At 66.0% G+C, this 223,884-nt stretch carries 230 protein-coding genes and 3 tRNA genes (1 of these 233 only partly in view); 110 read left to right on the forward strand and 123 right to left on the reverse strand.

The window, feature by feature from the left end; all coding sequences use genetic code 11:
- Positions 1-186 precede the first annotated feature (186 nt).
- Positions 187-834, reverse strand: coding sequence for a phosphoserine phosphatase SerB (gene serB, locus PHA81_RS04915; RefSeq protein ID WP_005040014.1), 648 nt, complete (start codon positions 832-834; stop codon positions 187-189).
- Between the two features lie 69 nt (positions 835-903).
- Positions 904-2,952, reverse strand: coding sequence for a hypothetical protein (locus PHA81_RS04920; RefSeq protein WP_005040012.1), 2,049 nt, complete (start codon positions 2,950-2,952; stop codon positions 904-906).
- 167 nt (positions 2,953-3,119) lie between these two features.
- Between PHA81_RS04920 and PHA81_RS04925 the strand changes: the two genes are divergently transcribed.
- Both PHA81_RS04925 and serA read left to right on the forward strand, forming a co-directional pair.
- Positions 3,120-3,497 carry a hypothetical protein gene (locus tag PHA81_RS04925; RefSeq protein ID WP_005040009.1) on the forward strand — a complete coding sequence of 126 codons (378 nt, stop codon included), beginning with the start codon at positions 3,120-3,122 and terminating at the stop codon, positions 3,495-3,497.
- 76 nt (positions 3,498-3,573) lie between these two features.
- On the forward strand, positions 3,574-5,160 hold the full coding sequence (gene serA, locus PHA81_RS04930; protein WP_005040007.1) for a phosphoglycerate dehydrogenase: 1,587 nt from the start codon (positions 3,574-3,576) through the stop codon (positions 5,158-5,160).
- A 24-nt stretch (positions 5,161-5,184) separates the two neighbouring features.
- Here the strand turns inward: serA and PHA81_RS04935 are convergent, their stop codons facing one another.
- The 3 genes from PHA81_RS04935 to thrC form a co-directional block, all read right to left on the reverse strand.
- On the reverse strand, positions 5,185-5,349 hold the full coding sequence (locus PHA81_RS04935) for a hypothetical protein (RefSeq protein ID WP_169317802.1): 165 nt from the start codon (positions 5,347-5,349) through the stop codon (positions 5,185-5,187).
- A gap of 157 nt (positions 5,350-5,506) precedes the next feature.
- A complete protein-coding gene (locus PHA81_RS04940; protein WP_161606938.1) occupies positions 5,507-5,887 on the reverse strand; it encodes a CPBP family intramembrane glutamic endopeptidase in 381 nt (126 codons plus the stop codon).
- Between the two features lie 351 nt (positions 5,888-6,238).
- Positions 6,239-7,507, reverse strand: coding sequence for a threonine synthase (gene thrC / locus PHA81_RS04945; protein ID WP_005040001.1), 1,269 nt, complete (start codon positions 7,505-7,507; stop codon positions 6,239-6,241).
- A 131-nt stretch (positions 7,508-7,638) separates the two neighbouring features.
- Between thrC and PHA81_RS04950 the strand changes: the two genes are divergently transcribed.
- Positions 7,639-8,826, forward strand: coding sequence for a trypsin-like peptidase domain-containing protein (locus PHA81_RS04950; protein ID WP_005039999.1), 1,188 nt, complete (start codon positions 7,639-7,641; stop codon positions 8,824-8,826).
- A gap of 17 nt (positions 8,827-8,843) precedes the next feature.
- On the opposite strand, the gene PHA81_RS04955 is transcribed toward PHA81_RS04950, so the two are convergent.
- Positions 8,844-9,233: a helix-turn-helix domain-containing protein gene (locus PHA81_RS04955; protein ID WP_005039997.1), complete on the reverse strand. Its 390-nt coding sequence runs from the start codon at positions 9,231-9,233 to the stop codon at positions 8,844-8,846.
- 122 nt (positions 9,234-9,355) lie between these two features.
- Between PHA81_RS04955 and PHA81_RS04960 the strand changes: the two genes are divergently transcribed.
- Complete coding sequence (locus tag PHA81_RS04960) at positions 9,356-9,832, forward strand: hypothetical protein (protein ID WP_005039995.1); 477 nt, start codon at positions 9,356-9,358, stop codon at positions 9,830-9,832.
- A gap of 55 nt (positions 9,833-9,887) precedes the next feature.
- On the opposite strand, the gene PHA81_RS04965 is transcribed toward PHA81_RS04960, so the two are convergent.
- From PHA81_RS04965 to PHA81_RS05020, 12 genes are all read right to left on the reverse strand, one after another.
- The gene (locus tag PHA81_RS04965; RefSeq protein WP_005039992.1) at positions 9,888-10,202 is read right to left on the reverse strand and encodes a hypothetical protein; all 315 of its coding nucleotides are present in this window, start codon (positions 10,200-10,202) and stop codon (positions 9,888-9,890) included.
- Entirely contained in the window at positions 10,199-10,483 is a 285-nt protein-coding gene (locus tag PHA81_RS04970; protein WP_005039990.1) for a winged helix-turn-helix domain-containing protein, read from the reverse strand. Before PHA81_RS04970 ends, PHA81_RS04965 begins: the two co-directional genes overlap by 4 nt.
- 122 nt (positions 10,484-10,605) lie before the next feature.
- Positions 10,606-11,988, reverse strand: a complete 1,383-nt coding sequence (locus PHA81_RS04975; protein ID WP_005039988.1) for a ferritin-like domain-containing protein — start codon at positions 11,986-11,988, stop codon at positions 10,606-10,608.
- Positions 11,989-12,169: 181 nt separating this feature from the next.
- A complete protein-coding gene (gene argF / locus PHA81_RS04980; protein WP_005039986.1) occupies positions 12,170-13,075 on the reverse strand; it encodes an ornithine carbamoyltransferase in 906 nt (301 codons plus the stop codon).
- Entirely contained in the window at positions 13,072-14,148 is a 1,077-nt protein-coding gene (locus tag PHA81_RS04985; RefSeq protein ID WP_005039984.1) for a [LysW]-lysine hydrolase, read from the reverse strand. The genes argF and PHA81_RS04985 overlap by 4 nt, the downstream gene beginning before the upstream one ends.
- Positions 14,145-15,284: an aspartate aminotransferase family protein gene (locus tag PHA81_RS04990; protein WP_005039982.1), complete on the reverse strand. Its 1,140-nt coding sequence runs from the start codon at positions 15,282-15,284 to the stop codon at positions 14,145-14,147. The genes PHA81_RS04985 and PHA81_RS04990 overlap by 4 nt, the downstream gene beginning before the upstream one ends.
- A complete protein-coding gene (locus PHA81_RS04995) occupies positions 15,281-16,123 on the reverse strand; it encodes an acetylglutamate/acetylaminoadipate kinase (protein WP_005039980.1) in 843 nt (280 codons plus the stop codon). The genes PHA81_RS04990 and PHA81_RS04995 overlap by 4 nt, the downstream gene beginning before the upstream one ends.
- A gap of 2 nt (positions 16,124-16,125) precedes the next feature.
- Positions 16,126-17,163 (reverse strand): N-acetyl-gamma-glutamyl-phosphate reductase, encoded by a 1,038-nt coding sequence (gene argC / locus PHA81_RS05000; protein WP_005039978.1) that lies wholly within the window; start codon positions 17,161-17,163, stop codon positions 16,126-16,128.
- Positions 17,160-18,050, reverse strand: coding sequence for a lysine biosynthesis protein LysX (lysX, locus tag PHA81_RS05005; protein ID WP_005039976.1), 891 nt, complete (start codon positions 18,048-18,050; stop codon positions 17,160-17,162). Before lysX ends, argC begins: the two co-directional genes overlap by 4 nt.
- Before the next feature lie 2 nt (positions 18,051-18,052).
- Complete coding sequence (gene lysW, locus PHA81_RS05010) at positions 18,053-18,217, reverse strand: lysine biosynthesis protein LysW (protein WP_005039974.1); 165 nt, start codon at positions 18,215-18,217, stop codon at positions 18,053-18,055.
- A 152-nt stretch (positions 18,218-18,369) separates the two neighbouring features.
- On the reverse strand, positions 18,370-19,815 hold the full coding sequence (argH, locus tag PHA81_RS05015) for an argininosuccinate lyase (protein ID WP_005039972.1): 1,446 nt from the start codon (positions 19,813-19,815) through the stop codon (positions 18,370-18,372).
- A gap of 1 nt (position 19,816) precedes the next feature.
- A complete protein-coding gene (locus tag PHA81_RS05020) occupies positions 19,817-21,121 on the reverse strand; it encodes an argininosuccinate synthase (protein ID WP_005039969.1) in 1,305 nt (434 codons plus the stop codon).
- 300 nt (positions 21,122-21,421) lie between these two features.
- Here PHA81_RS05020 and PHA81_RS05025 point away from each other — a divergent pair, with 300 nt between their 5' ends.
- A complete protein-coding gene (locus tag PHA81_RS05025; protein WP_005039967.1) occupies positions 21,422-21,934 on the forward strand; it encodes a 2'-5' RNA ligase family protein in 513 nt (170 codons plus the stop codon).
- Between the two features lie 49 nt (positions 21,935-21,983).
- Here the strand turns inward: PHA81_RS05025 and PHA81_RS05030 are convergent, their stop codons facing one another.
- The 7 genes from PHA81_RS05030 to PHA81_RS05060 all read right to left on the reverse strand — a co-directional run bounded on the left by PHA81_RS05030 (position 21,984) and on the right by PHA81_RS05060 (position 29,958).
- On the reverse strand, positions 21,984-22,154 hold the full coding sequence (locus PHA81_RS05030) for a hypothetical protein (protein ID WP_005039965.1): 171 nt from the start codon (positions 22,152-22,154) through the stop codon (positions 21,984-21,986).
- Between the two features lie 186 nt (positions 22,155-22,340).
- Positions 22,341-22,805, reverse strand: a complete 465-nt coding sequence (locus tag PHA81_RS05035) for a hypothetical protein (protein WP_005039963.1) — start codon at positions 22,803-22,805, stop codon at positions 22,341-22,343.
- Positions 22,802-24,142: an ABC transporter ATP-binding protein gene (locus PHA81_RS05040; protein ID WP_005039961.1), complete on the reverse strand. Its 1,341-nt coding sequence runs from the start codon at positions 24,140-24,142 to the stop codon at positions 22,802-22,804. The genes PHA81_RS05035 and PHA81_RS05040 overlap by 4 nt, the downstream gene beginning before the upstream one ends.
- Positions 24,139-25,377, reverse strand: coding sequence for an ABC transporter ATP-binding protein (locus tag PHA81_RS05045; RefSeq protein WP_005039960.1), 1,239 nt, complete (start codon positions 25,375-25,377; stop codon positions 24,139-24,141). The genes PHA81_RS05040 and PHA81_RS05045 overlap by 4 nt, the downstream gene beginning before the upstream one ends.
- The gene (locus PHA81_RS05050; protein ID WP_005039957.1) at positions 25,374-26,771 is read right to left on the reverse strand and encodes an ABC transporter permease; all 1,398 of its coding nucleotides are present in this window, start codon (positions 26,769-26,771) and stop codon (positions 25,374-25,376) included. The genes PHA81_RS05045 and PHA81_RS05050 overlap by 4 nt, the downstream gene beginning before the upstream one ends.
- Before the next feature lie 2 nt (positions 26,772-26,773).
- Entirely contained in the window at positions 26,774-27,820 is a 1,047-nt protein-coding gene (locus PHA81_RS05055; RefSeq protein ID WP_005039955.1) for an ABC transporter permease, read from the reverse strand.
- A 233-nt stretch (positions 27,821-28,053) separates the two neighbouring features.
- Positions 28,054-29,958, reverse strand: a complete 1,905-nt coding sequence (locus tag PHA81_RS05060) for an ABC transporter substrate-binding protein (RefSeq protein ID WP_005039953.1) — start codon at positions 29,956-29,958, stop codon at positions 28,054-28,056.
- Positions 29,959-30,159: 201 nt separating this feature from the next.
- Between PHA81_RS05060 and PHA81_RS05065 the strand changes: the two genes are divergently transcribed.
- The 4 genes from PHA81_RS05065 to PHA81_RS05080 are packed head-to-tail and all read left to right on the forward strand — an operon-like array spanning position 30,160 to position 33,996.
- Entirely contained in the window at positions 30,160-30,693 is a 534-nt protein-coding gene (locus tag PHA81_RS05065; protein ID WP_005039951.1) for a hypothetical protein, read from the forward strand.
- A 48-nt stretch (positions 30,694-30,741) separates the two neighbouring features.
- Positions 30,742-31,599 (forward strand): CBS domain-containing protein, encoded by an 858-nt coding sequence (locus tag PHA81_RS05070; protein WP_005039949.1) that lies wholly within the window; start codon positions 30,742-30,744, stop codon positions 31,597-31,599.
- Positions 31,586-33,412 (forward strand): glycine--tRNA ligase, encoded by a 1,827-nt coding sequence (gene glyS, locus PHA81_RS05075; protein WP_005039947.1) that lies wholly within the window; start codon positions 31,586-31,588, stop codon positions 33,410-33,412. Before PHA81_RS05070 ends, glyS begins: the two co-directional genes overlap by 14 nt.
- Complete coding sequence (locus PHA81_RS05080) at positions 33,412-33,996, forward strand: hypothetical protein (protein ID WP_005039945.1); 585 nt, start codon at positions 33,412-33,414, stop codon at positions 33,994-33,996. Before glyS ends, PHA81_RS05080 begins: the two co-directional genes overlap by 1 nt.
- Before the next feature lie 177 nt (positions 33,997-34,173).
- Here PHA81_RS05080 and PHA81_RS05085 read toward each other — a convergent pair whose 3' ends face one another.
- Positions 34,174-34,602 carry a hypothetical protein gene (locus PHA81_RS05085; protein ID WP_005039943.1) on the reverse strand — a complete coding sequence of 143 codons (429 nt, stop codon included), beginning with the start codon at positions 34,600-34,602 and terminating at the stop codon, positions 34,174-34,176.
- A gap of 217 nt (positions 34,603-34,819) precedes the next feature.
- On the opposite strand from PHA81_RS05085, the gene PHA81_RS05090 reads away from it, so the two are divergent.
- The gene (locus PHA81_RS05090) at positions 34,820-37,270 is read left to right on the forward strand and encodes a DEAD/DEAH box helicase (RefSeq protein WP_005039941.1); all 2,451 of its coding nucleotides are present in this window, start codon (positions 34,820-34,822) and stop codon (positions 37,268-37,270) included.
- A 68-nt stretch (positions 37,271-37,338) separates the two neighbouring features.
- The gene (locus tag PHA81_RS05095) at positions 37,339-37,764 is read left to right on the forward strand and encodes a hypothetical protein (protein ID WP_152424389.1); all 426 of its coding nucleotides are present in this window, start codon (positions 37,339-37,341) and stop codon (positions 37,762-37,764) included.
- A 101-nt stretch (positions 37,765-37,865) separates the two neighbouring features.
- Here PHA81_RS05095 and PHA81_RS05100 read toward each other — a convergent pair whose 3' ends face one another.
- The 4 genes from PHA81_RS05100 to PHA81_RS05115 form a co-directional block, all read right to left on the reverse strand.
- The gene (locus tag PHA81_RS05100; RefSeq protein ID WP_005039937.1) at positions 37,866-38,522 is read right to left on the reverse strand and encodes an Sjogren's syndrome/scleroderma autoantigen 1 family protein; all 657 of its coding nucleotides are present in this window, start codon (positions 38,520-38,522) and stop codon (positions 37,866-37,868) included.
- 152 nt (positions 38,523-38,674) lie between these two features.
- On the reverse strand, positions 38,675-39,304 hold the full coding sequence (locus PHA81_RS05105) for a hypothetical protein (protein WP_005039935.1): 630 nt from the start codon (positions 39,302-39,304) through the stop codon (positions 38,675-38,677).
- Positions 39,305-39,473: 169 nt separating this feature from the next.
- Positions 39,474-40,334 (reverse strand): sulfurtransferase, encoded by an 861-nt coding sequence (locus PHA81_RS05110; protein WP_005039933.1) that lies wholly within the window; start codon positions 40,332-40,334, stop codon positions 39,474-39,476.
- 315 nt (positions 40,335-40,649) lie between these two features.
- Complete coding sequence (locus PHA81_RS05115) at positions 40,650-41,540, reverse strand: sulfurtransferase (protein ID WP_005039930.1); 891 nt, start codon at positions 41,538-41,540, stop codon at positions 40,650-40,652.
- Between the two features lie 184 nt (positions 41,541-41,724).
- Here PHA81_RS05115 and PHA81_RS05120 point away from each other — a divergent pair, with 184 nt between their 5' ends.
- The 3 genes from PHA81_RS05120 to PHA81_RS05130 all read left to right on the forward strand — a co-directional run bounded on the left by PHA81_RS05120 (position 41,725) and on the right by PHA81_RS05130 (position 43,548).
- A complete protein-coding gene (locus PHA81_RS05120) occupies positions 41,725-42,510 on the forward strand; it encodes a rhodanese-like domain-containing protein (protein WP_005039928.1) in 786 nt (261 codons plus the stop codon).
- A gap of 150 nt (positions 42,511-42,660) precedes the next feature.
- Positions 42,661-43,320 carry a bacterio-opsin activator domain-containing protein gene (locus tag PHA81_RS05125; protein WP_005039926.1) on the forward strand — a complete coding sequence of 220 codons (660 nt, stop codon included), beginning with the start codon at positions 42,661-42,663 and terminating at the stop codon, positions 43,318-43,320.
- A gap of 87 nt (positions 43,321-43,407) precedes the next feature.
- Positions 43,408-43,548, forward strand: a complete 141-nt coding sequence (locus PHA81_RS05130) for a YHS domain-containing protein (RefSeq protein WP_152424388.1) — start codon at positions 43,408-43,410, stop codon at positions 43,546-43,548.
- 57 nt (positions 43,549-43,605) lie between these two features.
- On the opposite strand, the gene PHA81_RS05135 is transcribed toward PHA81_RS05130, so the two are convergent.
- Complete coding sequence (locus PHA81_RS05135) at positions 43,606-44,283, reverse strand: class I SAM-dependent methyltransferase (RefSeq protein WP_005039920.1); 678 nt, start codon at positions 44,281-44,283, stop codon at positions 43,606-43,608.
- A gap of 168 nt (positions 44,284-44,451) precedes the next feature.
- Here PHA81_RS05135 and PHA81_RS05140 point away from each other — a divergent pair, with 168 nt between their 5' ends.
- The 4 genes from PHA81_RS05140 to PHA81_RS05155 all read left to right on the forward strand — a co-directional run bounded on the left by PHA81_RS05140 (position 44,452) and on the right by PHA81_RS05155 (position 47,906).
- The gene (locus PHA81_RS05140; RefSeq protein ID WP_005039919.1) at positions 44,452-44,877 is read left to right on the forward strand and encodes a DUF2391 family protein; all 426 of its coding nucleotides are present in this window, start codon (positions 44,452-44,454) and stop codon (positions 44,875-44,877) included.
- A gap of 103 nt (positions 44,878-44,980) precedes the next feature.
- Positions 44,981-45,559: an ATPase domain-containing protein gene (locus PHA81_RS05145; RefSeq protein ID WP_005039917.1), complete on the forward strand. Its 579-nt coding sequence runs from the start codon at positions 44,981-44,983 to the stop codon at positions 45,557-45,559.
- A gap of 148 nt (positions 45,560-45,707) precedes the next feature.
- Complete coding sequence (locus tag PHA81_RS05150; RefSeq protein WP_005039915.1) at positions 45,708-47,186, forward strand: S8 family serine peptidase; 1,479 nt, start codon at positions 45,708-45,710, stop codon at positions 47,184-47,186.
- Between the two features lie 174 nt (positions 47,187-47,360).
- On the forward strand, positions 47,361-47,906 hold the full coding sequence (locus PHA81_RS05155) for a hypothetical protein (RefSeq protein WP_049909806.1): 546 nt from the start codon (positions 47,361-47,363) through the stop codon (positions 47,904-47,906).
- A 45-nt stretch (positions 47,907-47,951) separates the two neighbouring features.
- Here the strand turns inward: PHA81_RS05155 and PHA81_RS05160 are convergent, their stop codons facing one another.
- Both PHA81_RS05160 and PHA81_RS05165 read right to left on the reverse strand, forming a co-directional pair.
- On the reverse strand, positions 47,952-48,734 hold the full coding sequence (locus PHA81_RS05160; RefSeq protein WP_005039913.1) for a hypothetical protein: 783 nt from the start codon (positions 48,732-48,734) through the stop codon (positions 47,952-47,954).
- 218 nt (positions 48,735-48,952) lie between these two features.
- The gene (locus PHA81_RS05165) at positions 48,953-49,561 is read right to left on the reverse strand and encodes an MBL fold metallo-hydrolase (RefSeq protein ID WP_005039910.1); all 609 of its coding nucleotides are present in this window, start codon (positions 49,559-49,561) and stop codon (positions 48,953-48,955) included.
- Positions 49,562-49,655: 94 nt separating this feature from the next.
- Here PHA81_RS05165 and PHA81_RS05170 point away from each other — a divergent pair, with 94 nt between their 5' ends.
- From PHA81_RS05170 to PHA81_RS05180, 3 genes are all read left to right on the forward strand, one after another.
- The gene (locus PHA81_RS05170; protein WP_005039907.1) at positions 49,656-49,835 is read left to right on the forward strand and encodes a DUF5786 family protein; all 180 of its coding nucleotides are present in this window, start codon (positions 49,656-49,658) and stop codon (positions 49,833-49,835) included.
- The gene (locus PHA81_RS05175; protein ID WP_005039905.1) at positions 49,836-50,423 is read left to right on the forward strand and encodes a DUF99 family protein; all 588 of its coding nucleotides are present in this window, start codon (positions 49,836-49,838) and stop codon (positions 50,421-50,423) included.
- 383 nt (positions 50,424-50,806) lie between these two features.
- Entirely contained in the window at positions 50,807-51,397 is a 591-nt protein-coding gene (locus PHA81_RS05180) for a uracil-DNA glycosylase family protein (protein WP_005039903.1), read from the forward strand.
- Between the two features lie 9 nt (positions 51,398-51,406).
- Here the strand turns inward: PHA81_RS05180 and bioD are convergent, their stop codons facing one another.
- The 4 genes from bioD to bioB are packed head-to-tail and all read right to left on the reverse strand — an operon-like array spanning position 51,407 to position 55,581.
- A complete protein-coding gene (gene bioD / locus PHA81_RS05185) occupies positions 51,407-52,093 on the reverse strand; it encodes a dethiobiotin synthase (protein WP_273835639.1) in 687 nt (228 codons plus the stop codon).
- Entirely contained in the window at positions 52,086-53,357 is a 1,272-nt protein-coding gene (locus PHA81_RS05190; protein WP_005039896.1) for an 8-amino-7-oxononanoate synthase, read from the reverse strand. Before PHA81_RS05190 ends, bioD begins: the two co-directional genes overlap by 8 nt.
- Positions 53,357-54,472: a transcriptional regulator gene (locus PHA81_RS05195; RefSeq protein WP_337958927.1), complete on the reverse strand. Its 1,116-nt coding sequence runs from the start codon at positions 54,470-54,472 to the stop codon at positions 53,357-53,359. Before PHA81_RS05195 ends, PHA81_RS05190 begins: the two co-directional genes overlap by 1 nt.
- Positions 54,473-54,474: 2 nt before the next feature.
- Positions 54,475-55,581: a biotin synthase BioB gene (bioB, locus tag PHA81_RS05200; RefSeq protein WP_005039890.1), complete on the reverse strand. Its 1,107-nt coding sequence runs from the start codon at positions 55,579-55,581 to the stop codon at positions 54,475-54,477.
- Between the two features lie 111 nt (positions 55,582-55,692).
- Between bioB and hisH the strand changes: the two genes are divergently transcribed.
- The 5 genes from hisH to PHA81_RS05225 all read left to right on the forward strand — a co-directional run bounded on the left by hisH (position 55,693) and on the right by PHA81_RS05225 (position 60,517).
- Positions 55,693-56,403 carry an imidazole glycerol phosphate synthase subunit HisH gene (gene hisH, locus PHA81_RS05205; protein WP_049909805.1) on the forward strand — a complete coding sequence of 237 codons (711 nt, stop codon included), beginning with the start codon at positions 55,693-55,695 and terminating at the stop codon, positions 56,401-56,403.
- Positions 56,404-56,476: 73 nt separating this feature from the next.
- Complete coding sequence (locus PHA81_RS05210; RefSeq protein WP_005039885.1) at positions 56,477-57,421, forward strand: cation diffusion facilitator family transporter; 945 nt, start codon at positions 56,477-56,479, stop codon at positions 57,419-57,421.
- Between the two features lie 87 nt (positions 57,422-57,508).
- Positions 57,509-59,728, forward strand: a complete 2,220-nt coding sequence (locus PHA81_RS05215; protein ID WP_005039883.1) for an ATP-dependent DNA helicase — start codon at positions 57,509-57,511, stop codon at positions 59,726-59,728.
- A 157-nt stretch (positions 59,729-59,885) separates the two neighbouring features.
- Entirely contained in the window at positions 59,886-60,299 is a 414-nt protein-coding gene (locus tag PHA81_RS05220) for a hypothetical protein (protein WP_005039880.1), read from the forward strand.
- Positions 60,296-60,517 carry a helix-turn-helix transcriptional regulator gene (locus PHA81_RS05225; RefSeq protein WP_005039877.1) on the forward strand — a complete coding sequence of 74 codons (222 nt, stop codon included), beginning with the start codon at positions 60,296-60,298 and terminating at the stop codon, positions 60,515-60,517. Before PHA81_RS05220 ends, PHA81_RS05225 begins: the two co-directional genes overlap by 4 nt.
- 20 nt (positions 60,518-60,537) lie before the next feature.
- Here PHA81_RS05225 and PHA81_RS05230 read toward each other — a convergent pair whose 3' ends face one another.
- Positions 60,538-61,341, reverse strand: coding sequence for a GIDE domain-containing protein (locus PHA81_RS05230; protein ID WP_005039875.1), 804 nt, complete (start codon positions 61,339-61,341; stop codon positions 60,538-60,540).
- 111 nt (positions 61,342-61,452) lie between these two features.
- On the opposite strand from PHA81_RS05230, the gene PHA81_RS05235 reads away from it, so the two are divergent.
- From PHA81_RS05235 to PHA81_RS05250, 4 genes are all read left to right on the forward strand, one after another.
- Positions 61,453-61,875: a PPC domain-containing DNA-binding protein gene (locus PHA81_RS05235; RefSeq protein ID WP_273835653.1), complete on the forward strand. Its 423-nt coding sequence runs from the start codon at positions 61,453-61,455 to the stop codon at positions 61,873-61,875.
- A complete protein-coding gene (locus PHA81_RS05240; RefSeq protein ID WP_273835655.1) occupies positions 61,875-65,396 on the forward strand; it encodes a DNA polymerase II large subunit in 3,522 nt (1,173 codons plus the stop codon). The genes PHA81_RS05235 and PHA81_RS05240 overlap by 1 nt, the downstream gene beginning before the upstream one ends.
- A gap of 345 nt (positions 65,397-65,741) precedes the next feature.
- A complete protein-coding gene (locus tag PHA81_RS05245) occupies positions 65,742-66,062 on the forward strand; it encodes a rubredoxin-like domain-containing protein (RefSeq protein WP_049909813.1) in 321 nt (106 codons plus the stop codon).
- A 9-nt stretch (positions 66,063-66,071) separates the two neighbouring features.
- The gene (locus PHA81_RS05250; RefSeq protein ID WP_005039865.1) at positions 66,072-66,950 is read left to right on the forward strand and encodes a ketopantoate reductase family protein; all 879 of its coding nucleotides are present in this window, start codon (positions 66,072-66,074) and stop codon (positions 66,948-66,950) included.
- A gap of 24 nt (positions 66,951-66,974) precedes the next feature.
- On the opposite strand, the gene PHA81_RS05255 is transcribed toward PHA81_RS05250, so the two are convergent.
- Complete coding sequence (locus PHA81_RS05255) at positions 66,975-68,438, reverse strand: sulfatase (protein WP_273835660.1); 1,464 nt, start codon at positions 68,436-68,438, stop codon at positions 66,975-66,977.
- Between the two features lie 167 nt (positions 68,439-68,605).
- Between PHA81_RS05255 and PHA81_RS05260 the strand changes: the two genes are divergently transcribed.
- Positions 68,606-70,327 carry a sodium:proton antiporter gene (locus PHA81_RS05260; protein WP_049909812.1) on the forward strand — a complete coding sequence of 574 codons (1,722 nt, stop codon included), beginning with the start codon at positions 68,606-68,608 and terminating at the stop codon, positions 70,325-70,327.
- A gap of 76 nt (positions 70,328-70,403) precedes the next feature.
- Here PHA81_RS05260 and PHA81_RS05265 read toward each other — a convergent pair whose 3' ends face one another.
- On the reverse strand, positions 70,404-70,772 hold the full coding sequence (locus tag PHA81_RS05265) for a NifU family protein (protein ID WP_005039857.1): 369 nt from the start codon (positions 70,770-70,772) through the stop codon (positions 70,404-70,406).
- 31 nt (positions 70,773-70,803) lie between these two features.
- Entirely contained in the window at positions 70,804-71,166 is a 363-nt protein-coding gene (locus PHA81_RS05270; RefSeq protein WP_005039854.1) for a DUF5783 family protein, read from the reverse strand.
- A 122-nt stretch (positions 71,167-71,288) separates the two neighbouring features.
- Here PHA81_RS05270 and PHA81_RS05275 point away from each other — a divergent pair, with 122 nt between their 5' ends.
- Entirely contained in the window at positions 71,289-72,380 is a 1,092-nt protein-coding gene (locus tag PHA81_RS05275; RefSeq protein ID WP_005039852.1) for an aminopeptidase, read from the forward strand.
- Between the two features lie 350 nt (positions 72,381-72,730).
- Complete coding sequence (locus PHA81_RS05280) at positions 72,731-73,831, forward strand: aminopeptidase (protein ID WP_005039850.1); 1,101 nt, start codon at positions 72,731-72,733, stop codon at positions 73,829-73,831.
- 6 nt (positions 73,832-73,837) lie between these two features.
- On the opposite strand, the gene PHA81_RS05285 is transcribed toward PHA81_RS05280, so the two are convergent.
- Positions 73,838-74,536, reverse strand: coding sequence for an SDR family NAD(P)-dependent oxidoreductase (locus tag PHA81_RS05285; protein ID WP_005039848.1), 699 nt, complete (start codon positions 74,534-74,536; stop codon positions 73,838-73,840).
- A 393-nt stretch (positions 74,537-74,929) separates the two neighbouring features.
- A tRNA-Arg gene (locus tag PHA81_RS05290) sits at positions 74,930-75,004 on the reverse strand.
- 83 nt (positions 75,005-75,087) lie between these two features.
- Between PHA81_RS05290 and PHA81_RS05295 the strand changes: the two genes are divergently transcribed.
- Together PHA81_RS05295 and PHA81_RS05300 are read left to right on the forward strand one after the other, a co-directional pair.
- Complete coding sequence (locus PHA81_RS05295) at positions 75,088-75,669, forward strand: AAA family ATPase (protein ID WP_273835671.1); 582 nt, start codon at positions 75,088-75,090, stop codon at positions 75,667-75,669.
- Positions 75,666-76,079 carry an RNA-binding domain-containing protein gene (locus tag PHA81_RS05300; RefSeq protein WP_273835673.1) on the forward strand — a complete coding sequence of 138 codons (414 nt, stop codon included), beginning with the start codon at positions 75,666-75,668 and terminating at the stop codon, positions 76,077-76,079. Before PHA81_RS05295 ends, PHA81_RS05300 begins: the two co-directional genes overlap by 4 nt.
- Here PHA81_RS05300 and PHA81_RS05305 read toward each other — a convergent pair.
- The 4 genes from PHA81_RS05305 to PHA81_RS05320 form a co-directional block, all read right to left on the reverse strand.
- Positions 76,063-77,154 carry a molybdopterin-dependent oxidoreductase gene (locus PHA81_RS05305; protein WP_005039829.1) on the reverse strand — a complete coding sequence of 364 codons (1,092 nt, stop codon included), beginning with the start codon at positions 77,152-77,154 and terminating at the stop codon, positions 76,063-76,065. The genes PHA81_RS05300 and PHA81_RS05305 overlap by 17 nt on opposite strands.
- Before the next feature lie 60 nt (positions 77,155-77,214).
- Positions 77,215-78,198 (reverse strand): lamin tail domain-containing protein, encoded by a 984-nt coding sequence (locus tag PHA81_RS05310; RefSeq protein WP_005039827.1) that lies wholly within the window; start codon positions 78,196-78,198, stop codon positions 77,215-77,217.
- A 63-nt stretch (positions 78,199-78,261) separates the two neighbouring features.
- Positions 78,262-78,819 (reverse strand): magnesium transporter, encoded by a 558-nt coding sequence (locus PHA81_RS05315; RefSeq protein ID WP_005039823.1) that lies wholly within the window; start codon positions 78,817-78,819, stop codon positions 78,262-78,264.
- The gene (locus PHA81_RS05320) at positions 78,820-79,398 is read right to left on the reverse strand and encodes a magnesium transporter (RefSeq protein ID WP_005039820.1); all 579 of its coding nucleotides are present in this window, start codon (positions 79,396-79,398) and stop codon (positions 78,820-78,822) included.
- Between the two features lie 115 nt (positions 79,399-79,513).
- Between PHA81_RS05320 and PHA81_RS05325 the strand changes: the two genes are divergently transcribed.
- Positions 79,514-79,867, forward strand: coding sequence for a MarR family transcriptional regulator (locus tag PHA81_RS05325; RefSeq protein ID WP_005039818.1), 354 nt, complete (start codon positions 79,514-79,516; stop codon positions 79,865-79,867).
- A complete protein-coding gene (locus PHA81_RS05330; protein WP_005039815.1) occupies positions 79,864-80,199 on the forward strand; it encodes a type II toxin-antitoxin system PemK/MazF family toxin in 336 nt (111 codons plus the stop codon). Before PHA81_RS05325 ends, PHA81_RS05330 begins: the two co-directional genes overlap by 4 nt.
- Before the next feature lie 4 nt (positions 80,200-80,203).
- On the opposite strand, the gene PHA81_RS05335 is transcribed toward PHA81_RS05330, so the two are convergent.
- The 9 genes from PHA81_RS05335 to thpR form a co-directional block, all read right to left on the reverse strand.
- Positions 80,204-81,598, reverse strand: a complete 1,395-nt coding sequence (locus PHA81_RS05335; RefSeq protein ID WP_005039813.1) for a signal recognition particle protein Srp54 — start codon at positions 81,596-81,598, stop codon at positions 80,204-80,206.
- A gap of 259 nt (positions 81,599-81,857) precedes the next feature.
- Entirely contained in the window at positions 81,858-82,349 is a 492-nt protein-coding gene (locus PHA81_RS05340) for a metal-dependent hydrolase (RefSeq protein WP_273835688.1), read from the reverse strand.
- Positions 82,350-82,370: 21 nt separating this feature from the next.
- Positions 82,371-83,726 carry a signal recognition particle-docking protein FtsY gene (ftsY, locus tag PHA81_RS05345; protein ID WP_005039809.1) on the reverse strand — a complete coding sequence of 452 codons (1,356 nt, stop codon included), beginning with the start codon at positions 83,724-83,726 and terminating at the stop codon, positions 82,371-82,373.
- Positions 83,727-83,735: 9 nt separating this feature from the next.
- A complete protein-coding gene (gene pfdA, locus PHA81_RS05350) occupies positions 83,736-84,212 on the reverse strand; it encodes a prefoldin subunit alpha (RefSeq protein ID WP_005039807.1) in 477 nt (158 codons plus the stop codon).
- Positions 84,213-84,321: 109 nt separating this feature from the next.
- A complete protein-coding gene (locus PHA81_RS05355) occupies positions 84,322-84,987 on the reverse strand; it encodes a translation initiation factor IF-6 (protein ID WP_005039805.1) in 666 nt (221 codons plus the stop codon).
- Position 84,988: 1 nt separating this feature from the next.
- Complete coding sequence (locus tag PHA81_RS05360) at positions 84,989-85,267, reverse strand: 50S ribosomal protein L31e (RefSeq protein ID WP_005039803.1); 279 nt, start codon at positions 85,265-85,267, stop codon at positions 84,989-84,991.
- A complete protein-coding gene (locus tag PHA81_RS05365) occupies positions 85,264-85,416 on the reverse strand; it encodes a 50S ribosomal protein L39e (RefSeq protein ID WP_005039801.1) in 153 nt (50 codons plus the stop codon). Before PHA81_RS05365 ends, PHA81_RS05360 begins: the two co-directional genes overlap by 4 nt.
- A gap of 69 nt (positions 85,417-85,485) precedes the next feature.
- Positions 85,486-86,283 carry a ZIP family metal transporter gene (locus tag PHA81_RS05370; RefSeq protein WP_005039799.1) on the reverse strand — a complete coding sequence of 266 codons (798 nt, stop codon included), beginning with the start codon at positions 86,281-86,283 and terminating at the stop codon, positions 85,486-85,488.
- An 80-nt stretch (positions 86,284-86,363) separates the two neighbouring features.
- The gene (gene thpR / locus PHA81_RS05375; RefSeq protein ID WP_005039797.1) at positions 86,364-86,915 is read right to left on the reverse strand and encodes an RNA 2',3'-cyclic phosphodiesterase; all 552 of its coding nucleotides are present in this window, start codon (positions 86,913-86,915) and stop codon (positions 86,364-86,366) included.
- Positions 86,916-86,968: 53 nt separating this feature from the next.
- On the opposite strand from thpR, the gene PHA81_RS05380 reads away from it, so the two are divergent.
- Entirely contained in the window at positions 86,969-87,814 is an 846-nt protein-coding gene (locus tag PHA81_RS05380; RefSeq protein ID WP_005039795.1) for a tetratricopeptide repeat protein, read from the forward strand.
- Positions 87,795-88,088, forward strand: a complete 294-nt coding sequence (locus PHA81_RS05385; protein WP_005039794.1) for a DUF424 domain-containing protein — start codon at positions 87,795-87,797, stop codon at positions 88,086-88,088. The genes PHA81_RS05380 and PHA81_RS05385 overlap by 20 nt, the downstream gene beginning before the upstream one ends.
- Positions 88,089-88,095: 7 nt before the next feature.
- On the opposite strand, the gene PHA81_RS05390 is transcribed toward PHA81_RS05385, so the two are convergent.
- On the reverse strand, positions 88,096-88,380 hold the full coding sequence (locus PHA81_RS05390; protein ID WP_005039792.1) for a GYD domain-containing protein: 285 nt from the start codon (positions 88,378-88,380) through the stop codon (positions 88,096-88,098).
- Positions 88,381-88,532: 152 nt separating this feature from the next.
- On the opposite strand from PHA81_RS05390, the gene PHA81_RS05395 reads away from it, so the two are divergent.
- The 6 genes from PHA81_RS05395 to PHA81_RS05420 all read left to right on the forward strand — a co-directional run bounded on the left by PHA81_RS05395 (position 88,533) and on the right by PHA81_RS05420 (position 94,319).
- Complete coding sequence (locus PHA81_RS05395; protein ID WP_005039790.1) at positions 88,533-88,679, forward strand: hypothetical protein; 147 nt, start codon at positions 88,533-88,535, stop codon at positions 88,677-88,679.
- Between the two features lie 61 nt (positions 88,680-88,740).
- The gene (locus tag PHA81_RS05400) at positions 88,741-89,988 is read left to right on the forward strand and encodes a SufS family cysteine desulfurase (protein WP_005039788.1); all 1,248 of its coding nucleotides are present in this window, start codon (positions 88,741-88,743) and stop codon (positions 89,986-89,988) included.
- A gap of 255 nt (positions 89,989-90,243) precedes the next feature.
- Positions 90,244-90,714: a helix-turn-helix domain-containing protein gene (locus tag PHA81_RS05405; protein WP_005039786.1), complete on the forward strand. Its 471-nt coding sequence runs from the start codon at positions 90,244-90,246 to the stop codon at positions 90,712-90,714.
- Complete coding sequence (locus PHA81_RS05410) at positions 90,714-90,989, forward strand: hypothetical protein (protein WP_005039784.1); 276 nt, start codon at positions 90,714-90,716, stop codon at positions 90,987-90,989. Before PHA81_RS05405 ends, PHA81_RS05410 begins: the two co-directional genes overlap by 1 nt.
- A gap of 196 nt (positions 90,990-91,185) precedes the next feature.
- Positions 91,186-93,804, forward strand: a complete 2,619-nt coding sequence (locus PHA81_RS05415; protein WP_005039782.1) for an MMPL family transporter — start codon at positions 91,186-91,188, stop codon at positions 93,802-93,804.
- 95 nt (positions 93,805-93,899) lie between these two features.
- Positions 93,900-94,319: an iron-sulfur cluster assembly scaffold protein gene (locus tag PHA81_RS05420; RefSeq protein WP_005039780.1), complete on the forward strand. Its 420-nt coding sequence runs from the start codon at positions 93,900-93,902 to the stop codon at positions 94,317-94,319.
- A 345-nt stretch (positions 94,320-94,664) separates the two neighbouring features.
- On the opposite strand, the gene radA is transcribed toward PHA81_RS05420, so the two are convergent.
- The 4 genes from radA to htpX all read right to left on the reverse strand — a co-directional run bounded on the left by radA (position 94,665) and on the right by htpX (position 98,360).
- A complete protein-coding gene (radA, locus tag PHA81_RS05425) occupies positions 94,665-95,699 on the reverse strand; it encodes a DNA repair and recombination protein RadA (protein ID WP_005039777.1) in 1,035 nt (344 codons plus the stop codon).
- A gap of 119 nt (positions 95,700-95,818) precedes the next feature.
- Positions 95,819-96,460, reverse strand: coding sequence for a TMEM165/GDT1 family protein (locus PHA81_RS05430; protein WP_005039773.1), 642 nt, complete (start codon positions 96,458-96,460; stop codon positions 95,819-95,821).
- A 75-nt stretch (positions 96,461-96,535) separates the two neighbouring features.
- Positions 96,536-97,138, reverse strand: coding sequence for a hypothetical protein (locus tag PHA81_RS05435; protein ID WP_005039771.1), 603 nt, complete (start codon positions 97,136-97,138; stop codon positions 96,536-96,538).
- 349 nt (positions 97,139-97,487) lie between these two features.
- Complete coding sequence (gene htpX / locus PHA81_RS05440) at positions 97,488-98,360, reverse strand: zinc metalloprotease HtpX (RefSeq protein WP_005039769.1); 873 nt, start codon at positions 98,358-98,360, stop codon at positions 97,488-97,490.
- A gap of 112 nt (positions 98,361-98,472) precedes the next feature.
- Between htpX and PHA81_RS05445 the strand changes: the two genes are divergently transcribed.
- Together PHA81_RS05445 and PHA81_RS05450 are read left to right on the forward strand one after the other, a co-directional pair.
- Complete coding sequence (locus PHA81_RS05445) at positions 98,473-99,585, forward strand: 60S ribosomal export protein NMD3 (RefSeq protein WP_005039767.1); 1,113 nt, start codon at positions 98,473-98,475, stop codon at positions 99,583-99,585.
- Positions 99,586-99,774: 189 nt separating this feature from the next.
- Positions 99,775-101,448, forward strand: a complete 1,674-nt coding sequence (locus PHA81_RS05450; protein ID WP_005039764.1) for a Na+/H+ antiporter NhaC family protein — start codon at positions 99,775-99,777, stop codon at positions 101,446-101,448.
- A gap of 30 nt (positions 101,449-101,478) precedes the next feature.
- Here the strand turns inward: PHA81_RS05450 and PHA81_RS05455 are convergent, their stop codons facing one another.
- Together PHA81_RS05455 and PHA81_RS05460 are read right to left on the reverse strand one after the other, a co-directional pair.
- Complete coding sequence (locus tag PHA81_RS05455; protein ID WP_005039762.1) at positions 101,479-103,212, reverse strand: ATP-dependent DNA helicase; 1,734 nt, start codon at positions 103,210-103,212, stop codon at positions 101,479-101,481.
- Positions 103,213-103,250: 38 nt separating this feature from the next.
- On the reverse strand, positions 103,251-103,475 hold the full coding sequence (locus PHA81_RS05460) for a hypothetical protein (protein WP_005039761.1): 225 nt from the start codon (positions 103,473-103,475) through the stop codon (positions 103,251-103,253).
- Between the two features lie 457 nt (positions 103,476-103,932).
- Here PHA81_RS05460 and PHA81_RS05465 point away from each other — a divergent pair, with 457 nt between their 5' ends.
- Both PHA81_RS05465 and PHA81_RS05470 read left to right on the forward strand, forming a co-directional pair.
- Positions 103,933-104,868 (forward strand): NAD(P)H-binding protein, encoded by a 936-nt coding sequence (locus PHA81_RS05465; RefSeq protein ID WP_005039759.1) that lies wholly within the window; start codon positions 103,933-103,935, stop codon positions 104,866-104,868.
- Positions 104,865-105,593 (forward strand): hypothetical protein, encoded by a 729-nt coding sequence (locus PHA81_RS05470; RefSeq protein WP_005039755.1) that lies wholly within the window; start codon positions 104,865-104,867, stop codon positions 105,591-105,593. Before PHA81_RS05465 ends, PHA81_RS05470 begins: the two co-directional genes overlap by 4 nt.
- On the opposite strand, the gene PHA81_RS05475 is transcribed toward PHA81_RS05470, so the two are convergent.
- Positions 105,580-105,750 (reverse strand): DUF5786 family protein, encoded by a 171-nt coding sequence (locus PHA81_RS05475; protein WP_005039752.1) that lies wholly within the window; start codon positions 105,748-105,750, stop codon positions 105,580-105,582. The two genes, PHA81_RS05470 and PHA81_RS05475, sit on opposite strands and share 14 nt — an antisense overlap.
- Positions 105,751-105,869: 119 nt before the next feature.
- Here PHA81_RS05475 and PHA81_RS05480 point away from each other — a divergent pair, with 119 nt between their 5' ends.
- Positions 105,870-106,865, forward strand: coding sequence for a DUF5784 family protein (locus PHA81_RS05480; RefSeq protein WP_049909800.1), 996 nt, complete (start codon positions 105,870-105,872; stop codon positions 106,863-106,865).
- A 19-nt stretch (positions 106,866-106,884) separates the two neighbouring features.
- Here PHA81_RS05480 and PHA81_RS05485 read toward each other — a convergent pair whose 3' ends face one another.
- A complete protein-coding gene (locus PHA81_RS05485) occupies positions 106,885-107,172 on the reverse strand; it encodes a hypothetical protein (protein ID WP_049909799.1) in 288 nt (95 codons plus the stop codon).
- A 123-nt stretch (positions 107,173-107,295) separates the two neighbouring features.
- Between PHA81_RS05485 and PHA81_RS05490 the strand changes: the two genes are divergently transcribed.
- The 5 genes from PHA81_RS05490 to PHA81_RS05510 all read left to right on the forward strand — a co-directional run bounded on the left by PHA81_RS05490 (position 107,296) and on the right by PHA81_RS05510 (position 109,716).
- Positions 107,296-108,078 (forward strand): PHP domain-containing protein, encoded by a 783-nt coding sequence (locus tag PHA81_RS05490; RefSeq protein ID WP_005039744.1) that lies wholly within the window; start codon positions 107,296-107,298, stop codon positions 108,076-108,078.
- 38 nt (positions 108,079-108,116) lie between these two features.
- Positions 108,117-108,278, forward strand: a complete 162-nt coding sequence (locus tag PHA81_RS05495; RefSeq protein ID WP_005039741.1) for a DUF6757 family protein — start codon at positions 108,117-108,119, stop codon at positions 108,276-108,278.
- Positions 108,279-108,390: 112 nt separating this feature from the next.
- Complete coding sequence (locus PHA81_RS05500; protein WP_005039738.1) at positions 108,391-108,921, forward strand: cupin domain-containing protein; 531 nt, start codon at positions 108,391-108,393, stop codon at positions 108,919-108,921.
- 96 nt (positions 108,922-109,017) lie between these two features.
- Complete coding sequence (locus PHA81_RS05505) at positions 109,018-109,227, forward strand: hypothetical protein (RefSeq protein WP_005039736.1); 210 nt, start codon at positions 109,018-109,020, stop codon at positions 109,225-109,227.
- A gap of 99 nt (positions 109,228-109,326) precedes the next feature.
- On the forward strand, positions 109,327-109,716 hold the full coding sequence (locus PHA81_RS05510) for a DCC1-like thiol-disulfide oxidoreductase family protein (protein ID WP_005039734.1): 390 nt from the start codon (positions 109,327-109,329) through the stop codon (positions 109,714-109,716).
- A gap of 21 nt (positions 109,717-109,737) precedes the next feature.
- Here the strand turns inward: PHA81_RS05510 and PHA81_RS05515 are convergent, their stop codons facing one another.
- Both PHA81_RS05515 and PHA81_RS05520 read right to left on the reverse strand, forming a co-directional pair.
- Positions 109,738-110,901, reverse strand: coding sequence for an acyl-CoA dehydrogenase family protein (locus PHA81_RS05515; protein WP_005039732.1), 1,164 nt, complete (start codon positions 110,899-110,901; stop codon positions 109,738-109,740).
- 40 nt (positions 110,902-110,941) lie between these two features.
- Positions 110,942-111,655: a type 1 glutamine amidotransferase gene (locus PHA81_RS05520; RefSeq protein ID WP_005039730.1), complete on the reverse strand. Its 714-nt coding sequence runs from the start codon at positions 111,653-111,655 to the stop codon at positions 110,942-110,944.
- A 166-nt stretch (positions 111,656-111,821) separates the two neighbouring features.
- On the opposite strand from PHA81_RS05520, the gene PHA81_RS05525 reads away from it, so the two are divergent.
- The 3 genes from PHA81_RS05525 (at position 111,822) to PHA81_RS05535 (ending at position 115,412) form a co-directional block, all read left to right on the forward strand.
- Positions 111,822-113,096 (forward strand): ABC transporter substrate-binding protein, encoded by a 1,275-nt coding sequence (locus PHA81_RS05525; RefSeq protein ID WP_005039728.1) that lies wholly within the window; start codon positions 111,822-111,824, stop codon positions 113,094-113,096.
- Complete coding sequence (locus PHA81_RS05530) at positions 113,093-114,376, forward strand: ABC transporter substrate-binding protein (protein ID WP_005039725.1); 1,284 nt, start codon at positions 113,093-113,095, stop codon at positions 114,374-114,376. Before PHA81_RS05525 ends, PHA81_RS05530 begins: the two co-directional genes overlap by 4 nt.
- A gap of 76 nt (positions 114,377-114,452) precedes the next feature.
- Positions 114,453-115,412, forward strand: a complete 960-nt coding sequence (locus PHA81_RS05535) for an ABC transporter ATP-binding protein (RefSeq protein ID WP_005039723.1) — start codon at positions 114,453-114,455, stop codon at positions 115,410-115,412.
- A gap of 33 nt (positions 115,413-115,445) precedes the next feature.
- Here the strand turns inward: PHA81_RS05535 and PHA81_RS05540 are convergent, their stop codons facing one another.
- The 4 genes from PHA81_RS05540 to PHA81_RS05555 are packed head-to-tail and all read right to left on the reverse strand — an operon-like array spanning position 115,446 to position 118,587.
- Positions 115,446-117,011: an alpha/beta fold hydrolase gene (locus tag PHA81_RS05540; protein ID WP_005039721.1), complete on the reverse strand. Its 1,566-nt coding sequence runs from the start codon at positions 117,009-117,011 to the stop codon at positions 115,446-115,448.
- Entirely contained in the window at positions 117,008-117,553 is a 546-nt protein-coding gene (locus PHA81_RS05545) for a poly(R)-hydroxyalkanoic acid synthase subunit PhaE (protein WP_005039719.1), read from the reverse strand. Before PHA81_RS05545 ends, PHA81_RS05540 begins: the two co-directional genes overlap by 4 nt.
- A 42-nt stretch (positions 117,554-117,595) precedes the next feature.
- A complete protein-coding gene (locus PHA81_RS05550) occupies positions 117,596-118,276 on the reverse strand; it encodes a hypothetical protein (protein WP_005039717.1) in 681 nt (226 codons plus the stop codon).
- Entirely contained in the window at positions 118,273-118,587 is a 315-nt protein-coding gene (locus PHA81_RS05555) for an AbrB/MazE/SpoVT family DNA-binding domain-containing protein (RefSeq protein WP_005039714.1), read from the reverse strand. Before PHA81_RS05555 ends, PHA81_RS05550 begins: the two co-directional genes overlap by 4 nt.
- 227 nt (positions 118,588-118,814) lie before the next feature.
- Between PHA81_RS05555 and PHA81_RS05560 the strand changes: the two genes are divergently transcribed.
- Positions 118,815-119,411 (forward strand): MaoC family dehydratase, encoded by a 597-nt coding sequence (locus tag PHA81_RS05560; RefSeq protein ID WP_005039711.1) that lies wholly within the window; start codon positions 118,815-118,817, stop codon positions 119,409-119,411.
- Here PHA81_RS05560 and PHA81_RS05565 read toward each other — a convergent pair.
- The 3 genes from PHA81_RS05565 to PHA81_RS05575 are packed head-to-tail and all read right to left on the reverse strand — an operon-like array spanning position 119,408 to position 123,141.
- On the reverse strand, positions 119,408-120,271 hold the full coding sequence (locus tag PHA81_RS05565) for an alpha/beta hydrolase (protein ID WP_005039710.1): 864 nt from the start codon (positions 120,269-120,271) through the stop codon (positions 119,408-119,410). The two genes, PHA81_RS05560 and PHA81_RS05565, sit on opposite strands and share 4 nt — an antisense overlap.
- A 45-nt stretch (positions 120,272-120,316) precedes the next feature.
- The gene (gene cgi121 / locus PHA81_RS05570; RefSeq protein ID WP_005039707.1) at positions 120,317-120,841 is read right to left on the reverse strand and encodes a KEOPS complex subunit Cgi121; all 525 of its coding nucleotides are present in this window, start codon (positions 120,839-120,841) and stop codon (positions 120,317-120,319) included.
- Positions 120,842-120,870: 29 nt separating this feature from the next.
- Positions 120,871-123,141, reverse strand: coding sequence for an ATP-dependent DNA helicase (locus PHA81_RS05575; RefSeq protein WP_273835736.1), 2,271 nt, complete (start codon positions 123,139-123,141; stop codon positions 120,871-120,873).
- A gap of 439 nt (positions 123,142-123,580) precedes the next feature.
- Between PHA81_RS05575 and PHA81_RS05580 the strand changes: the two genes are divergently transcribed.
- Positions 123,581-123,859, forward strand: coding sequence for a ferredoxin (locus PHA81_RS05580; protein ID WP_005039703.1), 279 nt, complete (start codon positions 123,581-123,583; stop codon positions 123,857-123,859).
- A 324-nt stretch (positions 123,860-124,183) separates the two neighbouring features.
- Complete coding sequence (locus tag PHA81_RS05585; RefSeq protein WP_005039701.1) at positions 124,184-124,546, forward strand: nuclear transport factor 2 family protein; 363 nt, start codon at positions 124,184-124,186, stop codon at positions 124,544-124,546.
- 40 nt (positions 124,547-124,586) lie between these two features.
- Here PHA81_RS05585 and serS read toward each other — a convergent pair whose 3' ends face one another.
- On the reverse strand, positions 124,587-125,969 hold the full coding sequence (gene serS, locus PHA81_RS05590; protein WP_005039699.1) for a serine--tRNA ligase: 1,383 nt from the start codon (positions 125,967-125,969) through the stop codon (positions 124,587-124,589).
- A 202-nt stretch (positions 125,970-126,171) separates the two neighbouring features.
- Between serS and PHA81_RS05595 the strand changes: the two genes are divergently transcribed.
- The 6 genes from PHA81_RS05595 (at position 126,172) to PHA81_RS05620 (ending at position 134,577) form a co-directional block, all read left to right on the forward strand.
- Positions 126,172-127,074 carry an MBL fold metallo-hydrolase gene (locus PHA81_RS05595; RefSeq protein ID WP_005039696.1) on the forward strand — a complete coding sequence of 301 codons (903 nt, stop codon included), beginning with the start codon at positions 126,172-126,174 and terminating at the stop codon, positions 127,072-127,074.
- Positions 127,075-127,110: 36 nt separating this feature from the next.
- Entirely contained in the window at positions 127,111-127,377 is a 267-nt protein-coding gene (locus tag PHA81_RS05600) for a hypothetical protein (protein WP_005039693.1), read from the forward strand.
- A 95-nt stretch (positions 127,378-127,472) separates the two neighbouring features.
- Positions 127,473-129,410: a long-chain fatty acid--CoA ligase gene (locus tag PHA81_RS05605; protein WP_273835739.1), complete on the forward strand. Its 1,938-nt coding sequence runs from the start codon at positions 127,473-127,475 to the stop codon at positions 129,408-129,410.
- Between the two features lie 84 nt (positions 129,411-129,494).
- Positions 129,495-131,375 carry a cation:proton antiporter gene (locus PHA81_RS05610; protein ID WP_005039689.1) on the forward strand — a complete coding sequence of 627 codons (1,881 nt, stop codon included), beginning with the start codon at positions 129,495-129,497 and terminating at the stop codon, positions 131,373-131,375.
- A gap of 489 nt (positions 131,376-131,864) precedes the next feature.
- Positions 131,865-132,353 (forward strand): universal stress protein, encoded by a 489-nt coding sequence (locus tag PHA81_RS05615; RefSeq protein ID WP_005039687.1) that lies wholly within the window; start codon positions 131,865-131,867, stop codon positions 132,351-132,353.
- On the forward strand, positions 132,346-134,577 hold the full coding sequence (locus tag PHA81_RS05620; protein WP_005039684.1) for an amino acid permease: 2,232 nt from the start codon (positions 132,346-132,348) through the stop codon (positions 134,575-134,577). The genes PHA81_RS05615 and PHA81_RS05620 overlap by 8 nt, the downstream gene beginning before the upstream one ends.
- Before the next feature lie 55 nt (positions 134,578-134,632).
- Here PHA81_RS05620 and PHA81_RS05625 read toward each other — a convergent pair whose 3' ends face one another.
- Positions 134,633-135,940 (reverse strand): DUF389 domain-containing protein, encoded by a 1,308-nt coding sequence (locus PHA81_RS05625; RefSeq protein WP_005039682.1) that lies wholly within the window; start codon positions 135,938-135,940, stop codon positions 134,633-134,635.
- A gap of 304 nt (positions 135,941-136,244) precedes the next feature.
- Between PHA81_RS05625 and PHA81_RS05630 the strand changes: the two genes are divergently transcribed.
- Positions 136,245-137,420: a Fic/DOC family N-terminal domain-containing protein gene (locus PHA81_RS05630; RefSeq protein ID WP_005039680.1), complete on the forward strand. Its 1,176-nt coding sequence runs from the start codon at positions 136,245-136,247 to the stop codon at positions 137,418-137,420.
- Between the two features lie 526 nt (positions 137,421-137,946).
- Here the strand turns inward: PHA81_RS05630 and PHA81_RS05635 are convergent.
- A complete protein-coding gene (locus PHA81_RS05635) occupies positions 137,947-139,086 on the reverse strand; it encodes a thiolase family protein (RefSeq protein ID WP_005039679.1) in 1,140 nt (379 codons plus the stop codon).
- Between the two features lie 174 nt (positions 139,087-139,260).
- Here PHA81_RS05635 and PHA81_RS05640 point away from each other — a divergent pair, with 174 nt between their 5' ends.
- Complete coding sequence (locus PHA81_RS05640) at positions 139,261-140,691, forward strand: ATP-binding protein (protein WP_005039676.1); 1,431 nt, start codon at positions 139,261-139,263, stop codon at positions 140,689-140,691.
- Positions 140,692-141,513: an MBL fold metallo-hydrolase gene (locus PHA81_RS05645; RefSeq protein ID WP_005039675.1), complete on the forward strand. Its 822-nt coding sequence runs from the start codon at positions 140,692-140,694 to the stop codon at positions 141,511-141,513.
- Positions 141,514-141,522: 9 nt separating this feature from the next.
- On the opposite strand, the gene PHA81_RS05650 is transcribed toward PHA81_RS05645, so the two are convergent.
- The 9 genes from PHA81_RS05650 to eif1A form a co-directional block, all read right to left on the reverse strand.
- Positions 141,523-142,464 (reverse strand): ABC transporter permease, encoded by a 942-nt coding sequence (locus PHA81_RS05650; protein ID WP_005039673.1) that lies wholly within the window; start codon positions 142,462-142,464, stop codon positions 141,523-141,525.
- The gene (locus tag PHA81_RS05655) at positions 142,461-143,501 is read right to left on the reverse strand and encodes an ATP-binding cassette domain-containing protein (RefSeq protein ID WP_049909802.1); all 1,041 of its coding nucleotides are present in this window, start codon (positions 143,499-143,501) and stop codon (positions 142,461-142,463) included. Before PHA81_RS05655 ends, PHA81_RS05650 begins: the two co-directional genes overlap by 4 nt.
- A 125-nt stretch (positions 143,502-143,626) precedes the next feature.
- Entirely contained in the window at positions 143,627-144,097 is a 471-nt protein-coding gene (locus PHA81_RS05660; protein WP_005039668.1) for a carotenoid biosynthesis protein, read from the reverse strand.
- 101 nt (positions 144,098-144,198) lie between these two features.
- Positions 144,199-144,831 (reverse strand): TetR/AcrR family transcriptional regulator, encoded by a 633-nt coding sequence (locus PHA81_RS05665; protein ID WP_005039666.1) that lies wholly within the window; start codon positions 144,829-144,831, stop codon positions 144,199-144,201.
- 436 nt (positions 144,832-145,267) lie between these two features.
- Complete coding sequence (locus PHA81_RS05670; RefSeq protein WP_005039664.1) at positions 145,268-145,816, reverse strand: KH domain-containing protein; 549 nt, start codon at positions 145,814-145,816, stop codon at positions 145,268-145,270.
- A gap of 114 nt (positions 145,817-145,930) precedes the next feature.
- The gene (locus PHA81_RS05675; RefSeq protein WP_005039662.1) at positions 145,931-147,217 is read right to left on the reverse strand and encodes a tryptophan--tRNA ligase; all 1,287 of its coding nucleotides are present in this window, start codon (positions 147,215-147,217) and stop codon (positions 145,931-145,933) included.
- A gap of 203 nt (positions 147,218-147,420) precedes the next feature.
- Positions 147,421-147,927 carry a GNAT family N-acetyltransferase gene (locus PHA81_RS05680; protein WP_005039660.1) on the reverse strand — a complete coding sequence of 169 codons (507 nt, stop codon included), beginning with the start codon at positions 147,925-147,927 and terminating at the stop codon, positions 147,421-147,423.
- Between the two features lie 25 nt (positions 147,928-147,952).
- Positions 147,953-148,810, reverse strand: coding sequence for a serine/threonine-protein kinase Rio1 (gene rio1, locus PHA81_RS05685; RefSeq protein ID WP_005039658.1), 858 nt, complete (start codon positions 148,808-148,810; stop codon positions 147,953-147,955).
- 222 nt (positions 148,811-149,032) lie between these two features.
- On the reverse strand, positions 149,033-149,320 hold the full coding sequence (gene eif1A, locus PHA81_RS05690) for a translation initiation factor eIF-1A (RefSeq protein ID WP_005039657.1): 288 nt from the start codon (positions 149,318-149,320) through the stop codon (positions 149,033-149,035).
- 150 nt (positions 149,321-149,470) lie between these two features.
- Here eif1A and PHA81_RS05695 point away from each other — a divergent pair, with 150 nt between their 5' ends.
- Positions 149,471-149,659 carry a hypothetical protein gene (locus PHA81_RS05695; RefSeq protein ID WP_005039655.1) on the forward strand — a complete coding sequence of 63 codons (189 nt, stop codon included), beginning with the start codon at positions 149,471-149,473 and terminating at the stop codon, positions 149,657-149,659.
- Positions 149,660-149,675: 16 nt separating this feature from the next.
- Here the strand turns inward: PHA81_RS05695 and PHA81_RS05700 are convergent, their stop codons facing one another.
- Positions 149,676-151,652, reverse strand: coding sequence for a DUF460 domain-containing protein (locus PHA81_RS05700; RefSeq protein ID WP_049909801.1), 1,977 nt, complete (start codon positions 151,650-151,652; stop codon positions 149,676-149,678).
- Positions 151,653-151,772: 120 nt separating this feature from the next.
- Here PHA81_RS05700 and PHA81_RS05705 point away from each other — a divergent pair, with 120 nt between their 5' ends.
- The 5 genes from PHA81_RS05705 (at position 151,773) to PHA81_RS05725 (ending at position 155,382) form a co-directional block, all read left to right on the forward strand.
- The gene (locus PHA81_RS05705; protein WP_005039652.1) at positions 151,773-152,051 is read left to right on the forward strand and encodes a hypothetical protein; all 279 of its coding nucleotides are present in this window, start codon (positions 151,773-151,775) and stop codon (positions 152,049-152,051) included.
- Positions 152,052-152,155: 104 nt separating this feature from the next.
- Complete coding sequence (locus PHA81_RS05710) at positions 152,156-152,791, forward strand: adenylate kinase (protein ID WP_273835759.1); 636 nt, start codon at positions 152,156-152,158, stop codon at positions 152,789-152,791.
- Between the two features lie 118 nt (positions 152,792-152,909).
- Complete coding sequence (locus PHA81_RS05715) at positions 152,910-153,863, forward strand: DUF106 domain-containing protein (protein WP_005039650.1); 954 nt, start codon at positions 152,910-152,912, stop codon at positions 153,861-153,863.
- A gap of 65 nt (positions 153,864-153,928) precedes the next feature.
- A complete protein-coding gene (cmk, locus tag PHA81_RS05720; protein ID WP_005039648.1) occupies positions 153,929-154,504 on the forward strand; it encodes a (d)CMP kinase in 576 nt (191 codons plus the stop codon).
- Positions 154,504-155,382 (forward strand): RNA-guided pseudouridylation complex pseudouridine synthase subunit Cbf5, encoded by an 879-nt coding sequence (locus PHA81_RS05725; RefSeq protein WP_005039645.1) that lies wholly within the window; start codon positions 154,504-154,506, stop codon positions 155,380-155,382. Before cmk ends, PHA81_RS05725 begins: the two co-directional genes overlap by 1 nt.
- Here PHA81_RS05725 and PHA81_RS05730 read toward each other — a convergent pair.
- Positions 155,379-156,296, reverse strand: coding sequence for a mechanosensitive ion channel family protein (locus PHA81_RS05730; RefSeq protein ID WP_005039643.1), 918 nt, complete (start codon positions 156,294-156,296; stop codon positions 155,379-155,381). The genes PHA81_RS05725 and PHA81_RS05730 overlap by 4 nt on opposite strands.
- Positions 156,297-156,446: 150 nt before the next feature.
- Between PHA81_RS05730 and PHA81_RS05735 the strand changes: the two genes are divergently transcribed.
- A tRNA-Pro gene (locus tag PHA81_RS05735) sits at positions 156,447-156,519 on the forward strand.
- Between the two features lie 395 nt (positions 156,520-156,914).
- On the forward strand, positions 156,915-158,957 hold the full coding sequence (locus PHA81_RS05740) for a PGF-CTERM sorting domain-containing protein (protein ID WP_273835761.1): 2,043 nt from the start codon (positions 156,915-156,917) through the stop codon (positions 158,955-158,957).
- 157 nt (positions 158,958-159,114) lie between these two features.
- On the opposite strand, the gene PHA81_RS05745 is transcribed toward PHA81_RS05740, so the two are convergent.
- Entirely contained in the window at positions 159,115-160,107 is a 993-nt protein-coding gene (locus PHA81_RS05745) for a radical SAM protein (RefSeq protein WP_005039637.1), read from the reverse strand.
- Between the two features lie 243 nt (positions 160,108-160,350).
- Between PHA81_RS05745 and PHA81_RS05750 the strand changes: the two genes are divergently transcribed.
- Complete coding sequence (locus tag PHA81_RS05750) at positions 160,351-161,436, forward strand: DUF373 family protein (protein WP_005039635.1); 1,086 nt, start codon at positions 160,351-160,353, stop codon at positions 161,434-161,436.
- A gap of 405 nt (positions 161,437-161,841) precedes the next feature.
- Here the strand turns inward: PHA81_RS05750 and PHA81_RS05755 are convergent, their stop codons facing one another.
- From PHA81_RS05755 to PHA81_RS05770, 4 genes are read right to left on the reverse strand one after another with little or no spacing between them, the layout of a single operon-like run.
- Positions 161,842-162,684 (reverse strand): polyprenyl synthetase family protein, encoded by an 843-nt coding sequence (locus tag PHA81_RS05755; protein WP_005039634.1) that lies wholly within the window; start codon positions 162,682-162,684, stop codon positions 161,842-161,844.
- Positions 162,685-162,742: 58 nt separating this feature from the next.
- Positions 162,743-163,711, reverse strand: coding sequence for an electron transfer flavoprotein subunit alpha/FixB family protein (locus PHA81_RS05760; RefSeq protein ID WP_005039631.1), 969 nt, complete (start codon positions 163,709-163,711; stop codon positions 162,743-162,745).
- Positions 163,708-164,502 carry an electron transfer flavoprotein subunit beta/FixA family protein gene (locus tag PHA81_RS05765; RefSeq protein WP_005039629.1) on the reverse strand — a complete coding sequence of 265 codons (795 nt, stop codon included), beginning with the start codon at positions 164,500-164,502 and terminating at the stop codon, positions 163,708-163,710. The genes PHA81_RS05760 and PHA81_RS05765 overlap by 4 nt, the downstream gene beginning before the upstream one ends.
- A 44-nt stretch (positions 164,503-164,546) precedes the next feature.
- Positions 164,547-165,725 (reverse strand): hypothetical protein, encoded by a 1,179-nt coding sequence (locus PHA81_RS05770; protein ID WP_005039625.1) that lies wholly within the window; start codon positions 165,723-165,725, stop codon positions 164,547-164,549.
- 121 nt (positions 165,726-165,846) lie between these two features.
- On the opposite strand from PHA81_RS05770, the gene PHA81_RS05775 reads away from it, so the two are divergent.
- The 13 genes from PHA81_RS05775 to PHA81_RS05835 all read left to right on the forward strand — a co-directional run bounded on the left by PHA81_RS05775 (position 165,847) and on the right by PHA81_RS05835 (position 178,397).
- Positions 165,847-167,166, forward strand: coding sequence for a hypothetical protein (locus PHA81_RS05775; protein WP_005039623.1), 1,320 nt, complete (start codon positions 165,847-165,849; stop codon positions 167,164-167,166).
- A 50-nt stretch (positions 167,167-167,216) separates the two neighbouring features.
- Positions 167,217-167,690 (forward strand): type IV pilin N-terminal domain-containing protein, encoded by a 474-nt coding sequence (locus PHA81_RS05780; protein ID WP_080510249.1) that lies wholly within the window; start codon positions 167,217-167,219, stop codon positions 167,688-167,690.
- A 248-nt stretch (positions 167,691-167,938) separates the two neighbouring features.
- The gene (locus PHA81_RS05785; protein ID WP_005039618.1) at positions 167,939-168,559 is read left to right on the forward strand and encodes a methyltransferase domain-containing protein; all 621 of its coding nucleotides are present in this window, start codon (positions 167,939-167,941) and stop codon (positions 168,557-168,559) included.
- A gap of 278 nt (positions 168,560-168,837) precedes the next feature.
- A complete protein-coding gene (ahaH, locus tag PHA81_RS05790; protein WP_005039616.1) occupies positions 168,838-169,164 on the forward strand; it encodes an ATP synthase archaeal subunit H in 327 nt (108 codons plus the stop codon).
- Complete coding sequence (locus PHA81_RS05795; protein WP_193790496.1) at positions 169,157-171,472, forward strand: V-type ATPase 116kDa subunit family protein; 2,316 nt, start codon at positions 169,157-169,159, stop codon at positions 171,470-171,472. Before ahaH ends, PHA81_RS05795 begins: the two co-directional genes overlap by 8 nt.
- A gap of 178 nt (positions 171,473-171,650) precedes the next feature.
- The gene (locus tag PHA81_RS05800; protein ID WP_005039611.1) at positions 171,651-171,905 is read left to right on the forward strand and encodes a hypothetical protein; all 255 of its coding nucleotides are present in this window, start codon (positions 171,651-171,653) and stop codon (positions 171,903-171,905) included.
- A gap of 19 nt (positions 171,906-171,924) precedes the next feature.
- Positions 171,925-172,506, forward strand: a complete 582-nt coding sequence (locus PHA81_RS05805; RefSeq protein ID WP_005039608.1) for a V-type ATP synthase subunit E — start codon at positions 171,925-171,927, stop codon at positions 172,504-172,506.
- Positions 172,503-173,564: a V-type ATP synthase subunit C gene (locus PHA81_RS05810; protein WP_005039605.1), complete on the forward strand. Its 1,062-nt coding sequence runs from the start codon at positions 172,503-172,505 to the stop codon at positions 173,562-173,564. Before PHA81_RS05805 ends, PHA81_RS05810 begins: the two co-directional genes overlap by 4 nt.
- A gap of 49 nt (positions 173,565-173,613) precedes the next feature.
- Positions 173,614-173,943 carry a V-type ATP synthase subunit F gene (locus PHA81_RS05815; protein WP_005039603.1) on the forward strand — a complete coding sequence of 110 codons (330 nt, stop codon included), beginning with the start codon at positions 173,614-173,616 and terminating at the stop codon, positions 173,941-173,943.
- A 4-nt stretch (positions 173,944-173,947) separates the two neighbouring features.
- Entirely contained in the window at positions 173,948-175,705 is a 1,758-nt protein-coding gene (locus tag PHA81_RS05820) for an ATP synthase subunit A (RefSeq protein ID WP_005039601.1), read from the forward strand.
- Positions 175,706-175,712: 7 nt separating this feature from the next.
- Positions 175,713-177,230: a V-type ATP synthase subunit B gene (locus PHA81_RS05825; RefSeq protein ID WP_005039599.1), complete on the forward strand. Its 1,518-nt coding sequence runs from the start codon at positions 175,713-175,715 to the stop codon at positions 177,228-177,230.
- A gap of 27 nt (positions 177,231-177,257) precedes the next feature.
- The gene (locus tag PHA81_RS05830; RefSeq protein ID WP_005039595.1) at positions 177,258-177,962 is read left to right on the forward strand and encodes a V-type ATP synthase subunit D; all 705 of its coding nucleotides are present in this window, start codon (positions 177,258-177,260) and stop codon (positions 177,960-177,962) included.
- A 39-nt stretch (positions 177,963-178,001) separates the two neighbouring features.
- The gene (locus tag PHA81_RS05835; protein WP_005039592.1) at positions 178,002-178,397 is read left to right on the forward strand and encodes a DUF6276 family protein; all 396 of its coding nucleotides are present in this window, start codon (positions 178,002-178,004) and stop codon (positions 178,395-178,397) included.
- A gap of 31 nt (positions 178,398-178,428) precedes the next feature.
- On the opposite strand, the gene PHA81_RS05840 is transcribed toward PHA81_RS05835, so the two are convergent.
- The 4 genes from PHA81_RS05840 to PHA81_RS05855 all read right to left on the reverse strand — a co-directional run bounded on the left by PHA81_RS05840 (position 178,429) and on the right by PHA81_RS05855 (position 182,988).
- On the reverse strand, positions 178,429-179,415 hold the full coding sequence (locus tag PHA81_RS05840; RefSeq protein ID WP_005039590.1) for a hypothetical protein: 987 nt from the start codon (positions 179,413-179,415) through the stop codon (positions 178,429-178,431).
- Positions 179,416-179,524: 109 nt separating this feature from the next.
- A complete protein-coding gene (gene prf1 / locus PHA81_RS05845; RefSeq protein WP_005039588.1) occupies positions 179,525-180,769 on the reverse strand; it encodes a peptide chain release factor aRF-1 in 1,245 nt (414 codons plus the stop codon).
- Positions 180,770-180,880: 111 nt separating this feature from the next.
- Positions 180,881-182,380 carry an MATE family efflux transporter gene (locus PHA81_RS05850; protein WP_273835774.1) on the reverse strand — a complete coding sequence of 500 codons (1,500 nt, stop codon included), beginning with the start codon at positions 182,378-182,380 and terminating at the stop codon, positions 180,881-180,883.
- The gene (locus PHA81_RS05855) at positions 182,377-182,988 is read right to left on the reverse strand and encodes a TetR/AcrR family transcriptional regulator (protein WP_005039568.1); all 612 of its coding nucleotides are present in this window, start codon (positions 182,986-182,988) and stop codon (positions 182,377-182,379) included. Before PHA81_RS05855 ends, PHA81_RS05850 begins: the two co-directional genes overlap by 4 nt.
- 93 nt (positions 182,989-183,081) lie before the next feature.
- Here PHA81_RS05855 and PHA81_RS05860 point away from each other — a divergent pair, with 93 nt between their 5' ends.
- Positions 183,082-183,228: a hypothetical protein gene (locus PHA81_RS05860; RefSeq protein WP_161606937.1), complete on the forward strand. Its 147-nt coding sequence runs from the start codon at positions 183,082-183,084 to the stop codon at positions 183,226-183,228.
- A gap of 2 nt (positions 183,229-183,230) precedes the next feature.
- Here PHA81_RS05860 and argS read toward each other — a convergent pair whose 3' ends face one another.
- Positions 183,231-184,976 (reverse strand): arginine--tRNA ligase, encoded by a 1,746-nt coding sequence (gene argS, locus PHA81_RS05865; RefSeq protein WP_005039566.1) that lies wholly within the window; start codon positions 184,974-184,976, stop codon positions 183,231-183,233.
- 188 nt (positions 184,977-185,164) lie between these two features.
- Between argS and PHA81_RS05870 the strand changes: the two genes are divergently transcribed.
- Together PHA81_RS05870 and ribB are read left to right on the forward strand one after the other, a co-directional pair.
- Positions 185,165-185,869 (forward strand): DUF120 domain-containing protein, encoded by a 705-nt coding sequence (locus tag PHA81_RS05870; RefSeq protein WP_005039564.1) that lies wholly within the window; start codon positions 185,165-185,167, stop codon positions 185,867-185,869.
- A gap of 29 nt (positions 185,870-185,898) precedes the next feature.
- Positions 185,899-186,579, forward strand: a complete 681-nt coding sequence (gene ribB / locus PHA81_RS05875) for a 3,4-dihydroxy-2-butanone-4-phosphate synthase (protein ID WP_085945719.1) — start codon at positions 185,899-185,901, stop codon at positions 186,577-186,579.
- On the opposite strand, the gene PHA81_RS05880 is transcribed toward ribB, so the two are convergent.
- Positions 186,580-187,359 (reverse strand): hypothetical protein, encoded by a 780-nt coding sequence (locus PHA81_RS05880; protein ID WP_005039560.1) that lies wholly within the window; start codon positions 187,357-187,359, stop codon positions 186,580-186,582.
- Between the two features lie 100 nt (positions 187,360-187,459).
- On the opposite strand from PHA81_RS05880, the gene PHA81_RS05885 reads away from it, so the two are divergent.
- A complete protein-coding gene (locus tag PHA81_RS05885) occupies positions 187,460-187,870 on the forward strand; it encodes a CopG family ribbon-helix-helix protein (RefSeq protein WP_005039558.1) in 411 nt (136 codons plus the stop codon).
- 61 nt (positions 187,871-187,931) lie between these two features.
- On the opposite strand, the gene PHA81_RS05890 is transcribed toward PHA81_RS05885, so the two are convergent.
- The gene (locus PHA81_RS05890) at positions 187,932-189,374 is read right to left on the reverse strand and encodes a Na+/H+ antiporter NhaC family protein (protein ID WP_005039555.1); all 1,443 of its coding nucleotides are present in this window, start codon (positions 189,372-189,374) and stop codon (positions 187,932-187,934) included.
- A 137-nt stretch (positions 189,375-189,511) separates the two neighbouring features.
- On the opposite strand from PHA81_RS05890, the gene PHA81_RS05895 reads away from it, so the two are divergent.
- Complete coding sequence (locus PHA81_RS05895) at positions 189,512-190,444, forward strand: branched-chain amino acid transaminase (RefSeq protein WP_005039554.1); 933 nt, start codon at positions 189,512-189,514, stop codon at positions 190,442-190,444.
- A 363-nt stretch (positions 190,445-190,807) separates the two neighbouring features.
- On the opposite strand, the gene PHA81_RS05900 is transcribed toward PHA81_RS05895, so the two are convergent.
- The 6 genes from PHA81_RS05900 to icd all read right to left on the reverse strand — a co-directional run bounded on the left by PHA81_RS05900 (position 190,808) and on the right by icd (position 196,127).
- Positions 190,808-191,065 carry a glutathione S-transferase N-terminal domain-containing protein gene (locus tag PHA81_RS05900; protein ID WP_005039552.1) on the reverse strand — a complete coding sequence of 86 codons (258 nt, stop codon included), beginning with the start codon at positions 191,063-191,065 and terminating at the stop codon, positions 190,808-190,810.
- Between the two features lie 68 nt (positions 191,066-191,133).
- Positions 191,134-192,591, reverse strand: a complete 1,458-nt coding sequence (locus tag PHA81_RS05905) for an aryl-sulfate sulfotransferase (RefSeq protein WP_273835783.1) — start codon at positions 192,589-192,591, stop codon at positions 191,134-191,136.
- Positions 192,592-192,642: 51 nt separating this feature from the next.
- Positions 192,643-193,164, reverse strand: coding sequence for an orotate phosphoribosyltransferase (pyrE, locus tag PHA81_RS05910; protein ID WP_005039547.1), 522 nt, complete (start codon positions 193,162-193,164; stop codon positions 192,643-192,645).
- A 105-nt stretch (positions 193,165-193,269) separates the two neighbouring features.
- Positions 193,270-193,875 carry a DUF502 domain-containing protein gene (locus tag PHA81_RS05915; RefSeq protein ID WP_005039546.1) on the reverse strand — a complete coding sequence of 202 codons (606 nt, stop codon included), beginning with the start codon at positions 193,873-193,875 and terminating at the stop codon, positions 193,270-193,272.
- 60 nt (positions 193,876-193,935) lie between these two features.
- A complete protein-coding gene (locus PHA81_RS05920) occupies positions 193,936-194,769 on the reverse strand; it encodes a proline dehydrogenase family protein (RefSeq protein WP_005039544.1) in 834 nt (277 codons plus the stop codon).
- A 110-nt stretch (positions 194,770-194,879) separates the two neighbouring features.
- Positions 194,880-196,127: an isocitrate dehydrogenase (NADP(+)) gene (icd, locus tag PHA81_RS05925; RefSeq protein WP_005039542.1), complete on the reverse strand. Its 1,248-nt coding sequence runs from the start codon at positions 196,125-196,127 to the stop codon at positions 194,880-194,882.
- A 111-nt stretch (positions 196,128-196,238) separates the two neighbouring features.
- Between icd and PHA81_RS05930 the strand changes: the two genes are divergently transcribed.
- Complete coding sequence (locus PHA81_RS05930) at positions 196,239-197,096, forward strand: isoaspartyl peptidase/L-asparaginase (protein ID WP_273835786.1); 858 nt, start codon at positions 196,239-196,241, stop codon at positions 197,094-197,096.
- A 43-nt stretch (positions 197,097-197,139) separates the two neighbouring features.
- Complete coding sequence (gene map / locus PHA81_RS05935; RefSeq protein WP_005039538.1) at positions 197,140-198,033, forward strand: type II methionyl aminopeptidase; 894 nt, start codon at positions 197,140-197,142, stop codon at positions 198,031-198,033.
- Between the two features lie 375 nt (positions 198,034-198,408).
- On the opposite strand, the gene PHA81_RS05940 is transcribed toward map, so the two are convergent.
- The 7 genes from PHA81_RS05940 to PHA81_RS05970 form a co-directional block, all read right to left on the reverse strand.
- Positions 198,409-198,954: a CDP-2,3-bis-(O-geranylgeranyl)-sn-glycerol synthase gene (locus tag PHA81_RS05940; RefSeq protein WP_005039537.1), complete on the reverse strand. Its 546-nt coding sequence runs from the start codon at positions 198,952-198,954 to the stop codon at positions 198,409-198,411.
- 67 nt (positions 198,955-199,021) lie between these two features.
- Positions 199,022-200,044, reverse strand: coding sequence for a sodium:calcium antiporter (locus PHA81_RS05945; RefSeq protein ID WP_005039535.1), 1,023 nt, complete (start codon positions 200,042-200,044; stop codon positions 199,022-199,024).
- Positions 200,045-200,105: 61 nt separating this feature from the next.
- A complete protein-coding gene (locus PHA81_RS05950) occupies positions 200,106-201,539 on the reverse strand; it encodes a DHH family phosphoesterase (protein ID WP_005039531.1) in 1,434 nt (477 codons plus the stop codon).
- A gap of 26 nt (positions 201,540-201,565) precedes the next feature.
- On the reverse strand, positions 201,566-202,309 hold the full coding sequence (locus tag PHA81_RS05955) for a uroporphyrinogen-III synthase (protein ID WP_273835790.1): 744 nt from the start codon (positions 202,307-202,309) through the stop codon (positions 201,566-201,568).
- Positions 202,306-203,085 (reverse strand): uroporphyrinogen-III C-methyltransferase, encoded by a 780-nt coding sequence (gene cobA, locus PHA81_RS05960; protein WP_005039525.1) that lies wholly within the window; start codon positions 203,083-203,085, stop codon positions 202,306-202,308. The genes PHA81_RS05955 and cobA overlap by 4 nt, the downstream gene beginning before the upstream one ends.
- Entirely contained in the window at positions 203,082-204,227 is a 1,146-nt protein-coding gene (hemC, locus tag PHA81_RS05965; protein WP_005039523.1) for a hydroxymethylbilane synthase, read from the reverse strand. The genes cobA and hemC overlap by 4 nt, the downstream gene beginning before the upstream one ends.
- Positions 204,228-204,390: 163 nt before the next feature.
- Entirely contained in the window at positions 204,391-204,591 is a 201-nt protein-coding gene (locus PHA81_RS05970) for a hypothetical protein (RefSeq protein ID WP_005039521.1), read from the reverse strand.
- Positions 204,592-204,834: 243 nt separating this feature from the next.
- Here PHA81_RS05970 and PHA81_RS05975 point away from each other — a divergent pair, with 243 nt between their 5' ends.
- Both PHA81_RS05975 and PHA81_RS05980 read left to right on the forward strand, forming a co-directional pair.
- Positions 204,835-205,365: an HIT domain-containing protein gene (locus tag PHA81_RS05975; RefSeq protein WP_273835792.1), complete on the forward strand. Its 531-nt coding sequence runs from the start codon at positions 204,835-204,837 to the stop codon at positions 205,363-205,365.
- 64 nt (positions 205,366-205,429) lie between these two features.
- The gene (locus tag PHA81_RS05980; RefSeq protein ID WP_273835793.1) at positions 205,430-206,509 is read left to right on the forward strand and encodes a cation diffusion facilitator family transporter; all 1,080 of its coding nucleotides are present in this window, start codon (positions 205,430-205,432) and stop codon (positions 206,507-206,509) included.
- A 3-nt stretch (positions 206,510-206,512) separates the two neighbouring features.
- Here the strand turns inward: PHA81_RS05980 and PHA81_RS05985 are convergent, their stop codons facing one another.
- The 5 genes from PHA81_RS05985 to deoC all read right to left on the reverse strand — a co-directional run bounded on the left by PHA81_RS05985 (position 206,513) and on the right by deoC (position 211,653).
- Positions 206,513-207,481, reverse strand: coding sequence for an acetamidase/formamidase family protein (locus PHA81_RS05985; protein ID WP_273835794.1), 969 nt, complete (start codon positions 207,479-207,481; stop codon positions 206,513-206,515).
- A gap of 56 nt (positions 207,482-207,537) precedes the next feature.
- A complete protein-coding gene (locus PHA81_RS05990) occupies positions 207,538-208,782 on the reverse strand; it encodes a tRNA (N(6)-L-threonylcarbamoyladenosine(37)-C(2))-methylthiotransferase (protein WP_273835796.1) in 1,245 nt (414 codons plus the stop codon).
- Between the two features lie 92 nt (positions 208,783-208,874).
- A complete protein-coding gene (locus PHA81_RS05995; protein ID WP_273835797.1) occupies positions 208,875-209,378 on the reverse strand; it encodes a dual specificity protein phosphatase in 504 nt (167 codons plus the stop codon).
- Positions 209,379-209,455: 77 nt separating this feature from the next.
- On the reverse strand, positions 209,456-210,847 hold the full coding sequence (locus PHA81_RS06000; RefSeq protein ID WP_273835801.1) for an MFS transporter: 1,392 nt from the start codon (positions 210,845-210,847) through the stop codon (positions 209,456-209,458).
- Positions 210,848-211,011: 164 nt separating this feature from the next.
- Positions 211,012-211,653, reverse strand: a complete 642-nt coding sequence (deoC, locus tag PHA81_RS06005; RefSeq protein ID WP_005039505.1) for a deoxyribose-phosphate aldolase — start codon at positions 211,651-211,653, stop codon at positions 211,012-211,014.
- An 83-nt stretch (positions 211,654-211,736) separates the two neighbouring features.
- On the opposite strand from deoC, the gene PHA81_RS06010 reads away from it, so the two are divergent.
- From PHA81_RS06010 to PHA81_RS06030, 5 genes are all read left to right on the forward strand, one after another.
- A complete protein-coding gene (locus PHA81_RS06010; protein WP_273835810.1) occupies positions 211,737-212,585 on the forward strand; it encodes a DUF63 family protein in 849 nt (282 codons plus the stop codon).
- 79 nt (positions 212,586-212,664) lie between these two features.
- Complete coding sequence (locus PHA81_RS06015) at positions 212,665-213,060, forward strand: Fic family protein (RefSeq protein WP_273835812.1); 396 nt, start codon at positions 212,665-212,667, stop codon at positions 213,058-213,060.
- 248 nt (positions 213,061-213,308) lie between these two features.
- Positions 213,309-214,160, forward strand: coding sequence for an NAD+ synthase (locus PHA81_RS06020; RefSeq protein ID WP_273835813.1), 852 nt, complete (start codon positions 213,309-213,311; stop codon positions 214,158-214,160).
- Between the two features lie 167 nt (positions 214,161-214,327).
- Positions 214,328-214,690 carry a hypothetical protein gene (locus PHA81_RS06025; RefSeq protein ID WP_273835814.1) on the forward strand — a complete coding sequence of 121 codons (363 nt, stop codon included), beginning with the start codon at positions 214,328-214,330 and terminating at the stop codon, positions 214,688-214,690.
- 58 nt (positions 214,691-214,748) lie between these two features.
- Positions 214,749-216,404: a hypothetical protein gene (locus PHA81_RS06030; RefSeq protein ID WP_273835815.1), complete on the forward strand. Its 1,656-nt coding sequence runs from the start codon at positions 214,749-214,751 to the stop codon at positions 216,402-216,404.
- Positions 216,405-216,600: 196 nt separating this feature from the next.
- Here the strand turns inward: PHA81_RS06030 and PHA81_RS06035 are convergent, their stop codons facing one another.
- A complete protein-coding gene (locus PHA81_RS06035) occupies positions 216,601-217,293 on the reverse strand; it encodes an enoyl-CoA hydratase/isomerase family protein (protein ID WP_273835816.1) in 693 nt (230 codons plus the stop codon).
- Between the two features lie 59 nt (positions 217,294-217,352).
- On the opposite strand from PHA81_RS06035, the gene PHA81_RS06040 reads away from it, so the two are divergent.
- Both PHA81_RS06040 and PHA81_RS06045 read left to right on the forward strand, forming a co-directional pair.
- Positions 217,353-218,048, forward strand: a complete 696-nt coding sequence (locus tag PHA81_RS06040; RefSeq protein WP_273835817.1) for a hypothetical protein — start codon at positions 217,353-217,355, stop codon at positions 218,046-218,048.
- A 43-nt stretch (positions 218,049-218,091) separates the two neighbouring features.
- A tRNA-Thr gene (locus PHA81_RS06045) sits at positions 218,092-218,163 on the forward strand.
- Between the two features lie 568 nt (positions 218,164-218,731).
- Here the strand turns inward: PHA81_RS06045 and tenA are convergent.
- The 3 genes from tenA to PHA81_RS06060 form a co-directional block, all read right to left on the reverse strand.
- A complete protein-coding gene (gene tenA / locus PHA81_RS06050; protein ID WP_273835818.1) occupies positions 218,732-219,415 on the reverse strand; it encodes a thiaminase II in 684 nt (227 codons plus the stop codon).
- A 161-nt stretch (positions 219,416-219,576) separates the two neighbouring features.
- A complete protein-coding gene (locus PHA81_RS06055; protein ID WP_273835819.1) occupies positions 219,577-220,128 on the reverse strand; it encodes a hypothetical protein in 552 nt (183 codons plus the stop codon).
- Position 220,129: 1 nt separating this feature from the next.
- Entirely contained in the window at positions 220,130-221,476 is a 1,347-nt protein-coding gene (locus PHA81_RS06060; protein ID WP_273835821.1) for a divalent metal cation transporter, read from the reverse strand.
- Positions 221,477-222,244: 768 nt separating this feature from the next.
- Between PHA81_RS06060 and PHA81_RS06065 the strand changes: the two genes are divergently transcribed.
- A complete protein-coding gene (locus tag PHA81_RS06065; RefSeq protein WP_193790495.1) occupies positions 222,245-222,541 on the forward strand; it encodes a hypothetical protein in 297 nt (98 codons plus the stop codon).
- A gap of 96 nt (positions 222,542-222,637) precedes the next feature.
- Here the strand turns inward: PHA81_RS06065 and ddh are convergent, their stop codons facing one another.
- The gene (gene ddh / locus PHA81_RS06070; RefSeq protein ID WP_005039472.1) at positions 222,638-223,576 is read right to left on the reverse strand and encodes a D-2-hydroxyacid dehydrogenase; all 939 of its coding nucleotides are present in this window, start codon (positions 223,574-223,576) and stop codon (positions 222,638-222,640) included.
- A gap of 137 nt (positions 223,577-223,713) precedes the next feature.
- Here ddh and PHA81_RS06075 point away from each other — a divergent pair, with 137 nt between their 5' ends.
- On the forward strand, positions 223,714-223,884 hold the 5' portion of the coding sequence (locus tag PHA81_RS06075; protein WP_241430240.1) for a thiamine pyrophosphate-binding protein. Its footprint extends 126 nt past the window's final position; 171 of the gene's 297 nt are visible here — the first part of the coding sequence; the start codon lies at positions 223,714-223,716; its stop codon lies beyond the right edge, outside the window.

Genomic DNA, 223,884 nt, shown 5'->3' on the forward strand with positions numbered 1-223,884 from the left:
CAGGTCACTGATTCATCCGCTTCGTTCCTACAACGTATCAGCTACTGGGCTGTTGAGCCAGAGTGGACAACTAGCGATAATATGTATCGCTACGGCGGGAGCGCCGACAACGTTCCTATACCGGAGTGATCAGATCAGGGATCGCCAGTACGGATTACTCGGGCGTAGCCGACAGTTGCTGCCCACTCACATTTCGGGGAGCACACCCCGTCTTTCGAGAAGTTCCTGCAGTTCGTCCATCGACGCCACGACCTCGTCACAGTGCGGTTCGACGGCGGGTTTCGGTTCGTAGCCCACCGCGAACCCCGCGACTTCGAGCATCGGGAGGTCGTTCGCACCGTCGCCGACCGCCACCGTGTCGTCGAGTGTGAGGCCGGCGTTGTTCGCGACCGCCTGGAGCGCATCGTCTTTCGTCCCCTCGATCAGCGGTCCCTCGACCTCGCCGGTGAGGTCGCCCTCGTCGTCGAAAACGAGCTGATTGGCGACGATGGTGTCGACCGGGAGATCGTTCCGCGCGAGCGCGCTCTCGACTCCGCGGCCGAACCCGCCGGTGACGATCGCCGTGACCACGCCCGCGTCGTTCAGCGCGCGAACGGTCTCGATGGTTCCGGGTCGTAGCTCGACCTGTTCGAAGGCCGTCTCGACCGCGTCCGCCGAGAGCCCCTCGAGCAGGCCGACCCGCTCGCGGAGGCTCTCCGCGTAGCCGATCTCGTCGTTCATCGCACGCTCGGTGATCGCCTCCATCTCGTCGGCGACGCCGCGCTGTGCACCGAGCAGGACCGTCATCTCCGAGTCCGAGAGCGTGCCGTCGAAGTCGAACGCGACGAGTTTCATGAGGAGGCCTTCGGCGCGCGACGTTTCAACTTATCCGAATCCGGTGATCGCCGAGCTAGTGCGGACGAATCACTCTTCTTCGTGGGCGATGGCGAACGTCCGCGCGCTCGCTCGATCAGTTTCGAGGAGCTCCATCGCTTCCGCAGCGGGTCTGAACGTGACGGTGCCGGCGTACGGCATCGCGTACACACCGGTCACCAGCTCCCGGGCGTCACCGGTCACCTCGACGGTGATCGAGCCGTCACGATTGGCGAGATCACTGCGATCGATGCCGTACCAGACCGCTCCGCCGTCGGCTGTCGATACCGCCGTGCTCGCTTCGCTCAGCGGTTTTCGTCCGTCGTCACCGACCAGACCGAGTTCCTCGATACTTCCTGACTCGCTCCCGTCTTCGGTCGTCGTCTCGGTGGACACCCAGAGGTCGAAGTAGTCGTCGGGGTCGAACCTGTCGCGTGATTCGAGCCGTCCCAATCGCTCGCGCTGTGTGCGGTGATCGGGGAAGACGAGCTCGTCGAGTGGGCGTTGTGGTTCACCGAGTTCCACGCCGAACCGTCGCGAATCGCCGGCTGCGAGCCGTGTGTTCACGCGTTCGTGGCCTACTCCGAACTCGTGGACGTCCGTTCGCGAGCCGTAGAGCTCCGTCGCTGCCGGCTCCGCGAGATAGGTGCTCACGTCTTCGGGCATCGCCAGCACGGCGTCGAGACGCGCGCCGTCGCTGTCGGAGGCGGTTTCGACGGCGACTTCGAGGCTGCCGTCCCGATCGAAGCGCTCGCGCGAGAGGCCCCGGAAGATCGACACCTGATCGCTCCCGTCGCCGTACGGGTAGTCACCGTCGACGTATCCGTCGAAATCCCCGACGAACTGCCACTCGCCCGCCCGGGTTCGCAACGAGAGTCGGTGTTCGTAGAAGTCGAATTCGGAGCCGGCGAGCCAGAGATCGAATCGGCGCTCGGACGCACCCCGACCACCGGCCATATCGCTATCGCGTTTCGCCCGAAGCGCGGCGTAGGCGTACTGGTAGCGGTCGCGAGCGAACGTCAGCGTGCTGGCGCGTGGCCCGTCGCGTGCCGCCGGTCCGACGTTCGGAACGAAGGGGTCGAACCCGTGTTTCGTTTCCTTGTACGCCGTTCTCGCGTACCAGCCGACGCCCTCCGCACCGGCTCCGAGCGCCGCCCGGAGATCCATCCACATCGCCTGTCGGCTCGGGGTGTACTGGGGGTTGATCGTGTGGGGCTCGCCGAGGTAGCTGACCGGCCGATCGTCGGTCAGCTCCCGAGCGTTCGTGACGAGACTCCGAACCGCGGCGTTCGCGGGGCCGGGACCCACGTCTTTGGCGTACCAGCCTCGGTAGAAGTCGGTGAACGTGAAATCGGGCAGCGCGCCCCGGGATTTCAGGTCCGCCGTGAGCGTCTCGAACGTCTCCGGCTGTTTCCCGTCCACGATGTACGGGAAATGGACGAAGATCCCGACGTCGACGTTCGGCGCAACGTTCTCGACGCGTCGTTTCTGCGCGGCGAAGATCCGGGGGCCGAGGCGTTCGAGATTCTCGACGGCGCGATCGTTCCACGTCCCGTCCTCGTTCCACCGCCCGCCGACGGGAGCCTCCTGCCAGAGCACGATCCGCCCCGTTGGGAAAAAGTCCCGATAGCGACGGACGACGGCTTCGAGCCCGTCGAGGTGGCGGCGGCGCTTCGCCCCATCACCGACGAACTCGCTCGGCGTGAGTTGTTTGAGAACGCCGACGTTCAGCCACACCTCGGTGCCGTGGCGGGCGGCCGCAGCCAGGGGTTTTTCGAGTGCCGGAAGATCGTCGGCGTCGGCATCCGCCTTCGCGATCACCACCACGAGATCGTGACGCGCGGCGAACGCGAAGAGGTTCTCGCGCACGCGCTCGTCCCGCCAGATCTTCTGCTCGGCCCAGACGAAATCCGGACCCGCAGGCGCGGATTCGGTGGCCGTCGTTTGCCTCCGCCGCGCGCTGCTGGTCTCCTGGCCGGTTTCGGCCGTATCGCTCGGACTATCCGTCGCGGCTCCGTCTCGATCGCTCTCGCCGGAACACCCCGCGAGCCCGATCATCCCGGCCGCCGCGGCCGCGTCGAGGAACCGCCGACGTCTCATCGGTGGGAGATGGGCGAGGATCCGAATAAGCGCTCGGGTGCAGCCGTGCTGGCTCGCTTTCCTGTTCCGCCGACGGCGCGACCGCTACGAACCATCGTTCGACGGTCGCTGTCTGTCGTCGTCGTTTCTTCCAGAAGGTTCACAACACGATCGATCGTGATTCCGATATGTCCGAAACCGACTCGTCGTCACGGTTCGGGATCGATTCGATCTCGTCGTCGACGGTCGTCACACTCACTGGGTCGATACTCGGTGTTGCGGGAGCCTACATCACTCAAGCGTGGGCTGGCGGTTCGTTCCTGGCGTTCGGTGCGCTGCTGGGCGTGGGTGTCGGGATCCCGACGCTCTACCGCGAGTGGGACATCCAGCTGTCGATCGGACCGGCGTTCGTCTGGGCGGTCGTCGCCAGCACGATCGGCTATGGGTTCTACGCGCTCGTCTTCGTGTTGTTGACTCGGTTCGGCGTGGACGGGGGTCTCGGCGACGTTCTCGCCGGCGGCGCGACGGTCGCACTCGGCATCGCGTTCTCGTTGTACCGCAACTGAGCCGTTCGAGTCACCACTGGCCGGCGATTTGTGCCCGGGAAGCAAAGGTTATGCCCGCCGCGTCGTTCGCCCCGATATGAAAGTACTCGTCACCGATCCCATCGCGGAGCCAGGTCTCGACCGGCTGCGCGAGGCCGGTCACACCGTCGAGACGGCCTACGACGTCACTGGCGACGCGCTCCACGCAGCGGTCGCCGACGCGAACGCCCTCGTCGTCCGATCGGGCACCGACGTCACCGAGGAACTGTTCGCGACCGCCGAGGAGTTGGTGATCGTCGGCCGGGCAGGGATCGGGGTCGACAACATCGACATCGATGCCGCGACCGAGGCCGGCGTGATCGTCGCCAACGCTCCCGAGGGCAACGTCCGGGCGGCCGCCGAGCACACCGTCGCGATGACGTTCGCGGCCGCGCGATCGATCCCCCAGGCCCACGCTCGACTCAAAACCGGCGAGTGGGCCAAAAGCGACTATCTCGGCACTGAGCTCAACGGCGCGACGCTCGGGATCGTCGGGTTCGGTCGGGTCGGTCAGGAGGTCGCAAAGAAGCTCGACGGGCTCGGGATGAACCTCGTGGCGTACGATCCGTACATCTCGGAGGAGCGCGCCGCCAATTTGGGGGCAGAGCTCGTTGAACTCGACGAGTGTCTCGCGAGCGCGGACGTCCTCACCCTCCACACGCCGCTCACGCCCGAGACCGAGAACCTGATCGCCGAGGACGAACTCGCGGCGCTCGACGGCGGTTACCTCATCAACTGCGCACGGGGCGGCGTCGTCGACGAGGCGGTACTCGCTGCCGCAGTGGAGGACGGACCGCTCGCGGGCGCGGCGATCGACGTCTACGCTGAGGAACCCCTCTCGTCGGACAGCCCCCTCCTGGATGTGGAGGACGTGATCGTCACCCCCCACCTCGGTGCGAGCACCCACGCCGCCCAGGAGAACGTCGCGACCTCGATCGCCGATCAGGTGCTCGCCGCGTTCGAGTCGAAACCGGTGATGAACGCGCTCAACGCCCCCTCGATGGACGCGAGCGCGTTCCCCCGGGTTCGGCCGTACCTCGACATCGCCTCGACCGCCGGCAAGATCGCGACCCAACTCCTCGACGGGCGGATCGAGACGATCGAGGTAACCTACGAGGGCGACATCGCAAGCGAGGAGGTCGATCTCGTCACCGCGAGCGCCCTCGAAGGGGTGTTCGAACCGCTCGAATGGCAGGTCAACGCGGTCAACGCCCCGCGAATCGCCGAGGAGCGCGGGATCGAGGTCGTCGAATCGAAGACCCGCACGGCCGAAGACTTCCAGAGCCTCGTCACCGTCACCGTCACCAACGGCGACACGGAGATCGGCGTCTGTGGCACCCTGTTCGCCGGCGAGGACCCCCGGATCGTCCGGATCGACGGGTTCCGTGTCGACGCGATCCCCGCCGGCCACATGCTGGTCGCGCGCAACGACGACGAGCCGGGCCTGATCGGCTTCATCGGCACCGTGTTGGGCGATGCGGACATCAACATCGCGGGGATGTTCAACGCCCGCCAGGTCATCGGCGGCGAGGCGATGACGGTGTACAATCTCGACGAGCCGGTTTCCGAGGAGCTCCAGAACCGGCTGGAGGACGACGATCGCGTGATCGAGACGCGGTACATCGCGCTGAACGGAACGGAGTAAGGGAATCGTATCCGAGCGCCTGCGTTACTCGCGGGCGAGCTTCTCGTAGGTCTCGGCGTGGATCTCGCGGTTGATCTCCGCGAGCCGAAGGATCGCTTCGCGCCGCTCGGTTTCCGAGTCGGCGTTTTTGACCTGCTTGCGGAGCCGCGCTCGCTCCTCCCGGTAGTCGTTTTCGGTGGACTGTGCCATTCTATTCACCTGTACTACGTCACCGCTGGTCTTTATTCTTCAGCCGCGTGGGAATGCTCGCGGTAGTAGTCGATGACCGCAGCATATCGACGTTCGACTGATCGGCCGCGAGCAGGCGCATGAGGTGTGATACCCTCTTGTAACTCGACTCACACCATCACAGATACGCGAGCAACGCGGGTGAAAGCCAGAAGAGGGCGTGTGCGAAACTCGGAACGACGAGGTTCCCGGTTCTCTCGTAGACACTTCCGAAAAGCAGGCCAGTAGCGAACATCACCGCAGCGAGTCCGAGAAAGTTTCCTCCGTAGCCACGATACAGCGCGAACCCGACGTGCATTCCGGCGAAGAGCCCGGCTGCAAGCACTACAGCCGTTATCACGGAGAACGACGATTTGAGGCGTCCCTGTATGATACCCCTGAACAGCAGTTCCTCGGCCGGTGCAGTTATCAGAAACCACCAGACGAAGACGACGACCCACGCGACTGGATCGGTAGTGAGTGCGGGAGTGAGGAACCACGTACTGTCGGGCGCGCTCACGACAGCGATAAGAGCACACAACAGCACCAGCCAGCCGAAATCATGGAGGGACGGGAAACGAAATCGGAGAGAGCGACGTGGCGTGTCTCGACGGATGAGGTAGCCGACTGCGACGAGCAAAAAGCCAATCTGAACCTGTGCAAACTGGATTATTCGGACGAGAACTGTTCCCTGTAGATCGAGAGTGCGGGCAACAGTCCCGATCACAGCCACACTAACGAGTGCTGCCGCAACCGCAGCGATCGTCAATCCGATAGCCGTACCGACGGCGTACGCCTGTGAGAGCGATGGTAGATCGGGACGTATCGACTGATAGTCTCTCATCTCGTCTGTTGTTCATACCTTCCAGTTTCACTCGCCACGCAGGTGATCGAGCACCGCATCGGTGTCGTTCGGCACTGGCTCCGGCTCCGTCCCGGCTGCGGCCGCGGCGTCGGGATCCTTCAGGAGATGGCCGGTCGTCAGGCAGACCACGTCCTCGTCGCTCTCGACGACGCCCGCCTCGCGGAGCTTTCGGAGGCCGGCGACGCTCGCCGCAGAGGCAGGTTCGACCCCGACGCCCTCGCTCGCGAGCGCGCGCTGGGCGTCGGTGATCTCGTCGTCCGCAACGGCGACCGCCGTCCCGCCGGTCTTCCGGATGCCAGGCAGCGCCTTCCGGGCGTTCACGGGGTTGCCGATCCGGATCGCCGTGGCGCGGGTCTCGACCGACTCCCAGCGCTCGATGTCCGCGGCCCCTTCCTCGATCGCCTCGACCATCGGCGCGGCCCCCGCGGCCTGGACGCCGGTGAGCTTCGGCACGTCCTCGGCATCGAGCGCTCCGCTCGCGACGAGTTCGCGGAAGGCTTTGTAGAGCGCTGCGGTGTTGCCCGCGTTCCCCACCGGCAAAACGATCCGATCGGGATACCGGCCGTAGTCGGCCTGGTACCGTTCGAGAATCTCGAACCCGATCGTCTTCTGGCCCTCCAGTCGGAAGGGGTTGAGCGAGTTGAGGAGGTAGGCCTCGCCGCGGTCGGCGAGTTCGGCGACGATATCGAGACACGCATCGAAGTTACCGTCGACTTCGAGGATTCGTGCGCCGTGGAGGCTCGCCTGGGCGACCTTCCCCGCCGCGACCTTTCCTGCTGGGAGGAGCACGAGCGTCTGCATCCCGCCGCGACCGCCGTAGGCCGCGAGCGCCGCGCTGGTGTTGCCGGTCGAGGCGCACGCCAGGCGGCCGACACCCAGTTCAGCAGCGACCCGGACCCCGACGGTCATCCCGCGGTCCTTGAAACTCCCCGTCGGGTTCATCCCCTCGTGTTTGATCCGCAGCGTCCGGGTGCCGATCTCGTCTTCGAGCCGTGGGACGGCGTGGAGTGGCGTGTCGCCTTCCGGGAGCGACACGCCGCTCTCGAAGGGCAGCGACGCGGCGTAGCGCCAGACGCCGCGACCCTCCTCGGCGAACGTCTCGAAGGTGGGATACTCGGCGTAGCGCGCTTCGAGGAGCCCACTACAGTCGGGACATCGGTAGATCGGTGCGTCGAACGGGGCGTGGACCGCACCGCACTCGATACACGCGAGCCACGTGCCGTCGGCCGCGACGTCGGGCGTTGGCTCGTCGCGCGCAAGCGTGAGATCGGTCATCACGCGACGGGACTGCCCGGGCGGGCAAAAGTGGGCCGGTCCGTGAGGTTCGTACAGTCCAGATGAATGGTATTTGGTGGCGAGACACTCGAAAGCACGCCACTTACCCGTCCGAAATCCCTGTCTCGGGTATGGACGACGCGCGGACGACGCGCCGGGCGTATCTCGGTGCGCTCGGGACGGCACTCGCCGCCGGGCTCGCCGGCTGTGGGGGCGCACTCGGCGATCAAACGACGACCAACTCGACGACTGCTTCCTCGACGACCCGCTCGACGCCCGCCGAAACCACGGCCGACGGCCCGGCGAACGCGACTGCCGCCACCGCGGACGCGAACGCGACCGGCGACACCGCGACCGCCACCGACGGCAACGCGACCGCCGGCGACACACCGAGCCCGTACACGCGCGTCTACCGCCAGACGGTCGGCTCGGTCGTGCTGGTCAGCGTGACTGGTGGGATAGGTGGGGGCGGCCAGGGATCGGGGTTCGTCTTCCGGAACGGCTACGTCGTGACGAACGCTCACGTCGTCAGCAACGCCTCGACGGTCGAGGTGCGCTTCTCGGAGGGTGAGTGGCGTTCGGCGTCGGTCGTCGGCACCGATCCGTCGAGCGATCTCGCCGTTCTCGACGTCCGGACCCCGCCCGACCACGCGACACCGCTCCCGCTGGTCGAGGACCAGCCCGCCATCGGAACCGAGGTGGTCGCGATCGGCAATCCATACGGACTCGAAGGATCGGTCACGTCGGGACTCGTCAGCGGCGTGAATCGGTCGATCCCCGCGCCGAACGGCTACACGATCCCCGACGGCATTCAGACTGGGGCTCCGGTCAACCCCGGTAACTCGGGCGGGCCGCTCGTGAACCTCGACGGCGAGGTCGTGGGCGTCATCAACTCCGGCGGCGGCGACAACCTCGCCTTCGCCATCTCGGCCGCGCTCGTCGACCGTGTGGTGCCCGCACTCATCCAGAACGGCGAGTACGACCACGCCTACATGGGCGTGCGGTTGGAGCCGGTCACACCGCGAACCGCCGAGCAAGTGGGTCTCGATCGACCTCGGGGTGTGGTCATCACCCGTGACCCCTCCGGCGACGGACCGTCGGCCGGTGTACTCCGGCGCGGTGACGTCATCGTGGGACTCGGTGGCCAGCGGATCGACACCCTTCAGGGACTCTCGTCGTATCTCGCGCTTCAGGCGTCACCCGGTGATACGATCGACGTCACCGTGCTCCGCAACGGCGAGCGACGAACCCTCTCGCTCACGCTCGGCAGTCGTCCCGAACAGCCGGGTGCAGCCACACAGTCGACGACCACCCCGTGAGCGCTCCTCGCGGACGATTACACCATCTCCTCGCCGAACTCGTCGATCCGCGAGTGGACGTACGCCGTCCACTCGTCGAGCGTGTCGTGCATCAGCTCCTTGGCCTCCGGCAGCGGCGTCGCGGTGTACTGATAGACGTGCCCGCCGCCGTCGAGGAGTCGCCGCCCCCGCTCTGCGAGCCCCTTCTCGCGGAGCGTCGATAGTGATCGATTGACGTTCGAGCGATCCCGCTCCAGCTCCGTGGCCAACTCCTCGACGGTACTGTCCGGCTGATCGAGCAGCGTTCGGTAGGTCCGCGTCTCGTGGCGCTGGATGTCGAACACACAGACCATCACTTCCTCGAACCCCGGTTCAGAATCGAGCATGAGATCGCGAAACCGCTGGGGGCTGGGGTCGGCCTCGGTCATGGTCCCGATTCGACCGCCCGGAGCATAAACCTCGGCCCTCGGTCGTGTGTGGTCCACGCCATTGCGTGCTGGCTGTCAACGCGCAGCGCGGTTATGTCGCTTCGTAGTGTATCACCTCGCGCATGAGCCAAGAAACTCGATCCGAAACGGCGACGACGACCAGCACCGGGCTCGCCGACTGGCAGGCGGGTATCGTCGGTGGCCTCGTCGGTGGCGCGGCCATGGGCGCGATGATCACGATGATGATGCAGCCGGTGATCGAGGTGGCGATCCCGGCGCTGTACGCCCTTGCGCCCCCACCGAACGGGCTCGCGGGCTGGGTCGTCCACATGGCCCACAGCGCGATCCTCGGCGTGGTGTTCGCTGCCGTCGCGACCGGCACCGGCGTCGGGCGGGGTGTCGGCCGGTCGGCGGTGGTCGGCCTCGTCTACGGGGTCGTGCTCTGGGTGGTGCTCGCGGCGGTCGTGATGCCGCTCTGGCTCGGTGCGGTGGGCTTTGCGGGCGCGCCACCGTTCCCGAACTTCGCGCTGCCGGGGAGCCTGCCAGGACACGCCGTCTACGGCCTGCTCCTCGGCGTCGTCTACGCGGCGCTCCGCTGAACCGTCCGAAACGAACTTCGATTTTTCGCCAGCCGTCAGAACGACGACGCCACCGTCACTTCATCGTCACGTAGGTCAGGAAAACGAGCGCGACCGCCTGGAACGCCCGCATCGCCGCGATTACCTGCTGGACGCCCGGGTCCATCGCGTACAGACTTCGCATGGTGAAGAAGTAGTAGAGCGAGACGCCGTTCTCGACGAGCAACACCGCGCCGAAGGCGACCAGTCCGAGCACCAGCGGCGTCCGGAACGTCCGGTAGTTGTTGAGCCACACTGCCGTGAGCGCGAGTAGCATCACGATGCTCACGCCGGAGAGCAAACTGGCGATCGTCATCGTGTCGCTCATCAGGATGGTAGGGAGGGTTGTCATCCGTCGGTCTCCACGTGTTTCGCTATGCGTTCGAACTCATCACGGTTTCGTTCGAACTGGTCGGTGAGGAAGAACAGCGCGGCGTAGTCCTCGTTGCTTCGTTCGACGACGTCGTGATCACAGAGCATATCGAGGTGGTGGCGAGCGGTGGTGTAGGCGATGTCCAACTCCTCGGCGAGACGGTTTGCGTTTTTCGGCCGCTCGGCGAGCGCCCGGACGACGCGGACGCGGTTCACGCCGCCACGCGTCGCCGTAAAGAGATACCACAGCGCCTTCTCCATCTTCGCTCTCGAACCCACTCTCGCGCCCTGGGGATATATGTTGGGCCCCCGTTTCGAGCACGAGACATCGCTCGCCGTGGCAAAAAACGCGGAGCACCCTGAAACCGGCGTCCACATCGCGTTCACTGGGGCGTGATCGTTACCTCGAGGATCTCGCTGGCGTCGGGGATGTCGAAGTCGGGGTGGCGCTCTGCGGCCAACTGTATCGATTCGTCTTCCTTGGGGCCGACGTCCATCGCCTCGGGGTCCTGGACGGGCTTCTGGTCGGGACCGGTGCCCGGCGCGGTGTCGGCCTCGGTGCCGGCGTCGTAGACCGCGATGTGGTCGGTCACGCTGCCAGAAATCGGCTCCTCACCGTTGAACAGCGAGAGCCCCTCGAACCCGTAAAACCAGTCGTTCGACTGGACGAACATCGTCTCCATCGTGAACTGATCGCCCGGTGCGGCGCTGAAGCCGAACTCGACGGACTCGCCCGGACCGAGTGCAGGCGTCTCCAGCGAGCCGCCTGGCGAGGGAGCGACGCCGCTATCGGTGGTGTTCTCGGCGCTCGCCACCGTCTGGGCCAACGTCATCGGGAACCCGTCCTCGGCGACGATCTCGGTTCCCTCGTTGGCATCCTCGCCCGGAACGAACGCGGGGTTCTCGCCGCCGGAGTACACCGCCCAGACGGGCGGCGAGAGCGGCACGACGCCGTCCGCCCGATCGACGTCGAGCGTGCCTGGCGTCGAGACGTTTGCGACGGTCGCGGTGAACATCCGCCCACCGCCACCGTCCGCGCCGGCGACGAACTGGTTGGCGATCGGGAGCACCTGGTCCATCGAGCGCGCGGGATTGAACGCGTCGGGGGCTGGTCGCTGGAGGTGGAGTAGCTGGAAGTACGTCTGGTGTTCGGCCTCCACGCTGTGGATCGAGAGCGCCGGCGGGATCAGGTCGGGGTTCGAGAGCAGCGGTGCCGCGCCCGCGTACGCCGAGACGCCGACGGCTTCGAGCCGGTCGGCGATCGCGACGAACTCCTCCATCGTGTCGTAGGAGAACTCGTACTCGGCGGGTTCGACGGGCGTGCCGCCGAGATCGCCGATCGTCTGTGTCAGCGCCTCGACGTGGGCCTCCTCGTGATCGCGGACGTCCTGGATCTGCTGGTACACCGAGTACCGCAGCGTCGGTCGCGCGAAGTACTTCGCGACGTCCGTGTTCTCGACCTCGCTCTCCGAATGGCTGTCGAGAAAGTCGTTGTAGAACGCGGCTTCGAGGTGTTCCAGCGACAGCGCGTAGTTGAGAACGTCGATGTCGCTGACGTCTCCGCTTCCACCTCCGCTACCGTTACCGCCGTCACCCTCGTGACCCTCGGCTGCCGCCGTTCCGCCGAGCGCCGACAAGGCCAACACGCCGCCGCCCACTGTCGCCGCGTCGGTCATGAACGATCGCCGCGAGGGGAGATACTCGCTTGCGTCCCCCAGTACGGAGGAACTGTCGGTGCGTTCGGTGTCGTCTGGTTCGTTACTCATTGGTCTCGTGTGCGGTGACGCACGAGTCCGAGTGCCACACCTGGATAAATAGTAATTTTTCCAAGTGCTGGTCGAGTCCCGCGTAACTCTCTCGAAATTTCCCGTTCGTATGTGTCGCTATCTGGGTAGTAGCGGCAAACGTCTCCCGTACGATTCCGCCCTCACGGGCGTCGTTTCGGTCTCACAGCGCGTCGAGGAGGAACGCGAGGAGTCCTTTCTGGGCGTGGAGTCGGTTTTCGGCTTGCTGCCACACCGCCGCTCGATCGCTTTCGAGCACGTTCTCGGTGATCTCCTCGCCCCGGTGGGCGGGCAGGCAGTGGAGCACGGTCGCGTCCTCCGGGAGGAGGTTGGCGTTCATCTGGAACCCACTCTCTTCGAACGTGGCGAGTTTCGTCTCGCGCTCGGCTTCCTCGCCCATGCTCACCCAGACATCGGTGTAGACCGCGTCCGCACCGGCGACCGCTGCTTCCGGGTCGGTCGTCACGTCGGGTGCGGTCCCGATCGTTGCGGCGCGATCGAGCACGCCGGGATCGATGCCGTGCTCCGGGGGCGTCGCCACCGTGAGGTCGATCCCGGCGAGCGCACACCCCAGAACGAACGACTGCGCGACGTTGTTGCCGTCGCCGACCCACGCCACCCGCGCGTCGAACCCCACCGTCTCGCGGAGCGTCAGCAGATCCGCGAGGGTCTGACAGGGGTGGGCGTCGTCGGTCAGTCCGTTGACGATCGGCACATCGGCGTAAGCCGCGAGCTCCTCTAAATCCGCGTGATCGAACAGCCGGACCATCGCGCAGTCGACGTATCCCGAGAGGGTTCGGGCGGTGTCCTTGAGAGGTTCGCGCTCGCCGAGCCCGATGTCGTCCGGACCCAAGAAGATCGCGTGGCCGCCGAGCTGGGTCATCCCGGTCTCGAAGGAGATCCTGGTACGAGCGCTCGGCTTCTCGAACACCATTCCGAGGGTCCGCCGTTCGAGCAGGGGATGTGGCTCGTCGTGTTCCACCTGTGTCTTGAGCTCGGCAGCGGTGTCGAGCACCGTTTCGAGTTCGTCGGCCGAGAGATCGTCGATGTCGGTGAAATGACGTGTCATGCGCTGCCTCCGAGCCGTTCGGCGACGTCTTCGAGCACTCTCGTCGAGCGGTCGAACTCGTCGAGCGAGAGGCGCTCGTCGGGTGCGTGGTCGAGGTCCGAATCGCCTGGTCCGTAGGTCGCCATCGGACAGTCCCACGTCTGGTAGATGTTCATGTCGCTCGTGCCCGTCTTGCGGAGCAGGCGCGGCTCGCCGTCCGCCCGCCGGATCGCACCGCGGAACGTCCGTGCGACCGGGTTCCGTGGGGAAGTCATGACCGGCGAGACTTCGTCGTACCACCGCACGGTGCCGCCGTTCAGTTCGCCGTCGGCGGCCTCACGGACTTCCTCGACGGTGAGGCTCGGTGGTACGCGGAACTGGACGTCCATCGTCGCCTCGACGGAGAGCCCATCGTCGCTCGTTCCGCCGTGGACCTCGATGGGTTTGGGCGTCACGCGCTCGAACACGGGTGTCCACTCGTCGCGGTCATCGGCCACCGTATCCCGCACCCGCTCCCACCAGTCGATCGCGTCCTCGATCGCGCTGTTCTCCGGCCGAGAGGTGTGGCCGGACTCGCTCGTGGCAACGTAGGTGCCTGCGAGTAGCCCGCGATACCCGAGCGTGATCCCGTTCCAGCCCGAGGGTTCGCCGTTCACGACCGCGTCGGGCGCGTCGCGGGTCTCGACGAGGTGGCGCGCGCCGCTCGAATCGACCTCCTCGCCGACGACGCCCGCGAAGCTCACTCCGGTGCGGACGGCGGCGACCGTCATCGCAGCCAGGGGCCCGGTTGCATCGACGCTGCCCCGGCCCCAGAGCACCTCGCTTCCATCGCGCTCGTCCTCACCTGGTTCGATCCGTACCGGGATATCGCCAGGCACGGTGTCGATGTGGGAGGTCAGGAGGAGGGAGTCGTCGGCGGGCGCACGGACGTTGCCGACCTCGTCGACGAACACTTCGCGTCCGTGATCCTCGAAGAACGTGACGAGCCGCTCGGCGCACGCTGTCTCCTCACCGGTCGGTGAGGGGGTTTCGACGAGTTCGACGAGCAGATCGCGCGCCGCGCTCGCCGAGACGCCCGTGAGCGCTTCGCTCATTCCGACCGCCCCCCGAGCACGTCCGCGAAGGCGTCAACGATCCGATCTGCCTGGCTCTCGTCGAGAATCAGTGGCGGCAGCAGCCGGACCACCGACCGGCCGGCAGGGAGCGCGAGGATCCGATGATCGAGCGCGAGATCCCGGAGCACACGGTTCGAACCGCGCTTGACCTCGATCCCGATCATCAGCCCCTCGCCGCGCACGTCACGAACCCGATCGCCGAGTGCGGCGTCGAGTTCGTCCGCGAGATACCCGCCGACAGCGGCTGCGTTGGCCGGCACGTCCTCTTCCACGAGCGTCGAAACGGTGGCGTCGATCGCGGCGCTCACCACCGGCCCGCCGCTGAAGGTGGCGTTGTGCGAGCCGTGATCCTCGGCGATCCAGTCGGCGCACAGCGCGGTTCCTGCGGGAAGGCCGTTTGCGAGCCCCTTCGCGGTCGTGAGGACGTCGGGAACGACGCCCGCGCGTTCGCACGCCCAGAGCGTGCCGGTGCGCCCCATCCCCGTTTGCACCTCGTCGAGGATCAGCGCTGCACCCGCCGCCTCGGTGTGTTCGCGCGCCGCCGCGAGATACCCCTCGGTGGGGAGGTTGATCCCGCCCTCGCCCTGGAGGGGTTCGAGGATCACCGCTGCGGTCTCGTCGTCGACCGCCTCCGTGAGCGCGTCGCTGTCGCCATACGGAACGAACTCGACGTCGCCGATCAGGGGTTCGTACGGGTCGCGGTACTCGCTCTCCCACGTGGTTGCGAGCGCGCCCATCGTCCGGCCGTGGAACCCCTGCATCGTGGCGACGATCTTCGAGTTTCCAGTCGCGCTCCGCGCGAACTTCAGCGCCGCCTCGTTCGCCTCCGTCCCGGAGTTACAGAGCCAGACGTTCTCCAACCCGTCGGGTGCGGCGGCTTCGAGCGCTGCGTGCGCCCGGTCGCGCGCGTCGACGGGATAGGACGCCTGGACGAACGTCAGCCGCTCGGCCTGGTCGGTGATCGCCGCGGTCACGTCGGGATGGGAGTGCCCGAGCGGCGCGCAGGCATAGCTCGCCCCGCAGTCGAGGTACTCCGTGCCGTCCGCGTCGTAGAGATGGACGCCGTCTCCCTCGTGGAGCCTGATCGGTTTCTCGTTGTGGACGAACCCGCTCATGCGTCGACCTCCGCTTCGGCTTCGATCGCTGCTGGCGCGAAGTGCGTCCCGTCGCCGTCGAGCGCCGCGAGCACGGGATCGTCGGCGTTCGCATCGGCCACGACGACCGACGCCGCACCGCCGTCGAGCGCCTCCGTCGCCGCCATCACCTTCTTGCGCATGAACCCCTCGGCGGCCGACTCCACCCGTGCGAGCTCGTCAGGCGTTTTCGCCTGTCCGATCAGCGTTTCGGGATCGTCGGGATCGGCGAGCACGCCTGGTACGTCGGTCAGCACCACCAGCGTCGCGCCGAGCGCGCCGGCGACCGCTGCGGCCGCCCGGTCGGCGTCGGCGTTCACGGGGGTGCCATCGTCGGCCAGCATCGGGACCGTGACGACGGGCGTGTACCCGTCGTCGAGCAACCCGGTGAGGAGATCGGCGTTCACCGACGTGATTTTCCCCGAGTGCTCGCCCCGGCGGATCTTCGTCTTGCCGTTCTCGACGACCTTGACGGCCGATTTCCGGGGGCCGGTCAGGAGCCCGCCATCGACGCCCGACAGTCCCACGGCGTCCACACCGGCCTTCCGAAGCGATGCCGTGAGGTCGGTGTTGAGTTTGCCTGGCAGGACCATCTCGAACGTCTCCATCGTGCGCTCGTCGGTGAATCGTCCGACGACGCCCTGGGGCGTCTCGACGTACTCCGGCTCTTCGCCCAACCGTTCGAGCGTCTCGTCGACCGCCGTCGACCCACCGTGGACGACCACACAGCCCTCGCCCTCTCTTGTGAGCGCCGCGACGTCTTCGATCGTTCCCTCTGGATCGACCGCCCGCGCGCCGCCGACCTTCACGACCGTCGTCATGGTCAGGGTGCCCCCACTGGATGGAGTCCCTGAAAGTCGAGCCCTGCGCGCTCGTCGAACCCGCGGGCGACGTTCGCGGCGTGGATCGCCTGGCCCGCCGATCCCTTCATCATGTTGTCGATCGCGGCGAACACCACGATCCTCTCATTATTCGAATCGAGTTCGAACCCGACCTCGGCGTAGTTCGACCCTGCGACCGCCTTCGGTTCGGGGTAGCGATACACGCCCGAACCACCGGCCACGAGGCGGACGAACGGCTCGTCGTCGTAAGCCTCGCGGTAGGCACTCCAGAGGTCGCCCGTCGACACCGGCTCGCTCGGGAAGACGTGACAGGTCGCGGCCGCGCCGCGGATCATGTCGACCGCGTGGGCCGAAAACGCCGTCTCGCAGCCGAACTCCTGCTCGATCTCGGCCTCGTGGCGGTGGCCCGTTGGGGCGTAGGGCCGCACGACCCCCGAGCGCTCGGCGTGGGAAGACGCCTTTCCACCGCCTGCTCCACCCTCCGACGAACCGACTTTCACGTCGACCACGATCCGCTCGTCACCCGCGAGGGTCCCGCTGTCGAACAGCGGACCGAGCCCGAGGATGGCGGCGGTCGCGTTGCAGCCGCCCGCCGCGATCAGCGACGCACCCGTGAGTTCGTCGCGGTGGCGTTCGGGGAGTGCGTACGTCGACTCGTCGAGCAGTTCAGGCCGGCTGTGGCCGTCGTACCACTCGTCGTACTGTTCCTCACTGTCGAGTCGGAAGTCCGCCGAGAGATCGACGATCGTGTCCGCCGCGTCCCGAAACGCGTCGATGTGCTCCATCGACACGCCGTGGGGCGTCGCGGCGAACAGCACGTCCACCTCGTCGAGATCGCTGGGCTCGCTGAACCGCAGATCGAGCTCCCGATGGTTGGGGTGGACCGATCCCACGGTCTTGTTCGCGTACTCGCGGCTGGTGGCCTGGACGATCTCGAACTCGGGATGGCCCCGCAGGAGCCGGAGGAGTTCGCCGCCGGTGAACCCGCTCGCGCCGACGACCGACGCGGTGTGGGTCATGGTGCCGCGACCGCAGTTTCGTTTGTGGTCTCCGCTTTCTCTTCGAGCCAGTCGACCACCTTCGCTGGTACGTCGCCGTTGGCGACGCCGTCGAGTGCCTTGAATTCGACCGTGTGGTTCACCTCGTGGACGGTGTAGGAGTGTTCGGCGTCGGGATCGTCGGTCTCCATCAGGTCGACTCCCAAGAGACCGCCACCCACGGCGTCGCTCGCGCGCGCGACGAGCTCGCGGGCCTCGCTATCGAGGTCGAACTCCTCGGTGTCGGCCCCTTTCGCCGCGTTGGTGAGCCAGTGGTCCGACGAGCGCACCATCGCTCCCACGGGCTCGCCGTCAGTAGCCACGACCCGGATGTCGCGGCCGGGCTTCGCGACGAACTCCTGGACGTAGAACACCTTGTGCTCGTAGTGCCCGAGGGTCGACTTGTGTTCCAAGATCGCTTCCGCCGCGCTCCGGGAGTCGATCTTCGCCAGCAGCCGCCCCCACGAGCCGATCACGGGTTTCACCACACAGGGATACCCGAACCGCTCGATCGATTCCATCGCGCTCTCCTTCGTGAAGGCGACCTCCGTCCGGGGCGTCGGCACGCCGGCCCCCGCGAGCGCGAGGCTGCACTCGGCCTTGTCCGCACACACCGCCGCAGTGTCCGGATCGTTCACGACCGGGATGCCGTACGCGGCGAGGAAGCGGGTCGCATAGCGGCTCCGGCTGGTTGCGAGACACCGATCCACGACGAGATCCACGTCGGCGAACGCCGCTGGCGGCTCGGTGAGATCGAAGCGCTGGTCGCGGACGTCGATCTTCGTCACCTCGTGGCCGCGCTCCCGGAGCTCACCGAGCAGGAGCTTCTCGTCGTGACGGATCCGAGAGTAGAGGACGCCTATTTCCACTCTTACTCCCCCCAGTCCTCTTCGAGCTCGGGGGCCGTCTCGAGGACCGGTGGGGTGGTGTCGATGACTTCGAGCTCGGCTCCGCAGGTTCCACAGTCGATGATCTCTCCGACTTCTGCGTCGTCGTGCAGGGACACCTCGCCCCCGCATTCGGGACAGTTCGCCATGTGCCACCCTCACCCGTGTATCCGCTTAAACCCTTCGAACTTGTTTGATATTTTACAAAACGTACTGTGGCCTCTCGGGGTCGAAATCGGGCAGTTCGAGCGTTTCGTCGTCGCCGACGAGATGAATTCGTCCCCCTCGCGGGGGCGGTCGCTCAACGATACTGACTCACCTCCCGTTCGAGCACTGCGGCGGCGGCGTCGAGCCGATCGCGCCGCTCGTCGTGGCGGTCGGTATCGTCCTCGATTTTCGCCCACGCCTCGTCGAGCGCCGCCGCGACTGCCTCGGGTGCGGGACCGCCGACCGAGTCGCGGCTCGCCACGCTCGCCGCGGGATCGAGCGCGTCTTCGATCGCCTCGCGCTCGACGACCGCCGAGAGCGGTTCGTCGAGTGCCGCGTCGGCGGCCGCTTCGATGGCGGCGTAGTCTCCGTCGTTTTCGGCAGCCTGGGCCAAAATTTCGTGGGCCGTGCGGAACGGTACTCCATTGGCCGCGAGCAGGTCGGCGACGCCGGTCGCAGTTGCAAACCCGTCGCCGGCCGCCGCGTCGAGCGCGTCCTCGTTCCACGTCGCGGTCGCGACCGCGCCCGCGGCCACCTCGGTTGCAGGGGCGACCGCATCGACGGCGGCCCACGCGTGGGGCGTCGCCTCCTGGAGGTCGCGGTTGTACGCCCGGGGCAGCCCCTTCAGCGTGGTCAGGAGGCCGTTCAGTCCCGCGCTCGCGTTCCCGGCCGCCGCGCGGACGAGTTCGAGCGTATCGGGGTTTTTCTTCTGGGGCATGATCGAAGAGGTCGAGGCGTAGTCGTCGTGAATTTCCACATACTCGTCCGCCGCGAACTCGATCAGGTCGGTCGCAAGCCCCGAGAGCGTGAGTGAGCAAGCTGACAACGCGCTCGCCGCCTCGACGAGGAAATCTCGGGTCGAGACCGCGTCCATCGAGTTGTTGAGTACGGAATCGAACCCCAGCAGGTCGGCGGTCCGCTCGCGATCGATGTCGAACGGCGTGCCCGCAAAGGCCGCCGCACCGAGCGGCGAGCGGTTCGTCCGGTCGTAGGCCGCGAGCAACCGATCCGTGTCGCGTTCGAGCGCTTGGGCGTACGAGCACAGGAAGTGTGCAACGGTGGTCGGCTGGGCTGCCTGGCGGTGCGTGTAGCCAGGCATCAGCGTCTCGACGTGCTCGCGTGCCGCCTCGACGAGCGCCTCGCGGAGCACGAGCGTCGCGTCGATGGCGTCGAGCAGCTCCTCGCGCAGCCGATACCGGATGCACGTCGCCACCTCGTCGTTCCGACTCCGGGCGGTGTGCATCCGGCCGCCCGCCTCGCCGACACGCTCGATCACCGCGGTTTCGATCGCGGCGTGGACGTCCTCGCCGTCGAGCGCGTCGTAGTCCGTCGCTTCGACGTCGGCGAGCCCATCGAGGATCGCGCCTGCGCTCGCCTCGTCGATGATGCCCTGTTCGGCGAGCATCACCACGTGGGCGCGGTCGACCGCGAGATCGGGTTCAAAGAGCCGCTCGTCGTGATCCATCGAGGAGAGGAACGCGCGGGCGGGGCCGCCGCTGAACCGATCGCGCCGGACCACGTCGCTCTCCTCTCCGTTCATCTCACTCGTCTCCGTTTTCGTCGTCCGCCGTCGCTCCGTTCTCGCTCTCGGCCGTCGTCCCGCCGTCGGCGACCGCTTCTGCCGTCGCGTTCGCGTCGTCGATGACGCTTCCCGCGAGGCGCGATTGGAAGCCGTGGTACTTCGCGACGCCCGTGGCGTCGGCCTGCTCGATTCCGCCGCCGACGTCCGCGGTGTTGAACGAGGCTGCCGACGCGGAGTACACGCCGTACTCGCTCTCGCGACCGACCGGGCGGGCCTGACCACCTTCGAGTTTCACGGTGACGGTGCCGGTGACGCGCTCCTGGGTCGACGCGATGAACCCTTCCAAGGCGTCGACCAGCGGCGCGGCGAGCAGTCCCTCGTAGGCTTTCTCTGCCCACTCGTGATCGATCTGTTTCTTGAAACTCCGCTCTTCTTTGGTGAGGACGAGCGATTCGAGCGCCTCGTGGGCGTTGAGGAGAACCGTCGCTGCGGGGTGTTCGTAGTTCTCCCTCACTTTCAGCCCGAGCATCCGGTCTTCCATCACGTCGGTCCGGCCGACGCCGTGTGCGCCCGCGACTTCGTTGAGGTGCTCGATCAGTGCGATCGGTTCCATCGACTCGCCATCGAGCGCGATCGGATAGCCGTCTTCGAACTCGATGTCGAGCAGTTCGATTTCTTTCCCGGGTGGCTGGGTCCAGTCGTAGATGTCCTCTGGGGGAACGTAACTCGGCTCTTCGAGATCGCTCCCTTCGACCGAGCGACTCCAGAGATTCGTATCGATGCTCCACGCGCCGCCGTCGCCGCCCTCCACGGGGAGATCGCGCTCGGCGGCGTACTCCTGCTCGAACTCGCGGGTGAGTCCGAGCTCGCGGACGGGCGCGATCACGTCGAGATCGGAGCCACGCCACACGGTTTCGAACCGGAGCTGATCGTTGCCCTTCCCGGTGCAGCCGTGGGCGAGCGCCGCACAGTCCTGAGCGAGCGCGACGTCGAGGATCGCCTGGGCGATCACGGGCCGTGCGAGCGCCGTTCCCAGGGGGTAGCCCTGATAGGTGGCGTTCGCGCGAACCGAGTCGAAACAGGTTGCGGCGAACGCCTCGCGCGCGTCGACCACGTGGTGTTCGAGACCGAGCGCGGTCGCGGTTTCCTCGGCTTCGGCGAACTCGCCTTCGGGCTGGCCGACGTCGACGGTGACGCCGATCACCTCGTCGAAGCCGTACTCTTCTTTCAGGAGCGGGACGCAGACGGTGGTATCGAGCCCGCCGGAGAAGGCGAGCGCGACGCGATCGGTCGATTGCTGTGTGGATTCGGTTGGGGGTGTCATGGTGTCGTCGTTGTTCGGTGTCGTCGTAAATTCGCCCAGCGGAACCCTTCGGGTGGGGGGCTGAGGAGCGAAACGAGTCGGAGAAATGAGTTTGTGCGGGCCTAACGGCCCGGTCGTCGCGGTCGAAGCGAGAGGGACGCGCCGGCAGCGCGGGGCGAGCCGGTGCGGCGGGTCCTCGTCATGTACCTGTAGCTGGGGCGGCGGGGATATTAAACCCTTCTGGGACGGCAACGATTGCACCACTCACTCCGTGCGACCACGCCACGTGACCGTCATCGTCATCACGCCGGCGCGCCGAGCGTGGTCGTGTACAGCCTCAACGTCCCGATTCCCGGCGGGATCGAACGTCTCGCCGCCACTCTCCACCCCCGCCTCGTCGGGTTCGATCGGGTCCGCGAGCGCCACACGCTCGTGTGCAAGCGTTTCGAGGCCGACGACCTCGCGCCGGATCGACTGTTCGAACGGGTGCGCCGTGCACTCGCCGGCGCACCAGCCGTCGAGGCACGTGCGACGGGAATCGACTGGTTCGAGACCCCGGTTCGTGGGCCTGGCCCAGTGGCGTACGTCGCGATCGAGAGCCCCGGTCTCCACGACATCCATCGACGGCTCGTCGCGGCGTTCGACCCGATCCCCGACCTCGAAGGCGACGAGTACGTTCCCCACGTGACCCTCGCCCGCGGCGGCTCCACGGACCGCGCTCGCGACCTCGCGGCCGTCGAGGTCGAACCGATCGAGTGGACGATCTCGGAGCTGGTGCTTCACGACGCACGACACGAAGAACAGGTCAGAACGCTGCCGCTCCCCAGTCACTGACAGCGGCTCGTCGAACGGTTAGGAGTGCCGTCGATACCCGCGAAAAGCCCTATCGCCAGTCCGGAAGCGATGCTGCCCCGTCGAGCGCCATCGCAACCCACGCGTCGTCGCGGGAGATGTCGGCGATGACGAACCGCTCCACACTGCCGTCATCGTCGACCGAGGCCATGATGTCGTCAGCCACGACGGGTGCCGCCGCGGCGGTCGCATCCGGCGTCATACTATGTGAGTACATACCACCGGAATATAAACGCGTCGAACCGATGCTATCGGAACACGTTTTCCCGGTCGACTAATCGTCGTAGAACCGATCGAACGGTCGCTGTTCGATGCCGTTCACTCGATCGCTAATGCGTGACAAGGAGCTGCCCGACGACGCCGTTTCAGCGATCACGCTTCGCCGGTTTCAGATCCTGATGCCGAACACCGTCTCCATGGCGAACGACGCGCCGAGCACGAGCAGACTTCCGACGAACAGCTTCGCGGCGAGCGAGAGCCGGTCGTCGGGGTCGAGTTCGTACCGTCGCAACGGCGGGATCGACTGAACGAACGCCTGGAATCTGGTTTCGTCGTCGCTCGATACGCGTCGCGCCTCGTCGTCATCGTCGTCGTCGTCCTTCCAGGCTCCTTTCGGACGCATTCCGATCGCACCGAGCCCGAACAGCAAGAATCCGATCACGAACAGGAGATACTTGCTCCCGCCCCAACCGGCCCCGAACGCGAAGCTCACGACCGTCGCGACACAGACGAGGACGATCGCGATCGTGAGGCCGTAGAGACAGAGATCGAGCAGCTTGAGCAGCAGTACCGGTGGCTGGTCGCGCCTCGTCGCCCCCTCGCCCGGCCTCTGACGAGGGTGGTCGTCGTTCATCGATCGCCGACGGAGTGTCCCTCGAAGAACGCCGCGGGGCTGTCGTGCTCGGGTTTGTGTCGGTGACAGAGGCTCTGGCGACCCGCCTCGCTGACCTCGTGGTGGGTCGGTGCTTCGAGGTCACACTCGCTGCCGAACGTGTCGCGCAGATGTTCGCGTGCGTCGCTCTCGCTCCCCTCGTGGGCGAGTTCGGCGGCGCGATCGAGCTCGGTTTGGACGCCCGGGGGAACGTCGACATCGTCGAACGTCTCGGCCTCGGCCTCGTCGAGATCCGAAAAGCGCGTCTCCATTCCGAGTAGCTCCTTCGCGCGTTCCGAAAGCGATCGATCGGTGCGCGCCCGCTCACGGAGGACCTCGCGGAACACTTCGATGCGTTCCCAGACGTCGTCGTCGATGTCGGCGTACTCCTCGGGCCGGATCTTCGCCGGACACCGCGTGGTGAACGGACACCCCTCCGGCGGATTGCGCGGGCTGGGCGGCGTCCCGCGGAGCGTGATCCGGTCTTCCATCCTCGTCGTCGGATCGGTGTCCGGGATCGCCGACAGCAGCGAGTGGGTGTAGGGGTTCGCCGGATCGGCGAACAGCTCATCGGCCGGCCCGATCTCCATGACGTTGCCGAGATACATCACTGCGACCCGATCACAGATGTGCCGTACCACCGAGAGATCGTGGGCGATGAACAGGTAGGTGAGCCCGAGATCGTCCTGGAGATCCTCCAGGAGATTGAGAATCTTCGCCTGCACCGACGCGTCGAGCGCGCTCACGGGCTCGTCGAGCACCACGAAGTCGGGTTCGAGCGCGAGCGCGCGGGCGATCCCGATCCGCTGGCGCTGGCCGCCGGAGAACTGGTGAGGGTACCGATAGTAGTGTTGCTGTTGGAGCCCGACGGTTTCGAGCAGCTCCTGCACCCGTTGGCGGCGCTCGCGGCGCGTGCCACGGGCGTGGACGTCGAGCGGCTCGCGGATGATCTCGCCGACGGTCATCCGGTCGTTGAGGCTCGAATCGGGGTCCTGAAACACCATCTGGGCGTTCGATCGCCACTCCTTGAGATCGCCGCCCGACAGCGTCGTGATGTCGGTGCCGTCGTAGCTGACGTCGCCGGCGGTGGCGGTTTCGAGCCGAACGAGCGTCCGGCCGAGCGTGGTTTTCCCACAGCCCGACTCCCCGACCAGCCCGAGCGTCTCGCCGCGACGGATGTCGAACGTGACGTCGTCGACGGCCTTGACCGGATCGCCGCCGAGGATACCGCCGCTCTCGTAGTAGGTCTTCAGCCCGTCGATCTCGACGAGGGCGTCCGAGCGCTGCCGTTCGTCGGTCGCGGTGATCTCCTGGCTCATCGTCGTGCCTCCGTTCGGTTGGCTTCGTCGTCCGTGTCCCCGCGTCCGCGGCGCTCGTGGAGGTCGACTGCGTCCTCGCGCGAGCGGTCGTCGGGGTACAGCAGACAGGCCGTGGTGTGATCGGTCGCGGCCTCGGTGACCGAGACCGACTCTGGATGAACCTGGGTACAGGCGTCGAACTGTTCGGGACACCGGGGCGCGAACCGACAGTCGGTCGCTGGCTGGTTCGGGGTCGGAACGTCGCCCTCGATGGTCGTGAGCCGATCGGCACCCGGATTTCGACCGGGAATGCTTTCGAGAAGCCCTCGGGTGTAGGGGTGGGCGGGATCGGTGAACAGCGTCTCTGCCGGTGCGGTCTCGACGATCTCGCCGGCGTACATCACGTTCACGCGGTCGGAGATCTCCGAGATCACCCCCATGTCGTGAGTGATGAACACGATCCCGAGATCGCGTTCGCGCTGGATGTCGTCGAGGAGATCGAGGATCTGAGCCTGGATCGTGACGTCGAGTGCGGTGGTGGGCTCGTCACAGATCAGCACCTCGGGATCACAAGCTAAGGCCACCGCGATCACGATCCGTTGGCGCTGGCCGCCGGAGAACTGGTGGGGGTACTCCCGCAGCGCCATCCTGGCGTCGGGGATCCCGACGGCTTCGAGCAGCTCCGCGGCTTCGTCGGTCACGCTGCGCCCGCTCATATCTCGGTGGAGCTTGAGCGCCTCCTTGATCTGGTTGCCCACGGTGTAGACGGGATTGAGGCTGCTCAGTGGGTCCTGGAAGATCATGGCGATGTCGCCGCCACGGGTCCGTTTGACGACTTTCTGAGGCGCACGTGCGAGGTCGACGTAGCCGCGGGTTCCGTTCGTCCCCTCGTCGTCGTCGAGGACGATACAGCCATCGCCCTCGGGCTCGCCGTCGCCGTCACGGTACGTGACTTCGCCGGCAAACTGGTCGGCGAGCCGTTCGACGGTTTCGGGGTTGTGGTACTTGATCGAACTCCCATCCAGGACACGGCCGGGGGACTCGATCAGTCCCATGATCGAGCGCGCGGTGACGCTCTTGCCCGAACCGCTCTCGCCGACGATCCCGACGGTTTCGCCCCGCCGGAGGTCGAAGCTCGCGCCGTCGACGGCGTAGATCGTCTCCTTGTCGGTGAAAAACGCCGTCCGGAGTTCCTCGACCGAAAGGACGGTCTCCCCGTCCCCGCGCGTCGATCGCCTCGCCTGGTGCTGACTCATCCGCCACCTCCGGCGGCGGCAGCGCCACCTTCGGTGCTCCCTTCGCTCTCGGGATCGATCGCGTCGCGGATCCCGTCACCGAGCGCGTTGAACCCGGTCACGACCAGCACGATCGCGAGCCCCGGGATGATCGAGATGTGCCACGAGACCGTCGGAACGTACTGCTGGCCGAGATTGACGAGTCGGCCCCATTCGGGCGTCGGTGCGGTGATGCCGAGCCCGAGATACGACAGTGCAGCCGTGGTGATGATGATCCCGCCAAGCCCGAGTGACGCGTAGATCAGGAGATAGCTCACGACGTACGGCGCGATATGCTTTCTCATTAGCGTGAACGGTGCCTGACCGTAGCTCTTCGCGGCGTCGATCCACTCGTTCTCCACAGTTTGAAACGCGGGACCACGGATCGTCCGCCAGTAGCCCGGCCAGAAGAACAGGCCGAAGATGAACACGAGGAGGAGCGCGCCGTTGTAGACGTTGGCGATCCACGTGTCGCTGAGCACGACCGAAAGCATGATCAGCAACAGCAAGAACGGTATCGACGCGAACGCGTCGCTGGCGACGACGGTCACGAGATCCGCGAGTCCCTTGTAGTACGCCGTTATCAGACCGAGCACGAGCGCGATCCCGCCAGCGAGCAGCGTCGAACTCAGCGCGATGAACAGCGATATCCGTGCCCCATATACTAAGAACGTGAACATGTCCTTGCCGTTCGTGATCGTTCCTGCGGGGTGGAACCGATCGTACTCGTCGTAACTCCACAGTCCGTAGTTCTCGTCAGGGGTCCCTTGTGACTGTGAGGCGAGGTTCGCCGTGCCGACCGAGGCGGTCGCGACTTCGCCCACCTCGTCGTCGTAGTACGTCACCTCGTGGCTGTACGGATCGACGATGTTGCTTTCGAGTGTCGTCGGACCGAGTGCTGGGGCGAACATCGCAAACATCACGAACGCGAACACCACGACGAAGCCGAACTGCCCCCAGCGGTGGTCGCGAAGCCGGTCGATCCGGTCGTCGGTCGGCGTCCAGTCGGCGAACCGGTAGTTCCGGCGGAACGTGAGATAGCCGTACCAGAGCCACCCGAGCCATGCAAACGCGTACGCGTAGATGAGGACGACCCGCACCGTCCACGCGGCCGCCGCTGAGAGGCCGAGGAACGTCCCCTCCCAACTGCCGTTCGGGAGTTGGTAGCCCTGGTTCGAGATCAGCTCACGCGAGAGCAGCGTCGGGAGGTCGACCGCACCGATACCCGGGATGGCTCCCGTGATGAGATGCACTATCGCACCGAACTCGGGTGCGAGCAACACGAGCGCACCGAACACCCACACCAACGCCGGCCGTGGATTCGATCGGATCCGGCTTCCGATTCCTTCGTCTTCTTGGGTAAGTTTCTGACTCATTGTTATTCTTCGAAGCTGACTCGCGGGTCGATGACCGTGTAGAGGAAGTCCTGAGTGATGTTGATGACGACGTACAGCAGCACGAAGATGAACGTCAGCGCCGCTGCGAGCGGGACATCACCCTGGATGATCGCCTGGAACGACAGCTGTCCGATCCCGCTGATCGAGAACACCTCCTCGACGATGATCGAGCCGCCGATGAGGAGACCCGCTTCCGCAGTGATCACCGGCACCAGCGGGATCAGCGCGTTCCGGAACATGTGCTTCCAGACGAGTAGTCGGTCGCTCACGCCTTTCGCTCGTGCCATCTCGACGTAGTTCGAGTTCTTGGTCTCCAACATCGCGGTGCGGCCGATCCTGAGTTCGTTCCCGAGTGATGCCGAACCGAGAACGAACGCCGCCGGGAGGATCCGCTTGAACGCTGCGAGGAACTGCGTCCACCACTCTCCCGGGTTCGTGATCGCGCCGAGCGGATCCGAGAGGAAGCCGAGCGGTGGCGCGCCGATCAGCTGTGGTGTGTCCACGAGGAACGTTTTCCAGTTGAAACCGAACAGATACTGCTCCGAGTTCGACAGCCCCAACAACAGGATGACCGCGAGCCAGAAGTTGGGTGCCGCACGCCAGACGATGCCGCCAAGCGAAACGAGGTAATCACTCCACGAGTTCGGGTGCAGCCCCGCGTGGAAGCCGAGCGGGATCCCGATGAACAGCGGGAGCAGGATCGCCCAGAAACCGAGCCAGATCGTCCGTGGGACTCGGTGGGCGATGACGTCGACGATGGACGTGTTCGGATTGATGACCCACGACTGACCGAAGTCGAACGTGAGCATCCGTCCGAGGAAATCGAAGTACTGTGCCCAGAGCGGCTGGTTGAGACCGAGCTGCTGTTCGATCTGTCTGATCTGTGCCGCGTCCGCACTCGGGCCGACGATCGCCACTGCGGGGTTGATCGGGCCGGCGTACAGGATGAGGTAGGTCAGTGACGTGCCGAAGATCACGACCGGTATCATCAGCCCGATCCGCTTTGCGAAGTAGGTGAGTCTACTCATCGTTCTTTCGTCGAATCATGTCTCGTCGGGTGTGTCGTCTGGTCATGTAACTACTACCGCCGATCCGGCCACTCGCTGGCGACGTGTGTCGTGGGGTGACCTGCTCGCATCATGTGTCTGATTGCCACTCGTTGGGACTGTTTCGGTAAGGTCGTTTCGGCTATCTCGGCCGAAGCGTCGGTTCACCGGCGAATCAACGGGAGACGCCGATATCGACGGCCGTCCCGTCGTGTTCAGCTCTGACGCTCGCCGATCTGCACGGTGTTGTGCTTCGCGCGCGAGCCGCCCATCGCGCCGATGCGATCCTTGTAGACCCACGGGTACTCCATGTGCTGGGTAACCGAGTGATAGATCGGCAGCATCGGGACGCCCTCCCACGTGGCTTCGAGCATCGAGACGGCACCCTCGTTGCGTGCCTGCTGGCCCGCTTCGGGCTCCGGATTGTTCTGGATCTTCTCCCACGCACTCGCCGCCTGATTGGCGGGATCGCTGTCCGTCCAGTTGAACCCGCTCAGGTTGTCGTCGGCCGACGTGTCGGTCGATGGCGGGTAGAGGAGCTTCAGGAAGTTCCCTGCGGCCGGCCAGTCCGCGATCCAGCCGAGGGTGTATCCCTCGGTGTTCCCGGAGCGGGACTGCTCGACCAGCGTCGAGAACGGGGTCTGTTTGATGCTCATCCGGATGTGCGCGCTCCGGAGCTTGTCACGGAGCAGGTTCAGGATGGTGGCCCAGGTCGAAGACACGTAGGCCGTCATCGTGAACTCGTACGGGTTGTCCGGCCCGTGACCGTTCTCTTCCATGAGCTGACGAGCCTGGTCGATCGCGGTCTCTCCAGGTGCGTACGGGTAGTCCTGAGCGTGCTGCTCGTACGCCGACCGACCGCCGGGGTAGATCTTCGGCGGCACGAAGTGGGACGCCGCTTTCTGGGGCCGCTTGAAGATGTTCTCGACGATCTCCTGATTGTTGTTCGTGTACGCGATCGCCTGGCGGACGTACTGGGGAACGGCGCTGCAGTTGAACCCGATGTAGAAGCATCCCAGCTCCTCGGTCCGGTAGAAGTCCGCGGAGAGACCGTTTTCGAGCTGGTACGTTCCGGTGGCGTAGCCCGCCTCGTTCTCGCCTTCTTTCGTTTCGTTGCTCGCGTTGTACTGCGCGGTCGGCACCACGGGATGGTCCGCGTTGCGGTTCGTGACGCTGTAGGCGTACAGCGCGTTGCTCTTGGAGATGATCTGCCAGTGCGAACCCGCGGTCATCGGGCCTTCGCCGTGGTAGTCGTCACGGGCGGTAACCGAGGCTTCGGTGCCGCTGTTGTAGCTTTCGAGGGTGTACGGCCCTGCACCGATGGGGTTCGACGACGAAAACTCCTGGTAAGCCATTGTGCCGTCGTAGTCCGGCACGTCGCCCACGATGTTCTCGGGCATCGCCGAGAAGGCGGAGTACGCCATGATCTCCAGCGCCGCGGGGTTCGCTTCGGACAGCTCCATGGTGACCGTCCGTTCGTCCTCGGCGCTCACGCCGAGCGACCCTGGCTGGTAGTTCCCCTCGCCGTCGGTTTCGTGGGTCACCGCGAGATCGCCGAGGATGAAGCCCGACCGTCGGGTGTGCTCCGAACCGGCGAGGCGCTCGAACGAGTAGACGATGTCCGAGGCCGTCACCGTGTCACCGTTGCTGAACGTCGCGCCTTCCTTCAACGTGAACGTGTACGTTGTCTCGCTGTTCGAGGTCTCGTACTCCGACACGAGGAGGTTCTCGACGTTGATCTTCCCCGACGGGTAGTTCGTCAGCGCGTCGAAGACGTTCTGAATTACCCGCCCGGATTCCGTGTCGGTCGCCGCGACCGGGTCGAAGGTGGTCATCGTCCCAGCGGTGAGCTCGTACGTTCTGTCGGTCTTCCCTGGACCCTCCTCGGTGGTCTGCTGGCCCGACTGGTTGCCGCTGCCCCCGCTTGCGTTGCCGCCCGATGCGTCCCCTTCGGTCCCAGCGGGTGTGCTCTCGTTTCCGCTGCCACCGCCACCACTGCCGTTACCGTCACTTCCGTTGTCGCCACCACCGCCGCCCGAACAGCCTGCGAGGGCCGCTGCGGCGGCCGCGCCACCGGTTGCTTGGAGGAAACGACGGCGTGACAGATCGGATTCGTCCATAGTCCAACGTGAGGTTCGGGTGCGACGTGATAAGCTTTGTCGTTACCGATGGATTAATATGGCAAATTCGGTCCACAGTCGCGGGTCAAACACCGGAATCGCCATGAGGAATGTCTGCACTCACCGTGAGTGTGACTCGACACCGTATGCTTGTTCCAGCCGAGCAATGGGTTTTACCACGTGGCTGCCTCAGCCACCACTATGCCCGAGATCGATCCCGACACCGACCGGACCGAGGCGTTCGACGCCGACACCGCTGCGCTCAAGGACGCGTGGGCGGCGACGCGCGAGGACATGGACGCGCTCGCCGCCGAGTACGACGAGGAGGGATGGAACACGCTCACGATTTCGGCCGGTGACACCGCGCCCGAACCGCCCGACGCCGGTGACGAGGACCGGTTCGGTCTGGCCCACGTGATCCCGGACAACCGGGCCGAGGCGTTCACCGAGGCGCACGCCGCTGGCGAGTTCCCGCGATACGACGTGTTCCGGAACGAGGCTGCCGGTCGAGTGTTCGTCGTGACCGTCCTCCTCGATCCGGCCAGCGAAACCGCCATCCTGCTCGCCGGGACGTTCGAGCGCCACCTCTCGGCGGAGCTCGCACAAGCGGCGAGCGAGGCCGACGAGATGTACACCCACGTCCAGACGCTCGACGGCACGCAGTTGGGATCGTTCCGTCACGACGATCCCGAGAAGTTCTTCCCGGGAGCCGACGCCGTTCCACGGGACGACTGAACACGAAAGTGTAACGACTTAGTAGGCGGGCGGCCCAGTGGGTTCATCATGAACGTCGCCGATGTGATGACGCCCCGCGACGCACTCGTCACCGTTTCGTTGCCGGGCACGCGCGACGACGCGCTCGAATACCTCCAGGAACGCGAGTTCTCCTCGGTCCCCGTCGTGAAAGACGAGGACGGTGAGGAGACGTTTCGGGGGCTCGTCTCGCGCCAGACGCTGATCGAACGTCCCGACGAGGACCAGCTCGCGCTTCTCGCCGAGAACGGCCCCACCACGACTGCTGACACGTCGATCGAGGACGCCGCTCGCCTCATGGTCACCGAGGGCGCGCGCCGGGTGCCCGTCGTCGACGGCCGGCTTGAAGGGATCGTCACCATCACCGACGTGATCCGCGCGATCGCCGAGGACGAAGTCGCGGGCGACACCGAGGTCGGCGAGCTCGCCTCTCGAACCGTGAACGCGGTCTACGTCGACACGCCGCTCACGGTGGCCGAACGCGAGATCTCCTACGCCGACGTTCCCTACGCGGTGGTGCTCGGCGACGACACCGAGATGTGTGGCGTCCTCACCGAGGTCGACATCCTCGACGTCGCACGCATCGTCGAGGGCGAGGCCGAAACCGGCGAATCGATCGCGAACCAGGACGACGAGTGGATGTGGGAGGGGATCAAGGCGGTCGGCAACCGCTATCTCCCGACCCGGAACGTCGAGATCCCCGCCGAACCCGTCCGGGAGTTCATGACGGGCGACGTCGTCACCGTCGGGAAGACCCAGCCCGCACGCGAGGTCGCCCAGGCGATGCTCACCCACGACATCGAGCAGATCCCGCTGGTGAGCGGCGGCGAACTCGTCGGCGTGGTCCGGGACGCGAACCTGCTGGAGAACCTGTATGACCGATCCTGACGCCACCGACACGACCCGCGATTCCAGCGGGGCAGCGGACGAGCGGACGGCCTCCGGGGCCGCCGACGCCGGGACGGTGGTCGAGCTCGCGAAGCGTCGCGGGTTTTTCTTCCCGGCGAACGAGGCGTACGGCGGCACCAGCGGCTTCTACACCTACGGTCCCGAGGGTGCGGCGCTGAAGCGCAACCTCGAAGCCGCGTGGCGCGATCGGTTCGTGACCCGTGAGGGCCACATGGAGATCGACTCTCCCACTGTGACGCCCGAAGCGGTGTTCGAGGCCTCCGGCCACCTCGACACGTTCGACGACATGATCGTGGAATGTCCCGAGTGCGGGGCGACTCACCGTGCCGACCATCTCGTCGAGGACAACACTGACATCGAGGAGGCAGAGAGTCTGGGAACCGAGCGCGTCGCCGAAATCATCGCCGAGCACGACATCGCGTGTCCGTCGTGCGGCACGGTTCTGGCGGGCGAGTCGGTCGAACCGTTCAACCTGATGTTCGAGACCTCGATCGGTCCCGGCTCGTCGTCGCGTGGCTACCTCCGTCCCGAGACCGCCCAGGGGATGTTCGTGGAGTTCCCCCGGCTCGCGGAGTACGCCCGCAACCAGCTCCCCTTCGGCGTCGCCCAGATCGGTCGGGGCTACCGCAACGAGATCAGCCCCCGGCGGTCGCTGATCCGGGTCCGGGAGTTCACGATGGCCGAGCTCGAACATTTCGTCGACCCCGAATCCGACGACCCCCCGATCGAGCGGGTCGAGGACATCTCGGTCCCGCTGTACTCGGCGGCCGCTCAAGAAGGCGAGGACGACGGCGACGCCGACGACGGCAACGGCGGCGTCGAGTGGACGACGATCGGCGAGGCGCTCGCCGACGGAACGATCACGAGCGAGTGGGTGGCGTACTATCTCGGAATCGCCAGGAAGTGGTACGACCGGATGGGCATCGACATGGATCGATTCCGCTACCGCCAGCACCTGCCTGGCGAACTCTCCCACTACGCTTCGGACTGCTGGGACGCCGAGGCGGAGATCGACGGCAACTGGATCGAGATCACCGGGTTCGCCGATCGGGGCGCGTACGACCTCTCGAAACACGACGCCCACTCCGACGAGGACTACTCGGTGTTCGAGGCCTACGACGAACCCCGGACCACCGAACGCCCGACGGTCGACCCCGACATGAGCGTGCTCGGGCCGGAGTTCGGGGGATTGGCTGGCGATGTCGCCGACGAACTCGCGTCGCTCGCCGCACGCGATCCCTCGGCGTTCGAGGGGAGCGAGGTCACGGTCGAAGTCGACGGTGAGACCCACTCCGTGCCGACCGAGGCGACCGGATTTGCAGTTCGTGAGGAGACGGAAACCGGCGAGCACGTCACTCCCCACGTCATCGAGCCGGCCTTTGGCATCGGGCGCGTACTCTACACCGTGCTCGATCACGCCTACCGCGAGGACGAGGTCGAAGGAGAATCGCGGAGCTACCTCGCCCTGCCCGACGAGCTCGCACCCACGTTCGTCGGCGTGTTCCCACTGATGGACAAGGATGGTTTGGGCGAGCGCGCGCGGGCGATTGCGGCCGACCTGCGTGAAGCGGGGCTCGCGGTGACCTACGACGACTCGGGCAACATCGGCCGGCGATACCGCCGTCAGGACGAGGTCGGGACGCCCTACTGCGTCACGATCGATTACGAGTCGCTAGAAGAGGAGACGGTGACGGTACGCGAACGCGACTCCACAGGCCAGCAGCGGGTCGCGATCGAGGAGCTGCCGTCCCGGCTCGCGGCGCTCCGGGCGGGCGATTCTTTCGAGAGCTGATGAGCGAGGTCGGACGGCGCGCGGTCCACGTCAGCGGCACCCTTCTCCCGGTGGCGTATCTCGCTGATTTCGTGACGTATCGGCAGTTCCGGTGGCTGATTCTCGCCGGGGCTGTCGTCGCGCTCTGTCTCGAAGCCATAAGACTACTCGTCGGCCTCGACTGGCGACTGTACGACGCGCTCACGCGTGAGTACGAACAGGACAACATCGCGGGCTACGCGCTCTACATGATCGGCGCGACCGCGGTCGCGTTCGCGTTCGAACCACGGGTCGCGCTCCCCGCCATCCTGATGCTGACGATCGCGGACCCGATCAGCGGCCTGCTCGGATCTGGCGAGCTCCGGACCGCGAAGGAAGCGTCGGTGCTCGCGATCACTTTTCTGATCTGTTTCGCCATCGCGATCCCGTTCGTTCCGGCCGTGCCCGCCGTTTTGGGGGGGATCGCCGCGACGATCGCCGACGGCGTGAAGCCCGTCGTCCGGGGGTACGTGATCGACGACAACCTCACGATCCCGATCGCCGCGGCGGCGGCGATCGAGGCCGGCCTCGTCGTGGGTATCGAAGGGCCACAGCTGTTCCTCTGATCGACCATCCCTACTCATAAGTCGTCGATACAGCCTCTCACGAGTGATGTTTCAGTATCAGGCACGGACCACGCTAGGGGAGTGTTCTCGTCCGATCCATTGCTCACGCTGGATAGCTCTCCTAAAAGGGCTCTGCTGCGTCGAAAAATCGTGGCGGTCGATAATCCGCCCGCGTCGTTAGCTCGTCTGGTCGACGACGATGTAGGTGCGTTGGTAGTCCTGAGCGACGCCGGGTTCGTTGAAGTCGAAGGTGAGTGCTTGTTGTGACCCCGCCGCGACCGATGCTGGCTTCGTCATCTTGGCGACGACGTTATCGGACGAGTCGAGGATCTGAACGGTGACATCCGCCTCGTGAGGGTTGTCGGCGTCGGTGTTCTCCGCGGTCAGCCGAACGACCATCCGGTCTTCACTGTAGACGGAGGTATCCTGGCTCTTGATGTTGAGATCCGATGACGCCGTGTCTGCGCCGAAGAGCGATATCTTCTCCGTGTTCAGGTTGGTGAAGGTCAGTGCTGCGGCGACGCCCGTGCCGCCGATCACGAGACCGACGATGAGGGCGATGACGAGAGCGTTTCTGCCGGTGGTTCGGTTGATGGGGGTATCCATCGTACACAGATTTCATTCGCTCTAGTAAATATCAGTATCGATATTATATATTACGAGCTAACACTCGCAATATAGTTTTTGGATATTCAAATAAATGTACTTTAGTATTTCTGTTCGTCTTATGACTATCGCCAGCAGCCGACACCGCCGGAGTGTGTCGATCAGTTCCAGCCCGGTACGCGAACGCTTAACCCCAGTGGTGCACAACCGCGCTCCAATGGCGACGACCGGCGAGGAGTCCGTCGAGCGCCCGCTCGTGGCTTCGGATGTCCTCGAACGCCGGCAGTATCAGGTCGAACTCGCGCGCGAGGCCGCGCGCGGGCACACGCTTGTCTGTCTTCCCACTGGACTCGGGAAGACCACCGTGAGCCTGCTCGTGACGGCGAATCGACTCCACGAGGTGGGTGGAACGGCACTCTTACTCGCGCCGACCAAGCCCCTCGTGACCCAGCACGCCGAGTTCTACCGCGAGGCCCTCACGATCCCCGACGAGGAGATCGTCGTGTTCACCGGCGAGGTCCGCCCCGACGACCGAGAAGAACTCTTCGAGCGCGCACGCGTGGTGATCGCCACCCCCCAGGTGATCGAGAACGATCTCATCGGCGGCCGGATCGATCTCGATTCTACGACCCATCTCACCTTCGACGAGTGTCACCGCGCGTCGGGCGAGTACGCTTACAACTACATCGCCGAGCGCTATCACGCCGACAGCGAGGCTCCCTTGGTGACCGGGATGAGTGCCTCGCCGGGCGGCGACGAGGAGGCGATCCGGTCGGTCTGTGAAAACCTCGGGCTCGCGACCGTGACGGTGATGACCGAAGACGACGCCGACGTCGCGGAGTACACCCACCGCACCGACGTCGAGTGGGAGCGCGTGACTCTGCCCGACGAGATCCTCGCGATCCGCGACGCCCTCGTGGCGGTGATCGAGGACCGGCTCGAAGGGCTGAAGGAACTCGGCGTGACGCGTTCGACCAGCGCAGACATCTCCCAGCGCGACCTCAACCGAATTCGGAGCGAGCTCCAGCAGCTGATCGACAACGACCAGTCCGAGGGCTACGAGGGAATGTCGATCCACGCCGAGGTGATGAAGCTCCGCCGAGCGGTCACGCTCGCCGAGACTCAGAGCGTGGAGTCGCTTCGCCGATATTTCGAGCGCCAGCGCAACGCCGCCCGCTCCTCGGGGGCGTCGAAGGCCGCCCAGCGGTTCGCCTCCGAGGCCAAGGTGAGGGACGCGATGGATCAGGCAGAGCGCTTCGACGACCTCCACCCGAAGTTCCGCCGGGCACGTATCCTGCTCGCCCAAACCCTCGGGATCGAGGACGGTGAGCGCGTCATCGTGTTCACCGAGTCCCGCGACACCGCCGAGACCCTGACCGACTTCCTCGGCGAGCACTTCAGCACCCGGAAGTTCGTGGGCCAGGGCGACAAGGAGGGATCCGACGGGATGACGCAGAAGGAGCAACAGGAAACTCTGGACGAGTTTCGGGCGGGCGAGTTCGAAGTCCTCGTCTCGACCTCGGTGGCCGAGGAGGGCCTCGACGTCCCCGAGGTCGACCTCGTGCTCTTCTACGAGCCAGTCCCAACCGCGATCCGATCGATCCAGCGCAAGGGCCGGACCGGTCGCCAGACGGAGGGGCGGGTGATGGTGTTGCTCGCCGAGGACACCCGCGACGAGGCGTACTTCTGGAAGTCCCGCCACGAGGAGTCTCGAATGGAGGATGAGCTCGAAACGCTGAAAAGCACCGCCGGAGCCATCGAGTCCGACCTCGCCCAGTCGGCTCTCGGTTCGTTCGAGAGCAGCGACGCGACGGTGACTGGCGAATCCGCCACGACGGACGATGACGCAGCCGCGAACGCGGCCGCGGGTGACGGCGGGCAGTCGGGCCTTGCGTCGTTCGCGACGCCAGAGGAGGTCGCCGCCGAGGACGGGACTGCCGAGTCGGCCACTCCGGACGACGCGGACGAGGAAGACGAAGCGGGCGTCGTGGCGACAGCTGCCGCTGACGCCGAGGAGAGCACGGAGATCGTGATCGACCAGCGCGAACTCGACTCGTCGATCGCGCGCGACCTCTCGACACGCGAGGGGGCCGAAACCAGATTGGAGACGCTCGCGGTCGGCGACTACGTGCTCTCGGACCGGGTGGTCGTCGAGCGCAAGTCGGTCGCGGACTTCCTCGACACGTTGACCGGTGGGGACAGGTCACTGTTCGAGCAGGTCGGCGACGCGTCGCGTCACTACGCCAGGCCCGTGGTCGTGATCGAGGGTGAGGACCTCTACGGCGAACGCAACGTCCATCCGAACGCGATCCGCGGCGCGCTCGCCTCCCTCGCTGTTGACTTCGGCGCGAGCGTGCTCCGAACGACCGACGAGGCCGACACCGCCGACCTCCTCGCCGTGATCGCCGGGCGGGAACAGGAAGTGGCCGACCGCGAGGTCAGCGTCCACGGCGAGAAAGGTGCGAAGACGCTGGCCGAACAGCAGGAGTACGTCGTGAGTGCGATCGCGGACATCGGGCCGGTCACCGCGCGCGCGCTGCTCGACGCGTTCGGGACGGTCGAGGGCGTGATGATCGCGAACGAGGACGATCTCCGCGAGGTGTCCGGGATCGGTGAGGTCACCGCCGAGCGGATCCGCGAGGTCGTCGGCAGCGACTACGAGCCGTGATGAGCGGGCGCGTACCACGAAGTTTCCCTCCGCAAGAATAATTACACTAACCAAAGTAATTGGGGATGATGAACTCGCGAGGACGCCGCCATCTCCTCTTTTTCGCCGGCATCGTGGCGCTCACGACGGCGGTGGTCGTCGGCCTCGCGGCCTTTCGCTACGAGTTCGTGCTCCGGGAGGTCGTGGCGTCGCCACCCCCGAGCGGTCATTTCGCCGTTTACGCCGACTTTCCGCCGGCCGAACAGCGGCTGATCGAAGGGGCCATCGACGGCAACCGGTACGTTTTCCAGGGACAGGCCAAGCTCCCGAAAACCCCTACAATACCGTACACCGGACAGTTGACGGTCAGATACGACGGTCAGTCGTATCTGTTCAATCGTCGGATGTTCTTCGCCGCCGGTACCCGTGCAGGAGTGGCGACCATCGCCCTCGTCGTGGGAGGACTCCTCTCTGTCGCGATAGCGGTTCGTCGCGACATGCGGGTCAGGCGCTGAAAACAATCGGGAACGCTACCGCTTCGGCGGCATCCACTCGTCTCTCTCGCTCTCCACGGCAGAAATTCGGCGGACTCGCTACCACTCGAATCCGGTTTCCGTTACCGTCGTGCGTTCCGCACGGCTTCGAGCGCCTCGGCGGCCTCGTGTGTGGCGGCGAGATGTTCGCGTGCTCGTCCGAGATCGTCGATGTTCTCGGCGGCGCTCGCGAGCCGATGGAGCGTGCCCGAGAGCGACGCCTCGGTCGCCGCGAGGTCGCCCGCGCTCTCGGTGTCGCGCCGATCGGTCCCCGCGTTCGCCGCGTCGCCGTGTGACTGTGGCGATGGCGCACGTCGGCCATCGGTCGGCGTCGCCGCCGGCTGTCCCGCCGCCGCAGTCGTCTCTCGGGGTTGCGACTCCACGGCGCGATCGGATTCGACAGCCCTCTCGTCGCGAGGATCGTCGACGGGGATCTGTCGGCTCTCGTCCGCCGGTTCGTTTTCGGCTCCCGTCGCTCCGCCGGCGGCCGGCGCGTCGTCCGCGGCGGCCGTCGCGTCGGTAGCGGTCTCGCCGTTTTCGGCGCGCTGGCACGTCGAGCAGAACGTCTGTCCCTCGTAGCGAAAGAGCGGGTTTCCGCAGGTGTCGCAGTGGCTGTTGGTCATCGTCGCGCCCTGGAGGAGGAGTTCGCTCATCTGCTCGGTCGTCTCGCGTTTCTCCTCGTCCTCGGCGAACCGCTCGCGGAGTTTCTCGCGCTCGGCTTCCTTGTCGAAGTCGCTCATACCCACTGAAAGGCACCGAGATTCAAAAAGGACTGTGGGTCAATCCCGTGTGGACTGACCGGCGGTAGTAGTGATAACAGTGCGGTAGCGGTGCGGTCGCGGACCGTCCGAGCGGGTAAGCCCCCGAGCGCGCGACCGTAGTAAACGGTGATTTAACAGACGGGCTTCGGGTTCACGCCCATCGATTCGAGCCGTTCGGTGTACTCGTCGTAGGCGGTCTGGATCGCGTCGCCGGCGGCCTCCTCGGCACGCGCCCACTCGTCGTCGGTCTCACAGACGTCGCCGAGGAGGTCTTTGCCGCGTTCGAGCTGGGCGTCGACGTCGTCGCCGAGGTCGCGGAAGAGCTGTGCGCCGCTCGTGTCGGCCTGGCCGACGAAGAAGCCGACGAGCTGTTCTTTCGACTTCTCGGCTGCGATGGTGCGGCCGACGAACGCGCCCGCACGACCGGCGGTGTCGTTGAGGCCGCGAAGGTACTCGTGGATGGCCGGCGTCTCGTCCGGCTCGTGGTCGCCGTCGAGGCGCTGTGTGACCTGGCCGTAATGGTCGTCCTCCTCGCTGGCGGTGGTGGCGAATGCTTCCTGGGCGGCATCGCTGCCCTCGCTGTCGGCCCACTCCTCGAACGTCTCATGGGCGTGGAACTCGCTGTCGGCGGCCGCGCGGAGCACCGGCGCGGACTCCATTGCGCCCTCGGTGTCGGCGTACAGCGACTTCGAGGAGCCGAGCCGCGAGAGCGCGGTTCGGTTGTCCTCGCGAACGCTATCGACGAACTGGCTCGGATCCATATGCGCTCACAGACGCGCAGGCGGTTTGTACCCATCGCCCTCTCCCGAGCACGAACGACATCGATCGTTCGAAGCGGCTGCTATCGGTTACTGAAAAACGGTGGATGGTTGCTGTGGCGTGGGTTGCCCGACGGCTCCCCGCTCCGCTACGAGGCGGAGTTCGCTGCGCTCACTCCGCCTCGCCAGTCTCGATCGGGGCGTTCACCAGATTCCCCCACTCGGTCCACGAGCCGTCGTAGTTCACGACGTTGTCGTAGCCGAGCAGTTCGTGCAGCGCGAACCACGCGATCGAGGAGCGCTCGCCGATCCGGCAGTACGCGACGACTTCCTGGTCGTCGGTCACGCCGTCGGACTCGTAGAGCTCACGCAGATCGTCGGCGGTCTTGAACGTCCCGTCGTCGTTGACCGTCGCGGCCCACGAGATGTTCGACGCGCCGGGGATGTGGCCGCCGCGCTGGGCGGTCTCCTGGAGTCCGGGCGGCGCGAGGATCTCGCCCTTGAACTCCTCGGGCGAGCGAACGTCGACGAGCGGAACGCCCCGCTCCATCGCGTTCTCGACGTCGGTGCGGTAGGCCCGAATCCCCTCGTAGGGACCGCTCGCGGCGTAGTCCTGGCTCGAAAAGTCGGGGGTCTCGGTCGTGGTCGGGTAGTCGTTCGCCAGCCAGTAGTCCCGGCCACCGTTCATCAGCTTCACGTCGTCGTGGCCGTAGTACTTGAACTGCCAGTAGGTGTACGCCGCGAACCAGTTCGAGTTGTCGCCGTAGAGAACTACTGTACTATCCTCCGTGAGTCCGTGCTCGCCCATCACGTCCGCGAAGGCCTCCTTCGAGAGGACGTCGCGTCGGGTCTGGTCCTGAAGTTGGGTCTCCCAGTTCAGCCCGATCGCACCCGGTGCGTGGGCCTCGTCGTACGCCTCCGTGTCGACGTCGACCTCGATCAGCCGGTATGCGGGGTCGTCGTCCTGAAACTCGTCCAAGTGCTCCTCGACCCAGTCGGCCGAAACGAGCACGTCATTTGCGTAGTCACTCATGACCACTCGTCGTTTCGATCCGGGGGCATATATTACCGATACTCTCGGCAGATCACGTCACCATCACCCATGTACCAGAAAATTTTGCTGGTTCAGACTGGGGACGAGCGCGGTAAGCCAGGTCGATCGAGCTCCGATGACGACCGATAGATGCGAGTTGCCGAGTGACGTGCCACGAACAAGAATTTTTTGCTGGTATCTCCGAGTGTCGATCAGCGGATGAGCTACTTCGTATCGATCTCCGCGGTTCGCCCTCGCCCTGCTCCGCGGCTCACGTTCGTTCGCCGCTTCGATTCGAGGGTTCCTTCGCTACGCTCAGTCGCCCTCGTCTGTCTCTATCGGCGCACGAACCAGATTCCCCCACTCGGTCCACGAGCCGTCGTAGTTCCGGACGTCGTCGTAGCCCAGCAGGTCATGGAGCGCGAACCACTCGATCGAGGAGCGCTCGCCGACCCGGCAGTAGGTGATGATCGACTCGTCGCCTTCGACGCCGTGATCGGCGTAGAGCTCGCGGAGTTCGTCGGCGGACCTGAACGTCCCGTCGTCGTTCAGGACTTCGGCGACCGGGACGTTCGACGCGCCGGGGATGTGGCCACCGCGCTGGGCGGTCTCCTGGAGCCCCTCGGGCGCGATCTTCTCGCCGGTGAACTCCGCGGGTGAGCGCACGTCGACCATCGGGATGCCGGTTTCGAGCGCCTCGTCGACCTCGCGCTTGTATGCCCGGATGTTGTCGTAGGGGCCGCCGGCGGCGTACTCGGTGGGCGAGAACTCGGGCACCTCGTCGGTCAACGGGTAGTCGTTGTGTACCCAGTAGTCCTTCCCACCGTCGAGCACGCGCGCGTCATCGTGGCCGAAGTATTTGAACTCCCAGTAGGCGAAGAGGGCGAACCAGTTGGCGATGTGGCCGTCGCCGTAGAACACTACTGTGGAACCGTCCGCGATGCCGTGGCTTCCGCAGAGCGCCTCGAACCCCTCCTGATCGAGGATGTCGCGCTCGGTTTCGTCCGAGAGATCCTCGTCCCACTGGAGTCCGATCGCGCCGGCGATGTGGCCCTCGTCGTACCGCGACGGGAAATCGTCGTCCTCGGGCGACTCGGGGCTGTTGACTTCGACGAGTCGGTACTCCGGATCGTCGTTCTGAATGTCGTCGAGGTGGTCTTCCACCCAGTCGGCCGAAACCAGGACATCGTTTGCATACTCACTCATGATCCGTCCGCGCTTCGTCGACCGAGCACAAAGCGTTCCTGCTTGAATAGGTAGTATCGCTCGTGGAACGGTCCGCTCGCACCCTCCAACTAGTTCCTTCGTTGTACTCCGCCGTCAGCAGCGGTGTCGAACCGTGGTCACGTGGGATGGTTGGGTTCAAGCCACCGCATCGAGTAGCAAAGCCATGTCCGATGTCGTGGTATCCGCCGAGTGGCTCGACGAGTGCGAGGACGTGCGGATCGTCGACGTGCGCGACGAGTGGGAGTTCGAGGGGATCGGCCACGTGCCCGGTGCGGTCAACATCCCCTTCGATTCGTTCCGGGCTCCCGACGGCGACGAGGGAATGCTGCCCGGCGAAGAGGTCTTCGCCGACCTCCTCGGCGAGGCGGGGATCGAGCGCGACGACGAGATCGTGGCGTACGACGACACCCACGGCGTGTTCGCCGCCCGATTTCTCGTCACGGCCGAGTGCTATGGCCACGACCGCGACAAGCTCCACCTCCTCGATGGGGACTACAGTGCGTGGGGTCGTGGCCACGAGACGATCACCGAACCGACCACGACCGAGCCCGTCGAGTACGCCCTCGAACGACCCGATGACACCGTACTGATCGATCGTGAAGCGATCACCGCAGCGGTCGACGACGGCGATGGACTGCTGGTCGACACTCGTGAGGCGTGGGAGTACGACGAAGGTCACATTCCCGGCGCGATCCAGCTCGACTGGCGCGAGTTCGTCGACGACGAGACGCGAGGTCTCAAGGAGCGAGCGGCGATCGAGGAGATTCTCGACGATCACGGTATCGCCCGCGACCGCCGAGTGATCCTCTACTGCAACACCGCCCGTCGGATCAGTCACACCTACCTCGTCCTGCGGCATCTCGGCTTCGAGGATCTCGGATTCTACGAGGGGAGTCTGACCGAGTGGGAGCAAGCGGGTGGGACGGTCGAGACGAGCGAGGACGACTGAGCGCAGCGAGGAAGCCCTCGAATCGGAGCGGCGAACGAATGTGAGCCGCGGAGACAGCGTAGTCGACCGATCGATACTGGTGGTACCGAGAATGGTTTGCGATCCGCCGGATCAACACGCATATGCAAACACGCGGTGAATGGGTTCCCAATGAGCACTATCGCGAACATCGAGATTCCGGCCGACGAGTTCGCTCTCTACGACACACTCGTCGCGGTGCCCGATCTGGAACTCGACGTCGAACGCGTCGTGGCCCACGACGACGAACGCGTCATGCCGTTCATCTGGGTATCGAGCGACCACATGGACGACGTGGAACGGGCGTTCGAGAACGATTCGAGCATCGAGAACCTCGAACTCCTCTCCGATCTCGGTGAGGAACGGCTCTACCGGATGGACTGGACCACACAGATCGAGGTGGTGGTCCAGATCCTCGTCGAGTCGGACGCGACGGTGCTCGACGCCTTCGGGACGGATGGCCGGTGGGAGTTCCGGATCCTGTTCCCCGAGCGCGAGGCGCTGTCGGCGACCCACGAGTTCTGCGAGGCGGAGGGGCTCACGATGGACATCCGGAACATCTACGAGATGGACGCGGATCGCCACGGTCGGTTCGGGCTCAGCGAGCCCCAACACGAGACCCTCGTCGCGGCGTTCGAGCATGGCCACTACGAAGTGCCTCGGGACATCACCCTCGACGATCTCGCCACCGAACTCGATATCTCTCACCAGGCGCTCTCCGAGCGGTTCCGGCGGGCGTACAGCACGCTGGTCGAGAACACCCTCATCGTCGGTGTCGGCGACGAGGAGTGACGGAGTCGGCAGCAGACAGGGGTGGTTCTCCCGTCGCTTGCAACTGCTGGACTGGGATTTAGGCGTGTTCGGGCCGAAGGTGCGACGATGACACGATGCGTGGTCTGCGGAACGGACGTGCATCGAGACGACGCACCGGAGCGAACGAACCACGACGGCGAGACGTACTACTTCGACGCCACGGAGTGCAAAGAAGCGTTCGAGGACGATCCCGAACAGTACGCGTAAATCGCAGACAGTCGTCTCGTCGCGTGGGCCGCGATCGCGGCCGTCCCCGTCGAGATGTCAGGGCACGACGCCGACGGTCAGCAGCGTTCCGTGGGTCCGGTAGCGTTCGACCATCGCCGTGCGGGTGTCGAACTCGTCGGTCGGGAACTCCTCGTCCGGCGGGATCTCGATCTCGCGGTCGGGGATCGTGTCCTGGCTGGCGACGTGAAAGCCCGCCTCGCGGAACGCGTCGCGGTACTCGGCCATCTCCCACCGAGTCATCGCCACGCCGACGTTCTCCTCCCAGCCGACGGTGTGGACGCTCTCTTCGAAGTAGTTCACCGCACAGTAGAAGGTGCCGCCCGGCCGGAGCACGCGCCGGAGTTCGCGGAGTGCGGCGCGGGGATCGTTCGCGTAGTAGAACGCCTCCATCGTGACGGCGTGATCGAGGCTGTCGTCGGCAAAGGGGAGGTGTTCGAAGTCACCGACAAGGAAGCCGACCACGGGATCGTCGGTGTACGAGGCGGCGTTTGTGACCATCTCGGGTGCGCCGTCGAGACCGTAGCTCCGCACGTCGGCGGTCTCGCGGAGTGCGCGCCCGGCGTAGCCGCTGCCACAGCCCAGATCGAGCACTCGGTCGCCGGCCTCGACGGGGATGCGGGCGAGGACGTGCTTTGCGGTGTGCCAGTGGCGTTCCTCCATCCCGCGGTCACGGCCCTCGGCGGCCCACGCGTCGAACTCTTCTCTGACGCTCATACCGGGACGAGGGAGGCGACCGTGAAAACCGGTTCGACGGGCCGATCGTTCGGCGGTCGTTCATGGACCGGAACGGGAGGACGCTCGCAATCGTCGAAACTGGGTCCGAGGTCCGCCTCGCCCGCGAGATAGCGCAGGCGTCTTGTTTCCCCGCTGCGAGCGATCGGTATGCCGAGATGGCGACCCCAGTTCCAGGTGGCGGACATCGCCCAGCAGGTCGTCGGCGGCTTCCTGCTCGCCGGGCCGTTCGTGGTCACCGAGGAGGTCTGGACGCTCGCGACCGAGATGGGCTGGCTCCACGGACTCGCCACCGCCGCGCTCGTGTTCGCCATCGGTTACGGCGCGCTCTACGGAGCCGACGCCGACCGTGACCCCGAGCGTGAGCGCGATGTGGTGGGGATCCCGGTCCGATTCGTCTCGTTGATGGGCGTCGCCTTCGGATCGGTCACGATACTCGCGCTCGTGTTCGGCGCGCCGGCGACGTTTCTCGCGGACCTGCCGGCGATGGAGCGCTTCGGCGTGACGATCCGGGCGATCACCGTTGGAGCGATCTTCAGCGTCGTGGGTGCGGCCACCGCGGACAGCGTGTACTGAACCGGCGTGTTTTGCGGGAACCGGATCCCGGACACCCATTCGAAGTGGCCGAGCGGGCCGCGGGGTCGCAGGGATTAAGACGACTCCCGTCCCGGTTCGGCGCATGGATTACGCGCTCACCGTCGAAGACACGCCGGACACCATTCCATCCGGAACCGGAATCCTTCTCTGTCATCCGAGCACCGGCGAAACCGACCGGATCGATACCGACTTCCTGAGCACCGACACCGACCGCTTTCTCGTGATCTCGACCCGAACCACCGCGCGCGAGGTCGAGCAGAAGCTCGAACACTACGCGGTCGATCGATCGAAGGCGACCATCCTCGACGCGCTCAGCGTCGAACGGGGCTACTCGCGGCGCTCGGGCGACGACGTCCACTACGTCGCCTCGCCGGACGACCTCGACGCGATCGTCGAGAGCACTCGCGAGTTCCTCGCGACGACCGACGGCAAGCGCCGGGTCAGCGTCGACTCGATCACCGAGATGGCGTACTACGCCGACGAAGATCGTGCTCGCGAGGCGGTCGAAGCCCTGCTCGATCTGCTCGACGAACACGACGCGGTCGGACTCTTCCACCTCGCGGAGGAGGTCCACGACGAGAGTATCGTCGACGGCTACCGCGACCTGTTCGACGGCGTGATCTCGCTCGACCCGGACGACAACGTAACCGGCGAGTTCTGACGGCCCCGGCGGTATTCACGTCGCTCTGGACGGACTGTTGCTGACCGACGGAGAACTGGATCTGTGAGTAAATTCCGACATGCCATGACAAAGGATAACATTGTGTAAAACAATCCTTATCAATTTCGGGGATAAACCGAATATTGCCATGTCACAGCACAACAGGCGAACGTTCCTCCGACTGACCGGCACGGCGATCGGCGCTGCAACGCTCGGTGCAGGCACCGCGACGGCGACCACCTCGGATTCGCGCTTTTTCATCAACCTCCGCGACGTCGATCGCTCGGCGATCCCTGATGATGTCGAGATCATCCACGATCTCTCGCAGGCCGACGTTCTCGTTGCTCGTGGCGACCAAGACCGTGTGAACGGCACGACGGTCGCCGACCGCGTTATCGATCGAGGAGACGACCGCACAGGTGCCGTCAAATCCCGGGACGGACCGACGACTGACGGCAAGGGATCGAGCCACAACCACGACGGCCCACCGAAAAACAGCGAGCTTCAGTGGGACAAGCGCGAACAGGGCGTCAGCAACGAACTGACCGACAAACCGGGTGGCGGCAAGTCCATCCACGACACGACGACCGGTGCGGGCACCCGTGTCGCTGTCGTCGACTCCGGCGTCTACGACGCCCACCCCGATCTCGCGGACGTCGTCAACGACGAACTCTCCGAGAACGTCACCCAGGACGAGTACGACTGGCGGCCCAACGGTGCGGGCAGTCACGGAACGCACGTCGCCGGCACCATCGCGGCAACCAACAGCAACGACGGTCCCGACGGCGGCGTTCTCGGGACGGCTCCGGACACTGAAATCGTCTCCTACCGGATGTTCTCGGGCGAGGAAGGGAAACAGGGCGACGGCTACGCCGCGTGGATGAAAGCCGCCGAAGCGGACTGTGACGTCATCAACTACAGTGTCGGCATCCCCGCACCGTACGTCTACGTCGACGAGTACCCATACCTGACGGAGGAGTTGCGCATCGCCGAACAGATCGCGGCGTACGTCCGCTCACAGGGAACGGTCATCGTCAACTCCGCGGGCAACGACTCACTCAACATGTCTCCGGAGAACACCCTCAGCATCCCCACGGAGGCCGAGGGCGTCTTCGGCGTCGCCGCGACCGGTCCCATCGGCATGGGCTGGGGCGGCAAACACAGCGACAACGAGGCGAAGTGGCTCACGGGCAACCGACTGGAGGATCCGACGGATTCCCCGGCGTTCTACACCAACTACGGGAACGCCGTCGACGTGAGTGCCGCGGGTGGCGACGCCGACCGCGACGCACTCGACAGGATTCCCGAAGCGGAACGTGACCTCGTCTACTCGACCATCGTGAAGACGACCTACGAGGACGGACCGGACGACGACGAGGACGATCCTGTTAACAGGCCGAGTGAAATCATCGACACGGAGCCGGGGTACGGCTGGAAAGCGGGCACCTCGATGGCCGCTCCGCAGGTCGCGGGTGCGGCCGCGCTCGTGCGCTCGCTGCGACCCGACGCCAGCGTCGAAGAGGTCGAATCGCTCATCCAGGACACCGCGGGCAGCGCGCCCGGCGGCGAAACCTACCACGGAGCCGGTCACCTCGATCTGAAACGGCTCGTCAAGCGCGCAGAGTAACGGCTACAGTTCCGCTCGACTCTCGATCGCGTACTCCGGGCCGTACTCGCGATAGGCCTTGGTAGCGAGAGCGTGTTTTACACCGTTGCAGGCGAGTTCTGACGACCGCTCGGATCAGCGCGGGGACGACTCTCACCTCAAGGCATTTGTTCCCGGATCGTGTGGCTGGAATTGATGGGGGAGTTTCGGACGAAAGGCGGCCGCTGTGTGGTGGAACACGGTGAAGTACGCCTCGAATCTCTCGGCCTCGGTGGTCGGCTCGGGCGGCGCTACGAGAACCTCAAACTCGCCCACCGACAGCGGTACGACCGAGGAGTGCTCCGTTTCGGGTTCGTTCTATTGATGGGTGTCTGCAGCGTCGGACAGTTTCTGTATGCAGTGATGTTCGGTAACGAGTGGTTCGCAGTGCTGGGAATCGCCGGTGCGGCTGGATTCCTCGTGGTCGTGTATGGCTACTTTCTGGTCCGCAAACTCTTCAGACGGTGGTTTCGTGGCTATACGGACGAGCGAACGATCCCGGTTCGTGCCATCGAATCGATCGACCCGCGGCCGAAACGCCCGTTCCGAGCGCCACACGTCGTCATTCACTACAACGAGTACGGCACGGAAGCGAAACGCTACGTTAACGTCTGTGCTCAGACACCGCTCGCCGAGGAGGAGTTCGAGACGGCGAAAGCGGTGCTCATGGACGAACACGACCTCCCGATCACCACGGCGTGAGCCATTCCGGTCATCGCGATATGAGCGCCTGGTCGCTGCGGCGTGTCACTCGTCGAGCTTCTCGAAGGTCTTCGTGGTCCACTCGACCGCGTACTCCGAGCCGTACTCACGATAGGCCTTGGTGTCGAGCGCGCCGAACGGCGTCGGGAGGTCGAGGTCGTGTTTGATCCCGCTGCAGGCGAGTTCCGCGGCCGCCGCGAATGACGTGTCACCGGTGGCGATCTCGTTCGAGAGGTCGGCAAGCCGTGGTTCGAGGCGTTCGCCAGCGTCGGCCCACGCGTCGTGGAGCGAGGGGTGATCGTCGCGCCACGCCGTGAAGGTCTCGCGGGTGTGGAGGCCGCAATAGGCGTCGTAGAGCGCGGCAGCGAGCTGGTAGGTGTCTGCGGGGCCGAGCGGCGTCGCGGCAGCGAGGTCGGAATACGAGGCCTCGAAAAAGCCGAGGAAGTGCTCCGGGAGGCCGAGACCCGCCTCGACGAGCGCGTCGGCGAGCAGGAAGTCGACGAACGCGTCGGGCGAGCCACGGAGACGGGGTTTGACGAGGATCGTCGGCGGCCTCGTCTGGGTGGTCCACGCGATCCCGCCGTCGCCGGGCATCCCGATCGTGAACGCGTCGCCGGCGTAGCGTTCGAGTGCGTCGGGAGCGTCCGGCGGGAGCCACTCGTCCGGGTAGCTGTGCGGATCGAGTCCGTCGACGAGCGGTCCGAGGGACTCCGCGACCGCGGGATCGAGCGTCTCGAAATCGCGCTCACAGTCGAGGACGAGCGCATCGGGCGTGTGTTCGTCCCGAACGGAGGCGAGCTCGTCCGTGAGGGCCCGCTGCTCGAACATGGCGGCTACGTGAGCGCGAGCGCGAGGATGACGCCCACCGCGAGCAGTGCCGAGACCCCGACCGTTCCCACCACGACCTTCGTTGCCTGACTCATGGCCACCTCTTCTCAGGGCGGTGTGTTAAGTGCTTCAATTGCCCGTCCCGCCCAGCCAGGACACGGCCATCGTGACGCGCCTCACGGTGCGACTGCGGTTGCGGGATCTCGTCCGCGGTGCGATCACTCCGGATACTTCGGCTCGCGCCGTTCCGCCCGAGAGAGTGCGGTCTCGATCACGTCGCGCACGTCGCCGTGGAACTCGCCGCCGTGGCCGGCGTACATGTGCTCGACGCTCTCGGGGAGCCGATCCAGGATCCGCTCGATACTCTCGATGAGCTCCTCGCGGGACTGGCCCGCCATGTCCGTGCGTCCGAAGCTCCCGCCCTCGAACGCGCCGTCGTCGTGGACCACGACGTCGCCCGAGAGGATCGTCGATTCCGAGACGAACGCGACGTGGTCGTCGGCGTGGCCGGGTGTATGGATCACCGCGAACTCCTCGTCGCCGATCCCGACCACGTCGCCGTCGTCGAGCGCGCCCGTGCGCCGCGGGTGGTCGGCGTAGGCCAGGAGTTCGGGATCGAATTCATCGAGCACGGCATCGAGCGCGCCGACGTGATCGCCGTGCTGGTGGGTCAGGTACACGGCGTCGAGGTCGTCGACGTGCTCGGCGATCACGTCCACGACGCCGTCCATCGTCCCGGCGTCGATCAGCACAGTCCGCTCGCCGTCGACGAGATATGCGTTGCAGGTGAACGTCTCGGCACCCTCGGTGACGGTGATCGCGTCCATGATTCGTCCTTGGCTGCCGGCGGCTTGAGTGTGCTGGCAACGCTCTCATACACTTACAAATGTTTTTTCCGTGGGGATTCCCTTAGTGGTGTGTATGGGCTTTGGGAGCTACGATGAATCCGAGCAGGGGAACCAGGAGTACGACACCGACTACGAGGACGGGGACGGCGACCTCAAAACCGAAGAGAACGACCACACCGGCGAGGTGAGCTTCGAGTTCGGCGAGTCGAACGACAAACTCCTCGACCGACTCCAGGACATCAAAGAGGAGTAGATGAAGACCGGGGTTCGCGCCCTCGGCGTCGCCGAATCGTTCCGCCCCGACGCCGCACGGAGCACCCTCGCTGGCGCGGTGGTCCGAGCCGACCGCGTCGCTGACGGGTTCGTCTTCGGCTCGTGTACCGTGGGCGGCACCGACGCCACCGAGACCGTCGTCGCTCTCGCCGATCGCCTCGACCGCGCAGACGTCGCCTACCTGTTTTTCGCCGGCATCGCGCCCGCGTGGTACAATCTCCTCGCTCTCCAACCTCTCCACGCTGCCGTCGACCGTCCCGTGCTCTCGATCTCGTTCGAGACGAGCTCCGGCCTCGAATCCGCGCTCCACGAGGCGTTTTCGGGGGAGGCGCTCGAATCACGCCTCGACACCTACCGCGCCCAGCCGCCGCGTCGTCGACTGTCGGTGAACGACGAGACGGTGTTCGTCCGGAGTGTCGGTCTGGCAGACGAGGAGGCCGGCGATGTCGTCCGCGCGTTCACACCGGAAGGCGGCCGGCCCGAGCCGCTGCGGGTCGCCCGGCTGGCCGCCCGCGCTGCCGACGCGTGGCGGGCAATGGATGGGAGCGATTTCGACACGGCAAACTGATGTGGGTACCGTTCTCTGGGAGAGCGCTACCAGAACCGAACCCGATACAAGTGAGAACCGCAGGCCACACCCTCCCCAGCCGACTCCCTCACTCGCTTCGCTCACTCCGTTCGCTCTGCTCGTTCAGTCACCCACCGTCAGAGCAAAGCTCTGACGAGCCTGCACTCGCTTCGCTCGTGCAGACCTCGCACGCGAGTCGCGCCTTCGGCGTCTGCTCGCGGGCGATTCGCGCCCGCTCGCACGGCCTGCGGGACCGAAGGTCCCGCACTGCTCCCACGCGCCAACCGCATTCATCGTGGGCCTCTATCGTGACGATCGCCCGGAAGCCGGACGGTTAAGACGACCGCCGGCGAACCCGGCGTGTGAGCGACGATACGGGCCAGATGGACGGGCTGGCAGTGGTCGAGTGCGAGCGCTGCCCCGAACTCTGCGAGTCGCGCAGCCGGATCGTCAACGGAACGGGCCCCGACGACGCGGACCTGCTGTTCGTGGGCGAGGCACCGGGCGAACACGAGGACGACGGCGGCGAGCCGTTCGTCGGCCGGAGCGGAACCGTCCTCGACGACGCGCTCCGCGAACACGCCCTCGAACGCGAGGCCGTCCGGATCACCAACTGTGTCCGGTGTCGACCGCCGGAGAACCGCGACCCCCACAAAGGGGAGCTCGCGAACTGTCGGGGGTATCTCGAACGCGAGATCAGTCGTGTGAATCCCGAACTCGTGGTCACGCTCGGGAAAGTCCCCACCGAACACCTTCTCGAACGCGACGCCGCGGTCACGAAGGAGGCGGGCACCATCGAGGACGCGCGCCTCGACGGGACACCCCATCGCGTCCTGATCTGTGTCCACCCCGCGGCGACGCTGTACGATGCGAGCCAGCAGGAAACGTTCGAGTCGACGATCGCGACGGCCGCCGAGATCGCCGGCGTGACCGAGAACGACGGCAGCGGCCAGTCGCGTCTCGACGGGTTCTGACCCGGCCACTCACCGAGTCACGGGAAACACGTCCGCGGGGAGTCCCTCGCGAACCCCGCTGACGGCGTCTTTAGGGGTGGCGAGATCGAACGACGGCAGTGTGTGAACCGGCACGCCAGTCATGCATTCGAGTTCGGCCTGGTTCGTTCGCTCGGCGATCGTCTCGCCGGCGTACTCGTTCAGGACGACGGCGTGGGTCTCGACGCCGCGCGCCGCGAGCGCATCGACCGTGAGCGCAGTGTGATTCAGTGTTCCGAGACCCGACCGCGCGACCACCACTGCTCTGAGACCGAGATCGGCGACGAGATCGATCACCTCCCGACCGTCGGCGAGCGGCACTCGTACGCCCCCGACGCCTTCGAGAACCCCGACCTCGCTCGCGGCGAGCGCTCGCTCGCAGCCCTCGCGGATCGCAGCGTACGAAAGCTCCGCCCCCACTTGCTCGGCGGCAACGCGCGGCGCGAGTGGCGGTTCGAGTCGTTCGATGCAGATCGCGGCGTCGTCGGTCCCGCACGCTTCGGCGACGAACTCCGTATCGTCGTCCGGCGGATAGCCGGTCTGGACCGGCTTGACCGCGCGCGCAGCTACACCTTCTTCACGGAGCCAGCCGACGAGCCCGCTGGTCACGATCGTCTTCCCCACGCCCGTATCGGTCCCGACGACCGCGAATGTCTCCCTCGTGGACGTCTCACTCATCCAGGACTCCAGCGGCGTGCCCCGCCGCGCGGAACGCCGTCAGGCAGCGCTCGATCTCGGCATCGGTGTGGGTTGCCATCGGCGCGACGCGGATTCGACTGGTTCCCTCGGGCACCGTCGGCGGGCGGATCGCGGGCGCGACGATCCCGCGCTCGGCGAGTTCCTCCCCGAGTGCCACCGCTTCGCCCCGGTCACCGACGACCACCGGCAGGATCTGGGTCTCGCCGAGCACGCGATACCCCATCCCGTCGAGTCCGTCGCGGAGTCGTTCGACGACCGTCCAGAGCCGTTCGCGACGCTCATCCTCGCGGGCGATCGCGAGCGCCTCGCGCGCCGCGCCCGCCGCCGGTGGTGCGAGGCCGGTCGAGAACACGAACGAGCGCGCGGCGTTCGCGAGGTGTTCGATCAGCGCCTCGCTCCCGGCGACGTACCCGCCCTGGCTCGCGAGCGCCTTCGAGAGCGTCCCCATCTGAACCTGCACTCGGTCGCCGAGCCCCTCGCGCCCGACGATCCCCGCACCGTCGGCGTAGAGCCCAGTGGCGTGGGCCTCGTCGACCATCACCCACGCGCCGTGGCGCTCGGCGGCGTCACAGACCGCCGCGAGCGGGGCGACGTCACCGTCCATGCTGAACACCGAATCGGTCACCACCAGCCACGACTCGTCTTCCTCTGCCTGCTCGTCTCGCTCGGCCATCGCCGCGGCGAGCGCGTTGGCGTCGGCGTGATCGTAGATCACCGTCTCCGCACGCGCGAGCCGACAGCCGTCCACGATGCTCGCGTGGTTCAGCTCGTCGGAGAAGATCACGTCGGGCGCGAGCGCGGCGATCGTCCCCACGTTGGCGGCGTAGCCCGACGAGAAGACCAGCGCGCGCTCGGTCTCTTTGGTGGCGGCGATGTCGCGTTCGAGCGCGCGATGGATCGGTGTATCGCCGGTGACGAGTCGGCTCGCGCCAGCGCCAGTTCCCACTTTTCTGGCCGCGTTGGCAGCAGCGCGCTGCACACGCTCGTCGTCGGCCAGCCCGAGGTAGTTGTTCGACGCGAGGATCACCTGTTCGTCGCCCTCGAACTCCGGTGGATCGCCGCTCGGATCGGCGGCCACGCGACTCCGCGCCGCGACCCGCTCGGTCGGCGTGAGCTCTCGCCGCAAGCCACGCTGCTCGCGCGCGTCGAGGCGCTCTCGGAGGGCGAAACCGTGTCCCGAATCCTGGTGGTGGTCCTCGACGGTCTCCGTCCGGCTCGCGGCGCTCGCGTCCTGCTCGGCCATCAGAACCCTGGCATCAGGTCGGCGGGACCGAACACGCCGTACTCGCCCGCCCGGTTGCGCCGCACGCCCGCCTTCAGGTAGCCGAGCGCAGGGCCGTTGACGTTCGCCGCCATGCTGGTCTCGTCGCCGAGTTCGAAGGTGTTGGTCGCACGCTCGCCGTCGAACGTTTTGCCAGTCACGGAGACGGTCGTCGTCGTGGGTTTCTCGTCGTTTCGCACGTCGAGCACCCCGCCGACAGTCACGTTCTCGGCGTCACAGATTCCCGCGCGCTCCAGAAGGACGTCGTCGGCGTGTTCCATGTCCTCGAACTCGATCACGCCGTCGTGCTCGTCGACGATCGCCTCGATCTCGCCGTCCGAGAGGTCACGCGCGCTCTCGATGTCGTAGCCAGGCAGGTGGGCGATGTCCTCGCGGACTGTGCCACGATTGTCTTCGTAGCCCGATTTCAGTCCGACGCCCCAGTGAATGTCGACCGACTCGACCTCGACGAACGACTGGGCGGCGAGCGCCGCCGCACCAGTGAGAAAGCCAGGTGTCGCGCCCGCGCCGCAGACGAACGTGATCCCCGACTCCTCGAAGGTCTCGGCGCGCTCGTCGAGCAGTCCGATCACGCGCGAGCGCTTCAGTACGTCTACGAGTACGCCCTCGTAGCCCGCCGCGGCGAACTCCGAGGCAACTTCTGGGATGAAGTCGTGTTCGAGGTTCGGGAGCGCGATCAACACCGCGTCGATCGCGTCGCTCTCCGCGATGGTGTCCGCGATCGGCGTCTCGGTGGGGCGGGCCTGTGCCGACGCGACCACGCCCGCCTGGTCGCCGTGTTGCTTGACCGCCGCCGCGCCGCCATCCGTCTGCGGCTCGCGGCTCCCGTCGGTCGCCGCTCGCCCGTCCGCGGCCTCCCGCCGGTCGGCCGCGCTCGCAACGTTCCCTTCCGTCGCAGCGAGGAGTTCGTCGACGTCGAGGCCATCGTGATCGACCGCGATGCCGTGGCGGTCACACGCCGCCACGGGCTTCAGCCCCTGCTTGGCCTGGGATACTTCGAGCGCTCGTCGGCCGATACCACCTGTTCCGAGTACCGCGAATCTGATGTCGTCCATGTCTGTCTGTTCGTGTGCCATCGTCAGTCGTCGCTCGCGTTGCTCGTGGCCGTCCCCGCCGCGGTCTCCACCGGAGAATCGTCCCGTCCGCGAGCCTTCACGTCGGCGGGGTCGAACTCGTTCGCTTCCATGTTCGGCTCCAGTCCGGCGCGCTCGATCGTCTCGATGTCTTCGCCTGGCGACTGGCCAGCGGTCGTGAGATAGTCGCCCGTGAGCACGCCGTCCGCACCCGCCTCGAACGGGAGGTGCTGCTCGTCCTCTCTGAGGTTGACCTCGCGCCCACCGGTCAGTCGGACCCGCGCCTCGGGGTGGAGCAGCCGGTAAATCGCGATCGTCTCGATCAGCTCCGCCGTCGAGATGTCGGCGTGGTCGGCGTCGCCGAGCGGCGTCCCTTCGACGGGGTTCAGGACGTTCACCGGGAGTGAGGACACCCCGATCTCCTGCAACTCGATCGCGGCCTCGACTCGATCCGTGGACGTCTCGCCCATTCCGAGAATCACGCCGGCACACAGGTCCATCCCGGCCTCCTTGGCGACCCGGAGGGTGTGCAGCCGATCCTCGAAGTCGTGAGTATTCACGATCTCGTCGAAGTACCGGCGCGAGGTCTCGATGTTGTGGTTGTAGTGATTGAGTCCCTCTTCGACGAGGATCGCGGCCTCCTCCTCGGTGAGGAGGCCGAGCGAGGCGTCGACCTCCACCGCGGTCTCGTCGCGCACGAGCCGGATGGCCCGAATCACGTCGTCCCACTCCTCGGGGCGGCGTTCCTTCGAGACGCCCTTCTCCGCCACCACGATCCCGAAGCGCTGTGCGCCGTCGCGTTCGGCGCGGTTGGCGGCTTCGAGGACCTCCTCTGGGTCGAGGAAGCCGTAGGTGTCGATCCCGGTGTCGAAGTGGGTCGACTGCGCGCAGAAGCCACAGTCTTCGGCGCAGTCGCCCGCCTTCGCGTTCACGATCGAGCACGCGTCGACCGTGCCGTCGCCGAACTCCGCTCGAACGAAGTCGGCGGCGGCGGCGAGTTCGTCGACCGGCTGGGCGAGCAGCGCCACGCCGTCCGTCCGGTCGAGGCGCTCGCCGTCGAGAACACGCCCCACCGCGTCGTCGATCGTCGCGTTTCCAGTCTCGTAAACCACAAAGGGATCAACAGTTGACGGGATCATAGTCCTTGCGGGCGATGGTTGCAGCCGGTCGTCGACGCCGCCGCGACGGAAAGCGACTTAGCCCGTCCCTTGGTACGCGCCGACATGAGCGAAACGCAGACCCAGCGGACCACGGCGTCGGTGGTCGTGGTCGACTACGGCCTCGGCAACCTCCGGAGCGCGACCCGCGGCCTCGAACGCGCGGGGGCCGACGTGGAGATCACCGACGATCCAGACGCGTTCGCGGCCGCGGACGGGATCGTGCTGCCGGGCGTCGGCGCGTTTCGGGAAGGCGTCGAGAACGCCGGCCCCTATCGGGAGGCACTGCTCGACGCTGCCGACGCAGGGACGCCGGTGTTCGGCATCTGTCTCGGGATGCAGATGCTCCTCACCACGAGTGAGGAGGCCGAACGCGCGGGTGAAGGCGACGTCGAGGGGCTCGATCTGATCCCCGGCCGGAACGTCCGGTTCGAGGGCGATCTGAAAGTCCCCCACATGGGCTGGAACGAGCTCGCGATCGAGCGCGACCACCCGCTCGTCGAAGGGGTGGATAGCGTGGCGTCGAAGACGCCACGGACAGACGGAACCGCCGCCGGCGGTTCCGTCGATGGAGAGTACGCCTACTTCGTTCACTCCTACTACGCCGAGCCCGACGACGAGAGCGCGGTCGTCGCCCGCACGGAGTACGGCGTCGACTTCCCGTCGGTTGTGGCCAACGACTCGGGTACCGTGTTCGGCACGCAGTTCCACCCCGAGAAGAGCGGCGAGACCGGGCTGCAGATTTTGCGGAACTTCGTCGATCTCTGCGCCGAATAACGCGGCTGGCCAACGCGTCGCCCGTCTGTCCGTTGCGAAAGAACCTTTGTGCGATGCGCGTGCAGACCGTGCAATGGCAAGCAACAGGTCCGTCGTGATCGCTGCCCTGATCGCCAACGGCGCGATCGCGATCCTCAAGTTCGCCGGCTTTCTCCTCACCGGGAGCGCGGCGATGCTTTCCGAAACCTACCACTCGATCTCCGATACGGGCAATCAGATCTTCCTCCTCATCGGGATCCGGTACGGTGGCAAGGAGGCCAGCCGCGACCACCCCTTTGGCTACGGCAAGGCACAGTTCTTCTACAGTTTCCTCGTGAGCGTCCTCCTCTTCGGGATCGCGGGCTGGGAGAGCGCGAAACACGGCTACAACGCCATCGTGAACCCCCACGCCGCGGAGGTGGGGCAGGCGTCGCTCCCCGTGATCGGCTCGTTTCCCGGCGTCTGGGTCAACTACGTGGTGCTCATCGGCGCGATCCTCTTCGAGGGGTACGCGCTCAAGAAGGCCAACGACGAGATGACTCGCCAGATCGACGAACACGGCTGGAGCGGGTACCGCGAGGCGTTCAGGAAGACGAGCGACGTGACCACGCTGACGGCGCTGACCGAGGACACCATCGCCATGGCCGGTGCGGGAATCGCGCTGTTCGGGGTGTTCCTTTCGCGCACAACCGGCAATCCGCTCTACGACGCGGTGGCCGCGCTCCTGATCGGACTCATGCTGATGGGGTTTGCGATCGCGCTCGCGTGGGAGAACAAGCGCCTCCTGCTCGGCGAGAGTCTGCCGGCCGACGAGGAGCGCAAGCTCCGTGAACTGATTGTCGGCTGGGACGGCGTCGACGAAATCGTCGACTTTCGAACGGTGTACTTCGGCCCCGAACAGCTCCTCGTGACCGCTGACGTCGCGCTCGACGCGAACCTCGAAACCGAGGCCATCGACGACTCCATCACCGAGATCGAGAACGCCCTGATGGAGACCCAACCCCAGGTGCGGAAGGTCTATATCGAACCCGAGGTCTGATCGAGGACCGCGAACGCCGTTCGACCCGACCACTTCCGCCGCGCCACACGAACCCTTTTGTCCGAACGCGCCGGAAAACCGACTACTGTGGCCGCCGACTCGTCTCCCTCGCTGCGATTCTTCCCGTACGAGTCCCCCTACGAGAACCAGGACGCGGCGATCGAACGCATCCACGACGCGCTCGGCGACGAACGCGACGTCCTCTTCGAGGGGGCCTGCGGAACCGGCAAAACCCTCTCGGCGCTCGTGCCTGCCCTCGAATTCGCCCGCGAGCACGACAAGACGGTGGTCATCACCACCAACGTCCACCAGCAGATGCGCCAGTTCGTCGCCGACGCCCGCGCGATCAACGACCACGAACCCCTCAAGGCCGCGGTGTTCAAGGGCAAGGCCGCGATGTGTCACATCGACGTCGACTACGAGGAGTGCCAGGTGCTCCGGGACAGCACGAAAGAGCTCGTCGACGCCGAGGAAGATCTCGCGGAGCTCGAAGCCCGCGAGGACGACCTCCTCGCGGCGAGCCAGTCGGGCGACGGCGACGCCACCGAGGCGCGAAGCACGGTGATGGACGAACTGGAGCACGTCGAGAGCGAGGTCGACGATCTCCAGGGGGAGTCGATCTGCGAGCACTACTACAACAACCTCACCGCCGACACCGACGCCTTCTACGCGTGGCTCGGGAGTGACGTCCGCACTCCGGAGGAGATCTACGAGTACGCCGAGCAGGAGGATCTCTGTGGGTACGAACTCCTCAAGGAGGGGATGGAGGCGATGGATCTCGTGGTCTGTAACTACCACCACCTGCTCGATCCCGCGATCCGCGAACAGTTCTTCCGGTGGCTCGGCCGCGATCCCGAGGACGTCATCACCGTGTTCGACGAGGCCCACAACGTCGAGAGCGCGGCACGCGAACACGCTACTCGTACGCTGACCGAGACCACGCTCGATTCCGCGCTCGCCGAGCTTGACGACGCGGGCGATCCGCGAGCGGACCAGGCGAAAAACGTCGTCGAGGCGTTCCGGCGCGCGCTCGTCGCGACCTACGACGAGAAACTAGGCTTTGGCGGTGCGGAACGCGTCGGCGAGGACTGGGAGGACCTCGCGATCGCCAACTCCGAGGGCCGCGACGATCTCACGCTCGCCTTTCTCGACGCCTACACCGGCCAGGGGATCGAAAGCGACGTGGAGGCCGGACTCGCGCTCGGGGCGGCGCTCGACCGGGAGTACGACCGGGCGTACCGCAACGGCGAGACCCAGGTCCGAAAGGAGTGCCAGACACTCCAAACCCTGCGGTTCGTCGAGTCGTGGCTCGCCGACGGGAGTGAGCGCGCCGAGGGCGCGCGATCCTCGTCGGGCGAGCGAAGTCAGTCCGACGGTGCCTCTGGAGGGCGGCATCCCGTGGTGTCGGTGCGCGAGGGGCCCGATGGCGTCTACGGCCGTGCGGAATCGTTCGCGTCGATCCCGCGTGACGTGACCGAACCGCTCTTTTCGAGCCTCCACGCGAGCGTGCTGATGAGCGCGACGCTCCGTCCGTTCGGGGTCCTCGAAGACGTGCTCGGCCTCGACGACCCGGTAACGATGGCGTACGGGCTCACGTTTCCTGAAGCCAACCGCCGGACGTTCGCGGTCGATACGCCAGCGCTGTTCGCGAGCGAGCGCGACGATCCCGGGGTCCAGGAGTCGGTCGCCGGCACGGTGGATGACGCCATTCGCTTCACGCCTGGCAACACGCTCCTCTTTTTCCCGAGCTACGCCGAGGCCGAGCGGTATCACGATCGAATCGCTGCCGGAACCGCAGCGTCGACGTATCTCGACGAACCAGGCGAGTCGGTCGAATCGCTCCGCGAGCGGTTCGCGGCGGACGGCAACGGCGCGCTCTTTACCTCGCTGTGGGGCACGCTCACTGAGGGTGTGAGCTTCGACGGCGACGACGCCCATACGGTCCTCGTGGTCGGGGTGCCCTACCCGCATCTCGACGACCGACTCGAAGCGGTCGAGGACGCCTACGACGCCGCGTTCGAGGACAGCTCGGGCTGGGAGTATGCCGTCGAGATCCCCACGATCCGGAAGACGCGTCAGGCACTCGGCCGGGTGCTGCGCTCGCCCGAGGAGATCGGCGTCCGCGCACTGCTCGATGCGCGCTACACCCAGCGCGGCCACGAGGAGATGGGGAAGTACAGCGTGCGCGGGACGTTCCCGGACGAGGAGCGCGCCGAACTCGTCGACGTTGCCCCCGGGAAACTCAAATACGCGATGCTGAACTTCTACACCGATCACGACGCCTACGACGACCCGCCGACGCCCTAACGCAGCGAACTTCTCGCCACCTGTCGGTTCACCGAACCATCCTGCCTTTCGTTGATTTGTACCGTCCGTACCGTTCTTAGCGACAGCTTCATGCAGATATGTAAAGCACGCTTTACTGTATGGCGAGCTTTACGGAACTCCGCTTTACGCAACGACCATGACAGAGACACCACCGATCCAGAGGGGACAGCGGTACAATCGAATCGTCGTCGCGGTGTTCGCAGTGGGGGTTCTGAGTCTCTTCGTTGGCATGGCCCTCGACCGGCACGTCGTGGGGCTCGTCGTGTACTCGGCCACTGGCCTCTCCGGGGTCGCGGCACTGCTGTATCTGCGGTTCGCAAGCCCGGTCAGACTGGCGGACGAACGCCAGCAACGGCTTCACGAACGCGCCAGCGGCGCGCTCGTGACGCTGGTCGCGATGGTCGGCCTCCCGGTGGTGATCGGTCTGTACCTGTTCGATGCGACCAGGCACTACGCCATCTCGCCGTTCCTCTGGGGCGCTATCTCCGCATTCAGTGGGCTTTACCTGCTGTGGGGCAGTATCTACGCCATCCTCCGGTATCGCGGATGAAAAACGACCTCCGCCAGCGGCGGGAAACGGACGGGTCGAGCCAGGCCGATCTCGCGGCGGCGGTCGACGTCACCCGACAGACGATCAACGCCATCGAACGCGACCGGTACGACCCCTCGATCGAACTGGCGTTCAAGCTCGCCGCTCACTTCGATTGCCGAATTGAGGAGTTGTTCGAGCCGGAGTTGGATGGTGCGGGACGGAATCAGGAGGGGTGACACCCCCGGTATCCGACTGCTTACAACAACGGTGTCGTCTCGCTGACGACCACGCCGATACCGAGAAGGACCGCGATCGCGCCGCCGGCAAGCCAGAGTCGGTAGCTGGTGCTGAGTCGGTCGGTCAGCGCATCCTCGGCGAGGTCGGAAACGATGAACGTTCCGTCGTCGACCGGTGTCACGACCGCCTCGTCCGGATGGAGCGGTGTGGTCGCGCCCTCGGCGGCTCGTGCGTGGCCGAGCAGGTAGATCCCGTCGCCCGGGCCGAGCGCTTGCTCCGAGTAGCGACGGTCGCCGTGGGCCTTGCCGACGTCGACGACGTTGGTGATCGACCCGGACTGCTCGGGGAGATCGTGCTCGCGCTCGAACGTCTCGATATGCTCGGGCGGTTCGTCGTCCACACCGACGTTCTCGACGACGGGGAACTCCTCCCACTCTCGGATCACATCGTCGTCCCGATCTTCGATCGCTACTCGAACCTGATCGGTCCCATCGCTGAGCCGAAACGGCGTCGAGTCGATTCCCGAGCCAACCGTCCGCCAGTTGCTGCGGTCTCCGCTCTCGTTCCACTCCTCGACTTCCCATGCGGCGAGGACGGTGTCGTCCGCTCGTCCGATGGGAGAGACGAACCCATCTCCGTCCGCGGTTCCGTCGATCTCGCCCGTGAGTTCGACCGGTCCTTCGCTGTCGATGTGCCGGACGTCGGTCGTCGGTGTTTCGGTGATCAGACGGTGGTGTTTGCGCTTTCGCCAGCCCGTGAGACACGCCCCGAGTCCGACCACCGAGGCGAAGAGACCGACTCCGACGACGACGAGATCGACCATACGCAATCGAGATCACGACCGTGATACAATAGTTCCTCGGCTGGCTGATCGATCGTTGCCACGGCTCCTCCGAGGTCAAGGTTTTTGCCGCCGCCGCGCGACCGCATGGATATGGACTACCGGGAACTCGACGGGGGTCGCGAGTTCGTCGCTGGGCTGGATCACGGCGCGGACTGGCGCGCGGAGATCGAGGCGCTCGCTGCCGATGCTGGCGTCGATGCGGGCTTTTTCTTCGGGCTCGGCGCAGTGCAGGACGCCGAACTCTACTTCTACGACCAAGACGTGAAAGAGTACGACGCGATCGAGTTCGACGAACCGCTCGAAGTCGCGGCCTGCGTCGGTAACGTCTCGTGGCTCTCGGGTGATCGTTTCGCCCACACTCATGCAGTCTGCTCGCGCGAGGACGGCTCGACGATCGCGGGCCACCTGAACGCTGGAACGGTGTTCGCCGGCGAAATATACCTCCGGGAGTTCGACGCCCACCTCGAACGCGAGCACGACGAGACGACTGATCTCGATCTCTGGCCGTTTTGATGAACGCCGACGACGAACGCTACTTCGAACGGATCGAATCCCAGCTCGACGAGGCGTTCGCGGTCGCCGAGACCGCACGCGAGACGGGCGGCGATCCGACTCCCGAGATCGAGATCCCGGTGGCGAAGGACATGGCCGACCGCGTGGAGAACATCCTCGGGATCGAGGGCGTCGCCGATCGGGTGCGTGAACTCGAAGGCGAGATGAGCCGGGAGGAGGCCGCCCTCGAACTCGCCACGGACTTCGCTGAGGGCCGCGTCGGCGATTACGAGACCGACGCCGGCAAGATCGAGGGTGCGGTCCGGACCGCAGTCGCGCTCCTCACCGAGGGCGTGGTCGCCGCCCCGATCGAGGGTATCGATCGGGTCGAACTCGCCGCAAATCCCGACGGCTCGGAGTTCGTCCGGGTGTTCTACGCCGGACCGATCCGCTCGGCCGGTGGGACCGCTCAGGCGCTCTCTGTACTCGTCGCGGACTACACCCGCGCACTGCTCGGTCTCGCCGAATACGAGGCCCGTGAGGAGGAAGTCGAACGCTACGCCGAGGAGGTCGACCTCTACGGCTCCGAAACTGGCCTCCAGTACTCCCCGAAAGACGCCGAGACGAAGTTCATCGCCCGGAACTCGCCGGTGATGCTCGACGGCGAGGCCACCGGCCAGGAAGAGGTCTCGGGCTTTCGCGACCTCGAACGGGTGGGGACGAACAACCCACGCGGCGGGATGTGTCTCGTGCTCGCTGAAGGGATCGCCCAGAAGGCCCCGAAGATCGAGCGCTACACGACCGATCTCGACGAGGTGGACTGGCCGTGGCTCGACGACCTGATCGCCGGCACTGTCGGAAAGACCGACGACGGCGACGCCGACGCTACCGAAGACCCCGACGAAGTCGACGACGGCGACGAAACCGACGACGAACCGGAGTCGGCTGCCGACGAGGATTCAGAACCCGACGGTCCGCTCAGGCCCGAGCCCTCGACGAAGTTCCTCCGGGACCTGATCGCCGGCCGGCCGGTGTTCGGCCACCCGAGCGAGGCCGGCGGGTTCCGGCTGCGGTACGGCCGCGCGCGCAACCACGGCTTCGCGACCGCGGGCGTCCATCCGGCGACGATGCATCTCGTCGACGACTTCCTCGCGACCGGCACCCAGTTGAAGACCGAACGGCCAGGCAAGGCCGCCGGCGTCGTCCCCGTCGACTCGATCGAGGGGCCCACCGTCAGACTGGCGAACGGCGACGTCCGCCGGATCGACGACCCCGAGACCGCGCTCGAACTCAGAAACGGGGTCGAGGCCATCCTCGATCTCGGCGAGTACCTCGTCAACTACGGGGAGTTCGTCGAGAACAATCACCCGCTCGCACCCGCCTCCTACACCCACGACTGGTGGATCCAGGAGTTCGACGCGACCGACGCGAACGTCCAAGCGCTCGCGGACTCGACGCGGGTCGACCTCGAACACCCCTCCTCTGAAGAAGCGATCGAGTGGGCGATCGAGTTCGACGCCCCGCTCCACCCCGAGTACACCTACTGCTGGCACGACATCTCGGTCGAGCAGTTCACAACGCTCGCCGATGCGGTCGCGGCGGGAGAACTCGTCGACGGCGAGCTGGCGCTCGAACCCGCGCCCGAAGTCCGTGACGCGCTCGAAGACCTACTCGTTCCGCACAATCAGGCCGCCGACGCACTCCGCGTCGCCGAGTACCAGGCGCTCGTCCGATCCCTCGGATTCGACGAGAACTGTGATCGGACGTGGGACGCTCTCTCCGAGGGGGCGCGCGCGTGGTCGAACGCGATGAAGGCCGCCCGCGAGGTCGCACCGTTCGCGCTCCGCGAACGCGCCCCCACCCGGATCGGTGGCCGGATGGGGCGGCCGGAAAAATCCGAGCAGCGCGAACTCTCGCCCGCGGTCCACACCCTGTTTCCGATCGGCGAGGCCGGCGGCAACCAGCGCGACGTGAGCAAAGCGGCCGAGTACGTCCACGACGACGTCGGGGAGCGCGGTGTCGTCCCGGTGCAGGTCGGCCGGCGTGAGTGCGTCGACTGCGGCGAGCAGAGCTACGAGACCAGATGCCCCGACTGCGGCGGCGTCACCGAGCCGCGCTACGAGTGTCGCGACTGCGAGATCGCGGTCGAACCCGACGAGTCGGGGCGGGCCGAGTGCCCGCGCTGCGGCAGTGAGGCAACCCCGACCGAGTGGCGCACGGTCGACATCCGCGAGGAGTTCCACGACGCGCTCGACGCGGTCGGTGAGCGCGAGAGCGCCTTCGACATGGTGAAAGGCGTGAAGGGGTTGACCTCGAAGCTCAAAACGCCCGAACCGATGGAGAAGGGCGTCCTGCGCGCGAAACACGGCGTTTCGTCGTTCAAGGACGGCACAGTCAGGTACGACATGACCGACCTTCCGGTGACGAGCGTCCGTCCTGCCGAACTCGACGTCTCGGTCGATCAGTTCCGCGAGCTCGGCTACCACGAAGACATCGACGGCCAGCCGCTCCATCATGCCGACCAGCTGGTCGAACTCCGGGTTCAGGACGTCGTGCTCTCGAACGGTGCGGCCGAGCATCTCCTCCGAACGGCGGATTTCGTCGACGACCTCTTGGAGAAATACTACGGCCTCGATACTTTCTACGACTTCGACGATCGCGACGACCTCGTGGGCGAACTCGTTTTCGGGATGGCCCCCCACACCTCGGCGGCGGTCGTTGGGCGGGTCGTCGGCTTCACGAGCGCCGCCGTTGGCTACGCTCATCCGTACTTTCACGCCTCGAAGCGACGCAATTGTGACGGCGACGAGGATTGTGTCATGCTGTTGATGGACGGGCTGTTGAACTTCTCGAAGGAGTACCTGCCCGACAAGCGGGGTGGGCGGATGGACGCGCCGCTGGTGATGTCCTCACGGATCGATCCCGCCGAAATCGACGACGAGGCGCACAACATGGACGTGGTCGAGCGCTACCCCCGCGAGTTCTACGAGTCGACCCTCGAGATGGCGGATCCCGGAAGCGTCGACATCGAGATCGCCGAGGAAAGTATCGGCACCGACACGGAGTACACTGGCTTTCGCCACACCCACGACACCTCGAACCTCGCGCTCGGGCCGTCGCTGTCGGCGTACAAGACCCTGGGCGCGATGACCGAGAAGATGGACGCCCAGCTCGAACTCGCCAGAAAGCTCCGCGCCGTCGATGAGACCGACGTCGCCGAGCGCATCATCGAGTACCACTTCCTCCCCGACCTCATCGGCAATCTCAGAGCGTTCTCGCGCCAGGAGACCCGGTGTCTCGACTGCGGTACCAAGTACCGCCGGATGCCGCTCACGGGCGAGTGCCGGGAGTGCGGCGGCGGCGTGAACTTGACTGTCCACGAGGGATCGGTGAAGAAGTACATCGACACCGCCACTCGGGTCGCCGAAGAGTACGGTACTCGCGACTACACCAAACAGCGCCTCGAAGTGCTCGATCGAACCTTGGAGAGTGTTTTCGAAAATGATAAGAACAAGCAGAGCGGGATTGCCGATTTCATGTAAACGAACCTTTTTACTTCGGGGGTTCGCGCTCGCTCACTTCGTTCGCTCGCGCTCAACCCCTCGCAAAAACGTTCATGAAAAACACCCGCTTGTTCGCGCTCCGCGCTCACTCGCGGTAGAACTGCTGGCGCTTTCCGCACTGCCACCGCTGACCGCAAACCGCAACCGCACCGTAGAGAAGCCCTCGGTCGCTCCGCTCCCTCGCCCTTCATCCGCCAGGCCCGCACCACCCCGCAACCGCACAGCACTGCCGAACCCCCTGACACCCGGGGCGGACTCGTTCTTTCGAGCCGTCGGTACAACCAGCGCAAGTGTTTATTACCGCTGCTGCCCAAGTCTATGGGCATGAGTGACATGGGTGAAGAACACGTCAGAGCGTCCGACGGCCGGCGGCTGCGCTTCGAGCAGACGGTGTACGACGAGCACGGCGAGGAGTTGGGAACGATCCGCGGGTTCGACGACGACGGGTTTTACGTGACGGCGGAGGAGGGTATCGTCCCGCTCGAAACCGAACACTCCCGAGGTGCCACGCCAGGCGCGGGCGAGATGGACCTCATGTGGCGATGTTGGGAGTGTGGCGAGGTCGGCAAGATCGACGACATCCCCGAGGAATGCCCGTCCTGCGGCGCACCGAAGGAAGACATCTATTACTGGACCGAGGATTAGCTCCATCGAATGGAGATCGTCGTCTTCGGTGCCGGCAGCCTCGGCAGCCTCGTCGGCGGCCTGTGCGCCCGCGAGCACCGCGTAACTCTCGTCGGACGCGATCCTCACATCCGGGCAGTCCGCGATTCTGGCCTCCACGTCGGCGGTGCGTTCGATTTCACCGTCCGTCCGGCCGCACGTACTGATCCACCTCCTGCTGCCGACCTCGCGCTGGTGACGGTCAAGGCGTTCGACACCGACGATGCTGCCCGCGCGCTCGCCGACTGTGACCTCGACACCGTCTGCTCGCTCCAGAACGGTCTCGGCAACGAGGAAGCCCTCGCCACGCATCTCGACGGCGTTCTCGCGGGAACCTGCACCTACGGCGCGCGATTCGTCGAACCGGGCCGCATCGACTGTACCGGGATCGGCGAGGTCGCGCTCGGCACACCCGACGGCGGTCGCTCGGCACGGGCCGAGCGGGTCGGCCGCGCGCTCCGAGCGGCGGGGATCGAGACCACCGTCGCCGACGACATGCCCCGCCGGCTCTGGAAGAAGCTCGCGGTCAACGCGGGTATCAACCCCACGACCGCGCTCGCACGGGTCGAAAACGGTGCGCTCGCCGCCGATCCACTCCACGGAATCGCCTGCGAGGCTGCCCGTGAGACCGCTCGTGTCGCGCGCGAGCAGGGGATCGATCTCGGGGACGGCGAAGCCGCCGCGGCGCTCGACGCGGTCGTCGGGGCCACTGCCGCGAACTCCTCCTCGATGCTGCAGGACGTGCGTGCGGGCCGGCGGACCGAGATCGACGCGATCAGCGGGGCCGTCGTTGACCGCGCCAGTAGTCCTGTGCCGGTAAGCCAAACACTCGCTGGGCTGGTTCGAGCCTGGGAAACCGCCGAGCGGTAGTCCCGCTCGCCCCGATCGCTTCGATCACTCGATATATCCCAAATCTTCGAGGCGCTGCTTCGCGTCGTCGCCCATCCCCGAGAGCACCGCGTCGTCCTCGACATCGGTCCACGCCTCGCGGTCGGTCTCGAACTCACTGAGGGCGGTTTCGAGGTCTTCGATCACGGGGTCGTCGGTATCGCGGATGTTCTCGGTCTCGCCGGGGTCCTCGTCGAGCCGGTAGGCCTCGTCCGCGATCCGCTCGTTGTGGATGTACTTGCCCGCAGGCCGGCGAGCCGCCCGCATCCGGGAGTAAAACCGCGAGTTCTTCGGGAGGTCGATCCCCGCGTCGCTCGCTTTCCCCTCCAGTTGGTTGAGCTCGACCACCGGGCGGTAGTACTCCACGAACGCGTTCGGCTCGTCGCGGAACCCCTCACCGAGCAGCGACCGCTCGGGATCGAGCGGCACGCCCTCCCCCTCCGCCCCGGCGTGATCGAGCACGGTGTGGTACAGGTCGATGAGTTCGACCTGCTCGTCGTACCGGCCCGGATCGAGGTCGGGATGTTTGACCATGAGCGGGACGTTCACGATCGGGTCGTACACGCCGAACTCGTGGCCGTAGAGGTCGTGTTCGCCGTGGAGTTCGCCGTGATCGGCACAGACCACTACGAGAGTGTCCTCCCACTCGCCGTTCGCCCGCATCCACGAGAATAACCTGTGGAGCTGGTCGTCGACGTGGTGGATCTCGGCGTCGTACAGTCCACCGATTGCCTCCCACTCGTCGTCGTCGATGTCGCGCGCGCCGGCGTTGTACTCCTTCGAGTTCTGGCAGACAGCGGTGGAGTCGACACCGGGGGCGAATTTTTCTCGGTGTTCGTCGGGCGGGTGGTAGGGGAGGTGGGCGTCCATCAGATTGACGAACGAAAAGTACGGCTCGTCGGTCCCGTCGATGAACTCGATCGTCTGATCGATCACTGCGGGCGTCTTCGAGTCCGCGCCGCCGCCGCTCGCGAGGTGTTCGTGGATCGCGTTGCCGACGCCGACGAGCCAGTCCGCGACCTGCCGGAGGCGCTCGCTGTCGTTCATCGTCTTCCACGCCCGCGCGAGCGGCCCCGAGAGGAACTCGCCGGGCATCACTTCGAAGAAGTTGTCTTGACGATCGAACCCGTCGGTGAGGTGGGTGTAGGGGGTGATCCACGCGTTCGAGGAGTAACACGAGCTCGTGTGGGTGGCCGAAAGCGACTCGGCGAGGGTCGTGGCGTCTTCGAGATACGGGTTTTCTTGGGTCGCGCCGTGATCGCCGGGATACAGTCCCGTGAACATCGAGGCGTGGACGGGAAGCGTCCACGGCGCTGGCGCGACTGCCTGCTCGAAGACGGCGGCCTCCTCGGCGAACCGTTCGAGTCCGGGCGTTGTCTCGCGGTCGTAGCCATAGCAGGAGAGGTGGTCCTTCCGGACCGTGTCCATGACGACGAACAGGACGTTCCGGTTCGACGCGCGATCGCTCATACATACCCGTCGCCGTCCCCGCGCATAAATACACGCCGTTCGCGCGTCGCCATCGGATGAACGAGAGCGGTGTCAGCACACCGATGGCTCCGTTCGTTCTCTCGATCGGGACCGACGTGGCACCCGCAAACACGGCGCTTAACATTCTATGTGGAGTATCCGTGGCCATGTTGGCACAGACGGTCGCGACGACCGAGATCGACCTGCTTATCGTGTTCATGATCGCCGCCGGTGTCGGCATCTTCGTCGCGAAGGTCGGTCGGTTTCCCTACACCATCGCGCTCCTGATCGCGGGCTTTGGGATCTCCGTGATTCAGACCGTGACCGGGATCGATCTGTTCCCCTTCGAGCTCTCACACGATCTCATTCTGCTGGCGCTCCTGCCGCCGCTGCTGTTCGAGGGGGCGGCGACGACCGATATCAACTCGTTCCGAGCGAACCTCGTTCCGATCCTCGCGATGGCCGTTCCCGGCCTCGTGGTTTCGGTGCTCGCGCTCGGGTTCGTCGGCCAGCTCGCGTTCGGGTTCCCGCTGTTGATCTCGCTGTTGTTCGCTGCGATGATCCTGCCGACCGATCCGGTGAGCGTGCTCGCGCTGTTCAAGGAGCTCGGCGCGCCCGAGCGGCTCTCCACGCTGGTCGAGGGTGAGAGCCTGCTGAACGACGGGGTCGGCGTCGTGATCTTCACCGCGCTGCTCGCGCTCGCCGAGGAAGCACAGCAGTCCGGCACGCCGGCTGCGGAGCTGTTGACACCCTCTCGGATCGGGTCGACCGTGCTCGACATCGCGATCTCGAGCGGTGGTGGACTCGTCGTCGGGCTCGTCGCCGGCTACGCCGTCTACCGCGTGATGGTCAACCTGGACGAGCACATGACCGAGATCGTGCTCACCCTCATCTTGACCTACGGAAGCTTTCTGCTGGCCGAACACTACTTCCACGTCTCGGGCGTGATCGCGACGGTCGTTGCGGGGCTGCTCATCGGCAACCGTGGCGCGGAGCACGCGATGAGTCCCCAGACCAAGCTCTCGGTGTTCAACACGCTCGAAACGGCTGCGTTCATCACCAACACGTTCATTTTCGTCGCGATCGGCGCGACCACGCCGGTTCGGAACCTCGTCCAGTACGCGGGTCCGATCCTGATCGCGATCCCGCTCGTCCTGGCCGCGCGCGCCGTGGCGGTCTACCCGCTCACCGCGATCGCGAACCAGGTCACCGACCGGAAGGTCCCCCTGAACTACCAGCACGTGATGCTCTGGGGCGGCCTCCACGGCTCGATCCCGATCGCGCTCGCACTGGGGCTGGATGCGTCCGGCCTCGGGGGACCGCTGGTGACTAAGCTGAAGGCGATGGTGTTCGGGGTCGCCGCGTTCAGCCTCGTGGTCCAGGGACTCTCGATGGCGGGACTGCTCGATCGGCTCGGTATCGTCACCCAGTCGGACGACGAACGCCTCTACGAACTCCTCAGCGGCCGCGAACGGGCGACCGACGCTGCGCTCGAAGCCGCCAAAAACCTCCACCGGCGTGGGGACATCCCGGGCAACGTCTACGAGGACTTCACCGCGGAGTACGAGCGCGAGCAGGACGACCTCCACGAGGCGATCTCACAGCTGATGCGGGAGAACCCCGAACTCCGGCGCGAGGAGCTGCTGGTCGGCGAACGCCGACTGCTCCAACGCGAGAAGGGCGCGATCCAGGACGCGATGCGCGACGGCGTCATCGCCGACGACATCGGCGATCGACTGCTCGAAGAGGTCGATCTCAAGCTCGATCGTGTCAACGACGGTCGTAGCACGGTCGACGAACGCGAGGAGAACTACGAGGAGTTCTGGCGAACCCAGGCCAACGAGTTCGGGCTCGACGTCGACCCTCGGCGCGAAGGCGCGGACGACTGACTCGGCCGGGTTGCGACGCTCTCCGTCGTGCCGTGAAAAACGATCGATGGCGAATCGGGGAACGCGCTCGGCGGTCTCAGAACGGGGCTTCGGGTCCTTCGTCGTCGTCACCGCCGCCCTCGCCGGGGAAGGATGGACTCATCCCGCCGCCGCCGAAGCCGGCGTCGCCCGCGCCGCCGCCGTCCATCCCGGTCGAGGCGTTGACCTGCTCGATCTCGGGGATCTCCTTGACCATCCGGCTCTTGATCGCCTGGATCGTCATCGGCGAGATCCCACAGCCCGAGCAGGCACCGCCGAGCGCGACCGTGACCTCGCCGGTCTCGCGGTCGAGGTCCTGAATCGCGGCGCTGCCGCCGTGCATCTGGATCTGGGGGAAGTTCCGGCGCAGGAAGTTCGAGATCTCCTCGCGCAGGTCGTCGTCGCTCCCCTGTGTTTCCGTGCTCATGATCGTGTTTCACGGTACGGTGGCTGTCTTCTTAGGCTTTTGGACTCCCGTCATCGAGCCCAAAAACCGCCATGAGCTCCGTTTCGAGCGTCTCGACGTACTCCGCGAGAACGCGGTCGAGTTTCTCCTCGTCGACCACCACGCCGGTAACGCGCTTGGCGGGATCGTCGGGGAGATCGATCCTGAATCCCCCGTTTCCATCGGTTTCGCCGTTCCCGTCGGCCGCGTCGTAGAACGGCTCGCTCTCGTTCAGCACCTGCTGGTCGATCGCGTGGACGAGATTGGAGTCGTAGCGCTCGCCCATCTGCTCGAAGGCGTTTCGATATGCGGTCTGGAGTTCGGGGAAGTAGTGCTCGTACTTGTCCTCGAACTTTGCGGGACTGAACTCGGTCATGGTCGGTTCGTCGGGCGGGACGGACTAAAGCCAGGCGATCGGTGGGCTGAGTCGCGCTCATGTCCGACGACTCACCCTCTGCGTTCCACAATCGATTTGTGACCCGTGGATGACCGATCGGTATGGATCCGCGCGTCCGCGAGCACGCTGACGTTCTCGTCGAACACTGCTGTGACGTGACTGCCGATGACAACGTCCTGATTCACGCCCCGCCGGCGGCCGAGGATCTCGTGGTCGCGCTCTACGAACGCCTCGGCGAGCGCGGCGCACGACCCGCGCTCCACTGGTCGAGCGGGCGAGCCGGACGGGCGTACGCCCGGGCGATGGACCCCGACGAGTACCGCACCGCCGACCACACGCTCGCCGAGATGGAAGAAACCGATGTCGTGTTCATGATCGGCGGATCGCGAAACACCGCCGAAACCAGCGACGTGGCTCCCGAGATGAGCGCCGCACGGGGCCGGGCCCACGAACCGATCTTCAAGGAACGCCTCGACAAACAGTGGGTCATCACCCAGCATCCGACGGCTGGCAACGCACAGAAAGCCGAAATGAGCACCGAAGCCTACGAGGAGTTCGTCTACCGCGCGGTGAACAAAGACTGGGACGCCCAGCGCGAACTCCAGGCACAGATGGTCGAGATCCTCGATCCCGCCGAGGAGGTCCGGATCGTCTCGGGCGAGACCACCGACATCACGATGTCGATCGACGGGATGGACGCCGCGAACGACGACGGCGAGATGAACATGCCCGGCGGCGAGGCGTTCACCGTCCCGGTACCAGACTCGGTCGCTGGCGAAGTCCGCTTCGACAAGCCGCTCCTCCGGAGCGGTCGGGAGATCGAGGACGCCTTCCTCCGGTTCGAGGGCGGGAGGGTGGTCGACCACAGCGCCGAAAAGAACGAGGAGCTGCTGACGTCGATCCTCGACACCGACGAGGGTGCGCGCCGGCTGGGCGAACTCGGGATCGGGATGAACCGCGACATCGATCAGTTCACGTACAACATGCTGTTCGACGAGAAGATGGGCGACACCGTCCACATGGCAGTCGGGGACGCCATTGGCGAGTGCGTCCCCGAAGACGCCGAGAAAAACGAGAGCGCTCAGCACGTCGACATGATCGTGGACATGAGCGAGGATTCGCGAATCGAAGTCGACGGCACGGTTGTCCAGCGCGACGGAACCTTCCGGTTCGAAGACGGCTTCGAGGGATAACGATCGTCGAGGATGGGGATACTGGGAAAATCGCTCTCAAAACTGCCGCTGACCTGACTCAAACGAGAACCACAACCACAACCGCACCGCAACCACAACCGCACCGCAACCGCAACCGCAACCACACCGCGACAGCCACATACCTCCCCAACCGACTGCGCTCCTCGCTCCCTTCGGTCGCTGCGGTGCTCATCTCTCGCGCGAATCGCGCACTTCGTGCGCTCCCGCGCGCCGACCGTGCCAGTTTCGGTCGAAGATATCGCCCCGGCCGAGTCCTTCGAGTGGTTGAATTTCAATAGTCGAAATCCGGGTTCCGAAAACGGTTTGCACGGTCCAGACGGGGTTCGCGTATGGACCCCCGCATCCGTGAGCACGCCCAGCTCGTCGCCGACGCCGTCGACCTCTCGGCGGGCGACGACTTCGTGATCAAATCCGAACCCCCGGCCGACGACCTCGTTACTGCGCTCTACGAGATCGCCGGCGAGCGGGGTGCGAACCCGCTCGCGATCCGGACGAATCGGAGCGGCCGGGCGATCCGGGCGTATCTCCAGGCGGCAGACGAGTCCGGCGTCGAGTTCGAGACGCCGGGCCACCAGCAGGCGTTGATCGAGGACGCCGACTGCCACGCCGTCATTCGAGCCCACCAGAACGTGACCGAACTCGGCGACGTCGCCAGTGAGACCAACGCGGCCTACGAAAGCGCCCACAGCCCGATCCTCGACGAGCGTCTCGGCGATCGCTGGACGCTGACTCAGTATCCGACTCCCGCGAACGCCCAGCTCGCCGAGATGAGCACCGAGGCCTACGAGAACTTCGTCTACGACGCCATCCTGAAGGACTGGGACGAACAGGAACGATTCCAGGCACAGATGGTCGAGATCCTCGACCCCGCCGAGGAGGTCCGGATCGTCTCGGGCGAGGGTACTGATGTACGGATGTCGGTCGCGGGCAACCACACGATCAACGACACGAACACCAACAACCTCCCCGGCGGCGAGGTGTTCACCGCACCCGTTCCCGACTCCGTTGAGGGAGAGGTTCACTTCGACAAGCCGGTCTACCGCCGCGGCAGCGAGATCACCGACGTCCGGCTGACCTTCGAGGACGGGAGGGTGGTCGAATACAGCGCCGAGAAGAACGAGGATCTCCTGACGTCGATCCTCGACACCGACGAGGGCGCGCGCCGGCTGGGCGAGCTCGGGATCGGGATGAACCGCGACATCACCGAGTACACCTACAACATGCTGTTCGACGAGAAGATGGGCGACACCGTCCACATGGCGGTCGGACGGGCCTACGAGGCGAACGTCGGCGAGGAGAACGAACAGAACGAGAGCGCCCAGCACGTCGACATGATCGTGGACATGGGCGAGGATTCGCGGATCGAAGTCGACGGCGAGATCGTCCAGCGCGACGGAACCTTCCGGTTCGAGGACGGATTCGAGGAGTAGCGCCCGTTAGAACCCCTCGACGTGCGGCCGCAGGTCGAGTTCGAGCGTCCACGCACTCTCGTCTTGCTCGACGAGATGCCAGTAGCTCTCGGCGATGGCGTCGGGATCGAGGTACTCCTCCGAACTCTGGACCTCGCGTTCGGGCGGTCGGATGCCGCCGTCGATGACGACGTGGGCGACGTGGATGCCCTCGGGGCCGAGGTCGCGCGCCATCGACTCGGCCATCCCCCGGACCGCGAACTTGCCCGCCGAGAACGCGAGCGCGCCGTCGTTGCCTCGTACTGAGGAGGTCGCACCGGTGAAGATCACCGTGCCGCCGTCCTCGTCGAGCATGTCCTCGACGGCCTCCTGCGAGCAAAGAAAGCCACCGCGCGCGCCGACCGCGAGCGCCTGGTCGAACTCCTCTACTGAGAGGTCTCGTAGCCCCTTCCATGCGCCGCCGCTGGCGTGGTTCACGAGTACGTCCACGGGGCCGAATGCCTCACGGACGGTCTCGAAGCCCTCTGCGACCGCCTCCGGATCGGTGATGTCGGTCGGCACCGCGAGCGCGTTCCCGGCTGTTTCGTCGAGTTCGTCGGCGAGCTCCTCGACGAATTCCTCTGAGCGAGCGAACAGCCCGATCTTGCAGCCCTCCGCCCCGAACTTCCGGGCGATCGACGTGCCGAGGCCCGGGCCGACGCCCGCAATAACGACTGTGCGTGTCATACTCGAACCAGCAGGCGAGCGGACAAAACCGTTTGGCGGCTGGCGGTGTGGTGGCGGTGCCTGGCGGATGAAGGGCGAGGGAACGAACGGAGTGAGTGACCGAGGGCTCGGGCGGTGCTGTGCGGTTGCGGGGCGGCGCGGAGAGCGCCAACAATTCTACCGCGAGCGACCGCAGGGAGCGAGCGGGCTGACGACTGACCGAAGGGAAGGAGGAGGCTTTTGGTCCAGATTTTGCCAGCGGAGCGAGCGCTAGCGAGCGGAGCGCAGCAAAAGGTGGACGGGCACGACGGGATTTGAACCACGGTCGTTCCACTCGCTTCGCTCGTTTCACTCCCTGATTCAAATCCCGCGTCCGTCGTTCGTCACGCCTCGCTGTCGCTCGGCGATGACTCACGGGCACGACGGGATTTGAACCCGCGACCGTTTGGTTAGAAGCCAAACGCTCTTTCCGGACTGAGCTACGTGCCCCGCTCGGGGATTCGCGCCGTCAGTGAAAAGCAGTCGGGTCTGGTGCGGAACGCTTACCCCCGTCTCCGGCCAACCGGCGCTCAATGGGAGTCATCGGAATCGTCGGGCTGCCGGGCAGCGGCAAGAGCGAGGCCGCGACCGTCGCCCGCGAGGCGGGGGTGCCCGTCGTGACGATGGGCGACGTCATTCGACGCGAGTGTCGCGATCGTGACCTCGATCCCGCGACACACCACGGCGAGGTGGCGAGTGCGCTTCGTGAGGAGGGGGGACTGGAAGCGATCGCCGAGCGTTCGCTGCCGATCATCGAGGACGCACTCGACGACGCCGACACCGTCCTGGTCGACGGCATCCGCTCCGACGTTGAGGCAACACGTTTCGAGACGGCGTTCGGTGAGGCGTTCACGCTCGTGGCGATCGAGGCCCCCTTCGAAATCAGAGCCGAGCGGATCGACGCCCGGGGGCGCGACACCCCGGCCGCGGCGGGCGGCGAGAGCCTCGAAGCGCGCGACGAGCGCGAACGTGGGTTCGGGATGGACGACGCGATCGCGGACGCCGATCTCCGGATCGCGAACATCCACTCGCTCGACACGTTCCACGAGCGGATTCAGGCGCTACTCGATGGACGGACGGACGTGATCGGCGCTGAGCGGGGGACCGAGTCGTGATCTACCGCGTCGACGTGCAGATCACTGCGCCGGTGCGCGACACCGAGGTCACGGATCGGGTCGTCGACGCGGTCGCGAACCTCTTTCCCGAAGCCGACATCGAGCGCGAACCGGGCGAGATCCGTGCCGAAACACACTCGCTCGATCGATTTTCCGAACTCCTCCACCGTCAGGCAATCCTCGACTCCGCCCGGAGCGAGTTCTTCGGCGGCCGTCAGGGCGAAACGGTCTCTTTCGACTTGAAGAAACAGGCCGCCTTCGAGAGTGTGGTCAACTTCGCGGTCGGTGAACCGAGCGAACTCGGCGAGATCCACGTCCGGGTGCGGGTCCACGAGCCGTCGGTTGAGGAATACGTCGATCACGTCGCGCCGTCGACCGAAGACGGGACGCCAGTTACCGACGATCCGTAGCACGGTCCGCGCTCGTCTCGTCGAACCCGCTGACGAAGATCGCCAGCCACTCGCTCGCGTCGCGCTTCCGCCGCACTTCGACCGTCTCGACCCACTTCACCCACTGGAACCCGCGCCGGCCAGGCGCGACGAGCCGGAGGGGGAAGCCGTGACCATGAGAGAGCCGCTCGCCATCGACGTGGGTCGCGAGCAGTGCGTCGCGGGCTTCCTCGATCGGCAGGCTCCAGCGATACCCCGTCACCGATCGGAACGAGATCCACTGCGCCTCGTCCGTCGGTTCGGCGCTATCGAGGAGGTCGCCGACTCGAACGCCCCGCCAGTCGTGTGTCGAGTACCAGCCGCTGGTGCAGTCGAGCACCGTGCGGCGGCCTGCGTCCGAATCGAGCGCTCCACCGTCGAACGCGAGTTCGCGCCCGACCCGGCCGCCGACCTGGAGCTGCCAGTCGTCGGGATCGATCGGATCGGGATCGTCGGCGACCCAGCTCGTGACCGGGAACGCGTTGCCCTCGCCGCTGCCGTCCTCACGCGACCCGGTGAATCGGTGATCCGCGCCCGCGAGCCCGAACAGCTGATTGGCCTCACGCTGGAGCCGCCACGTCAGCGCGCCGAATCCCACGACCGCGAGTCCGCTCAGCGTGGTTCGCCGCCCCGCGAAATCGTCGGTATTCGGGGCGCGAAATCGTCCGCGGAGGTGGACGAGCACGAGTGGCACCACGAGTACCCCGAGTGCCATGTGGACGAACAGTAGCGTCCACGGCCCGACGCCGAGGCGGCCGCCGAACGCCCAGTACGCCCCGGTGGCGAGCGCCGCGATGGCGACGATCCCCAGCAGAATCGAGAGCGGGGTGTGTCGATCCCACGCCACTCGATTGGTCATCCGATGGCGTACCCGCCGGAGCTTCCAGAACAGCAAGAGAACGAGCGAGAGCCCGCCGATCCCGTGGGTCACGAACACCCACGCGTCGCCGGTGCGTCCCGACACGAGACCGAGCAGGCCGGTGGCGACCGCGAAGCAGACGGCGCCGAGGATCGACCAGTCGACCAGGCGCGGCGGGAGTTCGAAACGCGACCCCATCGTTTGGGATACGGGCTCCAGGCGGTTGAGCCCTGCGTCCACTCGTGACGGACGAGCCTCTCAGCCGTACGACCGCTCGGCGACCGTCTCTCCGGCCCCGTTCCGCACCGTCACCGTGTCGCCGTCGTTGTTCCAGACGGCCCCCGACGCACCCCAGTACAGCTTGCTCGCGGTGTTCGCACCGTCCCCCGTGTGGAGCGTAACTCGCTCGCCTGGTCCGAGCGTGAACCCGCTGGGAAGCGTATAGGTATGGTCGGCGGCGTCGCTCACGGTCCAGCCGCCGAGATCGATGCGTGTCTCTTTTCGATTCTCGAATACGATCCGTTCCTCGTTGCGGTTCGCGTTGTCGTTGCCCGGCGCGTCCGCGTCGATCTCGGCGATCACGAGCCCACCCGGCTCCGTCCGAACCCTGGTCGACGGTTCCGGTTCGTCCTCGTCAGTCGCGCACCTCCAGAGTCCGATTCCCTCCTGCCTCGCGCGCGCTTCGGCCCGGTCGAACCGCTCGCGACCCACAAACGAACTCTCGTACACCCGGGCGTACCCCTCGTCGACGAGGCGATAGTTGAGGCTGATCCCGTCGTGGCGGACGAACGCCAGCAGCCGGTCGTAGCGGTCGCGGCGGTCGCCGCCGACCACGAGTCGTACCTGTTCGTCCGCGAGGGTCCGTTCGACGAACGCGCTCGCGTTCCGGCCCGCGTCCCGGAGACAGGCGCTCCCTGCTTCGGTGTCGGGAATCCCCTCGAACTCCGGCGGATCGTTCGCGACGTGGACTTCCGGGGTGTCGACACCGAGCAGCCGGACCGTGTCGATCGTGCCGTTCGAATAGCGGACCTCGATGGTGTCGCCGTCGACGATCCTGGTGACGGTCGCTGCCCGTCCCTTCGCCTGCTCGACGGTCGTTCCGGCTGGCACGGTCGTTTCCGGGACGGTCGTGACGTCCTGCGTTTCGGCTGGCGACTCCGTGGGTTCGGTCGCCCCTGGCGTCGTTCCTGCACAGCCAGCGAGCACGACACAAACGACAAGAACCCACGCGAGGCGGTGCATATCCACACGATCGCGTCATCACTTCTAAACCTTCGGGAGACTTTCGGCGGGCCCGTCTCGGGTTCAGACCACGATCTGGACGATCCCGAACAACACGAGCACGCCGAGCACGTCACAGACGTTCGTCACGACTGGGATCACGATGTCGTCGGGATCGAGTTCGAACCGGTAGGCGGCGTAGGTCGCCACGACGGTGACGGCGACGGCGAGAACAGAAAGCACCGCACCGCTCGCGGTCGCGATCACTACTACCGTCGCAAGCGCGAGGCTCGATCCGGCAGTGAGCGCAGTGAGTACCCACGCACCAGCGCCGACGACCGGAAAGACGGTGAGCGCGAGCCCCACGGTGGCGACGGCGTTGCCCGCGAGGGTGTCGTCGGTCGGCGAAAAGGAGAGCGTGCCGAGGTGGAAGGCGGTCGAGAGCCGCGCGGCGAGCACGCTCCCCAGATTGCCTGCCGTGCCGATCGTGACCGGAACGAGCACGAGCAGCGCGGGGTAGCGGAGCAGGGTGGCTTCGAACGACCCGAGCACGAACCCGCTGCCGAGCTCGACGAGTGTGAGAACAGTTAAAACGGGCAACAGCGCCCGCGTGATCGCCCGGAACGACCACTCGGTCGGCACTCAGCCACCCCCGAGCGCGAGCACGATCCGCACCGCGAGCAACAGGTAGGCGATCCCGAACACGTCGCCCGTGGTGGTGACGAGCGGCCCGACCAGCGTATCGGGGTTGTACCCCCGCCGGTAGCCCGCGAACACCGCGAGCACGACCACCGTCGAGAGCGTCACGCCCGAGAGCAGCCCGGCGAGCACCGCGATCCCGACGAGTGTGGTGAGCGGCGCGGGCGACGCCGAGAGACTCCACAACACCGCGTAGGCCGCGGTCGCGGCGAACGCACTCGCGAGCAATCCGTTCGCGATCGACGCCGCGACCGCCGACCGGAGCCGGGGATCGCCGCCGCGCACCCGTGGCTCGACGAGTCCCTGGTGAAGTGCGGTGGCGATCCGCGCGCCGAGCGAGCTGTAGACGTTGCCCCGGGTCGCGAGTAGCGCGGGCACGAGCACGAGGAGTCCCGGGACCGCTTCGAGTTCGCTTCGCATCCCGCCGAGGACCACGCCCGCGAGAAGGCCGCCGACGAGGCTCGCCGACAGCGCCGGCAGTGCCTCGCGGTAGGCTTCGCGTGCGACCTCGGCGACGCTCATTGGCGTGTCGATACCCGCCGGGAACAAAAATCGGTTCCATCCGCGTGCGACAGCCGACGAGTGTCGTTCGGTTGGACGCCAATACATCTATTACAGTGAGACACGTAGTACAGCCGTGTCGATAGACATCGAACGGTTCGAGGACGAGGATGCGGACGCCCTCGACCGGACCAACGCCGAGCGCGTCGTTGGCTTTCTCGCAACCAACGACGACCGTGCGTGGACGCAGTCAGAAATCAGCGATCGAACGGGTGTCAAACGCGGATCGATCGGTCCGGTGTTGAGTCGCCTCCACGACCGCGGACTGGTCCGCCATCGTGGCCGATTCTGGGCGATCACCGACGACGAGGAACGCCTCACGGGGGCGATAGCGCTTCACCGCATCACCGAATCCCTCGACGAACGGTACGGGAGCGAGAATCGAGAGGCGTGGCTGGAACACGCTGCGGACGACGGAACGACCGAATGAGCCACGACCGCGGCGATGTCGTGTGGAGCGATGACCCGTTCAAAGACGGAACGGCCGGCCGCCCGTGGCTCGTGTTGAACGACGACACCCATCCGTTCGGCGACGAACAGCACATGGCCGTCGCGCTCTCGACCAGCGGCCACGACGCCGCGCTCCCGATTCGAGAGGACGACTGGGTCGAGGGTGGAACACCGAAACGAAGCTACGTGCTCCCGTGGGCGATTCACTCGCCACGACGAGCGGACGTCACCCATCGCCAGGGCCACCTCGCCGATGCTATCGTTGACCGAACCGCCGAGGAACTCCTGACGTACATCGAACCCGGAGCGTAGCGCCTCAGCCGAACGGCCCGCCACCGCCGCCCATGCCACCCATGCCGCCGCCGCCCTCGCCCTCCATCCGCTTCATCATCCGCTGCATGTCGGCGTCACCCATTCCCTGGAACTGCTTCAGGGTCTGCTCCATCATCCGGTGTTGTTCGAGGAGTTCCTGCACGCGTTCCTCGGGCTGGCCGCTGCCGCGCGCGATCCGACGGGTCTGGCTCGCGCCCACGGAACGAGGATTTTCCAGCTCGTTCTCGGTCATCGAGTCCATCACGATGTCGAAGCTCCGCATCCGGTCCTGGGTGACGTCCATCGCGTCGTCGGGGAGCTGATCCTTGAGCCCGCCGCCCAATCCAGGGATCATGTCGAGAACCTGATCGAGGGGCCCCATCTTGTTCATCGCGTCCATCTGGTGGCGCATGTCCTTCAGGGTGAACTGCCCATCCAGGATGTCCTCGGGGTCCCAGTCCTCCTCGTCGGTGTCGGTGTCGGCCATCGCGCGCTCGACCCGCTCGGCGAGCTGCTTGAGGTCGCCCATCCCCAGCAGTCGGGAGATGAACCCGTCGGGTTCGAAGCGCTCGACGTCTTGGACCGTCTCGCCCGTCCCGAGAAACGCGATCGAGGAGTCGGTCTCGTTGACCGCGGTCAGCGCGCCCCCACCCTTCGCGGTCCCGTCGAGCTTGGTGATGGCGACGCCGTCGATCCCGATGGCCTCCTCGAAGCGCTGTGCTTGGTCCTTCGCTCCCTGGCCCAACGCCGCGTCCATCACGAGCAGGCTCCGATCCGGCTCCACGACCGCGTCGATCTCCTGGATCTCGTCGATCAGCCCCTCCTCCAAAGCGTGGCGGCCCGCGGTGTCGACGATGTGGATGTCGGCCTCTTCGGTCGCCGCGAGGCCCTCGCGGGCGATTTCGACGGGGTCGTCGGCGTCGGGATCGCCGTAGAAGGTGACCTCCGCGCGCTCGGCCATCTCCTTCGCCTGGTCGTACGCGCCTGGCCGGAAGGTGTCGGTCTGGATCACCGCGGGACGCAGCCCCTTCTTCGAGAACCACCACGCCATCTTCGCCGCGGTCGTGGTCTTCCCCGAGCCCTGGAGCCCGGCGAGCAGAATCGTCTGCGATTCGAGGGGGAGGTCCGTGCTCTCGCCGACGAGCTCGACCATCTCCTCGTAGACGATCCGGAGGACGAAATCCCGGGCCGTCGTGCCGCCGGGGGGCTCCTCTTCGAGCGCGCGCTGCTCGATGCTGTCCGAGAGCTCCATCACGAGGTCGATCTCGACGTCGGCCTGGATCAGCGAGCGCTGGATCTCCCGGACGACCTCCTCTACGTCCTCTTCGTCGAGGCGGGTCTTTCCCTGGAGTCGGTCGAGAGTCCCCCGGAGGGAACTCCCGAGATCGTCGAGTACCATTTGTCGGTGCTACGTCGTGTGGCTGGTAAAGGCTTGTCCGTCGGACGAGGCGATCGAAACCCGATCTGATTCAATAACGTCGTCGAAACGAATGGACGTGACTGCAAACCGCCTGCTTGCACGGGACAAATGAATACCGCAGACCACACCCTCCCCAACCGATTCGCTCGTTCGCTGCGCTCACTCGCTCATCCCTCGCGCGAGTCGCGCCTCCGGCACTCCCACGCGCCATCCGCAGCCGTTCTCAAAACGTATCCACTCAGCCGATCAATCCTGTGAACCACAGCACCACGGCTGTCGCGCCCGCGCCAAGCACGAACAGGAACCCGTTCGCGAGCGTGCTCGACGCACGGGCGAAGCCGAGCGAGAACCGATGGGACGAAAGCGGCCAGAACGGCGCGATCCTCATCGGCGTCAGCCAGTCGGCGACCAGATGCGCGACGACGACCAGCGCACCGAGCCCGAACCCAAACGAGCCGAGCAGCTGTGGCTCGAACCGAGTTAGTTCAGTCCCGAGAACCCACCCGATCGCCCCGCACGCGAGCCCGACGATCACCGCGAACCCGAGGGTGTGGGTCGGGCCACGATGGGAGACGAACGGAAGGCGCATGTCGACGTCCGGCAGCATGGCGAGCCAGATCATCACTCCGAACCCGACGATAGCGAGCACGAGCCGTCCGGCCGAAACCATTGCGTAGGCTGCCGGGGCGTAGAGAAGCAGCCCGACTCCGATGTGGCCCTGACGATACACTCCTGTTCCTCGCTTCCCGACTTATTCCTCGCCGCCGAGCAGCCGGTCGACGAGCACGTCGGGGTCGAACCGCTCGATGTCGTCGTAGCCCTGGCCAGTCCCCAAAAAGAGGATCGGCTTGCCGGTGACGTGGGCGATCGAGATCGCCGCGCCACCCTGGGAGTCGGCGTCGGCCTTCGCGAGGATCGCGCCGTCGATCGCCGCGGCGTCGTCGAACTCCTCGGCGCGATTGGTGGCGTCCTGGCCCGCGACCGCCTCGTCGACGAAGAGGGTCATGTCGGGATCGACCACCCGATCGATCTTCGCTAACTGGGCCATCAGGTCGTTCGAGGTGTGGAGTCGACCCGCGGTATCCCCCAACACCACGTCGATGTCGTTCGCCTCGGCGTACTCGACCGCGTCGTAGAGCACGGCGGCCGGATCGGAGCCCTGGTCGTGGGCGATCAGCTTCTTTCCCAACCGGTCTGCGTGCTCGCCCAACTGCTCGTTCGCGCCCGCACGATAGGTGTCGCCGTTCGCGAGCACGGTCGAAAGCCCGCGCTCCTCGAAGTAGCGCGCGAGCTTCGCGATGGTCGTCGTCTTCCCGACGCCGTTGATTCCCGTGAAAACGATCGTCACGGGCTTGTCGGCGTCGGCGATCCGTCCGTCGAAATCGAACTGCCCGACGCTGATGACCTCCCGAAGCGCCTCGGCGAGCGCCTCCTCGACCACCGTGCCGGTGGTCTTGACCTGGGCGCGCGTCGCGCCGGTGAGCTCCTCGCGGAGCCGGTCGAGGATCGCTTCGGCGACGCTCATCTCGACGTCGCTTTCGAGCAGCGCCATCTCGAGATCGAACAGCGGGGCGTCGAGTTCGCCCGCCTCGATCAGCGACTGGCCCGTGGCGAACAGCTTCGCGCGCGTCCCGAGACCGAGATCGCTTCCCTCCCCATCGTCGCTCCCCGCCTCGTTCTCGTCTTCTCCCTCTTCTCGATCGCCACTCGTCCTCGACGTCGACCACCCTCGACGTGCCGCGTCGGCAGCACTCTCGGTGGTCTCTGCTGCTGGCTCTTCCGGCTCGTCCGCCGTTGCTGATGCGGGTTCGCCGTCCGGCCCTTCCGTTTCGGGCGTCGTGGTCGTCTCGGACGTCGCGGCCGCGTCGGTCGCCGACGCCGCTTCCGCTGTCGCTTCGCCGTCCGAGCCGGAGTCGATCTCAGTTCCGCCCCCAGTTTCGGTCTCGTCCTCGGTTCCAGTACCGGCGGTCTCGGCCTCGCTGGCCTCGATCTCACCGTCGCCTTCGGGCTCCGGTTCGGGTTCGTCGACCTCGCCGGCCGCCTCGTCGAGTTCCTCCTCGGCGTCGCGCTGGAAGGAGGAGAGCTTGTCCTTGAGTCCGTCGAACATCGTTCGGCCTTACTCGTCGTCGTCCGCGTCCTCGCCCATGCCACCCATCTGGCCCTGGAGCTGCTGCATCTGCTGTTGTTGCATCTGCTGGGCCTGCTGTTCGAGCTCGTCGCGCTCGCCCTCGACTTCGGTGATCTCCTCGCGGACCTCCTCGATGCGATCGTCGAGCGCGTCGCGTTTGGTTTCGAGGGTGTCGATCGCGCCCTCCTTGTCGCGTTCGGCGGCGTACCCGCCACCGAGGCTCACCACTGCCTCGTCGATGTCCTGAATTTCGGCGCGGACGTACGCGTCGCCGCCGAGCGGGACCTGGACCGTCGACCCGCTTTCGAGCGCGTCGAGCGCCTCGGTCGCCTCGTCGATCTCGCGCTGTTCCTCCTGGAACTCGTCGATCTCGTTTTCGAGCGCCTGCTCGTGGCGTTCGAGGTTCTCGATCTCCTCAGAAAGCTGTTCGAGCTGGCCGCCACCGCCGCCACCACCGAGGCTCATCGGCTGCCTCCCTGCACCGCAACCGCTTTCGATCGATACGTTTCGGGTGTTACGAACTCGTCCATACCCCGGTTGGGCGGGCGCGCCGGAAGTATGTTGTCTTACCTACTCACTCGATGTAGCCGAGCGCGTCCTCGATCCGCCCGAGCTCTGGGCCGGTCGTCTCCTCGCCCGCGACGTACCCATGCGAGTTAGCGAGCAGTCCCGAGCCCACGACCGGCGCACCGTAGTTGATGGTGCCGATGTCCGCCGGAACGCCGAGCAGTTCCTCGACGTGATCCAGCTCTTCGTCGGTGCTTTTCGGATGGCAGAGCACGCCCCGATTGGTGGCGACCGCCGCCGTCCCGACAGTTCGAACGCCAGCGAGCACGCCCCGATCGGCCGGGACGTCGAGATGCTCCTCGACGACAGCGACCGCTTCGTCGGGGAGATCGGGATGGAGATACGCACCATCGTCGTTCGCGAGCACGACGTTGCCGGCGGCGTTGATCCGGCCGGGCAGCTCCGCCACCGATACGTCGACGGCCTCGTCGATCCGGTCGCGCTCGACGTCGGTGAGTCGGCTGCTCGTCACCAGTCCGTTGGAGTTGCCCGCGACGAGCGCACCCACGGTGCCGGAGCCGGCGATCGTCGTTCGCACTGCGGAGACGCCGAGCTCGTCGGTCAGCGCCGCGAGACGATCCTCGTCGACGTCGGGCCGAACGAGCAAGCAGTCGTCTGTGGCTCGGGCGAAGACGCCGACGTACGCCGAACCGGTGAAGGCCGCGCGGAGCACGTTACTCCGCGTATTCGGCTTCGACCACGCGCTCGCCTTCCTCCTCGAACCGGGCGGCTCGCACGCGGAGCTTGCTCGGGGGGTTGCCCCGGCCGCGCGCCCAGACCGCCTCGTTGATCGAGGGATCGAGCCGCACCGCGTCGGGATCGGCCTTGAAGTGCTGTGCGAGGTGGTCACGGATGAGCGTCATCGCGCGGTCCGCACCCTTGTGGTTCGCGCCCGCTTTCACGTCCCGGAGCGGTACCGTCACGACCCGCTCCTCGAACTCTTCGGCGCTCATTCGTCCGTGTCACTCCGCCGCCAGTTGCGCTGCTTCGGGTTGCGCATCGTGTCGCGGTCGGTCTTCATGATGACCCACGCCGGCACCCGGGAGTTCTGGCGTTCGAGCTTCCCCAGCCGCTTCTTCTTGGCTTTCGAGTTCTTACCCATGATGGACGCATTCGGCCGGCGCGGCTTAAATCGTTGTCCTTCTTCGGCTCGCTCGGGCCGCGACCCCACTCAGACCAGCGCCAGCGGGACCATCACGACCACGCCGACGCCGAGTCCAGCGAGGAGTTCTCGCCGGCCGCCGCCAGGCAGCCCCGCACCGACCTCGCGCGCCTCGGGGATGAACTCCGAGACGACGAGGTAGATCATCGCGCCCGCCGCGAAGCCGAACCCGAACGGGACGAACGCGCGCGCGACCCGGACGAACGCGAACGCGACGACTGCACCCACGGGTTGAGGGAGGCTCGAAAACACCGACCACCAGACGAGGCGTCGTCGCGGCACCCCCATCTCCTGGAGCGGGATCGAAACCGCGACGCCCTCTGGAACGTTGTGGATCGAGATCGCGACAGTCATGAAGACAGCGAGCACCGGCACCGTGAACCCAACCAGTTCGATCCCGTTCCCGAAGTTGAGATCGGCAAAGGAGACCCCGACCGCAACGCCTTCGGGAAAACTGTGGACGGTGAGAACGCCGAGGATCAGGAGGAGCTTGCGGTAGTCGGCCTCGGCGTACTGTTTCGGCTCGACCTCCCACCCCTCGATGACGTGGTGGCTGACGATCACGAGCGCGACGCCGGCGAAGAGACCGGGGACGATCTCCATCACTGTGCCCTCGGCGAGCCCCTCGAACACCAGGCCGAACACCGACGCCGACACCATGATCCCCGAGGCCAGCCCCCAGAGCACGACGCTCGTCCGGTCGCTCACGTCGTCGACGAGGAAAAAGGGCAGCGCACCCAGGCCAGTCGCGAGCGCGGTGAGCAACCCCGCAACGAACACCAGCGCGAGATTCGCCAGCGCGCCCATACCGTCGAGTGACGATCCAACGACTTAGGACTTATCAATATACGTATATTTTCGGCCTGCCTAAATCGGTGTGTCGCGGCTCAGAGCTCGAACCGCTCGACGGTGGTGTACTCCGGTCCGTCGTCGTTGAGCACGCTCTCGGTCAGCCGGACTTCCCTAACATCGAGCGTGCCGACAGTGGGATCGGTCTCGCGTAACGCACGCTGGACCCGCTCTTTCCCACCGGCGTGATCCATTCGGGCGATCGTGGCGTGTGGCGTGAACTCGTGATCGGCGGGATCGAACCCCATCTCGACGGTTCGATCCTCGATCGCTTCGTGGAGCCTGGCCAGCTCGTCGCCACCCTCATGGACGCCGACCCAGAGCACGCGGATGTACTCCTCGCTCGGGAACGCGCCGAGCCCGCCGAACGCGGCCACGAACGGCCCGACGCCCGATTCGTCGATCGCTGCGGCCAGTTCCGTCGTGAGGGCTGGAACCCGCTCTTCCTCGACTTCGCCGAGGAACTTCAGCGTCACGTGGACGTTCTCGGGATCGGTGAGCCGGACCCCGCTCGCGTCGGCGACCGCTTCCTGGACGGCCGCGATCTCCGCGGCGAGCCCGTCGAGATCGACGCTCACGAACAGTCGCATACCGAGCGTACGCGGTCGTAGCCCTTAATCGCGGTCGTCGTTTATGGATACCCATGACCGACGACGAGTCCGAACGAACTCCCGACGCCGAACCGAGCCGTGATTCGGCCGACGACCACGATCCCCGCCCCGCATCCGACGAGCCTGTCCCCGATCCCGCAGACGACACCGCGGACGACCACCAGTTCTCCGCGGGCCAGGGGTTCGGAGAGCCCGAAGGGTTCGATCTCGACCCGCCCGAGCTCTCGGTCGACCCGGGCGAGGTCGATCCCGTCGACTCGCGCGCAGTGGCCGACTTGCTCGACGAACGCCAGCTCGGCACCGACGACGTGGACGCCGAGGAACTCGTCGACGTGGGGCTGAACTACCTTCGGATCAACCGGTACGAGCAGGCGACTGAAACCCTCGAACGCGCGGCGCGATTCGCCGACGACGAGTCGATCGAACAGGAGGCGTGGGTCAACAAGGGCGCGGCCCACGCCGAACTCGAAGAGTACGACGAGGCGATCGGCGCGCACCAGGAAGCACTCCGGATCGACGACCGGAGCGAACACGCCGCGAGCGCCGAAACCAACCTCGCCTCCGCGCTCTGGGAGGCCGGCCGGTCCGAGCAGGCCCTCGAACACGCCGAGCGCGCCGTCGAGATCGATGCACGCTTCCCCCAGGCGTGGTTCAATCGCGGCTTCTTCCTGCTCGAACGCGGGCTCGCGAGCGAGGCGCTCGACGCGTTCGACAACGCCATCCGACTGGGATTCCGGAACGCCGAGGTCATCGAGGAGAAAGCGCGCGCGCTGGAGGAAACCGGCGAGGACGAGAAAGCCGAGGAGCTCGCCGCGGAGGCGCGCGAACTCCGTGAGGAGGCCGAGGAGGAGCTCGTCCGTGATCGTCAACGAGCGTGAGACGCCGGAAGGACGGCTGGTTTCGGTCTGTGACCCCGAAGTCCTCGGCGAGACCTTCGAAAACGGCGATCTCGACTTCGAGGTGAGCGAGGAGTTCTACGACGGCGAGCCAGCCGACGAGGAAGACGTGGTGGCGAGTCTCGCGGGCGCGCGGGTGGCGAACATCGTCGGGTGCGACGCCGTAGCGCTCGCGGTCGAGCATGGGTTCGTCGACGAGGAAAGCGTGCTCGATCTCGGGGATACCCGCCACGCACAACTGCTGCGCTTGGAGTGAACGCGGCCTACTCGCCGACGAGCCCGCCGAAATCCTCGATCGGGACGCCTTCCATCGAATCCATATCGAGGCCGTGGCGCTCGGCGGCCAGCGAGACCTCGAACACCGACTCGCGGTCGGGGGCCTCGAACACCACGAGGAAATCGTACCGCCCGAGCAGCGCGTAGGTCTCCTGGAGTTCGGCGTCGACCTCCTCCAGCTCGATGTTGATGTCGCCCCAGAGCGAGGCGAGTTCTTGGAGGTCCTGAAACTCACCGTCGACGACTTCGACGAGCGCAACCCAGGTCTGCATGGCCACCGTTCCGCCCGCGGCGAGTAAAACCGTTCCGGCCGAGCATATCACCAGGCGGCTTGTCGGGTGGTTTCGGTCGTCCGTGCCGCACAAAAGCCGGGGCTTGCAGATGCCGACGGGGAGCTTTACCCGTTCGCGTCCGGTGTTGCCCCATGAGCTACTCCACGACCATCGGTTGGTCGCTGTTCACCTCCGGTATCGTCACGCTACTGTTGGTCTGGGTGCCCGGCGATTCGCTGTACTGGGGGCTTGCGCTGCTCGTGCTCGGACTGCTGGTGATGTCGCGCCGCGTCGCCTGAGCCGGCCACGAACACGTGCTGACCGAAGGAATGTTCCCCCTCCGGACCGTACGCAGCGTCAATGAGCAGTCAGACCGCCGAACCGCTGGATGTCGGCCGGATCCGGGACGAGTTCCCGATCCTCGAACGCGAGGTCGGCGACGGCCAGCACCTCGCGTACCTCGACAACGCCGCCACGAGCCAGACGCCCGATCGCGTGGTCGACGCGATGAGCGACTACTACCGGGGGACCAACGCGAACGTCCACCGGGGGATCCACCATCTGAGCCAGGAGGCCTCGATCGCGTACGAAGAGGCCCACGACCGCCTCGCCGAGTTCGTCGGGGCCTCGGGCGGTCGCGAGGAGATGATCTTCACGAAGAACACCACTGAAGGCCTGAACCTCGTAGCGTACGCGTGGGGCCTGAACGAGCTCGGAGAGGGCGACGAAGTCGTCCTCTCCGAGATGGAACACCACTCCTCGCTCGTGACGTGGCAGCAGATCGCCAAACGCACCGGCGCGGACGTGCAGTATATCGAAATCGACGACGAGGGCCGGCTCGACATGGACCACGCCCGCGAAGTCATCGGTCCCGACACCGAGATGGTCTCGGTCACCCACGTCTCGAACACCCTCGGCACCATCAACCCGATCGGCGACCTCGCCGATCTCGCCCACGAGCACGATAGCTACATTTTCGCCGACGGTGCCCAGGCAGTCCCACACCAGTCCGTCGATGTCGAGGCGCTCGACGTCGACTTCTACGCCTTCTCCGGCCACAAGATGTGTGGACCGACGGGGATCGGCGGGCTCTACGGCAAGAAAGCGATCCTCGAAGCGATGGAGCCGTTCATGTACGGCGGCGGGATGGTCCGGAAGGTCGAGTTCGAGGGGACGACGTGGGCCGACCTGCCGTGGAAGTACGAGGCCGGCACGCCGCTGATCGCAGAGGGGATCGCGCTCGCCGAGGCCGCCGATTATCTGGACGAGATCGGTCTCGATCGGATCGATCGCCACGAGCGCGATCTCGCCGATTACGCGGTGGAGCGGTTGAACGAGTTCGACGACATCGAGATCTACGGCCCGCCGGCGGGCGAGCGAGCGGGCCTCGTCTCCTTCAATCTCGATGGCGTCCACGCCCACGACCTCGCGAGCATCATGAACGACCACGGCGTCGCGATCCGGCCCGGCGATCACTGCACCCAGCCGCTCCACGACGTGCTCGGCACGGCGGCCTCCGCCCGGGCCTCGTTCTATCTCTACAACACGGAAGACGAGGTCGACACTCTCATCGAGGCCATCGACGACGCCAGACAGCTGTTCGCGTAGGCTGTCATGGATCATTCAGACGATTGCCGTCCGCGCTCGGGTCGGACGGGCGTCGAACGCGATCCCGGCACCGACGCATCTGCCGCTGGGATCGACGATCGTGAACGACCAGCGATCACAGATGGTTGCAGTCGACCTGTTCCGAGAAGTTGGGAACGACCGGGACGCCTATACCGGCCCGGAGGAAATCATCAGCACCAGAGGACATGACTCTCGCTGCTCGCCGAACGGCCGACGCAGTCGACGCTGTCTGACATGACCGATCGACACGTCGGCTCGAATCGCTTGCCGCTCATCCCCTCGCACGCCGATCCGACCGATCCCGCCGAGTCGACCGACACAGCCACCGAAACGGCTCACTGGTCGACGGACGGGCCGGACGGTCCCGATCTCGAAACGGTGCTGCGATCGCTCGACGACAGCAACTGCCGGGCGATCCTCAGAGTGCTGGATAGCCCGAAATCCGCGAGCGAGCTCCGTGAGGCGTGTGATCTCTCTAGTTCGACGGTGTACCGAAAGCTCGAACTGCTCCGCGACGCCGCGCTCGTCCGGGAGTACACGGACGTTCGATCCGACGGGCCGAACGTCACGCGCTACGAGCGCGATTTCACCGACGTCTCGATCGGTATCACCGACGACGAGTTCACGGTGTCGATCGACCGGCCGGAGCGGGACGCGGAGGACCGCCTGGCGTCGTTCTGGTCGGCGATGAAAGAGGAGTCGTGATGGAACCGCTCGTCGCTCTGGTCGTCGTCGTCAAACTCGCCGCGCTCGTCCTCGGTGGCGTCGTCTCCGTGTTGGCGTACAGAGCCTATAGGCGGACACGGATCGCGGGGCTCCAGTACTTCTCGGTGGGACTGCTCGTCATCACCCTCGGCACGGTTCTGGTCGGTGTCTTCCATCACTTCCTCGGCGTCCCGACTACGATGGGAATGCTCCTCGAAAGCGTGATCGTCTGTGCCGGGTTCGGCGTCATGATCGTTGGACTGTACGACGGGTAGTCCTCGGGAGACTCCCGACACCCGCCGTCAGCGCCGTCGGGCCGTTCCGAACCGAACCGTGGTTGTCCCACGTTCTGGGAACTTCCCATTGGTCTTTATCGGCTTCTCCCGGAGAGCGTTGTATGAACGGTCCTCCGCCGTCCGTTAGTCGCTTCGCCTCCAGTGTCGCCACAGCGTTCGACGGTGTCGGGGACCGATGAAGTCGGGACTGTCGTCTCGATACGCGGACGTGCTCGCCTCCCGGAGCAAGCTGGTGATCGCGCTCTTGCTCGTCCTCACCGCCGTCGTCGGTGCGGGGGCGATCGTCGGCACGACCGGCCAGGGATCGATCGGCCAGGCCGCGATCGACTCACCGGAGCAGGCCGCACTCGATCGAATCGACGCGACGTACGATACGGACGAGGCGGTGGTCGCACAGATCGTCGTCAGGGACGAGGGTGGCGACGTCCTCACTCGCGAATCGCTGCTCGAAAGTCTCCGTCTCCAGCAGAACCTCCGCACGAACGCGTCGATCAACGCAACGCTCCAGAACGGAACCGGAGTGATCGGGATCGAGAACGCCGTCGCGACCGCCGCGTACGCCCAGGACGCCAGCGAGCGCGCCAACGCGTCCAGTGCCAACGCGGGTTCTGGCGCGAGCAACGCCACCAACGCGTCGGCGGCGGGAGCGACCGGCCAGCCACCGGCTCCGACGCTCGACCAGCAGATCGCGGCGCTCGAATCTCGCTCGGACGAACAGGTCGAAGCGCTGCTCAGTCGGCTTCTCGACCCCGAGGCGACCACTCCGGGTGGCGATCCCACCCAGTTCCTGCCCACGGACTACGAGCCGGGAACGACCCAAGCCGACGCGCGGAGCACGCTCGTCTTCCAGCAGAATCCGGAAGCGTCGGGAACGACCGAGGCGGCGGTCTACGACGCGCAGGTGGCGATCGAGTCACGGGCCGAGGCGCGCTTTTCGGACGCGTTCGTCTTCGGGCCGGGGATCATCGACGCGGAGACCTCACAGGCCATCGGCGACACGTTCACGATCATCACGCCCGTCGCGCTCGTGCTCTTACTAACCGTTCTCACGATCGCCTACCGCGACGTCGTCGACGTCCTCGTGAGCCTCTTCGGTGTCGCCGTCGTGCTGGTCTGGTACGTCGGCATCCAGGGCTGGCTCGGCATCGCGATGAACTCCATCCTGATCGCCGTCCCCTTCCTGCTCATCGGGCTGAGCATCGACTACTCGCTCCACGTCATCATGCGCTACCGCGAGGCGCGAGAGGGAGTGCTCGACACCGACGACGGTGGTGCGGAGCGGCGAGATCCCACGACCGCGATGCGCCTCGGGATCGGTGGCGTCGTGCTCGCGCTGGCCACCGCGGCGTTCTCGACGGCCGTCGGCTTCCTCTCGAACTACGTCAGCCCGCTGGGCTCGATCCAGGACTTCGCCATCCTGAGCGGGTTCGGCATCGTCGCCATCTTCGTCGTCTTCGCGGCGCTCGTGCCAGCGGTCAAAGTCGAACTCGAACGGTTCTTCGATCGGCGCGGCCGCGACCGCGAGAAGAGTGCCTTCGGCGTCGGCACCGGATTCACGAACCGGGCTCTCGCCGGGAGCGCCGCGCTCGCACGGCGGGCCCCGGCCGTCGTCATCGCCGTCGCGCTGGTGCTCGCCGCCGGCGGCGCGTACGGCGCGACGACCATCGACACGGAGTTCAACCAGGCAGACTTCCTGCCCCAGGACGCCCCGGCGTGGATGGACTCGTTGCCGGGCCCGTTCGCGCCCGGCGACTACGACGTGAGCCAGAACCTCAACTATTTGAGTGAGAACTTCCAGCAGCGCGGCCAGGGATCGGCGGGACAGGTACTGATACGAGGCGATGTGACAGCGCCGGCGCTCCTCACCGCGACCGAAAACGTGACGCGGACGACCGACGGCGGCACGATCGTCGTCGATCCCGACGGACGGGCTGCAATCGAGAGCCCGGCCTCCGTGCTCCGAACCGTCGCCGCCGAGAACGAGACGGTCGCCGGCGCGATCGAGGCACGCGACACGAACGGCGACGGACTCCCGGACGAGGACGTTTCGGCGGTCTACGATCGGCTGTTCGATGCCGCTCCCGACCGGGCGTCGTCGGTGCTCTACCGTGCCGAAAACGGTTCGTATGCGTCTGCTCGCCTCACCGTCGGCGTTCAGGGCAACGCCTCGTCCCAGTCGGTTGCCGGCGACGTTCGCGGCGTCGCCTCGTCGATCGAGGCGAACGCGCCGGTGCGGGCCATCGCGACGGGCGGGCCGGTCATCACCGGGGTCGTCCAGACCGCGCTATTACAAACGCTCGTCGAGGGGTTCGCCATCACGCTCGGCGTCATTCTCACGCTTCTCGTCGGGCTGTACTGGTGGCGGTATCGTGCGCCGGGGCTGGGCGTCGTGACGCTTGCCCCTGTCGTCGTCGCGCTCGCGTGGCTGCTCGGCACGATGGCGGCGCTCGGTCTGCCCTTCAACAGTGAAACCGCCGTCGTCACGAGTCTCGCGATCGGGCTCGGAGTGGATTACAGCATCCATCTCGGCGAGCGATTCGTCGACGAACGGAGCCGTCACGACTCGCTCGGGGATTCGCTGTCGGCGGCGCTTACGGGGACTGGCGGGGCGTTGTTCGGTAGTGCTGTGACGACCGGGGCCGGGTTCGGTGTGCTCGCGCTGGCGCTGTCGCCACCGCTCCAGCGCTTCGGCATCGTGACCGGGCTGAGTATCGTTTATGCGTTCGTGGCGTGCGTGACGGTGCTGCCCGCGCTGCTCGTGCTCCGGGAGCGTCTGGTCGCGCGCCTGGCGTAGATCGCGCGGTGCTGCCCGAGCGCGTCCTCGTCCAACGCGGCGATTCGAGCCCGCCCGGAATCCTTTTGGGTTGCACGCGCGTATCTCGATTCACTATGAGCATGGGTTCGGACATGTATCGCCAGCAGATCCTGGATCACTACAAGAACCCGCGCAACTACGGCGATCTCGACGATCCCACCTTCAGCCACGTCGGCGAGAACCCGATGTGTGGCGACGAGATCAAAGTCGACGTCAACCTCGCCGACGACGGTGAGACGATCGAGTACGCCGCCTTTTCGGGCGAGGGCTGTGCGATCAGCCAGGCGAGCGCGAGCATGCTGACCGACGAACTCCAGGGGATGACCCTCGACGAGCTCGACGAGCTCGATCGCGACGACGTCATCGACCTCCTTGGAGTGGACATCAGCCCGATGCGGGTGAAATGCGCCGTCTTGATCGAGATGGTGGCCCAGGACGGCGCAGCGATCTATCAGGGCGAGAAGACCTCGATCGAGAAGACGACGACCGAATAGCGGCTTTTGCTGCGGCTGCGGTGGCGGTACGGTTGCGGGCCTGGCGTCCTGACGAGCGGAGCGAACAGTCGAGGGCTTTGGCGATGCCGTGCGGTCGCGGAGCGGTGCGGTCGCGGAGCGGTGCGGTGCGGTCCTCGGTGGATCGAGGGCGAGGCCCGTAGGGCCGAGGGCTCGGGCGGTGCTGTGTGGTTTGTAGAAAGCGATTGTATCCGCGCGAGCGCAGCGAGCGCGGTTCACCGCGAACGAGGCCGGAGGCCGAGTGAGCGGGTGTTTTTCATGAACGTTTTTGCGAGGGGTTGAGCGCGAGCGGAGCGAGCGCGAACCCCCGAAGTAAAAAGGTTCGTGTTATTCGGGCTTCAGTCCCTCTTCCTCGACGCGCATCACGGCCTCGCCGTCGGGGAGGTTGGGGGCGTCGACCAGCCGGACGATTCTCTTGGTGCCCTTCGATTTCCGGAGGTACATCCGGAACGTCGATTTGTGGCCGAGAATGTTGCCGCCGATGGGTTGGGTCGGGTCGCCGAAATAGGAGTCGGGGTTCGAGGCGACCTGATTCGTGACGACGGTGGCGGCGTTGTAGAGGTTGCCGACTTTGTCGATGTCGTGGAGGTGTTTGTTGAGCTTCTGCTGGCGCTGGGCGAGTTCGCCACGACCGACGTACTCCGCGCGGAAATGTGCCGTCAGCGAGTCGATACAGACGAGTCGAACGGGCCACTCTGACTCCTCGTGCTCGGCGGCGATCTCCTGGGCCTTCTGAGCGAGGAGAATCTGGTGGTTGGAGTTGAACGCCTTCGCGACGTGGATGTTGTCGAGGATGCTCTCGATGAACTCGTCCATCGCCTCCTCGCTGTCGGGGCTGCCCTCGATCTCGCGGACCTCCATCGCGGCGGCGATCGCCTCGTCGGGGAGCCCACGCACCATCTGGGCGATCCGCTCGGGGCGGAACGTGTCCTCGGAGTCGATGAAGATGGCGCTGCCTTCGAGGCCGCCGTACTCGTTGGGGAGCTGGACGTTGACCGAAAGCTGGTGGGTGACCTGAGACTTGCCCGCGCCGAACTCGCCGTACACCTCGGTGATCGATTGGGTTTCGACCCCTCCTCCAAGGAGCTCGTCGACCTCGTCGACCTGCCAGGTGAGTTTCCCGATCTCGTTGCGACGTTCGAGGACGTTCGCACCCGTTTCGAACCCACCGATATCGGCGGCGTCGCGCGCGGCGTTGATGATGTCCGCCGCGGTGCTTTCGCCGATGTCCGCGGTGTTCGAGAGCTCACCGGGGCTCGCGACCGCGATCCCCTGGTACGAATCGAACCCCGACTCCATGAGCTTGTCAGCCGTCGCCGGCCCGACGCCGGGCAGGCTCTCTAGGTCCTCGGTTGCTGCCATACCTCCGGGTTGTGCGGCTCCCCTGATAAAGCCTCGTTAACAGCTTGGTGGAAGTGAAATCCGGGAGGTGAAGGTAGTGGATGAGGGGAAGGGGATCGACGCAACGTGCTGGTGGCGGATCAGATCGGCAGGAACGACCAGCCGAGGAGGTACGACGCCGCGATGTCGGCCGCGAACAGGAGGAAGACGATCGCCGAGAGTCGGTGGAACCACGCCGTATCGAACCGGGTCGCGAGTCGGTCGACCGACAACGCGGTGAGGAGGCTCACCGGGATGATCGCGAGCATCTCGCCGACCCAAATGCCGGCGTGGACGCCGTACTGGGCCGCGAGCCCGATCGTGACGAGCTGGGTCTTGTCGCCGAACTCGCCAAGCGCGAGCAGCGAGAACGCCGGTACGAACCCGCCGAACCGCTCGGTATCGAGCGGGAGCCCCCGAAGCACCTCACCGCCGTCGGGGAGCGATCGCGGACTGTCGTTCGAATCGCGCCAGTCCGCGTAGAGCAGGATCACCGCGAACGCCACGAACAGTCCGGCCGTGACGACGTCGAGGTACACTTCGGGAAACGCGCCCCGCAAAGCGTTGCCGAGCAGGATCTCGAGCACCGTCCAGCCGGCGAACGCCGTGCTCGCGCCCGCGACCACCGTGTACGGATCGTACCGCGTCGCCAACCCCCCGATGATGATTTGGCCCTTCTCGCCGGGCAGCGCGAGGAGTTGGAGGGCGAACGCGGTTGTGACGACGGCTACGAACTCGGCCATCGATCGCCTCCGCTGTCCATGTCCGATTTAGCACCAGCTAACTCTTAACGTTGAGGATACGAAGAGACTGTGTGGCTACTCCCACGGGTGCCGTCCGCTGTCGGGCCAGAGCGCGTACCAGTAATCTTTGTCCGACTCGATGTCGAGTTCACCGTCGAGCACCGACTCGAGCTTGAACTCAACAGTTGAATCGCGTTCGCTGCTCGACTGCGGCGCGAAGGGGTAGTACGCGCCTCGTCGGAAGGAGTACACCCAGTAGATCGGGCTGCCCTCGTTCTCGAAGCCGAACAGCGCGGCGAGCAGCCGCGAACCGTAGCCCCGCTCGATCAGCGTGTCGGCGGCGAAGTGAACGCTGGTCACGAGGTCCTCGAAATCCCGGTCCGCGAGGACGACCCACTCGTAGCCGTGCGAGTCGTCGACGAAGCGGGCTTCGGTCCCGGTCTCGACCTCGCCCGCTTCGAGGATCGTCTCGACTTCCTCCACCGCGTCCGCGAAGTCGGTGCTGTCGACGCCCGAAAAGCAGAGCGCCGCCACCCCGGCGGGTGGGAAGCCCAAGTCGGCCTCCATCGTGAGGTAGGCGGTGCTCATTCCGAAGAGGTCCTCGGGGTCGGCCTCGCGGGTCGCGTCCGCCTCCGCACTCATCCCGAGCGCCGACCGAAGTCCGTCGAAGATACCCATGTCGAGGGTTATAGCGCCGGGAATAAAAACCCGGAGCGATCCGGCTCGACTTTTCACCGCCTCCCGTGGAAGCGCGCGTAGCGAACGGCTTGTGCGGTTGTGGTGTAGTTAAAAGGCAGTTGTAGTGCGGTTGGCGCGCGGCTGCGCGCCGCTTGTCGGCGCGCAACTCTCGTGCGAGGGATGACTGAGGAAGCGAACGGAGTGAGCGACTGAAGGAGTCGGCTGGGGAGGCGTGTGGCCTGCGGTTCTCATTTGTGTCGGCATCAGTGCGGTCCCGATGCCAGCCCCGCGTGCCTGCACCCTCCCCGGAACTCTCCAGCAGTTCGACTTCGGGTACCGTAACGTGGATTCAGGCCGTTTCGAGCTCGCTCTGCATGTCTTTCAGCCGCTCGACGCGCTGTTCGGTCGAGGGGTGCGTCGAGAGCAGCTTCCCGATCGCGCCGCTCTTGATCGGGATGATGAAGAACGCGTTCATGTCGGCCTGCTCGCGCAGGTCGTCGTCGGGAACGCGATCCATCCGGCCGTCGATCTTGACGAGCGCGCTCGCGAGCGCGGATGGCCGGCCGGTGATGATCGCCCCGCCGCGGTCGGCGGCGTACTCCCGGTAGCGCGAGAGCACGCGCACGAGCAGGAACGAGACGATGCCGACCACGAGCGAGACGAGGACGGCGACCAGGACGGGCGCACCGCCTTCGTCGTCGCCGCCGGTGAACAGGAACCCCCACCGCACGATCATGAACGCGAGCGTCGAGAGGAACGTGGCGATCGTCATCACCATCACGTCGCGATTTTTGACGTGGGTGAGCTCGTGGGCGAGCACTCCCTCCAACTCCTCCTGGTTCAGGGTGTCCATGATCCCGCGTGTGACACAAACGGTCGCGTTGTCCTGCGAGCGACCGGTCGCGAAGGCGTTCGGTTGGCGGCTGTCCGCGACCGCCACCGTGGGCTTCGGGAGGTCTGCCTGCTGGGCGAGCCGCCCGATCATCGCGTGGAGTTCGGGGTACTCCTCCTCGCTCACCTCGTGGGCACCCATGCTCCGCAGCGCGAGCTTGTCGCTGAAAAAGAGCTGTCCGACCATGAACAGTCCCATCACGAGGGTGATCCAGAACAGCCCAACCCCGTAGATTGCCAGCGCGCCGATGAAGACGACGTAGAGCGCGAGCAGCAACAGCATCGTCAGGCCCATCCTCGCCTGGAGGCCCCAGTCGGTCTTCCATTCCATATGGCCCTTACTAAGCGTTCAGGTCATAAATCTTCGTCGCTCTGTGCCAGCGATTCCCCCGGAGGCTGGTGGAGTCACGCCGCTTAACCCGCTGAGGGACGTTCCTCGTTCAATGAGCGAATCGCGTCAGTTCTGTCCGCGGTGTGGCGATCCCGTCGAATCGGGGGCGACGGTCGCCGCGGCCGACGGACGCGCACCCATCTGCGAGGACTGTTTCTTCGAGGACTTCGATCTCGTCGACGCGCCCGATCGGATCGAGGTCTTGGTGTGTGCGACCTGCGGGGCGATCCGGCGCGGCAAGCGCTGGGTCGACGTCGACGCACGCGATTACACCGAGGTCGCGATCGACGAGGTGGCCGAAGCCCTCACGATCCACGTCGACGCCGAGGAGTTCGAGTGGCGAGTCGAGCCCGAACAGGTCGACGAGACCACCGTCCGAATGCATTGTCTCCTCTCGGCAAGCGTCCACGACCGCCCGATCCGGACCGAACTCACGATCCCGGTCAAAATCTCGCGGGGCACCTGCACCCGGTGTGGCCGGATCGCGGGCGAGTACTACGCGAGCACGGTCCAGGTCCGCGCCCGCGGACGCACCCCGACCGACCACGAGACCGAGCGCTCGATCGCCATCATCACCGAGTACGTCGACGAACGCGAGGCCGACGGCGACCGCGACGCGTTCGTGACCGAGCTCGACGAAACCGCTGACGGCGTGGACGCCAAACTCTCGACCACCCAGATCGGCCGCGCGGTCGCCGATCGGATCGTCCGCCAGCTCGGCGGCGTGGTCGACGAGTCCGCGACGCTCGTGACGGAAGACGAGGACGGCGACGAGGTGTACCGTGTGACCTACGCCGTCCACCTCCCCGAGTTCACGCCGGGCGACGTCATCGATCCCGACGCCGACGATCCGCTGCTCGTCCGGAGCGTCCGGGGGAACCTGAAGGGCGTCCACGTCACCACCGGCGAGCCCTACGAGGCGGCGTTCGAGGACGGCGAGGCCCCCGACGCCCGCCGGCTCGGGGACCGTGGCGATGCCGAAGAAACCACTCTGGTCGCGATCGAGGACGATCACGCCGTTCAGGTGCTCGATCCCGAGACCTACGCAGCGAAGACGATCCCGCGGCCCGACTATCTCGATCCCGACGCCGACACGGTATCGGTCCTCAAGAGCCGCGCCGGCCTCCACGTCCTGCCCGACGCCGACGCCAGCGAAACCGACTAATTCCTCGGTTCACAACGACACGGTATGACTCGCCAGCAGTGGTTCGCGCTGCTCCTCGTGGTGTTGATGATCTCTTCCACGTTCGTGTCCGTGATCGGGAGCTTCCTCTGAGGACGACAGACGCCCGACGGGACCGCGATCGCCGGCGTCTTGGGTACTTTTTTAGCCCCGCCTCCGATCGTGACTGTCATGCCGCTCGAAAGTATTGCCGCGGGCCCGTGGTCGTTGCTGCCGGCGCTGCTCGCCATCGCGCTCGCGTGGTACACTCGCGACGCGCTCATCGGCCTGTTCGTCGGCATCGCCGGCGGGGCCGTCGTCTACGGTGCCTTCCGCCCCGGCCTCGTCGGGGTTCCGGACGGTCTCGTCGGGGAGCTTCCCGGCACCGTCCTCGGAGGGGTGCTCGGGCCCACGGTGATCCCCGAACTGATCGCCACGTCGGCGCTGTTCGCCGACCCGTGGTACGTCAAAAACGTGCTACTCGCGCTCTTTGCGATCGGTGGATTGATGGGGCTGATGATCCGTTCTGGCGCGATCCGTGGCGTCTTGGAGGCGCTCGCCAGTCGGGTCGACTCGCCCGCCGACGCCGAGAAAGCCTCGTTTCTCGCGGGGATCATCATCCACATCGACGACTACTTCAACTGTTTAGTGGTCGGCTCGATGATGCGCCCCCTCACTGACGAGTACAACGTCTCGCGCGCGAAACTCGCGTACTACGTCGACAGCGCGGGCAGTCCGGCCGCCCGCCTCGCCTTCTACTCGACGTGGGGCGTCGCGCTGGTGGGGTTCATCGGGGCTGGGATCACCGCCGCGGCCCAACAGGACGTCCTCCCGTCGGGGATGTCGAACTACGTTACCCAGTCAGGTGACGGTCTCCAGGCGGCCACCGACGCGATCTGGCCGCTGTTTTTCAACAGCATCGGCTTTGCCTTTTACTCGTGGACCGCGCTCGTCATCGCGGCGCTGGTCGCGTGGCAGGTCATTCCGAACGTCTTCGGGATGGGACGCGAGGAGGAACGCGCCCGCAACGGCGGTGGCGTGGTAGGACCCGACGACGACCCTCTCGTCTCCGACGAGATGTCGAACTACGCGATGTACGAGGGCGCGACCCCCGACTGGCGTAACTTTGCGATCCCGGTCGCGGTCATCGTCGGCGTTGGACTGATGGCGATGTTCTGGCGCGCTTCGCCCGTCGTGAACGCTCCACAGATGTCGACGGCCCTCTCGGTGCTCGGCTACGACCTGATCGTTCCCGCGGGCGGGCCGTGGTCGTTCAACATCGGCGAGATCCGGCTCGGTCTCGCCGCGCTCACGGGATTGGTCGTCGGCTTCCTCCTGTTCCGGGCGCGCGGCGACATCCCCTCGAACGACGACGCGACCGACGCGATGCTCAACGGGTTCAAGGGCATCTTCCTCGCGGCCACGATCCTCACGCTCGCCATCACGATCCAGAACACCGTCACGACTCTCGGGATATCAGGGTTCGTCACCGACTGGTTCCGCGGCGTCCCCGTGGGCCTGATCCCGCTACTCGTCTTTCTCACGACGGGGTTCGTCAGTTTCTCCGACGGGAGCTCGTGGGCGACCTACGGCATCATGTTCCCCATCGCGATCCCGGTGGCGTTCACGACCGGGGCGAACCTCCCGCTGGTGCTCGGCGCGGTGCTCTCAGGGGGTATCTTCGGCGATCACTGTTCGCCGATCTCCGACACCACGGTGCTTTCGTCCTCGACCAGCGGCGCGGATCACATGGTGCACGTCCGGACACAGATCCCCTACGCGTTCATGTGTGCGGCGGTCGCCGGCACGCTCTTTCTCGTGCTCGGTTTCGCCGTTCCGGAGAACTTCTCGCTCCTCCCGTACTGATTCCTCGGGCGCTTCGCTCGATTTCGTTCCTCAGTCCGATCCCCAGACGTCAGCGAGCGGGTGGTCGTCGGGATCGGTCCGTGAGCTTCGTGTTTGCCGGTTCGTGGCGGTGGTACCGTCCCTGCCACCGTTGCCCGCACCGGGGTCGAACGCCGGCAGCTCCGGACGGCTCAGCCGATCGACCTGAGCGGCGAACCAGTCGGGCATCGCGCTGCGCGCCCGGTCGAACAGGTCGAGCAGGCTCGCGTCCGCCAGATACGTCGCGCCGTGATCGTCGGGCGCGCGCACGACCCGGCCGCACGCCTGAATCACGGTCTTGAGCGCCGTTCGGTAGTACCAGTCCCACTGGCCCTCCTCCAGCCGCCGCGCGACCCGCGAGTCGCGAGTGTTCGGGTAGGGGGCTTTGCAGAGCATCTGCCACCGCGCGCGATCGCCCTCCAGGTCGAGCGCCTCCTCCATTTTCACCGAGACGAACAGTTCGGGGTCGTCCGTCGCGAGCCACGTCTCCAACTGGGCGTCCCGGTTCTCGCGGTCATGCGTCCGGATCCGCTCACCGACCCCGAACTCGCGCAATCGATCCACGAGGCGCTCCGCGATGGCGTAGGAGTGAGCGTGGACGATCCCCTTCTCGTCGGCGTGGCGGGTCATGAGCCGGACGACGAGTCGCGCGATCTTCGGGAGGGTTTCGTCGCGGTGCTCGTAGGTCATCTTTCCCTGGGTCACGTCGTACAGCGGCCGATTCTCCACGGGAAACGTGTGCGAGACGTCGACCAGCGCCGCGTCGTCCGGATCGAGTCCCACGCCACGACAGAACCCTTCCTTGTCGAGGATGGTCGCCGACAGCAGCGCGAAGTTGTTGGCTCGATCCCAGACCGTGTGCTGGAGATAGCGTTCGGGATTGAGGGGTTTGATCGTCATCGGCCCACCCTCGCCATCCGTTTGGTCAGCGATCCACGTGCTCGCGCTCCCTGGGTCCCGATAATCCGAGACGAACCAGTCGAGGTTCGAGATGAGTTCTTGCAGTCGGTCGCGTTCGGTGACTTCCGCGATGGTGAGCTCGTCGGCCCCGACGAGCGTGTCTTTCCGGTGGCCACACACTCCCGAGAGCCGCTCGGCGAATCGGGCTGCGGCCTCGGCACCGTCGATGTCGGGGATCGAAAGCTCGTCCCACACCGGCACCGTGTCGGGCCGGAGGTCGATAGTGGCGTACATCTCGGCCCATTCGGCGAGCCCGTGGGCCTCGTCGATCACGGCCACGTCGCGCTGGCCGAACGCGTCCGAGCCGGCGGTCTGCATGAAGTACGCGAGCGTCATCGCCGCGACCTGTCGGTTCGAGGCGATCGTGCGGTCTGAAAAATAGGGGCAGCGATGCTTGATCGAGCAGTCGAAGCCCGTCTCGCGTGCACACGGCGCGCGGTCCACAGGAGTATCGGTTTCGCCGGCGACCAGGCACGTGTAGTTGCGCTTGCCCCGGATGACTTGGAGATCCGAGAGGAGGGGATCGGCCGCCACGTCGTCGAGCTGTGAGACCTGCGGGGTGGTGTAGTACGCGCCGACCGGTTCGGCGGGTGCGGCCTCGTCGGCCTGGCGCGCACACCCCGCGATGGCGCGCGCGAGTAGCGACTTCCCCGAACCCGTGGGGGCGCGCACCAGCACGACATCGTTGCCCGCCGCGAACGCCTCGCGGATCTCGCCGAGGGCTGCCTGCTGGTTCCCCCGGTATGAGGGTGCGGGAAACTCCTCGTTGATCCGGGCGAGGTTCACGTTCAGGGAATCGCCGCCCGGAAGGTAAATCCTCCGGGCTACTCGTCGACCGAGTGCTCGTACTCGTCGAGCGCCGCGACGTCCGCCGCCCGCGCGTCCTCGGGGAGTCGCTCGATACAGTCATAGCAGAGGAGATACTCGGAGCCGTCTTCGAATTCGAGGGTCAGCCCCTCGCTCGCGTCACCGCCGAACGTCCAGAGGTTCGCGATCCCGCCGGCGATCTGCACCGCGCGTCCGCAGCTGTCACACGGCTCGGTAGTCATGGATGGCTGGTGGGTACGCCCGGAGAAAGCCCTTTCTCCAGCCCTCGGCAGTAGCCGGGTCGACGACTGCTAGTTCGTTCGAACCGGGTGCCGATACAAATGAGAACCGCAAGCCACACGCCTCCCGCGCCCACTTTTTTACTTCGTCGGGTGCGCTCGCTTCGCTCGCGCACCGCTCCTCGCAAAAACCTGGACTAAAAACACCCGCTCACTCGCGTTGCTCGTTCGCGGTTCGATTACCGACACCACCACCTCAGCACCGCGCCGCAACAGCCACACACCTCCCCAACCGATTCGCTCAGTCACTCCGTTCCTTCGCTCATCCCTCGCGCGAGTCGGGCGTCTTCGCCGCCCTCCCGCGCGCCACCGCACCAAGACCGGAGACGGCATTCCGACCGATAGCGCCCCGATCTACCGGCGAGCGTGGACTTATACTCCACCGGCCCCTCCCTCGCGTATGCGCGTGCTGGTGACCGGCGCGACGGGGTTCGTCGGGAGTCGCCTCGTTCCGGCGCTGATCGAGGCGGGCCACGACGTCAGGGTGCTCACCCGCGACGCCGACAGCTACGACGGGCCGGCCGACGACGTGTGTGAGGGAGACATCCTCGACGCCGGCACGTTCGAACACGCTCTGGAGGGAATCGACGCCGCGTACTACCTCATCCACTCGATGGAGTCCGGGACCGATTTCGCGGCGCGGGACCGCCGGGCGGCCCACAACTTCCAGCGTGCGGCGAGCGAGGCGGGTATCGATCGCGTGCTCTATCTCGGCGGGTTGGGCGAGACCCGTCAAGGCCTCTCCGAACACCTGATGTCCCGGCGCGAGGTCGAAACCATCCTCGCCGACGGTAGCTACGACCTCACCACGCTCCGAGCTGCGATCATCGTCGGCGAGGGCTCGTCGAGCTTCGCGATGGTCGAACAGCTTGTCCACCGACTCCCCGTCATGATCACGCCGAAGTGGGTCCGTACGGAGTGCCAGCCCATCGCCATCGCGGACGTGATCGCGTACCTCGTGGGCTGTCTCGACGTGCCCGAAACCGCGGGCGACACCTTCGAGATCGGTGGGCCGGAGGTGCTGACCTACCAGGAACTCCTCGAACGCACTGCCGGGATCGCGGATCGCTCGCTGTTCATTTTGCCCGTGCCGGTGCTCTCGCCGAAGCTCTCGGCGTACTGGGTCGATCTCGTCACCGACATCCCGAAAGCGGTCGCCCACCCGCTGATCCTCGGGCTCAAAAACACCGTCGTGGTCGACGACACGCGGATCGAGGAGCTGGTACCGATCGAGCGCACCGACTTCCCGACCGCAGTCGAGCGGGCGCTTGGCCGGCAGGAAGAACCCGCGGCGACCGAACGCGCCGAGCGGGCGCGGGTCGAACCCGAGCGATGAGCCGGCCCACCGACTTCGGTGAGACGTGGACCTACGAGAGCATCGTCGGCGCACTCCCGGGAATCGAGGTCTCGACCACGCTCGCGCTCGCGATCCAACTCGGCGTGTTCGAGGCGGGCGTGGTCGCCCTCGCGTGGTTTTACGACCTCTGGAGCGTCGCGCTCGCGGGCAGCGCCGCGGTGTTCGTCGCCGGCATCGGGTCGATCGAGATGGTGCGGGTCGCGCGGCGCATTCGTACTGTGGAACTCCCCGACGCCTACCGCCGGCTGGTGTTCGGCTCGAACATGGACGTCGTGCTCGCGGTGCTCGCGTTCTGTGCGATGTTGACGTACCTGTTCGTTCCCAACACCGCCAGCGGCCGCGCCCCGCTGCTCGATCGACTGCTCGGTCCCGATCCGCCCGTGCTCGTGGTCTACTTCCTCCTTCTCGTGCTCTGGGACGTCTGCTATCGCATCGGAACGGGCTGGTGGGCGACCGTCACCGCGCTCTGGCGCTCGTATCGCTACGAGTTCGACGCCGACACCGCCCACACCTTTTTTTGGGCCGACGTCGAGACGATCGCGTTCGGCGTCATTCAGCTCCTGCTCGTCCCGTTCGTCCTCGACTATCCAGTCCTGCTCGCGGTGCTCCTCGCACACGTCTCGGCGGTGCTCGTGGTCACGAGCGCGTCGCTCTGGCTGTTGTATTCGAAACGGAGGGCGGTGGAGGACGCTACCGCGACTTGATCTCGCGGAACTGCGCAAGCAGATCGTCCGCATCGCCGACATCGTACTCGACGTCGCCGTCGTACTGGGTCCGATCGTCGTCGTCAGCGGCGTTCGCGCCCACTTCGCTCGTCTTCTCCTCGCGGCGTTGGTGTTCCGCCGCGTCATAGGCACCCATTGACATGGTAAATACACTCGTCGTTTGTCCCTCATGATTATCAATGTATCGCTCACGAAACTGTCATTCGACGGGCGGGGGACCGACACCGCTAACCGCCCGGCCCGCAAACACGACTCGTGGCTGGTCCTCTTCGATTCCGGCGCTCACGCGAGCGGTGGGACGATTCTCGCGTGCGGCGCGATCTCCACGTCCCGCTCGACGAAACCTTCGGCGCGACGCTTTCCTCGGCGTGGTACAAGCCACCCGGCGGCCGCACCGCTCGCCGCCTCGAAATGGACAACGGCGACCGCGCGCTGTTCGTCTGGGGCGAGGACGCCTTCTGGCTCGGTAACACGAAAACTCCGGAAGCGCTCTGGCGCACCGAGAAGTACACCTTCGAGGAAGTTCCCTACCCCGTCGCACGGTGGGCCCAGCGCGAACTCCTCGCCGAACTCGACATGACCGATCCGTGGCTCGCGGCGTACGAACACGTCGCGTGGTTCTTTCTGCCGATCCTCTTCTCGAAGGACGGCCGAGCGAGTTCGCGAGCCTTCTTCGCCGACCACGCCGCGGGCTTTCCGGATGCTGACCCCGAGGACGCACTCGGGTTCTACGAGCGATTTCTCTCCACGGGCGTGTTCGACGATCACCGCTACACCATGGCGGCGAAACTCGGCACCAGCGAGCACGTCGATCGAACGCGAATGAGCGCGACGATGGGCGAGTTCAACGCCGCGAAGCTCCTCACCGACGCCGGCTACGCCCCCATCCCCGAGATCGAGCTCGATTCGGGCTATGCCCTAGATTTCCAGGTGACGACCGACCGCGGCCCCGTTCTGGTCGAGGTCACCCGCCCTGGACGACCCGCCGGCCGGTCCGCGAACACCCCGGCGGCCGCGGTTCGCCAGACCGGTGCGGCGAAGACCGACGACCAGCTCGCCGCCCACCCCGACGCCGTACTCTTTGTGGACTGCTCGTCGTTTCACGACGACGAGTGGGCTGCGCTCGCGGGCGAGCATCCCGGAGTGGGTCACCGGCCGGCGGTCGTCTTCCGCGCACGGCCCGACGGCTCGGTTGCGGGCTACGAGAACGGATCGGTGCCGCTCGAACTCGACGACGCTCTCGGGCGGTAGCGGGAGCCGCTCGCGATCGTCAGAGCGACACCTCGTCGTGGCCGGTCTCGCCGGGTGCGGTCGGATCGCGGTCGGAGTACCCCTTTCGGCCGATCGCCGCGTCGCCGACCGCGCTGTAGGCCACGAGCCGCGCGGCCTCCGCCGATTCGACGGTGTCGGGACCGATCCGTCCCAGCGCGTCACCGAACGTCTCGGTGCCGTTCGGGAGCGAGAGTTCGAGTCCACCGTATGCGTCGATCAGTTCGTCGGTCGTCGCGGGATAGCTGTGGGCGTCGAGCCGATCCTCCACCTCGATCATGCACTGCATGCTCGTTGCGGGGCACGTGAACATCATAAACGTTCTCTACAATCCATTGGATCGAATATTCATTGGTTAAGGACTTTGGACTCGCCCGGAAGAGGCTTGTCGCCGGCGGTGCACGTCCCCGGCATGCCGCCCGTCGCCGACCTCCACGTCCACACGACGAACTCCGACGGGACGATGAGTCTCCACGAGGTCCCCCGCGCGGCCCGCGCGGCCGGCGTCGAGATCGTCGCCATCACCGATCACGAGCGCCTCCACGACGATCTCGACACCCCGACCGACGACCTCGACGGCGTGCCCGTGATCCACGGGATCGAACTCCGGGTCGAGACCGGCGCGGGCCAAGTCGATCTGCTGGGGTATGGCGTCGAGCCGACGCCCGAACTCGCCCGGGAGATCGACCGACTCCAGGCTGATCGGGTCGAACGCGGCCACGCGATCGTCGACTGCGCCGAGGACCGCCTCGGGGCTGATCTCCCGCTCGAACCCGCTGCGGGGATCGGCCGACCCGACATCGCGCGCGCGATCGCCGACGTCACCGAGTACGACTACCAGGGGGCCTTCGAGGAGGTGATCGGCCGGGGCTGTCCGTGTTTCGTCGCCCGGAACCTCCCCGACTTCGAGCGCGGGGCCACCCTCCTCGCCGAGACCTGTGGCCTCGTCTCGCTCGCCCATCCGCTGCGCTACGGTGATCCCGAGACTGCCCTCGAACTCACCGGCTCGGCGTACCTCGACGGCGTCGAGCGCCACTACGAGTACGGTCGGTCGGTCGATCCGGCTCCGGTCGAGCGCGCGATCGAGCGCCACGACCTCGTTCCAACTGGTGGAAGCGACGCCCACGACGACGTGCTCGGTCGTGCAGGGCTCGATCGCGCGGCGTTCGACCGGGTCGCGGAACGTCTCCCCTAACGGAGGATTGAACCTTCGTCGGCTCCGAGGGTCGGGTGATGCAGTGTCACTACTGCGAGGCTGAAGCCGCCGTCGCCGTCGAGAAGAACGCCCTGAAGGTCGGTCTCTGTCGAACACACCTCCGCGAGCGCCTCCAAGAGCTCGCCGACGACGACGCACTCGCCGGGATCGAGGACGAACTCGACATCGATCGATCCTGACGGCACTCGCTGCCTGCCGCTCCCTGCTACCCCGCGATCGCCGACCGCGGGGCGCACCGTCGGTTTTCGTCCGCCCGAGCATCTATCCCCTCGTGGCCACTCGTGTCGAGCGATGCCCGTCGACGAAACCGACCTCGACTGGAGTTCTATCGGCCCCGACGACATCGGCTTCCGGCGCAAACAGCTCGGCGACGCCGATGGCGGCGACCAACTGGGCTGTAGCCTCTACGAGCTCCCTGCCGGCGAGCGCTCGTGGCCGTATCACTACCACACGAAAAACGAGGAGGCGGTGTACGTCCTCGCCGGCTCCGGTCTCCTGCGCCTCGACGACGAGGAGCACTCGCTGTCGGCGGGCACGTACGTCGCGCTCCCGACCGGCGAAGAGCACGCCCACCGGATCGTGAACGACGGCGACGAGACGCTCCGCTATCTCGTGCTGTCGACGATGGACGAGCCCGACGTGGTAGGGTATCCCGATGCGGGTGCGGTCGGGGTGTACGCCGGCTCGCCGCCGGGTGGCGACGAGGACGACCGCGAACTCTCGGGGTTTTTCGACCCCGAGGATCGGCTCGATTTCTGGACCGACGTGGCCGATACGGGATCGATGACGGTGGCAGAGTCGAGCGATCGATCCGAGGACTGACCCGCGTGGCTTGCACCTGACGGCAGTAGCTATAGCCCGTCATCGCTCGTTGTGACAATCGTCATGCTGGGGGATACCTCTGAGATCGATTCGGGGATGGACGTACTGGACAACAACGGCGATGAAGTGGGGACGGTCGCCACCGTCGACGACGACACGGCCTACGTCGACCTCGATCCGAGCCTGGGCGACGAGGTGAAATCGAGCCTCGGGTTCGGCGACACCGACGACGACACCTACGCGCTCCGCGACGAGATGGTCGACACCGTCGACGACGACGGCGTCCACCTCCACGGCGATCACTGACCGGCGCTCGCCCGGTCCCGTAATTTCGCCAGTGGAGGCCCGCCCGCGGATCGCCGCGACGACCGATGTCGTTTTTCGTGACCCGCTCGTGTTCGCGTCATGAGCAGTGCCGACCGATCCGCGCCACGGCTGGTCTACGACGACGACTGTGGCTTTTGCACGTGGTGGGCCGAGTGGGCCGTGCTGAACGGCGAGTTCGAACCCCGCGGCTTTTCGGAACTCTCCGAAACCGAGCGCGAGCGCCTCCCCGAGGACTGGGAGGAGTGTGTCCACCTCCTCACCGACGGCACGGTGTACTCCTGTGGGGCGGCCACCGAGGAGGTCCTCACGCGCACCGACACGGTCCCGCCCGAGATATTCGACTTTCTGAACGGATTCGCCGACTACGAGCAGCGCCGCGAGGACCTCTATCGGACGGTAGCCGACCGGCGCGATCTGTTGGGGAAAGTCGTCAGCGCAGAGCCGCCGGTGGGGCGCAAACGCGACTGATCTCGTTGGTGTTCGCCGGTGCTATTCGAACGCCGCAATCCCGGTCAGATCCTGCCCGAGGATCAGCGAGTGGATGTCGTGAGTCCCCTCGTAGGTGTAGACTGTCTCCATGTTGGCGAGGTGGCGCATCGGCGAGTAGTCGAGGGTGATCCCGTTGCCGCCGAGCATCTCGCGGGCCACTCGCGCCTGATCGCGCGCCATGCTGACGTTGTTGTACTTCGCCATCGAGACCTGCTGGGGGCGGAGGTCGCCGCGCTCTTTCAGGTCGGCGAGGCGGTGTGAGAGGAGCTGGGCGGTCGTGATCTCGGTGGCCATCTCGGCGAGCTTGCCCTGCTGGAGCTGGAAGCTCGCGATCGGCTTGTCGAACTGCTCGCGGTCGGTGGCGTAGTCACGAGCGGTCTCGAAGCAGTCCCGTGCCGCGCCGATCGCGCCCCACGTGATGCCGTACCGGGCCTGGGTGAGACACGACAGCGGCCCCTTCATTCCTGTGACGCCGGGCAGCACCGCCGACTCGGGCACCCGGACGTTCGAAAGCCCGATCTCGCCGGTGACGGAGGCGCGCATCGAGAGCTTCTCGTCGATCTTGTTGGTGCTCACGCCGTCCCGATCGGTCTCGACGAGGAACCCTCGTACTGGTGAGTCCTCGGCCGACGTGTCGCGCGCCCAGACCACCGCAACATCCGCAATGGGGGAGTTCGTGATCCACGTCTTCGATCCCGAGAGCACGTACTCGTCGCCGTCTTTCTCCGCGCGAGTTTCCATTGCCGACGGGTTCGAGCCGTGTTCGGGTTCGGTGAGACCGAAACAGCCGACTTTCTCGCCGGTCCCGAGATCCGCGAGCCACCGCTCCTTCTGCTCGTCGGAGCCGTAGGCGTGGATCGGGTACATCACGAGTGCGCCCTGGACACTCGCCATTGATCGAATTCCCGAGTCGCCCGCCTCCAGCTCCTGCATCAGGAGGCCGTAGGCCGTCTCGGAGACGCCAGGCAGGCCGTATCCCTCCAGGTTCGGGGCGTAAAATCCCAGCTCGCCCATCTCGGTGATGAGTTCTTCGGGGAACGTGCCGTTCTCGAAGTGCTCGCCGATGTCGGGGTTCACTTGCTCCTCGACGAACTCCCGCGCGGTGTCCCGGATCAGCCGCTCTTCCTCGTCGAGATCTGCCTCCAGCCCCACGTAGTCGAGCATACCGCCGCCTCGCGGCGCGCGGCAAAAAACCCTCGTACCCTCAGTCGCCGGCCGCTTCGTCAGTCCGTGCCGTCGATCCCCCGCCGTCGCGCACCTCGCGGACCGAATCGGTGAAATTCTCGAAGAGTGTTTTGGCCTCGCATGCCGCCGCGTAGTTCGCTTCGGTGATCCCGTCGAGCACCCGATCGATGCGCTCGTCGGCGAGGTCCTTGCCCCGAGTGACCTCGCGGGCGGTCGCCGGATCGTACTCGGGGTGGAACTGCACGCCGACCGCGTTGCCGACCCGGAACCCGTGGACGCCGTAGTCGTTTTCGGCGATCTGCTCGGCTCCGGGCGGGAGTTCGGTCACGGTATCGGAGTGGGTGGTGAACACAGTGGCGGGGCTCTCGACGCCCGCGAACAGCGGATCGTCGTCCACCTCGACGTCCCGGTAGCCGATCTCGTAGCTCCCCATGTCCGCGACTTCTCCACCGAGGGCGGCCGCGAGCACTTGGTGGCCGAAACACACTCCCAGAACGGGCATGTCGCGCTCGACGGCCGTCCCGACCCACTCGACGAGAGGATCGATCCACGGCTCGTCCCAGTAGACCGACGCGCGCGATCCGGGAACAACTGCTCCGTCGAACGCGAACGTGTCGGGCACGCCGTCGCGGACCGCGAACTCCGCGAGGTCGGCGTCGAGTTCTCGACGGAAGTTCCGTCGGGTGTTCTCGTTCTCGGACGGATCGAGCAGGGCGATGCGTGGCCGCGTCATCGTTTTCCATTGACTGCTCGTGCCTGTTGTACGTTCCGTTCCTGCACGGAACCGACACGACGCTCGGTGATTCTCGGGTCGTATCCCTCGTTTGCATGTCTCTCCGTTGTCTTTAGGAGCGCCTAAAACCGGAAGGTTTAGTACGATTTAGGGACGCCGAAATCGTATGCAACGACGACGGTTCCTGACGGGTGCGGCGACAGCGAGTGCACTGCTTGCGGGCTGTACCTCCAGTGACGGGGACGGCGATGGGAACAACAGCTCCGCGGGCGGGAACGAGTCGACGACCGCCGCGAACGGGACAAGCACTGCGGCGGCCACCACGACAGCCGGATCGACCGCGACCGCGTCCGGCAACGGGACCGACGCCGGGGCCCAAACGGGCACGGAGAACGGGACCGAAACGGACGGCCAGAGCGGAACCGAGACCGGGAGCTCCTACAGCGTCTCGATCGCGCCGATGGGTGAGGTCACGTTCGACGGCGTTCCCGAGACGTGGGTGGCGAACAACGGGAGCTGGGCGGATATGGGGGCTGCGCTCGGCGTCGCCCCGCCGAAAGCGGTCTGGCTGCCCGAACGCTATCACACCCAGTACTACGACGAGGTTCCGGGGGTTTCGGTCGACAAAAGCGGGATGCAGGCGCTGTCGAGCGACGGCGTGAGCAAGGAGCTGTTCTACGAACTCGACGGCGACGTTCACGTCATCGATCCCAACTTCCTGCTCAACCGGTTCAAGGGATGGAAGCAGTCGGACATCGAGGAACTCCGGACGAACGTCGGTCCCTTCTTCGGCAACAGCAGCTTCTCGCGAGGCTATTCGTGGCACGAGGACTACCAGTACTACACGCTCTACGAGGCGTTCGGCAAGCTCGCCGAGATGTTCCAGCGTGAGGACCGCTACGAGCAGTTCGTGGAACTCCACGACGAGATGCAGTCGAACCTCTCGGAAGTCGTCCCATCGAACGAAAGCGAGCGCCCGAGCGTCGCGATCCTGTGGGCGTCGGGCAACGAACCGGAGGAGTTCAGCCCGTATCTCATCGGTGAGGGGACCAGCTTCAAGCAGTGGCGCGATCTCGGGGTTCGCGACGCGCTCGCCGAAACCGACGTCGGGAACTTCCATGCGAGCCGCTCGGCAGTCGACTTCGAGACCCTCCTCCAGATCGATCCCGAGGTGTTGTTGTTCCGTGGCCACGAGAGCCAGACCGCCGAGGAGTTCCAGAACACCGTGGTGCAGTTCATGAAAAACAACTCGACGGCGAGCGCGCTGACGGCCGTCGAGAACGACGATGTCTACCGCGGTGGCCCGCTGTACCAGGGGCCGATCACGAACTTCGTCACGACCCAGCGCGCCGCAGAGCAGGTCTACCCCGACCGCGTCTCCGGTCCGCTGTACGATCCCGAGCGCATCGCGCCCATCGTCGACGGGAACGGCGAATCGTGACTGACCGCGACGCCATACGGCCGACGCGACGCGCGTATCTCAGAGCCGGTGCGATCGTCGGCGGTGGGCTGCTCGCCGGCTGTGCCGGCCGTTCCGGAAACGCCAACTCGGACACGGAAAACGGCGGTCAGGACGGCGGCAACAGCAGTGTGAACGCCGACAACGCCAGCGGCGGTTCCGCAAGTGACGGAGCGCAGACGAACGCCGACACGAACGCCACTGCCGGCGGCGGCGGGAGCTACACCGCGTCGATGGCTCCGATGGGTGCCGTCGAATTCGATTCCGTACCGCAGAGCGCCTTCGCGATCTTCCCGCAGTACGCCGATATGGCGGTCGCACTCGGTCACGGCGACGCCGTGAATGCGGTCTACGTGCCCGAGATGTCCGGCACGACGATGAATCACTACTACGATCGACTCGACGGCGTCTCCTTCGACTGGCAGGGACTCCCGGACCCGCTGAGCGACGGCCTCGCCAAAGAACAGCTCTACAGCCTCGGTAGCGACGTCCATCTCGCCGACCCCGCACACGCTGCCACCAACGACAACTGGAGCCAGGCCGATGTCGAGGAAGTCGGGGCGAACGTCGCGCCGTGGTTCGGGAACTTCTACAGCGGAACGCACGCCGAGCCACCATCGTCGTACCGTGATTCGTACCAGTACTACGGGCTCTGGGAGCTGTTCGGGAAGGTCGCCCAGGTGTTTCAAGAACGCCAGCGCTACGAGGCGCTCGCGTCCGTCCACCGGGACCTCCGATCGACGATCGAAAAGGGTCTGCCGCCGAAGGACGAGCGCCCGACCGCTGTCCGCGTCACCCTCAGCGAGGGGTCGTTCTACACCTACCATCTCAACAAGCCCGGCTACTGGCTGGCCGACACTCGGCCGCTGGGCGCGAACGACGCGTTCGCGGACGAGGACTGGTCCGATTTGTGGGGGACGGTCGGTTACGAGACCATGCTCGAGGCCGATCCGGACGTGATCCTCCATCTCTGGGGGCTCACGCCGAACCACGACATGGCGGAGATCCGCAGCCAGCTCGCGGACCACTCCGTCGGCAGCCAGCTCTCTGCGGTGCAGAACGATCGGGTGTACCCTGCTGGAATGCGCTATCAGGGCCCCATCATGAACCTCTTCCAGCTCGAAATGGGGGCAAAGCAGCTCTACCCCGAGCAGTTCGGCGAGTGGCCGGAGTACACCGACGGGAACCCCTATCCCGACATCCCCGACGACGAGCAGCTGTTCGACCGCGGTCGCGTGGCGCGTATCGTCACCGGTAACTAGTAATGGCTGCTCGGTGCGTCCTCACCGGAGGGAGACAGCCGAAACGGTTTTGAGCCCTTAGGGAGACCTAAAACGCATGGACGACGAGCGACGGACTGGATCGGCGACGACCGACGAGGACGAGCGAACCGCCGATTCGCGATCCACGTCGGACTCGCCTCGCGTGACCGACGGTGGTGTGACCGCGGCGTCGGCTGCAAGCGAGGCGGTCCATCGTCAAGCCGCGGCGGACGACGCGGAGCCGCCACGGAGTGCGCTCGTCGGCGAGGATCTCGCCATCAGCTATCCGACCACCGAGGAGCCGGTCGTCGAGTGTACGCGTGTCGACATCCCCGAGGGCGAGATGACGGCGCTCGTCGGCCCGAACGGCTCCGGGAAGTCGACGCTGCTCAAAACGCTCTCCGATCACCTCGCGCCCGACGGCGGCGCGGTCGCGCTGAACGGCCGCGCGATCAACGAGTACGGCTCGAAGGAGCTCGCCCGCGAACTCGGCCACCTCTCCCAAGAGAACGACTCGCCCGGCTCGATCACCGTCGAGGACCTCGTCTCTCACGGCCGATACCCGTATCGCGGCACGTTCGAGTCGGTCGACGACGCCGATCGCGCCGCGGTCGAGCGCGCGATCGACCTCGCGGGGATCGATCACCTCCGTGACACCGAAGTCGGCCAGCTCAGCGGCGGCCAGCGCCAGCTCGCGTGGATCGGGATGGTGCTCGCCCAAGAAACCGACGTCCTCCTGCTCGACGAGCCCACCACCTTCCTCGATCTCCATCACCAGCTTCGGGTGATGGAAACGGTACGACGGCTGAACCGTGAGAAGGGCGTCACCGTCGCGGTCGTGCTCCACGACATCGCCCAGGCTGCACGCTTCGCTGACTACCTCATCGCGCTCAAAGACGGCGCGGTCTACGACTGGGGCCCGCCGGCCGACGTCGTGACCGAGGGACTGCTCGCCGATGTGTTCGGCGTCGAGGCGGTCGTCGAGGGGACCGATCACGGCCCGCGTCCGGTCCCCATCCGACCGCTCGACGGCTGAAAAGCGTTCTCTCTACAACCCGTTGGCCGCAACTCAGGACGCCTGTTCGATCCACTCGGTAGCGCGACTCTCGGACACTTCGGCAGCGTCGGCAACAGTTGCAGCGTCGGCGGCCGCGAGGTCCGCGGTCGTCTCGACCCCCGCCCCGCGTAGCCGCGCGGCGTAGGTGTCACCGATCCCGGAAACGGTTTCGAGACCCGACTCGTCGTCAGCCTCTGCGTCGCTTCCATCATCGCTAGCGGCCACGTCGTCGGCCGTTTCGCTCGCACTCTCGATTTCTATTTCGGCGGCCTCGGTGTCGAGCTGTGACCGTTCCTCGAACCACTCGCAGACCTGCGGCCAGACGTTCTCGTGGGAGCTACCCGAGACCGAGAGCCCGATGTGGCCCGTCGGATACTCGATGATTGCGGTGTCCTCGCTCGCGATGACGTCGTTGAACGGTTTGCTCGTCTCGGAGGGGATGAGATGGTCGTACTCGCCGGTGATCTGGAGGACGGGCATGTCGATGTTCGCGAGATCGACGTGCTCGCCGCCGTCAGCGCGCTCGCCGCCGTCGGACTCGCTTCGCTCACGGCTTCGCCGTTCGCCGTTCCGAGGTCGTTCGAGAGGCGCGTCGCGCCTCTCGTGATGACGAGACGCCGAAGGCGTCTCGGACCACGCTCCCTCTGGTTGCGCCTCGCTTCGCTCGCCCGACGAGGATCGCGAACCGGCGGTTCGCTCACCGCCGAGGTACAGCTCGTTCTCGTAGAGCTTGTTGTCCTGATAGATGTCCTCGACGAACTGGGCGAACGTCGCGCCCGCGACATCGATTCCCTCCGAGAGCCACCGCTCCATCCGCCCGAAGTTTTCGACGAAGTCGTCGTTGTCGAGGTTGTCGTACAGGCGGACGTACTTCGAGACGTAGTTCGAGACGGGATCCATCAACGCGAAGCCCACATCGAGCATCTCCGCGGGTGCGTTGCCGTAGGTCGCCCGGAGTTCGTCGGGCGAGAAGAACTCCTCGTCGCCCCAGAGTTCGAGTACTCCTCCAGTGTCGTCGAAACAGAGCCCGGCGGCCATCAGCCCGAGATTCCGGACCTTCTCGGGGTGGAGCGCGGCGTACATCGCCGACATCGTACCACCCATGCAGTAGCCCAGAATATTGATCGAATCCTGGTCCGACTCCTCGCGGACTTCGTCGACGCAGTTCTCGATGTATCGGTTCACGTAGTCGTCGAGGGTGAGATGCTGATCGAGCCTGGAGGGTTCGTTCCAGTCGATCATGTAGACGTCGAAGCCCGCCTCCAGGAGCCGCCGGATCACCGACCGGTCGGGCTGGAGGTCGAGGATGAACGGCTTGTTGATCAGCGCGTAAATCACGAGGATCGGCACGTCGTGCTGTTCGTCGGTCCGCGGCTCGTAGTGGAGGAGTTCGAGCTTGTTCTCGGTATACACTACTTCGCTCGGGGTCTCGCCCACCTCGACCGAGAGCATCTGGTTCAACTGCTCGGGCGCGACCGTGGTCTTCTCGACCGCCTCGGCGGCGGCCTCGAAGCTCCGGCGCTGGGCGTCGAGCGCCGTCGTGAACGGGTTGAACGCCCCCGTACCGCGGTCGCTCATTCGTCCTCCAGCAGCCGGTCGAGCTTCTTCGACACCTCGTGTTGGCGGCGTTCGAGTTCGACGAGACGTTCACCCACCTCGTCGATATCGTCGCGGGTGGCAAAGCCGAGCGCTTCGAGCGTGTCCTGACTCAGGTCGTCGACGTCCTCTTGGAGCTCCATCAGGTTCCCGACCATCTCGCCGGTTCCTGCGGCGAACGCGCTGGTGCCCATCACCTCGGAGAAGGCCTCGTTCGCGCTCTGGAGCCAGATGTCCCGGAGCTCCTGTACGTCGACGTCTTCTCCCTCGGCGGCCGCGGTGAGCCGGGTGGTCATCTGCTCTGCGGCCTCCATCCAGACGTCGACGGCGCGCTCGTACCCCTCGATCCCCTCCTTCGTGGTTCCCTCGTCGGGCATCGACCCCTCGAACGCGCCCATCCACGACTCCATGAACGCGGCTTGGGCCTCCATGTTCTGCTCGAAGGAGTTCGCGACCGCGTCGTTCATCTCGGTCATCATCGCCGCCCAGTTCTCCTGTACGTCCTCCGGGTTCATCTCGCTCATGGTGGGTTGTGGTCGGGTGGTGGCTAAAAGGTGTGTTGCCGCTCAGGCCGTCTCGTCTTCGACCGCGATCTCGAACGCCTCGGTCTGGGACTGGAGCTGCTCTTCGAACGCCGCGGCCTGCTCGCGGAGGCGCTCCTGGAACGCCGCTGCCTCGTCGAACTGGTCGTCCATCCGCGCCTCGAACTGCTCTTGGAGTTCTTCCGTGCGTTCGAGCTGCTCGTCGAGCTGCGCTTCGAACGCGTCCTCGAACTCCTCGGTTCGCTCCTCGGCTTCGTCGATCGTCGCGAGGGTCTCCTCGTGGAGTTCCTCGTGGGCGTCGAGCAGCTCCTCGACTCCTTCGCCGACCGCCTCGGTGGACGAGACCGCAAGCTCGTCGTGGCTATCGAGGGTTTCCTCGGCCGCGCGCTCGAACGCGTCGAAGGTCTCGGCATGGGCGGCGGTCAGCCGGGCAAACCCCTCGTCGGTCGCTTCGCGGACCTGCTCGACGCCGGTCCCGCTGGCGGGAACGGTCGCCGCGACGCTATCGAGGTAGCTTTCGGTTGCCGCGTGGAGCAGCTCGACGCCCTGGCGCTGGATCGTTTCCTGGCTTTCGAGGCCCGAGAGCGCCAGGCGGCCAGCCGTCCGCTGGAGGTCGAGGCCCTGCTGCATCGCCTCGTGGCTGCTGGTGATCGCGGATCGTTGCATTGCGAACGCTGCGTCGATGGGGGTTGTGTACTGGCTCATGAGTCGTCCTCGCGATTGCGTTTGACCGGCACGACGACGGTTTGGACGATGTCGCCCTCCTCGATGTCGAGCGCCTCGCGCTCGGCGTCGGGGATCGAGATCCGGCCGCCGCTCTGGACACGGGTCTTGAACGTCGCCGTTCCCATGCTCGACGCCGCGAACTCCGGAAGCCCGTTCGGCCCCGACCCGATGCCCGCGGTCATCATCTGGCGAGCGAACTCCGTCTGTCGCTCGACGGCCTGCTCGCCCGCCTCTTGGAACTGCTCAGCCCATTGTGCCGGCGGCCACGTCGTCTCGTCGTTGTCGGTCATCGCTTACCCCTGTCTACTCGTCCAGACGACATAAGACTTCCCTCCAATACCATTTATTGCCATAGAGTTCCTTCGAACACCGCAAACCGACTGTCACTCCCGCCATCCTGCTGAACGATGTTTCGCGCTCCGACGTGTTACTCGCCCGAAAAACGGTGCTATCGACCGATCGTCGACGCTTCCGCTTAGCATCGTTTAAGTATTCTCGGGGATGATAACTACTGTCAATGAGTTCCGGATCTCGGCACGACACGTTCGCGGATGCGTGGCTCCGCGGCTCGACCCGGTTTCTCGAAAACGTCTTCGAAGCGAACCGGGCCGCACTTGCGGCGTTTGGCGGGCACGAGACCGACGACACGCCGGCCGAGGGCGCGCTGGCCGGCGCGGAGCGTCCGGAGTGGGAAGTCGATCTCACCGAACATCGACGCGACGCACTCTCGGTCGGCGATCGTGTCCGGTTCACGAAAACGCTCACCGATGCCGACGTCCGAGCGTTCGCGCGTGCCAGCGGCGACACCAACCCTCTCCACCTCGACGAGAGCTTCGCCGAACGTACCCGCTTCGGTGGTCGGATCGTCCACGGCACGCTCGCCTCCGGGCTCATCAGCGCCGCGCTCGCCCGCCTTCCAGGATTGGTGGTTTACCTCTCTCAGGACGTCGAGTTCCAAAACCCAGTCGGGATCGGCGAGCGCGCGACCGCCGAGTGCGAGATCGTCGAGGACCTCGGCGAGCATCGCTATCGGATCGCGACGCGAGTCACGACCGACGACGTGACCGCCATCGACGGCGAGGCAGTCGTCCTCCTCGACGAGGTCGACGATTAGAGAAACTCGCCAACGGCGCGATTGAATTTCTCGGACTGCTCTCGCGGCGGCCAGTGTCCACATCGCTCGATGATCTCACACCTCGCCCCCGGAATCCGCTCCGCGGCCCGCTCGGACCACGCGACGGGGAAGATCGGGTCCTCGCGCCCGTGAATCAGGAGGGTCGGCACATCGAGTTCGTCGAGTCGGTCGCGATAGCACGTTTGGAGCCCACTCGCCCGGAACTCGTTGCGCTGCCACCTGGCGAGCGCCCGGGCCGCTCCCGGCGTGATCGATTTCTGTACATCGGCGACGAATTCGGGGGATGCGGCGACGGTGAGGCCCGCGAGGCTGCCCGCGACGGCAGCCGGGTTCAGGCCGAACCCCGCGCTCAGGAACTGATCGAACCCCGGCACGCGGAGCAGGCCGTACCCACCCGGTCGCCACGGCGCGTCCCGTCCCAGTCCGTAACTGTCTACGAGAACCAGTCGTTCGACCCGCTCGCTGTCGAGTGCGTGACCGAGCGCGAGCGCGCCGCCCATCGAGATGCCGACGAGGCGCACTCTCTCGACGTCGAGCGTCGCAAGGAAGGCTTGGAGCGTCTCACGATAGTAGTCGGTCGTGTACGCGACGTCCGGTGCGTCGCTCTCGCCGTGGCCAGGCAGATCGGGCGCGAACACTTGGTTTTCCCGAGCGAGATGCGGAAGGAGGTGTTTCCACGAGACGCCTGCGGCGTCGAGCCCGATCCCATGCAGGAGGACGATCGGCGACTCGTCGGCCTCGGTCTGACCGGCAGCGAGATATCGCAGTTCGACCGAATCTCCGTCGACGGCGACCTCGACCCGCTTCGATTCGACGCGTGCCGTCGACCCGGTTCGCATACGTAGGCTCCGCTCGCGGCGGGCATGACCTTTCGGAAACCCCACTCACTTCTCGACGTCGAGCAGTGCGACCCGCTCGCCCACCAGGGCGTCGAGTCCCGCGTGCGTGGCCGCGAGTTCCGCATCGCCGATCCCGAAGAAGTCCCGAACGCGCGCTTCGTCGAACTCGTCGAGCGTGTCGGTCTCGCTGAGGACACGAGCGGTGTCGAGTCGCTCCACGACTGCCGCCGCAGCCGCCCGCTCGTCGTTCGTTTCGCCGTCCTCGTCCGCCGCCACGACCACGACGACCGATCCCTCGCCCGCGTCGACCCCGAGTTCGAGCGAGCGTTCGATCTGGCGGCGTCCGGCGGCGTACAGCAGTATCTCGACCGCGCGCTCCCGTGCGACCGCCTCGTCGCGCGCCCGCGCACGATCGGCCAGTTCGAGCGCACGTTCGAGGTGGCCGCGCGAGACGATATAGCGCGCGTCGAACGCCTGAATCGCACACCCATGATCGTCGCCGATCACGCCGAGCCTCGCGACGAACCGATCGACGTCCTCGATCGTCGCCCGCCCCTCGACGAGTTCCATTCAGCGCTCACCCCGCTTGACCATCGCCATCAGAACTCACCGAGACTCGACTGGTCCTCGCGGTCGGCTTCGCCTCGCGCTGCGGTGCCGTCTTCCTGGCTGTTCGACCCCCCGCTCTCGACGATCACCGATCCTTCTGGCTCGATGCCTTCCATCGAGGGATCGGCCCGGCCGACGTTGTCGAGGACGTTTTCGGCGGTCTTCCGTCGACCGCGGAGCGCACCGAGCACGACGGGTTTATCCGCGTTGCGGAGGTCGGCGCGGGTCTCGATCCCGGTTTCGAAGAGCCGGCGGGCGCGCTTGCGGCCGACGCCGCGCACGCCAGCGAGGTCGATCAGTTCGGACTGGATGCCGTGCTGAACCCGAGTTCTGGCCTCCCTGACGGCTGGTGCCCATTCGAGACCGAGCTCGCCGGCGAGTCGCTCCGCAGCGGAGAGGAGCCACTCCGCGGTGTCGACCTTCCCGCGGAGGTCGCCCGGCCCGATTCCGTACCGATCGGTGATTTCGCCCTCGTCGAGTTCGCTCGCCCAGTCTTCGAGCATGCGCGCGGTTTTGAGCGCCGAGAGCCAGTCCTCCCACCGGTCCTCGAACTCGCTCGGCACACTCCCCAGGAGTTCGGTCTCGCGCTCGTGGGCGAGCATGGTGTACTCCTCGCTGTCGCCCGATCGGAGGTAGAGCTCGTACATGTCGGGCGTGCGACTCGCGAGATGAAAGAGTCCGAGCGCGCTCGGACGGTCGTCGGCCGCGCGGAGCCCGTCGACGATCTCGGCAGCGCTCATCGGATCGAGGTAGAGCCGCGAAACGGTGTGGCCGAGCGACGTGGCCTGGAGCTCCTCGCCATCGCGATCGAGGAAGTCGTTCACCACGAGGTAGTCGAGCATGTCGTCCGTAACCCGCTCCAGCCGACCGTTCTCGTCGGTCTGGGTTGCATACAGCGTCCGATCGAGGAATTCGAGGAGTCCGGACCGCGAACTCGCGAAGCCCGACGCCACGGTGGCAAGGAGGTGGGTACGGAGGGCGGGCTCGGCGGCGAGTTTCGAGCGGACGGGTTCGGGTTCGGTCCAGATATACCGGTCGAAGAGCTCGTCGAGTTCGTCGTGGCTGTTGGCGAGCAGGAGTGATTCGCCGTAGGGATCGAGTCCCGGCCGTCCGGCACGCCCGCACATTTGGTGGACCTCCAGCACCGAGAGGGGCTTCATCCCACCCGCCTCGCCGTCGTACCGTCGCCAGTCACGCACCACCACCCGCCGGCTCGGGGTGTTGACGCCGGCGGCGAGGGTCGGCGTCGCCGCAACCACCTTGAGCGCGCGCTCACGGAAGGCGTCCTCGACCAGCTCGCGGTGGTCGGAGGCGAGTCCCGCGTGGTGGAAGGCCGCGCCGCGCTCGACCGCGCTCGCGAGGTCTTCGCTGGTCTCGGTGTCGCTCACGTCGCGGATTTCGGCGGCCACGTCCGCCAGCCGCTCGCGTTCCTCGTCGGTGAGTCGTGATTCGACCGTGTCGGCGAGCCGCCGCGCCGACGCCTCGGCGTTGCGCCGCGAGTTCACGAACACCAGCGTCGAGCCGCCGTCGTCGAGCGTGTCGCGGACGATCGCGGCGGTCGGCTTCTCGCCGTCTCTGACCCCGAGCTCGTGCTGCTCGCCGTCCTCTAAGTGAATGGCCTGGCCGTAGTGGACACCCTTCTTGAGGTCGATCGGCCGCCACGTCGAGTCGACCAGCTCGGCGTCGAGCCACTCGGCGAGAATCTCTGGATTGCCGATCGTCGCCGACAGCGCCACGACCTGCAATCCCGGATTTCGCTGGCGGAGCTTCGCGAGCGTGACTTCGAGGGTGGGGCCGCGATGGCCGTCGTCGACGAGGTGGACCTCGTCGCTCACCACACAGGAGAGGTCGTCGATCCACGGCGCGTTGTTGCGCACGAGCGAGTCGACCTTTTCGGAGGTGGCGACGATGATGTCACACGTCGCAAGCCACTCGCCGTCGGACTCGTAGTTCCCCGTGGAGACCCCCACGCTGAGACCGTACTCCTCGAAGGCCTCGAACTCAGTACGCTTCTCACCTGCGAGCGCGCGCAGCGGGACGATGTAGAGCGCTTTCCCGCCGCGCGCGACGCTCGCACACATGGCGAGCTCGGCGACGAGGGTCTTTCCGCTCGCGGTCGGGACGCTCGCGACCAGGCTCTCGCCCTCCGTGACGCCCGCATCGACCGCTTCCGCCTGTGGGGGGTAGAGCTCCTCGATCCCCTCCTCCTGTAGATGGTCGGGCAGCCACTCGGGGACGCCCGACAGCGCCGAGACGTTCATTACCTACTCTCTGCCCGTTCTTCGGTTTAAACTGTTGTCTCGCACGGCGGAAGTGAACAGCGCGAAACAGCACCCGTTCGTCACGGGGCAGATCTGGTGAACTCGGTCACGCCGACCGCCGCGAGTACCGACTCAAATGAGAGACCGCCACCGCACCGCGACAGCCACACCCTCCCCAGCCGACTCCTTCGCTCGCTCACTTCGTTCGCTCCCTCAGTCATCCACCGTCAGAGCTACGCTCTGACGTGCCTGCACTCGCTGCTCACGGCTCGCTTCGCTCCCCGTTCACGTCCGCGGCCCTCCCTTCGGTCGCGCCGCGCTCCGCTCCCGCGCGCCACCCAGAAACCCAAATACTCACGACGGCGCGTCGTGGTTCTCGGCTCGGACCGGGCTGTCGGCTTGCCGTCAGCCATATGTCCGCGCCGCCGAAATCGCTGGTATGCGCATCGAGTACGACCGCGACACCTGCATCGGGATGTTCCAGTGCGTCGCCGAGTGGGACGGGTTCGAGGCCGACGAGGACGCCGGGAAGGCGATCCTCGTCGACGGCGAGGAACGCGAAGAAAGCACCGCAGCGCGAGGCGACGCCGACCGCGAGGGCACCACGGTCGTCCGCGAGATTCCCGACGACGCGGAGCTGGATGCGAAGTTCGCCGCGAGAGCGTGCCCCGTCGACGCCATCGCGGTCTACGACGACGGCGAGCGCATCATTCCCTGAACGTCTGCGGACGACTCCGTACCGAACCGACACAACTGTTATATCGATCGGCGAAGACACTTCGATTGAGACAGTATGTCACGGCGCGAGGGACACACCCATCTCGCTGAGTGGGCGGCTCTCGTCGGGGCCGATCTCCCCGAGGGCGTGCTCGACGGCGATCCCGAAAACGGCTGCTGAGCCCGCCGTCCGTCGGCTGGGACAGTCCGGACCAGGGATGCTGCGTGCGTCGCCCACTCCGAGAGTCCCCAGTCGTCCTGCCGTCCGCTCGGGTCGTACCGATAGTGTCGTCAGGTTCTTCTCTCCGACCGCCGATCCGCGCGTATGAGCGCGACGGCTGTCGTTCGATCGTACTACGCCGCCATCGACGAGAGCCGGTACGATGATCTCGCCGGCCTGCTCGCGGCCGACTTCGTCCACGAGCGTCCCGACCGGACGTTCGGGGGGCGCGAGGCGTTCGTCGTGTTCATGCGCGACGACCGTCCCCGCACCGACACGACTCACGAACTCGATGCGATCTATACCGACGAACCCAGCGGGGACGTGGCTACGGGAACCGAGACCGGTGGCGAGGTCGCCGTCCGTGGACGGCTGCTCGGTGCGGACGGCGAACGACTGTTCGGGTTCGTCGATGTCCACACCGTCGAGAACGGATCGATAGCACGCATTCGAACCTACACCGACTGAGATCGATCGTTCGGGACCGTTCCGGTGCGCCGCCGGCGATTCACTCCTTCCTGCCCGCCCCGACCGCGCTCTCGCCGACGGGTTCGTGGCCCTCGATGACCTCCTGACCACCCATGTACGGCCGGAGCGCCTCGGGCACCTCGACCGTGCCATCGGGGTTCTGGTAGTATTCGAGGATGGCGACCATCACGCGCCCGACCGCGGTCCCCGAGGCGTTGAGCGTGTGGAGATAGTCCGCCGACTCGTGGCGCTCCGGGCGGTACCGGAGGCCGGCCCGACGCGCCTGAAAGTCCTCGAAGTTCGACGCCGAGGAGACTTCGAGCCACCGCCCGCCCTCCTCGGGGCCGTCGTCCATGTCGTCGCCGGGGGCCCACACCTCGATATCGTACTTCTTCGCGGGCGCGAACCCGAGATCGCCGGTACACATGTGAAGCACCCGGTAGGGAAGCCCGAGCCGTCGCAGCGGTTCGGCGGCCTCCTCGACGAGCTCTTCGTGGCGGTCGTAGCTCTCCTCGGGACGGACGAAATTGACCAGCTCGACCTTGTTGAACTGGTGAACGCGGACGATCCCGCGGGTTTCGGTGCCGTGCTCGCCCGCTTCGCGCCGGAAGTTCGGCGTGTACGCCTGGTGCTTGAGGGGAAGATCGTCGTCCAGCAGGATGTCGTCGCGGTACATGTTCGTCACCGGCACCTCCGCGGTGGGACAGAGCCAGAGATCGTCGTCGTCGTAGCCCTCGTGCTCGTCCCCGCCGACCCGGTAGGCGTCCTCGTTGAACTTCGGGAGCTGGCTGGTGCCGGTCATCGATCGCGAGTTGACCGGGATCGGGGGGAACACGTCGACGTATGACTGTTCGCGATGGACGTCGAGCATGAACTGGATCAGCGCGTGCTCCAAGCGCGCGCCATCGCCTTTCAGGAAATAGAACCCCCCACCCGTGACCTTCGCGCCGCGCTCGAAGTCAAGGATATCCAACTCCTCGCCGAGGTCGTAGTGGGGCACGACGGGATCGGCCAGGTCGCGCAGATCGTCGAACCCCTCGCGGCGGACCTCGACGTTGTCCGATTCGTCCGCACCCACAGGAACGCTCTCGTGGGGGACGTTCGGAATTTCGAGGAGAGCGTCGTCGAGTTCTGCTTCGAGTTCGTCGGCACGTTCCTCGACCTCTTGGATCTCGTCTTTGAGCTCTTGGGAACGCTCGATGGCGTGCTCGGCCTCCTCGTCCTCGCCGGCCGCTTTGAGATCGCCGATCCGATCGCTGATCTGGTTGCGCTCATGGCGGAGCTCGTCGCCCCGGTTCTTGTGCTCGCGCCACTCCGTGTCGATTTCGAGCACGCGATCGAGATCGACGTCGTCGGCCCCGCGATCGGTGAGCGCTTGCCGGACCTCGTCGGTGTGGTCGCGGAGATACTGTCTGCTGAGCATTTGTCGGCGGTTTCACTCCCGGAGAGAAGTCTTTGTCGATGGAAGTGACGGAATCGACGCCATCCGGGGCCAGACCGGTCTCACGATCGTTCCCGTCCGTATCTCGACCACGATCCGTTCTCTTCGTCTGTATCCCGACCACGATCCAGCGACACCGTGCTCCCTGCGGGGGACTTTTGGGCCCACCTCGCGTGGGGTCGGCATGGCCATCGGCGACGTCTTCGCAGTCGAGGGGTGTCCGGATCTCTACTACGTCGACACCGGGATGTACGACACCGAGGAGTACGGCGCGGTGTACCTCCTCGACGCCGAACGACCCGCACTGATCGACACCGGGATCGGTACGCGCTACGAGAACATCCTCGCTTCCCTCGACGAGGTAGGGATCGCCCGCGAGGATCTCGCCTACATCCTCCCGACCCACGTCCACCTCGATCACGCCGGCGGCGCGGGCTACCTCGCCGAGGCGTGCCCGAACGCCACGGTCATGACTCACGAGATCGGGGTTCCTCATCTGATCGATCCCGAGGCTCTCGTCGCGGGCACCAAGGCCGCCGTCGAGGACCAGTGGAGCTTCTACGCCGAACCGAAACCCGTCCCCGAGGATCGGATCGAGGGGATCGCGGGCGGCGACGCGATCGACCTCGGGGATCGAACGCTCGACGTCCACCACGCGCCAGGCCACGCACCCCACCAAGTGATGTTTCATGACCGCGCGACCGACGCGCTGTTCACCGGCGATGCCGCCGGCATCTGGATTCCCGGGATCGAGCGGATCCGTCAGACCTCGCCCCCCTCGAACTTCGATCTCGACGCCTGCCTCGACGACGTCGAGACCATCCGCGAGATCGAGCCCGACGTGCTCTGCTTCGGCCATTTCGGCCCCCGCGAGTACGACGACGCGCTGATGACCGAGTACGCGCGCGTCCTCGAAGAGTGGGTCGCGGCCGTGGCGGACAAACGCGCCGAACTGGGAGATGACGAAGCGGTGATCGAACACTTCGTCGAGACGAGTGAGATGGTCGATGTGTGGGGCGAGCGCAAGGCCCGTGCCGAGGAGCGGCTGAACACCCGAGGCGTGCTCGCCGCCCTCGACGAACAGTAACACAACAGCTTTGTGAAAAAAGAACGGTGCGCCGGTATGGATAGTTCACGTCTCGCCGGCGTTGGGTTTCTCGTGGCCGGTCTGGTCGCCCTCTTCCAGTTCGGCGTCGATCCCGCCATCACCACCTCAGCGGTTTTCGGTGCCGTCATTGGTGTCGGGTGCTGCGCGCTCGGTGTCCTCTGGCTGCGAAACGGTGCCGGAACGGATACCACCCGTGACGGACGATCGGTTCCAGCCCCCGTCGCCGTCGTGGCTGCTGTCATCTTCTTCGGACTTGGGGTTGCAGCCTACGTCGCTGTCTGACTCCGTCCCCGCGACTCGCGTTCGGGTGAACGTGGTGAGTGCTCGTCGGAGGGAGGTTGCTGTCTTTTATTATGACTCCCGTCCCAGTGTGAGGCATGGCCTGGCAGGATGCGGAAGCGTCGTTCGAGAGCGATGTTCTCGGCGAGACCACAGTTCCGAAGATGTTCGAGGCGAGCACCCGCCGGAACGCCGAATTGGTGGCCCAGCGGTACAAGGGTGGGATCTACGACCGCTCGCTCGCCGGTCCCGTTCTCCCGACCGCCCCCGACGGCGAGTACGCGAGCCTGAGCTACGCCCGGATGCGCCGGTCGGTCCGACGACTCGCAGCCGGGTTTCGCGACCTCGGTGTGGAGGCGGGCGATCGGGTCGGCATCTTCGCGAACACCCGGATGGAGTGGGCCCAGACTGACTTCGCGCTCTTGGCTGCTGGCGGGGTCGTCACCACCGTCTACACGGGCTCCTCGCCAGATCAGGTCGAGTATCTCCTCGACGATCCCGGCGCGACGGGCGTCGTGGTCGAAAACGAGGAACTCCTCGAACGCGTGCTGGCGGTCGAGGACGAACTCGACCTCGAATTCGTGGTTTCGATGGACGAGATCGACGGCTACGGCGACCGCGACGACGTGCTCACGCTCGCGCAGGTCCACGAGCGCGGCGTCGGCGCGTTCGATGCCGATGCGTACGAGGGATGGCTCGACGACCGCGCACCCGACGACCTCGCCAGCCTGATCTACACCTCGGGCACGACCGGCCAGCCGAAGGGCGTCCAGCTGACCCACCGGAACTTCAAATCGAACGTCGATCAGGTCTATCGCCGGTTCGGTCCGCGGCCCGACAAGGGCGACACGCCCGCGATCGACACCGATTCCGAGGCGATCTCTTTCCTCCCGCTTGCCCACGTCTTCGAGCGGCTCTCGGGACATTTCCTGATGTTCGCGGCCGGCGCGACCGTGGGCTACGCCGAGAGTCCCGACACCCTCCAGGAGGACTTCGGACTCCTCCAGCCCACCACCGGCGCGAGCGTGCCTCGCGTGTACGAAAAGCTCTACGACGCCATCCGCGACCAGGCGGCCGAGTCCGCAGTGCGCGAACGGATCTTCGAGTGGGCGGTCGAGATCGGGCGTACCTACCAGACCGCGGACTCGCCCGGGATCGGGCTCCGCGCGAAGCGCGCGGTCGCCGATCGCCTGGTGTTCGGCCAGGTTCGGGAGGCACTGGGCGGCAACGTCGAGTTCCTCATCAGCGGCGGCGGCAGCCTCTCGCCCGACCTCGCCGAACTCTTTCATGGAATGGGGGTCCCGATCCTCGAAGGCTACGGCCTGACCGAGACCGCACCGGTCGTCAGCGTCAACCCACCCGAGGAGCCGGAAGTCGGCACCATCGGTCCGCCGGTCCACGACGAGGAAGTCCGGATCGATTCGACGGTCGTGGCCGACGACCTCGCCGCGAAAAGCGGGGGCGAGGTGGGCGAACTCCTCGTCCGCGGCCCGAACGTCACCGATGGCTACTGGAATCGGCCCGAGGAAACCGAGGACGCCTTCTCCGAAGGATGGTTCCGGACCGGCGATGTCGTCGAGCAACAGCCAGATGGGTATATCACGTTCCGCGAGCGCTCGAAACAGCTTCTCGTGCTTTCGACGGGCAAGAACGTCGCGCCGGGCCCGATCGAGGATTCGTTCGCCCAGCACTCGGCGGTCGAGCAGTGCATGGCGGTCGGCGACGGGGAGAAGTTCGTCGGCGCGTTGATCGTGCCGAACGAGGCCCACGTCCGCGAGTGGGCCGCCGACGAGGGGATCGATCTCCCCGACGACTCCCAGGCGCTCTGTGAGGACGCGCGCGTCCAAGAGTACGTTCAGGAAACCGTCACGACCGTCAACGAGGACTTCGAGGCCCACGAGAAAATCAAGAAGTTCGCGCTGGTGCCCGAGGAGTTCACCGAGGACAACGACCTCCTGACCCCGACGATGAAGAAGAAACGCCGGAACGTCCTCGACCGCTACGCCGACGAGATCGAGCGGCTCTACGGACGGTAGGTGGGTGTCGTTCGTGACGCCGATGAGGAGTGAGTGGGCTTATGTGTGCGGCTCCCATGAAAAACGCCATGTGGAGGAGTATGAGTGGCAACTGGCGGCGCTGAGCTGATCGCGCTCGTTGCGGGAATCGTCGCGCTCGGGATCGTCTCCCAGGTGCTCGGCGATCGGTTCCGTGTGCCGAGCATCATCTTTCTGCTGTCGGTGGGGCTCCTTCTCGGTCCGTTGTCCGGGTTCGTCCTTCCCGAACGGATCGTCACCGTCGACACGTTCGGCGGCGCGCTCTCGGCGATCGTCGGCCTCGCGGTCGCGATCATCGTGTTCGAGGGGGCCTTTCATCTCCGCATCGAGGACCTCCGACAGGCCTCCTCGGCGTCGTTTCGGCTCGTCACCCTTGGCGCAGCCATCTCGCTCGTCGGCACCGCCACGGTGGTCCACTACGCGCTTGCGACGCCGTGGGACATCGCCTTCCTGATCGGTGCGCTGCTGGTCGCCACCGGCCCGACCGTGATCTCGCCGATCCTCGACGTGGTGCCGGTCCGCGACCGTGTCGGGACCGCACTCGAAACCGAGGGGATCGTCAACGACGTCACGGCCGCGGTCCTCGCGGTCGTGGTGTTCGAGGTCGTCGTCCTCGGCGAGGGGTTCGGCACCGTCGAAATCGTCGCCGAGTTCCTGACGAAGATCGGTGTCGGTCTCCTCGTCGGCACGGCGGTCGCCGGCGCGCTCTGGTATCTGCTGCGGTACGTCGACCTCTCGCCGGGCAACGCTCCGCGGAACGCTCGCCTGCTGGTACTCGCCGGCGCGCTGGTGGCGTACGGCCTCGCCAACAGCTGGACCTCCGAGGCCGGCATCGCGGCGGTCGCGACCGCCGGGATCATCGTCGGCAACCTCGATATCCCCTACGAGGCCGAGATCACCGAGTTCAAGGGCGACGTCACGCTGATCGTCCTCTCCTTTGTGTTCATCGCGCTCGCCGCACTGCTCAACTTCCAGGACCTCCCGCTCGACCTCGGCGGCCTCGCCGTCGTGGTCGTCGTGGCGCTCGTGTTCCGGCCGCTCCTCGTCTTCCTCTCGACCACCGGTGATCGGTTCACTCGCGAGGAGCGCGTGTTCATGAGCCTGGTCGGGCCGCGGGGGATCATCCCGGCCTCGGTGGCGACGCTGTTCGCGGTGCGGCTCCAGGCCGAGGGGCTCGATGCGGCGGCGACGACGCTCGTGGGGACCGTCTTCCTCGTGATCTTCGCCACGGTGGTGTTCGAGGGCGGACTCGCCAGATACTTCGCGGAGTATCTCGACGTGATCCCCATGCGTGCGCTCATCGTCGGTGGTGGGAAGGTCGGCCGTGATCTCTCGACGCGGCTCGAAGCCCGCGGTGAGAACGTCGTGATCGTCGAGGACGACCAGTCGATCGTCACGACCGCCCGGAACGAGGGGTTCACGGTTCACGTCGGCGACGGCACCAACAGTGACGTGTTGCGGTCGGCGGGGGCCGAGAACGCCTCGACAGTCGTCGCGACGACCGGTGACGACGACGTCAATCTCCTCGTTGCCCAGCTCGCGGCCACGACGTTCGATACCGATCGGGTCATCTCGCGGGTCAACCGTCCGGAGAACGTCGACGCCTTCGCGGATCTCGACGTCGACACTATCTCCTCGACGGAGGCCACCTCGTGGGCGATCGACAACCGGATCGAACGCCCTGCACTCTGGAACTGGATGACCGAACTCGGCCGGTCGGGCGACGTCCAGGAGTTCGAGGTCACTGCCAAGGACGTCGCGGGCAAGACCATCGCGGACCTCAGCAGCGCGATCCCCGAGGGCTGTCTGATCGCACTCGTCTGCCGCAACGGCGAGAACAAGGTCCCCGACGGCGACTTCGAACTCCAACAGGGCGATCGTATCACGCTCGTCGGACTCAACGAGTCGGTCCAGGGTGCGCTCGAACGGTTCCATCCTGCCGACTAACGACCTTTTGCTGCGCTCAGTCGCTCACTACCGTCGCTCCCGCTCGCACGGTACGAGGGACGCGAAGCGTCCCTCGCTACTCGCGGTAGCACTGCTGGCGCTCTCCGCGACCGCCATCCGCACAGCACCGCCGAAGCCCTCGCTCCGGAAGAGCGAAGCTCTTCCGTGCTCTCGCTCGCTTCGCTCGCGAGAACTTCGCTCGTTCGCCCTTCATCCACCAGGAGAGCGGCGTTCCCCCTGTGCCCTGCGTTCGTGGTGTGAACGCAGGACGCCAGGCTCGCACCGCAACCGCAGACCGCACCAGCCGCACCAGCCGCACCGGCCCGACTCGCGGGCGAGCATATCGCTCCGCCCGGTGGATGTTTCGGCCACACCACCGCATCACTTAACCTGTATCGCGTGTGTGAATACTACCGTGATTCGACCGTCGAGCGGACCTGCCGTCGTATCGTTCGCCGTTGTGACGCCCTTCACGAGTGCTGACACGGTATGACTGTCGCCAGAGACCTCTTCGAGACCGTGGTGCTCCCGGTCGCGAGCGCCGAGGACGCACGCACCACGTGTGCGGCCGCGGCGGCCCACCTCCGACGGACGGGTGGGCGCGCGGTCGTCGTCCACGTGATCGAGAAGACCGGTGGCGCGCCGGACAAGGCCTCGGTCGAACAACGCGAGGAGGGTGCAGAGGAGACGTTCGCGGCCGCACGCGAGGCGTGTGACGCCACCGAGATCACGGTCGAGACACGGCTTGAGTACGGCACCGACGTGGCCGAGACCGTCTTCAAAGTCGCCAACGACGTGGACGCGAGCGCGGTCGCGTTCACGCCCCGGGAGGCGAGCCGGTGGATCAAACTCCTCTCCGGCGACGTTGCGAACGCGCTGATCAACGGGGGCGAACGGCCGGTCGTCGTGCTGCCCGATCACGTGGCCGACGATGCCGATACGACCGACGACGCGGCCGACGGGGGCGGCGGTGGCTGACGAGGAGCTCGCCAAGGATCTCGGGTTGCTGTCGGCGATGACCATCGGCATCGGAACGATGATCGGCGCGGGCATCTTCGTCCTGCCGGGTGTCGCCGCCCAGACGTCCGGTCCCATCGTCGTCGTCTCCTTCGTCGCCGGCGGTCTCATCGCCATGGTGAACGCGCTGTCGGTCTCGGAGCTCGGCACCGCGATGCCGAAAGCCGGTGGCGGCTACTACTACGTCAATCGCGCGCTCGGCCCGCTCTTTGGTTCGATTGCCGGTCTCGGCGACTGGATGGGGCTGGCGTTCGCCTCGGCGTTTTACTGCATCGGCTTCGGGCAGTATCTCGCCGAACTCGTTGGACTCCCGCAGGTGGGTTTCCTCTCACCGATTCAGCTCGGGGCGCTCGCTGCCGGCGTCGTCTTCGTCGGCGTCAACTACATCGGCGCGAAGGAGACCGGGAGAATCCAGACCGTCATCGTGCTCGTGTTGCTGGCAATACTCGGCGTGTTCGCCCTCGTCGGCTGGACCGCCTTCGACTACGCGACGCTCGCCGGCGAGGGCGGTCTCGCGCCGTTCGGCTTCGGGGCCATCCTCCCCGGAACGGCGCTCGTGTTCGTCTCCTTTCTGGGGTATGCGAAGATCGCCACCGTCGCCGAAGAACTCAAGAACCCTGGCAGAAACCTCCCTATCGCCATCATCGGCAGCGTCGCGCTCGTCACCGTCGCCTACGCCGTCATCGTGACGACGATGCTCGGCATCGTCTCCTGGCCCGAGCTGAGCCAGGATGCGCCGGTCGCCCAGGCCGCAGAGGTGGCGTTCCCCGGCGGTTTCGCCGGCATTGCCGCGACCGTGATGACCCTCGGCGCGCTGCTGGCGACGGCATCGTCGGCGAACGCCTCGATTCTCGCGTCGGCACGCATCAACTTCGCCATGGGCCGAGAACGGATCGTCACCAACTGGCTCAACGAGATTCATCCGCGGTTCGCCACACCCTACCGCTCGATTCTGGTGACGGGTCTCGTCATCGTCGTGTTCATCGCGGCGCTCGGTCGGGATCTCGCGGTGCTGGCGAAGGCGGCGAGCGTGCTCCACCTCATCGTCTACGCGCTGATGAACGTCGCGCTCATCGTCTTTCGCGTCTCGGAGGCGGTCGAGTACGACCCCGACTTCCGGGTGCCGCTGTACCCGGTGACGCCGGTGGTCGGTGCGGTGCTCTCGCTCGGCCTCGTCGCGTTCATGGACACCATCGAGATCGCACTCTCGGGGCTGTTCGTCGTCGGGGCGGTCGGCTGGTACTTCGTCTATGCCCGCAACGAGGTCGAACGGGAGGGACTGCTCAGTCGGTACGTCCTCAGTCGCTCCGAGCGCCTGCCCGATTCTGCCGTGTCGGCCGCCGCGACCGTCCAGCCCGACGGCGGCGACTACCGGGTACTGGTGCCGCTGGCGAACCCCGCAAACCGGACCGCCCTCATCGCGCTCGCGGGCAGTATCGCCAAACACCGCGGCGGGCGCATCGTCGCGGTCCACATCGTTCAGGTTCCGGACCAGACTTCGCTCGCCGCCGGGGCCGAGCACATCGAGAAGTTCGACGACTCGGTGGACCTCCTCGAACGTGCCGAGGCGGATGCCGAGCCGTTCGGCGTCCCGGTCGAGACCCACACCGTGCTCAGCCACCGCTCGTTCGAGGAGGTCTTCGACGCCGCGCGGACCTACAGCGCCGATACGGTGGTGATGGGCTTCGGCGAGGATTCCCGTGGCTCGCCGGGCCGCGCCGAGAGCGCGATCGACGAACTCGCGAGCTCGCTACCCTGTGATTTCCTCGTGCTCAGGGATCGCGGGTTCGATCCCTCGCGGATCGTGGTCCCCACCGCTGGCGGTCCCGACTCGGCGCTCAGCGCTCAGGTCGCGACGATGCTCCAGGCCGAACACGACGCCGAGATCGCGCTCCTCCACGTCGCCGACGACCGTGCCGAAGGCGAGGCGTTCCTCGCGGAGTGGGCCGACGAGCACGGTCTGAGCGACGCCGAACTCCTCGTCGAGACCGGCGACGTCGAGACGGCGATCGCGCGCGCCGCGGCCGACGCCTCGATGTTGATCGTGGGCGCAACCGAGCGCGGGTTGCTCTCGCGCCTCGTTCGCGGTTCGCTCGTGCTCGACGTCGTCGACGACGTCGAGTGTTCGGTGCTGCTCGCCGAAAAAACTCGCGAGCGCGGCCTGTTCGGCCGACTACTGGGCTGATCGACAGGACACTCACGATCCGGTGGTCTGTTAGTGTCGATACGCTGGTTCGCGATCAACCGGTCGGCTCCACGGCCGACTCGTAATCGAGGAAGCGCAGCTGCACCGTGACCGGTCGATCGGTCGCCGCACTGATGCGTTCCTGAAGGGTCCGTGCCAGCTCCGGATACTCGTTGCCGGTGGTGCGACTCAGCGTGACCGTGACCGACGCGTCGCCGCCGAGCAGTTCGCGCGCGCTGTAACTCGTGCTGACGTCGACGAGTTCGACGCTGTCGTACGCCGGTTCGTCGATGGTGGTCTGAACTTCGCGGTTGGCCGCGCCCTCGAACCCGACGTAGCTCGCGGTCGCCGCGCTGACGACGATCACGCTGACGACGAATCCGAGAACGAGCAGCGCGTACGCGCCCGTCCGGACCGAGATCGTGAGGTTCTCACGGACGCTTCTGGTCACCGAGTCGCGGTAGCCGAGCGCGACCAGCGCGACGTACGCGCTCACGTTGATGAACACCACGTTCATGAACAACAGAGCGAGCGCGCCAGCCACCACGAGGGGCTCGCCCCAGACGGTGCCGATGCCCGCGGTCGCCGCCGAGGGGACGATCGCGGCCGCGACCGCGACCCCGGCGATCGACACCGGAAGATCGGTCGCGAGCGCGAGTGCACCCGCCGCGCCCGCCGCGAGCGCGACCACGACCGCGAGCAGGCTCGGGGTCAGGAACGTCCCGACCTGCTGAACACGGGTGATCGCGAGCGCCGCCGGCACGAAGAAGGTCTCCCGCAGCACGAGGCTCATCGCCACCGCGCCGATGTACGCGACGACGAGTCCCAACAACTGGGAGCCCACGCTGTCGATCACCATCCCGCGATCGTCGATGACCGCGCCGACCGCCGCCGACAGCGACGACCCCGCGAAGGGGGCGATCACCATCGCGCCAACGATAACGATCGCGGAATCGAGCAGGAGGCCTGCGACCGCGACGATCGCCGCGAGCGCCGCGAACGCGACGTAGGTCGCCCGTCCCGGTTCGAGGTCCGCGGCGCGCTCTTTGATCTCGGGGTAGGAGACGCCCGATTCGCCTTTCGGCCCCGCGACGTACCGCTCTTCCAGGTCCGCCACGGCCTGGGTGGTCGAACCGGCGGTCTCGACATCACTGATGACGGTGTAGGCGTCCTCGTCGAGCCCTGCTTCGTAGAGCAGTTCGAGGATCGGGTCGACCCCACCGCCGGGAACCGGAATCTCGACGATCACCGCGTCGCGGCCGCTCGCTTCCTCGGACAGCAAGTAGTCGATATCGGCGTCGGTCAGCGCCGTCGTGACCGCCTCCCGGGAATCGCTCGGGACGCGGGTCCGTATCTGCCGCACGCTCGCCCGTCGAAACCGGACAGCATGAAGGTTCTGATCGACGTTTTATTATTGCCCGAAAACCGAAGATTTCCGGGATATTAACACACTGATGACACTTTGACGAGTTATTCTGCTTCTGATATGGAGTGATCTGCGTGACCGATTATTCGGCGGTCCCTGCGAGCTGTATCTACCAACACCATATGACCTCCTGAAATTCATATACTGCAAATGTATTCATCTATAGCCACTCTCAACCCTCCATCTATTCATTTAGTGCCGATAGATTAATACGACGGGACGCTCTACCGGTTGAGTATGTATGCAACAGTCAGAACTCGATTCTAACGTTCCTGGCGGATTCATCTCGTACGGACGGAAATCGTACTACAAGCCTGCTCCGCTGCCGCCATCCCGAGACCTCGCTCTCGGGAACGACTTCTACGAGACGCTCTCGGACGCGACGTTCTGGCTAGGGAAACTCAGTGGAATGAGTCTCGAACTCGATTTCCCGCCAGTACTCTACACCTCACTCCTCCGTAAGGAAGCCATAGAATCCGCTGAAATCGAAGGGGCTGACGTTGACTACGACGCTCTCTACAGCCTCGAAACACGCTCATTTGACGCCGGTGAAGACGAGATCAGCGCCGACTCCACGAAGGGCCAAACGAAGGATACGCAGGAAGTCCTCAACTACGAAGACGCTATCAAGGGTGGCATCGAGGCACTCGACCGACGCGAAGACCTGACCGTCGAACGGCTGCACGAATTCCACGAGACGCTTCTCACAGGCGTTCCAGACGACCGCGTCGATACAGATACGCTCGGCGCGTACAAGACGAAACCGAACCATATCGGCGACTTCCTCCCACCCGTTCCAGACCAGGTCGACGGCTTGATGGATGCGCTGTTCACCTACTACAGAACTGGCGGGAGCTACCACCCGCTCGTAGACGTCGCACTCTTCCACTACCAGTTCGAGACCATCCACCCGTATGGCGACGGGAACGGTCGTCTCGGCCGGCTCCTCATCACGCTCCAGTTGTACGACGCTGGCTATCTCGAACGCCCGAATCTCTACCTCAGTGAACACTTCAATCGAAACAAGCCGACGTACGTCGACCGGTTGGAGGCCGTTCGATACGACGGCGATTGGAAAGCGTGGCTATCGTTCTTTATCGAGGGCGTCGCTCGCCAGGCCCACGAGTCCGTCGACCGAACACTCTCGCTAGCCCGCCTCAGACGTCAGTACGACGCCGACTATGGGGGAAAGTCGTACACGAAGAACCAACTCGCAGTGAAGCTCTTCGAACAGCCCTACGTCACGAGCAAGACTGTTCAACGGCTCTTCGACGTCAAGCAACCGACGGCGTCGCGAGTAATCAACGACCTCGTCGACGAAGGAGTTCTCGAGGAAGTGACTGGGAAGGGCCGCAACAAGGAATATCGTGCCCGCGAAATTTTCGAGATTCTCGAGCAGCCACCGCAGACCTACTGACCACGGTGACAACGTGCCGGCTGGTGTAGTGTGTTGCTCGAACTCACCCCTGTGGAAACACTACTCGTGTGACTGTTCGTATCGACCTTTCTCTGTCGTTCGAGAGAGTGAAGCTCTCTCGTGATGTAGCCAGAACTCTTTGAGTTCTGGCTGCCTGCCAGAACGCGTGGCGTTCTGGCAATGTCGTCAGATTCCAACGGAATCTGACTGCTTGCAGGAAATCGCCGATTTCCTGCAATGATGAAAGAGCGCGACACGCTTTTTCGAACCACGTCGCGTTTCCTCGTTCCCCTCGGCCGCTGCGGGACTCATTCTTCGAAAAACGCCGAAGACAAAGATCCAACGGCTCGACTGTCGGTCTCGCTCTCGGTGAACCGCGCCTGCTCTGCTCGCGCAGAGCTACGGATTGCTCCGACGATCCCTCTGGCAAAACCTCTGCCAAAAGTCGTCATCATTTCTTCGCACTGTTCGGGATTCCTCGGCCCGCTCACTCACTCCGTTCGCTCGCGGTAGAACGTCGGAGGTGCTACGGTCGCGAGAACTCGATCGCCGCACCCTGACCGAAGCCGACACACTCGGTGGCGAGACCGTGATCGGCGTCGCGCTTTTGCATCTCGTGGATCAGCGTGACGGGCAGGCGCGCGCCGCTCGCACCGAGCGGGTGGCCGATGGCGATCGCGCCGCCGTTGACGTTGAAGATCTCGTCGTCGATGCCGAGCTCGCGCTGGCAGTAGAGGGCCTGGGAGGCGAACGCCTCGTTGAGCTCCACGAGATCGAAGTCGTCGATCGACCCTCCCGTGCGTTCGAGCAGGCCCTCCGTGGCGGGCACGGGACCGATCCCCATCACCTCGGGGTCGACGCCGGCGACGTTGTTGCCGCCGATCTCGGCGAGCACGTCGAGGCCGTGATCCTCGGCGAACGCCCGGCTTGTGATCAGGGTCGCCGATGCGCCGTCGGAAATCTGGGAGGCGTTGCCCGGCGTCACCGTCCCCTCCGATTTGAAGACGGTAGGAAGATCGGCGAGCACCTCGGGCGTCGTGCCCGGTCGGAGTCCCTCGTCGGTGTCGACAGTCCCGTCTTCGGTCTCGATCGGGACGATCTCGTCGTCGAAGCGGCCCTCCTCGGTGGCTTCGACCGCGCGCTGCTGGGAGCGTGCGGCGTACTCGTCCTGTACTTCCCGACTGACGTCGTAGCGTTCGGCGACCGCTTCGGCGGTCATCCCCATCGCCAGCGCGGCGATGTTGTACTCTTCGGCCAGCCGGGGGTGGATGGTCTCGCGGTTCGCGCCCTGTTTCACCCGACTCATGCTCTCGACTCCGCCCGCGATGATCGCGTCGCGCTGGCCCGCTCGGATCGCGTCCGACGCGGAGATCATGGCCTGTGCCGAGGAGGCACACCAGCGGTTGATCGTGGTCGCGGGCACGGACTCGCCCAGATCCGAGAGCAGCGCGATCACCCGCGCGAGGTTGCTGCCCTGCTCGTCGCGCTGCTGGGCACACCCCCACATCAGGTCGTCCACGTCCTCACTGCCGATCCCGGTCTCGGCGAGGATCTCGTCGATCAACGGGATCGAGAGGTCCTCGCTCCGGACGTCGGCGAAAACGCCGTCCTCTTTGCCCTGTGCGGTGCGATACGCCGCAGCGACGACCGGCGTCGTGTCGGCCATACCTGCTCCTGGGGGTCCTCAATGTTAAACGCACGCAAACCCCGCGTCGTTTGACTCGGGTTCACGGGGGATCCGGTGGACACCTCCGAAACTCCTGGCAAGCGTTGCGGGAACGACCCACGCTGAGCGGGAGTTCGACGGTCTTATCCCGCCGGACGGCGTATCGAGCAGGGAATGAGCAGCCCGGAACTGGACGTCGTCGAATTCCTGCTCACGACACGCGCCTACAACGAGCACCGCGAACGCGACGCCGAGGATCTCCCGCCGCGCTACCGCACCGTCTTCTTCGCCGACGGGGGGGTCGAACGCCCGCTCGCGACGGGCGAGGAGCAGGCGGCGGCCGCCACCGGTGTCGACGATCCGTGGGCCGCGGTGTCGGGGCTGATGTTCACCGATCGCGACGATTTCGCCGAAACGCTCTCGCTTTCGGAGCCCGACATGGCCGAGGAGTGGTTCGCCGGCCGAGTCGACGCCGACCGGCTCGCGGCGAACCCAACGCTCGCGGCCGTCTTCGAGGAGCGTGACGAGGGCCCCGATGTCGACTACGAGCAGTCGCGCGAGGCGAACCGACCGATGCGCGCCGATCGGGTCTGGATCGACAGCCTCCTCGAAGAATACTTCGACAACGAGGAGGACGAGGAGATGCTCGATCTCGTCGACGTGCGGGCGCCCGAGGAGGTCGACATGACCCTCGACGATCTCGTGCTTACCGCCGATCAGGAGAACGAGATCGTGAAGATCATGAAGGCGATCGAACACCGCGAGTATCTCGCGGGGATCGGTCTGCGCGAGATCGGGAAACTCCTGCTCGTCGGGCCGCCAGGAACCGGCAAAACCACGACCGCGCGGGCGCTCGCCCACGAACTCGACCTCCCTTTCGTCGAGGTCAAGCTCTCGATGGTCACCAGCCAGTATCTCGGCGAAACCGCCAAAAACGTCGAGAAGACCTTCGAGGTCGCCAAACGCCTCTCGCCGTGTATCCTGTTCATGGACGAGTTCGACTTCGTGGCGAAAACCAGGAACTCCGACGAGCACGCCGCGTTGAAGCGCGCCGTCAACACCCTGCTCAAGTCGATCGACGAAGTAAGTCTGATCGAGGACGACGTCCTCCTGATCGGCGCGACCAACCACCCCGACCAGCTCGACGCGGCGGCGTGGCGACGCTTCGACGAGATCGTGAACTTCCCGAAGCCCGACGTCGAGATGCGTGCGGACATCCTCCAGCTCGTCACGCACGAGATGGAGATCGCGGAGTTCGATCCGATGGAGCTCGCCGCCGATACTGAAGGACTGACCGGCAGCGACCTTCGATTGGTGCTTCGAGAGGCGGTGCTCGACGCGCTGACCGAGGAGCGCACTACGCTGACCCAAGAGGACCTGATGGAGGCGGTCCGGGACTTCGAGGAGCGCGACAGCCTGAAGGACCTCGACATGATCGAAGGCGATCACGACGCCCTCGTCGCCGGCGGTGACATCAGTGCGGACGGCGGTGAGGCGAGCGAAGCGAGCCGATCCTCGTCGGAGCACGGCTCCGACGGCGGCAGCGACGCCGACACTGCCGACCACAGCCACGATCACGACGACGGCCACACTCACGACCACTGAATGGAGGTCATGCTGCTCGGTACCGGCGACACGACCGGGACGCCGACCGTCGGCTGTGACTGTGATACCTGTACGGCCGCCCGCGAGAGGGGTGTTGAGCGTAGCCGGTTTTCCGTCCACGTCCGGAACGAGCGCACCGACGAATCGTTGCTCGTGGACTTCAGCCCGGATTTCCGTGCCCAGTTCCTCGATCGCGACGTCGCGCTCCCCGACGCCGCGATCGTCACCCACATCCACTTCGACCATCTCGACGGGCTCGGCAACGCCTTCCGCCTCGTTCGGGAGCTTCCGGTCGCGGCCGCGAACGAGACCGATCCCGAAACCGGCGAGAGCGTGGCTGAAACCATCGAGCGAAAGTACGACTATCTCGACGCGCTCTCGGTCACGGGGAAGGAGCCGCTTGAACCGTTCGAGCTGTGTGGGTTCGACGTGACGCTTGTTCCGGTTCACCATCCACCGCTCGTGTGCTACGGCGTCGTGATCGAGTGTGAGACGGGCGCGAAACTTTCGATCACCGGCGATACGAACTACGCGATCCCCGAGGCGTCCCGCGAGCGCCTCGCCGACCCCGATCTCCTGATCGCGGACGCGATCGCCCCCGCGTCGTTCTGTGAACACCACCCGCTCGGCGGCGATCACCACGATTCCGAGGGCGTCCCGCGGACGTTCGGCACCAAGCACATGACTCGCGAGGGGGCGCTCGCGCTGGCCGACGAACTCGGTGCGTCGGAGACGCGGCTGGTCCACGTCTCGCATTTCTTCCCGGCCGACGAGGCGTTCGCCGAGCCGCTTGCGGTCGACGGCGAGCGATATCACCTCTGATCTCGGGGGCTACTGCGCCGACGAACTCGACGCCTGGCTCAGGAGGTACACCGCGATCCCGCCGAGCACGAGATCGAGCCCGGCGAGCACGGCGGTCGCCGGCACGAGCGCGTTCCAGATGCCCGAGAAGGCCGTGACGTCGAGCACCGTCATCACGTCCGTATCGAGCATCAGCGTGCGGGCGGCGTCCACGCCGTAGGTGATCGGGTTGTACCGCGCGAACGTCTGGATCCACTCCGGGAGCGCTTCGAGCGGGAGGAACGCCGAGGAGAGAAAGAGCAGCGGGAACTGGAGCAGGTTCATCACGATGATGGTCGACTCCTGGTCCTTCGTGATGACCGCGAGGCTGTTGGAAAGCGAGACGAACCACAGCGAGAACAGGATCCCGATCGCGATGATCCCGAGCGCGCCGACGATCCCGGTGGCGATCTCCGCGCCGAGGAGGACCCCGAGTCCGAGGATGATCGCGATCTGGACCGCGATTCGGAGCACCTCGGCGGCGGTTTTCCCCACGAAGACCGCGGTGCGGTTCATCGGCGTGACGAGCACCTTCTCGAACATCCCCTCCTCGATGTCGTTGACGAGCCCGATCCCGGAGGTGATCGCGGCTGCGAGCGAGACCTGGATCACGATCGCGGGCACGAGGTACGTTTCGTAGGAGATCGCGCCGGCACCACCCTGGTTGATCGCGCCGGTCGCGATCTGGCCGAACACCTGGGTGAAGAGGACGAGGAAGATGATGGGCTGGGCCAGCGAGACCACGAGCACGAACGGGTTTCTGACGGCTTTGATGTTCCAGCGCTTGAAGTTGACCCACGCGTCGCCGAGAAACGAGTTGCTCGACCGTCGTACGGTGGTCGTGTCGGTCTCGGCTTCGGCTCCCGTTGCGGCCCCCGCAGTCCCGCCATCGGCCGCGGGCCGCTCGGACGTCTCGTCGGCTGACGGACTCATCGGCTCGCGCCTCCGTCGGCGGCCGCAGGGCTCGTCTCGGTGGCATCGGCCCCGCCAGCCCCGTCGGCTTCGCCGTTGTCGCCCTCTTCGTCGACGGATTCACCGGTGATCGCGAGGAACACGTCGTCGAGGGTGGGCGCGCGGATGTTGAACCCAGTCACCGTCAGGTCTGCGTCCCGCAGCGCCACCAGCAGATCGGTGCCCGCCTGGCGTGCCCGTCGCGAGGTGACGCTGATCCCATCCTCGGTGGTTTCGACCGTCGCCTCGTCCTCGAAGAGATCGGAGTCGGCGGCGACCGCGGCCGCGTGCTCGCAAGCGTCCTCGCCGCTGTCGAGGTCGATGTCGAGAATTTCGCCACCGACCCGGCGTTTCAGCTCCGCGGGCGAGCCGGTGGCGACGATCTCGCCGTCGAGGATGACCGCGATCCGCTCACAGAGCTGGTCGGCCTCCTCCAGGTACTGGGTCGTGAGGAAGATCGTCGTGCCCTCCTCGTTGATCCGGCGGAAGTACTCCCAGAGCCGATTGCGGGCCTTGGGGTCGAGCCCTGTCGTCGGCTCGTCGAGGAAGACGAGGGGTGGCTGGTGAACCAGCGCCATCGCGGCGTCGAGACGCTTTTTCATCCCACCGGAGAACCCCTCGGCCACCTTGCCGGCGGCTCCGACGAGATCCACGAGATCGAGGAGTTCGTCGATCCGGTCACCCCGCTCGGCTTTCGGCACGCCGTAGGCCTCACAGGCGAACCGGATGTTCTCTCGCGCGGTGAGCTCCTCGTCGACGCTGGTCTCCTGGGCCATGTACCCGATCGACTCGCGGACGGCCCGCGGCTCGCTCGCGACGTCGAACCCGTTCACCGTGACCGATCCCGACGTCGGTCGCAACAGCGTCGTGAACGTCTTGATCGCGGTGGTCTTGCCCGCGCCGTTCGGCCCGAGGAAGCCGAAGAACTCTCCCTCCGGGATATCGAGATCGATCCCTCGAACGGCCTCGGTGCCGTCGGCGTACGTCAGTGTCACCTCCTCGGCGTCGATTGCACTCATTGTCCACCCCTCGGTCCGGATGGGCATAAGCTCACTGACCACCTGGACAGCCGCGGTCACGCATGGTCGAGCGGCGTGGTTCGATCGTCCGACTCGGTCACTGCTTTCTCACTACGATTTCTCGCTCACAGGAACGGCACGGTGAGTCCGGCTGTAATGACGCTAATGACGAACCAACCGGCGAAGTTCCACCACGGCACACCCCGGTGACGAGGGCCCGGGAGATCGTCGGTGTACGTCCAGTGACCGTCCGCGACCCCGCGGTGGTCGGTGAGGCCGTCGTATATCGTGGCGAGCACGCCGGCAGCCACGACCGCCGTCCAGCCGTTGGTCACGAGCAGCGTCGTTCGGAACGCGATGTAGACCGCACCCGTCCACCCGAAAAGGACGTAGAGCGGCACACCGGCGAGTTTCGGACCGACGTGGTGTTCGAGCCAGCCGCGGTCGATGACGACTGCCTCGGCGACGAACGCCACGAGCGCACCCCCGACGAACAGGGCGACCGTCGCGCGCCGTGGCCAAGTGAGGAGTGCGTGAGCGAGCGCACCGAGACCGACCACAACGGTGATCGTCGCGAACCGACGACTGCTGGGCACACGTGATCGTTTTCCCTGGATAGAAAAGTTTCAACCGATCCACCACCACTTCTGTCGAACCCTATATCAGGGGTGCCGTCGGCCGGGTCGCGCTGTCCGTCTCACCGATCGTCGTCGGCCGCCCGCAGCGTCGGGAGGACGAACGTCTCGATCGCCCGTCTGGTCCGGCGCGGCGCGTCGTCGTGACCGAGCGTGATCTTCCGGATGCGGGCGGCGTCGATGGCGTCGTAGAGGAACTGTGCCGTCTCTTCTGGGTCGACATCACGGAAACAACCTGTCTCGATGCCTTCCCGGATCGTTGCGGCGAGGAGGTCGGTGATGAGGCCGATGGTGCGGTCGAGCTGCTCACGGTAGGCGTCGTTGCGGTGGGCATGCAACCGGAGTTCGAGCAGCGCGGTGTGGAAGTCCCAGAAGTCGAAGGGAGCGTTCTCGGGACCGAACAGCCCGCGGTCGATGAACAGTTCGAGGCGTTCGTCCGGATCTGCGATCTCGTCGGTCGCCGCCTTCGCCGGGTGGGATTCGAGCAGGTACTCCAGTAGCGCGACGATGAGTTCCTGTTTGGTGTCGTAGTGATAATGGAGGAGTGATCGGCTCTTTGCGAACTCCTCGGCGATCTCGCGGGTCGTCAGATCGGCGTACCCGTGTTTGCAGAACGCACGATACGTCGCCTGCATGATGGCCTCGTAAGTCTCGGGCGGGGGTGTGGGGCGGTCGGGGGCATCCGATTCGGCCATGAGTCGTCCTGTCGAAACTGATCGGCGCGTGAGTAAGAGGATTGCTATGGCTCCCGAGCGGTCGTGATCTCGATTGCTGTCGCAGCTACTCTCGTTTCGATCGTTGTCGCAGCCAGCGAGACCGCTGCAAGATTGCTGATACACGTATCGAGACCGCTGCGATGCCGACACAAATGAGAACCGCAGGCCACACGCCTCCCCAGCCGATTCGCTCACTCGCTCCGCTCGTTCACTCATCCACCGTCAGAGCTTCGCTCTGACGAGCCTGCACTCGCTTCGCTCGCGCAGACCTCGAACGAGTCGCGCCTTCGGCGCTCTCGCGCGCCAACTGCAATAACCGCAACAGCACCAGCGGCCATATCACACCGCCGTCGACCGCCCGAAATTCTCAAGCCGTCTCTCACCCACGACTTCGTATTCCCTCCGTTTGTGGGCTCTATCCGGTGAACTGGTGGTACTCCATGCCGGCCTGCTTGAGCTCGTTGTGCTTGCGTTCGAGGAAGGAGTACACCGCCCCGTGTGGCGCGCCATCGAGCAGCATCTCGACCGCGCTCCTGACGGCCTCGACCTGCTGGGGGGTCCCGATCGCGCCGACGGTCGTCCCGTAGATCACGACCTCCGCGCCGGTAAGCTCGACCATCAGCTCGCGGGTACGCCCGTTCTCGCCGATCAGGCGTCCTTTCTTGCGTTCGAGGTCGTTCTTGTTCCGGGTCGCGGCGTCGACGTCGACGAGGTCGAACATCATCATCTCGTCGTCGAGCAGCACCAGCGCGTCCTCGGGCGCGAACCCACGCCCGATCGCCTCGACGATCTCGGGGCCTTTCAGCCCGAGAACGGGATCGCCGACCGATTCGACCGCGACCGCGCCGGTTTCGGAATCGATGTCGAGACGGACCTCTGCGCGCTCTTCGACCTCGCGCATCGTCGCGCCGCCCTCGCCGATCAACACGCCGATGCGGTCCTGCGGAATCTTCACGTGTTGCATGTGTGCGCTACGGAGCCCGGCGATTTGAACGCTTCGCACGCGCCCGCGCTGCTCCCCGCCGGAGAACGTCCGTCGTCCCTTCCTGCATTGATCGTCTCTCGGGCCGTTCGCGCTTCAGCCGTTCCCGGATTCGACCGTCGCCACGCCGTTTCCGAGCCCGACCGCGGCGAGCGCGCGCTCGCGCTCCGCACCGGTCAGCCGGTAGGGCGCGAGCGCGTCGTCGAGTTCGGCGTCGCTCGGTCGCCTGGCCTGATGGGCGTCGAGGAAGTCCGCGATCCGGTCGGCGGCGTGGGCCTTGAGCTCACCGCTCAGCAGCTCGCCGGCCCGATACTCGCGCGCGAGCCGATCGAGTTCGCCGTCGTCGGGCTCGAAGAAGGCGCGGAGGAGCTGGAACGCCACGTCCACGCCGGGGTCGCCGCCGTGCTCGCGGTGGGCTTCCCTGTCCGTTCGTCCGCCGGAGTACGCCCGTCCGAGCTTCTCGTGGACCGTCTCGCGGTCGTCGGTGAGGTGGATCGTGGGTGCATCGTCCGAGGAACTCATCTTTCCCGGCCCCTCCAGTCCGGGGAGGAACTTCGAGAGCAGCGCGCCAGGCTTCTCGACCGGGAAACGTTCCTTCGCGGCGACATCGCGCGCGAGCCGGACGTGAGGATCTTGATCGACCGCGATCGGTACGGTGGTAGCGTGCGGGCCGTCGACGAACTGCGGCAGCAGGAGATGGGTCGCCTGCACCGCCGGGTAGAACCCCATCCCGACGTTCGCGGGCTCGCCGTACACCGCGTCGCGGGCCGCAGGTGTAATTCGTTCGGCGAGCGCGGTCGCGAGCGGATAGATCACGTCCGCGTCGGCGGTGTCGATCACGAACCGCGTCCGTTCGGGATCGAATCCCACTGCCACGAGGTCACGCAGGTTCTCCCGGGCGTACGCCCGGGTTTCCGCGAGGCTCTGCTCCCGACTCAGATACTTCTCATCGTCCGAGAGCGGAACGTAGACGGTCGCGTCGGTCGCGGCCTGGAGCCACTTCGCGAAGTAGAACGTGACCGCGTGACCGATATGCATCGGTCCAGATGGGCCGACGCCGGTGACGATCGAGCACCGCTCGTCGCCATCGATCGCGTCGAGAAGGCGGTCGACGTCGCGGCCGGCGTAGTAGACTCCCCGTCGAAGCAGCGGGTGTGACGGTTGTGGGAACCGTCCTACTTGGCCGTCGGTCAGCGCGTCAGCGCCGAACCGATCGAGGAGTTTGCCGTAGTCGACCTCGCCGGCGACCGCATCCGGCGTCACACTGTTCTCGGGATCGTCGGCGTCGCTTTCGTCGGTACCGCCTTCGTCGGTGTCGTCCCTTTCAGTGTCGTCGGTTCGTCGCGCTGTTCGATCCGTCGTGTTCGCGTTCGTGTCGTCCATCGTGTTCTGGTGCTCTGGGTGGTCAGTAGCGGTGCGGCAGAAGGCGGAGGGAGCACCAGACCACGGCCGGCGGGGTTAGGCCGCCGCGGGCGAACGGGCTGGACTGTCCGCTGGCAAGAGAGTACGCCAGCGCCACAGTCCGTGACTCATCGTCGACCGTACCGAGCCACGACGTATCACTGTTCCGGCTCGATGACCGCTGTTCAGACGTCGCGATAGTAGACGCACTCGGGAAGCGTCTGCTCGCCAACCGTCCGCTCGCGCTCGGCGGTCCGCTCGAACCCGCGTGATTCGTAAAACGAGACGCCGACCGCGTTGTCCGCGAGGACCTCGACACGGAGTCGCTCGATACCACGCTCCGCGAGCCGACCGACGACGTTTTCGAGCAACGCCGTACCGATGCCGTCGTTCCAGCGATCAGGGTCGACGTAGATGGCGTACAGCTGTGCTTCCTGCCCGTCGTCCTCGGCGTCGATCGGTGCGGCGCTCGCGTAGCCCGCGACCGACTCGCCGTCGGCCACGAGGTAGACGCTCCGCTCGCTCGTGATCGAGCCCTCGATCTCCTCGGCCGCGTACCAGTCGTCCAGGATCGCGTCGATGGCTTCCGCAGGCAGAAACTCCCCGTACGTCGCGTGCCACGCCCGGGGTGCGACCTCCTGAATCTCGTCCACGTCCGCGACTGTGGCGGCTCGAACCGATACGTCGCTCATACCGTGTGAACGACCCCCAGAGTGATTAGTCTTCGCGCGGTTCGGCTTCGCTCGTCACGTGTGCCAGGAGTTCGTCACCGGTCACGTCGACGCCCTGGCGTGCGAAGAAGTTCGCCACGTTCCGGCAGTCGCGTTCGAGGAACTCGCGGCTATTCGGATGGTGGATCGTGACCGCCTGGCCGAGGTCGATGATCCACAACTGCGAGTCGTGGACCACGATGTTGTACTCCGAGAGGTCGCCGTGGACCAGCCCGGCGTCGTACAGCCGGCGGGTGTACTCCCGAACGACCTCGTACGTCGTCTGGGGGTTCTCGATGTGGACCTCACCGAGGCGTTTCGCGCGCTCGCCGTCGTGGCCCACGAACTCCATCACGAGCACGTTGCGCTGGACCGCGATCGGTTCGGGCACCTTGACGCCCGCCGCGGCCGCTCGCCGGAGGTTCGCGAACTCCTTTTTCGTCCACGCGAGCACCACCTTCTTCTTTTTCGAGCCGATGTTCCGAAAGCGTGGATCACCTTCCAGATACCGGCGCATCTGCCGGAAGTCGCTTGCGTTGATCCGATAGATTTTGACTGCTACGTCGGCCTTGTCCGCGTCCGCGAGGAAGACGTGAGCCTCCTTCCCCGTCGAGATCGGCCCGCCGAACGCGTCGATGTGGCCGTCCTGGACCAGTTTGTAGAGCGCGCCGAGGGTCGCCTCGTCGAAGACGCCACCCTCGACCTTGAACTGGTCGGCGTCCTTGATGCGTTCGCGAAACCGCGCGAACTCCCGGTCCTGCTGGCGGGCGACGCGATCCGCTTCGGTATCCGAAACGTCGAGATCTTCCCACTCGTCGCCCGGCTCCTCGGTGGCCTCGGTATCCACGAAGTCGTCGTCGCTCACGCATCACCTGCCGTCGATGGCGGTGCGGCAGAGCGGTCAGCGGCTGCGGTGCGGTAGCGGCCCTCGGCGTCCCGACGAACAGAGTGAGTCGGGGCTCGGGAGAGCGTTGCTCTCCCGGTGGATGAAGGGCGAGCGACCGAAGAGAGAGGGGGCTTCGACAGTGTGGTCGCGGTGCGGTGGCGGCGAGCGTCCGAGGGCCCCGCTAAAAAAGGTGACACTGCATCATCCCTGGATGTGCCCCTCCTCGCGGAGCTGGTCGGCGTCCTGTTTGTCGTAGCGCCACTCGATGTCGCCTTTCTCGTCCTGCCAGTCCCACGGCGAGACGAGCACGACGTCGTCCTCGCGGATCCAGACCCGCTTTTGCATCCGGCCTGGGATCCGAGCCGTCCGTTCGGTTCCGTCCATACAGCGGACGTTCACCCGGTTCGCACCCAGCATTTCGGTTACGACGGCGAACACCTCGTCGTCGTCCGGCATCCGGAGGTTCCCCTGTCCCTGGTTGCCGCTCATGGGGCGGTCTTCGACAGCGAGCGGTTTAACTCTTTCAAGCCCCCGATTTGGGTTCCGAACCGTGTTGAGCGGGGCCGGTATTCGATGCTGGATCTGCCTGGCAGGAGAGGACTTCACCGTTCTTAAACCGGCGAAGGCCTGACCTCAGCTATGCTAAACCGACTCGGTCTCGCCGGTATCGTCGGCGTGCTCTGCTGTCTCGCCGGTCTCGGGATCGTCGCCTACGCCGCACCGATCGTTGCGGCCGGGATCGCGCTCGTGCTCGTCGGACTCCTCCTCGTGGCGCGCGGCCTGCTCTCGGGGATGCTCGCCGCGTTCGGGATGGACGGGATGTTCTGACGCGAACGCGCCCCCATCAGTCACTCTCGCCACGGTCAGCTCGGTGCTCACTGATGACCTGATCGACCATCGACTCGTTCTGATCCTTGCGCCACGCGTCCGCACGCTCCTTCCACCCCTCGATGGCGGCTTCGACCGCCCCCTCGCGCGCGACCGCGAGATCATCGATCTCCTCGATCGTCACCTCGTCGGCAGGCGCGACCGGGATCTCGTGTTCGAACAGCAGCTCCCGGGCAACCTCCGAGAGTCCACCCTCTTTGAGCACGACGCGGGGCTCGCGCTCCACCAGCGTTTCGGCCGTCGAGCGCCCGGCACCCGACGCGTCGCGGAGGTACACCACGTCACCCACGGCGAGGCCGTAGCGTTCGTCGGCGTCCTGAAGCGCGCTCTTGGTGAACTTCGCGACCGGCTTGACCGGGACGAGTCCCTGTTTCGCCTCGGCCACGTCCGCGAAGTCCGAGTGATCCAGCCGCCAGAGCTCCTTCAGCCGGTCGAACTTCTCGGTGAGCTCCTCGCTTTCCTCACGCTGCTCGTCGCGCTCGCGTTCGAGGCGCTCGTTCTCGCGTTCGAGTCGGTTGACTTCCCGGCGCTCCCGCGCCTCGCGGCGCTCCTCCCGTCTGGCGTCGGTGAGTTCGCGCTCGTACTCCGCGATCTCTTCGTCCTTTGCCTCGATCGTCGCTTCGAGGTCGTCGACGTGAGAATCGAGGCGCTCGATCCGGGTTTCGAGCTCCTTGATCCGCTGCTCCTCGGGCGTGAGTTCGCGGGGTTCGTGCTCGTCATCGTCGTCGTCGGTCTCGTCGTCGTCCGAGAGGTCCGCGAGGACGGTCTCGACGGACTCTTCGCCCGCGACCACGCGCGCGATCACCTCGCCGGTCTCGATCCGCGGGGGCACCTTCCGGCCAACACGCTCGAACGTGTCCTCGTACCCGTCGAACGCGTGGAGGGCGGCGGCGAGCGTGTCGCGTTCGTGGTCGTTCTCGTACCCCTCCTCGCGGGTTCGGTGTTGCTTCTCGTCGACGGCGAGATCGCGCTCGGGCACCCAGCCCGCCGCCGAGAAGCTCCGGCGGATTTTCTCCACTGTCGACGGCATCGGTTCGACATCGGCCGCCACCACCACTGGTCGGCCGCGCTCGATGATCCACTCGATCACCGCGGCGGTGTCGGCGGTTCTGGTGCTGAGAACGTCTAAAACTGTGCCGTCGAGCCCGACGATCGCCACCGCGGTCGTGGTGCCGGGATCGACCCCCACGAGCACGTGATCCCGACGCTTCGCGAGCGGTCGGAACTCGATGCCGTCGCGCCGAACCCGCTCGATCTCGGTTCTGGTGTCGCCCGCGCGCCTGGCCGAGACCGGGATGTCCGACGGGCGCGCTTCCACAGTAAAGACCGCGTTGGCGTACCCGCCGTACTTCTCTGTCTCGTCCATCTCGTAGTCGAGGCCCGCCTTCCGCAGCTCGGTGTCGACCTCGCGCGCCCGGCGCTTGACCGACCCGTGGATCCGCCGCGTGTAGCGGTCCTCCGACCACCCGCCGCTGCCGGTCGAACGTCCACGTGAGACTTTCACCTCGGTGGTGTCGGTGAACGCCGACACCTCGTAGCCGACGTTTGCGGCTGCGAGCCGCGCGGCGGCCTCTGCCTCCTTCATCGGCTTCTTTCCGTACGGAACCCCGTGCCGGCTCGCCACCCGCGAGAGGGGTTCGGGCTGCTCGTCGCCGGTGACTTGGACCAGCCGCGTCTCGTCGGGCAGACTTCCCAGCAGCCGGACGAGGGCGTCCTTGTCGGCGGCGAGCTCGTAGACGTTGTCGGTGGCGACGATCGCGGGCTCCTCGCGGTCGATCAGCCGGCGGAGCTTTCGGTGCGAGACCACGTCGCGGTCGATGTTTTCACCGTCGAACGCGACCACGGCGTAGGAGGGTGCGTCGCCCCGGATATCCCCGCTCTGGACGTCGACCCCGAACACCACCGCATCGAGCGCGCTGATGCGACTGCTCACGCGCTCGCGTAGGGGATCTGCCGGCATAAATCCACGGCGGGGCCGGGTGGCGGCGAGCGAACGACGAGCGACGTGATGACCGGACGAACGTTTTAGTTATTGGATAAATAAAACACTCTCATGGCCTTGCTCACGCTCCTCGCACCGATCGGCGCGCTGGCGAACGCGGCCATCGCGACCCTGGTGGTGGGTTTTGTGATCGTTCTCGTCTACCGCTGGTTCGCGGGAGCCAACGACGCCGAGACGAAGGAGGTGAATCCCGAGACGTCCGAAGGACCGCCGCTCGAATCGTGGCGTCACGTCTACGACGTCGACAAGGCAGCGGCCGACCGCGAGATAACCGCCGTTCAGGAGCAGGCGAGCGATCTAGCGGAGGCCGACAACGAGGCGCGCCGGTAACACCCCAACCCGGGTAAGCGAACACGGGAACGAACGTCACCGGTTCGGCAGGGCGTCCCGGCGCGTATCTGCAAACCTTTTACTCTCGCCTGCGAAGCCCGCCCATGAGCCAGCAACCGAACGTCCTGCTGCTCGGGCCACCCGGTGCAGGGAAAGGCACCCAGAGCGCGAACGTTGCCGACGAGTACGACATTCCCCACGTCACGACCGGCGACGCGCTCCGGGCGAACAAGGACATGGAGACCGAGCACGGCACCCCGCGCTCGTTCATGGAGGCGGGCAAGCTCGTCCCCGACCCCGTGGTGAACGAGATCGTCGCCGAGGCACTCGGTAACGCCGAGGGCTACGTGCTCGACGGCTACCCCCGGAACGAAGATCAGGTCGAGTACCTCGCGGACATCACGACTCTCGATGCCGTCTGTCTGCTCTCGGTGAGCGAGTCCGAACTGGTCGATCGGCTGACCGGCCGGCGGGTGTGTGAGGAGTGCGGCACGAACTACCACGTCGAGTTCGACCAGCCCGAAGCGGAGGGCGTCTGTGACGAATGCGGCGGCGAGCTGATCCAGCGCGACGACGACACCGAAGAAACTGTCCGCGAGCGCCTTCGGGTCTACCACGAGACCACCGAGCCGGTGATCGAACACTACCGTGAGGCGGGCGCACTCGAAGAAATCGACGGCGAGCAGTCTCCCGACGCGGTGTGGAACGACCTCCGAACGACGATCGACGAGACGATCTGACGCCCCGACACACCGCCGTTTCGATCGTCGTGCAGGCGACATCCGCACCGATCCCGGACGGGCCACCTGGGCGAACGAACTAAAAGGTTGATTAGCGTCCGCCCCAAAGGAGCCTACAATGGCGCGGACAGCCGACAAAGTGCGCTCGCTGATCGCCGAGGACAGCGCGTTCGAGGACGCGCTCTCGGTAGTGCTCTCGCGGGCCGGCCACGCATCCCCCGACGACGAGGCCACTCCCGACGGCGGCACGCAGCCACACACCGTGACGTGGGGCGACGTCAGCGATGAACTCACGAGCGGACAGTGGGGCCGGCTGATCGAGGCCGGCATCCTGACCGACGCCGACGGTAGCGGGTTCGCGGTGAACGATCCCGACGGGGTGCGCGAGGCACTCAGCGACGACGCGGTCGAGACGAGCGATGACGACGACGAGGAGTCGAGCTGGACCACCTACGACAAGCTCGCGGGTCTCGGTGCGCTCGCGCTCTTTCCCGCCTACTGGTTCGCCCCGATCCGGAACGCGGTCGGCGGCGCGGTCGACCTCTTCCTCGGGCCGCTCGACGCCGTTCTCCCGTTTTACGCCGTCGTGATCGTGCTCTCGGTGCTCACGGGGCTGTACTCGACGCTGTTGCAGGCGAACCTGATGAACACCGAGAAGATGAGCGCCGTCCAGGAGAAGATGAGCAACATCCAGGAGCGCCGAAAGGAGGCGAAAGAGCGGGGCGACGACGCCGCCCTCGAACGCATCCAGGAGGAGCAGATGGACGCGATGAGCGACCAGCTCGGGATGTTCAAAGAGCAGTTCCGACCGATGGTGTGGATCATGCTGCTCACCATCCCGGCGTTCGTCTGGATGTACTGGATGATCGGTTTCCGGGGCGGGGCGGGACACATCGCTCCTGCCGAGTCGTCGCTCATCCTCCCGATCTTCGGCGAGCTGGAGTGGGCAGGATCGGCGGGAAAGATCGCCGGTATCGCGCCGGTCTGGCTGGTCTGGTACTTCCTCTGCTCGACGGCGTTCCGGATGATCATCCAGAAGTCTCTCAACATCCGGACCACACCCGGCTCGTAGCCGTATCGTAAGGACGGTGAGCGAGAGACACAACCGATTTGTACCGCGCCGGACCCAGAAGAGACATGTTTGTCACCCTGTCGGGGCCGGCTGGCGGCGGCACGTCCACGACTGCCGCCGATCTCGCCGCGGCACTCGGCTACGAACACATCAGCGGCGGCGACATCTTTCGATCCGTGGCCGACGAGCGCGGGCTGACTCCCTTGGAGCTCAACCGGCTCGCCGAGGACGACGACGAGATCGATCGCGCGCTCGACCGCCGTCAGCGTGAGATCGCCACCGAGCGCGACGACGTGGTGCTCGAATCCCGACTCGCGGGCTGGATGGCGGGCGAGCACGCTGATCTCCGACTCTGGCTCGACGCTCCGCTCGACGTCCGCGCCGAACGGATCGCCGACCGCGAGGACAAGCCGGCCGACCTCGCGCGTGAAGAGACCGAGGCCCGCGCACAGAGCGAGGCGCGGCGGTACCGCGAGTACTACGACATCGACATCGAGGACCGCTCGATCTACGACCTCGCGGTGAACACCGCGCGATGGGATCCCGAGACCGTCGCCCAGCTCGTTCACGAAGCGTGTGAGCGCTACGACCCCGCGACCGACGAGGGCGGGGTCGTCGTCGACGCCGACTACGACCGGTGATGCGCGGCCCACCCGACGAGCGCCCGCCCGACGATCGCCGCGAGTTCGGCGTCGTGAACCTCGACAAACCGCCCGGTCCCTCCGCCCACCAGGTCACGGGCTGGGTTCGTGATCTCGTCGGTGTCGACCGGGCCGCCCACGCCGGCACGCTCGACCCGAAAGTCACGGGCTGTCTCCCGATCCTGCTCGGCGACGCCACCCGGCTCGCCCAGGTCTTCCTCGAAGGCGCGAAGGAGTACGTGGCGGTCCTCGAACTCCACGGACCGGCCCCCGACGATCTCGAAGCGGTGCTTGCGGCGTTCGAGGGACCGATCCAGCAGAAACCACCCAAGAAAAGCGCGGTCGCGCGCCGGCTGCGAGTCCGGACGATCCACGCGCTCGACCCGCTCGATGTCGAGGAACGTCGCGTCCTGCTCCGGATCCGGTGTGAGAGCGGAACCTACGTCAGGAAGCTGTGTCACGATCTCGGGCTCGCACTCGGCACTGGCGCGCATATGGGCGACCTCCGGCGCGCAGGGACGACGCCGTTCGACGACACGGACCTCGTGAGCCTCCACGACCTCACGGACGCGCTCGCGTTCGCCGAGGGCGATGATATCGCTCCGCTCGCCGATGCCGTCCGGCCAGCCGAGCGCGCACTCACCCACCTCCCGCGGGTGACGATCGCGCCGAGCGCCGCCCGCGAGGTCGCCGAGGGTGCGCCGGTGTACGCGCCCGGCGTGCTCTCGATCGAGGACACGTCGGCGACGAACCCCGACGAATCACCGCTGGTGGCGTGCTACACGCCCGATGGGGCCGCAGTCTGTCTCGGACGGCTCGTCGGTGAGGCCGACGCGGAACGTGGGACGGTCGTCGAGCTCGAACGCGTCCTGATCTAGTCGTCGGCTCGCGCGAGGTCGGCGTCGTCCATGTTCTCGATGTCGATCCCGCCGGTGAGCTCGGTGTAGGGGTACGGCATGTCGATCCCCTCGGCGTCGAAGCGCTCCTTGACCGCCTGGACCCACGCAGAGAGCGCTTTGACGTACTTCCCGCGGGAGGGATCGTCGATGTGTGCGCGAGCGGTGAGGCCGACGTACGAGTCGGCGAGCTCGGTCAGGATCACGTCGGGTTCGGGCTCACCTTTGAGCCGGTCGACGGTCGCTGCCTCCTGAACGATGATCTCTTTGGCCTGCTCGATGTCGTCTTCGTAGCCGATCCCGAAGGTGAACGGGATCCGGAGCTGATCGTCGGCGACGGGGTTGGTGACGGCGTTGTCCGCGAGCTCCGAGTTGGGAACCGTGATGAGCTCGTTGTCGAACGTCTTGAGCTTCGTGACCCGCAGCCCGATATCCTGGACGACGCCGGATTTGGTTCCATCGCCGGAGGGCCACTCGATCCAGTCGCCGATGCCGAAGGGATCGTCTTTCAGGATGAAGATCCCGGCGGCGAAGTTCGCCAGCAGGTCCTGGGCGGCGAACCCGAGCGCGAGCGAGAGCGCGCCGAGCAGGGTCGCAAACGCCGCGAGCACGGTCCCGAAGCCAGCCATCGTCGCGGCGAGCGAGAGCGCGGCGAACAGCGCGAGCGCGCGGGCGACGGTACCACCCAGGCCAACGACCTTCGGGTCGAACCCGCGTGCGCCGAGCGCACCCTTCACGAGACGGACGAGCACGAATCGCCCGATGGCGTAGATGGCGACGAACGCGACGACGAACAGCGCGGCCTTCGCCGCGACTTCAATCAATGCCGGGCCGTACTGGTCGACGATTCCCCCTGGACTCGTCGGAATTCCCTGCTGGAGTAGTATCGAACCCATCGAATGACGTGATACGCGTACGCATCATGAATGCATCGCCTGTTCTTCGGTTCGACGTCCTTCACGGTCCAGCCGCCGGCCGTCGACCGTCGGTCTTCCGCGTGGGCGAAACGAAGGGCTTAATCCCGGAGGTGGCGTGGTTCGGGACGCGGGACCGTGGGGTAGCTTGGTATCCTCGGCGCATGGGGTGCGTCGGACTCGTGTTCGAATCACGACGGTCCCACTCCTTCGTTTTCAACGACACCCTTCCGGCCGTCAGGTCATCACACCGCCACTCACGTGGCGGGCGTCCGTGATACAGCTCCTCTCCTCTCAGTGAACTGTTTCGGTGGGAGAGTCGAACCGATGGACAACCCAGTTGACACCGACTCGTTGTCCGCTATCGCCCGCCGGCAGCATAACGCACAGACGGTTGTCGGTACGATCGAATCTTCGGACCGGCCGTGTCGGCGCTTCGATTAGCCGCAATCCGATCTCGAAGAAACGGGGGCGCATAGAAATGTTTATTGGGCGCTAGTATGAGATGTGTTTCATGAACCGAACTGCGAGTGATACGGTATCGATTTCGACGGCCAGCGCCCGATCGGATACTGCTGCGCTCGGCCGTGGGAGCGGGCGATGACAGCGCGTTCCCGATCGGCGGCAGTCCTCGTCACACTCCTGGTCGTGCTGAGCACCGTCGTCGCCGGTGGGGGCATCGTCGGTGCACAGAGCGATGCGGGCGGCGCGAACGGGACGAACGCCACGGCCGAGACGGGTGTCGATCTCCCACCGGCCGACGACGTCTACGTCGAGGACAACGGTGACGCCGTCCTCGCCTACGAGGAGGCGGCGAACGGCACACAGGCGAACTACGGCCTGAACGTCAGCGAGGGGCTGTTCCACGCGCTCGTCGCGAGTGATGTGGAGGGCTCGGACGATCTCGCGGCCAACGTCACGGCGGTCATGACCGGCGAGAACGTCACCGGCAACGGCACGCTGGGAATGGCCCGTCCCGAGACGCTCTCGAACCTCTCGGTGAACGCGACCGGCGTGCGGACCGACGAGAACGCGCGCTCGGACGTCTCCGCCGCAGCGACCGTCACCGGCGAGAACGTCGCCCGTTCGGTGCCCATCGAGCGTGCAGGGATCACCGGCGACGTCACGACCACTGGCTCGATGTTCGACGCCGATCTCTCGGCGAACGCTCAGCTGACCCAGCCGCTGGGGCAGCCCCAACATCAGTCCTACGAGATCACCGAGGGCAACGGTACGTACACGCTGAACGTCTCCCAGGAACGGCCGGTTCTCGAGGCCACCGCGTCACAGTGGGAAACCCGCGAACAGGCCAAACGGACGCTGCAGTCGCAGTACGTCGCGCTCGCCGAGTCGATGAACGGCTCGGCCGACCTCACGATCGACTCGTACTCGTTCTCCCAGGGTGAGTCGGGCCGCTCGCAGCTCGACATCGACTACTCGGTCACCTACGAGGGGATCGAACGCGCGGTTGCCGACCAGCTGACGTCGTCGCTGACGTCGGCCGAGGACGTCGATCTCAACCGCTCGGAGGCGCGTAACGTCTCCCAGCGCCTCCAGAACCTCACGGTGAACGAGCTCTCGGTTCGATACGACCAGCGTCAGGGTTCGATCGAGGCCGGGATGAACGCCGACCTCGACAACTACGACGGGGCCGTGCTCGCGGCGCTCGACGTCGCGGAAGCGACCGATATGCAGGCGCTCAACGAGGGCAGTATGGCGGGGATGAACACGGCTGGCGTCGGGTCGATGCCCGCAAGCGCGGAGACGACGCCGACCACGTCGAACGTGACGTCCTCGAACGCGACAGCCACGAACGCCGCAGCCACGAGTGCGGCGTCGTTCAACCAGAGCATCGAACGCCTCCGCAAGCAGTTCGAGGCCCAGCAGGCCGCGAACCTCACCCGGACGAGCACGTTCACCGCGAACGTCACGAAGAACTCCCCGCAGGCGATCAGCGTCGACCTCGACTCGCAGTCTCGGACCGAGAACTGGGGGACGTACGTCGACGAACTGGAAGACCGCGATATCGAGAGCAGTAACCTCGAATACGAACTTCACGCCGCCACCGAGGGCGAGCGCGTCAACGTCACCGCCGCAATGTCGGTCTCGGGCGAGAACCTCCTCAAGCAGGCGACGAATCAGATGCTGAACAGCAGCACCGGCCCGCAAGCGGGCCAGACTCGCGAGTACGTCACGGCGTTCCGCGAGGCGGGCTTCCGGAAGGCCCAGATGGACGTCTCGGTCGAGGACGGCCGGATGCAGCTGGAGACCGGTGCGGCCTTCGAGAACATGACGGCGCTGCGCGACGCGCTCGTTACCCTGGAAGGCGGACAGAACGTCCAGAGCGTCGTCGGCCGGACCGACAACGGCACCACGACCTCCTACGTCCGGGTCGAGGGAGCCGTCCCCGAGAACGCCTCGGAATCACAGGTTCGCGAACTCGCGTACGCTGACGACGACACGTCGGTCCACCTGCCGAACGCGTGGAACCGGACGATGCCGTCGGCGAACACCAGTCAAGCCAACGAGTATCTCGGGCTGACGGGCGCGACCTCCGGCCTGACCGGCCCCGGCTTCGGAGTCGTCGTCGCGGTGATCGCGCTCGTCGCCGCCGCGCTCGTCGCTGTCAGACGGCGACAGTAGACACCCCCACCTTTTGCCACGCTCAGTCGTTCGCTTTGCTCACTCCTTCGCGGGCAAAATCTGGATCAAAAGCCTTGCCGCTCCCTACAGTCGCGCCTCGGCCCGCTCGCTCACGTCCGTTCGCTCGCGGCGAAACGCCGCCGAAGCGCGGCGTATGCTACGCTAGCGGCGTCCGCTCGACCACCGTGCCGTCGGCCGTCGGATACTGCTCGACGATCTCGCCCTTCCCGATGTCGCCCTCCTCTATCATCTCCTCGGCGAGCCACCACGCGAGTTCGACGTGGTCGGTTTTCTCGGTGTAGAACTCCTCGGGAACCCCGAGTTCGGCGAGGCGCGCGACGGGTTCCCAGATCTTGCCGTAGACGAGCGTGCCGTCGTCGGTGACGTCGTCGAACTCGCGGCCGACGATCTTCGCCATCCGCTTCAGTCGGTTGCGGTGCTGGGCGGCGTCCTTGAACACGCTGGTGCAGTAGTAGACCTTCTCGTGGTCGCCCATCGCATCGAGCACGTCGTGACTGCCCTCGACCGCGCTCATGTGCCCTTCGCGGAGCTCGAAGCCCGCCTCCTGCATCCGTTCTGCGTTGCCGTCGGACATCTCGAACTCGTTGATGTTGCAGAAGTCCGCCGCGCCCTCGTCGAGGAACTCGAGGAACTCGCTTTCGGCTCGAATACCGGGGATCTCGAAGGCGGGTGTCAGCCCCTCCTCGCGCGCGATGTAGAGGATCTCCTCCCACTCCGTGCCATGCATGTCGCCCCACAGCTCGTACGGTGGATGGAAGCGGATCTCGTCGAGGCCCGCCTCCGCAAGCCGGCGCATGTTCTCGCGCCCGCCCGTGATCCCGGTGTAGAGGTGGGTGTGGTGGTCCTCGCCGAACTCGTCTTTGAGCATCGAGAGGTAGCGACAGGTCCGGTCGAGAGCCTCCTGTGGCTCACCGCCGGTGATCGAGGTTCCTAGCGCATCCATCCGGTGAGCTTCCTCGATTACGTCCGAGTCGTCCTCGACCTGACGCTCGTTCGCGTAGACGTCGGTGACGTTCTTTCTGTTCTCGCCGAGCGGACAGTAAAAGCAGTCTCGCTGGTCGCAGTAGCCGTAGACAAACAGCACCATCTTGCCGCCTTTGGCACACTGTTCACAGCCCTTCGAGATCATTCGTTAGCCCCTCCTCGGGGGCCGACGCTCAAAAGCCGCACGACTCCACTCGACGCCACACCGGCCGCCCACCACTACACCGTCCCCCACCACTACCCGGCCCTCCACCGCCACACCGGCCCTCCACCACTACACCGGCCCTCCACCACTACACCGGCCCTCCACCGCCCACCACCCACCCGCCACACCGTCCGCACCGTTCGCACGGAAAGCAGTTAACCCCGGATCGCGTACGCCCGGGCGATGCTGCTCGTGCTGTGTGTCGATCTCGACGACGACCTCGGCCGGAAGGCTGGCGTCGAGACGCCCGTTGTCGGCCGCGAGGCGGTCGAGCGCGCAGCGGTCGCGCTCGCCACTGCGGACCCGGAGGACTCGGACTCCAATGTGTTGTTCGAGGGCCTCCATATCCACGACGACATCACCGACGAGCGGATCGAGGTCGCGGCGGTCGCGGGCGTCGAGAGCGGTGGCGTCGCCGCCAACCGCCGCGTCGGCGAGGAGGTCGACACGATCCTCGCGGGGCTCGCCACCGGCGAGGACGTCCGCGCCATCGTCGTTACCGACGGCGCACAGGACGAGTCGGTGCTGCCGGTGATTCGGTCGCGGCTGCCGGTCGATGGGGTGCGACGAGTGGTCGTTCGCCAGGCCCAGAACCTCGAATCGATCTACTACACGATGAAGCAGGTGCTCGACGATCCCGAAACGCGGGGCACCATTCTGGTTCCGCTCGGCATCCTGCTGTTGATCTATCCGCTCGTCGAGCTCGCCGGCCGGCTCGGGGTTCCGGGAACGACGGTTGTCGGCCTCATCTCGGCGCTGCTCGGACTGTACGTCCTCTTTCGCGGTCTCGGCCTCGAACAGGCCATCGACGAGTCGGTCGCGCGCGCACGGAGCGGGTTGTACGCCGGTCGGGTCATGCTCATCACGTCGGTGGTGGCGCTCGCGCTGTTCGTCATCGGCGGCGTCAGCGGTGTCCGAACGCTCGACGCCGCCCAGGCAAGCACGGGAGTGCTGACACCCGTCGAGACCGCCGCCGCGCTCGTCGTCGGTGCTGTCCCGTGGTTCGCCGCGGCGGGGATCACGAGCAGCGTCGGCCGGATCACCGACACGTATCTCGCCGAGCGGTTCCGGTGGCGCTACCTCAACGCCCCCTTCTACGTGCTCGCGATCGCGGCCGTCCTCCACGGCGTCGGCGCGTACCTCCTCGGGAACGTCGGCCTCTCGTACATGGCGGTCGCGCTCACTGCCGGAACGCTGCTCGGCCTCGTGAGCACGCTCGCGTTCGCTATCGTGGAATCGCGCTCGCCGAGCGTGCCCGAGCCTGCCTAGAACCCCCACTTTTTTACTGCGGGGGGATCGTGCTCGCTTCGCTCACGCGACCCCCACTTGCAAAAACCTGGACTAAAAACACCCGCTCACTCGCGTTGCTCGTTCGCGGTACTGCCACTAGCCCTGCCCGCACAGCACCGCCCGAGCCCTCGACCGCTCGCTTCGCTCACGGTCTCGCCCTCGATCCACCGAGGACCGCTACGCAGACCGCACCACCGAAGCCCTCGCACCCTTCGGGTGCTCGCCCTTCATCCGCTGTCAGAGAAACCTCCGACAAGCCTCGTGCTCGTTTCACTCACACGAGACGCCAGGAGAGCTTCGCTCTCCTGAGCCTCGACTCGCTCCGCTCACCGAGACGCCAGGTCCGCACAGCCGCCGCAACCGCCAGCCGCGGCCGCCGGCCGCTCACCGCTCGCGGACGACCACGAACTCCGCGAGATCTCGAAGATACTCCTCGGCCTGCTCGTCGTCGATCGCGACCGAATCGAGCGCCGCGAGCGCGTCGTCGGCGGTCCGGCGCGCGAGGTCGTTCGCTTCCTCCGGTGCGAGATCGGTGACTTCGACGAGCGAGGGCCGATCCATCGCGCTGTCCTGCCCCGTCGGTTTGCCGAGGTCGTCGGCGTCGGCGGTCGCGTCGAGCACGTCGTCGCGGATCTGGAAAGCGACCCCGACACCCTCTGCGTAGTCGCCGAACGCCTCGACCGTGGCCGCATCGGCGTCGGCCGCGACCGCGCCCAGCTGGGCTGCCGCGCGAAACAGCGCCCCTGTCTTCCGGCGGGCGAGCTCCATGTACTCCGCCTGGGTGGTGGGGTGAGCGACGAGTTCGGTCGCCTCGCCCTCTCCGAGTTCGACCATCGCCTCGCTCACGACCTCCATCGCGCGCTCGTCGGCCGCAAAGAGCGCGAACGCCTCGCCGAGCAACCCATCGGAAGCGATCAGCGCCGAGCCGTGACCGAACGCCGCCCACGCGCTGTCGGTTCCCCGGCGGACGTCCGACTCGTCGATGATGTCGTCGACCACGAGCGACGCGTTGTGAACCAGCTCGATCCCGACCGCGAAATCGACCGCGTCTTCGCCCTCCCCGCCGGCGGCCTCGCAGGCCAAAACTGTGACTGTGGGCCGGACGCGCTTGCCGCCAGAGAGCGCGACGTGTTCGAGCTGGGCCGTGAGATCGTCGGGCTCGGACGCCTCGCAGACGGCTTCGAGGCGCTCCTCGACCATCGCCCGCCGGCGTTCGAGATACTCCATTATCCGCTCTTTAGACCCGGCGTGAAAGTACGTGACGATCGGCGGTAGCCGAGAACTCTCAGACTTCGGGTGGCTCGCCGCCGAACGCCTCGATCAGCGCCGGCACCACGTCGAAGAGGTCGTCGACGACCCCGTAGTCCGCGAGGTCGTAGATCGGCGCGTTCGGGTCGGTGTTGATCGCGACGATCGTCTCCGCGCCTTTCATGCCGGCGACGTGCTGGACAGCCCCCGAAATCCCGATCGCGATGTAGACGTCCGGGGTGACGACCTTGCCGGACTGGCCGACCTGACGGTTCTTCGGGAGCCAGCCGTTGTCGACGATCGGCCGCGACGAGGAGAGCGTCGCGTCGAGCGTGTCCGCCAGCGCCTCGACCAGCGCGATGTTCTCCTCCTCTTCGATCCCGCGGCCCACCGACACCAGCACGTCGGCCTCGCTGATGTCGACGTCACCGCCGCCGACTTCCTGGAATCCCGTCACCGTCGAGTGCACCGTCGACTCGTCGATCTCGGCGTCGAACTCCTGAATTTCGGCCCCGTTGGTTCCCTCCGCAGGCGGCCACTCGCCCGGCCGAACCGTCACCGCTGCGCGGTTGGCGTCGACTTCGACTACTGTTTCGACCTTCGAGCCGTACTTCTCGCGGGTCACCGAGAGGACGCCGTCGCTCTCGATGTCGATCGCGTCAGTCACGAGCGGAAGCGAGAGCCGGTTGGCGACCGCGGGCGCGTAGTCGAGGCCGTTGACCGAGTTCGGCATGAGCAGCGTGTCGGGTTCGACCTCATCGTAGAGCGCGGCGACCGCCTGGGTGTAGACGTCGTGGTTGAACTCCTCGCCCTCGTCGATCGTGTGGACGACGTCGACGCCCTCGCGGTCGAGCCGGTCGGCGAACTCCTCGACCGCGCCGCCGATCACGGCGAGGTGGAGGTCGCCGTCGGTGGCGTCGGCGAGTTCGCGGCCCGCGGTGGCGAGTTCGAAGCTCACGTCACGGAGGTCACCGCGGCGGTGTTCGGCGATGGCGAGAACCGTCATCCCTCGACCACCCCCTTGTCGCGAAGCAGGTCAGCCAGCTGGTCGGCCTCCTCGTCGGGACTCCCCTCGAACACCGTCGCGTCGCTCTCGGTTTCTGGCTCGTAGAGCTGCGTGAGCGTGATCGGGCTCTCGGTCACCGACGCGTCGAGACCGATATCCGCGAGGTCCTTGGGCGCGATCTCCTTCGACTGGGCCTGACGGATTCCCCGAAGGCTCGCGTAGCGGGGCTCGTTGATCCCGGTCTGGATGGTGAGGACGGCGGGGAGCTCCACGTCGGTCAGTTCCTCGACGCCGCCTTCGAGTTCGCGGTGGACCGAGGCGACATCGTCGCCTGGTTCGAGGTCGAGATCGTTGACGACCGCGGCCCACTCGAAGCCGATCTCGTCGGCGAGCGAGACGCCGGTGGCCCCGAAGGCGTCGTCGTTCGACTGGACGCCCGTGAGCACGAGATCGGGGTCTTCGTCCTCGGCGACTGCCGCGAGGATATCGGCCTTGGTCTCGACGCCGAGCTGACCCTCTCCTTCGAGCGCGTCGTCCCAGACCCGGATCGCGCGGTCGACGCCTTTCGCGAGTCCCATCCGAATGGTCTCCTCGGAGCGTTCGGGCCCGACCGTGACCGAGACGACCTCAACCTCCTCACCCACCTCCTGGAGCTGGACGCCCGCCTCGATGGCGTAGTCGTCCCACTCGTTGAGGTCGTAGTCGAGGTACTGATCGGCGACTGCCAACCCATCGATTTCGAAGTCGTCCTCGACTTCGGCCACCTCCGTTACCGCGATGAGGATCTTCATCGAGCGGGAGTCGCCGCCCGCGAATGTTAACGGTTCCGAAAGCGTCAAACCCTCTCATCGTCGCGGTTGGGCAGGCTGATGAGGTTCTCCCGGCCGATCCGGAGCTTCTCGATTCTCCCTGTGTCGTCCATCGCCGACAGCAACTGGGACACCTTCGCGTTCGACCAGCCGGTCTCGTCGACGATCGAGGCCTGCTTCATCCGGCCGTCGTTGCGTTCGAGGAGTCGTTCGACACGTTCCTCGTCAGAGAGGAGTTCGTCGTCGGGCGGTTCGTCGTCGGGTTGGTCGGCGGTCGCCGCGGCGGAAGCGTCCGACTCCGATTTCGTTTGTGCTGTCGCCGCCGTCGTCCCTGATCCGGTTTCGCTATCGGCGACGTCTGGTGCACCCCCGTCGTCGTCCGTCTCGCGTCGCGTCCAGGTGTACGCCCCGACGATGACGGCCCCCGCCCCGAGCACGATCACTCCTGCTCCGAGCACGAGCGGCGGTACTGCTGTGAACGGTCCGGTGTCGCCGTTGCCATCGCCACTTCCGTTATTCTCGCCGGTCGTCGGCTGGAGCGGTGCGCCGCTGCGATCGTAGACCACCCGCGGCTCCCCGGGAGCGAACGATCGGGGTCCCTTCCACACGAGCGTGCGATTGGTGTACCCGATCGGCGAGGTATCGATGGTGTGCCCTCGGGGTGTTTCGATGCGCAACGTCTGCTCCGTGGTGAGCGACGGGAGCCAGGTGCTCTGGCTGGTGTTGAACGCGTCACCGACGATCAGTTCGTCGTCGCTCTGCCGGGCGAAGTTCGTCCACGTGAACGCGACCACGAGCTGGCCGGTGTCGTTCTTGCTGGTGTCGTTCTGGCCCACGATCGTCGCGGTTCGGTTGACGTTCGTGACGTTCATCGGCCGGCGGGTCGCGTTGCTCGCCGCGGTCGCGGCGCGCCGAAACGTCGGGATCGGATCGGTGTTGGTGCTCTCTTCGAACTCCCTCGCGATCGTTCTGAACGCTCTGGTCTCGTTCGTACTGGTGAGCGCGAAGCGCGTCGAGACCTGAAACCGAGCGTCGCCGTTCGGTCGGGGCTGGATGGCGATGGTCGTGGCGGCGTCGGCGCTGTCGGTCGGCGACGCCGCCTGATCGACGGCCGACCCGGGCTGGCCGTACACGATCGCCGGCCCGACGGCGGTGACGGCGACGACGGTGGCGAGGAGCGCGCACAGCACCGCCCGAAAACGCATACCCGACTCTGCTCGGGCCGACACGAAAACCCTTTTCATCCCCTGGATCTCCGTGTACGGACCCCCCCGAGCCACGTTTCGGCCGGGATTTTAATAGCACCGGGGACGGACTGTCCATCCGATGCGCCGCGCGATCGCACTCGTGCTCGCTCTCTGCTGTGTCCTCGCGCCGGTCGCGCTCGCGGCTCCGGCTTCACACCCGCCGGACGGGGCTCGCGCCAGTTCGGTGGCCCCGGTCACGCCGGCGACCGAGACGACCTCGTATCTCCGTATCGCTCCCGATGCGCTCGAAACCGCGGCGTACAATGGCGCGACGATCGACGTTTCGGGAACGCTCGCACTCGAAACCCAGCAGCTCGACGGCCGGTTTCAACAGGAGCTGCTCCGACAGCGCTTCTCGGACACCGAGTCCGTGGCGGCACGTCACGAGCAGATCGAGGCGACTGCCGCCCGAATCGACGAGCGGATCGAGACACTCCACGATCGACAGGCCACCACGATCACGGCCTACAACAACGGATCGCTGTCCGGACAGGCGTTTCTCCGTGATCTCGCGCGGATCGGCGCTGCGGCCGACCGGCTCGAAACGGCCGTCGGGGAGCTCCAGCGACGTGCGGACTCGGTCCCACGGTCGACGATCGACGGTACGTCGGTGATCAACTGGGCACAGAACCGGCAGTTCGAACTCGCTCCGTTCGGCGGGCCCGTCCGCGATCGGATCACAACGGCGCTCCGCGGGGAGAACACGGTCCCCGTCGATAGCGACGTTCCGTCCGGCGTCGCCCGGATCGGCCCGACCCGCGAGGAGCGCCTCGAACCCCTCTGGGTGTACGCCGAGACGACGGCCGATGGGGTCGTGTTGGCGACCGTCGACGACGGACAGTACTCTCGCGAGGCGTATCTCCCGGGTGAACGCAACGCCACCGCGGGCAGCGTCGAGAACAACACGGACGTGCGCAACCGACGCGCGACGTTGTACCCCTGGGCCGAGAACAACTCCGGGTCCAAAGGCCAGCGCAACGTCCAGCAAGTCGGCATCTCCCGATTCCGCTTCTCGCACGACCACGGCCGACTCACGGCGTATCTCGATCAGAACACCAGCCAGGTGTTCGTCGAACACCAGCAGAAGACCCTGACGCGGCTGCCGACGGCCGCACCGGTGACCACCACAACCGAAAACCGGCGACTCGTGGTCAATCGCACCCACCCGAGCGGTCCGCTCGAAGTGTTCCTGACGACCGAGAGCGGCAAACGGCTCGACGGCACCGTGACGGTCGAGAACCGAACGGTGGGCGAAACCGGACCCGATGGCCGCCTGTGGACGGTCGCACCGCGCGGAAACGTCACGGTGACGGCCCGCGTGAACGGATCGTCCATGCGGGTCGAGACGAGCGCGGCCGTCGCAACGAACCAGACGCTCGTCGCCCCCGCCTCGCCGTAATCGCCCACGCCGCCGAAGGTTGAAATACGAGACCGGAACTACCGCGTGGCGTGTCACGCCGTGCAGTCGCCCCGGTGGTTGGCGTCGTTCTCATGCTCGCCGTCGTCGTCACGCTCGCCGGTGTCGTCGCGGTGTTCGTCGTCGGGATCGGCGGGCAGACAGACGATGGGCCGAGTGCTGTGATCTCCGCTGATAGGGGAAACGGCGATCAATATGGCAATCCAAAATTCACTTTCGTGCATGAAAGTGGTGATCCGATCGACACACGTGATCTCACTGTTCGGGTGTTCGTTGATGGACAGTCCATCAAACACCAACCAGATGTTCCATTCTTTTCGAAGACAGGGTTCGTGTCTGGTCCTGAAGGGCCCTTCAACAGTAACACCGCAAACAAAACCTGGATGGCGGGTGAGAAGGCATCACTAACGATCGCTGCCTCAAATACTCCACAACCCACTCCCGGATCAGAAGTAACCGTCAAATTCTATGTCAACGGAACAGCGGCTGCCACGGCGCGAGCATGATTTGGGCTGTCTTCGATTAGAACTGTTTGGGGCCGGTGGCGCGCGGGAGCACGCCAGCGGCGTGCGACTCGCGCGAGGGATGAGCGGAGTGAGCGACGCGAACGGGGCGAATCGGTTGGGGAGGGTGTGGCCTGCGGTCTCTCACTTGGATCGTGATTCGTTGTATCGTCGGTGCGGATCGCTCTTAGACGGGTTGTCTGAAAACAGATACCCCAGAGTTATGCCGACAGCCGGCGAATCCGTGACCAATGGGAGTGCTCGAAGACAAGGCGCGTGCGCGGGTGTTTTACAAGTATCTCTCCCGAGTCTACGACGAGATCAACCCGTTCATCTGGAACGAGACGATGCGGGCCGAAGCCATCGACTGGCTCGATCCCGCGCCCGACGATCGGGTGCTCGACGTGGGCTGTGGCACGGGTTTTGCCACCGAGGGCCTGCTCGAACGCACCGACAACGTCCACGGCCTCGATCAGAGCAGCCACCAGCTCGAACGCGCGTGGGAGAAGTTCGGGAAAACCGATCAGGTCCGATTTTATCGGGGCGACGCCGAGCGGCTCCCCTTCGCCGACGACACCTTCGACGCGGTCTGGTCGTCGGGATCGATCGAATACTGGCCCGATCCGGTCGCCGCGCTCGCCGAGTTCCGCCGGGTGGTGGAGCCGGGCGGCGGCGTGCTCGTGGTCGGTCCCGACGCGCCGACGTCGTCGATGTTCGGCCGGCTCGCCGACGCGATCATGCTGTTTTACGACGAGGACGAAGCCGATCGGATGTTCGACGCGGCGGGCTTCGAGGATTTCGAGCATCACATCCAGCAGGCCCGCCCCGGCAGTCCGCGGGCAATCACGACGATCGCGCGCGTTCCTGAATAAGTGCTTTCGATCGGTTTTGAGTAACCACGGTACTGGTTCGTCCGCCCCTATCCCGTCACAAATGAGTGGCCACAGACCACTCCCTCCCCAACCGATTCGCTCCGCTCGCACCGCTCGCGCAGACCTCGCACGAGTCGGGCGTCGGAGACGCCCTCCCGCGCGCCACCGGCCCTACACATCAGTAGGGCGACTCGCCAACCGACGGGACGCTGCCGTACTCCACACGGTATTCGCAACTACCAAATAGGCGCTCGCACAAGGGCCGCTCAGACAAGATTATGGCGAGGCCAGAGGTTCTCGACCGAATCCAGGCGGCCGAGCGCGAGGCCGAGGAGATCGTCGAATCCGCCGAGGAAGACCGTGAGGAGCGCATCGCCGAGGCCGAGCGCGAGGCCGAGGAAACCCGCGAATCCGCCCGCGAGGAGGCCGACAAGCTCGAATCCGAGCGCCTCGATGCGGCGCGCGAGGAGATCGAGGCCGAGAGCGAGGCAATCCTCGAATCGGGTGCACAAGAGCGCGAGCAGCTCGAATCGCGCGCGAGGGAGAACGTCGACGACGTGGCCGAGTACGTCGTCATCGAGTTCGAAGAGAGGGTTCATGCTTAGGCCAGAGCGGATGAGCCGGGTGTCGATCACGGGCGCAAAGCGCGTGCTCGACGACGTGATTGAGACCACCCACGATCTCAACCTGCTCCACGTGACCGACTACGACGGCGCATGGGAGGGGTTCGAACCCGGCGACCCGATCGCCGGCGCTGACGCGGCCGCCGAACGCCTCGTCACCGTCCGCTCGCTCGAATCGATCCTCGATCTCGATGACGACCCCGACGGCTCCGGCGAGCACGTCGACACTGACGATCTCGCCGATCGGCTCGAACGCGTCCGCGGCGCGGTCAACGACTGCGACGATCGGCGCGACGATCTCCGTGACGAGCGCCGCGAACTCGACGAGCGCGCCAGCGCGATGGCTCCGCTCGAAACGCTCGGGATCGATCTCGATCTGCTCTCGGGGTACGACTCGCTCGAAACCAGCGTCGGCGAGGGCGACGAGCAAGCAGTTCGGGACACGCTCGACGCCGCCGACGATGTCGATCGGTACGAGACGTTCGCCGAGGACGGCGTGGTCGCGGTGTTCGCGCACCCGACATCGGGATCGAGCGACGTGCTCGAAGACGCGCTCGTCGGTGCGGAGTTCGCGGCCATCGAGGTCCCCGACGCCGAAAAGAGTCCCGCAGCGTATCTCGACGACCTCGACGATCGCCGTGCGGAGCTCGATCGCGAGATCGAGTCCGTCGAGGCCGAGCTCGACGACCTCCGCGAGAAACACGGCGACTTCCTGCTCGCGGCCGAAGAACAGCTCACCATCGAGGTCGAGAAGCGCGAGATCCCGCTCGCCTTCGCCACCACGAAGAACGCGTTCGTGGCCGAGGGCTGGCTCCCGACCGAGCAGTTCGTCGATCTCGCGGAGGCGCTCGAAGCCAGCGTCGGCGAGCACTGCGAGGTCGAGGAGCTCGAACGTGCCGCCTACGACAGCAGCGGCCAGGTCGCCGACCGCGAACCGACCGGCCCGACCGAACCCGGTGTAGGCGACCCCGAAACCGCTGCTGACGGTGGGAACGCTGACAGCAAGCAGTCGAGCGGGCTGCAGCCGCTGGACGACGAAAACGAATCGGACGACCGACTTGAAGCGGATGGGGGTGAGCCGAGCGAAGCGAGGCGATCCTCGCCGATCGAGCGAAGCGAGTCCGACGGTGGGACCGAAGCCCGGATGGCCGACGGCGAGCCGCCGGTCGTCCAGAAGAACCCGAAGGGAGTACGGCCGTTCGAACTCCTGACGAAGGCGGTCGGGCGGCCGTCGTACGCCGAGTTCGATCCGACGATCATCCTGTTCCTGACGTTCCCGCTGATGTTCGGGTTCATGATCGGCGACGTCGGCTACGGGCTGATCTACACCGGGATCGGCTACTGGGTGTACAACGGCTTCGACTCCGACACGTACCAGCGGTTCGGTGCGGTCGCGCTCGCGGCCGGCATCTCGACGACCGTGTTCGGCGTGCTCTACGGCGAGATCTTCGGACTGCATCTGGTCTCGACGTATCTCTGGGAAGGCGTCGTCGGCCTCTCGCACGCGCCGATCGAGAAGGGGCTCTCGCCCGCGACCAGCTACTGGGCCCGGACGTGGTTCGTCGTCACCGCACTGTTCGGGATCCTTCACCTCAATCTCGCGTGGATCTTCGAGTTCATCGAGGAGTACACCTTCCACGGGTTCGCCGACGCGCTGAAGGAGACCGGCTCGTGGCTGCTCGCACTGAACGGGCTCTGGCTGTTCATCTTCAGCCGGCTGTTCGACGGGTCGAAGCCCGACCTCCTCTTCGAGGTGTTCAGCAGCGGTGATGTGGCGGCGTTCGAGCTCGGCTTCACCGGCTTCCCGGCGTGGGTCGGGATCGTCGGCGGCGTTGCGTTCTTCGCCGGTCTCGGGCTGTTGGCCGTCGGTCCGACCCACGAGCTCGTCGAGGCTCACCAGGTGCTCGCACACGTGCTGTCGTACCTCCGGATCGCCGCTGTGTTGCTGGCGAAGGCGGGGATGGCCTTTGCGGTCAACCTCCTCGTGCTCGGGGTGTACGTCACCGAGGGCGAGTACCACTTCATCTACGATCCCGGCCACATCCCCGAGGAGGCCGAACTCCTCGGCGCGCTCGGCACGGGGTTGATCCACGGCGGGCCGGTGTCGATCCTGCTCGCCGTCGTCGTGCTGCTGGTTGGCCATCTCGTCGTCCTCTTGCTGGGGGTCACCTCGGCGGGGATCCAGTCGATCCGGCTGGAGTACTTCGAGTTCTTCTCGAAGTTCTACGAGGGCAGCGGGGCCGCCTACGACCCGTTCGGGTACGCCCGTCGGTTCACCACCGACGAGTAGCGTTCGTCCCCCGCTGACCGGGGGTAGAGTGACCGATCGTTCGTGTTCTTTTTCCGGTCCGTCGCAACGTCACAGTCCACGGACCTGGGCGCGTCTCTCGACCGATTTAGGAAGTTTTATGCCTACTTCGGGACCAACTCTCGGCCGTCGGAAGACCAAGCCAACGGAATCTCATCCAATGCTCGAAATCATCCCAGCACTGACGGAACTCGTACTGCAGCAGGGCAGCCCAGCCATCGGTAACCAGGGTATGGCAGCACTCGCGGTCGGTCTCGGTGCGCTCGGCACGGGCCTCGCCCAGCGCTCGATCGGCGCGGCGGCGGTCGGTGCGGTCGCCGAGGACGACGACATGTTCGTGCAGGCGCTGATCTTCACCGCCCTGCCGGAGACGCTCATCATCATCGCGTTCGTCACCCTCTTCATCGCAACGTAACTCCCGCTTTTTCACCACTATGAGTCTCGATACGGTTGCGGAGGACATCAAAGACGACGCAAGAGACCGGGCCGAACGCATCCGGAACGAGGCCGACGAGCGTGCCGAGGAGATCGTCGCCGAGGCCGAGGCCGATGCCGAGGAGATCCGCGCCGAGCGCGAACGCGAGATCGAACGCCGGATCGAACAGGAACGTGAACAGAAACTCTCCAGTGCGAAGCTGGAGGCCAAACAGAAGCGCCTCGAAGGCCGCCGCATCGTCCTCGAAGAGACGCGCGAGGAGGCCGAGTCCCGCGTCGCCGCCCTCTCCGGCGAACGACGTGAGGAGCTCACGCGCACGTTGCTCGACGACGCTGCCGCGGAGTTCGACGAGGGCGACACGGTGCGGATTTCGGGACGAGCAGACGACGCCGACCTGCTCGAATCGCTCGTCGCGGAGTACGACGGGTTCGAGCACGCTGGCGAGATCGAATGCCTCGGCGGCGTGGTCGCCGAGAGCGACGCCTCGCGGGTGCGGGTGAACAACACGTTCGACTCGGTGCTCGATAGCGTCTGGGAGGACAGACTCCAGGCAATCAGCCAGCGACTGTTCGAGCAATGAGCGTTCGATCGGGTTCGGGCGAGTCGAACTACGAGTACGTCATCGCGCGCGTTCGCTCGCGACGGTCGCGGCTGTTCGACGAGGACGACTACCGGAAGCTGATCCGGATGGGGCCGAGCGAGATCGCGCGGTTCATGGAGGAAAGCGAGTACGAGGCGGAGATGAACGCGCTCGGGAGCCGCCACTCCGGTGTGGACCTCATCGAGAACGCGCTCCACCGCAATCTCGCGAACCACTTCGACGATCTGCTTCGGTTCGCCGACGGCACGCTGTACGACTACATCGCGCGCTACCTCCGGCAGTTCGACGCGTGGAACGTCAAGACCATCCTTCGGGGGCTGTACTCCGACGCCGACCGCGAAGCGATCGACGTCGACCTGATCAGGGCCGGCGAGTTCAGCGACGAACGCATCGATCGACTCCTCGGGGCTGGTTCGATCGACGAGGTCGTCACGCTGCTCGACGACACCCTGTTCGGCGAACCGCTCGCGAACGCCTACGAGGAGTACGAGGAGCGCTCGCTGCTCGTCCCGCTCGAAAACGCGGTCGATCGGGCGTTCTACGAGGCCCTTACTGAGGGACTGCCGAACGAGCCGGATCGCGCGACCGAGCTGTACGTCGATTTCCTCGAAAGCGAGATCGACTTCCGGAACATCCGGAACGCGCTGCGGCTCTCCCGGAGCGGTGCGGAGATGGACCCCGCCGAGTACTACATCTCGGGCGGGCGGCTGTTCGACGAGAGCGAGATCAGCCAGCTCGTCGCCAACACGGACGAGCTGGTCGCGCGGCTGCGCGAGAGCCCCTACGGCGACGATCTCGACGCCGCGCTTTCCGAGCTCGACACCGCCGCGAGCCTGCGCGGGTTCGAACGCGCGCTCGACGCGGCGTTGCTCGAGTACTCGCGCACGCTCTCGAATCGCTACCCGCTGTCGGTCTGTCCGGTGTTCGCGTTCGTCCTCGCGAAGATGCGCGAGGTCGAGAACGTCCGGGCGATCGCTCGGGGTAAGGAAGCCGGACTCGATCCCGACACCATCGAGGACGAACTGGTGATGCTATGACCGACAGGCCGAAACCGACGGGTACCCAACACCCGCCGATGGATGCACCATGAGTCAGGAGATCGCGGTCGTCGGGAGTCCGGAGTTCACCACGGGCTTTCGACTCGCGGGCGTTCGGACGTTCGAGAACGTCCCCGACGACGAGAAGGCGGACACGCTCGACGGCGCGGTCGAGCGCGTGTTCGCGGACGACGACGTCGGGATCGTGGTGATGGCCGACGACGACATGGAGTATCTCTCGCGCGGCGTGCGACAGGATGCGGAAAGCAGTATCGAACCCACGCTCGTGACGCTCGGTGGCGAGGGTGCGGGAACCGGCGGACTGCGGGGGCAGATCAAACGCGCCATCGGCATCGACTTGATGGACGACGACCAGTAACACAATGAGTCAAGCAACGGAGACACAGGTCACGGAAGACGGTACGATCGCGAGCGTGAGCGGCCCCGTCGTGGTCGCCACGGACCTCGGAGCCCGGATGAACGACGTGGTGTACGTCGGTGAGGAAGGGCTGATGGGCGAGGTCATCGAGATCGAAGGGAACCGGACGACGATCCAGGTGTACGAGGAAACCTCGAACGTCGCGCCGGGCGAACCCGTCGCGAACACTGGCGAACCGCTCTCGGTCGATCTCGGTCCGGGAATGCTCTACTCGATCTACGACGGCGTTCAGCGCCCGCTGGACGTGCTCGAAGAGCAGATGGGCGCGTTTCTCGACCGGGGTGTGGACGCCCCGGGGATCGACATGGACGAGACGTGGGCGTTCACCCCCACCGTCGAGGAAGGCGACACGGTCGAGGCCGGCGACATCGTCGGCACGGTGCCGGAAACCGAGAGCATCGAACACAAGGTGCTCGTGCCGCCGGACTACGAGGGCGGCGAAGTCACGAACGTCGAGGAAGGCGAGCTCACCGTCGAGGACACAGTTGTGGCACTCGACTCCGGCGAAGCCGTCACGATGCACCAGGAGTGGCCGGTGCGTGAGGCCCGCCCCACGCTCGACAAGGAGACGCCGACCACGCCCCTAGTAACGGGTCAGCGCGTTCAGGACGGGCTGTTCCCGCTCGCGAAGGGCGGCACGGCGGCGATCCCGGGGCCCTTTGGCTCCGGCAAAACGGTCACCCAGCAGAGCCTCGCGAAGTTCGCCGACGCCGATATCGTGATCTACATCGGCTGTGGCGAGCGGGGCAACGAGATGACCGAGGTGATCGACGACTTCCCCGAGCTCGAAGACCCGAACACCGGGAAACCGCTGATGAGCCGGACGTGTCTCATCGCGAACACTTCGAACATGCCGGTCGCGGCGCGTGAGTCGTGTGTCTACACCGGAATCACCATCGCCGAGTACTACCGCGACATGGGCTACGACGTGGCGCTGATGGCGGATTCGACCTCGCGATGGGCCGAGGCGATGCGGGAGATCTCCTCGCGGCTGGAGGAGATGCCCGGCGAGGAGGGGTATCCCGCCTACCTCGCGGCGCGCCTTTCGGAGTTCTACGAGCGTGCGGGCTACTTCCAGAACATCAACGGTACTGAAGGATCGATCTCGGCGGTCGGCGCTGTTTCCCCGCCGGGTGGTGACTTCTCGGAGCCAGTAACCCAGAACACGCTGCGGATCGTGAAGACGTTCTGGGCGCTCGACAACGACCTCGCCGAGCGCCGGCACTTCCCCGCGATCAACTGGGACGAGTCGTACTCACTGTATCGGGACCAGCTCGATCCGTGGTTCGAGGAGAACGTCGCCGAGGACTGGCCCGATGTCCGCCAGTGGGCGATCGACACCCTGGACGAGGAGAGCGAGCTCCAGGAGATCGTCCAGCTCGTCGGCGAGGACGCGCTGCCGGACGACCAGCAGCTCACCCTCGATATCGCGCGCTACCTCCGCGAGGCGTTCCTCCAGCAGAACGCACTCGACGACACCGACGCGTACTGCTCGCCGGAGAAGACCTACCTCCTCATGGGCGCGATCAAGACCTACAACGACGAGGCGTTCGCGGCGCTCGACGCCGGCGTGCCGGTCGAGGAGATCACCGACATCGACGCCGCACCGCGACTGAACCGGATCGGCACGACCGAGGAGTACGAGGAATTCATCGACGACGTCGAGGACAGCATCGAGAGCCAGCTCCGGGAGAAATACTGAACTACCAATGAAAGAATATCAAACGATCGAGGAGATCAGCGGGCCGCTGGTGTTCGTCGAGATCGACGAACCGGTGGGGTACGACGAGATCGTCGAGATCGAACTGCCGAACGGCGACCAGAAGCGCGGCCAGGTGCTCGAATCAACTGAAGAATACGCCTCGATCCAGGTGTTCGAGGGGACCGGCAGCATCAACCGCGACGCCTCTGTCAGGTTCCTCGGCGAGACGATGAAGATGCCCGTCACTGAGGACCTCCTGGGACGGGTGCTCGACGGCTCGGGCCGCCCGATCGACGATGGCCCCGAGATCGTCCCCGACGAGCGCCAGGACATCGTGGGCGCGGCGATCAACCCCACGGCGCGGGAGTACCCAGAGGAGTTCATTCAAACCGGCGTGTCGGCGATCGACGGGATGAATACCTTGGTACGGGGCCAGAAGCTCCCGATCTTCTCCGGGTCGGGGCTGCCCCACAACGACCTCGCACTCCAGATCGCGCGCCAGGCGTCGGTGCCCGAGGAAGAGACCGACGACGCTACCGAGAGTGGGGACACCGACGGCGACGAAGCGGCGGATGTCGAGGCAGCGGACGACGAGAGCTCGGAGTTCGCGGTGGTGTTCGCGGCGATGGGGATCACCGCCGAGGAGTCGAACGAGTTCCTCGCGGACTTCGAGCGCACCGGCGCGCTCGAACGCTCGGTCGTCTTCGCAAATCTCGCGGACGACCCCGCCGTGGAGCGCCAGATCACCCCGCGGCTCGCGCTCACGACCGCGGAGTATCTCGCCTTCGAGAAGGGGTATCACGTCCTCGTGATCCTGACGGACATGACCAACTACTGTGAGGCGCTCCGCCAGATCGGTGCCGCTCGGGAAGAGGTTCCCGGCCGGCGTGGGTACCCCGGCTACATGTACACCGACCTCGCCCAGCTCTACGAGCGGGCGGGTCGGATCAAGGGCCGCGAGGGATCGGTGACCCAGATCCCGATCCTGACGATGCCCGGCGACGACGACACCCACCCGATCCCCGACCTGACCGGGTACATCACCGAGGGTCAGATCATGATGGATCGAGACCTCAACTCTCAAGGTGTGCAGCCGCCGGTCAACGTCCTCCCCAGCCTCTCTCGGCTGATGGACGACGGGATCGGCGAGGGACTGACTCGCGGGGACCACGGCGACGTTTCCGACCAGCTCTACGCGGCCTACGCGGAGGGTGAGGACCTCCGGGACCTCGTGAACATCGTGGGTCGGGAGGCGCTCTCCGAGCGGGACAACCTGTATCTCGACCTCGCCGACCGCTTCGAAAACGAGTTCGTCGATCAGGGCTTCGACACGAACCGCGACATCGGGGAAACCCTCGATATCGGCTGGGAGCTGCTCTCGACGCTCCCCAAGACGGAGCTCAATCGGATCGACGAGGAGCTCATCGAGGAGTACTACCGCGAGGACGTCACGACCGAGACCGCCGACGAGGACGCAGCGGACGAGGCGAGCGAGGAGTCCGCCGAGGCGGAGGCCGAGGCTTAAGAGCCTCGCCCCGTTAGCCCCACTCAAATGGCCACCGACGTCAAACCCACGCGCAAGAACCTGATGGCGATCGAGGACCGGATCGACCTCTCCGAGCGCGGCCACGACACCCTGGAGAAGAAACGCGACGGCCTGATCATGGAGTTCATGGACATCCTCGATCAGGCCCAGGACGTCCGCTCGGGGCTCGCCGACGACTACGAAGACGCCCAAGAGGCCATCGACATCGCCCGCGCGATGGACGGCGACCTCGAGGTCCGTGGCGCGGCGGCGGCGCTCGAAGACTACCCCGAGATCACGCTCCAGTCACACAACATCATGGGCGTGGTGGTCCCTCAGATCGAGTCCTCGAAGGTCAAAAAGGACCTCGCGGAGCGTGGCTACGGCGTGATGGGCACGAGCGCGCGCATCGACGAGGCCGCCGACGCCTACGAGGAGCTGATCGAATCCATCATCCTCGCGGCCGAGGTCGAGACCGCGATGAAGAAGATGCTCCACGAGATCGAAACCACCAAGCGTCGGGTCAACGCCCTCGAGTTCAAACTCCTGCCCGAACTCAAGGAGAACCAGGAGTACATCGAGCAGAAGCTCGAAGAGCAAGAGCGCGAGGAGATCTTCCGAATGAAGAAGATCAAGAACAAAAAGGAAGAGGCCGAGAGCGAGGCCCGCGAGCAAGCCGCGGCCGAAACCGAAGAGCGGCCCGAAGGCGAAGTCGCCGTTACCTCGGACTGACGGCACCCACATTTTTACTGCGCCCGTACTCCACCGATCATGGACTGTCCCGACTGCGAAAGCGAGACCGTCACGTTCGCCGTTCCCGACGATTTCCGCGAGTACGTTCCCGGCGACGAAACGGCGGTCGCGCTCTGTACGCACTGCCTCGCGCTCCACCCGGCCCCGGAGGTGGCCACGGACTCGAAAGTCGATTTCACTGCGGTGAGTCCCGACTTCCCGACGAACGAGGCGGCGGTGCCGATGGCGCTCGCGATAGGATTACTCGACTCGCTCGCAGTCTACCGATCCGAGGTCGAAGCACTCCTGGAGCGTGTCGAACGTGGTGGTGTGGACCCGCTACTGGTGCTCGACCGCCTCGCGGCCGATCCCGACCTCGACCCGCAGGTGGATCTCGGACGGCGACGACGGCAGCTCGAAAGCGTTCGCGAGTGACGCGAAAAACCGGTCGGTCGTCGCGGCCGGATCAGGGCTGTTTGACGGCCGAGGCGATCCGCTGGACCAGTGACTGTGTCGTGCGCGGGTCGTCGGTCACCTCGTAGTCGTGTTCGAGCGTGCCGTCGGTCTGCGCACTCAGGATGCGGAGGTCGTCGCGCTCGGCGAGGGTGGCCACCGAGGTCGCGACCGAGCCGAGCGTGGTGACCATCATGGGCCGCGCGTCGAGATCGGCAGCGACGTCACGGAGTTCGGCAGCGTCCTCTCGATCGGGGCGCTCGTGGATCGCCACCACGATCCGGCTGTCGAGGAGTTCGTCCTCGCCGTAGACGTGCACCGGATGGTCCGTTCCGGAGTCGCCCTGGACCGTCGTGTTCGCGCTCGCGTCGAACCCGCGATCGGTCAGCAGTTCGACGACCGACTCGCGGGCCGAAAGCTGGGTCTCGACCCATCGCTGGCCCGAATCGGTGAGGCTGTACCGACAGAGCACGCGCTCTTTCCCTTCGCTCGGCACGTAGATGTCCGTACACTCACGACACCGGAGGCCGTGTTCGGGCTGTTCGAAGTACGAATCACAGTCCTGACAGACGTGGCGCATGCCCTGCTCGACGTTCTCGGTGGCCTCGTCGAGCGTCGCCTCGCACCCGGGACAGACGAGCTCGTCCGGACCCGCCTCGAACTCTACTCGGGGTGCGATGTGGCCACAGTCGAGATGTTCGAACAGTTCCGTCTCGATGGTGTACCCCGAGCCACAGCCCGGACAGGCCGTGGTGTACTGCATCCCCTCGGCCCCGCAGCCGGGACAGACGTACACCTTCTCCTCGAAGGTCTTGCCGAGGATCTCGCGACGAGCCAGCGATTCGAGCGCCTCGAAGGCGGTCGGATCCTCGTCGTCGAGCAACCGCGCCACCTCCGGATAGCTGACCGCGCCGGTGTCGGGATCGATCGTGGGTTCGTACTCCGGAGCCGAACCGTCCGCGAGCGCCGTGAGAGCGGTGAGTTTGCCGGGCGAGACCATGGATCGTTACGTATTCTCTCCACCCGGGCGGTTATATAATTTGCTTCGCCCCGCCGACGGTTTCGCTCAGTCAAACCGACTGCTGGCGTCCGGTTTCGGATGGGGCGCGTCAGACTCCTGTCGAGTAGCGGAGGATTCCGGCGATCCCGCCGAACGCGTTCAGGAGCTGCTCGCCCTTCTCGAAGTCCTCGGAGATGAACTTGGTCTCCGTACCGCGGCTGTCGGCGATTTCCATCAGATGCTCGATCGCGTCCTCGCGCTCGATGTCTTCCGGCTCCGCACCACACTTCTCACAGGTGTGTTCCGGCGTGTCGCTTCGCCGACCGACGAGCTTGCGGTCCTCGTGGCCATCCGGACACTCGTAGATCACGACGTCGTCGCGGAGCTCCTCGGAGATGAGGAGCCGATCGACCGAGCCGAGCACGAGGTTTTCCCGCGTGGGGCCGAACCCGTAGGTCGCGAGATCGCCGCCGTGGAGTTCAGCGAAGAACTCCTCCATCTCGGCTTTGTCCTGCATTACCTCCTGATCGGCGAGCGCGTCGCCCGCCGAATCCACGAGATCGGAGAGGCCCGATTCGTCGGTGTACGCCACGTCGAACTTCCCGATCACCTCCTCGCCGAGCTCGTGGTGGAGGTAATCGCCGTCGAGGAACTCGTCTTTGGTGGGTGAGGGTCCACCCACCAGGATGCCGTCGATCTCGTGGCGCTCGGGCACCATCAGGTCGTTCGCCATCCCCGCGACCTCCTGATAGAAGTTGTCGATCGCCTCCAGCCGCAGGCGGGCGAACCGCTGGGCGGACTGACCACCCTTTCGCTGCTTTCCGGGGACCAGCGAGGATGCGGACTTGACGGGAACGACGCGCTTGCCACGGAGCCAGCCCACGTTCGCCTCCCGCCGGTCGAGAACGATCAGCCCGAACAGTCCCTGATCGGCGAGCATGTGCTCTAAGGGCTCGGTCACGAACTCCGAGGAACACCGGTACAGCGACGACTGGATGGGTTGGGGCGGATCTTCGAGAACCCGGGTGACCATGTCGGTCCGCCCCCCTCCAGTATCGATCGCGCCGCTGAACACCGCCATCCCGTTTTCGGGGGGGTTGTCGTAGTATCGGAGGCGGTCCTTGATCGACTTCAGCGCGTCCTGGACGTTGGTCCGGGTCTGTTTCGACTTGATGTTCGACGCCTCGGAGTACTCCTCGTTGACGTGCGCGACGATGTCACTGATCATCTCGCCCGGCGTGACGTAGATCGAAACGAGCTGCGTTCCTGATCCTTCGTACTCCTTCAGATCCTCGATGACCTTCCGGAACTCGTATTTCTTCCGGTCGGACTGTTCGGCTTCCTGGGCACTCATTACGCGATAATACCGCCTTCCGGGGTAAGTACCCTTTGGCAATCGGTCAGTCCACCGCTGTGCGTCGATCGTCGTGTGGAGTGTGGTCGATTTAGCCGTCGACCATCGACGTCAGTCGTCCATCGACGACGCTTCCGCTCCGGCGACGTCTGTACCGGCATCCGAATCGGTGAGATCTCCCTCGCGCCAGCTCCCTCGTTTGAACCACAGATACGCGACGAGACCGCCGGCAACGTTCGAAACCGGGAACGCGATCCAGAGTCCGACAGTTCCCAGCGCTGCCGTCCCGAGCCACGCGATCGGCAACCGAACGAGTCCGAGCGAGATCACCGAGACCGCGGCGGCGATCATCGTCTTCCCTGCCCCCCGGAACCCGCCGGTGTACGCCCGCATGACGCCGATGAATCCGAACGACAGGGCGGAGAACCGGAGGAAGGTCGCACTTTGGGTAATGACCGCGGGGTCGTTGGTGAAGACGGCGGCGATCGGCTCGGGAGCAATCAGAACGACGGCACCGAGGACGGTCAGACCGACGAGCATGGCGCGAGCGCCGAAGTGGTTCGTCTCCGCGGCGCGATCGAGCTTGCGAGCGCCGATGTTCTGGCCGGTCATCGTTTCGACACCCTGCGAGACCGCGAGCGCCGGCAGGAAGATCACCGAGAAGATCCGTGTTCCGATCCCGTAGGCGGCGACGACCGATTCGGGAAACGCGGCGATGATGAACAGGAGCAGGTTGATCGACAGCGAGCGCGCCGTCCCCTCGACCGAGGCGGGAACGCCGATATCGACGGCTTTGCGCGCGAACGAACGACCCGGAATCATCTGGCGCAGTCGGATCTTGACGCCACGATTCCCCCGGAACATGATGACGAGGCCGACCCCGAACGCGAGCGCCCGGGCGAACACCGTTGCGATCGCGGCCCCGCCGATCCCCGATCCGGTGTAGCTCGTGAGGGCGAACAGCCACGTTTCGAGGCCACGAGCGCCGAGCAGCCCGAACAGCGGGTTGTTCTGAAAGCCGAAGATGAGGATCGGGTCGAGCACGATGTTGATGACGACCGAACCCGCCATCACGTACATCGGCGTGAGCGTGTCGCCGTACCCACGCATCAGCGCCATGAACACGGCGAAGCCGAAGACGGCCACGAGACCGATCGAGTACACCTGCATGTACTCCTCGACCAGCGGCGCGATATCGGGCCCCGCACCGAGCACCACGAGGAACTCGTCGACGAAGAAGTAGCCGATCACGCCGAGGACGAGCGAGGCGATTATCGCGTAGCTGATCGTCTGTGAGGCGGCATGTTCGGCTTTCCGTTCCCGTCCGGCTCCGGTGTGTTGGGCGACGAGCACGCTGCCGGCCACCGAGAGCCCGAGCGCGAGCGAGATCAACAAGAACACCATCGGGAACGCGAAGCTGATCGCGGCCAGCGCGGTCGTGTCGAACTGGCCGAGCCAGAACGTGTCCCCGAGGTTGTAGGCGGTCTGGAAGAGGTTCTGGACGATGATCGGCAAGGAGAGATAGAACAGCGGCTTTCCGATGCCGCCCTCGGTCAGATCGAACTCCTCGCGGGACTTGAACAGCCCGCCCAGCATGCTTCGAAGGCTCACTCCGCGGTGACCTCCTCGGGCCCGATCACCAGCGTCTCGTCGATGTGATCGAGCAGGTACTCACGGGCGTCCTCGATCGGCTGCTCGACGGCGACGTGGCGGGTCTCGGCCCCGTCGATCGTCGTCACGAAGAAATCCGCGATCCGATCGGGATCGAGGGCTGCGTCGAAGTACCCCTCGGCGACTCCCTCGGCCAGAATGGTACGCAGGAACGCGTGGAGATGCTCATCGAAGCGTTCGAGGCGGTCACGATAGGCCGTTTCGTAGGGAGCCTGGGCCTTGATTTCGAGGATGGCGGTCTGGAACTCTTGGTGGGCCTCCCGATCGCGTGCGGTGAGCCGTTGCCCGACGAAATCCCGCAAGCGGTCCGGCGGAGTCTCGCCTTCGGCCTCGCCCAGCTTTTCGCTGAAGTCGGCGATCAGGTGGTCCAGAAACGACAGCAACAGGTCGTGCTTGCTGTCGTAGTGGTAGTGGAGGGCGGCCTTGCTCTTGGTGGTCTCGTCGGCGATGTCCTGCATCCGGAGGGCGGCGTAGCCGTGCTCACAGAGCGCGCGGTAGGTCCCGTCCATGATCTCTGCTGCGGTCTCGTCGGTCGTCGTGTCGGACATGATCGATGATACTGACTGGTCAGTCAGCTCTTACCGAAATGACTAACCAGTCAGTTAAAAAGTTTTTGAATGGTGGCGCACCGTCCTGTTCCTGTGCGAGACGCCCACCACCACACGCTTGCCGAGTCGACGACGCTCTTCGCCAGCGACGGCGAACCCCTGGCCGACGTCTCAGCGGCTGCTGGCACGGACTGTGACGAAAGCCAGCCGCCATCGGTCGCGCCGATTCGTTCCGTGTGAGTTCACATCGATTCGGGTGCAGCCACCCCGAGGAGGCCGAGTGCGTTCGCCATCGTGGTCCTCGCACCGGCCACCAGCGCCAGCCGTGCCGTCCGGGTCTCCTCCTCGGCGTCGAGCACGGGACACTCCCGATAGAAGGCGTTGAACCGTTCGGCGAACTCTCTCGTGTAGGTGGCGATCACGTGCGGGGCGAGCTCGTCGGCCGCACTCTCGATTACGGCCGGGAACCGAGCGATCACGTCGAGCAGCGCGCGCTCTTCGGGCGTCGTGAGCGTGCTCGCATCCACGCTGTCGAGAGCCGGGACGTCGTTCGCTTCGTCCAAAATTCCGCAGGTCCGGGCGTGGACGTACTGGACGTACGGCGCGGACTGGGCCTCGAAATCGAGCGCGCGATCCCACTCGAAGGTGATCGCCTTCGTGGGCTGCTTGGAGACGATGTCGTATCGGACCGCGCCGAGGCCGACCTGGCGGGCGATCCGCTCGACATCGTCCTCGGTGAGGTCGTCGTTTCGGATCCGGTCGTCGAGTCTGGATTCGACTTCTTCGCGCGCGCGGGCGATCGACTCGTCGAGCAGGTCGTCGAGATCGACGCCGGTGCCCGCGCGGGTGCTCATGCCGCCCTCCGGAAGGTTGACCCACGAGTAGTACACGGATTCGAGCTGGTCGGTGTCGTTGCCGAGCAGGTCGAGCGCTCCCCGGAGCTGCTCGGCCTGGAGCTTGTGGTCCTCGCCGAGCACCGTGACCGCGTGATCGAAGTTGTCGAACTTCCACTCGTGGTGGGCGAGATCGCGGGTGGTGTAGAGGCTCGTCCCATCGGAACGGAGGAAGACGAGCTTCTTCTCGAAGTCGGGGAGGTCGAGCTGCCACGCGTCCTCCTCGTAGACCGCGTTCTCGGTGTCTTTGAGCTGCTCGACGATCTCGTCCATCGAGCCGTCGCGCATGAACCGCGTCTCACGAACGAACTCGTCGTACGTCACGGGCAGCCGTTCGAGCGACGATCCCATTCCACCGAGCATCGGCTCGACGACCTCGTTCACCCGCTCGAAGGTCGCCTCGTCGCCCGCTTCAAGCCCCTGAAGGATCGACTGGATCTCGTCCTCGGCGGCCTCGCGCTCGTCGTCGTTCGCCGCTTCGAGGTATGCGTTGCCCTTCCGGTAGTAGCGCACGAGGTCGTAGTCCGCGCGAGGGCGCTCGGGGTCGGGAAGGTCGTCCTCGTCGAACGTCTCGTAGGCCCACGTGAACACGGCCATCTGGCGACCGGCGTCGTTGACGTAGTAGTGGCGAGTGACGTCGTAGCCAGCGAAATCGAGGACGTTCGCGACCGCGTCACCGATGATGGGGTTGCGTGCCCGACCGACGTGGACTGGTCCTGTGGGGTTCGCGCTGGTGTGTTCGACCACGACCGACTCCTCTTTCGGATCGAGTCGACCGTAGCCGTCGTCGCCGGCGGCCGCGAGCGTGTCGTCGTAGTAGTTTTTCGAGGGGTGGAAGTTGACGTACGGCCCCGCGAGAGAGACCCGATCGAGATACTCGTAGCCCGTCGTGTCGAGCGTGTCGGCGACCTCCTCGGCCACCTGGGGCGGGGGTGCACCGCGCTCTGCGGCCAGCCGGAAGGCCACACTAGAGGCGAGCGGGGCGTCGACGTTCTCGGGTGGTTCCTCGATACCGAGGTCGGTCGTGTCGACGTCGAGCGCTGCGAGCGCCTCGGAGAGCGCCGCAGCGACGTCGTCGCGAAGCGAGAGGAACATACTCGCCGTTTCCCGGCGGCCGACATAGGGCTGTTGGGTTCGACCGTAACGACCCCGAGCCAACGGGTTTACCCGCCGCCCGTTCCATCGATCGATCACGTCACGGATCTGGAGTCGAACACCATCACGATTTCGTGATGCGTAACACGTCCGATACGCTTATGCGGGATGGTCCCCGAATCGGGTGTATGTCGACGGCAACCGAGCGCGCGGTCGGGAACGACGAGCTCGCCACGCTGAAGCTGCTGGCGCTTCGCGGCGCGCTCGACGGCGAGATCAAGGTCTCGTGTGCGAACCTCGCGGCCGACCTCGACGCCTCGAACCAGACCGCCTCGCGCCGGCTCCAGCGTCTCGACGACGCCGACTTCCTCACGCGCGAGACCGTGAACGACGGCCAGTGGGTCGCGATCACGCCGGCGGGCGAACGCGATCTCCGCGAGGCGTACGCCGCCTACCGACGCATCTTCGAGGAGGGGCTCACGGTCGAACTCGCAGGGAGCGTCACCGGCGGGATGGGCGAGGGCCGCCACTACATCACGCTGCCCGGCTACGCCGAACAGTTCGAAGAGCGGCTGGGCTACGAGCCGTATCCCGGCACGTTGAACGTCGACCTCACCGACGAGAGCATCCGGTCGCGCACGGCGCTCGCCGGGATCGATCCGATCGGCATCGATGGCTGGGAGGACGACGACCGCACCTACGGCCCCGCCGTCTGCTATCCTGCGACCGTCGAGACAGCGGACGAGAACTACGACCGTGCCCACGTCATCGCGCCCGAGCGCACCCACCACGACGAGGACCAGCTCGAAGTGATCGCCCCCGACAAGCTCCGTGAGGCGCTCGAGCTCGACGATGGGGATCGCGTGACCGTCCGAATCGAGGGTGAAGCGTGACCTCGCGGACGACCGAACATGCTGCCGAAGTGGGTGAGGCGGCCGAATCCAACGAATCCAGCGAATCCGCGGACCCAGCGGAACGCACGATCGCGGCGTTCGCGCGCGGCGACCCCGTCCTCGTCCACGACGCTGCCGACCGCGAGGGCGAGACCGACCTGATCTACCCCGCCGGCGCGGTCACGCCCGACGCGGTCGCCCGACTCCGGAACGACGCCGGCGGCCTCGTCTGCGTCGCGCTCTCCGATGGCGTGGCGAGCGCGTTCGACCTCCCGTTCACGCGGGAGATCGTCGATCATCCAGCGGCCGACGGCGACGCGCTGGCCTACGGTGATCGGTCATCCTTCTCGCTCACGGCGAACCACCGTGACACCTACACGGGGATCACCGACGACGACCGGGCGCTGACGATCACCGCGCTCGGCCGGGCGGCCGCCGCACCCGACGACACCGACTTCGCCGCGACGTTTCGCGTGCCCGGCCACGTCCACCTCCTCCGCGGTGCGCCCGACCTCCTCGCCGGCCGTCGCGGCCACACCGAACTCGCGCTCGCTCTCGCGGCGGCCGCCGACCGCGCGCCTGCGGCCGTGGTCTGTGAGATGCTCGACGATGCGGGTGGCGCGCTCGCGCCGACGGATGCGCAGACGTACGCCGAGGAGCACGACCTTGTCTACGTCGAGGGGAGTGCGCTCGTCGATCGCCTCGGGTAGTCAGAACACCCCGGCGATGAACCCGATACCCATCACGACGAGGATCGCCGCCGTGACCGCCGGCAGGTACTCGGTGTAGCGTTCGAGACGCTCCTCGTAGCGCTCGTAACCCGCCACGAGGAGGAGGGTGATCCCGACGAGCGAGACGATGACCGAAATCGCGTAGAGGAGCATGAGTTCGAGGCAGTAGCTCGATCCCGTACAGATCGCGATGATGTCGAACTCCTCGTTGTGGGCGAACCCGAGCGCGAACGCGAGCGCCGCCATCCCGTAGAGCCCGCGATCCGCTCCCTCCTCGGCAGGGTCATGTGAATGTGAGTGGCCCGAGTCGCCAACGAACGGCAGCACTCCACGGAGCCGAACGATCCAGCCAGAATCTTCGGTGTCAGCGTGATTGTGCTCGTGGTCGTGAGTGTGGCCGTGTTCGTGCTCGTGATGATCCTCGTCGGAATCGTCGTGTTCCTCGGTGGTGTGGTCGTGACCGTTGAAATACTGCCAGATTCCGAGCCCGATCAACATCGCGCCCGCAACGTAGTTCATCCACCCGATCTGCGTCAGATCGAAGTACGAGAGCGCGAAGAAGTAGAGCAGCACCATCGCGATGCTGCTGACGAGGTGGCCGACGCCGAGGATGAGACTCGACGCCGCGCCGTAGAACCACTTGTTCGGCTTGTCGAGCGCATAGCTCGCGGCGATCGCCCAGCCGTGACCCGGCGCAAGCCCGTGAACCAGGCCGAGCGCGCTCGCCCCGAGCGCGAGTCCCACCACCCCGTTTGCCATACGACCACCTGTGGAACACCGGTTGATAGGGGTTGTTATGGTCGAGCCGGCGGGTTCGTAATAACGGGGTTCATATCCGACGCCACCCAAACGGTCGCCGATGCGAACGAGCCTCAACGTTCCGGGGGAGGTTCTCGACGCGTTCGACGAGACGTGGCAGAACGAAGAGCTGGAATCGCGCTCTCGCGCCGTTCGTGAGGCGATGCAGGAGTATATCGAGCGCCACACCGGTCTCGAAGGGTTGGAGGGAACTGTCGTCGCCGCACTCGCCTTCGATTACGAACACACTCTCGTCATCGGCGAACTCCATACGATCCAGCACGAGTTCGAGTCGGTCATCGAAACGACCCACCACATGCATCACGGCGAGTGGTGCCTCGAAACGGTTTTCTGCCAGGGGCCGGCGCCACGGGTTCGCGAGCTCGTCTATCAGCTCCGCGATTTCGATGCCGTTGGTCGCGTCAACGTACTGTTCCTTCAGCCGGAGCACGCGCCCACGGCGAACGAGTAATCCCGATCACGCTCGATGATACCCAGCCCGGCAACAACTACGAGTCGAGTGCTTGGAAGGACTAGTCGTCCGCGGGCGCTGCGGCGTCGGATTGCGCGGTCGACCGAGTCACGCCGTGGCCCGTGTACGCCATCACGAACAGTGCGAGCGGCGAGAGGAAGCCGAAGAAGTAGTACGGGACGAACGTCCACGAGGTCGCGAAGCCGAGCACGCCCGCCATGTAGACCGCACCGGCGTGCCACGGGAAGAGCGGCCCCGAGGGCGTGCCGGCGGCCTCGACCGCACGCGAGAGGTCGGTGGTTTCGAGGTCGTACTCGTCGTAGAGACTCCGGAGGCTCATTCCTGGGACGACGATGCTCATGTACTGCTGGGCCGAGAACGCGTTGGTCGCCATCGCGGCGACACCGGTGCCCGCGACCAGTGAGCCTGGCGACCGGATCGCCGCCGCGAGGTGATGGGCGAGCGTCGCGAGAATCCCCGTGCGTTCGAGTAGCCCGCCGAGCGAGAGCGCGGCGACGACGACCGCGATGGTCCACGCCGAGCCGGCGATCCCGCCGGTCGCGAGCAGGCCGTTCACGACCTCGCTGCCCGTCTCCGGGGCGGTGCCGTTCAGGAACACCTCCCACGCGCGGGTGAACGACGCGCCCTGGGTGAAGATCGTGGTGAGCGCGCCGGCGAAGACACCCGCGACGAGCGCCGGGAGCGCCGGATAGCCGGCGATCGCGAGTCCGAACGTGACCAGTAGTGGGAGGAAGACGAGCGGGCCGAGCGCGTACGTCGCGGCGAGCGGATCGCTGATCGCGGCGACGTCCGCCCCCGCGCCCGTGACGGCGACCACGCCGAGTGCAGCGTACGCGAGCACCGAGAGGCCGAATGCGACGAGCGTGCCGAGTCGCATCGCGGTGATGTGATCGTAGAGGTCGGTGTCGGTGACCGCGGCCGCGAGGTTCGTCGTATCCGAAAGCGGGCTCTGCTTGTCGCCAGCGTATGCGCCGGAGACGATCGCCCCCGCGGTCATCGGTGCGGGGACACCGAGCCCTTCACCGATTCCGAGGAAGGCTACCCCGAGCGTTCCTACAGTGGTCCACGAGGAGCCGACGGCGAACGCCACGATCGCGGCGAGGACCGCTGCGACAGGAAGAAAGATCGTCGGCGAGAGCAGGCCGAGTCCGTAGTACATCAATCCGGGGATGGTCCCGGCGCTCGTCCACGTCGCGATGAGCCCGTAGATCACGAACAGGATCAAGATCGCTTGCAGCCCCATCCGGAGGCCGCTCGCGGCGGCGTCGTAGACGCCGTCCCAGTCGTAGCCCAGCCGATACCGGGCGAACAGCCCCGTAAAGGCGATGGCCCAGAGCAGCGGTCCGTGTGGTGCGAGTCCGAGATAGCCCGACCCGATCCCGAGGGCGAGAACGACCGCGCCGACCGGCACGAGCGCCTCGGCGAGGCTCGGCCGCCGCGACGGGTCGATGTCCGCATACTCGAGCGGTGCGAAATCACTCATCGCCACCAAGTAATTCTCTGAGGTAATTAAGACGCTCGATTGAATTACTGTAGGGAATTTTTGGTGCGTGTGGGCCGGCAAGCGTTGCCCGAACCGTCACTCGTGGTTTTAAGACGTGGCCGATCGATTCTGTGGGTATGAGTGGCTTCGACGACATGGACGTCGACACGATCTGGATGGACGGCGAGTTCGTCGACTGGGACGACGCCCAGATCCACGTGCTGACCCACGGTCTCCACTACGGCTCGGGCGTGTTCGAGGGTATCCGGTGTTACGACACCGAGCGCGGGCCGGCGATCTTCCGGTGGGACGAGCATCTCGATCGGTTCTACGACTCCGCGAAGCCGTACGACATGGATATCGAGTTCTCTCCGGAGGAGCTCACCGACGCTACCCACGAACTCATCGAGCGCCAGGACCTCCAGTCGTGTTACATCCGTCCGATCGCCTTTTACGGCTACAACAGTCTGGGAGTGAGCCCACAAGACTGTCCCACCCAGGTCGCGATCGCGTGCTGGCCGTGGGGCACGTATCTCGGCGAGGATGCGCTCGAAAACGGCGTCGACGTGATGGTGTCCTCCTGGCGCAAACACGCCTCCAGTCAGATCCCGACGAACGCCAAAACCACGGGTCTGTACGTGAATTCGATGCTCGCCGGCGAGGAGGCCCGACGAAACGGCTACGTCGAGGCCATCGTACTGAACAAGGAGGGCAACGTCGCCGAGGGTCCCGGCGAGAACCTCTTTCTCGTGCGTGACGACACGATCTACACGCCAGGCCTCGCCGAATCCATCCTTGACGGCATTACCCGCCAGACCGTGATCGAACTCGCCGAGGAGGCGGGCTACGAGGTCCACGAGGACTCGGCGATCAGCCGCGGCGAGCTCTACACCGCCGACGAGCTCTTCTTCACCGGCTCGGCGGCCGAAGTCACCCCCATCAAGACCGTCGACGACGTCACGATCGGCGCTGGCGAGCGCGGTCCCGTCACCGAGGAGCTCCAGTCGCGCTTCTTCGAAGTGGTCGAGCGCCGTACCGACGACCACGACGAGTGGTTCACCTACATCTGAACGTTTTTACTGCGGGGGATCGCACGCTCGCTCCGCTCGCGCGCTCAACCCCTTGCAAAAACGGTCATCAAAAACACCCGCTCGCTCACTTCGTTCGCTCGCGGTAGGGTTGCTGGCGCTCTCCGCAACCGCACAACACCGCCGAAGCCCTCGCTCCCCTGCGGTCGCTCACGGGTCGTTCCTCCCCGTTCGTGCGTTCGGCGGTGCTCACTCCGTTCGCACCGCCCGACGCTCGCCCTTCATCCACCGGGAGAGCAACGCTCTCCCGAGCCCCGACTCACTCTGTTCGTCGGGACGCCAGGTCCGTAGCTGCGCCGCTATCGATGATACGACAGCGAACGATTAAAAACCGAAGTGGACGGTCTACGCCGCGCTCTGGCCGTAGGTCTCGTCGAGATAGTTCACGATGTCGTCGGATTCCGACATTCCGTCGACGCCGTGCTCGGGGTCAACCAAGACAGGGACACCGGTCTGACCGCTGACCTCCTCGACTTCGGTGCGCTCGCTGTGGGAGCTCGGCACCATGTGCGAGTCGTAGTCGAGGTCGAGGTCGGCGAGTTTGTCTTTCACCTTCGCGCAGTACGGACAGCCCTCCAGCTCGTAGAGTTCGAGGTTCGACATCGACAGTTGATAGGCGACACGGATTCAAGAGGTCTCCGGTGGTGTGCGCCCCGCCCGCCCAGCCACGCTCACTGCAACAGCCGCGAGCGGGCGCGAGCGACCGTGCGGCGGATGCGCTCGCGGTGATAGAGCCCCTCGCCGAGCGTCCACGGAAGCGCGACGAGCACCGCACCGAGGAGGGCGGCGAACGCCCAGCTCGACAGCCACACCGGCCGGAAAAAGGGCGTGACGTGGGCGTACCGTTCGGCGATCGATCCGATCTCCTCGGCCACCGGCGTCCCCGCGGCCACCGACGCGACCCACGTCGAGAACCGTTCGCCGTCCGCTGGCTCCCCCGTTGCACCGCCCGAGAGTTCGTAGCTTCCGGTGACGTTCTGGTCGCCCATTGTCGGTCCGTGCGAACCGCCGATCGAGGCGTTCGTTGCGTTCGTCGCCGCCGTCCTGTTCGCCCCGTCCGCTCTGCCCGTCTCGGCCGCACTGAGCCGTTCCGCGTCGTAGGGAGCCCACGGCGCGCTGTACTCCCAGACGACCTCGCCCGTGGGCGTGACCTCGACCACCCGGTGGTTGAGCGAATCCGTCACGAGCGTGTTACCGTTGGGAAGTCGATCGGCGTCGCGCGGCCAGTTGAACCCGCCCGACAGCTCCCACGTCCGTTTCCACCCGGTGTCGTTGCCGGGACTGTCGACGCGGGCGTACTCCACGATCCGATCGTTCTCGCTGTCGGCCACGAGGATCGTGGGGGTGCCGTTCTCGCTTTCGAGGTAGTCGGGGTTGTGCTGTTCGAACAGCGTTCCCAACTCCCCATCCTGTCCGAGCCGCATCGTGATATTCCCGGTCGAGCGGTCGATCACGATCGTCTGGTCGAAGTTCCGCGGCGAGGCGAGATACTTCCCGTCACCGATCTTGTCGACGTCGTTGACGTGTGACCAGTCTTCGGAAAAACCGCCGTCGGTCGAATTCGGATAGTGCTCTCTGAATCGCCACTCCCAGATCACCTCGTCCGTGCCTCGGTCGTAAACGAACAGCCGATCGTTGCTCACGCCGGAGCTTCCGTTGTACTCGCGCATGTTGGCGACGAGCAGCTGATCGCCGTTGATCAGGTCGACGTCGTGGGTGTCCTCGGCGTCGAAGCGTTCGGTCCAGACCCGTTCTCGACTATCTGGATCGAGCTCGAACACCACCGTCTCGTTCGGTACTGTCGACGTCACCAGCAGGTTCCCATTGGAAAGCGGATCGACGTCGTAGAACCAGCGCGCGTTCCGTTTCGAGCCGTCGTAGACCCACTCGGTTGCGGCACGCGGCCCGGCCGAAGCCAGCCGTGCCGGCTTCTTCGCGTTACCGACGCCCTGAAAGTGAAACCCCTGGACGCTGACGACCGTCGATCCGTTCGCGGGCTGCTCGACCGCTCCGGGGCCAAGACTCGGTGGCTCGTAGGCGACCGCCGAGACGGCCGCGACGACCACGAGCGACCCCACCACGAGCGCGAGGATACCCCGAAGGAGCCACCGCCGTGGCGGGAGGTCCATATCCCGACACACCGACCGGCGGTTGAAGCGCTTGTGGTCCGCTCCGGCCGGTCAGGCGTCGTCGAGCAACGCCGAGGCCGTCACGAGCGACGTGAGGTCGACGTCCGCTTCAGCGAGCGTTTCGCGCGCGCCCTCCTCGCGGTCGACGACGACGAGCACCTGATCGACGCTCGCACCGGCCTCGCGGAGCGCACGGACGGCCGACAGCGCGCTTTTGCCGGTGGTGGCGATGTCTTCGAGAACGACGACCGACTCCCCGCCGGCCAGCTCGCCCTCGATCCGGTTTCCGGTGCCGTACTCCTTCTGTTCTTTCCGCACGATCACGTACGGCGTGTCGGTCTCGACGCTCGTCGCGGCGACCAGCGGGACGGCCCCGAGCGCGACGCCCGCGAGTTTCGACTCGTCGAGTCGCTCGGCGAACGCCGCCGCGATCGTCGAAAGGCAGTGAGGGTCGGTCTCGAAGCGGTACTTGTCGACGTAGTACTCGCTCGTGCCGCCGTGGGAGAGTTCGAACTCGCCGAACTCGACGGCGTCAGCTCTCTGAAGCGCGTCGATGAGGTCGCGATCGGTCATGTGTTTCGGTCGAACGGGCCCTACCATAAGCGGCGCGGAGCGCAGGGGACGAACGACGACGTTCACTGTCATCAGGGACGCGTCGTCACTCTCTTGTTGTTCGGGTCAGTCGTCGGTTTTTGCCGGCTCTTCGGTGACGTTGATCGACACGCCGATGTCCTCGCCAGTCTCGCCGAACCCCGCGCTCAGGACCCGGGTCAGCGCGTCCTCGACGCGCTCGTCGGTCTCGGTGTACTCGTCCGGCTCGACCTCGATCACGAACCCGGTGGTGATGTTGGGAGCGGTCGGGAGGAAGAGTACGTCGCGGCCGTCCTCGGTCCGCTTACCGGTTTTGAACGCCGTCATCCGCATTCCGTTCCAGGTTTCGAGCTTCACTGGGGCCTGGAGATCGCCGGTGCCCGTGACCGCGGTCTCGACCGCCATCTTCGAGGCGTTGTACACCACCCGGAGCCCCGGAAGACTGTTCATCACGTCGTCGATCGCCCCTTCGACCAGCGGTCCCGTGGCCGTGCGCATCAGATACCCGATCGCGAACACCAACAGGGCGAACAGGATCAGCGTGAGCGGAACCCGAACCCATCCCGGCTGGATACTTTCGATGAACGGCAGCGTCGCGATGGCGTTGTAGATGAACGCGATGACGTAGAGCGTGACGATGACTGGTACGAGCACGATCAGCCCACTCGTGGCGTCGCGCTTCCAGGAGGCCATTTGTTCGACGGTCACCCCCGACCGTAATGAGCGCTTCCCCTGCTCGGCTGCTCCGCCGTGCTACCGCCCCACGATCGCCCGGAGCGCGAACGTGAGGTTCTCCTTTCGCTCCATCGTCCGGCGGTAGAAGTACGACAGCCACTTCCCGCCGTAAGGGGCGTACTGCCAGACGTCGTACTCCTCGGCGAGTTCGATCTGGGCCTCCTCGCGTACTCCCATCAGCATCTGTATCTCGAAGTCCGTCCCGAGCTCCTCGTGGCGGCGGGTTGCGTGCTCGATCATCGCGGGATCGTGACTCCCCACCGCGATCCCGCCGTCGAACTCCTCGAACATCAGATCGAGACAGTCGCGGTAGGCCTCGTTGACCCCCGACTTCTTTCGGTGGGCGATCGCCGCGGGCTCGTCGTACGCGCCCTTCACGAGTCGGACTTTCCCCGGCAGGTCCGCCAGCCGGCGGAGGTCTTCGGGGGTCCGCTTCAGGTTCGCCTGGACGCAGACCCCGACCCGCTCGTACTCCGTGGCGTGATCGGCGTAGGCGTCGAGCGTGGCGTCGGTCGTCGGATGGTCCTCCATATCGATCCAGACGAACTTTCCGTGGGTGGCCGCCCGATCGACGATGGCCCCGAGGTTCTCTCGAAACGTCTCCTCGCCGATCCCGAGTCCGATCTGTGAGGGTTTGACCGAGATACACGCCCCGAGCCCCGCGTTGTCGATGTCCGCGAGGAGGTCACAGTAGGCGTCGCGGTCCTCGCGTGCCGGCTCGGGCTGCTCGTAGTGCTCGCCGAGCCGGTTGCAGATGGTTCTGACACCCTTTTCTTCGAGCTGGCTGACGTGTTCCAAGAGTTCGGCCGGGGTCTCGCCCGCGACGAACCGACTGGCGATCGGCGGGATCATGCGCGCAATTCTTGCCGGGCGGTCAATAGCAGTTCCGCTCTGCGATCGGGTCGGTTCCCACCGATCTGGCTGCTCGTCGAGAATCGAACCGGTGAGTCGAGCGACGAGAGCTACTCGATGTTGTCGACGATGACGTCGGCGAACTCGCTGGTGGCGAGCTTCTCGCCGCCCTCGATCTGCCGGTGGATGTCGTAGGTGACCTGCTTCGAGGAGATGGTGGCCTCGACGGCGTCGTAGATCTTCTGGGCGGCGTCGTTCCACCCGATCTCCTGGAACAGGATGCGGCCCGAGAGGATCAGTGCGGTCGGGTTGGCCTTGTCCTTGCCGGCGTGTTTCGGCGCGGAGCCGTGGACGGGTTCGGCGACCATCCGGCCGTCGCCGATGTTCGCGCCGGGCGCGATCCCGAGCCCGCCGATCTGTGCGCCGGCGGAGTCCGAGAGGTAGTCGCCGTTGAGGTTCGGCATCGCGAGGACGTCGTAGTCACTCGTGCGAGTGAGGATCTGCTGGAGCATGTTGTCCGCGATCCGGTCGTTGACCACGAGCGTGTCCTCGGGTGCGTCACCGTCCTCGTCCTCCCAGAGGGTGTCCTCGGTGATGACCTCGTCGCCGTACTCCTCCTCTGCGACCTCGTAGCCCCAGTCACGGAACGCGCCCTCGGTGAACTTCATGATGTTTCCTTTATGAACGAGCGTGACCGAGTCGCGGTCGTGATCGAGCGCGTAGTCGATCGCCTTCCGGACGAGGCGTTTGGTGCCGAACTCGGTGATGGGTTTGACGCCGATCCCCACCGCGCCCTCGTGGATCGACTCGTCGAAATCCATCTCGTCCTCGACGAACTCTCGAACCTGCTCGACCTCGTCGGTGCCGGCCTCCCACTCGATGCCGGCGTACACGTCCTCGGTGTTCTCCCGGAAGTTGACCATGTCCATCGCGCCCGGGTCGGATACCGGTGAGGGGACGCCGTCGATGTGGAACGTCGGCCGGACGTTGGTGTAGAGATCGAGGCGTTTGCGGAGCGCGACGTTCAGGCTGCGAAAGCCCGCGCCGACAGGGGTCGTGAGCGGGCCCTTGATCCCGACGTTGAACTCCCGGAGCGCCTTCAGGGTGTCCTCAGGGAGGTTCTCGTCGTAGCGCTCGCGGGCGGCCTCGCCGGCGTAGAGTCGCATCCAGTGGATCTCGCGTCCTGTGGCCTCGGCAGCGGCTCCCAGCACTCGCTGGGCGGCGGGTGCGACGTCGCGACCGATGCCGTCGCCGTGGATGAACGGGATGATCGGCTCGTCGGGAACGTCGAACTCGTCGCTGCCGGCGGCTTCGATGCGCTCGCCCGCGTCGGGTACCTCGACTCGATCGTAGCTCATATCATCACAAATCCGCGTGGCGCGCTCAAAGGTTTACCGTTCTCCGATCCGGCTTCTCCGCGTTCCGCGCCGGTTCGTGAGGGTTATGCGACCGGCCCCGGTGGCGCACGTATGCAGCTCATCGTCCACGGCGGAGCGGGCAGCGCACCCGACGATCCCGAGTCACGCCAGGAAGTTCTCGACGAGGCCGCGGCGACCGGCACAGGGGAACCGACACCGACCGCCGCGGTCGTCGTCGCCATCGGCGTGCTCGAACGTGCCCCACGATTCAACGCCGGCGTCGGCGGGGCGATCCAGGACGACGGGGTCGTCAGAACCGACGCGGGGATCATGACCGACGAGCGCGAGGTGGGGGCAGCCTGCTCGATGCCCGGCGTCCGCGACGCCGCGACGGTCGCCCGCACGGTGATGACGGAGACGCCACACGTGCTCGTCGCCGACGACCATGCCGTCTCGCTGGCCGAGGGGTTCGGGGTCGAGACCGAGGCCGATCTCACGACCGAGCGGACACGCGAGCGGTGGGCCGATCTCTCGCCGCCCGACGAAGGCGATACCGATGAACGGCTCGCGTGGGTTCGTGAGCAGTTCGGCGGATCGGATACGGTCGGTGCGGTCGCGGTCGAGGATGGGAAAATTGCGGCGGCGACCTCGACCGGCGGGCGGTGGTGTGCGCTCGCCGGGCGGGTGGGTGACGTCCCGCAGGTCGGGAGCGGGTTTTACGCGACGCCCGCGGGCGGCGCGAGCGCGACTGGGGCCGGTGAGGACATCGCCCGGATGACGCTCTCGCGGCTGGCGGTCGAGCGGCTCGAAGCCGGCGACAGTCCCGAGACGGCCGCCGAGCACGCCATCGACGAGCTGGCGGTCGAGACCGACGGTGGGGCGGGAATCATCGTACTCGACGACGAGGGCAGGGTGGGCAGCGCGTACAACACCGACGCGATGCAGACCAGTACGGCAGAGCAGTCGTAGGCCGAACGGCAGGCGTTTTGGTGGTTCGGTCCAACGTCGAGCCATGAGCGACGTGGACCTCTCGTCGGAGCAGTACGAGAAACACCGTGAGGCAGGCGAAATCCTCGCTCAAGTGCGCGAGGAAGCCGCCGAGCGCGTCGAGGTCGGCACGAGCCATCTCGACGTTGCGGAGTGGGCCGAGGAGCGTACCCGCGAGCTGGGTGGCGAGCCCGCGTTTCCAGTGAACATTTCGATCGACGAGGAGGCCGCCCACGCCACGCCGAGCGCCGACGACGACGCCACGTTCGGCGAGGAGATGATCAACCTCGACATCGGGGTACATGTCGACGGCTGGCTCGCCGACACCGCTATTACGGTCGATCTCTCGGGCCACGACGACCTCGCGGAAGCGCCCGAAGCCGCGCTCGACGCCGCGCTCGACCTCGTCGAACCGGGTGTCGAGACCGGCGAGATCGGTGCACGGATCGAGGAGGTCATCGACGACTACGGCTACAACCCCGTCGTCAACCTCACCGGCCACGGGCTCGGCCGGTGGGACCAGCACACCCCGCCGAACATCCCGAATCGCGCGGTGAGCCAGAGCGTCGAACTCGAAGCGGGCGACGTGGTCGCCGTCGAGCCGTTCGCCACCGACGGTGGCGGGAAGGTCTCGGAGGGCGGTGACGAGCAGATCTACGCGCTCGACCGCGAACAGTCGGTCAGAAACCGGGACGCGCGCAAGGCGCTCGATCAGATCACCGAGGAGTTCCGCACGCTCCCCTTCGCCACCCGATGGCTCGACGTCGATCGTCCCGAGATGGCGCTCCGCCGGCTCGAACGCCAGAACGTGGTTCACGGCTACCCGGTGCTGAAAGAGGACGATGGCGCGCTCGTGAGTCAGAAAGAGCACACCATCATCGTGACCGAGGACGGCTGTGAAGTGACGACCGAGCGCTGAGACGGCAGTTGCGGGTGTGGTGCGGCGGCGGTGCGGGCCTGGCGGATGAAGGGCGAGCGAACGAAGTGAGCGAGGGCTTCGGCGGTGCGGTTGGAGTGCGGCTGCGGCCCCTCGGTGGATCGAGGGCGAGGGAGCGGAGCGACCGAGGGCTCGGGCGGTGCTGTGCGGAGCGGACGGCGGGACCGTCCGTGCGAGCGAAGCGAGCACGGTTCACCGCGAACGACCGAAGAGAGTGAGCGGGGGTTTTTGGTGCAGATTTTTACGAGGAGGGGTGTGCGAGCGAAGCGAGGCGCGACCGACGGGAGCGCCTCGATGCGAACGGGGAGTGGAGCGACCCGTGAGCGAAGCGAGCGCACCCGACGAAGTAAAAAGGTGCTACCACGGCTCACTTTTCAGCCCCACCCGATAGGCGATCACGTTGGTCCCGACGTGGAGCAACGGGGTGGCGACGAGGACGACCAGGAGAACGGGGAGGGTGAACGTCGCAGTAAACCACTCGAACGCGCCGAGCGCCGTCAGGAGGAGCGCGCCGAGGACGAAATCGAACTGGTCGACGCCGGGGAACGCCGCGCCGCGTTCGCGGCCGGTGCGACGCTTGAGGAAGGAAGCGGCCGCGTCGCCGACCATCGCGCCGATCGGCAGTGTGACCATCGCGATGGGGGGAAACGTCGGAAGCGGGAGGCCGGTCGCACCCGAAACGGTGGGCTCGACGGCATTCAGCACGAGTGCGAGCGCGATACCCGCGATCGCGCCAGCGGCGGTCCCGCGCCACGTCTTGCCGTCGCCGAGCACGCGCGCACCGCGCCACGTCCGCCCGTTGTCGATGGGACGACCACCGCCGACGAGAACGGCGGCGTTGTTCGGAACGTACGCCGGCAGCATCGCCCAGAACGCGACGGCGATGACTGCGACAGGGTCCATACCGCCGGATCGGCGGTCGGCGGTATGATACTGTCGGAGTTCGAGGCCGCGTCACGCGGAGCGACCGCTACACGCCGGGGATAAATCCGAGCACGCCGATGGTTTCGAGAACGAGCCAGCCGACGAACACCCCGTAGACGCCCAACAGGACGCCGCCCTCCCGTCCGGTGAGCGTCAGATCGGTCCTGAGAACGGTAAAGAGCACCAGCGTCGCGACGGTGAGAAACGCCATCATCGGGACGGTGGCGGCGAAGTCGATCGGCGCGGTGCCGGCGACCAGCACGCCCGCGGGCACCGCGACGAGGAGATCGAACGTGTTGCTGCCGAGGACGTTCGCGAGGCTGGTCACACCCTCGCCGCGCTTCGCTGCTTTGACGCTCACGAACGCGTCGGGCAGGCTGGTTCCGGCCGCGACGACGGTCAGTCCCCAGATGAAACTCGGGGTATCGAAGAGGTCACCGAACCCGATTGCCGCCCGGACCAGCCCCTCGACCGCGATCACGATGACGACGAGACTCACCGCGAGCACCGCCCACTCCCGCACGACGTTTATCCCGTCGGTTGGCTCGGTCGATTCGTGCTCGATGACGTCCTGGTACTGGATGAACACGTACAGCGCGTAGAGGGCGAGCGGCGCGAGCGCGAGCGGCCGCGTGACGGTGCCGACGAGCGAGCCCGGCGTGGTCGGGTTGTAGATGACCGCGAGCGCGAACGTGATGAGGAGCCCCGCGACCGCGAGCATGTAGAACTGGGCCTCCTTGTACACCAGCGTGCGATCCGCTTCGAGATCGCCCCGGCTGAAGTAGCCGCTGAGCGCCGGGATCACGAGGATGTTGAACACTGCGGAGCCGACGATCGCGCTCACGCCGAGATCGAACTCACCGTGGAGCAGCGTCGAGAGCACGGCCGCCGAAAGCTCCGGAAAGCTCGACCCGACCGCCGCGACGATGGCTCCCTGGACGACCGCCGGCAAGCCGTAGTACGTCGACAGTCGATCACTGGCGCGTTCCAGCAGGCTGCTCCCCTTCCACACGCCGGCGGTAGCCACGACGGCGATCACCGCGTACAGGGCGACCTGAGTCGCGCTCATCGTCCGACGCTACCGACGGCCGATCCCATAACACTCCTGTTATCGCTCGACGACTGCCGACTCAGTCGAGCTGGTCGGCCACGATCGCGTCCGCACGCTCGACGAACGCCTCTTTCTCCTCGGTCGGAATCGTGGCCCCGGCGGCGACGTCGTGGCCGCCGCCGTCGCCGCCGAGGGCGCGCGCGGCCTCGCCCATCACCGCCGAGAGATCGAGCCCCTCCCGCACCAACCGATGGCTCCCGCGGGCCGAAACCTTGCTCTCGGCGTCGTTTTTCGTGGCGAACGCGACGATCGGCTTGTCCGAACGTGTCGCGTCGGCCCCGAGCGCCATCCCCGCGATGATCCCCACGATGGTCTCGCGGATCTCCTCGCCGGCGTCGAACCACTGGAGATGCTCCTCGCCCGTCACGCCCGTTCGCTTCACCCAGTCGAGGCCGGTCGCGAGGTTCCGACGGTGGTTCGAGAGCAGGCGTCGCGCCCGATCGAGCGCCTCGTCGCGATCGCCGAGACAGACCGCGAGGCCGACGTCGGCGCGGTCGTAGCGGGCGGTGGCGTTGAGCAGCGTCGAGAACTCGCTGGCGTCCCGGAGCTCCGTGCCCGTCGGCTCGCCTGACAGCGTGTAGGTCGTCCCCACCAGCTCGTCGATCCGCCCGGCGGGGACGCCGCGATCGACCGCGCGCTTGACGAGACCGCTCGCCACCGCCTGTCGCTCGTCGGCGGTGAGATCGACCCACCGCCGCCAGCCGTCGTCGTCTTCGAGATCGAGGCCGAGCCCGGAGAGGAACTCGCGTGCCCCGCGCTCGCTGCCCGAGATCCCTGGGATCCGGACGTCGGTCGCGTATTCGAGGAGTTTCGGGAGCGGCCGGGTCTGTTTGCCGTAGAGTGCCAGATCGGTGGTTTCGTTCAGGACGTCCGCTGCACAGCCCTCGCCGACGATCGCCTGATTCGCGCCCGTGAGCTCGCCGTCGCTTGCTTGCATGTCGCCGACCGCGCCGACGATTGCGAGCGCCGCGAGATCGCGGTTTTCGGTCGTTCCTCCGTGCGCGTCACCGCCATGCTCCGCTAGCGCCCGTGCGAGAACGTACGCCGTCCCCGCTCCCGAGAGCTCCGACGATCCGTCGAGGCCGACGAGCAGCGGGTTCAGGTGGTGTTCGGTGTCGGCGTCGGCGGGCTGGTGGTGATCGGCGATCACCGGTGTGAACGCACCTGCGGCCTCGTGTTCCGCGATGTGGTCGAGCTGACCGCTGCCGAAGTCGGTGAACAGCACGGTCTCGAACTCGGTGGCTGCGATCTCGGCGATCGCGTCGGCGTCGAGCTGCTTTTCGAAAACGACTTCGAAGGGGATCTCCGCGCGTTCGAGCGCCTGTGCGGCGACCGCCGCACTGGTCAGTCCGTCGGCGTCGATGTGGGAGGCCACGAGCACTCGGTCGGCCCCCACGAGTGCGTCGGCGCACGCTCGGGCGTCGTCGGCGAGCTCGGGGACCGGTGAGGCCATTGTTCCCGATTGGCGCGCGATCCGGTTTAAGTCTCCGGACCGTTGGCGGCCGTCTCGTCGAGGAGATCGACCGCAGTCCGTGCGAGCGCGTCGAACGTCGCTTCCGCCGGCACGACGTCGACCTCGATCCCTGCGGCCGCCGCAGTTGCCCGGGTCGGTTCGCCGATCGTTCCGACGACCGAGCTTTCTAACCCGTCGATCGCCGCCTCGTGGAGCCCGCGTTCTGTGGCCGCTTCGAGAAAGTGTTCGACCGTGAGCGAGGAGGTGAACAGCGCGGCCGCGAGATCGCCGTCGGCGGCGAGTTCGGCCGAGCGACCCGCTTCCGGCGGCCGAGCGAGCTCGTACAGGATTGTCTCGTGGACGTACGCACCGTGCTCGGCGAGGCCGTCGGTGAGCACCGCCGACCCGTGATCGCTCCGGGCGACCTCAACGCGCGCACCGGGGACCTCGTCGGCGAGATGGGCCACGAGACCCGTCGAGGAGAATTCTCCGGGGACGTGATCGACCTGGTAGCCCGCCGCCCGGAGCGCGTCGGCGGTTGCGGTGCCGATCGCACACACCTTTCTCTCCGGCTCCCAACCCACGTCGGCGACGATCTCGACGCCGGTCTTGCTCGTCAGGATCGTGTACTCGGCGTCCGTCCGTGGCACGGCTCCCGTGGTGTCGATCGCGAGCATCGGGTCCGCTACCGGTTCGACGCCGAGCGATACGAGCAGATCGTTCGCCCGTTCGATGCGCTCGTCGGCCGGCCGGAACACTGCGACCTTCATCTTTGGAGGAACTCCCGCACCCGATCGCGCTCGCCGGCCACGTCGCCGATGACGGTGACGGCAGGTGGCTCGATACCCTCGCGATCGGCGACCCCGGTGATCGTTTCGAGCGTGCCGGTCACGATCCGTTCGTCAGGCCGGCTCGCGCGCTCGATCAGCGCGACCGGCACTTCACCACTCATCCCGGTTTCGCGGAGTGCGGCGGTGTACCCGGGCAGTTTGCCGACACCCATCAGTACCACGATCGTGCCGTGGGTGGCGGCGAGCGCGTTCCAGTCGACCGCTGATTCCTCCTTTGTGGGGTCCTCGTGGCCAGTCACGAACGACACCGACGAGGCGTGCTCGCGGTGGGTCGTGGGGATGCCCGCGAGCGCGGGGCCGGCGAGCGCCGAGGTCACGCCGGGCACGACGCGAAAATCGACGCCGTGCTCGGCGAGATAGGCTGCCTCCTCGCCGCCGCGACCGAACACGAACGGGTCGCCGCCCTTCAGCCGAACGACGTGGTTGCCTTCGCGGGCGAGTTCGACCAGCCGCTCGTTGGTGTACTCCTGGCTTGTGCGATCGCCGCCCGCGCGCTTGCCGACATCCTCGCGCTTCCCTTCGGGGATCGTCTCGATGATCGCCGGCCCGGGGAGCTTGTCGTGGAGCACGACGTCGGCCTCGTCGATGAGTCGGCGGGCTTTCACGGTCAGGAGCTCGGGATCACCCGGACCGCTCCCCACGAGAGAGACGATGCCGACCGAGTCGGTTTCGGTGTCGGTCTCGTTCCCGGTCATTCCGCGCGTTTCGCCTCCCCTTCGTCGTCCCGTTTGGCCTGCTCGATCAGATCGGCTGCACCCCGGTCGGCGAGGTCGTCGGCGAGATCGCGGGCCGCCGTCGGATGGCGCTCGATCGGGAGGTCGCGGGTCGCGGCCACCTCTTCGGTTCCATCCCGACTCAGTACCCGGACCGCGACCCGGACGTACTCACCCTGGATGACCGCGTGTGCGCCCATCGGTGCGACACAGCCACCGCCGAGCTCCTCCAAAACCACTCGCTCGACGGTGGTTTCAACGCGCGTTCGGGGATGATCCAGTACCTCGTTGAGGGTCTCGGCGAGGTCACTGTCCCGGGCCGTGACCGCGAGCGCGCCCTGGCCGGCTGCCGGGACGAACGTGTCGGTCGCCAGTTCGCGGGTAGGGACGTGGCGCGCGAGACCCGAACGTTCGAGTCCCGCCGCCGCAAGCACGATGGCGTCGAATTCGGTCTCGACCTCGCGTTCCAGTGACTGGCGCTCGATCTCGTTCAGATCGTCGAACCACTCCTGGGGCGTGCGCTCGTACGCCGGCAGGTCGTCCGCATTCCCGTCGTCCGTGCCCTCTCCATCGCTCTCGCTCCCCTCTTCGTCCGTGTTTGCGGCCTCCATCCGCCGTTCGTGTTCGCGCTGGCGGTGCGGCGCGAGCAGCTTCTCGATTCGAGTGTCGACGTTCCCGCGAAGCGGCTGAACGTCGAGATCGGGCCGCGTTGCGAGCAGTTCGGCCGTCCGCCGGAGGCTCGACGTACCGACAACGCTCCCGTCGGGGAGATCGTCGAGCGTCGTTCCGTCGGGCGTGACGAGCAGATCACCGGCGGTGGCGCGTTCGGGGACGCCCGCGATCACGAGACCGTCGGGGCTCTCGGTCGGAACGTCCTTCATCGAGTGCACTGCGGCGTCACAGTCGCCGTCGAGGACTTGCTGGTCGAGCGCACGGACGAACGCACCGGTCTTGCCGAGCCGGTGGATGAGTTCGTCGCGGAGCTGGTCGCCCGTGGTTTCGACCTCGACCAGCTCGACCGTGTGGCGGCGGGCTTCGAGGCGTTCTTTCACCGTCGCCGCCTGGCGGGTAGCGAGGTCCGAACCCCGCGTCGCCAGCCGGATGGTCCCGTCGCGCGCGTTCATACCTGCTCTCGGACACCGAGCTTCAAACCACCTTCGAGAGACGTACGTGACTGTTGCTCTGTCTGCTCGTGAGTAAACGGGCCGGGCAAACGGCGGAGGTTCGGATTCGGCTGGCGACGAGCCACGGGCTTTCGGGCTGGGCGGTGCGGTGGAGAAAACCCGATTACGCGTTGTTCATCCGCAGTGCCGTCTCCTCGCCGCAGATCATGCACTCGCTGATCCGGTAGGGTTCGCGCGAGAACTCCGCGTTCTCGGCTTTGCCGCTCTCGGTGCGAAGCTCGATCGAGACGCTATGGCTGGTATCGCGGTCGCAGACATCGCAGGATTCGCTGACGCCGTCTGCAGCATCGGTGCGGGTTGACATCGACAAGTGCTCGGGGTGTCGCCATCATAAACCTCCAATTCCGTTGGCTCCAGTTCCGACGGTTCAATCGCCGATAGCGCCAACCGCCCGCGAAACAGGCCCGAAAAACGGAATTTGCCACCGACCGTTCAACCGTTCATCCCGCCCGAAACAGTCGAGAACGGCCGAAAAGCTTTTATACAGGTTTCATCGACACTCGATACATCCGGAAAGGCTCTAACCGCGCCACCGCTCAGCCCCCACATGGAGCAGGTGTTCGCCCCGTGGCGCATCGAGTGGGTCGAGCGCGACGACGACGGCGATGGGTGTCCGTTCTGTGAGCTTCCCGAACGCAACGCGGACCGAGAATCGCGGATCGTGGCTCGGAGCGAGCACGCTTTTTGTCTGCTGAACAACGCCCCGTACAACCCCGGCCACGCGATGGTGATTCCCTACCGCCACACCGGTTCGTACCCCGACCTCGACGACGAGGCACTCCTCGATCACTCGCGGCTCGTCCAGCGCACGCTCGCCGCGATCGACGACGGGCTCGACTCTGATGGGGCGAACACCGGGATGAACCTCGGAGATTCGGCCGGCGGCTCGATCGACGATCACCTCCACACCCACGTCGTCCCTCGCTGGCAGGGAGACACCAATTTCATGCCGGTGGTGAGCGACACGAAGGTGATCGTCGAAGCGATCGACGACACCTACGATCACCTCCACGACGCGTTCGCCGCACAGGACGGGGTCCGTGATCCCGGTCCCGACGACGCGATCGTCATCGAGTGAGTCCACGCCCCGCCAGCCTCGGCGTGTCGAAGCGTCTATGCCGTCCGCTCGCCAACCGTCGACGATGAGTCGTGCGGCCGCGGTCCGGCGGGTCGGGCTGCTCGTACTCGCTGCGAACGTCGTGCTCGTCGCGGTCAAAGGGGGCGCGTGGGTCACCACCGGGAGCCTCGCAGTCGGCTCGGAGGCCGCGAACTCCCTCGTCGATGCGGGCTACGCCGCGGTCGTGCTCGGTGGGCTCTATCTCACGACCCAGCCACCCGACAGCGAACACCCCCACGGCCACGAGCGGATCGAGCCGTTCGTCGCGCTCGCGATCGCGCTCGCGGTCTTTCTCACCGGTGGCACGGTTCTGTGGCGCTCGCTCACCGCGATCGCCGCCGGGGACGTGACCGCAACCGGCAGCCCGATCGCGGTCGTAGTGCTCGCTGGCGCGGCGATCGCCAAGTTCGGGCTGTATCGGTACTGTCTCGCTGCCGGCCGGACCCACGACTCGCCCGCGCTCACTGCTACGGCGCTCGACAACCGCAACGACGTGCTGACCGCAGGCGCGGCGCTCTGTGGCGTGCTCGGCGCACGGCTCGGGTTTCCATTGCTCGATCCGCTCGCGGCCGCGATCGTCTCGGTGGGAATCCTCTATACGGGCGTCGAGGTCGTCCGAGACAATCTGCCGTACCTCGTCGGCGGCGCGCCCTCCGAGGACTTCCAGGCCAGAATCCTCCGGCGCGCGCTCGCCCACCCCGACGTCGAGGGCGCACACGACGTGATCGCTCACTACGTGGGTCCGGAGATCGACGTCAGCCTCCACATCGAGGTCGAGGGCGATCGCACGCTCAGGGAGGCTCACGCGATCGAGAGCGCGGTCGTCGCATCGATTCGCACGCTCGACCGCGTCGACGACGTGTTCGTTCATCTCGACCCGAAGGAACTCGACGAGTGGAAGGTGGACCCGGACGCCGATCGCCTGGTTCGCCGAACCGAGGAACGTCCCGACGACGGTGAGCCGAGCACAGCGAGGCGATCCACGTCGGTCAAGCGGAGCGAGGCGCGACCGGAGGAAACGCCTCGAAACAGCGAACGGCGAAGCCGTGAACGAAGCGAGTCCGACGACGGTAGCGAGTCCGCGCCGAACGGGAGCCGCCAGTGACGACTACTCCGGGAAGATGCTCTCGGGAAGGTACGCCGAGACCGTCCAGTTGGGTGCGTCGACGACCTCGCTGATCTTCAGATCGATCGCGGCCGAACACAGGATGTACGCCTCCGCTCGGGTCAGCCCGCGCTCGTCGTGGAGGTGATCGATCATGTGACGCACCGCCTTCTTCGTCGCCGTCATGAGGTCGTCGCTGATCCCCGTGGTTCCGTACATCGGCTCGTCGACGCCGGTGGGCGTGAACGGTCCTTCTGTTCGGAACTGGGGCTGTTCGATCTCCATGTCCGAGCGCACGTCGAACCGCGCGGTCACGAACATCGGCGCTTCGATCCCGGTCACGCAGACCTCGCCGTCGCCCTGGGCCGCGTGGCAGTCGCCAGTCGAGAACAGCCCGCCCTCGACTTCCACGGGCAAGTACAGCGTCGAGCCTTCGGTGAGATGTTTGACGTCCATGTTCCCGCCGACATCGCGCGGCGGGAGCGTGTCGTGTTCGCCGTCCTCGCCCGATGCGACTCCGATGGTGCCCGGGAACGGGTCGAGCGGGACCTCGATGCCGTTCACGAACTGGCCGACGTCCCCCTCCAGATCCCAGATGTGGAGGCCTGGCTCCTCGAAGTCGTCGGGCAGCAGTCCGAGCCCCATCTCGCCAGGGGAGAAGACGTTGTACCCCCAGCCCTTGTGCTGGCAGTCGAGCAGTTCGACTTCGAGGACATCGCCCGGTTCCGCGCCCTCGATTGCTACTGGTCCCGTGAGCGGGTGGACGGGATCGAAGCTCACGTCCGGGACGTCCGCGACGGTGGTTTCGACGTCGACCTGGCCGTCGACCGCGTCGCGGCACTCGAACCGGACGACCTCGCCAGGCTCGACGGTCAGCGCGGGATCGAGGCCGTTGTCCCACGCGCTGTGGATGTTCTCGTCGCGATCGCTCAGTCGGTGATCGACGGTGTACTCGCGTTCGGTGTGTGCCATACAGCCACAATCGACGAACCGGAACGGAATAACTCTACGGACGATGTCGGTCTTCCTCAGACCGGTTCGCCGAACGCGTACACCGTGTTCTGCCCCGTGATCTCGACGGTGAGGAGATCACCAGGCGCGACGCCGTGTTCGGGTGCGTTCTGGATGATGACCTGGCGGTAGGCTTCGTCGTAGCACTTGACCGACTCGCCGGTACCGGGTTCGACGACCAGCACCTCGTGGCGCTCGCCGACCATCGACTCGTAGGCCGCGCCCACAACGTCCATCTTCAGGTCGGTCATCGCCGACGACCGCTCCTTCTTTTTGGTGCCGCCGAGACCCTTCATGTCGGCGGCGTCGGTGCCAGGCCGCTTCGAAAAGCGCGTGACGTTGATTCGCTCCGGTCGGGTCTCGCGGAGGAGATCCATCGACTCCTCGTGGTCCGCGTCGGTCTCGGTCGGGAAGCCCGTGATGAAGTCGGTCGCGAGCGTCCAGTGATCGAGGCGGTCGTCGAAGGTCTCGACCACCTCGCGGAACTCGCGCACCTGGTGCTGGCGGCGCATCTCTCCGAGTACGTCGTCGCTTCCGCTCTGGACCGGTGCGTGGAGGAAGTTGTAGAGCTTCTCGTTTGCCGCAAAGACGTCGGCGAGTTCCTCGCGGATTCCATGTACTCCCTTCGGGTTCGCCATCCCCACACGCACCCGAAAGTCGCCGTCGATGGCACAGATCCGATCGAGGAGCTCGTGGAGCTTCCGTTCGCCGTCGTCCCAGCCGTACACGCCGGTGTCCTGGCCAGTAACACGAATTTCCTTCGCGCCAGCGTGGACCAGCGCGCGGGCTTTCTCGACGTTTTCGTCCACCGGCGGTGAGTCGATCTTGCCGGTCGCGTGCTTGGTGATGCAGTACGAACAGTCGCTCATACAGCCCCGCGCGATCGGGAGGATGCCGACCTTCCCGTCGAGGATCGGCTCCGTGCCGGGGGTCGCCGTCGGACACTCGCCATTCAGCACGACCTCGGGGACCTCGTCCCAGCCACAGACCGTGGCGTCGAGGTCGGCGAACTCCTCACCCTGGGCGAGCGCCATGCAGCCGGTGACGACGAGATCTGCGGTCTCGCTTTCGAGTTCGCGCGCCCGACTGAGCATGTTGGTCTCGGTGGTCTCGACCACGGTGCAGGTGTTGAGGATGGCCACGTCGGCCGCTTTGGGGCCGTCGACTGGGTGATGCCCGCCGTCGCGGAGCCGGCGCTCGATCGCGCGGCTCTCCCCGCGGTTCGCGGTGCAGCCGTAGGTTTCGAGGTGATAACTGGCCATCCGCTGTCGTCGGTCCTCGGGCGTGCGCAGCAAAAAGCGCGACGACTCGTCCTCCCGGAGCGAGTCTCACGTCGTCTTTCGGATGAGGCCGACTATCGCCTGGCGGCGAGGTAGATCACCGCCGACTCGTGAAGCGCCGGATGGGAAACGGCGTGCGGGCGAGCCTCGTTGACGATGGCGAACGCGTCATAGAGCCGACGATCCTCCTCGGCGGCGAGCGTCGTCGCCACCAGCACGCTGCTCCGCGAGATTCCGGCCTTGCAGTGGATCAGCACCGAGCCATCACGTCGGTAGAGCGCTCGCGCGGTGTCCACCGCGGCCTCGAACGCCGGCCAATCGTTGCCTGGCCCATCGTCGAGCGGGTGGTGGTGGGTCGTCAGCGGTCGCTCCTCACTGGTGGCCGAGAGGACGTGCGCAAACGCGTGGTCGTGGCGCTCGGGAGCGGCGGCGAACCAGTTCCCGAGGAACAGGTCCCGATCGCCGATCCGACGGACGATCGGTTCATCAGCCACGTAGCCGAACGGTCGAACGATCGGCTCCGGGGTGTCCGTCCGGTTCGGTGTGGGGGCCGTTCGGTCCGGCTCGTCCGGATTCATGCCAGCACGAGCCCTCTCACCGACAATGAAGCGTTCGGTCGATCAGCGAACGTGATCGCCGGACCGTGACGGCCTCTCTACCGGAGCGGCTCGCCTTTCGTCTTGCGGCCGAACGCCAGCACTACGACTCCGCCGGCAGCGAACGCGATCGCGAGCGGGACGAGCGCGGCGAGATAGCCGACCTCGACCAGCGCGCCCGCGAGGATCGGGCCGATGACGGCCGCGATCTTGCCGACCCCGCCCGCAAAGCCGTTGCCGGTCGCGCGCGCCTCGGTCGGGAACAGCTCGGGCGTGTAGGCGTAGATCGCGCCCCACGCCCCGAGCGAGAAGAAACTCGCCGCGAGCAGCCCGCCGAAGAAGGGCCAGAATCCGGAGAGGCCGAGACCGAACAGCGAGACGCCGGGCATCGCCGTCGCGAAAACGAAGGTGAACACGCCCGAGAGCACGAGATAGCTGCCGAGGGTTGGCTTTCGACCGATTTTCTCGACGAGATAGGCCGCGCTGAAGTAGCCCGGGAACTGGACGAGGCCGACGAGCAGGAAGTAGCCGTAGACGTTGCCGACCACACCCGCCGCGCCCACAGTCTGTGGCAGCCAGATGAACACGCCGTAGTAGCCGAAGTTGATCGCGAACCACGCCGCCGCGATCATCAGGGTCTGCCGGCGGATGTCCGGCGCGAACAGCCGCGAGACGCTCGCGGCGGCGGTCGATTCGACCCCCTCGACGTCGGGTGGGGCGTGCTCCTCGCCGTTCTCCTCGGCGATGGCCGCGAGGCGCTCGTTCGCGGCCTCGACGTCGCCGGTGCGCGCGAGGTAGTAGGGCGTCTCACGGAGCTGTGAGCGGATCACGAACACCAGCAAGGCGGGGAACGCGGCGGCCGCGAACAGCAGCCGCCAGCCCGCCACCGCACCCACGACCGGCACCGCGATCATCCCTCCTGAAGGGAGCGCGGCGAGGAAGACCCACGCGAGCACCACCGCGAGCACGTAGCCCACCGGCCAGAACGCGTCGAGGTAGACGAGATACCGGCCCCGGCGGTCGGTCGGGAGATGCTCGGAGAGATAGGAGGTGTCGACTGCGAGCGCGCCGCCGAGGCCCATGCCGGTCAGAAAGCGCAGCGCGAACCCCGAGTAAAAGCCGACCGCGAGCGCGGTCAGCCCGGTAAAGACGCCGTAGAGAAGCACCGTCCACTGGAAGGCGACCTGGCGACCGTACCGATCGGCGTACCAGCCCCACCCCCAGTTGCCGAGCACCATCCCCATCAGGCTCGCCGAGCCGAGCAACCCGGCCGAGAGCCCCGAGAGCGTCCACGCCTCGATAAGTACAGGAAGGGTGAAGCTGATGATGATGACCTCCATCCCGTCGAGCGCCCACGCGCTGCCACAGACCGCGAGCAGCCGGCGGTGGAACGCACCGATCGGGATGCGATCGAGCACCTCCGCGACGGTGACCGTTTCTCCCTTCGACATCGATTCGATTTCCCGTATCGAAGACCCACAGCCACACGTACTTAATAACGAGGAAGATCGGCAATCGATTCCGCTTTTGAAGACCGATCGACTTCAACCGATTTCGGTCGTCGTTGGAATCGCGGGTCCGCGATCGTCCCGGATGGCGCTGTGACGGCCTGGTCTCACTCGCCGCTCTCGAACTCCTCGACGAGCGTCACGCCGCTCGACGCACCGATCCGCTCCGCGCCCGCTTCGAGCATCGCTTTCGCCTCCTCGTAGCTGCCGACGCCGCCGCTGGCCTTGACTGGGAGGAACTCGCTCATGAGCTCGACATCGGCAACCGTCGCACCCCCCTCCGCGAACCCGGTAGCGGTCTTCACGAAGTCGGCATCGGCGTCGACCGCACAGCCACACGCACGGCGCTTCTCGTCGTCGCTCAGCAGGGGGGCTTCGATGATGACCTTCACCGGGAGCGGCACCGCAGCCACCACCTCGGCGAGCTCCGCCGTGACGGCCTCGTCCTCGCCCGCACGGAGCCGACCGACGTTTATCACCACGTCGAGTTCGTCCGCACCGTCCTCCCACGCCCGAACCGCCTCCGCACGCTTCGTTTCCGGGGCGTGCTGGCCGTGGGGGAACCCGATCACGGTGGCCACGGTCACCTCGGGTGCAGTCTCGCTCGCGATGTCGAGGTAACACGGCGGCACGCAGGCGTTCATGCCGTACTCGTCGGCCTCGGTCACGACTCGCTCGACGTCGCGCGGCGTCGTCTCGGGCCCCAGGATGGTGTGATCGATCGTCGCGGCGAATGCGGTGCGGTCCATATCGGGGCGAACGGAGCCACGGTCAAAAGATCGCGTATCCGCCGACCGGAACCCTTTCGCCGCCGCCGGCCGCGTCGTCGGGCATGGTTCCCGCGCAGGTTCTTCCGGAAGGAACGACGCTCCCGTCGCCCGTCGTCCTCCTCGTGCTGGCGATCGGGATCGCGGGTGTCGTCGTCGCACTCCGGCGGATCGCCCCGCGGGTCACCGAGCGGGTGGTGGTCGCGTTCGCACCGTGGATGGTCGCCGGGTCGAGCTGCTACGTGCTCTATCAGGTCGAGGCGGTGCCGGAAAGCGTGGCCCCGTTTTTCAGCTCGCCGGCGGTCTACGTCTCGATCGCAGTGCTCGCGGGTGCGGTGTGGGCGGCCACAGCGGCGACCGGACTCTCTGCGGATCGGTGGCGACTGCCGTCGGTCCCGGGGATCGTCGCGCTCGTGGGGAGCGCGGTCGCGATCGCGGCCGTGGGATGGGCGTTCGCGTTCGGCGTGGAGACGCGCCGAGGACTCACGGTGGCGTGGCCGGCGGTCGGGCTCATCGTCGCCGTGGTGCTGGCGGCCGTCGTCTGGAGCGGCCTGCAGCGCGTTGCCCCCGAGACACGGATCACCGGCGGCGTCGGCGCGCTCGCGGTGTTCGGCCACACGCTCGACGGCGTCTCGACCGCAGTCGGGATCGACGTTCTGGGTTTCGGCGAACAGTCGCCGATCTCGCGCGCGATCATCACGTTCGCCGCCGACCTCCCGACGGCACCGGTTCTCGGCACGGTCTGGCTATTCATCCTCGTCAAGCTCGTGCTCGCGGCGGTCGTCGTCGTCCTTTTTTCCGGGTACGTCCGCGACGAGCCCGCCGAAGGATACCTCCTGCTCGGCGCGGTTGCGGCCGTCGGGCTCGGGCCTGGCGTCCACAACCTGTTGTTGTTCACGATCGCCACCCCGTAGATTTATCACACAACACGAACGAACCGTGGTGGAGCCGACACCGCTCAGCCGACACCGCTCAGCCGACACCGCTCGACCGATGACCGACGATCTCCCGACACCAGCCGAAATCATCGCCGCCCACGACAGGATCGAGGAGATATACGACCTCAAATATCCGGGAACGATGACGGCGGCCCCGAAGCGCACGCTCCGCCGCGAAGTGCTCGAACCTGCTGCCGAGCACGACGATCCGTACCACCGGGCAGCGACGCTGTTCTGGAAAATCGAGAGCGTCCACGTCTTCGAAGACGCGAACAAGCGGACTGCGTGGGCCGTGACGGAGAACTATCTCCGGGAGAACGGCATCGCGCCACCTCCCGGCGACGAACTTGTCGAACGCGTCGTGCGGCGGGCCGGGATGTTCGATGTGGACGAACTCGCGGACTGGTTCGAAACCGGCGATATCGACGCATCGCGACTGCCGGAGCATTAATCATGCGTTGGACCACTACTACCACCATCCCATCATGAGTCAGGAAAAAGAGCGTGACCCCGATGATCTCGATGCGTACAAGAACCGGATCGAACGGATCGTCGAGGAGCGCCGCGAACTCTTCGATCGGCTCGCCTGAGCAGCGCCACTCGGCTTTCAGCGAGCGGCCTCGGTGACCAAAGCGACCGAACGGCCAGTTTCTCGGCCCGAGTGGCAGGTATTAGTGAGCCGACCGCCTACAGCCGGCAATGCCAGACGCAGAGGCGGTCGCCGAGGCCGACGTACCGCTCGATCTCACCCTCTCGGAGAACGAACTCGATGCGCGCCGCGAGCACATCCTCCAGTTCGTCCGTGAAACGGTCGACGACGCTGGGGCAGACGGTGCGGTGCTCGGGCTCTCCGGCGGGATCGACAGCACCCTGACGGCGTATCTGGCCGTGGAGGCGCTCGGTACTGATGGCCTCCACGGCCTCGTGATGCCGAGCGAGGTCAACGACGACGCGAACATGAGCGATGCCGAGCGGGTCGCCGACGATCTCGACATTGCGTACGACGTGATCGCAATCGAACCGGTCGTCGAGTCGTTCCGCGAGGCGTTCCCGGCCGATCTCGACACCGACTCGGACTTCGCGGCGCTCACGACGGCTGTCGGCAACGTCCGCGTCCGCACCCGCGCGATCTTCAACTACTTCGCCGCCAACCTCGAAAACCGGATCGTGCTCGGGACGGGCAACCGAAGCGAGGCACTCGCGGGCTATTTCACGAAGTACGGCGATCAGGCCGTCGACTGCAACCCGATCGGCAACCTCTACAAAGTGCAGGTTCGCCAGCTCGCGCGCCACCTCGGCGTTCCCGACGATCTCGTGGCGAAGACGCCGACAGCAGGGATGTGGGTCGGCCAGACCGACGAGGAGGAGATGGGTCTGAGCTACGACGTTCTCGACGCCGTGCTCGCGCTCCACATTGATGGGCCGCTCTCGAAGTCCGCGACCGTCCGCGAACTCGCAATCGACGAAGCGGCCGTCGAGCGGGTCGAAGGTCTCGTCGCTCGGAGCGAGCACAAACGTCAGATGCCGCCCGCACCCGAACCGCTCGGCTGACACGATGGTTCCGGAGCCGCGCCCCCTTCACCCCGACGATCGATAGCACTCGCTGCGAATCGAGTCCGTGGTCGGTTGCTGTTCGTCCCTCTTCGAACCTGCTCGCCGAGTTCTGTCACTCGGCAGGGACAAAAAGATAACTTCACCGATCACGATCGGGATGATGAATGGCGATCCTCGATACACTCGTCATACTCGCGGTGTGCCTGCTGGTCGGCGGTCTCGTGATCTTCACCGGCGTGCGATTCGTCGTCGATGACACGGTACGCCCCGAGAGTGCGTTGCTCACCGCAGCAGTCGGGGCCGTCGTGTGGGCTGCCATCAGCTTCTACGCCGGCCGCGTTCCGGTCGTCGGCCCCGTGACGGCACTCGTCATCTGGATCGTCGTTATCGTTTTGCAGTACTCCAGCAGTTGGCCGACCGCCGCCGTGCTCGGATTCGTCGCCTGGTTCGTTTCCGTCGTAGCGTTGTACGCGCTCGGAACCCTGGATATCGTCTCACTTTCCGTTCTTGGTGTCCCGGAGGTGTGACAGTCGTGATCGCACGGGAGCACAGTAGCGCACGTATCGACGACGGGAGAGCTGTTCCGTGAGTGATCGATCGACGAAACCGAACGTCTCGACCACCAGACGTGCGCTTCTCCGCGCCAGCGTCGGTATCGGTACTGGCGGAGCACTCGCGAGCACAGGGGCCGCAACGCCGAACGATGCTGTCTCCGTCGCGACGGAACGGACTCGAAAGACGGCTCCCGACAACGAACAGTTCGAAACGCCGGGGCGGCCGTCACGGACCGCATACCGTGCCCTCGCGCAGATCGAGCGAAGCGTCGCACAGCGATCGGGATCGCCGTCGTTCGATCGCGTCGTGAACGCGGTCGGGTATCTCGGCATCGGATCGAACGATCCGATCGACGAGGCGCTGGAACGAGCAGACGCTGCCGGCGATCTCGACGGCGTGCTCCTCGATTTCCCGCCCGGAACCTACCGCCTCTCGGATGGGTTCAGCATCTCGCCAGAGGGAGCCTTCGGTATCGTCGGCCCCCGAGCCACGTTTCGACTCGATTCCGGCCTCCGCTGTGAGGTGAAGATCCATGGCCTCTCACGCGGGCTGTTCGAGGGGTTCACGTTCGATCAGCGTGCCGGACGGGCCGCCGTCTCGGTCCTTCTGGGTACCGACGGCCACATCGATGTTCGCGATCTCACCTACCGCGGCACGGCCGAAGCCGTCGCCGACGACCAGGGCGCGCTGCTGCGCCCCGTTGCAGAGAACCGAACGGCGAGCATCCGGATCGACGATCTGCACGCACGCGGCGGCACCAACGCCGGGTCGCACGCCTGGGTGGGGTCCGACCCGCCCCCGAACCACGTCGCTGGCGGTATCGTCGGCGTGTTCGTCGGCCGTGCGAACGAGGGCGTGGTGCAGTTCGTTGACCCCGTGCTTCACGGGTGGGAGAACGCGCTCTACGCCACCCGAACGAGAGGAGCCGTTCAGGTGATCGGGGGCCGGTTCGTCAACAACAACAACACGGCCGTTCGGATCAGCGGTGCGGAATCGTTCTGCGATGGGGCCACGATCGTCCTCGATGCGCGGCGGTGGCCCGAAAGCCATCCTGGCGAATTCACAATCGGCGAGGTACAGGGTGTGAGCGCCGTGCGATTGGAGACCGGTGGGTTGGACAAGTCGGGAACACGCCTCAGAAACCTGGACGTTCGGGCGTACGCGATGCAGAAGTGTCCGGGACTGATCGTCTATCGCGGGAGCGCCGGCGCGGGGCGGATGCGGCGCTGTCGGCTGACGAACCACCTCGACGGCACGCCAGCGATCGTGATCGACCCACCGGGAGCGGGCCCGTATTCGGCACCCCCGGGCTCGCAGGCTGTACGGATGGACCACATCGAGATCGGAGGATCGATGACGGGCGCGCCAGCCGTCCGTGGGTCCACCGAGCGCTCGAACTCCCTGCTCGCGGATAGCTGTCTCCGAATCCCCGACGCGGGTCCCGACGACGTCAGATCGATTCGGACCCGAAACGTCGGCTATGGCGCTGACTGTACCGCCAGCCAGCGTATCGAGAGTCAGTTCGGCATGCCGAGTGACGTCACAACGATCCAGAATACGACTGTCCAACCGCCGTCGCCCGGTCCAGGGTTGCCGGGGCTGGGAGTTCTGGTCGGTTTCGGTACAATCACTGCATACGTGATGGCGACGCTGCCACCACTGCTGAGGGAGAAGTTCCGCACATAACTCGTCGAGGGGAGCGTCGCGAAGTGCGACTAGCGGGAGAGCAGCACTACGCTATCGCGGCCAGCCGGCAACGCATTCCGTCCTCGATCCAGGCCGCGATCTCCTCGGGTGACTCGCCAGTGAACTCGACGAGACGATCGTAGAACCCGGAGTTGCCGAGGAACCGGACGGCCTCGTAGATCGGTCGGCGGTCTTTTCAGCCGTCTCGGAGTGTCCCGGCGTTCCGCGTGACGAGATCCGCGAACGCCTCGCGTTCGGCGCGTTCGCGGGCGGCGGCGGTTCCTCGATCCCGTAGCAGCGGTTGCAGCCGTTCGAGCGCCGCAGGATCGCTCGCTGCCACTTCACGAGCGACTTCGGTCGGGTCGTCGGTGACCCGCGAAACCAGCCCCATTCTGAGCGCCGTCTCGGCGTCGACGGTCCGTCCCGAGAGCGCGAGATCCATCGCGTTGCCTTCGCCGACGACTCGTGGAAGGCGGTGCGTGCCGCCCCACGCGCCGAACAGCCCGAGTCGCACCCCCGTCTCGGCGAACGTCGCCGCCGGGGTGGCGACCCGGAGATCGCAGGCGAGCGCTAGCTCGACGCCGCCGCCGCGCGCCGCACCGTCGATCGCCGCGATCACGACCGCTGGCGACTCCACGATGGCTCTCGCGACCCGCTGGCCTTGCTCGGCGAACGCGGCAGCCTCTTCGCGGCCGAGGTCGGCGACGACGTCGAGATCTGCGCCGGCACAGAACGCGGGCCCCGCGCCGTGGAGACAGATGACCGACGTCTCGCACTCCTCGACGGCGGCCTGGAGCGCATCGAGTCCGTCCGGCGTCAGCGCGTTGCGTCGGTGGGGCCGATCGAGGGTGATGGACGTGATGTCTGCCCCGATGGTCGTCTCGATCATGACCGACGCTGGGTACGCTTTCCAAAGGCCTTTGCCCTCCCCGCGGCTATTTTCGGCTGATGGAGGAAGCCTCCCAAGTCCGACGTGCCGCGCGGGAGGCCGTCCGCGACGTCGGTCCCGAGCGGTTCGGCGACGCCGTCGGGACCGTACTCGACGACGGGTCGATGACGCCCGGCGTCCTCGCGATCGCGTGTGCGCGCGCGATCGACGAATCGGTCGCGTTCGATACCGTCGCCGAACGCGCCGCCGGGACTCAACTCATCTACGAGGGGCTGCGACTGACGCGCGAACTCGCCACCGATCCCCCGTGGGAGGGTGCTGTCGGCGGCGGTGCCGACACCACCTTCGATCCCGACATCGAGACGGGAGCCAACGTCGACGTGCTCGTGGCGGACGTGCTGGTTGCTCGTGGGTTCCATCTGCTCGCACGGACCGAGGCCGCCGGGACCGCCGTCGAGACGGTGCGGAGCTTCGGCCGCGATCAGACGCGCCGCCGATCGACGGCTGAAACAGCGCTCGACACCAGTCTCGAAGCCGACGTGTTCGAACTCGCCGCGGTCGCGGGCACGACGGCCGTCGGCGCACCCCCCTCGACCGAGTGTCGCGAGTTCGTCGCCGCCCTCGCGAGGACGGACGATGGACTGCCGGCCCCGGAGACGGTGTTCGGGCCGTCGGTACGCGAGTCACTCCGGACGTTCTCGGCCGCACCCGCCGTGTCCGGCGAGGGTGTCCGCCCCTCTGCACCCGACTCGTGAATCGAAACGGATAAACACGGGTCGGCGGTACTCACAGGTGCCTGCCTGGGTAGCTTAGCGGTAAAGCGCGTCCTTGGTAAGGACGAGACCCCGGGTTCAAATCCCGGCCTAGGCTTTTCGGATCTCTTAGACTCTTGTTAGAGCGCTGGCTCCGTCGAACGGGCCCTTTCTGGGTACTCCCCAGCGCATGTGTGCGGGACCACTACTCTACATATCAGATTAGTGGTGGTAGGTGGTATCTCAACGAAGATGCTGGTTAGTCGGATCAACTCTTCTCTGACTGACGGATCGAACCAGAAGTAATTACACCACATTCGTGTCGAGTGCATGAACGAGATCTGAGACAGATTCGATTTCGGGTCTCTGTTACGCTTCTGCATACCTCTGCGATTCGTGTCATTGGGATAGAAAATTTCGCCCATCGTCGACATTTAACCACTTATATTCGATTTACTTGTTATCGCCTCGTTTCATTGCGGACGTCATCTGTACCGTTTCTACCAAAGTGTTTGGACCGTAGAAATTCAACCCACCTATCCGTTCGTGCTCACAGCCGAGTACCGCGGAACGGGTGGGTGTACCATCGGAAGACGAACGAACACTTCTGTGTCGGTTGTCTCTCGCTGTCCGGTCTCGCCATCGGTAGCGCGCCGTCGTATCCGGCTGGGCGTAGCCCCCGACGATCAGGTGTCTTCTCGACTCTGGCGCGTGTGCGGCCACGACTCTTCGGTGTAGGCCATCTCCCAGAAGGCGTGTTCTAACTGTGTGCTCCGGCGAAACGCCGTCTCCATCTCCTCGTGGAGTGAGGGGTCGTTCTCGGCACACCGATCCACCAGTTCGCGCATCCAGGCCACCGATTCGCGGAACGCATCGCTCGTGTACTTCGTGATGAACGGGGTGTAGCGGTGCTCGCCGTCGGCCAGTTCGGCCATGTGCTCGGCGATGTCGAGATACCCCTGTCCGCAGGGATAGATGGCGGCCGCACCGACCCCGAGCGGGCGCTCGCGGGCGGTTCGCAGCAAGTAGTTCGTGTAGGCGACGCAGGTCGGTGCCTTCTCGACGGCGGCGAGATCGTCGGGAGTGAGCCCGTACTCGGCCGCGAACTCCCGATGGAGCTCCATCTCCTCGGCGACGATCGTTCCCGCGACGTCGAAGCAGTGGGCCATCGTCGCCTCCTCGCGCGCCTTCGTCCCGAGCACGGCGAACGTGCGCGCGTAGTCGAGGAGATACCGGTAGTCCTGTTCGAGCCACGTGCGAAACGCCGCTTCGTCGAGCGTTCCGTCGGCCAGCTCACGGACGAACGAATGGTTCTTCTGTGCCGTCCAGAGCTCCGCCTCGGTCTCGACGAGGTGGTCGCTGAAGCGCATTGGTTGAACGGTGGGATTCACAGGTGATATAATCATCGAATACTACTGTGGTGGCGAACGACGCGACCCGATCCGAAGGAAGGTTCCGGGCGCAGCGAGGAATCGAGCAGCAACAGCACTGCGGACCTGTCGACACAGTACGACGCAATGTCGTCCGCCGATCAGAGCTCGACGACCCGATCCGCCCACGACCGCAGCGCGTCGAGAGCGGTCCGCTCGTTGCGGGAGATGTCGTCGTCGACACCGAGTTCGTCGCCCTCGAAGGCGTTGCAAACCGTCACTTCCGCCCCATCACAGTACGTCGACAGCACCGCGGGATCGAGGAGATCAGCTTGAAACGGGATAGTGGCGTCGTTGACGAAGACCGCACGCGGATCGGCGGGAGCCGACTGGACCATCCGTTTCGACTGTCGGGCGTTTGCCGCCGCGAGATCGAGCGCTTCGGAAACCGTCGCGCCGGACGTCCGTGGCGCGTGGGCGTCGAGGCGCTCGTTCCAAACGTCGTCCGGCACGTCGGTGAACCGGGTTAAGAACCCACCGAGCAGCCGGCCGTCCCGTCGAACTTCGGGGGCGAAATCGAGAACCACGACCCCGTCCGTTCCGTGCTCGTCGGTCCACGCGTCGAGCGTACGGGCAGTCAGGCGTGTCTTGCCTACGTTCGATGGGCCAGTCACGAGCGTCGTTCCGGCGAGCGGAAACGGAAGATCAGTCATCTCAGCCTGCCGATTCGACGGTTGTGCTGGCGCTGCCGAGTCGTTCGCGGACGAACAGCGCGAGCAACAGCAACGTCGCGATCCCGAGAACGGCGGCGAAGACGAGGACGAACAGCGTGACCGGCGTCAGCCCGCCCGCGATCTGTCCTTGGAGGAACGAACCGGCCGTGACGGCGGTCACGCCGATGAGCACCACGCCGCCGACGTTGGCGGCCGTCGAGTTCGTCTCCGGGACCGCCTGCCGGTCGTTGAGCAAGTAGAGGACGAGCGCGAGCGCGAACGGCGTCCCGACGAGCCCGAACGCGAGCGTCAGGACGAGCAGCGGAAATACCTCTCCGCCGACGAACACGCCGGCGATGCCAGCGAGCGCGACGACGACGACGGCCGCCCGGTATCGCGGATCGGCAACGTCGCGGTCCCACCCCAGCTTGTCCGCGAGGAGGTACGGCGGGACGACCGTGTTCGCGCCGAGCGTCGAGATGGCTGCGCCCCAGAGCCCGAGCAGGAACAGCCAGCTCGCAGCATCGCCGACGAGTGGGCCAAGCGCCTGTGCGGCTGCGGTCGCGGTCAGTTCCCTGGTCGCGACGTTCGGCCCGTGGAGCACCGACGCAGCCACGAGGAAGATGGCGAGGCTGTAGACACCGAACGCACCCAGCATCGAGACGATGACGTCGAAACGTGCGAGACCGGCGTCCTCGCGGGTCCAGCCGCGCGCCGCCATCGTGTACGACTGCATCGTCACGAGCGTGATGTGGACCGCGCCGCCGAGAACCCCTGCGGCGACGAGCGCGCCGTCGACGCCGGCGGGGATCCGTGGCACGAGCCCGCCAGCCGCCGCCGAGAGATCGATGGGAACGACGAACAGCGAGGCGACGAAGGCGAGGACGACGAGCGAGACGAGCACTTTCGCGCCGAGTTCGGCGATGTGATAGCCGCCACTGGCGAGCCCGATCGCGAGCACGAGCCCCCAGACGACCGCCCAGATCCGGGCGTCGATCCCGGTGACCGTCGCGGAGACGCCGGCAACCGTCTTCATGATGACCAACTGCGCCAATCCGGCGGCCAGCACCGTGTCGGCGACGAGCAGCCACGCCCAGCCGTCGCCGAGATGGTCCTCGACGACCGAGACGATCCCCGCCTCGGTCAGCAGTCCGAGCCGCATCGCGAGATACTGTGAGAGCGCGCCGAGCACTGCCGAAAGCACGGCGACCCAGAGCAGGGTGTAGCCGAAGCCCGCCCCGCCGGCGATGAGGCTGGCCATCGTCGCCGGGCCGGCAGCGATCGCCCCCGCGAGCCACGCCGGTCCGATCTCCGCGGTGTATCCGCGAACGCGTTCGAGTGCGGCCATTCAGACGCACCCCGAAAACTCGTCGTCGTTCATCGGTGTATCACTCGATGCTATCTTCCAGTAATTAGCGCTTGCGACATCGATGAGCGCGAGCACTGAGAGGGGGATGCAGTCCGGCGTGTTGTCGTGATCGGCTGTTCGGTGGTGCTCGCTGGCGGACGTTTCCGACCACGATGCAACGTACAGTCGTGTCTGGGTGCTGTGATGTCTTCCGGGGTGTTGGGAATCTCTCGACCTGGAAAACTATCATCCCACTTTACACCCATCCGTCTTCATCTCCTGCCAAGCATCTCCTCGTCCGACACGAACGACGAATTCTCGTCCGTGGGATGCTGTCGATGTCGTTTCACGTCCTGCTCTCTTGTAGCAATCCCGGGACTTGTGTTGAGAGCTTCACAGACACGATCACATCCTCTCGTATCTGATCGTGATCGAGAACACGAGGACAGCTGACGGAAACGTAGCAACAGGCGACTGTCTTCTCTCGAACGTTCGTTGCTTCGACCGTACGATGCCAGCACCGTGCTCGCTACCCACCTACTCTGACTCGCTACGATATGGGTTATCAGTTCCAACTGTCGTTCACGTTTTGTGAACCGTTTCCTGTTCCCCTACTATAACACACGTACTACTGTTAGAACTGGACACTCCACTCGGCAGTCGAGCCCAATCGTGATCGCGAACCGGCTGGAAATCTCCAAAAGCAGCGTCTACAAACACCTCAAGACGCTCGAAGAGGGGGCGGTACGTGATCGAAGGCGAAACGATATGTCCGACACCGGACTCCGACTGCTGAACCTCGACGTAGGGGCACGCCGACGGCGGAGGATCGACGAAACGGCGAAATCGGAGATACGGCGATCGGCCGAGGAGTACGGCGAAATGGCGAACCTGCTGGTCGAAGAACGGGGACGTGGAATATTTCTCCACAGAGCCGACAGCAGTCGCGCGACGAATCTCGATACTCACGCCGGTCGCGAAGTGTATCACCACACAACGGCGCTGGGCAAGGTGATTCTCGCGGGCTTTTCCGACGGACGAGTGAGCGATGTCATCGAGCGGTGACGGACTGCCATGTCGCGAAACCGGCTTGCACGACGGTCAGTCTGTGACTTTCGTCGAAAAGAGTGTAACAGCGTGTGCAGATCGAGTACCGTCGGCTCAGACGACGCGATTCTTCAACGACTCGCCGTCCTGATACCGGTGGACGTTCTCGGCGACCAGTTCGGCGATGTCGAGGTGATAGCGGTTCGTCGCCGACCCACGGTGCGGCGAGATGATGACCTCCTCGAAGTCCCACAGCGGCGACTCCTCGGGGAGGGGTTCGGTCTCGAAGACGTCCAGCCCCGCACCGGCGATCGTGCCCGAGTCGAGCGCGTCGATGAGTGCGTCCTCGTCGACGATCGGCCCACGGGCGACGTTGACGAGATAGGCGTCGTCGCCCATTGCTTCGAACTCGGCGGTGCTGATCATCCCCTCGGTCGACGGGGTGTGCGGGACGGCGACCGCGACGAAACGGGCGTCCGCAATGGCGTCGTGGAGATCGTCGGGGTGGTACACCTCGGAGACGCCCGGGATCGATTTCCCGGAGCGACGGACGCCGACGACGTCCATCCCGAGCGCGTTCGCACGCTCGCTGATTCCCTGGCCGAGCGTCCCGAGACCGATGACGCACAGGCGCTCGTCTTCGACGGTGAAGGGCCGGCTGTACTCCGGCTCGTACCAGTCGTCGTCGTTCTGTCGATCGCGATAGATGTGGAGCATGCGGGCCAGCGAGAGCATGTAGCCGACGGCGATCTCGCCGACGGTGGTACCATGAATGCCCGTGCTGTTCGTCAGGGGAGTTCTTGCGGTCTCGTACGCGTTGGTGTCGAACGCATCGTAGCCTGCACGAATCACGTGCACCCAGCCGGCGTCGAGGAACTCTGGACGCGGCTCGAACGAGGCGACTGCGTCGCCCTCGTCGTACGTTTCGTCGTCGCTGACGAGTTCGATGGGGATCGGGAAATTGTCGAACGCCGATACGAAGCCTTCTCTTGGGATCGCGTTGCCGATCGATTCGTGAACACAGAGTCGTCGTAACTCGGGACGGTCGGTCATGCAGTTCCGGCGGAGACAACGGAATCGGGTCATTTGAGTCTGTTGGTGCGTTTCAGCGGCGGAGCGCACACAGGGTACCGGGATCATCTGACAAACTCATGCCAGCCGCTATCGGCTGAGTGACTGTCACTTGAGTGGTGGGTACCACAATAATCATCAACGAGTCAATCACTGACGTGCTGAAAGCGGAAGACGTAGAGTACCTCGTGGGGCTCCCCAGCAACCCGCTGTTCGGTACGGAAATCCCAGAGGACGCGGAAATCCGGACCATCATCACCCGGCAGGGGCGGACCGCACTCCACATGGCC

This window comes from Halococcus sp. PRR34, from assembly GCF_028617175.1.
In the GTDB taxonomy this organism is placed as follows: domain Archaea; phylum Halobacteriota; class Halobacteria; order Halobacteriales; family Halococcaceae; genus Halococcus; species Halococcus salifodinae.

Coding starts and splice junctions, on each gene's coding strand:
- tenA (WP_273835818.1), bottom strand. CDS start 219,415: ATGCGCTTCAGCGACCACCTCGTCGAGACCGAGGCGGAGCTCTGGACG.
- PHA81_RS05995 (WP_273835797.1), bottom strand. CDS start 209,378: ATGAATCCGGACGAGCCGGACCGAACGGCCCCCACACCGAACCGGACG.
- PHA81_RS05830 (WP_005039595.1), top strand. CDS start 177,258: ATGGCCACCGACGTCAAACCCACGCGCAAGAACCTGATGGCGATCGAG.
- PHA81_RS05515 (WP_005039732.1), bottom strand. CDS start 110,901: ATGCTCGACTACGTGGGGCTGGAGGCAGATCTCGACGAGGAAGAGCGG.
- PHA81_RS05940 (WP_005039537.1), bottom strand. CDS start 198,954: ATGGACCCTGTCGCAGTCATCGCCGTCGCGTTCTGGGCGATGCTGCCG.
- PHA81_RS05985 (WP_273835794.1), bottom strand. CDS start 207,481: ATGGCACACACCGAACGCGAGTACACCGTCGATCACCGACTGAGCGAT.
- PHA81_RS05655 (WP_049909802.1), bottom strand. CDS start 143,501: ATGAGTGCAATCGACGCCGAGGAGGTGACACTGACGTACGCCGACGGC.
- PHA81_RS05760 (WP_005039631.1), bottom strand. CDS start 163,711: ATGACGGTTCTCGCCATCGCCGAACACCGCCGCGGTGACCTCCGTGAC.
- serB (WP_005040014.1), bottom strand. CDS start 834: ATGAAACTCGTCGCGTTCGACTTCGACGGCACGCTCTCGGACTCGGAG.
- PHA81_RS05885 (WP_005039558.1), top strand. CDS start 187,460: ATGCGAACGAGCCTCAACGTTCCGGGGGAGGTTCTCGACGCGTTCGAC.
- PHA81_RS04955 (WP_005039997.1), bottom strand. CDS start 9,233: ATGACCGAGGCCGACCCCAGCCCCCAGCGGTTTCGCGATCTCATGCTC.
- PHA81_RS05465 (WP_005039759.1), top strand. CDS start 103,933: ATGCGCGTGCTGGTGACCGGCGCGACGGGGTTCGTCGGGAGTCGCCTC.
- PHA81_RS05585 (WP_005039701.1), top strand. CDS start 124,184: ATGAGCGCGACGGCTGTCGTTCGATCGTACTACGCCGCCATCGACGAG.
- PHA81_RS05710 (WP_273835759.1), top strand. CDS start 152,156: ATGAGCCAGCAACCGAACGTCCTGCTGCTCGGGCCACCCGGTGCAGGG.
- PHA81_RS05580 (WP_005039703.1), top strand. CDS start 123,581: ATGCGCATCGAGTACGACCGCGACACCTGCATCGGGATGTTCCAGTGC.
- PHA81_RS05365 (WP_005039801.1), bottom strand. CDS start 85,416: ATGGGTAAGAACTCGAAAGCCAAGAAGAAGCGGCTGGGGAAGCTCGAA.
- PHA81_RS05250 (WP_005039865.1), top strand. CDS start 66,072: ATGGAGATCGTCGTCTTCGGTGCCGGCAGCCTCGGCAGCCTCGTCGGC.
- PHA81_RS05890 (WP_005039555.1), bottom strand. CDS start 189,374: ATGAGTGATTTCGCACCGCTCGAGTATGCGGACATCGACCCGTCGCGG.
- PHA81_RS05705 (WP_005039652.1), top strand. CDS start 151,773: ATGGCCTTGCTCACGCTCCTCGCACCGATCGGCGCGCTGGCGAACGCG.
- PHA81_RS05615 (WP_005039687.1), top strand. CDS start 131,865: ATGACTGTCGCCAGAGACCTCTTCGAGACCGTGGTGCTCCCGGTCGCG.
- PHA81_RS05445 (WP_005039767.1), top strand. CDS start 98,473: ATGAGCGAATCGCGTCAGTTCTGTCCGCGGTGTGGCGATCCCGTCGAA.
- PHA81_RS05115 (WP_005039930.1), bottom strand. CDS start 41,540: ATGAGTGAGTATGCAAACGATGTCCTGGTTTCGGCCGACTGGGTGGAA.
- PHA81_RS05595 (WP_005039696.1), top strand. CDS start 126,172: ATGGCCATCGGCGACGTCTTCGCAGTCGAGGGGTGTCCGGATCTCTAC.
- PHA81_RS06000 (WP_273835801.1), bottom strand. CDS start 210,847: ATGTCGAAGGGAGAAACGGTCACCGTCGCGGAGGTGCTCGATCGCATC.
- ahaH (WP_005039616.1), top strand. CDS start 168,838: ATGGCGAGGCCAGAGGTTCTCGACCGAATCCAGGCGGCCGAGCGCGAG.
- PHA81_RS05435 (WP_005039771.1), bottom strand. CDS start 97,138: ATGGGTATCTTCGACGGACTTCGGTCGGCGCTCGGGATGAGTGCGGAG.
- PHA81_RS04995 (WP_005039980.1), bottom strand. CDS start 16,123: ATGACGACGGTCGTGAAGGTCGGCGGCGCGCGGGCGGTCGATCCAGAG.
- PHA81_RS04975 (WP_005039988.1), bottom strand. CDS start 11,988: ATGAGTAACGAACCAGACGACACCGAACGCACCGACAGTTCCTCCGTA.
- hisH (WP_049909805.1), top strand. CDS start 55,693: ATGAGCGAAACGCAGACCCAGCGGACCACGGCGTCGGTGGTCGTGGTC.
- PHA81_RS05460 (WP_005039761.1), bottom strand. CDS start 103,475: ATGACTACCGAGCCGTGTGACAGCTGCGGACGCGCGGTGCAGATCGCC.
- PHA81_RS05675 (WP_005039662.1), bottom strand. CDS start 147,217: ATGGACGACACGAACGCGAACACGACGGATCGAACAGCGCGACGAACC.
- PHA81_RS04960 (WP_005039995.1), top strand. CDS start 9,356: ATGAGCCAAGAAACTCGATCCGAAACGGCGACGACGACCAGCACCGGG.
- PHA81_RS05195 (WP_337958927.1), bottom strand. CDS start 54,472: ATGGCACACGAACAGACAGACATGGACGACATCAGATTCGCGGTACTC.
- PHA81_RS05715 (WP_005039650.1), top strand. CDS start 152,910: ATGGCGCGGACAGCCGACAAAGTGCGCTCGCTGATCGCCGAGGACAGC.
- PHA81_RS05500 (WP_005039738.1), top strand. CDS start 108,391: ATGCCCGTCGACGAAACCGACCTCGACTGGAGTTCTATCGGCCCCGAC.
- PHA81_RS05600 (WP_005039693.1), top strand. CDS start 127,111: ATGGATAGTTCACGTCTCGCCGGCGTTGGGTTTCTCGTGGCCGGTCTG.
- PHA81_RS05945 (WP_005039535.1), bottom strand. CDS start 200,044: ATGAGCGCGACTCAGGTCGCCCTGTACGCGGTGATCGCCGTCGTGGCT.
- icd (WP_005039542.1), bottom strand. CDS start 196,127: ATGAGCTACGATCGAGTCGAGGTACCCGACGCGGGCGAGCGCATCGAA.
- serS (WP_005039699.1), bottom strand. CDS start 125,969: ATGCTCAGCAGACAGTATCTCCGCGACCACACCGACGAGGTCCGGCAA.
- PHA81_RS05810 (WP_005039605.1), top strand. CDS start 172,503: ATGAGCGTTCGATCGGGTTCGGGCGAGTCGAACTACGAGTACGTCATC.
- PHA81_RS05855 (WP_005039568.1), bottom strand. CDS start 182,988: ATGTCCGACACGACGACCGACGAGACCGCAGCAGAGATCATGGACGGG.
- PHA81_RS05820 (WP_005039601.1), top strand. CDS start 173,948: ATGAGTCAAGCAACGGAGACACAGGTCACGGAAGACGGTACGATCGCG.
- PHA81_RS05980 (WP_273835793.1), top strand. CDS start 205,430: ATGAGTCGTGCGGCCGCGGTCCGGCGGGTCGGGCTGCTCGTACTCGCT.
- PHA81_RS05605 (WP_273835739.1), top strand. CDS start 127,473: ATGGCCTGGCAGGATGCGGAAGCGTCGTTCGAGAGCGATGTTCTCGGC.
- PHA81_RS05400 (WP_005039788.1), top strand. CDS start 88,741: ATGAGCAGTCAGACCGCCGAACCGCTGGATGTCGGCCGGATCCGGGAC.
- PHA81_RS05260 (WP_049909812.1), top strand. CDS start 68,606: ATGTTGGCACAGACGGTCGCGACGACCGAGATCGACCTGCTTATCGTG.
- argH (WP_005039972.1), bottom strand. CDS start 19,815: ATGAACGGAGAGGAGAGCGACGTGGTCCGGCGCGATCGGTTCAGCGGC.
- PHA81_RS05335 (WP_005039813.1), bottom strand. CDS start 81,598: ATGGTACTCGACGATCTCGGGAGTTCCCTCCGGGGGACTCTCGACCGA.
- PHA81_RS05035 (WP_005039963.1), bottom strand. CDS start 22,805: ATGAACGACGACCACCCTCGTCAGAGGCCGGGCGAGGGGGCGACGAGG.
- PHA81_RS05785 (WP_005039618.1), top strand. CDS start 167,939: ATGGGAGTGCTCGAAGACAAGGCGCGTGCGCGGGTGTTTTACAAGTAT.
- radA (WP_005039777.1), bottom strand. CDS start 95,699: ATGGCAGCAACCGAGGACCTAGAGAGCCTGCCCGGCGTCGGGCCGGCG.
- argC (WP_005039978.1), bottom strand. CDS start 17,163: ATGACCCACACCGCGTCGGTCGTCGGCGCGAGCGGGTTCACCGGCGGC.
- PHA81_RS05045 (WP_005039960.1), bottom strand. CDS start 25,377: ATGAGTCAGCACCAGGCGAGGCGATCGACGCGCGGGGACGGGGAGACC.
- PHA81_RS05560 (WP_005039711.1), top strand. CDS start 118,815: ATGAGTTCCGGATCTCGGCACGACACGTTCGCGGATGCGTGGCTCCGC.
- PHA81_RS06020 (WP_273835813.1), top strand. CDS start 213,309: ATGCCAGACGCAGAGGCGGTCGCCGAGGCCGACGTACCGCTCGATCTC.
- PHA81_RS05240 (WP_273835655.1), top strand. CDS start 61,875: ATGAACGCCGACGACGAACGCTACTTCGAACGGATCGAATCCCAGCTC.
- PHA81_RS05870 (WP_005039564.1), top strand. CDS start 185,165: ATGTCGACGGCAACCGAGCGCGCGGTCGGGAACGACGAGCTCGCCACG.
- PHA81_RS05160 (WP_005039913.1), bottom strand. CDS start 48,734: ATGTTCGAGCAGCGGGCCCTCACGGACGAGCTCGCCTCCGTTCGGGAC.
- PHA81_RS05495 (WP_005039741.1), top strand. CDS start 108,117: ATGCAGTGTCACTACTGCGAGGCTGAAGCCGCCGTCGCCGTCGAGAAG.
- PHA81_RS05145 (WP_005039917.1), top strand. CDS start 44,981: ATGGATTACGCGCTCACCGTCGAAGACACGCCGGACACCATTCCATCC.
- thrC (WP_005040001.1), bottom strand. CDS start 7,507: ATGACCGATCTCACGCTTGCGCGCGACGAGCCAACGCCCGACGTCGCG.
- bioD (WP_273835639.1), bottom strand. CDS start 52,093: ATGAGTGAGACGTCCACGAGGGAGACATTCGCGGTCGTCGGGACCGAT.
- PHA81_RS05665 (WP_005039666.1), bottom strand. CDS start 144,831: ATGGCCGAATCGGATGCCCCCGACCGCCCCACACCCCCGCCCGAGACT.
- PHA81_RS05095 (WP_152424389.1), top strand. CDS start 37,339: ATGAACTCGCGAGGACGCCGCCATCTCCTCTTTTTCGCCGGCATCGTG.
- PHA81_RS05485 (WP_049909799.1), bottom strand. CDS start 107,172: ATGCAGTGCATGATCGAGGTGGAGGATCGGCTCGACGCCCACAGCTAT.
- PHA81_RS05920 (WP_005039544.1), bottom strand. CDS start 194,769: ATGATCCCGCCGATCGCCAGTCGGTTCGTCGCGGGCGAGACCCCGGCC.
- PHA81_RS05990 (WP_273835796.1), bottom strand. CDS start 208,782: ATGGCCAGTTATCACCTCGAAACCTACGGCTGCACCGCGAACCGCGGG.
- PHA81_RS05065 (WP_005039951.1), top strand. CDS start 30,160: ATGCCCGAGATCGATCCCGACACCGACCGGACCGAGGCGTTCGACGCC.
- PHA81_RS05930 (WP_273835786.1), top strand. CDS start 196,239: ATGCAGCTCATCGTCCACGGCGGAGCGGGCAGCGCACCCGACGATCCC.
- PHA81_RS05225 (WP_005039877.1), top strand. CDS start 60,296: ATGAAAAACGACCTCCGCCAGCGGCGGGAAACGGACGGGTCGAGCCAG.
- PHA81_RS05805 (WP_005039608.1), top strand. CDS start 171,925: ATGAGTCTCGATACGGTTGCGGAGGACATCAAAGACGACGCAAGAGAC.
- PHA81_RS05905 (WP_273835783.1), bottom strand. CDS start 192,591: ATGGACCTCCCGCCACGGCGGTGGCTCCTTCGGGGTATCCTCGCGCTC.
- PHA81_RS05305 (WP_005039829.1), bottom strand. CDS start 77,154: ATGGGGTCGCGTTTCGAACTCCCGCCGCGCCTGGTCGACTGGTCGATC.
- argF (WP_005039986.1), bottom strand. CDS start 13,075: ATGACACGTCATTTCACCGACATCGACGATCTCTCGGCCGACGAACTC.
- PHA81_RS05505 (WP_005039736.1), top strand. CDS start 109,018: ATGGACGTACTGGACAACAACGGCGATGAAGTGGGGACGGTCGCCACC.
- PHA81_RS05895 (WP_005039554.1), top strand. CDS start 189,512: ATGAGTGGCTTCGACGACATGGACGTCGACACGATCTGGATGGACGGC.
- PHA81_RS05220 (WP_005039880.1), top strand. CDS start 59,886: ATGACAGAGACACCACCGATCCAGAGGGGACAGCGGTACAATCGAATC.
- ftsY (WP_005039809.1), bottom strand. CDS start 83,726: ATGTTCGACGGACTCAAGGACAAGCTCTCCTCCTTCCAGCGCGACGCC.
- serA (WP_005040007.1), top strand. CDS start 3,574: ATGAAAGTACTCGTCACCGATCCCATCGCGGAGCCAGGTCTCGACCGG.
- PHA81_RS05525 (WP_005039728.1), top strand. CDS start 111,822: ATGCAACGACGACGGTTCCTGACGGGTGCGGCGACAGCGAGTGCACTG.
- PHA81_RS05165 (WP_005039910.1), bottom strand. CDS start 49,561: ATGGACGCGATCACCGTCACCGAGGGTGCCGAGACGTTCACCTGCAAC.
- PHA81_RS05825 (WP_005039599.1), top strand. CDS start 175,713: ATGAAAGAATATCAAACGATCGAGGAGATCAGCGGGCCGCTGGTGTTC.
- PHA81_RS05265 (WP_005039857.1), bottom strand. CDS start 70,772: ATGAGCACGGAAACACAGGGGAGCGACGACGACCTGCGCGAGGAGATC.
- PHA81_RS05955 (WP_273835790.1), bottom strand. CDS start 202,309: ATGAAGGTCGCAGTGTTCCGGCCGGCCGACGAGCGCATCGAACGGGCG.
- PHA81_RS06060 (WP_273835821.1), bottom strand. CDS start 221,476: ATGGCCGCACTCGAACGCGTTCGCGGATACACCGCGGAGATCGGACCG.
- PHA81_RS05555 (WP_005039714.1), bottom strand. CDS start 118,587: ATGACCGACAACGACGAGACGACGTGGCCGCCGGCACAATGGGCTGAG.
- PHA81_RS05540 (WP_005039721.1), bottom strand. CDS start 117,011: ATGAGCGACCGCGGTACGGGGGCGTTCAACCCGTTCACGACGGCGCTC.
- PHA81_RS05915 (WP_005039546.1), bottom strand. CDS start 193,875: ATGGCCTCCTGGAAGCGCGACGCCACGAGTGGGCTGATCGTGCTCGTA.
- PHA81_RS04935 (WP_169317802.1), bottom strand. CDS start 5,349: ATGGCACAGTCCACCGAAAACGACTACCGGGAGGAGCGAGCGCGGCTC.
- PHA81_RS05125 (WP_005039926.1), top strand. CDS start 42,661: ATGAGCACTATCGCGAACATCGAGATTCCGGCCGACGAGTTCGCTCTC.
- PHA81_RS05130 (WP_152424388.1), top strand. CDS start 43,408: ATGACACGATGCGTGGTCTGCGGAACGGACGTGCATCGAGACGACGCA.
- pyrE (WP_005039547.1), bottom strand. CDS start 193,164: ATGACCGATCGCGACCTCATCGACGCGCTTCAGAGAGCTGACGCCGTC.
- PHA81_RS05050 (WP_005039957.1), bottom strand. CDS start 26,771: ATGAGTCAGAAACTTACCCAAGAAGACGAAGGAATCGGAAGCCGGATC.
- PHA81_RS05730 (WP_005039643.1), bottom strand. CDS start 156,296: ATGGGTTCGATACTACTCCAGCAGGGAATTCCGACGAGTCCAGGGGGA.
- PHA81_RS04950 (WP_005039999.1), top strand. CDS start 7,639: ATGGACGACGCGCGGACGACGCGCCGGGCGTATCTCGGTGCGCTCGGG.
- PHA81_RS06055 (WP_273835819.1), bottom strand. CDS start 220,128: ATGACTGATCTTCCGTTTCCGCTCGCCGGAACGACGCTCGTGACTGGC.
- PHA81_RS06015 (WP_273835812.1), top strand. CDS start 212,665: ATGACCGACGATCTCCCGACACCAGCCGAAATCATCGCCGCCCACGAC.
- PHA81_RS05650 (WP_005039673.1), bottom strand. CDS start 142,464: ATGAGTCCGTCAGCCGACGAGACGTCCGAGCGGCCCGCGGCCGATGGC.
- PHA81_RS04965 (WP_005039992.1), bottom strand. CDS start 10,202: ATGACAACCCTCCCTACCATCCTGATGAGCGACACGATGACGATCGCC.
- PHA81_RS05105 (WP_005039935.1), bottom strand. CDS start 39,304: ATGGATCCGAGCCAGTTCGTCGATAGCGTTCGCGAGGACAACCGAACC.
- cobA (WP_005039525.1), bottom strand. CDS start 203,085: ATGACCGGGAACGAGACCGACACCGAAACCGACTCGGTCGGCATCGTC.
- PHA81_RS05255 (WP_273835660.1), bottom strand. CDS start 68,438: ATGAGCGATCGCGCGTCGAACCGGAACGTCCTGTTCGTCGTCATGGAC.
- map (WP_005039538.1), top strand. CDS start 197,140: ATGAGCGACGTGGACCTCTCGTCGGAGCAGTACGAGAAACACCGTGAG.
- PHA81_RS05410 (WP_005039784.1), top strand. CDS start 90,714: ATGGAACCGCTCGTCGCTCTGGTCGTCGTCGTCAAACTCGCCGCGCTC.
- PHA81_RS05285 (WP_005039848.1), bottom strand. CDS start 74,536: ATGACACGCACAGTCGTTATTGCGGGCGTCGGCCCGGGCCTCGGCACG.
- PHA81_RS05080 (WP_005039945.1), top strand. CDS start 33,412: ATGAGCGAGGTCGGACGGCGCGCGGTCCACGTCAGCGGCACCCTTCTC.
- PHA81_RS05475 (WP_005039752.1), bottom strand. CDS start 105,750: ATGGGTGCCTATGACGCGGCGGAACACCAACGCCGCGAGGAGAAGACG.
- PHA81_RS05520 (WP_005039730.1), bottom strand. CDS start 111,655: ATGACGCGGCCACGCATCGCCCTGCTCGATCCGTCCGAGAACGAGAAC.
- PHA81_RS05680 (WP_005039660.1), bottom strand. CDS start 147,927: ATGAGCGACGTATCGGTTCGAGCCGCCACAGTCGCGGACGTGGACGAG.
- PHA81_RS05330 (WP_005039815.1), top strand. CDS start 79,864: ATGAGCCACGACCGCGGCGATGTCGTGTGGAGCGATGACCCGTTCAAA.
- PHA81_RS05835 (WP_005039592.1), top strand. CDS start 178,002: ATGGACTGTCCCGACTGCGAAAGCGAGACCGTCACGTTCGCCGTTCCC.
- PHA81_RS05740 (WP_273835761.1), top strand. CDS start 156,915: ATGACAGCGCGTTCCCGATCGGCGGCAGTCCTCGTCACACTCCTGGTC.
- PHA81_RS04925 (WP_005040009.1), top strand. CDS start 3,120: ATGTCCGAAACCGACTCGTCGTCACGGTTCGGGATCGATTCGATCTCG.
- PHA81_RS05230 (WP_005039875.1), bottom strand. CDS start 61,341: ATGGTCGATCTCGTCGTCGTCGGAGTCGGTCTCTTCGCCTCGGTGGTC.
- PHA81_RS05430 (WP_005039773.1), bottom strand. CDS start 96,460: ATGGCCGAGTTCGTAGCCGTCGTCACAACCGCGTTCGCCCTCCAACTC.
- PHA81_RS05060 (WP_005039953.1), bottom strand. CDS start 29,958: ATGGACGAATCCGATCTGTCACGCCGTCGTTTCCTCCAAGCAACCGGT.
- PHA81_RS05630 (WP_005039680.1), top strand. CDS start 136,245: ATGCAACAGTCAGAACTCGATTCTAACGTTCCTGGCGGATTCATCTCG.
- PHA81_RS05550 (WP_005039717.1), bottom strand. CDS start 118,276: ATGAGCCAGTACACAACCCCCATCGACGCAGCGTTCGCAATGCAACGA.
- eif1A (WP_005039657.1), bottom strand. CDS start 149,320: ATGAGCGGCAACCAGGGACAGGGGAACCTCCGGATGCCGGACGACGAC.
- PHA81_RS05030 (WP_005039965.1), bottom strand. CDS start 22,154: ATGACGCCGGATGCGACCGCCGCGGCGGCACCCGTCGTGGCTGACGAC.
- PHA81_RS04920 (WP_005040012.1), bottom strand. CDS start 2,952: ATGAGACGTCGGCGGTTCCTCGACGCGGCCGCGGCGGCCGGGATGATC.
- PHA81_RS05280 (WP_005039850.1), top strand. CDS start 72,731: ATGGACCCCCGCATCCGTGAGCACGCCCAGCTCGTCGCCGACGCCGTC.
- PHA81_RS05085 (WP_005039943.1), bottom strand. CDS start 34,602: ATGGATACCCCCATCAACCGAACCACCGGCAGAAACGCTCTCGTCATC.
- PHA81_RS05775 (WP_005039623.1), top strand. CDS start 165,847: ATGCGCCGCGCGATCGCACTCGTGCTCGCTCTCTGCTGTGTCCTCGCG.
- PHA81_RS05155 (WP_049909806.1), top strand. CDS start 47,361: ATGGGGGAGTTTCGGACGAAAGGCGGCCGCTGTGTGGTGGAACACGGT.
- PHA81_RS05975 (WP_273835792.1), top strand. CDS start 204,835: ATGGAGCAGGTGTTCGCCCCGTGGCGCATCGAGTGGGTCGAGCGCGAC.
- lysW (WP_005039974.1), bottom strand. CDS start 18,217: ATGGCGAACTGTCCCGAATGCGGGGGCGAGGTGTCCCTGCACGACGAC.
- PHA81_RS05320 (WP_005039820.1), bottom strand. CDS start 79,398: ATGAGCGTCGCCGAGGTCGCACGCGAAGCCTACCGCGAGGCACTGCCG.
- PHA81_RS05270 (WP_005039854.1), bottom strand. CDS start 71,166: ATGACCGAGTTCAGTCCCGCAAAGTTCGAGGACAAGTACGAGCACTAC.
- argS (WP_005039566.1), bottom strand. CDS start 184,976: ATGTTCCTCTCGCTTCGCGACGACGTCGCTGCGGCGCTCTCCGAGGCG.
- PHA81_RS05770 (WP_005039625.1), bottom strand. CDS start 165,725: ATGCGTTTTCGGGCGGTGCTGTGCGCGCTCCTCGCCACCGTCGTCGCC.
- htpX (WP_005039769.1), bottom strand. CDS start 98,360: ATGGAATGGAAGACCGACTGGGGCCTCCAGGCGAGGATGGGCCTGACG.
- PHA81_RS05135 (WP_005039920.1), bottom strand. CDS start 44,283: ATGAGCGTCAGAGAAGAGTTCGACGCGTGGGCCGCCGAGGGCCGTGAC.
- deoC (WP_005039505.1), bottom strand. CDS start 211,653: ATGGACCGCACCGCATTCGCCGCGACGATCGATCACACCATCCTGGGG.
- PHA81_RS05390 (WP_005039792.1), bottom strand. CDS start 88,380: ATGCAGACCTGGGTTGCGCTCGTCGAAGTCGTCGACGGTGAGTTTCAG.
- PHA81_RS04970 (WP_005039990.1), bottom strand. CDS start 10,483: ATGGAGAAGGCGCTGTGGTATCTCTTTACGGCGACGCGTGGCGGCGTG.
- PHA81_RS05575 (WP_273835736.1), bottom strand. CDS start 123,141: ATGAACGTCTCGGCGCTGTCGGGCGTCCCCGAGTGGCTGCCCGACCAT.
- PHA81_RS05640 (WP_005039676.1), top strand. CDS start 139,261: ATGAGCAGCCCGGAACTGGACGTCGTCGAATTCCTGCTCACGACACGC.
- PHA81_RS05510 (WP_005039734.1), top strand. CDS start 109,327: ATGAGCAGTGCCGACCGATCCGCGCCACGGCTGGTCTACGACGACGAC.
- PHA81_RS05950 (WP_005039531.1), bottom strand. CDS start 201,539: ATGGCCTCACCGGTCCCCGAGCTCGCCGACGACGCCCGAGCGTGCGCC.
- prf1 (WP_005039588.1), bottom strand. CDS start 180,769: ATGAGTGCCCAGGAAGCCGAACAGTCCGACCGGAAGAAATACGAGTTC.
- PHA81_RS05970 (WP_005039521.1), bottom strand. CDS start 204,591: ATGTCAACCCGCACCGATGCTGCAGACGGCGTCAGCGAATCCTGCGAT.
- PHA81_RS05190 (WP_005039896.1), bottom strand. CDS start 53,357: ATGGCCGAGCAGGACGCGAGCGCCGCGAGCCGGACGGAGACCGTCGAG.
- PHA81_RS06040 (WP_273835817.1), top strand. CDS start 217,353: ATGGAGGAAGCCTCCCAAGTCCGACGTGCCGCGCGGGAGGCCGTCCGC.
- PHA81_RS05235 (WP_273835653.1), top strand. CDS start 61,453: ATGGACTACCGGGAACTCGACGGGGGTCGCGAGTTCGTCGCTGGGCTG.
- pfdA (WP_005039807.1), bottom strand. CDS start 84,212: ATGAGCCTCGGTGGTGGCGGCGGTGGCGGCCAGCTCGAACAGCTTTCT.
- PHA81_RS05360 (WP_005039803.1), bottom strand. CDS start 85,267: ATGAGCGCCGAAGAGTTCGAGGAGCGGGTCGTGACGGTACCGCTCCGG.
- PHA81_RS05020 (WP_005039969.1), bottom strand. CDS start 21,121: ATGACACCCCCAACCGAATCCACACAGCAATCGACCGATCGCGTCGCG.
- PHA81_RS05880 (WP_005039560.1), bottom strand. CDS start 187,359: ATGGCAAACGGGGTGGTGGGACTCGCGCTCGGGGCGAGCGCGCTCGGC.
- PHA81_RS05565 (WP_005039710.1), bottom strand. CDS start 120,271: ATGCGAACCGGGTCGACGGCACGCGTCGAATCGAAGCGGGTCGAGGTC.
- PHA81_RS05175 (WP_005039905.1), top strand. CDS start 49,836: ATGAAGACCGGGGTTCGCGCCCTCGGCGTCGCCGAATCGTTCCGCCCC.
- PHA81_RS05040 (WP_005039961.1), bottom strand. CDS start 24,142: ATGAGCCAGGAGATCACCGCGACCGACGAACGGCAGCGCTCGGACGCC.
- PHA81_RS05840 (WP_005039590.1), bottom strand. CDS start 179,415: ATGGTCTCGCCCGGCAAACTCACCGCTCTCACGGCGCTCGCGGACGGT.
- PHA81_RS05210 (WP_005039885.1), top strand. CDS start 56,477: ATGGCAAGCAACAGGTCCGTCGTGATCGCTGCCCTGATCGCCAACGGC.
- PHA81_RS05415 (WP_005039782.1), top strand. CDS start 91,186: ATGAAGTCGGGACTGTCGTCTCGATACGCGGACGTGCTCGCCTCCCGG.
- ddh (WP_005039472.1), bottom strand. CDS start 223,576: ATGACCGACCGTCCCGAGTTACGACGACTCTGTGTTCACGAATCGATC.
- PHA81_RS05070 (WP_005039949.1), top strand. CDS start 30,742: ATGAACGTCGCCGATGTGATGACGCCCCGCGACGCACTCGTCACCGTT.
- PHA81_RS05275 (WP_005039852.1), top strand. CDS start 71,289: ATGGATCCGCGCGTCCGCGAGCACGCTGACGTTCTCGTCGAACACTGC.
- PHA81_RS05745 (WP_005039637.1), bottom strand. CDS start 160,107: ATGATCTCGAAGGGCTGTGAACAGTGTGCCAAAGGCGGCAAGATGGTG.
- PHA81_RS05900 (WP_005039552.1), bottom strand. CDS start 191,065: ATGTCGAACCTCGAACTCTACGAGCTGGAGGGCTGTCCGTACTGCGCG.
- PHA81_RS05635 (WP_005039679.1), bottom strand. CDS start 139,086: ATGGCCGACACGACGCCGGTCGTCGCTGCGGCGTATCGCACCGCACAG.
- cgi121 (WP_005039707.1), bottom strand. CDS start 120,841: ATGGAACTCGTCGAGGGGCGGGCGACGATCGAGGACGTCGATCGGTTC.
- PHA81_RS05795 (WP_193790496.1), top strand. CDS start 169,157: ATGCTTAGGCCAGAGCGGATGAGCCGGGTGTCGATCACGGGCGCAAAG.
- PHA81_RS05370 (WP_005039799.1), bottom strand. CDS start 86,283: ATGGGCGCGCTGGCGAATCTCGCGCTGGTGTTCGTTGCGGGGTTGCTC.
- PHA81_RS05755 (WP_005039634.1), bottom strand. CDS start 162,684: ATGGAGTATCTCGAACGCCGGCGGGCGATGGTCGAGGAGCGCCTCGAA.
- PHA81_RS05170 (WP_005039907.1), top strand. CDS start 49,656: ATGGGCTTTGGGAGCTACGATGAATCCGAGCAGGGGAACCAGGAGTAC.
- PHA81_RS05100 (WP_005039937.1), bottom strand. CDS start 38,522: ATGAGCGACTTCGACAAGGAAGCCGAGCGCGAGAAACTCCGCGAGCGG.
- PHA81_RS05150 (WP_005039915.1), top strand. CDS start 45,708: ATGTCACAGCACAACAGGCGAACGTTCCTCCGACTGACCGGCACGGCG.
- glyS (WP_005039947.1), top strand. CDS start 31,586: ATGACCGATCCTGACGCCACCGACACGACCCGCGATTCCAGCGGGGCA.
- PHA81_RS05490 (WP_005039744.1), top strand. CDS start 107,296: ATGCCGCCCGTCGCCGACCTCCACGTCCACACGACGAACTCCGACGGG.
- PHA81_RS05140 (WP_005039919.1), top strand. CDS start 44,452: ATGCCGAGATGGCGACCCCAGTTCCAGGTGGCGGACATCGCCCAGCAG.
- PHA81_RS05670 (WP_005039664.1), bottom strand. CDS start 145,816: ATGCAACACGTGAAGATTCCGCAGGACCGCATCGGCGTGTTGATCGGC.
- PHA81_RS05645 (WP_005039675.1), top strand. CDS start 140,692: ATGGAGGTCATGCTGCTCGGTACCGGCGACACGACCGGGACGCCGACC.
- PHA81_RS04985 (WP_005039984.1), bottom strand. CDS start 14,148: ATGAGCGAAGCGCTCACGGGCGTCTCGGCGAGCGCGGCGCGCGATCTG.
- PHA81_RS06035 (WP_273835816.1), bottom strand. CDS start 217,293: ATGATCGAGACGACCATCGGGGCAGACATCACGTCCATCACCCTCGAT.
- PHA81_RS05470 (WP_005039755.1), top strand. CDS start 104,865: ATGAGCCGGCCCACCGACTTCGGTGAGACGTGGACCTACGAGAGCATC.
- PHA81_RS05750 (WP_005039635.1), top strand. CDS start 160,351: ATGCTGCTCGTGCTGTGTGTCGATCTCGACGACGACCTCGGCCGGAAG.
- PHA81_RS04990 (WP_005039982.1), bottom strand. CDS start 15,284: ATGAGCGGGTTCGTCCACAACGAGAAACCGATCAGGCTCCACGAGGGA.
- PHA81_RS05055 (WP_005039955.1), bottom strand. CDS start 27,820: ATGAGTAGACTCACCTACTTCGCAAAGCGGATCGGGCTGATGATACCG.
- PHA81_RS05815 (WP_005039603.1), top strand. CDS start 173,614: ATGAGTCAGGAGATCGCGGTCGTCGGGAGTCCGGAGTTCACCACGGGC.
- PHA81_RS05380 (WP_005039795.1), top strand. CDS start 86,969: ATGACCGACGACGAGTCCGAACGAACTCCCGACGCCGAACCGAGCCGT.
- PHA81_RS05420 (WP_005039780.1), top strand. CDS start 93,900: ATGAGCATGGGTTCGGACATGTATCGCCAGCAGATCCTGGATCACTAC.
- PHA81_RS05800 (WP_005039611.1), top strand. CDS start 171,651: ATGCTCGAAATCATCCCAGCACTGACGGAACTCGTACTGCAGCAGGGC.
- PHA81_RS05765 (WP_005039629.1), bottom strand. CDS start 164,502: ATGAAGATCCTCATCGCGGTAACGGAGGTGGCCGAAGTCGAGGACGAC.
- PHA81_RS05725 (WP_005039645.1), top strand. CDS start 154,504: ATGCGCGGCCCACCCGACGAGCGCCCGCCCGACGATCGCCGCGAGTTC.
- thpR (WP_005039797.1), bottom strand. CDS start 86,915: ATGCGACTGTTCGTGAGCGTCGATCTCGACGGGCTCGCCGCGGAGATC.
- PHA81_RS05295 (WP_273835671.1), top strand. CDS start 75,088: ATGGGAGTCATCGGAATCGTCGGGCTGCCGGGCAGCGGCAAGAGCGAG.
- hemC (WP_005039523.1), bottom strand. CDS start 204,227: ATGAACGCGCGCGACGGGACCATCCGGCTGGCGACGCGGGGTTCGGAC.
- PHA81_RS06065 (WP_193790495.1), top strand. CDS start 222,245: ATGTCCGACACCGGACTCCGACTGCTGAACCTCGACGTAGGGGCACGC.
- PHA81_RS05695 (WP_005039655.1), top strand. CDS start 149,471: ATGCTAAACCGACTCGGTCTCGCCGGTATCGTCGGCGTGCTCTGCTGT.
- PHA81_RS05545 (WP_005039719.1), bottom strand. CDS start 117,553: ATGAGCGAGATGAACCCGGAGGACGTACAGGAGAACTGGGCGGCGATG.
- PHA81_RS05450 (WP_005039764.1), top strand. CDS start 99,775: ATGCCGCTCGAAAGTATTGCCGCGGGCCCGTGGTCGTTGCTGCCGGCG.
- PHA81_RS05310 (WP_005039827.1), bottom strand. CDS start 78,198: ATGCACCGCCTCGCGTGGGTTCTTGTCGTTTGTGTCGTGCTCGCTGGC.
- PHA81_RS05120 (WP_005039928.1), top strand. CDS start 41,725: ATGTCCGATGTCGTGGTATCCGCCGAGTGGCTCGACGAGTGCGAGGAC.
- PHA81_RS05395 (WP_005039790.1), top strand. CDS start 88,533: ATGAGCTACTCCACGACCATCGGTTGGTCGCTGTTCACCTCCGGTATC.
- PHA81_RS06010 (WP_273835810.1), top strand. CDS start 211,737: ATGGTTCCCGCGCAGGTTCTTCCGGAAGGAACGACGCTCCCGTCGCCC.
- PHA81_RS05180 (WP_005039903.1), top strand. CDS start 50,807: ATGGACGGGCTGGCAGTGGTCGAGTGCGAGCGCTGCCCCGAACTCTGC.
- PHA81_RS05535 (WP_005039723.1), top strand. CDS start 114,453: ATGGACGACGAGCGACGGACTGGATCGGCGACGACCGACGAGGACGAG.
- PHA81_RS06025 (WP_273835814.1), top strand. CDS start 214,328: ATGGCGATCCTCGATACACTCGTCATACTCGCGGTGTGCCTGCTGGTC.
- PHA81_RS05090 (WP_005039941.1), top strand. CDS start 34,820: ATGGCGACGACCGGCGAGGAGTCCGTCGAGCGCCCGCTCGTGGCTTCG.
- cmk (WP_005039648.1), top strand. CDS start 153,929: ATGTTTGTCACCCTGTCGGGGCCGGCTGGCGGCGGCACGTCCACGACT.
- PHA81_RS05405 (WP_005039786.1), top strand. CDS start 90,244: ATGACCGATCGACACGTCGGCTCGAATCGCTTGCCGCTCATCCCCTCG.
- PHA81_RS05110 (WP_005039933.1), bottom strand. CDS start 40,334: ATGAGTGACTACGCAAATGACGTGCTCGTTTCGGCCGACTGGGTCGAG.
- PHA81_RS05245 (WP_049909813.1), top strand. CDS start 65,742: ATGAGTGACATGGGTGAAGAACACGTCAGAGCGTCCGACGGCCGGCGG.